Genomic DNA, 222,312 nt, shown 5'->3' with positions numbered 1-222,312 from the left:
CACGAGGCCCTCGGCGCGCGCGCGGGCCGCCAGCGCGGCGGCGTCGGGCGACGGCGCGACGGGTACAGGACGTGGTAACGGCAACGGCGCTGGCACGGGCGCCGGAACGGCAGGCCGAACTGGCGCACTGACGGGGGCGGCAGCGGGCGGCGCCGGCGTCAGCCACAAGGTCCCAAGGCGCACGACGGCGCCGCTGCCATTGCCCAGCAATAAATACAGATGCACGTGGCCCGCCTGGATCGCTTGCCGGGTGCTCACGCGCACATAGTGGCGTCCACCGCGTTCCAGCGGGCTGATCGTCAATGTCTGCAGGGCCGGATCCATGCCGATGCCGCCACCGCGATACACATCGGGCGAGGCCAGGCGCACGGCCACGCCGCTGGCTTCCTCGGGCGCCAGGGCCGTCAGTTCGATCTCGGCCAGCAGGGGCTGGCCCACGTGCGACAGCACCGCCATCTCGCCCAGTTCGGCCGCGCCCGCCACAGACGGCAAGGCCAGGCTGGCGGCGGCGCACGCGATCAGGGACCAACGGGGAAAGATGCTGCTCTGCATGGACTGATCGCTTTGATAACAAGATAGATAATGGGGACTCGCCTGTCTTTAACGGCAGGAAATCGCAAAAATATAGATGGACTATGGCAAAAATGATGCAATACAGCATCATCCTGTGCAGTTTTGACGCCTGGAGTACACTCGATCCACCTCTATCGATGAAAGGGATGTCATGAGTAGCAGAATCGAACGCGACAGTTTCGGCCCGATCGACGTACGCGCCGACCGGCTGTGGGGAGCGCAAACGCAGCGCTCGCTCGAGCACTTCCATATCTCCACGGAAAAGATGCCGCCTGAACTGATCGCCGCCCTGGCCACCGTCAAGCGCGCGGCCGCCCACGTCAACCTGGACCTGGGCTTATTGGATGGCAAGAAAGCCGTGGCCATCACGCAGGCGGCCGACGAAGTACTGGCCGGCAAGCACGACGCGGAATTCCCGCTGGCTGTCTGGCAGACGGGCTCTGGCACGCAAAGCAATATGAACATGAACGAAGTGCTGGCCAACCGCGGTTCCGAGCTGATCGGCGGCTTGCGCGGCGCCGAGCGCCTGCTGCATCCGAACGACGACGTCAACCTGGGCCAGTCCTCGAACGACATCTTTCCGACCGCCATCCACGTGGCGGCCGCCCTGGCCGTCGCCAACACGGTCTTGCCACCGCTGCGCCAGTTGCGCGCCACCCTGGATGCGAAAGCGACGGAATTTGCCGACATCGTCAAGATCGGCCGCACCCATTTGCAGGATGCGACGCCACTGACCCTGGGCCAGGAATTTTCCGGCTACGTGGCGCAGCTGGACTTCGCCGAACACATCATCACGGCATCGTTGCCGCCGCTACTGCAGCTGGCCGCCGGCGGCACGGCCGTCGGCACGGGCTTGAATGCCCATGTGGAATTTGCCGACCGCATCGCGCAAGAACTGGCGCGCCTGACGGGCCAGCCGTTCGAAACGGCCAACAACAAGTTTGCCGCGCTGGCCGCCCACGACGCCCTCGTTGCCGCCCATGGCGCGCTGAAAACCCTGGCCACGGCCCTGATGAAAATCGCCAACGACGTGCGCTGGATGGCGTCAGGTCCCCGCTCCGGCCTCGGCGAAATCACGATCCCCGAAAACGAGCCGGGCAGCTCCATCATGCCGGGCAAGGTCAATCCTACCCAGTGCGAAGCGCTGACCATGCTGTGCTGCCAGGTGTTCGGCAATGACGTGGCCATCACGGTAGGCGGTGCCTCGGGCAATTTCGAGCTGAACGTCTTCAAGCCCTTGATTGCACACAACTTCCTGCAAAGCGCGCGCCTGCTGGGCGACGGCATGCGCAGCTTCGACGAGCATTGCGCGCACGGCATCGCGCCGAACCGCGAGCGCGTCGCCGAACTGATGGAGCGTTCCCTGATGCTGGTCACGGCGCTGGCGCCGCACATCGGCTACGACAAGGCGGCGCAGATCGCCAAGCAGGCCCAGCACGAAGGCACGACCCTGAAGGAAGCGGCGCTGGCCCTGGGCTTTGTAACGGAAGAGCAATTCGGCGCGTGGATCGTGCCCCTGGAGATGACGCGCCCCAACAAAAGCTGACTTCCACCCTGCATTGCTGGCGGCTTCAGGTAAACTACGAGTTAGTTGAGGTCGTCATCAAGTGTTGAAAACACATCATTGCAATAAGGGATACAATGCAAAAAGTAAGCTTTGATTTAACATCCGAGTTCGTCGAGCTGAACCAGCTATTGAAGCTGGTCGGCTTGTGCGACAGTGGTGGCGCAGGCAAGGTCATGGTCGATAGCGGCGTGGTAAAGGTCGATGGCAAGAAGGAATTGCGCAAGACCGCCAAGATCCGCGCCGGCCAGGTCGTCAGCGTGGGCGATATCCGTATCACGGTCGTCGCTCCAGTCTGACCCCGGCATGGGGCGCGAAAGCGGCCCCATGCGTCCAGCCAGCACCCCGCCAGCCGGCTGCCTGCATCAAGCTGCAAACACGTCGTTATTGCCAGATAAAATATCGATTGCAGAAGGGGAGCGCCATGGACCATCCTGAACAAGGTACGCGCAGCCAGGAACGCCTGATCGGCGACTTGCGCCAGGTCATAGAAAACGCGGAAGAATTGCTGCGTAACACAGACAAATATACCAGCAGCCTGTACCAGAGCGCGCGCGCCAGGCTGGAACTGGCCCTCGTCGCGGCCACGGCCGAGCTGGCCCGCTTTGAAGAAGAGCAAGTGACGCGCATGATGGATGCCACCCTGGCGGCGAATGCCCTGTACCGCGATCAGACGGGCGAAGCGCGCCTGCTGCGGGCTTTCGAATAAACCGTTACGCCGTCAACACCGCATGCGCCAGCCACTGGCGCAAGTGTGCGGCCAGGTCGAATGCCGGGTCCAGCGCGAACGCCGCATCGAGCGCGGCGCCAAACGTCTGCCCCTGCCGCAAGGCCAGCAAGGCCGCATGCGCGGCCGCATCGAGTATCAGCACCTGCGCCTTCCATCGTGTCCGACAAACCAACGCGTAGCTGGCCACCTGCATCTCTTGCGGAAACATCCCCTGCCCGTCTCCCTCCTGATGCGCCCGCCACAGGGCCGCCACTTGCCAGTTCGATGCCAGCAAGGCGCAAGCGGGATGCAAGGTAAAACGCCGCGCTTCCAGTTGATCGGGATGCAGGGCGGCCAGCGACTCGGACGCCAGGCCCTGCGCATCGGCCGCGTAATGGGCCAGGTGCACGGCCCATTCCAGGCGCGCCATGTCCGGCAGGTAGGGCAAGTCGGCCACAGGTGGAAAACTGCTCAGAAAATCGGCGAAACGCTCGCCAAACTGATTCAAATCAGCGCTATCGGATGGCATCTTCCGGCCATACGCGCGCGCCAGGCCGCCAAAGAATGCCTCGCCCACCAGCGCCAGCACGACGGGATAGATGTGGCCCAGGGTGCGGCGCCAGGTGGCGCTCAAGTTGCCGCGGTACAGTGAAAAACGCTCCAATACCGCCTCTCCCGCAAACGATGGCAGGGCTGCCGCAATATCGAGCAAGGCCGTGGCAAACGCTTGCTGGCTAACCGCCAGCGCGTCAGGCGACACGGGCGGCGGGGACGGCAGCGCCGCTCCCTGCCATGGTGGCTGCGGCGCATGGCGCGCCAGCATGGACTGCGCCTTGTCCGCTTCTCCCAGCAGGATATCAAGCGGTGGCAAATCCGTATCCCATTCGACGAGGGTGGGAATGGCGCCAAAGCGCAGCAAGGCGGCCGCATACAAATCCCAGACGGAATCGGCGATGGCGGCGCCGTGGTGGTCGATCACGGCATGCGGCGTCAGCAAGTGGCCGCCCAGGTGCAGCTCGCCCACGCTGCCCGGCGCGATGGATTGCATGGCTGCCAAGGCGTCTTCGCCGTGGTTGCACTGGTTCACATACAGATTATTGATATCGAGCAGCAGCCCGCAGCCGCTGCGGCGCGCCAGTTCCGCCAGGAATTGCGCCTCGCTCATGGCATCGTCGGCAAAACGCAGATAAGTGGAGACATTCTCCAGCAAGATCGGCCTTTTCAGCACATCCTGCACCCGCCCCACTCTGGCGCACAGCAAATCGAGGGCGGCGCCATTCAAGGCCAGCGGCAACAGATCGTTGAGTTGCTGCTGCGCCACAGCGCCCCAGCACAGGTGTTCCGACACGATAGCCGGCTCGATGCGCTCGACCACGGCGCGCACGCGCTGCAGGTGCGGCTCGGAAAAGCCGTGCGCGGAGCCCAGGCCCAGGCCCACGCCATGCAAGCTGATCGGGTAATCCTCGCGCAGGGTCTGCAGCACGTGCCAGTCCCAGCCGGACGGCTGCAGATAGTTTTCAGTGTGCACTTCCAGCCAGCCCACCCTGGGCCGGCGCGCCAGAAAGTCGCGGTAATGCGCGGCGCGCAGGCCGACACCGGCAAGCGCCTGGATGGGCGGCGGCATGGGCAGGCGACGGACGCTTAGGGCTGCGTGGCCGGTTTGGCAGCCTTGCCAGCCTTGATGGGCTTGACGGAGCCGCCCGCCTGTTCGCACGTACCCTTGGCAACATAGGTCCATTCCGTGGGCAGATTGTCCGCCTCGGCCTGGCCTGCGCAGGAATGCGCGCCATCGGACGAGGCGCAATCGTTCTGCCCCGCCTTGGCCACGCCATAGCATTTTTCCTTGTCGCCGGAAGCGGGACCATCATGCGCGGCCGCGTTGATGGTGGCGCCGGCACAGATGCCCGCGAGGGCGGCGGCGATGAGAGCTTGACGTTTATTCATGGGAATCCTCTTGCTGGGTCAAAGTAATCGATAAGTAATCATTCAGTCACGGCACGCCCCTGGCTGCACGATGGGCAACGCGAGGTGATGGACGTCATTCTACTGAATCGGCCGTGCCATGGCGAACCATGTTCAATCAGTCAAGCTAGCAGTGGTGGGAAGGAAGGCGAAGGAAGACAGACAAAAACGCCCACGCGCCACCGTCGATGACGGTGGTGTGGGCGTATCGATGGCGAGCGCCAGACGGGCGCCGCGCGACTACGCTCAGGCTGTCGTGTTGATGCGGTTACCGAGGTGAGCCGGCAGGCTAGGCGCCGCCTGTATCGGTGGCAACGCTGCCAGCAAGGCAGTGGCAGTCGAGCTTTGGATATCCTGGGCTTTTTTCAGGACAGTCAAGCCAACGGCTTGCCGTGTGCCTGTCTCCGCCATCGTGGTTGACAGTTGAGCAATGCTTCCGACGTCCATACGTTTCTCCAATGAGGTTCTACCCTTGTTAACGGATGCCGCCGGCAAACCTTTAGCCTATTTTTCCAGCTTATTTTCCAACTGCAGCAGCAACCAGGCCAGCACGTGCTCGCGCGCATTCAAGTCCAGCCATTGCACGCCCTCGCGCAAGTTGGCCGGCGCCGCGCTGTCGGAGGCGACGGCGATCACATGCGGGTCGTGCGGATACAGGGGCGCCTGCCCCACTTCCGGGCGGAACACTTCCAGCTTGGGGATGGGATCCGTCTTGAAACCCTCGACCAAGGTCAAGTCTGCCGGCCCCATGCGGGCCAATTGCTGCGCCAGGCTCGGCTCGGGCGCGCCGCGCAGCTCATGCACGATGGCAAAACGGTACGGCGACGCCACCAGCACTTCCGCCGCCCCCGCCATGCGCAGGCGGGCACTGTCCTTTTGCGGCGGTTCCAGCGCCAGGTCATGGTGGCTGTGCTTGACCAGGTTGACGCGCAAGCCGCGCGCCGCCAGTTCCTTCACCACGAATTCCAGCAGGGTCGTCTTGCCGCTACCGGAACGGCCGATCACACCGAGTACCGGGTGGGCGGGCATCGCATCGTGCATGGTCACTCCTTGTTTGAGAAGGAGTGATTATACGCAGCCCCACGGGCGCGACCGCCGGCGCAGGCACCGCGCATTGCCCAAGTCACCACCCAAGTCAAGCGGCTCCGGGTTTTCCGCCATTCCCGGCACTGGCGGGCGCCGGTGTGCCGCCCTGCCGCCGGCGCCTGCCCGCCGGCTTCGGCACTGTCGCGCCCGCCGTTTTACTCGCCGTTTTACTATTTCCCGCCTGCGCATTCCTGGCCGTGCGCGCCAATTGCCGGTGGGCGGCGATCGCGCCCGCCTCGGCATCGGACAGGAACGGTACGGCGGCAGCGGCCGCCACTTCGCCGTCAGGCTGGCAAGCGGGCGCCAGCGGCGTAAAATCTTGCGCCCGCACATCCGCCTCCCATGCGGCGCGCTGCGCCAGCACAGCAGCGGGCACGGCAGGCGCCGCGCGCGCTTGTGCCAGGGTCAGCACGGCGCCCAGGCCGCTGGCGGCCGCCACGCGCGCGCCCATCTGGGGCAAGGCGCCATCGGCGGCGCGGCAAAAGCGCTGCAGGATGGTTTTGATGATCGACGTGTGGTCGACCACCTCGTGGCTGACGCTGCCCGGCGCGATCAGCGGCGACACCAGCAGCATGGGCACGCGCACGCCGTACTGGCGAAACGCGGGATCGTCATCGATGGCGGGACCAGGCGGCACATGATCGAAAAAGCCGCCGTGCTCGTCATAGCTGAGGATCAGCAAGGTGCGCGCCCAAGCCGGCCCGCGCGACAGGGCCTGGTAGACCTGCGCCACCAGCGCCTGGCCGGCGCGGATATCGGCCGGCGGGTGGTCGTCATTCTCAAAAAAATGCGGATCGATCCAGCTGACCGAGGGCAAGGCGCCCGCCAGCGCATCGCCGATGAAACCATAGCGGCGCGCGCTGGAACCAAACGGCTCGTACAGCTCGGACGAACGGTAATGGTCGTCCGTCAGCGCCAGGCTCCAGGGTTTCCAGGCGGAATAAAATTTCCAGCTGACCTGGGCGCGGTCCAGGTGGCGCACGAAGGATTTGTTCGTGTACAGGGGCACGCGCTTGCTGTCGCGGCTGCCGGCCGCCTTGCCGCTGATCGCATACAGGCGGTTGGGCCAGGTGGCGCCCGGAACGGAGCTGTAGCAGCGGTCGCAGACGCAGAACTGCTGCGCCAGGAAATCGTACATGGGCAAGTCGGATGCATTGTAATAGCCCATCACCAGATCGATGTCGGGATCGCCCGGATGCGTTTGCGCATAGTCGTCGACAAAGCCGCCATTATTGTTCTGCAATTGCTGCGCCACCGACATGCCCGTATGCGACGGGTCTTGCTGCGGGCCAAACGCCGTGCGCCGCAAATGGTGCACGGGGTAGCGCACGCCCGCATGCACGTTGGCATGGCCGGCCTGCAAGCCGTCGATGTCGGCACGCCCGCCTTCCAGGCTCAGGTAGCCGAGCATGTGATCGAACGATCGGTTCTCCATCATCAGCACGACGATATGGTCGATGCGCGCCAGGTTTCCCAAGCCATGCGCATCAAAAGCACCCTCACCCGCTGCGGCAGCAATCATCGGAACTCCCCGGCCACGCACACGGTCGCAGCGACCCTGGTTCGACCAGGCCAGGCCAGTATGGTTCAGCTACTGCTACCCGGCCTTGATGCACAACAATTCAATACGGCACACGGTAGCGGTAGCCCTTGAAACTGAAGATGGCCGCCTTCGGCTGCAATTTTTCCAGCACCAGGCCCGGCGCCAGTTCCTCGCCTTCGTGGCGCAGGACCTTGTCGATCAGCAGCAGGCGGTCGGCCGGATTCTTCGAATAGATATAGCCGCCGATGGCGACCGGGGGGATTTGCCGCTGTATCGGCTCGGGCAAGTCGCGCATGCCGGGCACGGTCTCTTCGGCCGATGGCGCCGCCGCAGGGACGGGCACGGCCGGCGCCGGAGCGGGGACTGGCGGCTCTTGCTTCGGTTCCGCCACGGGCCTGGCATGCTGCACTGGCGCGGCGGTGGGTGCCGGCGGCACGGGCACGGGCACAGCCACAGGCACAGGGACTGCGGGCGGGACTGCTGCCGGCACCGGCGCTGGCACGGCCTGGGCCAGCACGGCAGGCGCGGCCGCAGGCGCCGTGGCCGCTGCCTGCCAAGGCTGCCACAGCAGCAGTGCGGCGGCCACGGCCACCGCCACGCCGCCCAGCGCCAGCCAGACGGGCACGCGGCTCGCCGCGCCCGATGCTGCGCCATCGTGCAACTGCACTTGCGGTGCGTGGATCGACGGCAACTCGCCCAGCTGGCGCTCGGCTTGCGATTTTTTCAGTGCTTCAAGTATGTAGGACATCTTATTTCCCCGCCACCATCGCCGTCGCAGCGGGCGCTGCCACGGCAGGAGCTGCGCTGCTCAGGCGCGGCTCCGCGTTGTCACCGAGCTGCATCAGGCGTATATACGTTTTCGGGCCCGCCAGGCCATCGGCCCGCAGGTTCTGGCTTAGCTGGAATGCGCGCAACTGGCCTTGCATCTCGGCATCGAGCGGCAGATTCGCGGCCGGCGTTGGCAAACCCCGCTGTTGCGCCAGGCGCTGCGCCAGCCAGTCCACGTCGGCGCCGCGCGCGCCCAGCGGCACTTCATCGCGCCAGCTGCGCGGGGCGCGCCAGAAGGTCGTGAAACTGCCATCGCTGCGCTGCGCCAGCTGGGCCAGCGGCAGGCTTTGCTGTTTGCCATCGAGCATCAAGGTAGCGCTGTCGTCCTGTACGCGCGTGAGCAGCGCCAGCTGTTCCGCACCATCCGCATCGCGCAAGGCCAGCATGGCGGGACGGTCCAGCACGCGCAGCTCGGCGATACCGCCCCGGCTGTGCAGGCAGCGCAGGCCGGCGCGGGCGCCCGCCTGGCAAGCGTCGCCGGCCGGCAACTGCTCGCCCCACAGGTTGGCCAGCTGGCGCAGCACGGCGTTGCGGTCCGACACCTTGGCGGGTACGGGCGTGGATGCGGATGCAGCGGCAGCCGCCACGGCGGAGGCTGCCGGTACGGAGGCGGCCACGGCAGGTACAGCGGGTACAGCGGACGGGCGCGGCATGAAATGCCAGGCCAGCGCGGCCGTGACGACGGCGCCGGCCAGCACGCCGCCGGCAACGTGCGGCCAGCGCAAGCCGGACACAGCCGCCCTGCCGCCCTCTTCCGCAAACACTTCTTCGGCGGCGCGGCGCAGTATCTGGCGCGTCACTTGCGGCTGGTTTTCCACGTACGCGCCCAGCAGCGCGCGGTCGCACAGCAGGTTGATGCGGCGCGGCACTCCCTTGCTCAAGGCATGGATGTGCGCCATCAGCCGCGGCGCGAACGGTGTCTGCGCCGTGCTGCCGGCCACGGCCAGCCGATGGCGGATGTAGCTGGCCGTCTCGTCCGCCGTCAGCGAACCGAGGTGGTAGCGGGCGATCACGCGCTGCGCCAGCTGTTCGAGTTCCGGCCGGGCCAGCATGGCGCGCAATTCCGGCTGGCCGATGAGGATGATCTGCAGCAACTTGCGCTCGCTCGTCTCCAGGTTCGTCAGCAAACGCAACTGTTCCAGCACGGCGGCGGACAGGTTTTGCGCTTCGTCGATGATCAGCACATTGTTCTTGCCCTGCGCATGGCTGGCCAGCAAGTGCGCATTGATGGCGTCGACATAGCCTTTCACGCTGGCCACGCCGGGCGCCAGGGCGATGCGGAATTCCTCGCAGATCGACAGCAGCAATTCCTCGACGGACAGTTTCGGATTGAAGATATACGCGAGCTGGCAGTTTTCCGGAATCTGCTCCATGAAGCAGCGGCACACGGTGGTCTTGCCGGCGCCAATTTCTCCCGTCAGCAGCACGAAGCCGCCGCCGCTGCCCACGCCATACAGCAGGTGCGCCAGCGCTTCGCGGTGGCGTTCGCTCATGAACAGGTAGCGCGGATCGGGGGCGATCGAAAACGGCGATTGCTTGAGCTGGAAATAATGCGTGTACATGGAGACCCTGCGGATGAAACGATCAAAATGCGCAGCGGCAAGCCGATACCCTCATCGGGTGCGGGCGGGCGGCAACGGCTTGTATTTGGCGCAATAGACTTTCGCCTTGCTGCGGAAGTAGACGATTTTACTGCCAGGCACGGAACCACGGACAGGAAAGGCGGAATTATCGAGTTTATTGAAGCGCAGGCCCGAGACGCCGCGGATGGCCGGCTCCAGCTTTTCCGGTGTCGAGTCCGCCACCACGCCCATGAAGACGAGGGGACTGGTGTCGTCGCTGACGATCACGTCGGTAATCGGCGCGCCCCACAAGGTGGCGTCCGTGCGGAACCAGTAGGCGCCCCCTTCATGCTTGTAGGCGGGGCCGAAGGCCGTCAGCAGATACGCATAGAAGGCCTTGTTGTCGATCTGGTCGATGCACAGCACGGCATTGCCCACCACTTGCCCGAACGTGGACGGCGGCGGCTTTTGCTGCGCCAGCACGCCGGACACGGGCACGCCGCAGGCCAGCAGGGCGAGCGCCGCCAGCAGGGCCGGCGCACGCCACGGGCACATCGATGAACGGCGCACGCGCATGATCAGCGCTTGCGCTCTTCTTTCTTGACCTTCTTGGCTTCCTTCTTTTCCTTCATGGTCTTGGCCGGTTCCTTCTTGGCTTCTTTCTTGCTGTCCTGTGCCTTGCTCATCATCTACTCCATGCCTGGGCGGAAATGCCTGGGCCATTATGACACTCCCCCATGAAAATGCCACGTCATTTCCCCCATGCAATAGATCCCGCCCGGCAAGCACGGGCAGCGCATGCGCTTATTTGCAAAAAGACGTTTGCATTTTTATTTTATTATGTTTTAATACACGAACTTTATAAATAGATATCATTTCGGTGCGGCGTGACCAGCACGGAAACAAGCATACAAACTGGGGACAGGACATGGCCGGCATACGGCACGACCATGTGTAATCGATTTACAGCCCTCGGCGGAAATAGACAATATGATGAGAACAATGATCTTGCTGGGCGCGGCCTTGACGCTCTGGGCCGCTGGCAACACGCAGGCGGCAGAGACGCCGCCGGTTCAGATGGCCGCCTACCAGGCGACACCCCCCACCCTGGCCACGCGCCTGGCCAGTTTCCATTCGCCGGACGCCAGCCTGCGCGTCCCCGCTTCGCATGAACCGGGAACGCATTCGCTGCTGCTGGTCACCATCGTGCTGCTGAGCCTGCGCATGCGCGCCAGCAGCACCACCAGCAGCGAAAAATTCAGCACCTGACGTGAAAACGGCCGCGCAAGGCGGCCGTTCCAGTCACGCGTCAGCGCACGATCAGTGCAGGCACAGACGGCGGCGCGTCTTTTCGATCAGCGCCGCATCGTAGGGATACAGGTTCTCGATAAAGAACAATTCCGTTTCCGCTTCATCTTCCAGGCACATTTCGATCATGACCGGGCCATCGCTTTCGCGGCCCAGGAAATCCTTCGGCCAGCGGTTCTTGCGGTGCGTGCGCATCATTTCCATGCCCAGCGCAGCCAGCGGCGCCGACACGCCAGCGGCCAGCGCCTCTTGCTGCCAGTCGTCCCAGTACTCGCTCTTTGCTGCCTTGTCATTCATCATGCTCTTCCAACTCAGGTGTAAAAGGCGGACTTTACTCTTCATGGCGTCCCTTGCCAAGCATGCATACAAGCAATATCACACGCCCAACAACAGACCAGTTGCAAAAAATTGGCATTAAACAAGGCCAATTTCAATACCATTAGGCATCCACAAAAAATCCTTTATTAACAAATACTTGCAATCAATCCCTCGGGCATGGCGCGACGCCGCGCAACGCAATTATTAATACCACTTAAATACCTGTTGACAAGCCCTCGGGGCGACAATATAGTGCCTTCAGCTTTTTCGCCGCCCGACAAATAAAAGAACCGAGACAGGCGCACTCAACCAAACGCGGGACTGCACAACATGATCGAATACATAATCGGCGTCGACGGCGGGGGAAGCGGTACCCGCGTACGCCTGGCGCGCCTCGACGGCCACGAGCTGGCACAGGGACAAAGCGGCCCCTCCGGCCTGGGACTGGGCATCGAACGGGCCTGGACCTCCGTGGCGCATGCCGTCACCGTGGCTTTCCGCGCGGCCGGCCTGGAACAGCCGTCATTGCAGCGCATGGCCATCGGCCTGGGCCTGGCCGGCGTGCACAACAAGCAGTGGGCCGCCAGCTTCGTCGAACACAATCCCGGCTACGCCTTGGTGGCGCTGGAATCGGATGCCCTGACCACCCTGCTGGGCGCGCATGCGGGCCAGCCGGGCGCCATCGTTGCCATCGGCACCGGCAGCGTGGGCGAAGTGCTGCACGCGGACGGCAGCCGCCACGAAGTGGGCGGCTGGGGCTTCCCCTCCGGCGACGAGGCGGGCGGCGCCTGGATCGGCATGCGCGCCATCAACCACGCGCAGCAAGTGGTCGACGGCCGCGTGCCCGGCAGCGCCTTCGCCACGGCCGTCATCGACGCCTGCGGCGGCCAGCGCGACGCCATGCAAGTGTGGCTGGCCGCCGCCAGCCAGACCAATTTCGCGCAACTGGCGCGGCTGGTGCTCGAACACGCGGCCAGCAATGCCGTGGCGCGCACCATCCTGGTCGACGCGGGCCGACAGATCGCACTGATCGCCAGGGCGCTCGACCCGGCCGGCGCCTTGCCCGTGGCCCTGTGCGGCGGCCTGGCGGCGCCCTTGTCCGACTACCTGCCGGCGGAACTGTTGAAACTGGTCGTGCCGGCACAGGGCGACTCGGCCGCAGGCGGTCTGCGCCTGATACGCAAGCACTTGCAGGAGCAATGACCATGCTGGCCAAACTGTCCACCTTCAAACCCAATCCGGCCAGCGACACGCCGCTCTACATGCAGCTGGCGAACATGCTGTCGGACGGCATCGCCAGCGGAGACTGGCGCGCCAACCAGGCCTTGCCTTCCGAGCGCGTGCTGTCGGATATCCTGGAAATCTCGCGCGTCACGGCGCGCAAGGCCATCGACATGCTGTGCGACCGGGGCATGCTGACGCGCAAGCGCGGCTCGGGCACCTACATCACGCCCAAGCTGGAACAGCCGCTGTCGCGCCTGACGAGCTTTTCGGAAGAATTGCGCCAGCGGGGCTTTACGGCCGGCTCGCGCTGGCTGCAGCGCGACATCGGCTCGGCCGCGCCGCTGGAACTGCTGTCGCTGGGACTGTCGCCGCACATGCCGGTGGCGCGCTTGCGCCGCCTGCGCACGGCTGACGAAGTGGTGATGGCGATCGAAACGACCACCATCCCAGCCCTGTACATGCCGGACCCGCAGCAGGTGACCGATTCGCTGTACGGCTACCTGGAGTCGCGCGGCACCATCCCGATGCGCGCGCTGCAGCATATCCGCGCCGTCAACGCCACGGCGGAACAGGCCAAGCTGGCCAATATCAAGACGGGTGAAGCCATGCTGCACATCACCCGTGTCAGTTATCTCGACAACGGCGCAGCGGTGGAACTGACCCACTCGTATTGCCGCAGTGATTATTATGAATTCGTAGCGGAGTCGCGCAGATGAGCAGCACTATCAAAGGCAATATCCTTACCCCAGGCGGCTGGATCCACGGCGCCATCGCCTTCGGCGAGCGCGTCGACAGCATCACCGGTGATTCCCGCCACCCGTCGAACAACAGCGACGACTATATTCTGCCCGGCTTTATCGACCTGCACGTGCATGGCGGCGCCGGCAAGGACATAATGGAAGGCGGCGAAGCCGTCTACACCATCGCGGCCATCCACGCGCGCCACGGCACCACCAGCCTGCTGGCCACCACCATGACGGCGCCGCCGGAAGATATCGACATGGCCCTGACGGCCATCGGCATCGCCGCCAACCACCGCCGCCCGAACACGGCGCGCGTGCTGGGCGCCCACCTGGAAGGCCCGTACATCAATTCCGGCAAGCTCGGCGCGCAGCCCAACTTCGCGCGCGCCGCCACGCTGGCTGAAATCGAACGCCTGCAAACCTTGGCCAAGCTGCGCGTCATCACCGTGGCGCCGGAAATCGCCGGCCACCTGGACCTGGTGCGCGCCCTGGCCGACGCCGGCGTGCGCGTGCAGATCGGCCACACGCTCGGTTCGTACGAAGACGGCGTGGCCGCGCTGGAACACGGCGCCATGGGCTTCACGCATCTGTTCAACGCCATGAGCGGCCTGCACCACCGCGAGCCGGGCATGGTCGGCGCCGCCCTTGCGCACGCCGAATACGCGGAACTGATTCCCGACCTGCTGCACGTGCATCCAGGCGCCATCAAGGTAGCCCTGCGCGCCATCCCGCGCCTGTACTGCGTCACCGATTCGACCGCCGCCACCGGCATGCCGGACGGCGAATACATGCTGGGCCGCCACGCCGTGCAGAAATGCATGGGCGGCGTGCGCCTGCCCGACGGCACCCTGGCGGGCAGCACCCTGACCCTGGACCAGGCGCTGCGCAACCTGGTGGGACTGGGACTGGACCTGGCCGACGCGTCCAAGCGCGTGTCGACCAACGCCGCCGATTACCTGGGCCTGGAAGAACGCGGCCGGCTGGCCCCCGGTACTTACGCCGATCTGGTGGTACTCGATCGCGATCTCAAACTCAAAGCTGTGTATATAGAAGGAGAAATCTGTGACCTCAATGATGCTTAAAGAAGCCATTTCCGCCGCCGAATGCGTCGCCCTGCAACTGGCCAGCGACACGGAACGCTACGCGGAACTGGGCCGCAAATTGAGGAGCACCTCGTTCTCGACCGCGCTGACCATCGCGCGCGGCAGCTCGGACCACGCCTGCAACTACGTCGCCTACCTGATCATGGCGCGCCTGGGCCGTGTCGTGGCCTCGCTGCCGATGTCGCTGGTCACCCTGAACAAATCGCCGCTGGTGACACGCGACACCTTGGCCATCTCGATCTCGCAATCGGGCCAGAGCCCGGACGTGGTCGAACCGATCCGCTACTTCCGCGACGGCGGCGCCACCACTGTGGCCCTCGTCAACGACATCGATTCGCCGCTGGCGCACGCTGCAGAATGGGCCATGCCCCTGCGCGCCGGCAAGGAACAAAGCGTCGCCGCCACCAAGAGCTTTATTACCAGCCTGGTCGCAGGTGCCCGCATGGTGGCGCAGTGGCAGAACGATCCCGAGCTGCTGGGCGGCCTGGAAGCGCTGCCCGAGGCGCTGCTCGAAGCGACCCGCGTCGACTGGTCGCCGGCGATCGACGTGCTGGCCCCGGCCCGCAACATCATGGTTGTCGGACGCGGCATCAGCTTCCCCGTGGCGCTGGAGTCGGCCCTGAAATTCAAGGAAACGTCGGCCCTGCAGGCGGAAGCGTTCAGCGGCGCCGAAATCAAGCACGGCCCGATGGCCCTGATCGAAGACGGCTACCCGCTGCTGATTTTCGCCACGCGCGGCCCGACCCAGGCCGGTCTGCTGCAGCTGGCAACAGAGATGCGCGGCCGCGGCGCCAAGGTCTTGCTGGCGGCGCCCGCCGACGTCGCCGAGCGCGACCTGACCCTGCCCGTGGCGGCCACGCCGGATCTCGATCCGATCGTCGCCATCCAGTCCTTCTACGTGATGGCGGCAAAACTGTCGGCCGCGCGCGGCATGGATCCGGATGCGCCGCGTCACTTGAGCAAGGTCACCAAGACCAACTAGGCACTACCCGGCAGCTACGCCCCCGGCACGGGGCGCGGCTGCCGTCAGAAGCACCCGAATATAAGCGACGGCAAGGGCATGTACCCGCGCCGCGGACTCATGGACATTGGAGCGCCACGCTCCAGGATAAAAATGACGATCAAGAGACTGTTGGCGGTTGTTGCCTGCGCGGGCCTGCTCGCGCCGCAGGCATGGGCTGCCGAGAAAATCGAATTCTGGACCTTCAGCATGAAGCCCAAGTTCACGCCGTATTTCAATGCGGTGGTGGCGCGCTATGAGGCGCAGAATCCCGGCGTCAAGATCGAATGGATCGACTTCCCGTGGGACATCATCCAGACCAAGCTGGTCACGCGCATCGTGGCCGGCACGCCGCCCGCGCTGGTCAGCCTGAACGTGCCCTGGGCCGACGAATTTGCGCGCGACGGCTTGCTCACCCCCGTCGATGGCCTGATCGGGAAAGCGCGCGCCAGCTACATTCCCAGCGCCCTGGACGACTTGCGCTTCAAGGGCCGCACCTATGGTTTTCCCATGTACAGCAATGTCGCGGTGATCGCCTTCAATACCGCCATCTTCAAGCAGGCGGGCCTCACGCGCGGCCCCGCCAGCCTCGATGAACAGCTGGCGTACGCGCGCCAGATCGCGCAACGCACGGGCAAGGCCGGCATCGCGCCCGCCTTGTCCAAGATCGACGGCCTGTTCATGCAGCAGGGCCTGGCCGTCATCACCGACAACCGCGCCGTCTTCAATTCGCCGCAGCACGTGGCGCTGGTGCAGAAACTGGCCGACACCTACAAGGTCGGCGGCCTGCTGAAGGAAGGCTTGTTCGCCGAAGACAATTTCCCGGCCGTGATCGACGCCTACAAGGGCGGCCGCCTGGGCATGCTGCTGGCGCCGCCGACGGCCATGCAGCGCATCCGCGGCGATGCGAAAGACATCTACGCCATCACCGACGTGGCGCCCGCGCCGCTGGGCCCGACCGGCATCGCCGATGGCGGCTGGCTCGTGCACTTCGCCATTCCGAAAGGCGTGCCGGCGCGCCAGCTGCCGTCGGTCGGCAAGTTCGCGCGCTTCCTGACGAACGACGAGAACCAGCTGGCTTTCGCACGCCAGGCCAGCGTCTTTCCCACCACCGTGAAAGCGGCGGCCGATCCGTTCTTCCTCGCCACGCCAGCAAACGCGGGCGCGGCTGAAAAAGCGGTGGCCGCCGGCGCCCTGTCGATGGGCCACTCGCGCACCCTGTACGTGGCCGGCATCGACGACTACGACGAGTTGCGCCGCTCGCTCGTGAAAGCCGTCGAAGCCGGGGTCACGGGCAAGCAGGATGTGAAGCAGGCATTGGACCAGGCCGTCGCCATCTGGAACCGCAAGCTGGCCACCCTGCCGCGCCACTAAGGACACCATGAAACTCGCCCACCGCCACACCGTGCAAGCCTGGCTGTTCCTGACTCCCGCCCTGCTGCTGCTGGCCGCCTTTTCCTTCTGGCCCGTCGGCTACGGCTCCGTGCTGGCGTTTACCGACTACAGCCTGATACGCGAGACGCGCTTCGTCGGCCTGGATAATTTCCGCTACATCTTCAACAACGAGATGTTCGTCTCGGGCCTGAAAAATTCGCTGATGTTCTTGCTGATGGTGCCCTTCGTGCAGGTGGGCGCCATCACCCTGGCCGTGCTGGTCAACAACCGCCTGCCCGGCATCCGCCTGTTCCGCGCCGCCTTCTACGTGCCCGTGGTGACGACTGTTTCCGTGGTTGGCATCATGTGGGGCTTCATGTTTCACGAACAGGGCGCGCTGAACTACGTGATGATGACCTTGAAGCTCGTGAACGCTCCCGTGGGCTGGCTGTCGAACGACAGCCTGGCCCTGTTTGCCGTCATGTTCGTCACCCTGTGGCGCGGCCTGGGCTGGTACATGGTGATGTATCTGGCGGCCCTGCAGTCGATACCGTCGGACATGCAGGAAGCGGCCATGCTCGATGGTGCTAACCGCTGGCAGCGCTTCTGGAAGATCACCGTGCCCATGCTGCGCCCCACCATCATGCTGTGCTCCATCCTGTCCGTGCTGGCGGCCCTGAAGGCGTACCAGGAAGTCGACGTGCTGACCCAGGGCGGCCCGATGAATTCCACCTTCACGGCGCTGTACTACGCGTATGACCAGGGCCTCAAACACTTGAAACTGCCGCGCGCGCTGGCGGCCAGCTTCGTCGTCTCGCTGTTCTGCATAGCCATCGCCCTGCTGTGCCTGCGCTATCTGAAACCGAAGCACCGCTAACCGGGAATGACCATGACAAACCGTTCCCGTCCCCTGAAAACGCGCCTGCACATCCTGGGCCACTACGCCGTGCTGTGCGCGATCGCCGTCGTCTGCGTCTTCCCGTTCTGGTGGACCCTGGTGACGGCCATTTCCACGGAAGGCAATATCTTCGCCTTCCCGCCCACCTTCTGGCCGAAGGCGCCGTCATTCGACAACTTCATCGAGGTGTTCAAGGCGATCCCGATCTGGTCGTTCTTCAAGAACTCCGTGCTGATCGCCGTATTCACCGTGTTCTGGAAACTGCTGCTGTGTTCATTGGCCGCGTATCCGCTGGCGCGCCTGAAATTCCGCGGCCGCAAACTCGTGTTCGGCCTGATCCTGGCCACCCTGGTGCTGCCGTCCGAGGTCAACTTCCTCGTCAACTTCATCACCATCACGCAAATGAGCCTGGTCGATACCTACACGGGCGTGATCCTGCCCAACGTGGTGACGGCCGTGGCCATCTTGCTGCTCAAGCAGGCGTTCGAGGAAGTGCCGCAAGACCTGATCGACGCGGCGCGTGTCGACGGCGCGTCCGAGTGGGTCATCTTCAGCCGCATCATGCTGCCTTTGATCACGCCATGGCTGGCCACCGTCGGCATCCTGACGGCCGTCGAATCGTGGAATGAATACATCTGGCCCTCCATCGTCATGAGCAAGCCCGATGAATTTCCCCTGTCGGTGGGCGTGCTGTACTTGCGCGGCACCTTCGGCAGCAGCACGCGCGTGATCGCGGCCGGCACCCTGATCACCATCGTGCCGACCCTGCTCGCCTTCCTGTTTACCCAACGCTTCTTCATGCGCGGCATGGACGGCGCAGTCAAATGAAAACGTCTCTCGATAAGGAAGCCTCCATGCACGACAAGCGCACCAGCATCAGCAAAAAAGCTCGCAGCCCGATCACCTGGGTGCCCACCTTGTACTTCGCCCAGGGCTTGCCGTTCTACGCCGTGGCCCTGGTGGCAGGCCTGATGTTCAAGAGCATGGGCGTGCCGAACGACCAGATCGCCCGCTGGACGGGCCTGATCGGCTTTGCCTGGGTCTTCAAGTCGCTGTGGAGCCCCTTCATGGAGCTGGCCTCGAGCAAGAAGACCATGGTGGTGCTGTTCCAGTTCCTTGGCGGCCTGAGCCTGGGCCTGATCGCGCTGGCCCTGCAAACGCCGCTGTGGTTCGCCGCCTGCATCGCCGTGCTGTTCGTTGCCGCGCTGGCCTCGTCCACGCACGACATCGTCTGCGATGGCCTGTATATCGCCAGCCTGTCGGACAAGCAGCAGGCGGCCTACGCGGGCTGGCAAGGCGCCTTTTTCAATGCGGGCAAATTCATCTCGCTGGGCGGCCTGGTGATCCTGGCCGGTTACCTCGAGAAGAAAATCGGCGTCAAGCCCGCCTGGTCGGTGATCTTCCTGATCATCGGCGCGATGATGCTGTCGCTGGCCGCCTACCACCTGTGGGCGCTGCCGCAGGTGCGCAACGCGGCCGTGGCCGACAAGAGCGTGGCGGGCATCAGCCGCACCTTGTGGGACGTGCTGGTGGACTTCCTGAAAAAGCCCGGCATCTGGGGCATGATCGCCTTCATCATCCTGTTCCGCGCGGGCGAGGCGCAAGTGCAGACCATCGGCCCGCTGTTCCTGCGCGAAGCGCGCGAGCTTGGGGGGCTGGGCCTGTCGACGACGGAAGTGGGCGCCGTGTACGGCACGGCCGGCACCGTGGCATTCCTGCTGGGCAGCATCGGCGGCGGCTACTTCACGTCGTGGCTGGGCCTCAAACGCGCCATGTTCTTCCTGATCCTCGCCATGAACTTGCCGAACCTGGTGTTCTATTACCTGAGCCACAGCATGCCGACCGACCTGACCCTGATCACGGCCGCGCTCAGCGTGGAGATGTTCGGCTATGGCTTCGGCTTCGTCGGCCTGATCCTGTTCATGATGCAGGTCGTCTCGGTCGGCAAGTACCAGACGGCCCACTATGCGTTCGCCACCGGCGTGATGCAGCTGGGTTCCGTGCTGTTCAAGATGATCAGTGGCGACATCCAGACGGCGCTCGGCTACAAGACCTTTTTCCTGTGGGTGCTGGTGTCGGCCGTGCCCGTATTGATCCTGTCGCGCTTCATGCGCATCGGCCCGAAGGATACCTCCGACCCATCTGACGCCGGCGCCACGTCCGCGCCGGCCAGCGCAAGCTAGGATAGAAGCACTTCATGGCACATATCGCATTGAAAAATATCGTCAAGCTGTACGACGACAAACACCCCGTCATCCACGGCATCGACCTCGATATCCGCGACGGCGAATTCATCGTCTTCGTGGGACCGTCCGGCTGCGGCAAATCGACGCTGCTGCGCATGATCGCGGGGCTGGAAGACATCACGGATGGCGAACTGCATATCGGCGGCCGGCTGGCCAACGACATCGCCCCGGCCGAGCGTGGCCTGGCCATGGTCTTCCAGAGCTACGCCCTGTACCCGCACATGACGGTGTACGAGAACATGGCTTTCGCCCTCTCCCTGGGCGGGCATAAAAAGGCCGAGGTGCGCGCCGCCGTCGAGCGCGCGGCCGAGATCCTGCAGATCACGCCGCTGTTGAAACGCAAGCCGAAAGACCTGTCGGGCGGCCAGCGCCAGCGCGTGGCCATCGGCCGCGCCATCGTGCGCAAACCCAAGGTCTTCCTGTTCGACGAACCGCTGTCGAACCTCGATGCATCGTTGCGCGTGCAGATGCGCGTGGAAATCTCGCGCCTGCACCAGGAACTGAAGACGACCATGATCTACGTCACGCACGACCAGGTCGAGGCCATGACCCTGGGCGAGCGCATCGTCGTCTTCAACGGCGGGCGCATCGAGCAGGTGGGCAGTCCGCACGAGCTGTATAACAATCCCGGCAACCTGTTCGTGGCCGGCTTCCTCGGCGCGCCGAAGATGAACTTCATCGCTTGCGAGGCTGTCGCCTGCGGCCCCGGTTCCGTGGCCGTGCGCCTGCCCGGCGGCGCCGTCATCGACGTCGAAGCACAGGGCGATGGCGTGGCGCCGGGCGACCAGCTGACCCTGGGCGTGCGCGCCGAGCACGTCAGCCTGCAGCACGGGAACACTCCGGGTAGCAACGTCGTCGACGCGGCCGTCAGCCACGTCGAATACCTGGGCGACGTGGCCATCGTGTACGCCAGCATGCCGGGCGCAGCCGAGATGCTGGCCGTCAAGCTGCCGGCCGAGGATGGCTTGCGCCACGCGGGCGACGCCATGCGTCTGCATCTGCCGCCGCAGCGCTGCCTGCTGTTCGATGCCAAAGGGCAAGCCCTGGCGCGCACGTTTGCCGCACCCGCTCAGCCGTTTATGTGACAATAGCCGCTTTGTATCATGCCGCTTCTGTTTGACTTATGCAGGCAGACTGGCAGAATGTGTTTTTTTCGAGCTTCCTTGCCCCTCTGGCACTGCCCTGCACGATGTTGCGGCTGCCAATGCAGGTGCGTATTTTTGTTATTGATTGAAGGATAACCCATGTCCCAATTCCGTCTTGCACGCCTTAGCCTGCTCCTGGCCGCCATCGGCCTCAATGTCCTGCCATCCCTGTCGCACGCGCAGGATGCCAAGCCAGCCGCCGCCGCTGCCGCTCCGGCCGATTCGGTACGTCCTGAAGTGTTCAAGCTGCTCGATCCGGTTGCCGTGAAGGCATCGATGGATGCGAAAAACTACGCCGACGTGCAAAGCCGCATCGACCAGGCTGCCGCCATTCCCGCCCTGACGCCGTATGAAACGTTCGTGCTGAACCGCCTGCGCGTGGCGCTGGCCTCGACCACCAACAATGCGCCGATGGCCATGACGGCACTGGAAGCAGTCATCGAATCGGGCAAGCTGGACAAGAAAGCCCAGGGCGACTTCATCCAGGCACTGGCCAACTACCACTACAATGCCAAGGATTATCCGAACGCCATCAAGTGGTTCACCCGTTACCAAACGGAAACAGGCGACGCGACCACCATGCGTCCCTACATCATCCGCGCCTACTACTTCAGCAATGATTTCGCGCGCGCGAAACAGGAATTGATGGCCGACCTGACGGCCAAGCAGCAAGCGGGCAAGACGCCGACCATCGAAGAACTGCAATTGCTGGCCAACACGGGTTCGAAAAGCAAGGATCCAGCCACCTACCTGGTCGCCATGGAAAACCTGGTGCGCTACTACCCGTCCGATGACTACTGGAGCGATCTGCTGAGCCGCACGCAAGGCAAGGCCGGCTATTCCGACCGCTTCGCGCTCGACGTGCTGCGCCTGCAATTCAAGGCCGTGGGCACCATGCCGCCGCAAGATTACAGCGACATGGCTGAAATCGCCTTGCAGAACGCCTTCCCGACGGAAGCGAAAAAAGTCCTCGACGCGGGCTTTGCCAAAGGCGTGCTGGGCACGGGCGCGAATGCCGCCAAACACAAGAAACTGCGCGACCAGGCCAACAAGGCTGCCGCCGATGATGCGAAAAGCATCGCCAGCGGCGAAGCGTCGGCCATGAAGAGCAAGGATGGCACGGGCTTGATCAACCTCGGTTACGCCTTCGTCACGATGGACCAGTTCGACAAAGGTATCGACCTGATCGAGAAAGGCATCGCCAAGGGCGGCCTGAAGCGTCCAGAAGACGCCAAGCTGCGCCTCGGTTATTCCTACGCCATGGCTGGCAAGAAAGATGACGCCATCAAGGTCCTGGAAACGGTCAAGGGCGGTGACGGCGTGGGCGATCTGGCCCGCTACTGGATCCTGTGGCTGAACCGTCCTGCCACGGCAGCGGCGGCACCGGCAGCAGCGGCACAGTAATTCCCGCTCCCGCCAGCATGCGCAAGGCAGTTCCCGGCTCACGCCGGGGCTGCTTTTTTTTCGACCTTTGCCCTCCTTCCATGCCGCCAGCCACTGTCGCCACTGCCACCGCCGCCGAACGATTGACCAGCCTGGACGCCTTCCGCGGCTGCGTGATCGTCATCATGATCTGGGTCAACTACCTGGCCGGCATGCCCCGCATCGCCTGGTGGCTCGAGCATGCAGGCCCCCGCGCCGACGGCATCACACTACCCGACCTGGTCTTTCCCGGTTTTCTGTTCATGGTCGGCATGGCCATACCGCTGGCCTTGCAGCGCCATTGCGGCCACGTCACGCCAGCCTTGCTGGGACGCCTGCTGTGGCGTTCCGCCAGCCTGATGCTGGCCGGCGTCGTGCTGGCGAACGCCTACCGCTATGATGCGCAGGCGGCGCCGCTGCCGCACGCCATGTACTTCCTGCTGTTTTATGTGGCGATGATACTGCTGTGGCGCCAGGGCGCGGGCAAGCTGGAGCTGGCCGCCGGCGGCGTGCTGATGCTGGTCCTGCTGGCGACGTTTCGCGGCGAACTGAACGCGGAATTTTCCAGCACCTGGCTGCAACCGTCGTGGTGGGGCATCCTCGGCATGATAGGCTGGTCCTATTTGCTGTGCAGCCTGCTGTACCTGGCGTGCCGGGGTAGCGGCACGGCACTGATGGGCGTATTTTCCCTGCTGCTCGTGCTGTACATGGGCGGCACGGCGGGCAGCCTCGATTTCCTGCCGGCAGGCATCAACTCCTTCGTCAACGTGCCGCAAGTGCTCGGTTCGACGGCGGCCAACGTACTGGCCGGCACCCTGGTGGGCCAGCTGTTCCTGCGCGGCGCCGCCTTGAGCCATGGGCAGCGCATCCGTTTCATGGCGTGGTTCGCGCTGGGCCTCTTCGCGGCCGGCATGCTGCTGCGGCCGTATCACCACATCAACAAGATCGCGGCGACGGAATCCTACACGCTCGTGTGCAGCGCCCTCATCCTGGCCCTGTTCCTCGTGTTTTATGTCGTCATCGACGTGTGGCGCTGGCGCGCCTGGGCCGTGGTGCTCTTGCCCGCCGGCACCAATGCCCTGTTCGCCTACATCGTGCCCGACCTGTGGCAGCAACTGGCGGCCGTGCTGCACTTGCCGCCCGTCTGGTGGCCGTATCTGGCAACGGGCGGCGCGGCCGGCCTGTGGAATGCGGCCGCCGTCACCGCCCTGATGCTGCTGTTGACGGCCATGGCCACGCGCTACGGCCTGAAATTGAAATTCTAGACCTTGATGTAGATCTTGCGCTTGTCCATGAAATAGGCGATCAGCCAGCACAGCAGCATGAAGCTGACGGCAAACAGCAAGGACCCCACGCGCGCCGGCGCCCAGCCCGTAAACCAGTGCTGATACAGCCACTGGTACAGGTTGCCGCCACCGGTGCGCACGGTAAACGCGATGATCACCAGCACTTCCGACACGAGGTAGATGAACAGCGTGTTCTTGCCGAAGACTTCAAAAAAGTAGGTCCAGCCCGTGATCTTGCGCACGTCGATGACGAACATCAGCAGCGCCAGCAGCAGCAAGTCCAGGCCGATACCGAGCATCACGTAAGAGCTGGTCCACAGCTTCTTGTTGATCGGGAACACCTCATTCCAGCACAGGGCCACGGCCACGCAGATGACGCCGGCCACCACCAGCCGATACAGCGCGGCGCGCAGCTGCGCCGGCGCCGTCCGGCGCACAAAGCTGCCCGCCAGGTAGCCGGCAATCACATTGACAATCGATGGCAAGGTGCCGAGGATGCCTTCCGGATCGAAGGCGATGCCTTCGCCATGGTACAGATGGCTGCCGCCCAGCAAGATCAGATCGAGCTTGGCCGGCGCGTTGCCGTGCAAGCTGTAGTCGCCCCACGTCGCGAGGATGGCCCAGTAGCCGAGCAAGGCGCAGGCGCTGAAGACAAGCGCGCCCCGCGTCTTCCAGTAATGGAGGACCAGGGCAGCGGCCAGGTAGCACACGGCGATGCGCTGCAGCACCCCGGGAATGCGCGTGTGCGACAGCGGCGACCAGGCGAACTGGCCCGCATCGTCGATCTTGAAGAAGGGAAACCAGTACAACAAAAAGCCCAGCAAAAAGATCAGCGCACTGCGCTTGCACAGCTTGGCCAGCACGGCGCCATGCCCGAGGTGTTCATATTTCCCCAGCGCAAAGGCCAGCGCATTGCCGACGACAAACAGAAAACTGGGAAAGACGAGGTCCGTGAGCGTAAAGCCATGCCATTCGGCATGCAAAAACGGCGCATACACGCTGCCCCAGTCGCCCGGGGTATTGACGACGATCATCAGGGCGACGGTCAGGCCACGCAGGACGTCGAGGGCGAGGTAGCGTTGGTTCATGGCTGCGCCCCTTTCAGGATGGGCGCCAGGGCCGTACCCAGCACGTGCTGCGCATCGCCGCTCAATTCCCAGAACATGCCACCACGCAAACCCTTGTCGCGGATGTAGCGCACTTTATGGCCTATCGATTGCGCATCTTCATAGCTGATGAAGACGCCGCTGTCGCGGTTATACAGGTACGGTACTTGCGACGCGGCATTCCAATGGCGCTGGAAGCCGCGCGCGCCCTTGTCATCGGCCAGGTAGCCGTGTTCGATCAGGTGCCGGTAAGTAAATGTCGGCGTACCGTCATTACCGCTGGCCGCGCCCTGGCAAGGCTGGTACAGGCCGTCGCCGCGGGGACCGGCGACGCACTGTTTCCAGCCATAGCCATAGAAGGGCACGCCCAGCACCAGCTTATCAGCAGGCACGCCGGCGCGCAGGAAGCGCGTCACGGTGGCGTCCGCATGCAAAGCCTTGTCGCGCCGCGGATCGGCCGGGTCGGCATACAGGGGCGCCAGCTGGCCATTTTCGGCATCCCACACGCCGCGGTAGTCATACGTCATCAGATTGATCCAGTCCAGCTGCGCCGCCAGGCGGGCCATCCAGCCGGGTGCGGCGTCACTGTCATCGCTCAGGCTGGCATGCGCGCCGGCGGCGATGGTGATCAGGTAATGGCGGCCGGCGGCTTGCTTGCCGGCATGGTCGAATGCGCTGCGCAGTTCGCTAGCCAGGCGCACATAGTTTTCCTTGTCGCCGCTACGGTGGCAGACCCTGCCTTCGATACAGGGGATTCCCCCTGTGGCAGGATGCTCCCAGTCGATATCGATGCCATCGAGACCGTGCCGGCGCACCAGCTCCATTGCGGAAGCGATGAACGCCTGGCGCGCGGCAGGCGTGGCGGCCACGTCCGAGAAGCGGTTCGACCAGATCCAGCCGCCCACCGACAGCAGGACGCGCAGCCGTGGATGACCTTGCTTGAGTGCGTTGAGCTTGCGCAAGTTGTCGGCATCGGCTTGCGGCGCCGGCAGCACGATGCTTCCATTGGCCGGCCGGGACGGCTGGCCCTGTGCATCCAGACAGGCGCTCACGCCGCCGCCATCGGGTGCCGGGTTGCCATGTTCGCCATCCCAGCAGATGTCGGCGAACGCATACTGGATCAGGCTGACATTGCCGATGCGAATATTGTGCTCATTAACGGGAAAATCGGCCGATTTCCAGCCGGGATAATAGGCGACCACTTCCGGCGCGAAGACCGGTGCGGCGGGAGCGGCGGAGGCGGCCAGTGGCAGCGCGCAGGCGAAGCAAGCCAGCATTGCGTGTAATGTCATCGGAGGTATCCCACCATGTAAAGAAAAGCATCTTGCAATAAAAAAATGGCGGAGCCAGCTGCGCTCCGCCATTGTCATGCCATCCCGGGTGTCCGCCGGGAGGCATCAACTACATAAAACGTCTTACATCTTGCCTTGCAGTGCCAGGTAGATCTGACGGCCGTTCTTGTAGAACGCGCCTGGCATGTCATCCGAACCAGGGGTCTTGATGGTCGAACGCGACAGTGGATTGTTCAGGTCCTTGCCGTCCAGGGTGATGGCCAGGTTCTCCGTCAACTGGTAGGCGATCGATGCGGACAGGCCGCCGATGCCAGCCTGGTAGGCGGCGCTGCGGCGCGAGGTGCCGTTCAGGAATTCCGAACGGTAGCTGTACGTCAGGCGTGCGCTGAACTTGTCGTTCTCGAAGAACGCGCCAATGTTATACGCGTTTTTCGAGGTGCCGATCATCGTGCATTCGCCGAAATCACCGCATGGCGAACCCTTGACGTTGCCCGTTTCCTTGCCATCGGTATAGGTGTAGTTGGCGTTCACGCCGAAGCCTGCTGGCAACGCTTGTACATACGACAGTTCCAGGCCCTTGACTTCCGCCGTGGTATTGGTTGGCGTGCCAACTTCATACTGGGTGAACTTGTTCTGCAACTGGTTGTAGAACGTCGTCACACCCTTGCCGTAGGTCACATAACCATCGAGCGACGAGTAGAAGATGCCAGCCGAAACCATCGATTTCGGCGCGAAGTACCATTCCACGCCGATGTCGGCGTTGTTCGAGCGGATAGGACGCAGGTTAGGATTGCCGGCGTTGCCGTCGAGCTGGTTGTCGCGCAGATCCAGGCCTGCCATCATGCCCAGTTCAGGACGGGCCATGGTGCGGCTGATGCCGAAACGGCCGATGATATCCTTCGTCACGTCCAGACGGAAGTTGGCGCTAGGCAAGAAATCATTGTACGTGTTGGTGTAGTTCTTGATTTCGTACTGAGCAGCCGGGTTCAGCTCATAGCGATTGACGTCTTCCTTGGTGTGTACATAGCGCACGCCAAAGTTACCCGACAAGCCTTCCGTGCCGAAGTTCGCCATCGCGTACACCGACTGGGTCGGCTCCTTGATGTTGAACTCGGACTGGCGCAGGTTGCCCTGGTACGTGGCGTTATCCTTGAGCCACTTGTTGACGCTCGCTTGCGAGAACGTCCAGTAGCCGGCGCCGTTCACGCCTAGGTCCTTGAAGTTGCTTGGGAACGAGGTCAAGCCATCCATCGGCAGGTTGGCGGTGACGCCCAGCGATGGCTTGGCGACGATGCCGATGGCGGTCAGGTCACGCTTGTGTTCCGCGACGCGGGCACCGAATTCCACCGACGAGATCGCTGGCAAGTCGAGTTTCAGGATACCGTCGATCTGGCCATAGGTTTCCTTGTCGTTCGCGGTGACGTGCGAACCGTAGGTGTAAGGCGTTGCCTGACGGCCGCCGATCGAGAACTTGTTCGCGCCCGGGGTATCGTAGATCACGCCATGGCTGGCGCCGTTCTGGGTGTAGCCGCCGCCCGTCCAAGGCATCCAAACGCCCAGCGCGCCGCTTTCCGTGTTGCCGACGCCCTTGGTCGTGCCGACTTTACCCGAGAAGGTGAGGCGGTCGTTGACGCGGTATTTGGCATCGATATTGAAGAAGTCGGACTTGCTTTCCGCCACAGGACGGCTGAACTCTTCCTGCACGGCACTGGAATAGCCGGCGCAGACGGCGCCGCAATTGGCTGGCACGGTGGTGTGCAGGCCGGTAACAATACCGCCCTTGTAGGTGCCGCTGACGTTGCCGACAGGGTAACCACCCTTGCTGCCCGTTTCCAGGCCTACGGTCTGGATGAAGTTATGGTTGATGTTCGGCGCGTCGAGTTCGGAATGGAACAGGGTGAAGTCCAGGGTCAGCGCACTGGTCGGCTTGATTTGCACGTCGATCAGGCCGCCCTTGCGGGTGCGTTCCTGTTCGAACCAGGCGGTGCCGCCCATGTAGTTGACGCGGCCGCCGGCCGAACCTGGCAAGGCGCCAGCGACTGCCGAATCCGGCTTGACTTCGTCATACCAGACGCCATTTTCCTGGCCGACACGGCTCAGTTTGCGCTTCTGATAGAAGCCCTGCACCATCACACCCATGGTATTGGCATCGTTCTTCCAGTTCAGCATGCCGCTCACTTGCGGATCTTTCTTGCCCGAGTTGGACGAGTACACGGCGCCCAGGCTGACCTGGCCCGTAATTTGTTTCTTGAAGTCCAGCGGTTTGCGCGATTCGATATCGATCACGCCTTGCGCGCCGCCTTCCAGCAGGTTCGCTTGCGAACCTTTGTGCACGGTGACGCGGCCGATCAGTTCGGATGGGAACAGCGAGAAGCTGACGCTGCGGCCGCCGCCAATGATGTTGTCGGCAAACCAGTCGCCGCTGCTGACCGAGTGGCCATTGAAGGTGGTCAGGGTCAGGCCGAACGGTGTGCCGCGCAGTGCCACGCGGTCATTCTCGCCAAAGCTGCCCTCGTTACCGCCCGCAGCGGCGACGCTAACGCCTGGCACGCGTTGCAGCGAGTCGGCGATGTTTTTGTCTGGCATCTTGCCCACGTCTTCAGCCGTGATCACTTCGACCAGACTGTCGGAATTGCGTTTTTGGTTCAAGGATTGTTGCAGCGATGCGCGGATACCCGTCACGACGACGGTCTGGCCTTCATCAACTTCAGCCGTTGCTGCCGGCTTGGCTGTCACCGCTTCCTGCGCATGCGCCGAGAAACTCGCACCTGCCATCAACATAGCCACAGCAGCGGCGATAGGCGTCAAATTGCGTGCTGCAGAGCTAGCTGTCAAATTGCGTTTCATGTACTCCCCCTTGATTTAGGCCCCAGGATTGGAACCTTTTCATTTTTAACGTAGGTCTTCTTTCCAGCCCGCCTACTCTCGCGGCATGCTGCAGACCCTTCGGCACAACCACTTACAAAACCAATTCAACGCCAATATACTACTATCCAATACCAGAACACTACCAGTTGCAACTTTTTTTTTATAACGTTGTTTGAATCACACAGACCACTTCACCGAAATCAATTTGTAGCCCGTATGGGTGGGTTAAATACCAGCGGAGCCACGCATAAATTGCCGGCCTGATAATTGAAATTGGTTTTACAACGGTCTTTTTTGGTATTATCCAGCGACACAAAACAGATACAGAGCGCGTCTGCAACGCGCCGTAACGGAGACCCTCAGCGTATGACAACCCTGGCTCACATCATGCAAGGCCTGGGGCAGACGAGTAGCCTGCCCCTGTATCAGCAACTGCAGCGCGCGCTGCGCGAAGCGATCGACAAGCGCATCCTCGGCCCCGACGAAGCCCTGCCGGCCGAGCGCCAGCTGGCCAGCGACCTGGCCGTTTCGCGCATCACCGTGCGCAAGGCCATCGATGGCCTCGTCAACGAGGGCTTGCTGGTGCGCCGTCCCGGCTCGGGCAATTTCATCAATACGCGCATCGAGAAGAACTTCGCCAAGCTGACCTCGTTTTCCGAAGACATGCGCGCGCGCGGACGCACGCCGCGCAGCGTGTGGCTCAAGCGCGCAGAGGGCACCGTGACGCCGGAAGAGGCCTTGCGCCTGCGGCTGTCGCCGGGCGCGCCCGTATACCGCTTCCACCGCATCCGCTATGCGGACGAGGTGCCGATGTGCCTCGAATACGCGACCATCGTCGCCAGTTGCCTGCCGGCGCTCGACGCCGTCGACGTATCGATGTACGACGCGCTGGAACAGGCGGGCAACCGGCCCGTGCGCGCCTTGCAGCGGCTGAGCGCGCTTTTATTGACGGGGGAGCAGGCCAGCCTGCTGCAGGCGGAGGAAGGCGACGCGGGCTTGTCGGTGGAAAGGCTGGGCTTTTTGCGCGATGGCCGCGCCGTGGAATTTTGCCGCTCCTACTTCCGCGGCGATATGTATGACTTCGTGGCTGAATTAAGTACCAATTAATACCAACCTCGCCATTTCACCAATACCAGATAACACCACTTATTGCGGTGCAATATATATGCCGGCATCGCATTTCAATATGCACGGCAATGGTGCAATCATCGGCGGCGATTATGTAGCAGCCTGCGCGGAATATAAAAGAAGGCCGCGCAATGCGGTTTTGCGCATTGCAACAAAACGTGGCGTTAACCGTCAGACGGCGGACTCGGCGCGGCGGCCCTCGCACAGCAACATCGCACCCAGAGCCACGCACAGCCAGCCGAACAGCGGCCCCAGCCATCGAGCCCAGGTGGCAATGGGCGGGTGCGCCGGCAGCGGCGCCAGCAAGGTACTGCCCGGCATGGCGCTGCTGGCGCGCTCCGCCAGCACGCGGCCATACGCATCGCTGACCGTCAGCACACCCTCGCGTGCCGCGCGCAGCACCGCATAACCGTTTTCCACGCCGCGCACGACCGTCATGCGCGCCCCCATCCAGGCGTCGAGCTGGAAATCCCAGGCCGGCACCAGCATCGTTTGCGCCCCGGCCGCGCCATACGCGTGCCCCAGGGGCGCGAAATGCATGTCCTTGCAGATGGCCAAGCCCATGGCCTGGCCCGCCACCGGCTGCACGGCAAACGCGCTGCCGACAAGAAACTCGCGCTCGGGCGGCGCCAGATGATGTTTTTGATAGCTGACGGGCGCGGCGCCATCGGGCGCGAACAACCAGGCCAGGTTGCGCCGGCCGGCAGCGTCCTGCACGCCGACACCCACGGTAATCCACGCGCCCGTGCTGCGCGCCAGCGCCTGGAAACGCTGCCGCACGGCATCCGCCTGCTCAGGCGCCAGCACCGCTATCTTTTCCGGCAACAGCACCAGTCTGGCGCCCTGCCCGGCCAATTGTTCGACGTGGCGCGCGTACTGGTCCCAAATGGCTTGCGCGCGCGTCGGCGGCGTGGCCGGGCCGATAAAGTCATCGATGGCCACCAGCCCCGCCAGCGGCCCGCCTGGTGCAGGGGCGCTCTGCACGCGCCAGGCGCCAGCGGCGAATGCGGCCGCCAGCAGCAACACGGTCACGCCCGCCGCTGGCGCATACGCACGGCCACCGGCCAGCAACAAGGCCAGCACGGAGGGCACCAGGCACAGCAAAAACAGCAGGCCAGGCACGCCCGCCAGGGCCGCCACCTGCAGCACGGCAAGGTTATCCGCTTGCGAATACGCGAGGCTACCCCAGTTACCGTCCGGCAGCAAGGCCGCCATCAGCGTATCGATGGCCACCCACAGCACGGGATACGCCAGCACCGTCCAGCTTGCCCGATAGCGCAGCACGAGGCGCCGCGTGGCCAGCACCACCAGCAGCCACAGCAGCGCCTTGACGGCGATCGCGGCCAGCACGGCCGGCAAGGGCATGAGCAGGCGGAAATAAGTAAAGTTCGATGACAAGCCCAGCATGGCGGCCAGGAAGGTCATCCAGGCCGCATCGCGGCGCGACGAGCGCAGAGCCAGCCACAGCAGGGGCAGCGGCGCGCACCAGGCCAGCGGGCCCAGCGGCTGCGGCCCCAGCACCCAGTACAAAGGCAGGCCGGCCGCCAGCGCGGCGGCAATTTGCAACAGGCGCTGGCGCAGCGCGGTACTGCCAGCAAACAAGGCTGGCGCAGACAAGGTATTGAGCATGCTCATGCTTTCAAGGGGAGCCAGATTTCCACGCCACCAACACCGCTGGCGGGATCGAATTGCCGGTCGTAGCGTTCGAAGTCGGGCGCGTCGGCCACTTCCAGGCCCGACTGGGGCAGCCACTCGTTCCACACCGTGCGCCAGGTGGCGCGGATGGTGGAAATATGCCCGCGGTGATGAAACACGGCATAGCGCTGCGGGGCGATGCGCAACCGCATCCAGTCGTCAGGCGCCTGGGAAAAGTCACTGACCGGCATGGCGCACAGGTAATCGAAATTGCCCGCATCGTCATTGTTGCAGCACACGCCATACACCAGCTGGCCGGGCGCCACATGGGGCAGGAAGCGCTGCCACAGGGCGGGGATGCCGGCAGCCGTCTCTGCGCGATAGCGTTCGACCAGGCCCGCCGCCAGCAAGGCGGGGCCCTGCTCGAAACGGGGCGCTTCCAGGGGAACGCCTGGCGCCACATCCATTTTGATGGCGCCCACCAGCGCGAGGTTGGCGACGTGGCGCTGGGCCCGCACCTTTTCCGGCGTGACATTGAACTGGTCGCGAAAGGCCCGCGTAAATGCTTCATGGGAACTATAGCCTGCTTCCAGGGCGACGGCGAGGATGTCTTGCGCGCCCTGGGCCAGCGTGTGCGCCGCCTCGCTGAGCCGGCGCGCCCGCACATAGCGCATCACGGAGTGGCCCGTGGCCAGGCCAAACGCACGCGTCAGGTGGTACGGCGAGGCGCCGCCCACGCGGGCGATGTCACCGAGCGAGAGATTCTGCGCATAATGCGATTCGATATACCAGAGTGCCTTGGCAAGATAGTGCATGGACGCTTCCCGTTGAACGAGCAGCGACTGTAGCATTTTCAAGTAACGAGGATTTGATTGGAATTGCGCAATGCGGACTTATTTGCGCGTGCGCTTTTCATGTACGAGCTGGCCGCTGCTGATGCGCGCCAGCTCGGCCATCTCTTCGGCCAGGAAGGCCAGCAGGTCGTCGATGCTGACGACACCCGAGAGCGCGCCCAGGCTGTTGACCACAGGCAGGCGGCGGATACCGTTGATGCGCATGCGTTCGATGATGTCGTAGACGTCTTCGTCTTCGCTGGCCGTGAGCAGCTGCGCGCTCATGATGTCGCCCACCAGCAGGCTGGCGGGGTCGAGGCCCAGGGCGATGACGGAAATGACGATGTCGCGGTCGGTGAGGATGCCGATGGGCACGCGTTCGCCGTTTGGCTGTTCGGCCACGATCAGGTCGCCCACATGGTGCTGGCGCATCAGCAGCGCCGCGTCCTGCACGCTGGTGTCACGCTGGCAATGAATGGTGTGCAGGGTACAGATGTCGCCGATACGCATGTCGCCACTCCGTTTGAGGCAGAGTGTCCACGCTACGCCAGCCCGCCGTGGCGGGTTTGAGGCACATCAATGAAAACGGTCTTACTTTTCTTCGGGGGGCGGCAGGAAGCAGGCTTCGACGATTTGCAGGTCGTTATCCTTGGCAAATTCGCGCACGAAGTGAAACGCCATCGGCTCGATCTCGCGCAGCTTGGTGTTGACCACCACCGACTTGACGCCATTGACGACGGTCGGGCGCACGTAGGGCGAATACTGGAGGTGCGCATTGCGCCCGCCGCCTTCGGGATTGAAACAGGACATCACTCCACAAAGGCGCTCGGCCCAATCGCTGGGTCGGAATTGCTTGCCATTGCTGGTGAGACCAAGGATGAAGAACTCGTCTGAGAGTTCCCCTGTTTTTTGAGATAACTCGGCCATGTGGCTTGTCGGGACTGGATTGCGTGAATGGCCCCGGCGGGTAGGCCGGGCTGGTAATTCAACTACGTTTGCTGCGGTAAGCCAGTATTATATCTTATAGAAGACTTGGGTTCTACCTCGATCTGCCCTGACGATGCAAACAGGGGCCGGCACGCATCGCACGCCAGCCCCTATTTTAACCTTGTTCCACGCGCCAGGCGCATGGATGGCGCGTGTGCGCCCGCGTCAGCCGAGGAAAACGGCGCCCGACATCAGCAACAGCAGCAGCATCCACAGCAGCAAGGCGCGCCAGACGAGGCCCACCGTGCTCTGCAAGGCACGCGCGCCCGGCTCTTCGCCTGGCAGGATATCGCTTTCGCTGTCGCTGTCATCGACGGCCATGTCCGGCGTGACGAGCACGCGGGCCGCCGTTTCCGCTGGCGTGCCCAGGCGTACGCCCATGGCGCCGCCGCCGGCCGTCAGGATGATGCCGATGGCCTCGTCCTGCCAGCGCTGGGCGAAATTGCGCCAAGCGTAGATGGCGTCCTCGAAATTGCCGACCACGGCAAACGCCACGGCCGTCAGGCGTACGGGGATCCAGTCGATCCAATAAAAGGCGCGCGCGGCGAACTGGCCGAATGCTTCATTGCGCATATGCTCGGGTTCGTTCCAGGCGCGCGCCAGGTATTCGGCCACGCGGTACATCACGGCGCAGGCAGGGCCCAGCGGCATGAGGAACCAGAAGAACACGCCAAACACGTTGCGGTGCGTGGTGACCAGGGCTTTTTCCACGGCGATGCGGGCGATTTCACTCGCTTCCATGCCCACCGTGTCGAGCTTGGTCCACTCGGCCAGCAAGGTGCGGGCGGTCGCTTCGTCGCCGGCGCTCAGGGCCAGCTGGATGGACGTAAAGTAATGGCTGTAGTGACGGAAGCCCAGGGTCAGGTAGACGATGAGGACGTTCCAGGCAAAGGCCAGCAGGGTCAGCTGATAATGCTGCAACAGCCAGTAAATGCCTGCCGTCGGCACCATCAGCACGCCGATCATGAGGAACCAGCCCATGCGGCCGTGGTTGGCATGGCCGGCATTGAACCAGGTCTCCATGCGCATTGCCAGGCTCTTGATTTCGGCGTAGATCGGATTGTCCGCGCGCAAAGGTTTGAGCTGCTCGATCAGCAATGCGCAAAGTATGGAGAGAAATGTCATCAAACGTCCTTTTTGTCTTTTTCAGCAATACCGCAATGCCCGCTACGATAGCGCAGTGCAGTGCTGGAATCAAACTTATTACGTGCGGGACGCCATTTTACGCGCGCAAGAGGTGAAACAGATTGCGCAGCATGCCGGCGGTGGCGCCCCAGATGTAGAAGCGCTCGTACGGCATGGCGTAGAACGAGCGCCGTCCGCCCGGCAACTCCACCGACAGGCGCTGATGGTTGAGGCCATCCATGAGGAAAGCCAGCGGCACTTCGAAGATTTCCGCCACTTCCGACGGGTCGGCGCGCAGCTCGAACGGCGGCGTCACCAGGCCCACCACGGGCGTGACCTGGTAGCCGGTGCCCGTCAGGTAATCTGGCAAACAGCCCAGCACTTCGATGTGCTCGCGCGCCAGGCCCACTTCTTCTTCCGTTTCGCGCAGGGCCGTGGCGATGGGCGACGCATCGAACGCTTCGCTGCGCCCGCCGGGAAAGCTGACCTGCCCTGCATGGCTGCTCAGGTGGTCCGTGCGCATGGTCAGCAAGATGGTCAAGCCTTGCGGGCGTTGCACGAGGGGAATGAGAACGGCGGCGCGCACGGGCACGGCGCGGGCGGAAAGGAAATCCTGGGTAATCTCGGGCTGCCAGTCGGGCTGTTCGGCCAGGCGCTGGCGCAGCCAGTCCGGCGTCAGGCGCACGGCGTCCAGCGCCGCCTCGCCGGCGATCGAATCGATGGCAAGTTGTTTGGGATCAAATGCGATGGTGGCCATTGCCCCTCCCTCATGATTAAAAGCACTTGGCAAAACCGTCGCGAGCGGAAGGAAGAGGTAGCCGAGACGCGCAACCGTGCTCTAGCACGGTGAGCATCGCAGGCTGCCTATACCGACGCGCAGCAGGTTTGGCCAGGTGTCACCATAAAAAAAAGGGCACCCTGAGGCACCCTTTTCCCAACGCAGACGCTGATATTACGCGCTTGCTTTCGCCACAACGCGGCGATTTGGCAATTTTTCTTTGATACGCGCCGATTTACCCGAACGCTCACGCAGATAGTACAGCTTGGCGCGGCGAACATCACCACGGCGTTTCACTTCGATCGAAGCGATCAGCGGCGAGTACAGTTGGAACGTACGCTCAACGCCTTCGCCGGACGAGATCTTGCGAACGATGAAGTTCGAGTTCAGGCCACGGTTACGACGGGAGATAACGACGCCTTCGTAAGCCTGGGCGCGCTTGCGCGTACCTTCGACTACGTTGACGCTGACGATAACGGTATCGCCTGGTGCGAATTCAGGAATGGTTTTACCCAGACGAGCAATTTCTTCCTGCTCTAATTGTTGAATCAAGTCCATTTTTAACACTCCGAAAACCATCATGCCGGCGCACTGTGGATAGCAAGTATCCGCCCGGTAGAGGATGGGTAACACAATATGGGCAACATGCCCGGCACTACTGGCCACCCTGCCGGCCGTCCGGAGACGGCTTACAGGCTGGCCAAGAATTTTTCGTCGGTCTTGCTGAGCAAGCCGGCGGCGCGTGCACTGACCAAGAGGTCAGGCCGCTTTGTCGCGGTCGCTTCCAGCATGCGCTGGCGGCGCCACTTGACGATCTCGGCATGATTGCCACCCATCAAGACGGGCGGCACGGCCATGCCTTCATATGTTTCCGGCCGCGTGTAGTGCGGCGAATCAAGCAAGCCATTGACGAAGCTGTCCTCGATGGCCGATGCCTCGGTGTTCAAGACACCCGGCAACAAACGGATCACCGCATCCATCAGCGCCATGGCAGGCAATTCACCGCCCGACAGGACGAAGTCGCCGACGCTGATTTCCTCGTCGACGCAACGGTCCAGCAAACGCTGGTCCACGGCTTCATAGCGGCCACACAGGATCACCAAACCAGGTTCGGCTTTCAGCTGCGTGACGCGCTCGTGCGTCAACGGACGACCTTGCGGCGACATGAACACCACGCGGGGCGCCGCCAGTCCCAATGCGGTCTGGCGCTGCTTCGCGGCATTGATTGTCGCTTCAAGGGGACGGGCCATCATCACCATGCCGGGGCCGCCGCCATACGGGCGGTCATCCACGGTACGGTGATTGTCGGTCGTGAAATCACGGGGATTCCACAGCGACAAGCCACATTTCCCCTGCTCGAAGGCGCGCCGGGTCACACCCGACTGCGTCAGCGCGGCAAACATTTCCGGGAACAGGGTCACGACATCAAATTGCATCGTTCACCATCCTGCAAAGTTTGCCCGGCGCAAAGTTAAGCGCAGGCGGTTTAATAATCGAGGCCCCAGTCGACCGTGATCTTGCTGGCGGCCTTGTCAACGTTAATGACAAACTGGCCAACAAACGGGATCAGGCGCTCAGGCGCCTTTTCAACGGTCTCATCAGCAGTAGCGACGGGCGTAACGCGCAAGATCGACTGCGGACCATTGCTCATCATGTCGTGCACTGTGCCGAGGCACTCGCCTTGCAAATTCTCGACTGTCAGTCCGATCAGATCGGACCAATAAAATTCATCGGCCGTCAGCGTCGGGAAATGGCTACGCGGAATTTGCACAGAGACGCCTTTCAGCGCTTCTGCGGCATCCCGCCCGACCACACCCACCAGCTGGGCCACGACGTCGCCGCCGTGTAACTTCGCTTGCCTGACTTGAACATCATGCAAGGTCGGTTTATCAAACCACCAGGTTTTGACGCTTAATAATGCATCCGCGTCGTCGGAGAAAGGAGTGATCCTGACTCCGCCAGCAATGCCATAGGCACCGGAGACATAGCCTACCTGTACCAGGTCATCGGGGACTTTCACCCCGGATGCAGTCTTGACCGTCAAACCAGTGATCTAATTAAGCTGCTGCTTTGTTGTTGCTAGCTACCAAGCGAGCAACGGTTGGCGACAATTGTGCGCCAACGCCTTGCCAGTAGGCCAGACGGTCTGCGGTGATACGCAGTGGAACTTCGCCACCTTGCGCCATCGGGTTGTAAAAACCGATACGCTCAATGAAGCGACCATCGCGGCGATTGCGCGAATCAGTAGCGACGATGTTGAAGAACGGGCGCTTCTTGGCGCCTCCACGAGCTAAACGAATAACGACCATAATATTTCCAAAAAGTGTGCTGAGGCGGAAAAAGCCGCAAATTATAGCGCGCTTTACCGCCAGGCAGCAAGCGTTATGATGACGGGCGTGTAATTTGGGCTAATCAAACATTATGACCAGTCATGGCCGAAGACGCAATAGGCGCGTGCGTCTATCGTGCCGCCGATGCCACGTCCAGGCGGTGACAGCATCGCCTGAACACGGCACGAAAGTGCTATCGTTGCGGCAGGGAATGACCGATACTGACAATCTTTACCGATGAGCAACTCTGGAGTCCCATGACCACCGCTACCATTTTGCAACAGCCGCACAAGAACAAGGCATTCACCAGCCTGCTGGCTTTTTTGCTGGGATGCCTGGGCGCCCACCGCTTCTACCTGCACGGCGCCAAGGACCGCTGGGGCTGGCTACACCTGGCCGCCCTGCCCGCCTCCCTGCTGCTGCGCCAGCTGTTTCCCGACGCGGACTGGTTTTACCAGATATTGCCGCTGACCCTGTCCGCCTTGGGCGGCTTCCTGGAAGCGCTGGTGCTGGGCCTGATGCCGGACGACAAATGGGATGCGCGCTACAACGCCACCTCCGGCCGCGCGTCGGACACGGGCTGGCCCCTGGCCGTGGTGCTGGTCGCTACCTTGATGCTAGGCGCGGGCATGCTGATTGCCACCATGGCGCGCCTGTTCGACTTGCTGTACACAGGCGGCGCCTATGGTTAATTTCCATGCAGCAACCACCGCCATCAAGGCGCAGCGCCCGCACATGTAAGTGTTGGTAAGCAATCATGATTTTCCTCTATACTGCATTCACAATGCCGACATTACTGGTTCATTTAACACCCCCTAGGAGAAGATCATGATTCGTCGCCCACTCATCCTCGCAGTCGCCGTCACGGCCCTGTTCAGCACCTCCGCCTTCGCGCAAAACCTGTCGCCGAAGGCGCAATACGCGTACGACACGAAGCAAGCCAGCACCCGCTATGCGGATGACAAGAAACTGTGCGCAGAAGAAACCAGCTCGAAAGCCCGCATGCAATGCCTGCGCGACGCCAAGGGCGAATACGACCAGGCCATCATCAACGCCAAGGCCGCACAAAAGGCCGGCAACTCGTATGCTGGCCAGAACAGCAAGCCTGCCCAGCAGATCTGCGCCGAGTGCGGCAAGGTGCTGGCAGTCAACGTCACTGAAAAAGCCGGTGAAGGCGGCGCCCTGGGCATGATCGGCGGCGGCGTGGCCGGCGCCCTGCTGGGCCGCCAGGTCGGCGGCGGACGCGGCAAGGACCTGGCCACCCTGGCCGGCGCCGCTGGCGGCGCGTATGCCGGCAAGCAAGTCGAAGGCCACATGAAGAACGCCAAAACGTGGACCGTCACCGTGCAATACGAGACGGGCGCCAAGGCTGACTTCGCGTTTGACCAGGATCCCGGGCTGGCTGCTGGCGACCTGGTGCGCAATTCGGGTAATGGCATTGCCAGAAGGTAAGCTGAACCCAAGAGCAAGGACTGGGGTCGGACCCTCAGGGTCCGACCCCGGCACTTACGTTTGGGGTTAAAAAAAGCGCTGGAGAGTGATCTCCAGCGCTTTTTTGCATTCAGCCGGCGGTCACCGGCAAGGATGCAGCTTAAAACTGCTCTTCCGACAGCGCCATCACGCCGGCGCTGCCGTCGATGATGGTGGCGCGCAGTCCTGGCGCTTGCGACAGGATGTGGTCGGCAAAGAAGCGGGCCGTGGCGATTTTCGCCTTGTAGAACGCGGCGTCGCCGCTGCCCTCGCCCAGCTTTTGCTGCGCCACCACGGCCGCGCGCGCCATCTGCCAGCCGCCCAGCACGATCCCGGCCAGTTTCAGGTACGGCACGCTGCCCGCAAACACGGCTTTGATGTCCGTCTTCATGTTCGCCACCACATACTCGACCACGGCTTCCAGCGCGGCACTGCCTTCGGCCAGGTGACGCTGCATGGCCTGGAAGTCGGCGCCCGTCAGCTCGCCCAACTGGGCTTCCGTGGCACGCACCTGGGCGATGATGGCTTTCGCCACGGCGCCGCCGTCGCGCACGGTCTTGCGGCCCACGAGGTCGTTCGCCTGGATGGCCGTCGTACCTTCGTAGATGGTGAGAATCTTGGCGTCGCGGTAATGCTGGGCGGCACCCGTTTCTTCGATGAAACCCATGCCGCCATGCACTTGCACGCCGTCGCGCGTGACGTCCTGCGACATTTCCGTGGCCCAGCCCTTGATGACAGGCACCAGGTATTCATACGTCGCCAGGCTTTCCGCGCGCACGTCCGCGTCCGGATGGTGGTGCGCCACGTCGCTGATGGCCGCGCCCACGTAGGCCAGCGCGCGCGCCGCCTCCGTTTGCGAACGCATGGACATCAGCATGCGGCGCACGTCCGGGTGGTGGATGATGGACACTGGACCGGGCGAACCGGCCAGATCGCGCGACTGCACGCGGTCCTTGGCGAACGCCACGGCCTGCTGGTAGGCGCGCTCGGCCAGGCCAATGCCTTGCAGGCCCACGCCGAAGCGGGCCGCGTTCATCATGATGAACATGTATTCGAGGCCGCGGTTTTCCTCGCCCACGAGGGTGCCGATGGCGCCACCGTGGTCGCCGAACTGCAGCACGGCCGTCGGGCTGGCCTTGATGCCCAGCTTGTGCTCGATCGAGACGCAGTGCGCGTCGTTGCGTGCGCCCAGGCTGCCGTCCGCGTTGACGAGGAATTTCGGCACGATGAACAGCGAGATGCCTTTCACGCCGGCGGGCGCGTCCGGCGTGCGGGCCAGCACCAGGTGGACGATGTTTTCCGCCATGTCGTGTTCGCCGTACGTGATGAAAATCTTCGTGCCGAACACTTTATAGGTGCCGTCTTCCTGCGGCACGGCGCGCGTGCGCACGGCGGCCAGGTCGGAGCCGGCTTGCGGCTCCGTCAGATTCATGGTGCCCGTCCACTTGCCGGACACCAGGTTTTCCAGGTAGACAGCTTTCTGTTCGTCACTGCCGGCCGTCAGCAGCGCTTCGATGGCGCCGTCCGACAGCAGGGCAACGAGGGCAAACGAGATGCTGGCCGAGTTGAGCATTTCGATGCACGGCGTGGCCAGGAGCTTGGGCAAGCCCTGGCCGCCGAACTCGGTCGGATGCTGCACGCCCTGCCAGCCCGCTTCGCCATAGGCCTTGAACGCTTCCTTGAAGCCTTTCGAGGTGGTCACTTGCCCGTCGTGCCAGAAGCTCGGCTCCTTGTCGCTGGGGCCGTTCAAGGGGGCCACCACGCCGCCGCAGAACTTGGCGTTCTCTTCCAGCACGGCTTCGGCCGTGTCGGGCGTCGCGTCTTCGCAGCCCGGCAAGGTGTGGATTTCGGCCAGGCCGGCCAGTTCGTTCATCACGAACAACATGTCTTTCAGCGGGGCTTGATAGCTCATCTTCTTTTCTCCAAGAAAAAAGCCACGCGCGGCTCGCCGTGTGGGGCGGGCCGGCGTGGCTTTGTCAGTAACAAAACCGGAAGGGGGGTGACTTAACCCAGTTCTTTGACCAGTTGCGGCACGATCTCGAACAGATCGCCCACGATGCCGTAGTCGGCCACGGCAAAGATCGGCGCTTCCGGATCCTTGTTGATGGCGACGATGGTTTTCGAGTCTTTCATGCCGGCCAGATGCTGGATCGCGCCCGAGATACCGACGGCAATGTACAGCGATGGCGCGACGATCTTGCCCGTCTGGCCCACTTGCCAGTCGTTCGGCACGAAGCCGGCATCGACGGCGGCGCGCGAAGCACCCATGGCGGCGCCCAGCTTGTCGGCCAGCGGCTCCAGGATATGGAAGTTCTCGGCCGAACCCATGCCACGGCCGCCCGACACGATGATTTTCGCGGCGGTCAGTTCAGGACGGTCGGACTTGGCCAGTTCGCGGCCCACGAAAGCCGATTTGCCGGCATCGGCAACGGCGGCGACGGTTTCCGTGGCAGCCGAACCGCCGGTGGCGGCAGCGGCGTCGAAACCGGTCGTGCGCACGGTGATGACCTTGACCTTGTCGCCAGATTGCACGGTAGCAATCGCGTTACCGGCGTAGATCGGGCGCTCGAAGGTGTCAGGGGAATCGACCTTGGTGATTTCCGAGATTTGCGCCACGTCCAGCTTGGCGGCCACGCGCGGCAGGATGTTCTTGCCGTAGGCGGTGGCTGGCGCCAGGATGTGGCTGTAGTTGCCGGCGATGGCCAGCACTTGCTCGGCCACGTTTTCGGCCAGGCCGTCGGCAAAGTACGGCGCGTCGGCCACGATGACTTTCGTCACGCCGGCGATTTGCGCGGCGGCAGCGGCAGCGGCCGATGCGTTCGAACCTGCGACCAGTACGTGCACGTCGCCGCCGCACTGGGCAGCCGCGGTCACGGTGTGGTGGGTGCTGCCCTTTAAGGTAGCGTTGTCGTGTTCAGCAATAACTAATGCGACCATGATTATTCCTAATAGTTAGCAAGTGCCGGGGTCAGACCCGGCGGGTCTGACCCCAGATTTTATGTTTTGGCGGCAAACCGCTCAGATAACCTTGGCTTCGGTACGCAGCTTGGCGACCAGGGTAGCGACGTCCGGGACCTTGATGCCGGCCGAGCGCTTGGCTGGCTCGACAACTTTCAGGGTCTTCAGGCGTGGCGCAACGTCGACGCCCAGGTCTTCCGGCTTGACGGTCTCGAGCGGCTTTTTCTTTGCCTTCATGATGTTCGGCAAGGTCACATAGCGTGGCTCGTTCAAACGCAGGTCGGTGGTGATGATCGCTGGCAAGGTCAATGCCAGGGTTTCCAGGCCGCCGTCGACTTCGCGGGTGACGGTGACTTTGCCGTCTTCCAGCACGACTTTCGAGGCGAACGTGGCTTGCGGCCAACCCAGCAGGGCTGCCAGCATCTGGCCGGTCTGGTTGCTGTCGTCATCGATCGCTTGCTTGCCCAGGATGATCAGTTGCGGCTGTTCTTTCTCGGCCAGGGACTTCACCAGCTTGGCCACGGCCAGCGGTTCCAGTTCGGTCGTCGTTTCCACCAGGATGCCGCGGTCGGCGCCGATGGCCATGGCCGTGCGCAGGGTTTCCTGGCACTGCGTCACGCCGCAGGAGATGGCGACCACTTCAGTGACCTTGCCAGCTTCTTTCAGGCGCATCGCTTCTTCCAGCGCGATCTCATCGAAAGGGTTCATCGACATTTTGACGTTGGCGGTATCGACGCCAGTGCCGTCACTCTTGACGCGGACTTTGACGTTATAGTCGACCACGCGTTTGACGGGTACCAAGACTTTCATAGCTATGCCTTTGGGAAATTATAAAAATGACGGATCAAGTGCTGATTGTGCGTTCGATTATAAGAGAAATTTGAATCTTGAACCGAATTTAAGCACGATCGTGCGATTTTTTGTTAGAGCAATCCATCTAAACTGTCCAGCTTCGGGGATTTCAAGGGTGTCCGCCGCTACGCTGCAGGGCAGCAAAAGGGCTGGCTCGGGAAGGAAAACCAGGCCGCGCCACGGCGGCCCCGGCGGGCAGAATTATTTGCGTTGCATCAGGAAGACGAATTCGGTACCCGTCTGCACATGCGACAGCAGGGCATTGCCCGTTTGCTTGGCGAAAGCCTGGAAGTCGCGCACGGAACCGGGATCGGTTGCCATGATGCGCAGCACTTCCCCGCTCTGCAGCTCTGACAAAGCCTTTTTCGCCTTCAGAATCGGCAACGGGCAATTCAAGCCCCGCGCGTCGAGTTCTTTGTGAAATTCCATAATCTCGGTATCAAGTAGTGTGTCGCTCATCATCAATATCCCACCATTGTTTTGTTGTACTGATTTTCGACATACTACTCTAAATCAGGGGCATTGACGCGCTGCACCAAAATAGTTCATCGGCTGTTGTGGTGTCACAACGAGATTCCACACGGCAAAACGGCCCGCAAACACCGTCTGCGGGCCGTTTTCAAGGGGCTGTGGGGCGAAAACCCCGCATGCCTGCTAGCTTACGCTTTATTTCACGCGCTCGCCGACCCAGGCCGGCACGCCAGCCAGGGCGTTCGCCAGACCGCTCGGATCGGTACCGCCAGCCTGCGCCATATCGGGGCGTCCGCCGCCTTTTCCGCCCACTTGCTGTGCAACGAAGTTCACCAGCTCGCCCGCTTTGACCTTGGAAGTCGCGTCCGCCGTCACGCCGGCGATCAGGCTGACCTTGCCGTCCGCCACGCTGGCCAGCACGATGGCGGCCGTTTTCAGCTTGTCCTTCAGCTTGTCCATGGTTTCGCGCAAGCGGGCCACGTCGGCGCCGTCCAGCACGGCCGCCAGCACCTTGATGCCGTTGACGTCGACGGCTTGCGTGACCAGTTCATCGCCCTGGCCCGAGGCCAGTTTCGATTTCAGCGCGGCCAGTTCCTTCTCCAGCGCCTTCACGTGGTCCTGCACCTGGCCGATGCGGGCAGTCAGTTCTTCCGGCTGCGCCTTCAGGGCGTTGGCCGCTTCGACCAGGCGGCGGTTGATGGTTTGCACCAGCGCCAGCGCGCCCTCGCCCGTCACGGCTTCCACGCGGCGGATACCGGCGGCAACGCCGCTTTCGCCGATGATCTTGAACAGGCCGATGTCGCCCGTGCGCTGCACGTGGACGCCGCCGCACAGCTCTTTCGAGCTGCCGATGTCGAGCACGCGCACTTCATCGCCGTATTTCTCGCCGAACAGGGCCATCGCGCCATGCTTGACGGCATCGTCAAATGACATCAAGTGGGCTTGCGTGGCGCGGTTTTCCAGGATCTCTTTATTGACGATGGTTTCCACGGCGGCGATCTGCTCGGCCGTCATCGGCGCATTGTGGCTGAAGTCGAAACGGGTCTTGTCCGGGTCGACCAGCGAACCCTTTTGCGCCACGTGGCCGCCCAGCACTTCGCGCAAGGCCTTGTGCATCAAGTGCGTGGCCGAGTGGTTGCGGATCGTGCGTGCGCGCTTGGCCGTATCGACTTGCGCCGAGACGGCGTCGCCCACTTTCAGCACGCCCGATTCGAGCACGCCGTGGTGGCCGAACACGTCCGCCTGGATTTTCAGGGTATCGCTGACGGCAAAGCTGCCGGCGCCCGAGGCGATCACGCCCTGGTCGCCCACCTGGCCGCCCGATTCCGCGTAGAACGGCGTCGTGTCGAGCACGACGATGCCTTCCTGGCCCGCTGTCAGTTCAGCTACCTGCGTGCCGGCCGCGTACAGCGCGACCACCTTGCCGCTGAACGTCAATTGATCGTAGCCGACGAAGGTGTTTTTCTCGCCCGTGTACTCGACCTTGCTGTCCTTGTGCGTCTTGCCGCCCTTGCGCGACAGTTCCTGGCTTTCTTTCAGGGCCGCGTCGTAGCCGGCCTGGTCGAAAATGATATTGCGTTCGCGGCAGATGTCGGCCGTCAGGTCCGGCGGGAAGCCGTAGGTTTCGTACAGGGTAAAAGCGGTGGCGCCGTCGATGCCCGTGGCATCCTTGGCCAGCTGCGCTTCCAGCACTTTCATGCCCGTTTCCAGGGTTTCGCCGAAACGCTCTTCTTCGGCTTTGAGCATATTGGCGACGTTGTCTTTCGCTTCTTCCAGCTCGGGATAGGCGCCGCCCATCTCGATGGCCAGATCGGCCACCAGCTTGTAGAAGAACGGTTTCGTCTGGCCCAGCTTGTGGCCATGGCGCAAGGCGCGGCGGATGATGCGGCGCAGTACATACGCGCGGCCTTCGCTGCCCGGGATGATGCCGTCGACGATCATGAAGGCGGCGGCGCGGATGTGGTCGGCGATCACGCGCAGCGACTTGTTTTCCAGGTCCGTGGCGCCCGTTTCGCGCGCGGCGGCGCGGATCAGGTGCTGGAACAGGTCGATTTCATAGTTCGAATGCACGTGCTGCAGCACGGCTGCCAGGCGCTCCATGCCCATGCCCGTGTCGACGCATGGCTTCGGCAGCTTGTGCATGACGCCCGCTTCGTCGCGGTTGAACTGCATGAACACCAGGTTCCAGATTTCAATGAAGCGGTCGCCGTCTTCATCAGGCGAGCCCGGCGGGCCGCCAGGAATGTCGGCGCCGTGGTCGTAGAAGATTTCCGTGCACGGACCGCATGGGCCCGTGTCCGCCATCTGCCAGAAATTGTCCGATGCGTAACGCGCACCCTTGTTGTCGCCGATGCGGATGATGCGCTCGACAGGCACGCCGATTTCTTTCGCCCAGATATCGTAGGCTTCGTCATCTTCGATGTACACGGTGACGGTCAGCTTGTCAGCCGGCAAGCCATAGACTTTGGTCAGCAGTTCCCACGCGTACTGGATTGCATCGCGCTTGAAATAGTCGCCGAAGCTGAAGTTGCCCAGCATTTCAAAGAAAGTATGGTGGCGCGCCGTGTAGCCGACGTTTTCCAGATCGTTGTGCTTGCCGCCGGCGCGCACGCAGCGCTGCACCGAGGTGGCGCGCGTGTAGGGACGGCTGTCCGTGCCTGTAAACACATCCTTGAATTGCACCATGCCGCTGTTCGTCAACAGCAATGTCGGATCGTTGCCTGGCACCAGGGAGCTGGAACGGACGATGGAATGGCCCTTGGACTCGAAAAATTTGAGGAACTTGTCGCGGATTTCAGTTGATTTCATGTTTTTTTGGCAAAGAGTGGCGGCAGCTTTAAAGGGAAGATTATACGTGATCTAGGTACGGGAATTGGCGCCGGGCAGCCAGCATTGTTGCAAGCCTGCCCACGCATGCCGCCCCGCCCGCTCAGGCCGGGTCGTGGTGGCTGGCGCAGGCGTGTGGCGCGGGCTTGGCCTTGGCGGCCGCGGCCCCCGTGACGCCCGCGGCGGTGTTGCAGTCGGCGCAGCGGCCGTACAGGGTCAGTTCATGGCGCTCGACGACAAAGCCTTGCGGCGCCATGCGCTTCAAGTCGCCCGGGCAATCATGCACGTCGAACACGCGCTGGCACGTGGTGCACTGGAAATGGTGGTGATGGTGATTGGCCGCCGTGTTCGACTCGTAGCGCGGGTTTTCACCGGGCAAGGTCACCACATGCACCTTTTCTTCCAGCACCAGGGACTTCAAGTTGCGGTAAACGGTGGCGATGCCCAGCTGCGTCACTTGCAAGCTGGCCTGTTCGAGGATTTCCTGCGCCGACAAGGGGCGCTGGGCCGACTCGATGGCGGCTTGAATTGCGGTTTTTTGACGTGTTGTGCGTTCCATAGCCGACAGAATACACCATCCGCCTGTATCTACCGCCCGGAAAAACTGTCACACAGTAATGATAATGGGTTATCATTATCAACTTAGGGCAGGCATTTACCTGTCACGCGCTGCCCCAACCCTGCCAATACCGATAGCGAATAAGGAACTTTTGCCCATGTCCGTCCGTCCTCACCAACCCACTCCCCTCGCGCTGGCCATCATGCTGGCCTTTGCCGCTCCCGCCAGCGCACTGGCGCAGCAGGCGACAACCTTGCCCGCTGTGACCGTCTCGGCCAGCGCGCTGGCCCTGGGCAGCGACGACATGAGCACGCCCGTCACCGTACTCGAAGGCGACGCACTGGTGCTGGCAAGGGCGGCGACCCTCGGCGAAACCCTGGCCGGCCAGCCCGGCATCACGTCCAGCCATTTCGGCGCCGGCGCCAGCCGTCCCATCATCCGCGGCATGGATGGCCCGCGCGTCAAGGTGCTGTCCGATGGCGCCGAAGTGCAGGATGCGTCGACCATCAGCCCCGACCATGCTGTCGCGGCCGAACCGATGCTGTCGGAACAGATTGAAGTCTTGCGCGGCCCATCCGCGCTGGCCTACGGCGGCGGTGCCGTCGGCGGTGTCGTCAATGTGATCGACAAGAAAATCCCCACGCGCGTGCCCGCAAAAGGTTTTGAAGGCAGCGCGGAAGTGCGCGCCAACTCGGCCGCGCGCGAAAAGGCGGGCGCCTTTGAAGTGACTGGCGGCTCCGGCAACATCGCCTTCCACGCGGAAGGCGTCAAGCGCGACGCAAAAGAATACAAGGTCGGCAGCGGCTGGGAAGGCGGTTCGAAAGTGGCCGGCAGCTACAACAAGACGGACACGGGCAGCGTGGGCGTGTCGTGGGTGGGCGAGCGCGGCTTCCTGGGCCTGGCCTTCACCAGCCAGCATGCGGAATACGGCTTGCCCGGCCACAACCACGAATTCGAAAGCTGCCACCCGCACGGCACGCACCTGCATTGCGGCGGCCACGAAGGCCACGATCACGGTGATGAAGAGGAACATGACCACGACCACGAAGATGGTGCCGTTCCCTACGTGAAACTGAAGAGCGAACGCTGGGACGTGCGCGGCGAATTGCGCGACCCCGTACCGGGCTTCGCCAAGCTGCGCCTGCGCGCTTCGTTTACCGATTACAAGCACGATGAAATCGAAGGCACGGAAATCGCCACCACCTTCAAGAACAAGGGCCACGACGCGCGCCTGGAAATGGAACACCATCCCGTCTTCGGCTGGCGCGGCGTGGTCGGCCTGCAAACGTCGAAGCGCGATTTCTCCGCCCTGGGCGAAGAAGCGTACGTGGCGCCGACAGTCACGAAGAAACACGCGGCTTTCCTGGTCGAGGAATACAAGCTCGACCAATGGCGCTTCGAAGCGGGCTTGCGCCACGAATGGCAAGACATCACGGTCGACAGCGCCACCCTGCAAGACCGCAGCGCCAAGGGCACCTCGGTCTCCTTGGGCGCCGTGTGGAAATTCGCACCCCAGTACTCGCTCGGCTCGACCATTTCCCGCACGCACCGTTTGCCCAGCGCCGAGGAGCTGTATGCGCACGGCGTGCACATGGCCACGGCCACGTATGAGCTGGGCAATGAAAACCTGGGCAAGGAAACGTCGAACAATATCGACTTGACCTTGCGCAAATATGCGGGCGCCACGACGTTCTCGGCCAGCGCCTACCGCAACAAGGTCGATAACTACATCTTCGGCTCCACCCTGGACAGCCACGAAGGCTTCCAGCTGATCCAGTACGCCCAGCGCGATGCCACGTTTACGGGCGTGGAAGGCCAGATCCGCCAGCAACTGAACCCCATGTTCGGCGCCAGCGTGTTCGGCGACTACGTGCGGGCCAAGCTGGCCGACGGTGGTGGCAACTTGCCGCGCATCCCGGCCCAGCGTTTCGGCGTGAAGTTCGACGCCAACTGGCAAGCGTGGAGCGGCGTGGCCGAGTTCTACCGCGTGGGCAAGCAGGATAAAGTGGCCGCGTTCGAAACGGCAACACCGGGCTACAACATGCTCAACCTCTCCGCCAACTACGACACGCGCATCGGCACGACGCCGGCCCAGTTCTACATCAAGGCGAACAACCTGACGAATGAACTGGCGTACAGCCACACTTCGTTCATCAAGAATGCGGCGCCGTTGACGGGGCGTAACTTGACGGTAGGCATGCGTGTAACGTTATAAGCTGTTTGAAACGTAGGTCGGCTTAGCGCCCAAGCGCGTAAGCCGACAACACCAGCGGCGCCAACAATGTTGTCGGATTACGGCGCTGCGCGCCTAATCCGACCTACGCCATGAATGGAATAATATCTATCCTGTCCGTGCAAAACCCATCCACGCCCCAGGCCAGCAATTCGCTGGCCCGCTCGGGTGTGTTGACGGTGTAGCAGAACAGCCAGTACCCCGCCTCCTTGACCTCTCGCGCCAGTTCGCGCGTCAGTTGCTGGTGGTCGCAATGGATCGCCACCACGCCCAGTTCCTTTGCCTTTTTCGCCCAATCAGAAGGTATCTGTTCGACCAGCCAGCCGCGCGCCAGTTGCGGGGCCGCCTGGTGCGCCGCTTCCAGCGCGTCGATGCTGAACGACGACAGCAGCGGCAGCAATTCGCCAGCGGCGATTTCCTCTGCAAAATAGCCACGCGTGGCGCGCGCCACCACCATCCCTGTCTGGACGTCGAAACCGGGCGCCGGCTTGATTTCGATATTCATCCAGATGTGCTGGGCCTTGCAATACGCCACCACGGCCTCGAACGTGGGCACGCCTTCGCCCGCGAATTCGGCGCCAAACCAGGCGCCCGCCTCCATCGTCCCCAGCTGCGCGGCCGTGTAGTCATTGATATGGCCGCTGCCGGCCACGGTACGGCCCAGCTCGGGGTCGTGCACGACGACAGGCACGCCGTCGGACGCCAGCATGACGTCGAATTCCACGGCACGGTAGCCGTAGGCCAGGCCGCAGCGCAGGGCGGCCACGGTGTTTTCAGGCGCCAGGATGCCGCCGCCGCGGTGCGCGAGGGTGCGTGGATAGGGCCACATGGGATTCCTTTAAGCAATTCTATGGAGGCAAGACAGTCTTGCCATACTATCGCGTGCCAATGCTGAAAAGTAAAGCGGCCGCCGTTTGACGGCCCGCCGCAGCGATTGGCGCCCCGCCAGCCCCGTTTCGTCGCAGCCCGGTTGCGCGCTGGCCTGCGCTGGCACACAATGCCCCATCGCTACCAGCAGACACTTCCATGAAATCCGACGTCCCTTTCGCCGAAGCCCCCGCCAGGCGCCGCTTCCCCTACTACCGCATGCTGCTCGACGCGCGCTACGCGGTGGTGCTGAACGTGATCTGCGCGCTGGTCATTACGTTCATGCTCAATCCAGGCAGCCATTTTGGACAAAACCTGGTCGCCTCGATGTGCATCGGCACGATCGCCTTCCTGCTGATCGACGGCATGCGCCTGACGTTATGGGGTGCAGGCCAGCGGCCCAGATTCCTGCCCTTCATGCTCATCATCCTGCTGTCCGTGCCCGTGGCACAAATGCTGGGTTTGCTTCTGTTCGGCTGGCTGACGGGCGTGGACGTGGGCGGCTTCGAAAACCTGCTGCCCACGCAAATGATGGGCACACTCGTATTCACCCTGCTGGCCACGGGCGGCGCCGTGCTGTTTTTCTCCAGCCGAGAAAAGATTGCCCGCCTGCGAATGGCGGCTGCCGAGGAAAAAGCCCGCGCCGAATCCGTGGCGCGCCAGGCCATGCAGGCGCAACTGCAATTGCTGCAGGCGCAGATCGAACCGCACATGCTGTTCAACACCTTGGCCAACCTGCAGGGCCTGATCAGCTTTGACCCCGACCGCGCCCAGTTGCTGCTCGACCAGCTGATCCAGTACTTGCGCGCCACCCTCTCTTCCTCGCGCGCCGAGTCCACCACCCTGGAGCAGGAGTTTTCCCTGATGCAAGCCTACCTGGGCCTGATGTCGATACGCATGGGCGCGCGCCTGCGCTTTACGCTGGACTTGCCCGACGCCTTGCGCCAAATCAAGGTGCCGCCCATGCTGTTGCAGCCGCTGGTGGAAAACGCCATCCAGCATGGCCTGGAACCAAAGATCGAAGGCGGCCACATTCACGTGCAGGCGTCCACGGATGGCGGCGTGCTGCTGCTCACCGTCAGCGACGATGGCCTGGGCCTCGACCATCCGGGCCAGACCAAAGGCACGCAGCTGGGCGTGGCGAATATCCGCGAACGCCTGCGCGGCATGCATGGCGATACCGCCAGCCTGTCACTGGACGCCGACACGCCGGCAGGCGTCATCGCCCGCCTTCAATTACCGATTCACTCCACCACCGCGAGCCCCACGCCATGACCAGCCCCACCCCGCGCGCCCTGATCGCCGAAGACGAACCCATACTCGCCGCCGCCCTCACGCACGCCTTGCAGCGGCTGTGGCCGGAACTCGACATCGTTGCCACCTGCCCCAACGGCGTGGAAGCCTTGCGGCAAGGCCTGGCGCTGCAGCCCGACATTCTGTTTCTCGACATCAAAATGCCAGGCAAGACGGGCCTGGAAGCGGCCGAGGAGCTGGCGGAACAGTGGCCGGACGGCGTCCCGTTTCCCCACATCGTGTTTGTGACAGCCTACGACGAATACGCGCTGGCCGCCTTCGAGCATGCGGCCGCCGACTACGTCTTGAAACCCGTCAACGATGCGCGCCTGGGCAAGACGGTGGAACGTTTGCAGCAGCGCTTGCGCGACAGCGGCGTTGGCAAAGGTGTTGGCAACGGCAGCGGCAACGCTGCAGTAACAGCAACAGCAACAGCAGCAGCCTCAGCGCCAGCGACGACCGCCACGGCAGCGCTGGCAGCCGGAACCGCCAGCGACGACAACATGGCCCGCCTGCTAAACCAGCTGCAAGCCATGCTGCCACCCGCGCCGCGCCTGCAGATGATACGGGCGGCCGTGGGCAACAGCGTGCGCATGATCGCCTTGGCCGACATCGTCTATTTTGAAGCGCTGGACAAATACATCAATGTCGTGTGCCAGGACAGCGAAGCGCTGATACGCACGAGCCTGAAGGAGCTGCTGCCCCAGCTGGACCCGCAACAATTCTGGCAAATCCACCGGGGCACCATCGTCAACGCCAGCGCCATCGCCACGGCCGTGCGTGACGAAGCCGGCAAGCTGTCGCTGACCCTGCGCCAGCACCCCGCGCAACTGCGCGTCAGCCCTTTATATGCGCATCTGTTCCGCCAGATGTAAGACAAGACAAGACAAGACAAGACGCGCAAGAGCCAATGCCTAGTGCATCTGGTGCTTCAAGTCAGACAACTCATCGTGCACCTTGAGCACGGCGCTCTTCATTTCCGGCGTCACGCTGGTCGCCGTGCCGCACGCCCGCTTGGCGCGGTCGCCCAGCGATTCCATCTGGTCGACGGCTTGCCGGATGCGCGCATCGTCTTGCGTGTCGATGGCTTGCCGCACGGCGCTCTTTTGCTGGTCCAGCTGGTTGATACAATCCTTCAAGTCCATCGGCATGCCCTGCTGCTGGCCGCACAGCTGGGCCGCCTGGCCGATCGCGTGTTCGATGGCGCCAAAGCGCCGTGCCACTTCCTTTACCTGCATCATGATGTGTCCTCCCACAGTGTAGGGAGTTGGATCGTCAAGCCGGCACAGGGTTCCCCGCTGGCCGCGACAAGGTCGAAATTTCCATGCGGCACTTTTTTGTAAGCGCTTGTGACATTTTAGATAATTATCAAATCCTTCAGATACATTGGCGTACCTGAACCATCACGCCACCCATGACCTCGTTGCCGTCCCTTCCCCGCCGCGCTCCAGGCCTGCTGCTGATCGTCCTGCTGCACCTGGGCTTCGTGTATATCGTCTTGCAGTCGCGGCCCCGCGCCGTCACGGACGATAAGCTGCCGCAGGGCCCGGCCATCACCTGGCTGCGCTACAGTGCGCCTGCGCCGTCCAAGCCCGTACCCCTAGCGTTACCCAGCACCAAACCAGCCACCGCAAGAGTGCCGCGCCTGCCGGCACCCATCAGCCGTCCCCTGCCGCCAGCAGCCGCCGAGCCGGCGCCAGCGCCAGCAACGCTGGAAGCGATCATGCTCGTCCCGCCACCGAGCGCGGCCGATATCCTGGCGCAAGCCAAGCGCGACGTGGGCAAGATCGACAAGGATTTACGCAAAGAATTCCCGCAACGGGGTGGGGAGAAATTCGACGACACGGGCTACAAGCGCATGCAGCAGGGCTTTGCCGAAGCCTACGCGGCCGTGCCGCCGAAATGGTACGAGGCGTCAAAGATCGAGGAAATCGGTGCCAATGAGGCCAGGGGCAGCCGCACGTATAAAATCACCAGCGCGCTGGGCAGCTTGTGCGTGACCACGCGCGCGGGCAAGCAGGGGGAAACGATGATCGGCATGTGCCCCAAATAGCCGGACTCAGCCCACCGCTTCGCGCGCGCCCAGCGGCTGCAGATGGCGCAGACGCAAGGCGATCAGCACGCCGCCACCGAGGCACAGGCCCAGCATGATGACCACGCCCGTCCAGCCGTCGAAGCCCCACATCATGCCCGAGGCGGAACCGATCAGGCTCGATCCCAGGTAATAGAACAGCAGGTAGAAGGCCGAGGCCAGCGCCTGTGGCGCGCGGGCGCGGCGGCTGACCCAGCTGCTGGCGATCGAGTGCGAGGCAAAGAAGCCGAAGGTGGCCAGCGCCATGCCGATGACGATCAGCGGCAGCGAATCGAACAGGGTCAATAAAATGCCGGACAACATCACCGACAGCATGATCCACAGCACGCCACGGCGCCCCAGGCGGTCCACCAGGCGCCCCGCCCAGACGGAGCTGAAGATGCCGATCAGGTACAAAAAGGCCAGCAAGCCGACCGTGCTCTGGCGCAAGCCGAATGGCGCGGCCAGCAGGCGGTAGCCGATGTAGTTATACAGGCTGACGAAACAGCCCATCAGCACGAAGGCGAGGCAAAACAGCCACGGCAAGCCCCGGTCGGAAAAATGCTGGCGGATGGCGTGCGGCAAGGCGTTCCAGCCGCGGGTCGTGGGCACGAAATTCTTCGACGCGGGCAGGCTGCGCCAGAATTCCGCCGCCGCCAGCACACCGGCCACGCCCAGCACGCCCAAGGCCCAGCGCCACGACAGGAAATCGCTGAGCATGGATGCGACCAGCCGTCCCGACATGCCGCCAAACGCGCTGCCGGCAATATACAGCCCCATCGACAGGCCCAGGGACGGGCCCTCGATTTCCTCGCCCAGGTAAGCCATGGCCACGGCCGGCATGCCGCCCAGGGCAATGCCGAGCGCCGCGCGAATCGCCAGCAACTGCGCATAATCTTGGGCGAACGCGGACAATATGGTCAGTATCGCGGCGGAAAACATCGACGCCACCATCAAGGGCTTGCGGCCGACACGGTCCGAGACGGCGCTCAGCAGCACCAGCGAGATGGCCAGCAAGCCGCTAGACACGGAGAGCGACCAGCTGCTTTGCGCGGGCGTCAGATGGAACTGGTGCGACAGCAGCGGAAACAGTGGCTGGATACAGTACAGCAAGCTGAAGGTGGAAAAGCCGCCAAAGAACAGGGCGCGGTTGCTGCGCTTGAATTCCGCCGTACCTTTGGCGATGGCCGTGCGGGGCGCGGGAGCGGCGGGGGCAACAGGAGACAGGGCCGGGGTGGCGGCAGAGGCGTAAGCAAGCGATGAATCAGACATGGCCATGTTTCAAAGAGGAGCGAGTCTTCATCTTAGGATTGCCAACTCATATCGTCCAATATATATTCAAGGCCCAACTCATACTTTAAAACGATTACTGGACAAATATGGAACTGCGCCACCTCCGTTACTTTGTCGCCGTCGCCGAGGAGCTGCACTTTACGCGCGCGGCCGAGCGCCTGCACATCGGCCAGCCGCCGCTGAGCCAACAAATCCAGGCGCTGGAAGCGGAATTGGGCGCGCAGTTGTTCGAGCGCAACAAGCGCTCCGTGCGGCTGACGGAAGCAGGCCGCCTCTTTCTCGACGATGCGCGGCGCATCCTGGCCCTGTCGGAACAAGCGGCTGTCACGGCGCGCCGGGCCCAGCGGGGCGAAGCGGGCGAATTGCGCATCGGCTTTACCTTTTCCACGCCGTTTACGCCCTACTTCGCCACCGTCATCAACCGCTACCGCCAGCAATTCCCGCACGTCACCTTGACCCTGCACGAAATGGCGACCTTGCATCAACTGGAAGCGATCTCGGGCAGGACGATGGATCTGGGCTTCGTGCGTCCGCCGGAAACGACGTACCCATCCGATATCAAGCTGACGCAACTGCGCCAGGATCCGCTGTTCCTCGTCTTGCCCGTCGACCACGCGCTGGCAGCCAAGGACGCGATCGCCATTGCCGATATGGCGGGCGAAGGCTTTGTCATGTACCCGAAAGATGCGGGCACGGGGATTTATCCGCAGATCTTCCGCCTGTGCAAGGCGGCCGGCTTCGTGCCCCAGGTGGCGCAGGAAGCGGGCGAAGCGTCGACCATCATCGGCCTGGTGGCCGCCGGCTGCGGCATTTCCGTGCTGCCCGCCTCATTCGACCGCATCCGCATGGATGGCGTGTGCTACCGCCCGATCGCCGACCCGCAGGCGACGACCAGTTTATTGCTTGCACAACGGGAAGAAGAGACGTCGCCGCTGGTCGCGGCGTTTGTGAAACTGGCCGAGGAAGCGGCCATGGAAGAGAAAGAATAGGCCGATGAGGCCGGCGTAGGCCAGCGTAGGTCGGCGTAGGTCGGATTAGGCCGCAGGCCGTAATCCGACAATCGCATGCGTCAAGTCGCAGGTCGGATTAGCCCGTAGGGCGTAATCCGACACCAGCGGTCACGAATAATCCGCGTCCAGCTCCGAACCCGCATAATTTTCCAGGTCCTCGAACAGGCTCTTCATGCTGGCCCGCGTGAGGATTTTATGCACGACGGTGCAGCTGCGGCGGTACGACTCTATACGGTCGAGCAGCACGGGGTGGTGCTGGACGGGAACCTTGGCCACCAGGGCGGCCCAGCCCTCCTCGAAATCGGGCTTGTTCTTGCGCACGGAACGCACGAAGCGCTCGAATTCCTTCTGCCCCGTGCGCGCGATGATGCGCCCGCCGCCTTCGATGGCGAAGATAATGGCCAGGGCGATGACGCCCTCGGCATTCAAGTCGCTGTCGCTGACGGGACCGTTGTCATGGTGGCGGCGCAGCCAGCTTGCCAGGCGCACGACGGCTTGCACTTCCTTGCGCTGTTGCAATTGAACCGCATACTTTTCATAGCCGGCCCAGTTCTGGTTCGGGTCGGCCTGGCAAATATCGATAAACAGTTCGCGCAGGCGCCGCTGCAGATAGACGGGGTCCTGGTCGTATTCGCCGACGAGGGCGTCTTCGGGCAGTTGCGACAATTCCTTGATCAGGCGAAAGCCCACCTGGAACGCGTGCTCGGCGCCGTGCTCGACGAGGAAGTCGAGCGCGGCCTGGTCGCCTTCATGCGTGACGGCCTGCTCCAGGCCCAGGGACACGCCGCCCACCGTCAGATACAGCGCTTTCTGGATGCCGTCGGCCGTGCGTTCATTCGTGAACTTCTCGGCCACCATGGCCGTGATGCCCGTCAATTCGTCGGCCAGGTTCAGGGCCGCGTCCTCGCGCGGGTCGCCCGGCAACAGTTTGATGGCGCGCACGAGGCGCGGAAGATTCTCTACAACAATTGCTGGCAGCATTAGACGTTCCCTGCTTTCATTACGAGAAAATGCCCGTGCCCAGGCTGCGGCGCGTGCTGGAGCGCGGCGCGCTGCGCGTGCTCGGCACTTGCTTGCGCAAGCGGTACAGCAATTCCTTGGTGCTCCGCTGCAACATGGTCGGTTCTTCGTCCGGGTCGTCCGAGTATTCCGCGTCGGCCAGGTCGGCGCTGTGGCGGAAGTCGGGGAACAGTTCGAACAGCGAGCGGTCCCAGCCGTCTTCATTCGCTTGCGCCAGTTCGATGGCCAGCGGCACGACGTCGTTGTCGGACGAGGTCACGCCCGTCACGTACGGTCCCTTGATGACGATCTCGCCCGCCACTTCGAGGATTTCCTTCGGTGCCATCGAGAACAGAATGGCGAACGCCGTGGCGCCCCAGTCGGTGGCGGACGCTTCGAGCAGCAGCTCGCGGCGGCGCTCGGCGTCGTCGGTGGAAAACACCACGCCGTGGATGTGCGCGAACAGGGCTTCGGCGATGCGTTCCGGATCGTCCTCGATCTGGTCGTCGCTCCAGGTGGCGGCGATGAAGGCCAGGCTGTCGGCCCACGCCTTCGGCGGCACCAGCAAGGTTGCCAGCGACATCTTGCCGCCGTCAAAGCCGGCCAGGTGCAGGGCCGTTACCTGCGGCGGGATCGCGCTCAGCACTTCCACCACGGCCAGGTCGCCATACTGGTCGGCCGCGTCGGCAAACGCCTGCTCGGCGTGGCCCAGCGAACCGGACAGCACCAATTCCGTGACCTGTTTCGTCAGCGCGGGAAGATTGCTCTTTTGTTCCGTGTTATCGGCCATGGTCATCTCCATCCTGGTCAAACATCTGGGCGAAATCGTCGGTGGCTTCGTCTTCGTCGTGATCGTCGTCGCCGTCGTCATTGGCAGCCAGTTGGTCGAGCGACTGGTCGTCGTCGTCCCACAGGCGCGGATTCTTGTGCAGGAAAGCCGTGATGATGGCCTGGCGCGCCAGGTCGGGGAAGCTCTCTTCGATGGCGGCGTACATCTTCGCCGCTTCCGGCGCGGCGCAGGCGGCCATGGAAAACACGCGGGCCGGGTCGCCGAACTCGTAGTCTTCGCTTTCGGCCAGCAAGCCTTTCGGGTCGCTGAAGGTGATGTGGTCGACCAGCGCGAAGGCCAGCATGTTCACGTCTTCGATGCCGCCGCCGCTCGCGTATTCGCCGACCAATGCATCGACCATGCTCTTGTAGTTCTTGCGGTTCGGCGGGTCGCCGAGGATGCCTTCGATCTGGCCTTCCAGCTCGCGCGACTGGTACGCGAATTCAGGGTGTACTCTTCTCATGCTGTGCTTTCCAATGTAATGCGCGGCGCTGATAAAAGCGCCGTTGTTGTAGTTTTCAAGTAATTCGGGCCGGCTGAAGCGGGCCGCAGCGGCTTAGTCGGCAGGTAATACTGTGCCATGTAAACGAAACACGCCGCACCACAGGGCATACGCTTCCGCTTCCGGGTCGATGATGATACGGTGGTTCACGCTCTGGTCGTATTCGGCACGCTTGGCCGGGTCGGCCAGGATTTCATAGGCCTTGGTGACGCTCTTGAAGCGCGCCTCGGCGCCGGGGGCCTGGTTGCGGTCGGGGTGGAAGCGCATGGCCAGCGAACGGTAAACCTTCTTGATTTCATCGTCGCTGGCATTGGGCGCGACACCGAGGACGTTATATAAATTTTCCATAAAAGGCTCCGGGGTCACGTTTTTCTACTAATTAAAGGCGAATTATCCTATAGAACGGCGTCGGCGTCGCTTGCATGCTCGGATATGGGGCCAAATACGTGCTTATAAAGCGCTTGCGGTACGGTAAAATGCTCTTTACTGTCACTCTTCCGCATTGATCAATGAGCAACGATAAACCGAATACCGCCGCGCCAGCGCTGGCGCCCAATTTCTTGCGTAACATCATCGAAGCCGACCTGGCTGCCGGCGCCCACGTGCGTCCCGGCCTGCCCCAGGTGATCACGCGTTTCCCGCCGGAGCCGAACGGCTACCTGCACGTGGGCCACGCCAAGTCGATCTGCGTCAATTTCGGCCTGGCGCGCGATTACGCCGGCCAGTGCAACCTGCGCTTCGACGACACCAATCCGGCCAAGGAAGAGCAGGAATACGTCGACACCATCATGGACAGCGTGAAATGGCTGGGCTTTGACTGGGAGCCGAAGCAGGCCGATGGCCAGAGCCACCTGCACTACGCGAGCGACTATTTCGACCAGCTGTACGCGATGGCCGAGTACCTGATCACGGCCGGCTTTGCCTACGTCGACAGCCAGAGCGCCGAAGACATGGCCGCCAACCGCGGCAATTTCGGCCAGGCCGGCAAGAATTCGCCGTTCCGCGACCGTCCGCGCGACGAATCGCTGGCCCTGTTCCGCGCCATGAAGGCGGGCGAATTCAAGGATGGCGAGCACATCCTGCGCGCGAAGATGAGCGAAGATGCCATGAGTTCGCCGAACATGAACTTGCGCGACCCGGCCATCTACCGCATCCGCCATGCGCACCACCACCGCACGGGCGACGCCTGGTGCATCTATCCGATGTACGACTACACGCACCCGATCTCGGACGCGCTGGAAAACATCACGCATTCGATCTGCACCCTGGAATTCCAGGATCACCGCCCGTTCTACGACTGGCTGCTGGAAACCCTGTCGGCCGGCGGCTTCTTCGCCAAGCCCGTGCCGCACCAGTACGAATTCTCGCGCCTGAACCTGACGTACATCGTCACCAGCAAGCGCAAGCTGCGCCAGCTGGTGGAAGAAAACATCGTCGACGGCTGGGACGACCCGCGCATGCCGACCCTGGTGGGCATGCGCCGCCGCGGCTACACGCCGGAAGCGATCCAGCTGATGTGCGAACGCACGGGCGTGACGAAATCGGACGGCTGGATCGACTACAGCGTGCTCGAAGGCTGTTTGCGCGAAGACCTGGACCCGAAAGCGCCGCGCTCGGTAGCCGTGCTGCGTCCTTTGAAACTGATCATCGACAATTTCCCCGAAGGCGAAAGCGTGGAATGCACGGCGCCCGTGCACCCGCACTTCCCCGAGCGCGGCTTGCGCACCTTCCCCATCTCGCGCGAGCTGTGGATCGAGGAAGACGACTTCATGGAAGTGCCGAACAAGGGCTATTTCCGTCTGTATCCGCCGATCGACGACAAGCCGGGCAGCCGCGTGCGCCTGCGCTACGGCTACGTGATCGAGTGCACGGGCTACGACAAGGATGACAACGGCAAAGTCATCGCCGTGCATTGCACCTACTTCCCGGACAGCAAGTCGGGCACGGAAGGCAGCTCCAACTACAAGGTCAAGGGCAATATGCACTGGGTCAGTGCGCCGACGGCCATTGCCGCCGAAGTACGCCTGTACGACCGCCTGTTTACGGACCCGCAGCCCGATGCGGGCGGCAAGGACTTCAAGCTGGCCCTGAATCCGCTGGCCAAGGAAGTGGTGCAAGCGTGGCTGGAACCGGGCGCTGAACTGGCCCAGCCGGAAGAGCGCTTCCAGTTCGAGCGCCACGGTTATTTTGCGGCCGACCGCGTCGACAGCCAGCCTGGCAAGCCCGTCTTCAATCGCATCGTCACCCTGAAAGACAGCTGGCAACCCGCCAAATAAAGGCTGATGGCACACGAAAAAAACCGCTGCGGCGGTTTTTTTCGTTTCAGCGAGAAATATTGCCTGTTGACTATAATAACGATAATTTTGTATATTAGGCAGCTATTGAGCAATTTGCAATTTTAATAGCGCTTACACAACGCAGCCTAGCCTCCGCCGCCCAGGCGGCACCCGATTCCTCTTCCTGATGCGGATGGCGATGTCTTCTACTGCCGGCGAACACCCCTTATCTGCTGAAAAAAGACCACTGTGGCTGCTCGGCTTCGTGATGTCGACGATGGTGGGCCTGCTGTTCTATATGGCCGCCTCGCTGTCGATCGAAAACGATGCCAGCGAGCTATTCAACAATCTGGCCCGCAATACCCAGAAAAACATCGAATCGCGCGTCAAGTCGTATGCCAACCTGCTGCGCGGCACGGCCAGCCTGTTCCACGCCAACGAACACGTGAGCCGTGAGCAATTTCATCGCTACGTGGCGAACATCGCCCTGCAACAGAACTACCCGGGGGTGATGAACCTCAATTACAGCCAGGAACTGGACGAGACGCAGCGCGCCGCCGTCGAAGCGGCCATGCAGCGCGACTATCCGCCCGGGCGCGACGGCTATCCGGCATTTGCCATCCATCCGCCCGCCCCGCGCGCGCACTATTCCGTGCTGGTGTATATCGAACCGATTGCCAGCGCCCCTGAAAAATATGGCTATGACATCGCCTCGCGCCCCCTGATCGCCGAAATGCTGGCGCAGTCGCGCGATTCTGGCAACATCAGCAATTCCGGCGTGCCCGTGCCGATGCAAGGCCGTCCCCAATTGACGGGCATGGCCATGCGCCTGCCCGTGTACCGTTTTGGCATGCCGGTCGATACGGTGGAGCAGCGGCGCGCGGCGTACCAGGGTTCCGTCGGCATCGGCTACGACCTGGTGACGATGATGCGCAGCGCGCTGGCGGACATGCCGGTACGCAACGTCCGCCTGACCCTGTTCGATATCGGCCCGCAGGCGCGCGCACCGCTAGACTTACCGCACGACATGCGCCCCATCTTCGACAGCACGACGGCGGGCATGCATGCGCCATGGTGGCTGCCCGGCAATTCCGGCCGCTACCTGAGCAGCACGATGCTGATCGAGCACAATAGCCGCGTGTGGCAAGCACTGTTCAGCGTGCGCAAGAGCGACCTGTATACGCGCTTCGACGTCTTTTTGCCCTGGCTGGCCCTGCTGATCGGTTTTGCCAGCACCATGCTGCTGTACATGCTGTTCCACACTCTGGCATCGTCGCGCCGGCGCGCCATCCAGATGGCGAACGGCATGACGGAGGAATTGCGCGCCAGCCAGATCCGTCTGCAGCTGTCGCACCAGAAACTGCGCCGCTTGGCGGCCCATGCCGACCAGATCAAGGAAGAAGAGCGCAAGCGCATCGCGCGCGAAATCCATGACGACCTGGGACAGAACCTGCTGGTGCTGCGCATCGACGCCGACATGCTGGCCTCGCGCACGCATCGCCGCCACCCGCGCCTGAATGCCCGCGCCCGCTCGACCCTGGAACAGATCGACGCCACCATCAAGAGCGTGCGGCAGATCATCAACGACTTGCGCCCTACCGTACTGGACCTGGGCGTGAATGCGGCCGTCGAATGGCAGGTGGCGCAATTTCGCCAGCGCACGGGCATCGCCTGCGAAGTGAGCGAAAGCCATGACGACATTTGCCTCAGCGACCAGTGCGCGACGGCCCTGTTCCGCATCCTGCAAGAGTCGCTCAGCAACATTTCCCAGCATGCCCATGCCAGCCGCGTGCAAGTCAAGCTGGAAAAGTGCCGCGATACGGTATCGATGAGCATCAGCGACAACGGCGTGGGCGCGGCCATCGACGGGCGCAACAAGCTGGGCTCGTTTGGCCTGGTGGGCATCGAGGAGCGCATTAAGTTGCTAGGCGGCACTTTTTACATCGAAAGCAGTCCCGGCGCCGGCATGAGCGTGCACGTCAGCGTACCACTGGGCGCGGACGCCACCGCATTTCCCTACCAGGAAGAAAGCCGGGTCAGCAACTGACCGGCGTGCGCCCGCATGGAGCAAGCTCAGCTTGCATATTTTGTAATTAGATGCAATATTGATGTGGAACAACTCAGCGCCCGCCCGCCATGGGCCAGGCATTCCTCGACTATTTGCCAGGAGTACGCACCCGCCGCTTTCCCTTGTTTCACCGTATTTCCCACAACGCTCTTTACAAAAGGACATTCATGGATACGAACGACAGTTTCAAGGCAATTGCCGATTTGAATTTGGACGCGATCAAGGTCAAGCTGATGCACCGCGAGTCAGGCGAAGGATGGAGCCTGGAAAAAGCGAATGCGGTGGAATTCGAATACCGCCGCTTCCTGATCCTGATGAAACAGTTTCCGGAAGAAGAAACGGCGCCACTGATGGACGTCGATACCTTCTGGCACTACCACATTCTCGACACCCTGAAATATGCGGCCGACTGCGAACAGGTATTCGGTTACTTCCTCCACCACTTCCCCTACATCGGCTTGCGCGGCGAAGACGACGAAGCGGCGCACCATCGCGTGGGCGAGCGCATGAAGCAGCTATATGAGCAAACGTTCGGGGAAGACTATATCCGCGCGGAGACGGCGTATTCGGGGCGCGCCGTACAGGCGGCATATTCGGGACGGGCGGTGCAGGCTGCGTATTCGGGACGGGCTGTCCAAACAGCATTTTCCAGTGCGGCGGTACAGGCAACGGCCTACTCGGGCCGGGCTGTGCAAACGGCGTTTTCCAGTGCGGCGGTGCAGGCGACGGCGTATTCGGGCCGCGCGACCGGGGCTGCCAGCACCGCATTTTCCAGCGCGCCTGCCTCACTTACCGCAGCGGTGGTCAAATCGTCTTCGACTGGCCTGGAAATGGGGCGCTTCTATGTCGATCGTCCGGTATTGAACCGCGATCCGCAATAGAAAAGCGGAAAACAGATGTGGCTGCCGCACGCGGCAAGCCTGACTTACCCAGACGGCACCTCTCAGTTTGCCGTCTGTCAGGCGCTCTTAGGCAGCCATCAACTCGCGCAGTTCACGAATGCTGAAATCGCTGATTTCATGCATGCGGATGAGGATCGTGGCGCCGATCGGCAAGGTGTTGTGACGAATCTTGCTGATAACAGGTGGCGCCACTTCCAGAGCTCGCGACAAGGCGGCATCGTTTTTCAGTTGCAGCTTGTCGATGATCGCATCGAGGACGCGATTCGGGTTGTAGGTAGGCAAAGAGGTAATTTGTTTGAGAGACATGATCAAAAATCCGTACTTGTTGTATTAGGGCAATAAAAGACAGAATGTCCCTTCTGCACTAATTCAGGGTAAACACACTAAAAAGCGCCATCACTTATGCGGCTTTTACGCCACAAACAATATAATACACGCTATTGTTGATTTTTGCGTAACTTAGAGCAAAATTGTGATAATTGAAGAGAATTGACGCACTTGGAATGTGCTAGAGGATAACTCAAATCGGAAAAATTTGCTGCACGTCATCAATTTTTACGATGAGCAACACCGCTATGCATGAGCCAGGCTATGGCCATGAGGGTGCCCAGGCGGGCCATTTCCGTAGATAAATGCCAGCCTTGCGCGGCCACGCCGGCCGGGGTGGCAAGTGGGCAAATGCATGGGGAATCGTCCGCGCGGCACCAGGCCAGTTGCCGGCGAATTTCATCGGGCGGTGGTGGTGGCTGCAGCGCATGTTCGCGCCGCCGCATATAGGCGCGCACTTGCTCCTTGCTGGGGTGACTCGTTGCTCGCATGACTCGCTCCTGCTGACGGAAAACAACGTCACGCTGGTTGTAGATGCAGAGCCCGTCACAAGAGCCCAGACGCGTGACGACATTGCTCACCATATCGCCAGCGCGCCATGACGCGTTTGCGGTGCATCAAATGGCACGGCCCCGGTGTTGCGCCGGAACCCGTACTGCCCCACGGCCTGCTTCCGTCTTATTTCTTTTGCTGGCGCACGCGCTGTTGCTGTTTTTCCTGCGTTTGCTGGCGGTTCTGCTTGCGCTCGAACAGGGTGACCGCATCTTTCTTGGCTTGCTCGACGGTACGCATTTCTTCATGCGCATCGTGCGGGACGAAAAATTCGGCGTCCTGCGCCGCCACGACCAGCTTGATGGCGGCTTCGTCGTCGAGGTCGTACAGTTCCGTCAGGACGGTTGTGACCTCGTCCAGGTATTCTTCGTAAGTGAGGGTGCTCATGCTGTATTCCTTAAGTGAGTGGCGCAGCGCGGGAACGGCGCGCTGCGCGCCGGCCCAGCAAAGTGCGCAGATAACCGGCCATTTTACCCGATGCCGGCGCCATCGGCGGACAGCGCCCGCAAGGCATCGGCCACGCGCGCGTAGCGCAGGCGCACGCCCAGCTCGCGCTTGATGCGCGTATTGTGCAGGCGGCGCGACTCGGACATGAACGACAACAGCATCGGCGTGACCACTTGCCGCAGCTCGGCACGGGGCAGGCGCGGCGGGCGCGGCAGGCCGAACGTGTCGGCCACGGCATCGAAATACTCGGCCATTTTGAGTTCGCTGTCATCGCTGGCGTGATACACGCGTCCCGGCTTGCCGCGCCACAAGGCCCGTTCGATGATGCGCGCCAGGTCGTCGGCATGGATATGGTTGGTGTACACATCGTCATCCGCGGCCAGCGCTGGCGTGCCTTCGCGCAAGCGCTTCAAGGGCAAGCGGTCGTCCGCATAGATGCCGGGCACGCGCAGGATGGCCACCTTGGCGCCGCGTCGCGCGCCCCAGCCGCGCAAGACCTGTTCGGCGTCCACGCGCCGCTTCGCGCGCGCATTCGCCGGCGCCGTCGGCCGCGTTTCATCGACCCAGGCGCCAGCGCAATCGCCATACACGCCGCTGGTGCTCACATACACCATGCGTGCATGCTCGGGTAAAATGGCGGCCAGATTGCGCGTGCGCCGGTCCAGCAAGCCCGACGATAGGGGCGGCGCCAGGTGCACGATCATCGTCGCCAGTCCCGCCAGCCGTTTCAGGCTGGCGCGGTCGTCGAGGTTGGCCACGATGGGCACGGCGCCGGCTTCCCGCAACTGCGCGCAGCGCGCCGGCTGGCTGGTGACGGCAAAGACGCGAAAGCGCGCGCGCAGCAGGGGCAGCAAGCGCATGCCGACGTCGCCGCAGCCCAGGATCAGCAGGCGCGGCAAGCCTGACGGCTTGCGCAAAGAGTGCATTAACATATTTTTCATCTCAAGGATTGTATGACTTTTCAAATTACTGTTCAGCCCAGCGGCCACCAATTCAGCTGTGAAGCGGACGAAACCGTCCTGTCGGCGGCGATACGCGCCGGCGTCGGCCTGCCATACAGCTGCAAGAGTGGCGCCTGCAGCTCCTGCAAGGGCAAGATCGTGTCCGGCAATGTACAGCATAAGCCATATCAGCCCCGCTCCCTGACGGAAGATGAAGCGGCAGCCGGCTACTCGCTGCTGTGCTGCGCCGTGCCCCAGGGCGACCTCGTGGTGCAGGCGCGCGAAGTGGCGGGCAGCAGCGATTACCCGATCAAGAAAATGCCGTCGCGCGTGACCACCATCGAAAAAGTCGCGCCCGACGTCGTCGTGCTGACCCTGCAGTTGCCAGCCAGCGAGCGCCTCAACTACCGCGCCGGACAGTATATCGAAATCATGTTGCGCGACAACAAGCGCCGCAGCTACAGCATGGCCAGCGCGCCCGTCGAAGGCGGTCCCGTGAGCCTGCACATCCGCCACATGCCGGGCGGCCTGTTCACGGACCAGGTATTTGGCACCATGAAGGAGCGCGATATCCTGCGCTTCGAAGGCCCGATGGGCACCTTCTTCCTGCGCGAAGATTCCGACAAGCCCGTCGTGCTGCTGGCCTCGGGCACGGGCTTTGCCCCGCTGAAAGCCATCGTCGAGCACATGATCAACGAGCAATCCCCGCGTCCGATCACCCTGTACTGGGGCGGGCGCCGTCCGCACGACCTGTACATGGACGCGCTGTGCCGCCAGTGGGCCGCCGACTTGCCGCAGTTCACCTATGTGCCCGTCGTGTCGGACGCCCTGCCGGAAGACGCGTGGAGCGGCCGCACGGGCTTCGTGCACCAGGCCGTTATCGCCGATTTGCCCGACATGTCCGCGTATCAAGTGTATGCCTGCGGCGCGCCGATCGTCGTCGATTCGGCCAACCGCGACTTCGTGCAGCTGTGCCAGTTGCCAGAAGACGAGTTCTACGCCGACGCTTTCACCACGGAAGCCGACCTGGCCAAGTAAGCGTCACCGTCCAGACAGCGGGGCGCGGCTGGTGCGGCGCCCGCTGCCACCACCGCTCTACCCCGCTGCTCCCTGGAAATCTCATGTCTTTCGCCATCCTGCGTCACCGCAACTTCGCCTTTTATCTTTCCGCCCGCGTGCTGGGCACGGTGGCCGTGCAGATGCAAAGCGTGGCCATCGGCTGGCAGGTGTACCAGATCACGGGCAGCCTGTTCGACCTGGGCTTGATCGGCCTGGCGCAATTCGCCCCCTTCCTCGTATTGATTTTGCCGGCAGGCCATGTGGCCGACCGCTATAACCGCCGCAACATCATCGCCTGGTGCCTGGCGGCGCAGCTCGCTTGCGCGCTGGCCCTGCTGGCGTTCACCCTGAGCGGACTTTCCATCGTGTGGCCCGTGTTTGCCGTGCTGGTGCTGTTCGGCAGCGCGCGCGCCTTCATGATGCCGGCCACGCAAGCCGTGCTGGTGAACATGGTGCCCACGCAACACTTCAGCCGCGCCGTCGCGCTCAGCTCGTCGAGCTCGCACGTGGCCATCATCCTTGGGCCTACCCTGGGCGGCTTGCTGTATTACTTCGGCCCCAAGGTCGTGTATTTGATCTCGTCCGCGCTGCTGGTCGTGTCCGTCCTGCTGATGCGCGCCACCACGCCGGCGCCGCAGGTGGTCAAGCGCGAACCCGTCAGCTGGCATACCCTGCTCGAAGGCTTGCGCTTCGTCTGGTCGAAACCCATCGTGCTAGGCGCCATTTCACTCGACCTGTTCGCCGTGCTGTTCGGCGGTGCCACGGCCCTGCTGCCGGCGCTCGCGCACGACGTGCTGCATATCGGCCCCAGCGGACTGGGCCTGCTGCGCACGGCGCCCGGCGCCGGCGCGGCCCTGTGCTCGATCGCGCTGGCCATCTTCCCCATCACGCGCAGGGTGGGCCCATGGATGTTCGGCGGCGTGGCCGTCTTCGGCCTGGGCACGCTGGTGCTGGGCAGCACCAGCTATTTCCCGCTGGCGCTGGCGGCGCTGTTCCTGATGGGCGCCGGCGACATGGTCAGCGTCTACATCCGGCATCTGCTGGTGCAATTCGAGACGCCCGACGAAATCCGCGGCCGGGTCAGCGCCGTGAACGCCGTCTTCATCGGCGCCTCGAACGAGCTGGGCGAATTCGAGTCGGGCCTCACGGCCGGCTGGTTCGGCCTCGTGCGCGCCGTGCTCTTCGGCGGTGCCGCCACCCTGGCCGTGACGGGCATCTGGGCCGTGCTGTTCCCCGTGCTGTCGCGCATGGACCGCTTCCCCCACCACGAGAAGGAAGCGGCCGCCAGGACGGCCACCACGGCGGCAACTTAAGCGCTAAGATGCGCTATCCCAACAGATGCATCCTGGCACCATGAAAATCACGCTTCCGTTCCGCAGCTTCATCCGCAGCCGCCCCCACCTGAGCCTGGCCACGGCCATCGGCGTGGCGGCCGGCCTGCTGCTGCCCGCATCGTGGCAACAGATGACGCGGTTGCTGACGGCGTGGAACGTGGCCGTCTGGTTCTACCTGGCGACGATGGCCTGGATGATGATGCGCGCCAACCACCACCGTGTGAAAATGATGGCGGCGCGCCAGGACGAGCGGGCGGCAACAGTCTTGTCGGCCCTGTCCGTCGCATCCGTGATGAGCCTGGTGGCCATCGTCTCGCAGCTGTCTTCGATGAAAGACCTGGCACCGGACGAGCGCGCGCTGCACTACGGCTTGACGATCCTCACCCTGGTCGGCTCCTGGTTCCTCGTCGGCACCCTGTTCTGCTTCCACTACGCCCACCTGTATTACCAGGCTGATCCCGCACTGCGCCCCCTGAAGTTTCCCGACGGCGAGCAAAACCCCGATTACTGGGATTTTCTGTATTTCGCCTTCACCATCGCCGTGGCCGTGCAGACGTCGGACGTTTCCGTGCAGACGCGCATGATGCGGCAAATCGTGCTGGGGCAGTCCGTGCTGAGCTTTTTCTTTAACCTGGTCGTGCTGGGACTGTCGATCAATATCGCCGCCGGTCTGATCAATGGTTGAAATAATTTCGTGGTGGAAACTTGACCTGGCTGAAGGGTTAAGCTCATCTTAATCGTGCGCACCCTCTTGAAATACTGGAAAGAGGAGTAAGATAAGTTCCATGCACAGAGGTCATGTGCATGGGGCAGCAACCAGGCCGCAGCACGCCTGAGATGGGTTTTTTTTGAATTGACAGGAGTAAGCATATGCAAATCAATATTCATACCGACAGCACCATCGCCAACACCGCTGGACTGAACGAACATGTGCAATCCGTACTTGAAAGCGCACTGAGCCGCTTCCGCGACAACCTGACCCGCATCGAAGTCCACATCAGCGATACGAATGGCCCGAAAGGCGGCGCCGACGATATTCGCTGCGTCATGGAAGCACGCGTTGCTGGCTACCAACCGATCGCCGTGACCGAACAGAACGCAACCGTGCATCAATCCGTTGCCGGCGCCACCGACAAACTGAAACGCGCCATCGATAGCGCCCTGGGCCGCTTGCAAGACAGCAAGCGCCACGCCACCGGCAAGAATGCCGTGATCGATACGGCCGAAGCGGAAGAAACCGCCGAGTAATTCCCCACCTGCAGGATTTCCAGAGACTGAGGCAGCCGTTCAAGGCTGCCTTTGCACATCTGGACCCGCCTTCCTGCGCGACTATATCCATAGCAGAACAGCAAGCATTCCGGCGTATTAACACCGCAATGAAATAATTGTCGTATTTCTCACAGTAAGTGACATCAAGCAAGCCTTTGTCGTTACAGCCAAGGCCGCTTTACGCTATCATGAAGCTACCGGCCCTCTGCTCGCGCGCGCCGGCTTTTTGAAAGTGTGATTGTGGAACAGATCGGCAACTTCGGCGCTTCAGGCTGCAACATCGGCGATTTACAGCTATTTCGCGATGGGGCGGATAGCCAGACGGCCGCCATGCTGGCGCCCTGCCCCGTCATGCGCCTCGAAGCGGGCGAAGCCATTGCCGACACACAGGGTACTTGCCTATACATCGTCCTGCGCGGTTCGCTGGCCGTGGCCGCCGACATCCATACGGGCATGGATGACGGCACCGTCAGCAAGGTCTTGCCCGGCGAAAGCGTGGGCGAACAATCGGTGCTCGATGAAGCGAGCAACCTGGCCGCCATTTCCGCCCTGGAAGAAACCGACTTGCTGGTGATCGACGCGGCCGTCGTCTGGGAATTGATCGAGCAATCGAACGGCCTGGCGCGCAACCTGCTGCGCCTGCTGTCCTTCCGCATCCGCGCCGCCAACGCCTTGCTGCGCCGCCGACAGAAACTGGGCGAGTTTTACCGCCAGCTGTCGATGGTCGACAGCCTGACGGGCCTGTACAACCGCGCCTGGCTGACAGATTTACTGCCGAACATGATCGTCACGGCCCACGCCAGCGGCTCGCCGCTGTCGCTGGTGATGATAGACCTCGACCATTTCAAGCGCTTCAACGACACGCACGGCCACCAGGCGGGCGACCAGGCGCTGCGCATCGCCGCGCAAGTGCTGGGCGCGGCCCTGCGGCCCACGGATTTTGCCGTGCGCTACGGTGGCGAGGAGATGATGGTGATTTTGCCCGATACCAATGAACACGTGGCCCTGCGGGTCGCCGAACGCTTGTGCGAACGCATGCAGCAAGCCGTCATCTTCGCCGACATGCGCAGCGCGCTGCCGCACATCACGGGCTCGTTCGGCGTGTCCAGCCTGGCGGCCGAACAGGATGACCATGCGCTGATCGCGACGGCCGACGCGGCGCTCTACCGCGCGAAGGCAGGCGGACGCAACCGGGTCATGCTATAGATCAGGCGGCCTTGCTGTCGGCCGGCTTGGTCGCATCCGGCTTGGCAGCGTCATCCTTCTTGCTGCTGTGCGCGGCGATGAAATCCGCATAGCCCTTCTGCACCAATTCATACGTCTTGTCGATATTGCCGGCGATATCACCACCCAGCACTTTCAAGCCTTCCAGGATATCGCGCGCTTCCTTGAAGCCTTTTTCCATGCCGCCGCTGATGGTATCCATGAACTTGGTCAAGGCCGCATCGTCATCCAGGTCGGGATTCTGTTTCTTGAAGGCGTCAAAAAACCCGGTCGACAGCGATACAATGCGGCTCGCCGTCGCTTCGGCGCTATTATCCTGCGACGCCGCGTTCTGGATCGCATCGTCGCCGTACTGGCCCTTCAGCGCTTCATTGATGTTGGTGATGGCCGTCTTGTACAGCAGCGCCAGCGGCTCGTTCTCGGAACCGATCGACACGTTCAGCGACGCCTGCATGATGGAGGCGTTCAATTGCAGCTTCGTGCGGTCGTTGACGCTCATTTCAGCGTTGATGCCGTCCTTTTGCTGGACTTTATCGTCCTTGCCGGCAACACCCGTACTGACGGATGTCACGGAAGGGTTGGAATTGCCGCCTGCGGCGATGGGAATTGACACGATAGACCTCCTTGAACGGGCAATGTATGCCACCATGCGGGAAACGCGATGATGACCATCCTCTCGTGTAGTATCGGCAGGTTTTCAGAAAACTGTAGCAACGGCGCGTTTACGGCCCGGATAACCAATCAAGTAACCAAGTAATGACCATCAATGACTAACCAGACCTTTCTTTGGCACGACTACGAAACCTTTGGCGCCCAGCCGCGCCGCGACCGCCCGGCCCAGTTCGCCGCCATCCGCACGGATGCCGAACTCAACGAGATCGGCGAGCCGATCATGCTGTATTGTCAGCCTGCCAATGATTTCCTGCCCGATCCGCAATCGTGCCTGATCACGGGCATCACGCCGCAGCAGTGTCTGCAGCTGGGCGTGCCCGAACACCAGTTCGCCGCCACCATCGAAGCGGCCTTTTCGGAGCCGGGCACCATCGGCGTGGGCTACAACACCATCCGTTTCGACGATGAAGTCACGCGTTTCCTGTTCTGGCGCAACCTGATCGACCCGTACGCGCGCGAATGGAAGAACCATTGCGGCCGCTGGGATATCCTCGACGTGGTGCGCATGACGCACGCGCTGCGCCCGGAAGGCATTCAATGGCCAAAGCGCGACGATGGCCAGACCAGTTTTAAATTGGAACACTTGAGCAAGGCCAACGGCCTGGCCCACGAAGCGGCGCACGATGCGTTGTCGGACGTGCGCGCCACCATTGCCCTGGCGCGCCTGATCAAGCAGAAACAGCCGAAACTGTTCGAATTCTGCCTCGCCCTGCACAAGAAGGACCGGGTCGCCAGCGAAATGGGCATGCACCTGGCCGCCGGCGAGCGCCAGCCTTTCCTGCACGTGTCGGGCATGTTCCCCGCCGAACGGGGCTGCGTGGGCGTCGTCTGGCCGCTGGCCACGCACCCGAGCAACAAGAACGAGATCCTCGTCTGGGATTGCGCCTACGACCCGCGTGAACTGTTCGAACTGGACGCCGACACCATCCGCACGCGGCTGTTCACGCGCAAGGAAGCCATGCCCGAAGGCATGACGCGCCTGCCAGTGAAAAGCGTGCATCTGAACAAGTCGCCCATGCTGGTCGGCAACCTGAAAACCTTGTCGCCGGCCATGGCCGCGCAATGGGGCATCGACGTGGACGCGGCGAAGGTCAACGCGCAATTCGCCGCCACGGCGCCGAACATGGATGCCATCTGGGCCGAAGTGTTCCAGCGCCCTGGCGCGAATGTGGCGCTGGACGTGGATGAGGATCTGTATAACGGTTTCGTCAGCAACGACGACCGCCGCCTGCTCGAATCCTTGCGCCGCGAAACGCCGGCCAAGCTGGCCACGGCCCGCCCCTCGTTTGCCGACGAACGCCTGCAGGAATTGCTGTTCCGCTACCGCGCCCGCAATTTCCCGCAAACGCTGAGCGAAGCGGAAAGCCTGCGCTGGGAACAGCACCGCGCCGCCCGCCTGTTCGACGGCGACGGCGGCGCCCGCACCATCGAAATGCTGTTTACGGAAATCGACGTGCTGTCGGAATCGGTGGATGAGCGGGGCGAGGAAATTCTGGGAGAACTCTACGATTACGCGGAGATGGTGGCGCCCATGCGCGATTAGTCGCACCTAACTAAACCTACTGCGCATCGGTATAGGTGGCCTGCGATGCTCACCGTACTAGAGTACGGTTGCGCTTCTCGACCACCTCTCCCTTCCGCTCGCTACGGTTTTGTTAGGCGCTGTGAGACCTGCTGAATGTAATTTTTCAGCCCGCGCGGCGCTTTGATCGCATCTCGCGCTCAATTTTCAGCCGTAGGTCGGATTAGCGGGCCGAAGGCCCGCGTAATCCGACAACATTGTTGACGTTACCGGTGTTGTCGGGTTACGGCCGCTGGCCTAACCCGACCTACATTTTTGATGGATGGTGCTTAAACCGAACGATGTTGATTGATCGCATCGCGCGTTTCAATGGCCACGCGACGCGCCGCGTCGGCAAAATCTTCGCCAGCCTGCGGCGTGGCGTAGATGATGGCGCGCGACGAGCTGATCATCATGCCCATGCCGTTCGCCGTCTGGCCTGCGCCGACGGTAGCGGCGATGTCGCCGCCCTGGGCGCCGATGCCGGGCACCAGCAGCGGCATGTCGCCGACGATGGCGCGCACCTGCGCCAGTTCTTCAGGGAAGGTGGCGCCGACGACGAGCGCGCACTGGCCGTTCTTGTTCCATTTGTCGGCCACCAGGCGCGCCACGCGCTGGTACAGCGGTTCGCCGTCCGTATTCAGAAATTGCAGGTCCGAGCCGCCCGGGTTCGAAGTGCGGCACAGGATGATCACGCCGCGGTCTTTCCACGCCAGGTAGGGGTCTAGCGAATCTTCGCCCATGTAGGGATTCACGGTGACGGCGTCGGCGCCGTAGCGCTCGAACGCTTCGCGCGCGTATTGCGTGGCCGTCGCGCCGATGTCGCCCCGTTTCGCGTCGAGGATCAGCGGGATGTGCGGGTAGTTCTCGCGCACGTAGCGGCAGATGTCTTCCAGCTGCTTTTCCGCGCCCAGCGCGGCAAAATACGCGATCTGCGGCTTGAAGGCGCAGGCCAGGTCGGCCGTGGCGTCGATGATGCGCGTGCAAAAGGTGGTGATTCCATCAGGCAAGTCGCGCAGTTCGGCCGGCAGTTTCGCCAGGTCCGGGTCCAGGCCTACGCACAGCAGGGAATTATTGGCCGTCCACGCGGCGGATAATTTATTGATGAAATTCACGGCACACCTTCTCTATATTCAGTTGCAAACCCCGTATTGTAACGCGGCATGGACGTGGGAAGGCAGCCAGGGGCCGCAGCCGGCGCTTATTAAACCGACATTGCGGGCCGTTTCAGGTATATTTGCCTCACCTCCTTTACTCTGCACGGAACCCATCATGCAAATCACCAATCAATTCACCAAATGGCTGCGCCTGGCCCTGAGCGTCACCGTCCTGGCCGGCATCCTGACGGGCTGCGGCTACAACGAATTCCAGAGCAAGGACGAAGCCACCAAGGCCGCCTGGGGCGAAGTGGTCAACCAGTACCAGCGGCGCGCCGACCTGATTCCCAACTTGGTCAACACCGTCAAGGGCTATGCCACGCACGAACGCGAAACCCTGGAAGCGGTGACCAAGGCGCGCGCCGCCGCCACCAGTTTCCAGATCACGCCCGAAGTGCTGAACGATCCGGCCGCGTTCGAGAAATTCCAGCAAGTACAAGGCCAGCTGTCGTCGGCCCTGTCGCGCCTGATGGTGGTGTCCGAGAAATACCCTGACCTGAAGGCCGACACCAGCTTCCGCGACTTGCAGTCGCAGCTCGAAGGCACGGAAAACCGCATCACCGTGGCGCGCCAGCGTTACATCACCGCCGTGCAGGATTACAACGTGCATGCGCGCAGCTTCCCGAACAACCTGACGGCCATGGTCTTCGGCTACAAGGTCAAGCCATCGTTCACGGTGGAAAACGAAAAAGCCATCTCGACCGCGCCGACCGTCAACTTTGGCAAATAAGATGAAAGCCTGGTCTTATCTGGCGGCGCTGGCGACGGCGCTGCTGCTGTGGACGATGCCGCCAGCCGGCGCGCAGGGCTTGCAGCCCGTGCCGCCGCTGGCGGCGCGCGTGACGGACAACGCCGGCATGCTCGACGCCAAGCAAAAGGCGGCGCTGGAAGGCGTGCTGGCCGATTACGAAGCCAAGACGGGCAGCCAGATCGCCGTGCTGCTGGTCAAGAGCACGGAACCGGAAGCCATCGAGCAATACAGCATCCGCGTGACGGATGCCTGGAAGCTGGGCCGCAAGGGCGTCGATGACGGCGTGCTGCTGATGGTGGCGAAGGACAATCCCTCGTCGCTGCGCCGCCTGCGCATCGAAGCGGGCCGCGGCGTGCAGGGCGTGCTGACGGATGCGCAATCGAAACGCATCCTGCAGGACGTGATCGCCCCCCATTTCAAGCAAAACGACTATTACGGCGGCCTGGTGGCCGGCGTGGGATCGATTGCCACCCTGCTGAACCAGGAGCAATTCCCCGCCCCGGCCCAGCAGAAGGCGCCGGCCACGGTGGACGCGGGCGGCATGACCTTCTGGCTGCCGCTGCTGTTCTTCGGCTTTCTCGTCGTGCTGACCCTGTTCCGTTCGCGCGGCGGGCCTAACCGCCTGCAGCGCGGCAGCAACTGGTCCAGCGGCGCCACCGGCGTCGTGCTGGGCAGCATTCTCAGCCAGGCCCTGAACAACCGGGGCGGCGGTGGCGGCTTCGGCGGCGGCGGTGGTTTTGGCGGTGGCGGTGGCGGCGGTGGTTTCGGTGGCGGCGGCGGCGGATTTGACGGCGGCGGCGCCTCGGGAGATTGGTAATGACGAAACAACTGACATTCGGCCAACGCTGCGGACGCGCCTTGAAACATTTGCGGGGCACGCCGGCGACGGCGCGCCAAGCGTTTCCGGAACGCACCCTGAAAGCCATCGAGACGGCCATCGCCGACGGTGAAACGATGCACCGGGCGGAAGTGCGCCTGATCGTCGAAGCGGCCCTGACGCCAGGCATGGCCTACCAGGGCGTAAGCAACCGCGAACGGGCGCGCGAACTGTTCGCCCAGTATGGTGTGTGGGATACGGAAGACAACGTTGGCGTGCTCATCTACATCAACCTGGCCGAGCACCAGGTCGATATCGTTGCCGACCGCAACGTGGGCCGCCTCGTCACGCCGGAACAGTGGCAAGCCGTATGCCGCACGATGACCAAGGGTTTCAAGGATGGCAATTACCACGACAGCACGCTCGATGCCTTGCAGCAGTTGAATACTTTGCTGCAAAGCCACTTCCCCGCTGACGGTACGCGCGGCAACCAGTTGCCGAACGAACCCATTCTCCTCTGATTCCTGCCCAGGGATTAAAATCTGCCCATTGCCGCGCAAGCCCGTGGCCTGGGCAGCGCCCCTATTATTCGCCGAGGAGCACACATGAAACTGATCAATAAAACCGCCATCGTCACGGGCGCCACGCAAGGCATCGGCCTGGCTTGCGCCACCCGCCTGATCGCCGAAGGGGCGCAAGTGATGCTGGTCGACATCAAGGAAGAAGGCGCGCAGGCGGCCACCGCCCTCGGACAGCAGGCGCGCTTCTTTTGCGCCGACGTCAGCCAGAAGGCGGACGTCGATGCCATGCTGAAGGAAACCTTGGCCCAGTTCGGCCACATCGATATCCTCGTCAACAATGCGGGCGTCACGCACGCGGCCGATTTCCTCGACGTGTGCGAAGACGATTTCGACCGGGTCATGCGCATCAACCTGAAATCGATGTTCCTGTGCGGCCAGGCCGTGGCGCGCGAGATGGTCAAGCGCAACAGCGGCTGCATCATCAATATGTCCAGCGTGAATGCGGAACTGGCGATCCCGAACCAGGTGCCATACGTGGTGTCGAAAGGCGCCATCAACCAGCTGACCAAGGTCATGGCCTTGAACCTGGCACCGCACGGCGTGCGCGTGAACGGCATCGGCCCGGGCACCATCCTGACGGAACTGGCCAAGCAGGCGGTGCTGTCGAGCCCGCAGGCGCGCCACACGATATTGTCGCGCACGCCGCTGGGCCGCTGCGGCGAGCCGGAGGAAGTGGCCGGCATCGCAGCCTTCCTGGCCAGCGACGACGCCACCTACATGACGGGCCAGACCATCTATGTCGATGGCGGGCGCATGGCGCTCAACTACACGGTGGCCGTGAAGGAATGAGGGCAAGACGAGGAAGTTATATCAAAAAACGATAATGGTTATCTGAAAAGACCATTAGACACATATCGTGCGACGCAGCATAATGCACCTGTCTCCACTATTCTCCTCCAAGAAAATAGTTTTAAGCCCGCTTTCACCAGCGGGCTTTTTTTTTGCTATCAGTCCTGAAACATGGCCATTCTTGCCATGGCGAACAATCTTCCCGGTCATTTGCCTTCCGCAAAAAAAATGTTGCGGCGTGTCATCAGGCCGTCATTTTCGCCCCCTATACTTGCTTCATCTGCTGTACAGGCAACCGATATGCCTGACTACAGACAGGTGTGCCGCGATGGCACACCACTCCCTTTTCATGACCATGGCGAGCGCCGGCAAGGCGCGCGACATGGTGAGCAACTCTCAACTCTTGACCCATTTCATTTGGGTTTTAGGCCCGCGCCCCCGCGGGCCTTTTTTTTGCCCGCACGGCAAGCTCTTGCGCAAAAACACGGTGGCCCGCCATGCACATGATATTGTGACTGCCTTTCCAACCGTCCTCACGCATCATGCCCGCACCCTTGCCCGAACTCTGTTTTTCCGACCGCTATGAACGCTTGCGCTACCGCACCGCGCTGCTGCTGTATGCCCTGGTGATCCTGATCGGCGACATCCCCGGCGTGCGCGCGGACGTGGGCCAATATGCGTCGGGCGGCGTGCTGCATTCCGTCGGCTATGGCGTGCTGGCACTGATCCTGTTCAGCGGCACGGCAGGCGGCATGGCGCGCCGGGCGCTGCTGTCGGTGCTGATGGTGGCGGCCATGGGCGCGCTGGACGAATTCATCCAGAGTTTCCTGCCTTACCGCCGTGGCGCCGTCAGCGACTGGGTGGTCGATATCACGGCCGCCGTGGCCGTGGTGCTGCCGCTCTACTTTTGCTGGCCCGGCATGGCCGCCGCCGCGCTGAAGAAACAGCAGGGCTGATCACGGCGCGGTGTCATCGCCGGCACCGAGCGCCAGCGGCAACTGGCCCTGGCCCGCTGCCGCCCTGCCGGCGATGCGGCGCAGCACCGTGCGCATCTCGCGCCGGCTGGCTGCTCCCGCCGCACGCGCCGCATCGCGCTGCATCTCCATCAACTGTTCCGACCGTGACAGCCTCGTCAAGGCATGCAGGGCCTGGGTCAGCGCATAGCGGGCGCGCGCACCGTTCGCTGCGCCCGGGGCGCCGTACACGGCAATCACCAACTCATTGATCAGCTTGACGCTATGGAAATCGGCAGACATTTATTCTCCTGAAATAAGCAACGGGGAACAAGGGAATGCACGAACGCCGTGCCCGCCCTGCGCAAGAATGTCTTTTATACCAAGCTCGACAATTGAAGCACTTGATGTACCTCAATGTGAAATAACAAGTACCGAACATCTCAGTCCTCCTGCGCTCTTACTAGCAGCAGTTGCGGCCATGCCTGGCATGCGCCATTGACGCTGACCTCCGCCACACCCTGGAAACAGGGTTAACACTTTGTCAGACCAAGAGGAGAACAAGATGAGAGTAAAAAAAACCATGGCGCTGGCTGGCCTGCTGTGTACGCTGGCCGCCTGCAGTTCGGATCCGAATCGCACCAGCATGAGCAGCACGAACGGCCGCAGCGGTGAAAGCTACAGCAATACGGCCGGGACGGGCAGTGCTGGCAGCACGTCGGCCGGCACCGGCACCAGCAGCACCATGAGCGACACCGGCACGGGCAGCAGCGGCACCGCAGGCACCGGCAGCGCCGACGCGCGCACCTCCACGGCCAACAACGCCATGAACATGGACGGCAGCCAATCGGGTGTGAGCATCGCCTCCGCCACGGTGCAATCGATCGAGCCGGTGCCGCGCGGCATGGATCAGGGCAGCAGCGACATGCAATCGGGCAGTTCCGGCACGGCGGGCACCACCTCGGGCAACATGCAATACCGGGTCACCCTGCGCCTGGACGACGGCAGCACGCGGGCCATCATGCAAAACTCCCAGCCCGGCTACCAGATCGGCGATAGGGTCAAGGTGGTCAACGGCTTGCTGCAGCGCTATTGACGTTATGGGGGATCAGCACAGGGATCAGCGCGGCATGCACTGATTACACCTGGCCACTGGCGTTCGGGGTACTGAACGCCAGTGGCCTGCCGCGCCGCCAATGCCCGGGCAACAAACAAGAGGCAAGGCAGGATTCCATCTGCCTTGCCTCTTGCCTCTTGCCTCTTGCCTCTTGCCTCTTGCCTCTTGTCGGTTGCCCCTGGTGACTGTTGTGCCTATTGCTAGTCCCTCCTCCTCATCGTCTCCTTCATCTCCGTCGTGCTCATCGTGTCTACCTCGCGCCGGGAGCGCCATTCCCGTGCTCCCGGCGCAAACGCCTACTCCACCATGCCTATCTTGCGCTGGCTTGCCGCCAGCCCGGCGATCAGTTCCGCCGCTTTTTTCCCGGCCAGGAAGGCGTGGTCGGAATTGTAGTATTCCCACTCGCTGTAGCGCCCCGCCAGCACGATGTCCTGCGTGGACAGCCATGCCTTTACCAGCGCCACGTTGGCGGCCCGCGCGTGGTCGTACACCACATAGGCGTACGGCATGTCCACCTGGTTGGCGGCCAGCAGCCGGTCATCGTCGCGCAACAAGCCCACCGCGATGCAATCGGCCACGCAGCGGTCGATCAGGGCCTGTCCATCGAGCGGCAACGGTTTCCAGGGCGAATAACTGATCTCGCACGTGAGGCCGAAACCGCCCGGCGCATTGCAGTGGGGGCTGGCATTCCCTTGCAGGAAGATACGGTGGAATATCGTCTCTTCCGGATAGTAAATCCAGTGTTTCTCGCTGATGTTTTCGCGCGCCACGCCCAGGTTGACGCAGCGTACGGAAATATGCCGCAAGGCGCGCGCCGCCGCCTGTACCTGCGGCGGCGCCTGCTCGCCAATCAGGCGCACCAGTTGCGGCAAGGGCATGGTGCTGAGCAAATGCTGGTAGCGGAAGCGGCGGCCGTCGCCCAGCACGACCACATGCTGGCGTGGCAAGACCTGCACCACATCGGCATTGAGTTCCAGCTTGCCTTGCAGGTGCGGCAGGAAGCCCGACATCAAGGCCTGGAAACCGCCGCGCAAGGGATAGCCGAAGCGCGCATTCGGGCCCATCGGCCTGGCCACCGGTTCCAGCGCACCCTCGATGATTTCTTCCAGGTTCGGCAAGGGCACCCGCCCGCCCAGCCACGACGTTTCCATCTCGGCCAGGGGCACGGTCCACAATTTCTTGTTGTAGGGAATGGCGAAATGGCGGGCGATGCCACTGCCCCACACCTGATGGATGAATTGTTCGAAATTGGGCGCGCTCTGGGCTTGGGCTGGTGCCGCCACGGCATCGTGCACCTGCTCCAGCCCCGTGCCGCCGTCGGCGCAGCAGTCTTCCACGGCGCAGGCCGCTGCCGGTGCCTGGCCCGAGGCGACCGGCGCCTTGCCGTAGCGCGCCTCGATGGCGCCGACGATGCATTCCTTGATGACGGCCGGCGGCAAGCCGTACAACGCTCCCTGGAATGGGTAGCGCGTGTAGACCTGCTTGCTGTAGACCCAGGCTTCGCGGTTTTGCCAGTGCAGGTTGGCGCCCAGCAAGGTGCGGTACATGTCGAGCACATAGTCGTCGTTGGAAAACATGATATGACCCGCGTGATCGAAGGTAAAACCCCGGTCCTGGATGGAGCGGCACCAGCCGCCCACGGCGGCATTTTTATCCAGCAGCAAGGTATCGGCGCCCAGGTGATAGGCGGCGCTCAAGCCCGTCGGGCCGGCGCCGATGATGGCGCAGGCCACGGCTTGCGGCGCACCGGGGGGATGCAGCAGGTTGACATCGGCGCCGGCGCCCGGTGTGGCGGCCTGCGCCGTGCTGGAGGCGGGCACCTGCTGGCGTGCGCCCTGCCCCGGCGGCGTCGTGTCGAGCAAGTTGCGCATCTGCTCCACCGTGGCATCCCAGGAGGTAGCCTCGGCGATGGCGCGCATGCTGGCGGCCATCGCCGCGCGCTGTTCCGGCGTCGCGGCCAGCGCCGCCTCGCAGGCGGCAACAAAGGCTTCCGGCGTATCGGCAATGGCCACGATGTCGCCATACGGCACGGCCACATCGGTGATCGACGTGCTGACGATGGGCAGCTGTGCCGCCATGTATTCGAGCACCTTGGTCGGACTGATGAAGCGGGTCGCTTCATTTCTGGCGAAGGGCAGCAGACACACGTCCCAGCCGGCCAGGAAGTGCGGCAGCGCCTGGTAAGGCTGCTGGCCCAGGTAATGGATATTCTGCCGCTGCGGCAAGCTGGCCGGGTCGATCTTGAGGATGGGACCGACCAGCACGATTTGCCAGTCGGGATGGGCGTCGGCCAGCGCCGCTACCAGGGCCGGCTCGAAACGCTCGTCGATCACGCCATAATAGCCGAGCCTGGGCCGGCCGATCTCCGCTTGCGCGGGATGGCCATTGTGGCGGTCCAGCGCCTGTTCGAAGTGCACGGTATCAACGCTGCTGGCGAAGCAATGGACGTTCGCGTGGCGCGTGCGCTTCGCCTCGAACAGGCTGGGGCCGCCCGCGAACACGAGGTCGGCGCGCGCCAGCAAGGCCGTTTCGCGCTGCAGCAGTTGCCGAGGCGCATTCTTGAATGCAGCCAGTTCATCCATGCAGTCATACACGACCAGATCCGCGTGCAGGGCCGGCAGCAGCGGCAGCGCCATCGGCGTATAGAACCACACGATGGGATCGTCGGCAGGCGTGATCTGGCTCAGCAGGGGCTGCAGCACGGCCAGCTGGTCGTCGTGAAAGCCGGGCGCCTGCACGGCCGTACGGGGCTGGCACACGGTCACGTTCGGTGCCGGCGTGGACAGTTCCAAGGTGCCGGGCCCATCGTGCCAGACGGGTTCCTCGACGAAGACCACGCGGTAGAACTGCGCCAGCCGTGACAGCAGCTGCTGCGGACGCTGATACACGAAATTCCAGCGCAAATGGGAAAAAACGATGATGGTTCGCATGCCAGTTCCTTTCTGCCCCGCCAGGGCAAACGTTGAACAAAGTTGTCCGGTCAGGCGCTGTGCCTGCCGTAGTGCCGCCGCGTAAGGGGGCACGAGGATGCGCCGCAGCCGCTCTCCCCCCTCGCCTTCCAGGCCGACATCCCACAGGCCGCTGTGGTGCCAGTGGCTGGCATCATCCCAGTCGGGCCGGTCGATAATGGGATAGATGCAGATGCCGCGCAGTGCGGCGCCATGCTGGACGGCCAGCGCCGCCTCGGCGGCCACCTCGCGTATCCACGCACCGCGCCCGCTGCCCACGTGGCTCGTTTCCGCCAGCAGCAGCGGCCGCTGATAGCGCGCCTGCACTTCCAGCAGCAGCTGGTGCAAGGGCATGCGGCGCGGTTCGCCCAGATGCCACCACAGGCGCAAATTGCTGCCGCTTTCCCACTGGTTGCTGTGGTAATAGTTCAGGCCGATCAAGTCCAGATAGCGCGGCGCGCCGCCCAGTTCCGGCGCTTGCCAGCCGCACAGCATGTCCCACGCCTCGAACTGCGAGGCACGCCAGGCGGCCGCCTGCGCAACCCAGTCCGTGCGTCCGGGCGGCGCGGTCACGTGGATCAGGGGATCGCATTGCAGGAAGCGCGCCTGCGGGCTGACGGCGCGGATGGCGTCGCAGCCGGCCACGGTGGCGCGCACCAGCTGCCGCTTGCCTTCGTGGCCCGCATCGGGCCGGTACATATTCAGGCATTGGAACATGTGCACCGACAAGCCCCAACTGGTAAACGAGATTTCATTGATGGGCGAATACACGGGCGCGCGCCCCGCATATGGCGCGAGGAACTGCGCCGCCGCCCGGCAATAGCGGGCAAAGCGCGGCACGAAGTCGGGTGAAAACAGGTCGAGCTCGGGCGGCCAGCCGTAGTGGCAGAAAGTCCAGTTGATTTGCAGTCCCAGCTCCTGCGCCACGGCGGCGCGCTCCTCGATGCCGGAAAAATCGAACTGGCCATCGCGCTCGGCCAGGCGCCAGCCTATGCTTTCGCGCACGCTGCGGATGCCGAACTGGCGCAGCAGCAAATAGTCTTCGCGCACCCGGTCCAGGTGGCCCGTGGCACGGTTCATGTCCAGCGCCTGGCCGCCATGGGTAACGTGGTCGGCGCCCTCGTAGCCCGCCTGCCAGTAAGTCGGGAACGGCGCTGCCGCGCCATCGGTATCGGCCATGCCTGCTCCTCTTGATGTGATGAACCAGATGAAACGTGCCGGGCCCGGCTCGCGGTCAATTGAGCCGGATATTGCGGGTGGCCGCGCTGAGCAGCTCCAGCGCGGCCTTCGGCGTTCGGTCCGCCGTCAGCAAGCCATTGGTTTCCTGGAAGGTGTCGGCGAACTGCGTGTAGCAAAAACCGCTGAACATCTGCGCCGTATTGACGACGTTCATCAGGCGCCGGTAAATATCGAGAAAAGCCGCCTCGTTGCCCACGCGCGCATAGCCCCAGGTTTCCGCCGATTCGCTCTGTTCCCTGTCAAAGGCAATGCCGCCAAATTCCGTGAGGACGATGGGCTGGCCCCGGTGCGGGAAGCCGTCGAGCGTGAGGATGCGTCCGCCCGGGCGGCGCTGGTCGAACAAGGTGGTGCGGGCCGAATCGCTGATCGCATAGCGCGCCTGCAGCCGTTCCGGATCGCAGTCGTAATCGTGGATGCCGAGGATGTCCGTGGCCGACGCCTCCCAGCCATCGTTGCCAATCACGGGCCGCGTGGGGTCGAGCGTGCGCGTCAGGTGATACAGCGCCTCGACGGCGTTGCGGTGGGCCTGGATGGCCGTCAGGTTGGGCACGCCCCACGATTCGTTGAACGGCACCCAGACGAGGATGCACGGATGGCTGTAGTCGCGCTCGATGACGTCCGTCCATTCGCGCACCATGCGCGTGATGGCCTTGCTGGAAAAGCGGTACGTCGATGGCATTTCTTCCCACACCAGCAAGCCCAGGCGGTCGGCCCAGTACAGGTAGCGCGGGTCCTCGATCTTCTGGTGCTTGCGCACGCCGTTGAAACCCAGGGCCTTGGCCAGCTCCACGTCGCGCCGCAGGGCGTCGTCGGATGGCGCCGCCAGCAGGGTGTCGGGCCAGTAGCCCTGGTCGAGCACGAGGCGCAGCGGATACGGCCGGCCATTGAGCATGAAGCGGTCGCGGTTGATCGCCACCGAGCGCAGCGCCGTGTACGATTTGACCGTATCGAGCAGCTCGTCGCCATGCCACAAGGTCACTTCGGCATCGAGCAGGATGGGCCGTTCCGGACTCCACAGCAGTTCGTTGCGCGAATCGTCGATGCCGGGATCGGACAGGGCGATCTTGCGGCTCGCTTCGTTCTCGATCAGCTTGTACTGGTCGTCGGCCAGCAGGTTGTCGCCATGCCAGATGCGCACGGCCACCGTGAGGTCGTCCTGCAAGTCGCCCGTAGCGAAGACGTCGCAGCCGATTTCGTAACCTTCGAACACGGGCGTCCAGCGCAGCTTGCCGATATAGGTGGCCGCCACGCGTTCGATCCACACGCTTTGCCAGATGCCCGTGGTGCGCGGATACCAGATGGAATGGGGCAGCAGCTGCCAGTCCTGCTTGCCGCGCGGCTTGGCCAGGTCGTGCGGATCGTCCTCGACGCGCACCGTCAGCACTTGCGGCCCGTCGGACAGCAGCGCATGGCTGATGTTGGCGACAAACGGCGTATGGCCACCCTCGTGGTCGGCCACCACGTGCCCGTTCAGCCATACCTTGGCATGGTAGTCGACGGCGCCGAAATGCAGCAGCACGCACGGGCCGCCCGGCTGCAGCAAAAATTCGCGCTGGTACCAGCAGACGCGGTGAAAACCACGGTCGCCCACGCCGCTAGCCTGCGATTCCGGCGGAAACGGCACGATGATGTCGTGCGTCCAGTCGATACCGCCATCGGGCAGCCGGTAGCGCCGCTCATTGTCAAAGGTAAAACGCCAGGCGCCGTTCAACGATTGCCAGTTTTCGCGCACCATCTGCGGGCGGGGATACGCGAAGCCGCCCTCGCCAGGCAGGGCTGTCCCGGCCTGGGCATCATTCGTATCGGATGGGGAGAGATGGTCATTGAGCATGCCTGTTGGAGGCATGCGGCACTGAGCAAGTTCCAAAGAAAGAGGCTTGCTTTGTCACGCATGAGCAAGATCAAACCAAGCTCAATTCAGGGGGAACCACCATGCGTGCGCTGTGTCCTTCGGCGTTAAAGCGCTGCACCACCGTGCGCCCCGTGCTGGCCGCGCACTGCTTGCGGCACAGGGCCACGCAGGCGCCGCCAAAACCGGCCCCCGTCAGGCGCGCGCCGTACACGGCGGACTGCGCCGACAGCAGCGCCACCAAGGTATCGAGCACCGGCAGCGACACCTCGTAGTCATCGCGCAGGCTGGCGTGCGACAGCGTCATCAACTGGCCGAAAAGCACGGGACCATGCTGGCCGCACGCTTGCAGCACGCGCAGGTTTTCGCTGACCACGTGGCGCGCGCGGCGGCGGTACGGCTCGGGCAAGCCTTCCACCACGGACGGCTCGCGCACGTCGCGCAACGCCGCCACGCCCAGCAGGCGCGCCGCCTGTTCGCACTCGGCGCGCCGCACGTTGTACGCGCTGCCTGCCAAGGTGCGCGGCACGCCGCTGTCGATGACCAGCACCTCGCTGTCATGGGGCAGCGCCAGCAGTTCATGGCGCAGGGTGCGCGCATCGAGCAGCAGCATGTGGCGCTCGTCGGCCAGGCTGGACGCCATCTGGTCCATCACGCCGCAATTGACTTGCGCGTAGCGGATTTCCGCCTGCTGCCCCATCAGCGCCAGCGACACGTCGTCAATCTGCAGTCCCAGCAGCTGGCGCAGCGCGCGCAGCATGGCGATTTCCAGCGCCGCGCTGCTCGACAGGCCGGCGCCCGGCGGCACGTCCGAATCGATATGGCCACGCACGGCCGGCACCGCGACGCCGCGCTCCTCAAGCAGGCGGATGCAGCCTTCCAGGTAGCGGCCGAAACCGGGCGGCGCGGCGCACTGGCGCTCGAAACGCACGAGTTCGTCAAGGGTCGCCGAATAGAACTGATGGTGGCCGTCGGCGGCCAGCGCCAGCATCACGCGCGTGCGCTGCGGCGTGGCGCACGGCAGCATGTAGCCATCGTTGTAGTCCGTATGCTCGCCCAGCAGGTTGACCCTCCCGGGCGCCGAGGCCGCCACCACGGGGACGGCGCCGAAATACGCGTCGGGGGTGATCATGGCAACTCCAGGGTTAGCGGACGCAGCCGTCCCTCCACCGAGGTGACCGGCCAGTCCGGGTCGCAAGTCAGGTTGTGCAGGCGCCCGCCGCTGAGCAGGAAAGTGTCTTCCACCATGCTGCCGGGCAAACTGGGATGGAAAGCCAGGGCCATGCCGTCCTTCAGGGCAATTTCCGTGTGCGCGCCGGCGGCCACCTCGGGCGCGCGGTAGCCGGCGATGCCGCCCTGCCGGAATTCCTGCACCGTATCGGGCTGGCCCGCATACGCATAGGCGCTGTCGAGGGCGTGATACACCATGCTCAGCGCATGCCCCGCCACGCAGGCGTCGAGCGCCACCGCTTCCAGCGCGAGGATGGCCGCATCCGCTTCGCCGATGCCGTCGCGCGCGGGGCGGAAGCGGCGCTGGCGGCTCAGGCTGGCGCACAGGCCGTAAGCTTGCGCGCACAGCGCCAGCACGGCCCGCTCCCCCAGCGGCGACGCGGCCGGTGGCGCGCGCCGGTATCGCTCGAAGCGCTCGGCGCCCGCCGCCAGCACGTACACGGCGTGCAGGCCGCGCGACCACAGGGCACGGGCGCAGGCGCCGGCCAGGTCCTGCTCGCTCCAGTCGGGACGCGCGGCGCGCAGCGCTTCGCTGGCGGCCGCGGCGGCCAGGCGCCCCACTTCGCGGTAGCGCGCCTGTTCCGGCGCCAGCAGGGGCAGGCGCTCCTCGCGCAGGGCAACGGGCAGACAGCGTTCTTGCAGGCCGGGCCGGTCGCACAGCACGGGCCGCCCTCCCGCCGCATGCTGCACGAAATGCTCGCGCAATTCGGCCAGCCGCGGCTGCATCCACGGCGTCACTTGCCACGTCCAGCTGCCGCGCACTTCTTCCTGACGCAGCCGCTGCGCCTCGGCCGCATCCGTCAGGATGTAGGCCGCATCGCGCGTGACGAGCACCTCGGCACAGCCGCACTCGGCTGAGTGGCCGGCGCTGCCCGACGCCCCCGCCGTGGCCCAGGCGAACCAGTCCACGCCGCGCAGGCGCACCGCGCCAGCCCTTTCCTGTTCCAGCCAGCCGCGCATCTGCGCCAGTTTATGGGCAATTTCCAATTCCACATTCCAGTTCATGCGATTTCCTCTGACATTTCCCATGTCACGCGCACTTGCTGCAACTGCCGCGCCGACTCCTCGGGCAAAGCATCCATGGCGTACATGCCGGCGGCCAGCTCCGTGCCGGCCAGGTATTTGAGCCGTTCGCGCGTGCGGTACGGCGGATAAAACTGTGCGTGCAACTGCGTTTCCGGATGCGCGCGGCCGTCTGTCGGCGCCTGGTACCAGGCCATCAGATAAGGCATCTCGCGCTGCCACAGGCCGTCGTATTTCAGCAAGACGGTTTTCAGGGCGCGCGCCAGATCCTCGCGCTGCGCCGCCGACAGGGCCGCAAAGCTGTCCGTCTGCCGCCGCGGCATCAGCCACGCTTCATACGGGTAGCGGGCACAGGCGGGAACAAAAGCGACGGCCTCCGGCCCCAGGTACAGCAATCGCGTGCCGCCATCGGCTTCGCGCCGCGCCATATCCACCAGCAAGGCCTGGCCATGCTCGGCGAAATACGCGTGCTCCTGCTCCAGCATGCGCGCCGGCACCGGAGGAACAAAGGGATAGGCGTAGATCTGGCCATGCGGATGGTGCAGCGTCACGCCCACTTCCGCGCCACGGTTTTCGAACGGCAGCACATAAGCGATGCCGGGCCGCTTGGCGAGTTCTTGCGTGCGCCCGGCCCACGCTTGCAGCAGCAAGACGATGTGACTGACGGGCAAGGTGCCCAGCGAGGCGCCGGCATCCTGGGCGAACACCACCACTTCGCACTGGCCGGCGGCCGGCGCCGTGGCCACCGTCAGGTCGGGCGGGTCATGGGCGTCCAGCGCCAGGGTGGGAAAGCGGTTGTCGAAGACGGCGATATCGTAGTCGCCGGCCGGCAATTCCGTCGGATGGGCGGGATCGCGCGTGGGCGCCAGCGGGTTGTACTCTGGCGGAGGGAGGAAGGTGCGGCCCTGGCGATAGGCCGCGTACGCGACCCACTCGCCGCGCAAAGGATGCCAGCGCAAGTGCGGATTGGCTTCCTGCGGCAAGGGGAAAGGGCTCGGTGCAACGCCAGCGACGACGATGGGACGCCTACTGTAAAGGGTCAGCTGGCGCCCGTCGGGTTTGACGAGTTGCTCGCAATACATGATGTTTCACAATCTTAAGGCACGAATTCTTAAGACTGGGGCTGGCAAGGAAAGTTCCAGAGTTTGCGGCAACTCCGCCAGTTCAAGCAGCACCGATCCCGACCGGCACGAGTTTTTTACCGATCAGTACGCAAATTCCCGATTCGCATTATCATGTGCACAGCCTGTCATCCCTGCCGCTTTCAAGGCCGACCCTATTGTCGTCAGGGGATAGACAAATCGTCCATTGTGATTTTCCACCACGTCCCGATATCGCTACCATGATTCCATTTTCCATACTCGACCTGGCCCCCATCGCCGAAGGCAGCGACGCCAGCCAGTCGTTCAAGAACACGCTCGACCTGGCGCAGCACGGCGAACGCTGGGGCTACAACCGCTACTGGCTGGCCGAACACCACGGCATGCCCGGCATCGCCAGCGCCGCCACGGCCGTCGTCATCGCCCATGTGGCGGCCGGCACGACAACCATCCGTGTGGGTGCAGGCGGCGTGATGCTGCCGAACCACTCGCCGCTCGTCATCGCGGAACAGTTCGGCACCCTGGAAGCGCTGCATCCGGGCCGCATCGACCTGGGCCTGGGCCGCGCGCCCGGCTCCGACCAGACGACGGCGCGCGCCCTGCGCCGCGACCTGCAGTCCGACGCGGAACAATTTCCGCAGGACGTGCTGGAATTGATCGACTATATGTCCGACGAGCCGCGCCAGCGCGTGCTGGCCGTACCCGGCAAGGGCGCGAAAGTGCCCGTGTGGATACTGGGCTCGAGCCTGTTCGGCGCCCAGCTGGCCGCCCACCTGGGCTTGCCGTATGCATTCGCCTCGCACTTCGCGCCGCAGATGATGATGCAAGCCGTGGCCTATTACCGCGAACATTTCAAGCCGTCAAAACAATTGGCGAAACCGTACGTGATGCTGGGTTTTAATGTATTTGCCGCCGATACGGATGCCGAGGCGCACTTGCGCGCCACGTCGATGCAGCAGGCCTTCGTCAACCTGCGCACGGGCCGCCCGTCGCGTCTGCAGCCACCCGTGCCCGGCTACCTCGAACAATTGGGCCCGCAGGAACGCGCCATGCTCGACTCCGTCCTGTCCTGCACGGCCATCGGCGCGCCGGACACCGTGAAGGCGAAAATGGCCACCTTCATCGCCGAAACGGGCGCCGACGAGCTGATGATCACTTCGCAGATCTTCGAGCACCAGCACCGGCTGCGCTCGTATGAAATCACGGCGCAGGTGCATGCAGAGCTGGCAAGCGCGCAGTAAGTTTTAACTCTCCCTCGGTATATATCCCCATATACCCTTTCCCCGGCCGTCGGCAACGATCGCCGGGATTTTTTTGCCTGCCCGGCAAGAAATGCGCAGCCCCGCTATCATGCTTATCCAAAAGCATCACTCGAAGAAAGTTGTAACCGCATGAAATCCGCACCCTCTACCGTCGATGCCAGCGCCCTGCTGACGTCGACCCGCATCCTGCTGTTCGCCCTGTCCGCCGGCGTGCTCGTCGCCAGCCTCTACTACGTGCAGCCGCTCACCTCCATGCTGGCCGCCTCGTTTGGCGTCAGCGTGCCGCAAGCCGGTTATCTGGTCACGGCCACGCAGATCGGCTATGTGCTGGGCATCGTCTTCCTGGTCCCCCTCAGTGACGTGCTGAACCGCCGCCAGTTGCTGACGTGGATGCTGATCGCCAAGATAGCCGCCCTGCTGCTGGCCGCCACCAGCCAGAACATCATCGTCTTTGCCATCGCCAGCGTCTTGATGGGGATCACGTCCAGCGCCTTGATGGTAGTGACGGCCATGGTGGCCTCGTACGCGCCCGATCACAGCCGGGGACGCATGGTGGGCACCGTCATGACGGGATTGTTGCTGGGCATCTTGCTGGCGCGTACCGTCTCCGGCACGGTGTCGCAGATCAGCGGCGGCTGGCGCACCGTCTACGTACTGGCGGCCATCGTCGTCGCGGCCCTGCTCGTCATGTTGCGCCGCATCCTGCCGAACGAGGCGCCGCGTGGCAAGCTGCAATACGGAAAATTGCTGGCCTCCCTGGCCGACATCATCCGCCAGGAACCGTTGCTGCGCCAGCGCGCCCTATTCTCGGGCCTGGGCCTGGGCACCTTCAGCGTGTTCTGGACGGGCCTGACCTTTTTGCTCAGCGGCGAACCCTATCACTATTCGGAAATGCAGATCGGCCTGTTCGGCCTGGCCGGCGCCACGGGCGCCTTTGCCGCCAACACGGCGGGCCGCATGGCCGACCGCGGCTACGCGCGCCAGGCCACGTGGCTGCTGGCCGTCGCCTCGATCGCAGGCTGGGCTCTGATCGGCTTTGGCGCCCATTCGCTCGTACTATTGCTGATCGGTATCGTCCTGCTGGACATGGGCGTGATGGGCCTGCAAGTCACGCACCAGTCCATCATCTATAAACTGGCGCCGCATGCGCGCGCAAGGGTGACCACCGTGTTCATCGCGGGCGGCTTCATCGGCGCATCGGCAGGCTCGGCCCTGGCCAGCGCCAGCTATGCGGCCGGCGGCTGGCCCGCCCTGTGCATGGTGGGCGGCGCCATGCCGCTGCTGATGCTGATCGTGTGGAGCAAGTACCGGCATACGCAGCGGCGGCTGGAGCGGGCAGCCTGATCCGACGCTGCGGCGCCAGCCATGTTGTCGGATTACGCTCTACGAGCTAATCCGACCTACGCCTGATGCTGGTGAAACAAGCCACGTAGGTCGGGTTAGCGCGCCAGCGCGTAAGCCGACAACATTGTTGGCACGAACCACCTCTTACTTGGCAGCCTGTTCGCGCGCCTTGCCAAACGCATCGCCCGGCTTCCACGCCGGCATCTTCACCGCGTTGGCCACGGCTAGGCCCAGGTTCAAGGTAAATTGCGCCTGCTGCGTCATGCCCGACAGATCCCAGCTGGCGTCGTACTCATCGGTGACTTGATGGTAGCGGGGGCCATAGGCGGCCGCCTTGGCTTTCGACTTTTCCACGTCCTTGATGTACTCGCGTCCGCCATTGATGGAAAACGCGGGCACACCCGCCTTGGCAAAGCTGAAATGGTCGCTGCGGAAGTAGCCACCGGCCAGGTCGGGACGCGCTTGCGCGATGTGCATGCCCATGGATTTCGCCACCGTGGCGGCCATGGCCCCCAGCTCCGTGCGCTCGCTGCCCTGCGCGCCGATGTCGTGCGTAGCGCCAACAAAGTTCAGGCTGTCCAGATTCAGCGCGGCCGCCGTCTTGTTCAAGGGCCACAGCGGATCGGCCGCATACGCTGCGCTGCCCAGCAAGCCTTGTTCCTCGGCCGCCACCCACAGGAAAATCTGCGTGCGCTTCGCAGGCTTTTTCACGGCTTCCTGCGCCATGGCCAGCAGGCCTGCCGTGCCCGAGGCATTGTCGACGGCGCCGTTGTAGATGGTATCGCCAGTATCTCCCTGCTTGCCCAGGTGATCCCAGTGGCCACTGTAAATGACGGCTTCCTCTTTCAGTGCCGGATCCGTGCCCGGCACCATGCCGGCGATATTGAATTGCTCCACCTTGCGCACGATGGACTTCATTTCGCCCGACAACTTGGCATTCAAGGCGACGGCCTTGAAGTCCTTGCTTTCCGCCTGCGCGCGCAAGGCGTCCAGGTCCTGCCCACCGGCCGCAAACAGGCGGCGCGCCGCGTCTTCCGCGATCCAGCCCTGCAACGGCGTACCGGCAGTACGGTCAGCCAGTTGAAAACGTTCGCTGCCGCTCCAGCTGTTCTGCACCACGCTCCAGTCGTACGAGGCCGACGGTTTCGTGTGGATCAGCAAGACGCCAGCGGCGCCCTGGCGCCTGGCTTCCTCGAACTTGTAGGTCCAGCGGCCGTAATACGTGAGCGCCTTGCCGGCAAAGCGGTTTGGTTCGGCAGTGGTCGGCTGCGGGTCGTTGACCATCATGACGACGATCTTGTTTTTGACATCGGCACCCTTGAAATCGTTCCAGCCTTCTTCCGGCGCCGTGATGCCGTAGCCGACAAATACCAGTGGCGCGTCGAACGTATGCGCGGCAACGGAGTCGCCCGTGGCCCAGACCCAGTCCGGACCGAAGGCCAGCGGCACGGCCTTGCCGTCCGCCATCGCCTGCAGGCTGCTATCTTGTGGCAAGGATTTCACGCCGGCAATTTGCACGCTCTGGCGGTAGCTGTTGCCGCGCACGGGTTTCAAGCCGGCCATCTGCGCCTGGGTTTCCAGGTATGCCACCGTCAGGTCGGCGCCGCGCTGGCCCGTGCCGCGGCCTTCCAGTAAATCGTTGGACAGGAAGGCCAGGTGGGCGCGCAAGGGCGCTTCCTGCACCACGGGCAAACCGGTCGCGGCGTGGGCGGAAAACGCCAGCGCGGTCAAGGTCAGGGAAGAAAACAGCTTCTGCATAAGATCCTTTGGGTAAGAGGAGGAAAGCGGTACGGCGGATAGCCGGGCCGGCGATTGTATGCCATGGGGAAAGGCGCATCAAAATGCGGACGAAAAAAATCCCCGCGGCAAGGGCGGGGATGTTTCAGGAAGAACGCTCAGACCAGCAGGGCCGCCGCCAGGGATTCGATTTCTTCCGCCGATTCCTCGAGGATGGTGTGCAAGGTGCTGCCGCCGATGCCAAAGTCGATCTTCGCCGCCGCCTGGCGCCGCGCGGCGCTTTCCGGCGGGTGCAAAGGCGAGCCGACGGGCGACAGATCGTTGGCCAACACCAGGGTCGCGCCCAAGGTGCGGGGCGGGAACGTGCTGCCGCCGTGCCACATGCCTTCCACGGCTTGCAAGACCAGGTCCGGCACTTGCAGCTGGCGCAGCACGCCGCGGCCGATCAGCTTTTCGCCGTATTCGATCCAGTCTTCGGTATTGTCGTCCAGCAGACCCGGATATTCCTCGGCGCGCGACAGCAGATAAAAGCCGCCCACTTCGTGCACGATGGCGGCGAACATGGCCGTTTCCACGTCCACGTGCGTGACTTTACGGGCGATCACCTGGCTCAGCGCGGCCACGTGAGCCGTGTGTTCCCACAGCCGGGCCGCCTTGGCGCGCAATTGCGGGTCTGTGATCTGGCTGCCCAGCTGGCGCACGATGACGGACGCCACCATCGATTTCAGGGTGGCAAAGCCCAGGCGCGAGACGGCCGCGCGCACATTGGCGATTTCATTGCCGGAACGGTTGTAGGCGGCCGAATTGGCCAATGCCACGACCCGGGCCGACAGCAGCGGCTCGGCCATGACCATGCGGGCGGCCGCTTCGATATGGCAATCGGGGTCGTCCAGCGCTTCCTGCAGCTTCAAGGTGGCCTTGACGTTGGCGGGGAACGTCAGCTCACCCTTGCTCGCTTGCAACGCGATAATCTTGAATACTTCCAGTCTGTCCATGGGTCAATCTCCGGTACGGGCCTGTTCAGGCGCTGCTGTGTTGGACGGGCCGGGAATGCGCTCCCCGGCCCGGCTCCCGTTTCCGGCAATATTACAGCAAGTTTATACTCAAACCTATTACTTTCCGGAAACTTTCCCGGCCACGCCTTCGACAAAATAATCCATCTTCGTCAGCGCCGCATCGTCCAGCACGCCTTTGTCCAGGCGCACCTTGCCATCGTTATCCTTGATCGGCGCGCTGAACGGATTGAGCTTGCCAGCTACCAACTCTTTCTCACGCGCCAATACAAACTGTTTCACGTCGGTCGGCACGGCGGCGTTAATGCCTTCCAGCTTGACCATGCCATCCTTGATGCCGCCCCAGGTGCTGCTGGACTTCCACGTACCGTCGAGTACGGCTTGCGCCTGCTTCGTATAGTAATCGCCCCAATGGTGGGTGACGGCGGCCAGTTGCGCTTTCGGTCCGTATTTTTTCATGTCCGAGTGGTAGGCGATCGCATACTTGCCTTTCTCTTCGGCCGCCTGTACCACGGCGGTCGAGTCCGTGTGATGGGTGACCACGTCGGCGCCCTGGCCGATCAGGGTGATGGCCGCGTCGCGCTCCTTGCCCGGGTCGAACCAGCTATTGACCCACACCACTTTCACTTCCGCCTTCGGGTCGACACTGCGCATGCCGCGCGTAAAAGCGTTAACTCCCTGCAACACTTCCGGGATGGGGAATGCCGCCACATAACCGGCGACGTGGGTCTTGCTCATCTTTCCCGCCAACACGCCGGCCAGGTAGCGGCCCTCGTAGAAACGGGCATTCGTGTTGGCCACATTGACGGCCGTCTTGTAGCCCGTCAAATGAATGAACTTCACATTAGGAAATTGTTTCGCCACTTTCAAGGTGGGATTCATGTAGCCGAACGAGGTCGTAATGACCAGCTTGCTGCCCGTCTGCGCCAGGTCGCGGATCACCCGTTCCGCATCGGCGCTCTCCGGCACGTTTTCCACGTACTTGGTGGTGATCTTGCCGCCCAGCGCCTTTTCCATTTCCTTGCGGGCCTGATCGTGCTGGGTGGTCCAGCCCGCGTCGCCAATGGGGCTGATATACACGAAGCCGACATTCAGCGGAGCGGCAGCGGGCGCGGCGGCCATGGCGGGCATGGAGGACATCAGCGCAGCACCGCAAACGGCGGCGCACAACAGTTTCTTGGACATGGTTTTCCTTGTGGTCAGTGATTAATTTCCGGGATTGAAATTTTTCCCCAGCGAAGCGGGCATGTTGAGCTTGATGTAATTGGCGTTGCTGGAAATGAGCACGAGCACGACGATGGCCGCCACGTAGGGCAGCATCGACAGCAGTTGCGACGCAATCGGTACGCCCAGCGCCTGCGCGTGGAACGTCAATATCGTGATGCCGCCGAACAAATAGGCACCGCCCACCACGCGCGCCGGGCGCCAGGTGGCAAACGTGGTCAGCGCCAGCGCGATCCAGCCCCGCCCCGCCACCATGCCTTCGACCCACAGCGGCGTGTAGACGAGCGACAAGAAGGCGCCGGCCAAGCCGCAGCAGGCGCCGCCGAACAGCACGGCCGCCAGGCGGATGCGGCGCACGGGATAGCCGAGCGCATGCGCCGAGGCGGGCGACTCGCCCACGGCGCGCAGCACCAATCCTGCCCGCGTGCGGTACAAAAACCAGGCGATGGCCAGGCACAGCAGCAAGGACAGATACACCATCGGATGCTGGCGGAACAGGGCCGGCCCCAGCACGGGAATATCTTCCAGGAAGGGGATGCCGAAGCGGCCGTTCTGCAAGCTGTTGCCCACGTACTTCAAGCCGATATACGTGGACGCGCCCGCGCCAAACAGCGACAAAGCCAGACCCGTCGCATACTGGTTCGTGCCCAGCCACACGGTCAGCCAGGCAAAGAAGCCGGACAGCACCATGCTGGCGCCCGCCCCTGCCAGGAAGCCCAGGGTGGGACTGCCCGTGTTGACGGCCACGGCAAAGCCCGTGATGGCCGAGACCAGCATCATGCCTTCCGCGCCCAGGTTGACCACGCCCGCTTTTTCATTCACCAATAAACCGAGCGCGGCCAGCATCAGCGGCGTGCCCGCATTGATGCTGGCCGCAATCAATGGCGCGATGGTCAGGGCCAGGTTATCCATGTTTTCTCCAGCGCAATTTGTATTGGATCAGCACGTCGCAGGCGAGCAAGGCAAACAGCAAGATGCCCTGGAACACGCCGGTAATCGCACTGGGCAATCCGAGGCGCGACTGCGCCAGTTCGCCGCCGATATAAAACAGGGCCATGACGAAGCTTGAAAAAATCACGCCCACGGGATGCAAGCGTCCCACGAAGGCGACGATGATGGCGGCAAAGCCGTAGCCGGGCGAGACCGTGGGCGTCAACTGCCCCATCGGCCCCAGCACTTCGCAGGCGCCCGCCAGGCCGGACAGGGCGCCGCAGATCAGCAAGGACGACCACAAGGTCTTGCGCGAAGAAAATCCCGCATAGCGCGCGGCGGCCGGCGCCATGCCGCCCACGCGCAGGCGGAAGCCGGCAATGCTGCGGGATAAATACAGCCAGCCGCCCAGCGAGGCCAGCAAGGCGAAGACGATACCTACGTGCAAGCGTGTGTCGCTGATCACCATCGGCAGCAGCAAGCCGTCCGACAGCAGTTTCGACTGGGGAAAATTGAAACCTTCCGGGTCGCGCAGCACGCCATACACAAGATAGCTGAGCAGCAATTGCGCGATGTAGACCAGCATCAGCGAGACGAGGATTTCGCTGGCGTTGTAGCGGTCGCGCAGCCACGCCACCAATCCCGCCCACGCCATGCCGCCCGCCATGCCGGCCACCAGGGACACGCCGATGATGGCCGCGCCGCCGACGCCATCGTCGAGGTACAGCGCTGCCGCGCCGCCGCAGATGGCGCCCAGGGTCAACTGCCCTTCGGCGCCGATGTTGTAGATGTTGGCGCGAAAGCAGATGGCCAGGCCGACGGCGATCAAGAGCAAAGGCGCCACCTTGAGACCCAGCTCGGACCAGCCGTGCGCGTCGCGCAAGGGTTCGACAAAGAAGACGGCCAGTCCCGCCAGCGGATCGTGTCCCAGCGCAATAAACAGCAACGCGCCGCACAGCACGGTGAGCAAGACGGCCAGCACCGGCGACAGCCACGACATCAGCCGCGATGGCGCGGGCCGAGCTTCCAGGCGCAAGGCAAACTTAGCCATGGGCTGCCTCCTGCGGCCACAACCCGCTCATCCATTGCCCCACCTGGGCCACGCTCGCGTCACCCACGTCGAGCGACGGCGAGATTTTTCCCTTCGCCATCACCAGCAAGCGGTCGCTGATGTCGAACAATTCATCGAGCTCCTCCGATACGACCAGCAGCGCGCAACCGGCGTCGCGCAGCGCCAGCAATTCGGCGCGGATTTGCGCGGCCGCGCCCACGTCCACGCCCCAGGTCGGCTGCGCCACGACCAGCACCGTGGGTTCGCGCATGACTTCGCGTCCGACTATATATTTCTGCAAGTTGCCGCCCGACAGGCTGCGCGCCAGCGCCTGCGGCCCGCCCGCTTTCACCTGGAAACGGGCGATGATGGCGGCCGCCCGCTGCGCGATGACGGTATGACGCACGAAGCCGTGGCGGATGGTGGCCGGTGTCTGCAGGCTCAACAAAACGTTGTCGGCCAGCGCCATGTCGGGCACGGCGCCGCGTCCCAGCCTTTCCTCGGGCACGAAGCCGAAGCCGAGGGCGCGCCGGCGCCCCGGCGGCAAGCGTCCTGCCGGCGTGCCGTTCAGGACGATGCTGGCGGCGGGGGCGCGCATGTCCTCGCCCGACAGGGCCGCCAGCAATTCCTGCTGGCCATTGCCGGACACGCCCGCGATGCCGACGATCTCGCCCGCACGCACGTCGAAATGGATATCGATCAATTGCGTGGCAAACGGGTGGCTCTTCGGCAAGTTCAGGCCCCTGACACTCAGCATGGCCGCACCGGGCGTGCGCGTCACGCGCGTGACGGCCGGCGGTTCGGCGCCGATCATCATGCGCGACAGGCTGGCCGCCGACTCCTGCGACGGATCGCATACGCCCGCGTTCTTGCCGGCGCGCACCACCGTGCATGTATGGCACAGGGCGCGGATCTCGTCGAGCTTGTGGCTGATGTAGAGGATGCTGCAGCCTTCGGCCGCCAACTGGCGCAAGGTGGTAAACAGTTTTTCCACGGCGCCCGGCGTCAGCACGGACGTCGGCTCGTCGAGGATCAGCAGTTGCGGCTTGGCCAGCAAGGCGCGCACGATTTCCACGCGCTGGCATTCGCCGACGGACAGGGTGTGGACATGGCGCTGCGGCTCCAGGTCCAGGCCGTACTGGCGCGCCGTGTCTTCGATGCGCTGCGCCAGCTCCGCCATATTGGTGCCGGCCGGCAAACCGAGGGCGATGTTTTCCGTCACGGTCAATGTGTCGAACAGGGAAAAGTGCTGGAACACCATGGCGATGCCGAGCGCCCGCGCGGCCGACGGGTTGGCGATCTCCACTTCGCGGCCATTCCACAGGATGCGGCCGCCATCGGGCTGCACGGCGCCGTAAATGATTTTCATCAGGGTCGATTTGCCGGCACCGTTTTCACCGAGCACGGCATGGATCTGTCCGGGCGCGACGTTGAGACAGATGCCGTCGTTGGCCACCACGGCCGGATAGCGCTTGCTGATATCGAGGAGTTCCAGGCGTGCCGTCATTGTTTTTTTCGTGCCTCGCTGCGTGGTATGCGGGATGTCAATCGGTGGAAAAAATCAACACTCTGTCTCTATCGTATCGGCATCCGTGGCGCTTGGGGGGCGAGCGCGGCGGCGCGCATTTCTATTTCCGCAAAAAAACAACACCTGTATACAATTTTGAAAAAAATTATCAGCTTTGCAGCGGCTGCCTTGCCCCGCAAGGGCGGGAAGGTGCGATGATTATATGCAGGAACTGATAGTAAGTATGCAGATAAGACATATCGCCCAGCGCGGCGCTTCTCGCATCATGGATTGAACGGTGCGCAATTTTCCTCATCGCAGCGCTTCGTGCGCACTACGCACCCTGCTATCCCCCCGTTCCCGTTTTCTCACATCATCAGGAGCCGAAAGTGCCAAAAACCATACCGTGTCTGTTGCTCTGCCTCACTACCACTCTCGGCGTGGGCGCGACCGCCCAGGCTGCCGAATGGAGCGATACCGCGCTGAGCTGGCGCGCCGGCAACGACTACCGCGAGCCGTTCAATCCGGACGACATCAAGAAAAACATCTTCGCCATCACGCACGCCAGCGGCTACAAATACGGCAGCAATTTCGTCAACCTCGATTTCCTCATGTCCGACAGCAAGGACCCTGGCGCGCTCGGTAAAACGTCCGGCGCGCAGGAAGCGTACCTCGTGTACCGCAACACCATCGACATCGGCAAGGTGCGCGGCAGCGACATCAAGTTCGGCCCCGTGCGCGGCGTCGGCGTCACCCTCGGTTTCGACGTCAACACCAAGAACGACGTCGGCTACAACTCGCGCAAGCGCATGCTGGTAGCCGGCCCTACCCTGATGTGGGACGTGCCCGGCTTCTTCAACACCAGCCTGCTGTTGCTGCGCGAAAGCAACGCCCCCAGCGGCGCCTTCCCGCCCATCTCGCAAGTAACAGGCCGCTACACGTATAAAACGCACGCCATGCTGACGGGCGCCTGGGGCATCCCCCTGTCGCCGCTGTTCTCGTTCGAAGGCTTCTTTAACCTCATCGATTCGAAAGGCAAGGATGAAGTGGGCCGTGACACGGCGGTGGAAACGAACATCGACATGCAGGTGATGTTCGACGTGGGCGCGGCCCTGGGCAGCGCCAAGAACACCTTCCGCGTGGGCCTGGAATACCAGTACTGGAAGAACAAGTTCGGCAACTCGCCCGCCACCACGGGCAACGTGGGCCAGACGGCGAAGACGCCGATGATACGTGCGGAGTATCATTTCTAATTGCAGCAATCAATACCCACGAACGTAGCGAATGCCGGCATGGAAACTTTGTGCTGGAGAGACTACGTTCGTGGACAGCCACTACAGTATGACAAAGGCAAACGGAGCTGATTGCACACGCCCGTGTGCTTTCCGCATTTGACACGTCTGATTCCCTCCACGATACTTGACGCTTGCTCCACTCCGGTTAACAAGCGCCGTCGCCGCTTTGCCAGCACGCATGAACAGTCTTCTCTCCTCCTCCCCCTACATCGGCCGCTTCGCCCCCTCCCCCTCCGGTCCCTTGCACATGGGCTCGCTCGTCGCCGCCATGGCCAGTTATCTTGATGCGAAGGCGCATCGGGGTACATGGCTGTTGCGTATCGAGGACCTGGACTATGACCGCAATGTCGAGGGCGCCGACGCCGGCATTCTGGCCAGCCTGCAGCGCTGCGGCATGCATTGGGACGGCGAGGCGACGTGGCAGAGCCGGCGGTTGCCGCTGTACCAGGCGGCGCTCAAGCAGTTGCAGGACGATGGGCTCGTGTATGCGTGCGGCTGTTCGCGCAAGGAGATCCAGGATTCGAACTTGCAGGCGGGAACGCCGAAGAATGGGGCCGCCGTGTATCCGGGCACTTGCCGTCACGGTTTGGCGCCGGGCAAGGCAGCGCGGGCCTTGCGGCTGCGGGTGCCGCAGGGGGCGGATGCGATGTACGCTTTTGCCGACCGCTGGGCGGGTCCGCAGCGGCAGGACCTGGCCAGCGAGGTGGGCGACTTCATCGTGCTGCGCGGCGATGGCTACTGGGCGTATCAGCTGGCCGTCGTGGTCGACGATGGCGCACAGGGCATCACGCAGGTGGTGCGCGGCGCGGACTTGCTCGATTCCACACCGCGCCAGCTGTATCTGCAGGACGTGCTGGGCTTGCCCCATCCCGGCTTCCTGCACGTGCCTGTCGTCACGAACGACAGCGGTGAAAAGCTGTCCAAGCAGACGGGCGCCCTCGCCTTCGATACAGGCACACAAGCCGAACTGCTGACGTCGGCGCTGCTGCCGGCCGCCCACTTCCTCGGTCTCGACGTGCGTGCCGACAAGGTGGAAGATTTCTGGCGGCAAGCCATTCCCACCTGGGCGCAACGGCTGGCACGCCTTCCCGAGCGCACATAAAAAAACCCGCCACGGCGCGAACCGGGCGGGTAGCAATGCAGGCGCCAGCCGCTAGGGCCGGCGCCTGGTATCAGGCAATTAGAAGTTGCCTTTGAACTGCACACCAAACTGACGTGGCTCATTGATGAAGCCCGTACGGTTGTTGAAGTCGATGGCGCCCGTGATGCGCTGGGTGTCGGTGATGTTGCGGCCAAAAACGGCCATTTCATACTTGCCAGCATCCCAGGTGTAGCCCACGCGCAAGCCGCCTTCGACCATTGCCTTGCCGGTGAACTCGGTCGCTTCATACAGGAAGAAGTTGATCTTGCTGCGGTAAGCCCAGTCCGTGAAGACGAAGAATTCGCCGTTTTCCATCGGGATCGAATAACGGCCCGTGGCAGTGATCGTCCACTTCGGCGCTTGCGGCAATGGATTGCCGTCGATGATGGCACGGTTGCCGGTGGTCAGCGAATCGGTCACGGTACAACGCGTTTGGGCGCAGGTAGCGATCGACAGGCTCGGGTCCTTGATTTCCGTGAAGTTGTAGCTGCCGCCCAGGGACATCTTCAGGCTCGGCGTGACAAAACCTTCCAGTTCCAATTCCGCGCCACGGCCGTTCGTCTTAGCTGCATTGATCAAACGCGTCACGTTCGAGGTGCCGCCCACGACCGTCAATTGCTGGTTCTTCACCTGATAGTTGTACAGGCTGAAGGCCACGCGGGCGCGGCGCTCGAACAGGTCGGCCTTGATACCGGCTTCGAACGAGGTGATCGTTTCCGCATCGGCCACGGTGACAGGCACGCTGGTGCTGGCCGGGGCGATACTTGGCGCGCGGAAACCGGTGGCGACACGGCCGTAGAAGTTCACGTCCTTGTTGTATTTATAGGTACCGCTCAAGTCCCAGTTGACCTTGGCTTTGCTGACATCGGCGCTGGTCGGGCTGACCTGCACGATGTTGGTCGCTTCCACCGTGTTGAAATCCTTCTTGTCCTTGGTGTAGCGCAAACCGGCACGCAGCATGAAGTCATCGTTGACGGCGTAGTTGACGGAGCCAAACGTTGCCCAGGCCGAGTTCTTCTGGCGGCTGGCCAGATGCGTGGTCAGCACATGCGTGTTGGTATCGAAGTTGTCGGTGAAACCATTGGCATCTTCGTTGAAGTAGTACACGCCAGCCTGCCAGTTGAGCGGACCGGCATTTTTCGATTCGGCGCGGAATTCTTGCGAGTACTGCTTCACGCTGGTGATGCCGCCGGCCGTTTCAACCTGGAAAGGAATGACGCCAGGACCCGTTGGCGTGCCGCCATCGATGTCGCCATGCGACACGTAATTGCCGACCTGTTCAAAGCCGGTGATCGAGTACAGTTTAATACCGTCCAGGTCCCAGCTCAGGCGGGCGCTGGCGCCGTTGGTGCGCAAGCGCTGGAAGTTCGGTGCATTCGTAAACGACTTGTTCGGGTCGAAGCCGTCGACGATATCGTTCGTGCCCTGCTTGATCATGTTGGCGTAGAAGATGCGCGCGCTGCCCGTGGTGCTGCGCTGGTGCACATTGAACAGGGCGTTGAACATGGTGTTCGGTGCGTACAGCAGTTGCACGCGTTCGGCGTGTTCATCGTAGCCGTCCAGCGCGTTTTTCTGGCCCGTAAACGTGTTGTCGACGTAATCGTCGCGGTGCTGGCGCAGGGTCGAGAAGCGCAGCGCCCATTCTTTGCTCAGCGGCACGTTGACGGCGCCGTCGAAGTTGGTCGTGTTGTGCGTGGCGGCGGAAACGTTGTAATAGCCTTCAACCTTGTCCAGGTTCGGCTTGACGGATTCGAACTTGACCACGCCGGCAGGCGTATTGCGGCCGAACAATGTACCTTGCGGGCCGCGCAATACTTCCACGCCAGCCACGTCGAAAATCGGATAGCCCTTGAGGATAGGATTTTCTTGCACGACATCGTCGTAAATCAGGGAAACAGGTTGCGATGCAAAGATGTTGAAGTCGGTGTTGCCGTAGCCGCGGATGTAGAAGCGGGGGAAGGTGCGGCCGTTCGACGATTCCACGTTCAGGCTCGGCACTTTGCCAGCCAGCACGCGAATATCCTGACCGCTGGAGACCAGCACGTCGAGCTTCTCGTCGCGCAGTAGCGAAACAGAGACGGGCACGTCGCGGATATTTTCTTTGCGGCGCTGCGCCGTCACGGTCACGGTTTCCAGCTGGCTGGCGGCAGGCGCCGTATCAGCAGCGACTTCATCTGCATAAGCCGAACCGATAGGCAGGGCTGCGGACAGTGCCAGCATGGCGGCGCTTTTGGCGCACAACCGCTTGTGCATCTTGGACATCTTGATCATGTTGTTTCCCAGAAGTTTAAAAAAAGAATTGCGAAACCTGTCTCCGGCTTATGTACGGCGCTGGATGATCGTGTGCACCATCACGGTGCAGCAGCGCGAGCGGATGTCTCTCCGCTCCTGGCGTCACTGGCTCTGCCCTGGCTGTCGTGCTGGCTGACAGCGGTAGCGGCCGCATCTCCGGGATGTCTGATGAACACCAACTTTTGAGTAAGGCGCCAATTTAATTCAAGCGCCTTATGCGCTGCAAGAATATTGTTATGTAAAATATTCATTCATCAACATAAAGGGCCCACTAGTGGTTATTCAGCCACAATAACGCCCTTGCCTTGCAATTTGCCCTGATGACTTGCCGTATGGCATGCCTTTTTCGCCAGGCCAGACGAAAGCGGAATTGGCATCCTGCAAGACAGCCCCGACGGTAAAAATAGTTGTAATATCGCCAGACTTGCGCTGCCATGCCGCCCCATTCCAGTGCGGCGGCGGCCCCCTGCACCATCGTTGATCGCCGCCATGCCAGAACCCAGCCTGCCCAGCAATGCCGTCCCGTCCTCCACCGTCGCCGCCCAGGCGGCGCATTTACTGCTAAGCGCCCATTGCGACATCGTCTGGAGCACAAAAACCTTCGGCCAGTTCGATGCCGACCAGCCCACCTGGCGCGCCTTCACGGGCCAGACCGAAGCCGAACTGCTGGGCCGCGGCTGGGTCAATGCCCTGCATCCGGACGACCGCAACTTGCCTTACGTCGTGCCCTCGCACCTGACCAGCGTGTTCGAAGCGGAATACCGGTTGCGCCACGTCAGCGGCGCCTACCGCAATATGCTCGTGCGCATGCTGCCGGTGCTGGCGCCCGATGGCAGCATCGTTGAATGGCTGGGCTCGCATTGCGACGTGACGCAGCAACGACAGACGGAACAGCGGCTGCGCCTGGCCATGCAAGGTGGCCGCATGGGTGCGTGGGAGATCGACCTGGGCAGCGGCAGCATGGCCGGCTCCGATGCGTTCAAGGCCAATCTGGGCCTGCCGCCTGACAGCCACATCGATTACGCGCAGCTGACGGGCGCCATGCTCGACGGCGACCTGCAGCACTGGCAAGCCGTAGTGCACGCGGCCATCGCCAGCGCTGGCGATTTCGAAATCGACCTGCGCGTGCGCTGGCCCGATGGTTCGCTGCACTGGGCGCACATGCGCGGCACCTGCGCCAGCGACGGCGCCGGCAACGTGATCGCCCTGTCCGGCATCTCGCTCGACCTGACGGCCAGCAAGCAGAACGAGGAAACCCTGCGCCTGACCCTGGCGGCCGGCGAAGTGGCCACCTGGAACTGGGACATCGTTGCCGACCGGGTCACAGCCGACAGCAATATGGCGCGTTTGTTCCCCGTCAATGCCGATGCGGCCACGGCGGCGCCGTTGGCGCGCTACCTGGACATCATCCATCCCGATGACCGCGAGCAAGTCAGCGCGCAGATTACCGAGGCGCTGCAGGCGCACACGCCGTTCGAGGCCAGTTATCGCGTCGGCGCCGGCGATGGCCAGTACCGCTCGGTCATCGCGCGGGGCCGCGCGGAATACGCGCCCGATGGCACGCCCCTGCAATTGCCCGGCGTCCTGCTCGACATCACGCGCCAGAAGCAGGTGGAAGATGCGCTGCGCCGCAGCGAGGAACGCTACCGCACCCTGATCGAGCTGATGGACCAGGCCTTTTGCGTGATCGAAATGCTGTACGACGAGCAGGGCCGCCCCGTCGATTTCCGCTACCTCGAAGGCAATCCCTCCTTCGTCAAGCAGTCGGGACTGGAAAACGCCATCGGCAAGACCATCCGCAGCTTCGTGCCCGACCACGACCAGCACTGGTTCGACCTGTACGACCAGGTCGTCAAGACGGGCGAGCCCGTGCGCTATGAAAACGAAGCCGTGGCCATGGAGCGCTGGTTCGAAGTCTTCGCCGCGCGCCTGGGCGGCCCCGGCAGCCGCCTGCTGACGGTGCTGTTCAGCGACATCAGCGAGCGCAAGCGCTCGGAGCAGCAATTGCGCCAGCTGGCCGACAACCTGTCCGAAATGGACCGGCGCAAGACGGAATTCCTGGCCACCCTGGCGCACGAACTGCGCAACCCGCTCGCGCCCATCCGCAATGGCTTGCAGATCATGCGCCTGGCCGCCGACAAGCCCGCCACCGTGGCGCGCGTGCGCGACGTGATGGAGCGGCAAGTCAATCAGATGGTGCATCTGGTCAATGATTTACTGGACGTGGCCCGCATCACGCGGGGCCAGATCGAACTCAAGCTCGAACGCACGGACTTGAAAGCTATCATCGCTTGCGCAGTGGAGACGAGCATGCCGCTGATCGAAGCGGGCCGCCACCAGTTGCGTGTAGAACTCGACGAGCAGGCGCTGCCGCTCGAGGCCGACCCCACGCGCCTGGCGCAAGTGCTGGGCAATTTGCTCAACAACGCCGCCAAGTACACGCCGGCCGGCGGCCACATCAGCTTGCGCGCATTACGCGATGGCCACGAGGCATTGATCGAAGTCCAGGACAGCGGCGTGGGCATACCCGCTGAATCGATCACGACCGTGTTTGACATGTTCACGCAGGTGGGACAGAACATGGGGCGCGCGCAAGGCGGCCTGGGCATCGGCCTGTCGCTCGTGCGTCGCCTGGCCGAGCTGCATGGCGGCAGTGCCGCGGTGGCCAGTCCCGGCGCCGGCCTGGGCAGTACTTTCAGCGTACGCCTGCCCCTGCTGGCGGCGCAGCCAGCCACCTCCGTCGCGCCTGCCGTGCCCACCGTCACCGCCGTCACCGCCGTCACCGCCGTCACCGCCAGCGGACCGCAGTTCCGCGTGCTGGTGGTCGACGACAATGTCGACGCGGCCGTTACCCTCGCCGCCGTGCTCGACATGATGGGCCATGCCACGCAAGTGGCCCATGATGGCGCACAAGCCCTGGCTGTGGCGCCGCAATTCTTACCCGACGTCATCTTCCTCGACATCGGCTTGCCCGGCATGAACGGCTACGAAGTGGCGCGCGCGCTGCGCCGGATACCGGCCGGCACCAACGTCGTGCTCGTTGCATTGACGGGCTGGGGCGCAGAAAACGACCGTAGCCAATCGAGCGCGGCCGGCTTCGACCACCATCTGACCAAACCGGCCAACCTGCTCGCCATCGGCGAACTGCTGGCCACCCTTTCCACTCCAAAAACACTGACAGACCATGACTGAATCCCTGAACCACGCCCGCCGTAACCTCCTGCTGGCCGGCGGCGCTACCCTGCTGTGCCCGGCACCGCTGCTGTTTGCAGCGCCCGCCACCAGCATCGCCACCGTCCAGACGCAGCTGGCCGCGCTGGAACAAGCCGCAGGCGGACGCCTTGGCGTTGCCGCCTGGCGCCAGGGCAGCGAGCTGCGCATTGCTTATCGCGCCGACGAACGCTTTCCCCTGGCCAGCACTTTCAAGGCCATGCTGGCGGGTGCCGTGCTGGCCCGCAGCGTCAGCCAGCCGGGCTTGCTGGATCAGCACGTGCGTTACGAGAAAAAAGAACTGGTCACCTACTCGCCCATCACGGAAAAGCATCTGGCCGACGGCATGAACGTGGCCGACCTGTGCGCCGCCACCTTGCAGTACAGCGACAATAGCGCGGCCAATTTCCTGATGACACTGTTGGGCGGGCCGCAAGCCGTGACGGCGTTTGCGCGCAGCATCGGCAATACGGTGTTCCAGCTGGAACGCTGGGAAACGGAATTGAATAGCGCCATCCCTGGCGAAGTGCGCGACACGGCCAGCCCCGCGTCGATGGCGCACAGCTTGCAGCAATTGTTGTTGGGAAATAGCTTGCCGGCACCGCAGCGCCAGCAACTCGATACCTGGATGCGCGGCAACACGACGGGAGACAAACGCATCCGCGCCGGCGTGCCTGCCGGCTGGCAAGTGGCCGATAAAACGGGCTCGGGCGCCTATGGCAGCGTCAACGACATCGGCGTCGCCTACCCGGCCAGCGGCGCACCGCTGGTGATCGCCGTGTACTACACGCGCGAACAGAAAAAAGCGGACACGAATCAGGACATCATCACGGCCGCCACGCGCATCGTGACGGCCGCGCTGGTGTAATTACTTCGGCAGTGCTGCCATGAAACCCGCATACGTGGACCAGGCGGGGTCGGCCGCGCTGCGGATTTCGATCGGGAACTTTGGACGCGGCGCCAGCGCCGTGTTCAGACGATTGAAAAACTCTTCGCCCGACTGCGTGTAATAAATCCATTCACGCAAGTTTTCGCCCGTGGACACCAGCGCCAAGGTGGCGAAGCCGTCTTCTTCCACCACGGGCGCCAGCGCCGCTTCCAGTTCCTCCATGTGCTCGCGCTCGTTCGGCGCGGGCATGCCCGTTTCGTCCTCGTAACGCCAGGCAATGATGATGCGGTCCGGCTGCGACGACAGGTCCCAGTCATCATGGAAAGTATCAACATAGCGATAGATGATGGCCATTTCGTCGCTATGCGTGACGATGGTGCCCCAGCTGCGGGCGGAAGTGGAATTTTCGTTCATGATTGCAACAGTCAAAAAAATAAATCGAGGGTGCGCAGCTTACAGCACTGGCGGGCAAGTCACATTCCATGCGTCATACTGGGCACCGCTCTTGCGCAGCCAGACACGGGCGTAGCTGTCGCGGTCGCTCTTGAACACGAGCGCATAACGCTCTTCCGCACGCGGTGCGGCGGCGCCCACGTCGACGGCCGCCAGCGAAAACTTCAGCGCCCGCAACGGGGCGCAGGCCGTATTGCCAGCCATCAGCAAGCGCGCCCGTTCCAGCAGCGACTTTTGATAAAGCAACACGCCTTCCAGTTCCCCATCGGGGACACGCTGCAGCATGCGCACGGGTTCAGCCACAGGCCGGCAGGTGCCACGGTCGAGCCAGGCGTAATACTCCATCCCCGCCTCCTGCCAGCGCGCCTGCTTGCCCTCGCCGTGCAGCACGAACTTGGTGCGCTGCGTCCGGCACAGTGCGCCATGGCCGCGATACGGCGACGTTTCCACGCTGCCCACCACTTCGCTGCCGCGTCCGCCCACTACGGGCACGCTCTCGAACACGGTGCGCGCAGCCGGCTCGCCCGGATATTGCTGCGCATAAAACTCCAGCAAGGACGCGCGCTGCTGCGCATCGACCGCCACCGCCTCGGCGGCATTGGCAGGGAGGCACAGAGCCGACACGACACACAGCGCCAAGGGGCGCACGAAATAAGCTGGCATGTATCCTGGCATGGCATTCCTTCAATCGACGTTCAGGGGCGGGTATCGCCCAAGCGCAGATTATATAGTTAGCAGGAAATACCGGGAGAAGCGCGCGTCAGGACGTGTGCAAGCTGACGTCCTCGGGCGCGACGGGGCACAGCGCACGTTCCAGTATAAAAATGGGGCGCAATCGCTGCGCCCCACTATCCAAGCTGCAACTTCCTCACGCCATCAGCGCTGGTAATTCTTGAAGAAATTCCAGCTGATCACGGTGGCGTCCGGGCCCAGTTCATCGCTGAAGGGCCATCCGGGAGGGCCGCCGCTCCATGCGTGGTTCATGCCCTCGACCGTGTATTTTTGCGCGATGACGGCGCCGTTGCGCAAGTATGTGTCGACGGAGTAGCTGCGGCCGTACGGCACCGTCTGGCGCACGATGCTGTCGGCACGGTAGCGCACGCTATCATTGTCGAGACCATCGTCGCCATAATCGCTGGTCTGCAGGAATTGCTCGATGGTTTGCTCGCCGTTGACGGGATTGACGACGATGTCGGACGTGCCGTGGAACACCATCGTCGGCATCAACCGGCGCGGCGAGCCGGAGCAGCGCCACGCATCCTTGCCCCGCACTTTCGGGTCGAACGAGCTGCCGTTGAACAGCGAGTCGGCAGCCGTGACCAGGCCGATGGCGCCCTTGTACATACCGCCCGAATGCACCATCACGGCGGCGAACACGTCCGAGTAACAGGCGGCCATGATGGACGCCATGGCGCCGCCCGCCGAGATGCCCGTCACATACACGCGGCTATCCTGCACCGCATATTGGTTCTTGACCTTGTTCAAGATGCCCATCAGCACGGCCGGCTCGCCCGTGCCCCGCTCCTGGTTCAGCGGCAACATGAAATTCCAGCAGCGCATGGGATTGGCCGTGACGTTCTGGCGCGGATAGACGACGATGAAGTTTTCGCTGTCGGCCAGCTGGTTATAGCGGCTGACGGCGGCCATGCTGTTGGGCTCGGAACCGCAGCCGTGCAGCATCAGCACCACGGGCAGCGGCGTGTTCGGATTGTAATTGCTCGGTAGCCAAACCTGGTATTCGCGCGATCCCCACAGGCTTGCGTACAGGCCGAAGTCCCACTGTCCAGCAAAGGCCGGCAGCGCGGCCAGCAAGCCGCAGGCGGCGATGAGTGCGGATACGAAGTGACGCAGTTGGTGATGCAGATGTGCCATGCCAGTCTCCTGATTGTTATTAAGGACGAAAACAGCGACAACAAACCAGCCTGGCGCTAACCAGGCTGGCACTTCAACAACCTTTTAGAACTTGTAGCCGGCCTTGGCGATGATCTGGCGCGGCGGACCGTAGAAACCGTCGAGGATGAACACGGCCGGAATGTTGTAGCCATCCGTGCGGTAGCGTTTGTTGCCCAGGTTGCTGCCGTGCAGGCTGAAGGTCCAGTTCTTCGGCGCTTCCCACACGACGCCAGCCGTCCAGATGCTGTAGCCGCCCTGCGCCAGCGTTTCGCTCAAGTCCGTGGTCGGGTAGACCTTGCTGCGGTAGCCATAGCCGACCATGCTGCGCAAGGTGCCGCCGACGATGCCGCGGTCCGTGCGCGTCAGGTTCAGACCCACTTGCCGGGCTGGCGTATTGCTGAACTTTTGCGTATCCGCGATATTCCTGCCACCGCTCATGAACTCGTCGTAGCTGGCGTTCAGCAATGCAAGGAAACCGTTGACTTCCCACTGGCGGTTCGGCCGCCACGAAAATTCAAACTCGGCGCCTTTCACGGTCGCCTTGCCCGCATTCGTGAAGTCGCCATAGAAGCCCGGCACGCCGCCCGGCTGCACATAGCTGGTAAACACGGACAACTGGATATCCTTGTAGCGGTTGTAGAACAGGGCCACGTTTGCGTCGAACGTATCGTCCGGCGCCGCGTATTTCATGCCCACTTCCAGCGCGTCGAGTTTTTCATCCTTGTACGGCCGCGCGGAATCGGGCACCACCAGGTTGTTGGCGCGCACGTTGTAGCCGCCCGACTTGAAACCGCGCGACAGGTTGCTGTAGAAATTCGTCGTCTTCGACGCTTCGTAGCGCACGGACAATTTCGGCGAGGTATTGCTGACTGACAAAGATTTGTCGAAATCGGCCGCCGTCTGGATGGGCCGCGTAAAGCCCACGTCCGCAAAAGCGCGGTTGAGCACGATGGCGCGCTTTTCCTCGCGCGTGTGGCGCAAGCCCGCATTGATGCTCCACACCTTGCCCAGCGGCCAGGTCCAGTCCGTGTACAGCGCCGTGCTGTCCGTCTCCACCGTGCTGACGGCGGCCGTGAACTGGCGCCCCAGGAAATTGTTGTAGATGCCGCCGCCGGCCGTGCCTTCGAAGCGGTACAGGCCGATCACGCCGGCGCCGTAATCCCCGCTGTACGAGGCCTGCAATTCCAGGCTCTTCTGCTCGTCGCGCGAGTCGCCAAACACGTCGGCAATCGGCTGCGGCAAGCCGTCGAAGTCGATGGTTTGCTCGGACGTGCTGCGCCGCTTGGCGCCGATCACTTTGACGGACCAGTCGTTCGACAAGGTGTAGTTGGCCACCAGCGAGCCGCCCCGGTTGTGCGTGAAGTTATGGCCCGGCATGCCGCTCTGGATATCGTACGCATCCGTGCTGGCCGGCCGCTTGAGCGGGTCGAACGCGCTCACGCCCATGCGCTGGAAGCCGCGCACGCCGGACTTGTCATCTGTGGCGTCCAGGCTCAGCACGACGGTCAAAGGGATGTCTTGCGGAAAATAGCCGACGGACAGGCGCGCGGCCGTGCTGTCCTGGTCGCTGACCTGTTCGCCATTGAAAGTGTTGCGGCCGAAACCATCGCGGTCCAGCTTGGCGGCGGCCAGGCGCGCGCGCCAGGTGCCGCTCTCGTTGGCCAGATTGAAGGCGGCCTTGAAATTGCGCTGGTTGTAGTTGCCGATACCCACTTCCGCCGACGCGCCGTTTTCCTTCGCCAAGGGGCGCGAGATGTACTTGATGGCGCCGCCGATGGTGTTCTTGCCGTACAGGGTGCCTTGCGGACCGCGCAGCACTTCGATGCGCTGCACGTCGAACACGTCGAGCAAGGCGCCTTGCGGCCGGGCCATGTAGACGTCGTCGAAATAAATGCCCACGCCCGGGTCAACGCCCCAGACGGGATCGGCCTGGCCCACACCGCGAATGAAGGCCGTCAAGGTGGTGTTCGTGCCGCGCGACGCGTACACGGTCAGGTTCGGCACGCGCTCCTGCAAGTCGGCCAGGTTCTGGATATTCGCCCGTTCCAGGGCCTTGGCGGAAAACGCCGTGACGGCCAGCGGCACGTCCTGCAGGCGCTCTTCGCGGCGGCGGGCAGAGACCGTCACGGTTTCCATGCGTTCTTTCGCCTCGCTGGCTTCCTGGGCGCTGGCGGCGGTGGCCGGGATGGTTTCCTGCGCCTGGGCCTGGGTGGCAAAAGCGCCGGCAACGGCGAGGGCGGCGGGCATCAATTTCAAAGCAAGTTTCATAGCGTCTCCAATGTCAGGCTTGCCTGCCACCAGGGAAGACGACCGGATGCCAGGATCGCAAGACGTAGCGGTACCCGCGCGCGCAATGCGAGCACCTGCCCTGCGATGACTGTTTCCCGGCCCTCGGCCCGTGCGGCGAGTGGCCTGTTTATTTTGAATTTATAGTAAGGAAGGACTGCAACAAGGTATTCACACGCTGCGCCTGGTCCAGGGGCGTGGCGTGGCGCGAGTTCGCGATGATCTCGATCTCGCACTGCTGAAACTGTGCGGCAAAGGCCCGCTTGCTGGCGACGGGCGTGTAATCCTGGTCGGCCGCCATGATGAAAACGGGCATGGCCAGGGCCTGGAAGTGAGGATCGATATCCCAGTGAAAAATGGCGTCCAGCGCGGCCAGGTAGGCGCGCTTGTCCATGCCCGCCATCTGCGTGGCGAAGCGCTCGACGAGGGCCTTCTGGGCAGGATCGGGAAACAGCTTCTTGCCGATGATCTTGCCCATGGTTTTCAGGCCAAACGTGGCGATCACCGTGCGGCGCAGCCAGTAGGCAAACAGCAGCGCGGCAGGTTTTCTGCCTTGGAACGGTTGAGAATTGATCAGGCACAAACTGGCCACCCTGCCCGGCGCACGGTTGGCCATTTCCAGGCCCACCATGCCACCCAGGGAAAAGCCGACGATGTGCGCGCGCGGCACGTCGAGCTGGTCCATCAGATTGAAAAGGTCGTTGGCAAAGTCGCCGATCTGCCAGTCGCCATTCGGCGCGGGACTGGCGCCATGGCCGCGCAGGTCGGGCACGATCAGACGAAAGGTACCGCCAAGGGCGTCGATTTGCGGGCGCCAGTCTTCGGCGCAGGAACCGAGGCCGTGCAGCAAGAAAACGGGCTCTGACTGCGCGGCTTCGCCCTGCCCCGTCTCAGTTCCGAGACCCAGGTCGAGGTAATGCAATGGAACATCGGATGTCGTGTGACGCCGCATTCTGTCTCCTTGCTGTTGAACATGCTTTGTGTTCAGGTGCAGGAATATGTTTTCCCGCTGTTGGAAAACATAATACGGAATCCGAATTCCGATTTCAAGTTAAATCGCTAAATAGTTCAAGTCAGGTAATTTAAAGCAACACGCACCAGTTCATCCTCGAGCGCCGCACCCGACAAAAAGGACAGCGAGCCCGTCAGGGTGTGCTGGTTCAGGATGCCCAGCAGCACGGGCGGCACCACCATCATCGCCTGTGTCGGGTTCGGGTGGCGGATGCTCGATGACTTGCTGGCCAGCACGGCTACAGTGCGTTGCGAGATCAGATGATTGATCTGATGCACCCTGTCGCGAAATTGCGCATCCTGCGACGCGCGCGTGATCAGGGCCCGCAAGACGCCGCTGCGCCCGCCATTCACGGCCACGAACATGGCCACCATGGCGCGGATAAACTCTTCCAGGCTGCGCCCTTCCCACTGGCGCAGCTCCGTCAGGGTCTCGACCTTTTCCACCATGTCGGAAAAAAAGCGCTGTAGCAGCAAACGGCTCAGGGTGTCCTTGTCGCCCAATAAACGGTAAAACGTGCCCACCGAGGTTTCCGCCAGTTTCGCCAGGTCGGCCACGCCGATTTCATCGAAACGGTTTTCCGCCAGCAACTGTTCACCGACCTGCAGCAGGCGCTCGAACGCCTGCTTGCTGCGCGCCTGGGTGGGCTCGGGGGGAACGATCATCTGCGGGAAGGGCATCGGAAAGGAAGGCATGCGGCGTCGGCGTCTCTCGATAGTGGAACCGTGGTTCCGTTATGGGTGCGCGTATTGTAACGCGGGAGACGGCCAATGGGTGCGTTCAAATGTGCTACCTGCCCTGCCACTCCATGTAGACGTCGGCGCGCTGGTAATGGGCGTCGCCGGCCGGCCGCGCCACGTGGACAAAACCGCTGCTTTCATACAGGCGGATGGCGGGCGCCAGCTTGCTGTTCGACTCCAGGAACAGCAGTTGCGCACCGCTGGCCTCGAAGGCGTCGAAAGCCCGTTCGATCAGCCGGCGCGCGATGCCCAGGCCTTGGCACTCTGGCGTGACGGCCATCTTCGACAGCTCGATGCTGGCGTCATCGGCGCGGATCAGCGCGCAAGTGCCGACGATCCTGCCATCGAGGCGCGCGAGGAAAATCTGCCCGCCAGCGTCAAGGATGGAACTTTGCGGATCGGACAGTACCTTGTCGTCGAGCGCCTCGACATAGAAATACCGTTCCAGCCAGGCGATATTCAGGCGCTTGAAGTCGGCCGCATAGGGCGCCGCGTAATCGATGATCTCCACGGCGGCCCGCTCGCGCTGGCGCCGGCAGGCGGCGATCGTCTCGCCGAAACCTTGCGCATGCAGGCGCGCTTCCGCCCGGTCCAGGCTGGCCATCAGTTGCGGCGTGCACTGCTCGAACACGCTATCGACGGCCGCGCGCACGTCGTCCCACAGGGGCGCCATATCGCGCAGCAAGGCTTTCCCGGCGTCGGACAGCGCCAGCAGGCGCCGCCGCTCATCCTTGGCGTCCGGCATTTCCACCACCACGCCGGCATCGAGCAGCTTGCGCCCCAGCTGCACCACCACCGGATGCGTCTGCCCGATCTGCGCGGCCAGGGCCGTGATCGATGTGGGGCCGTTGTCGCGCAGCAGCAATAACAAAGGGAAACAGCGCGACGTCAGCTCGACGCCAGCCGCCACATAACTGGTATCGACACCGGCATACAGTTGATCGGAAAGACGGCGCAGGCGGCTGGCCAGCATCAGGGAGCCGTAGGTTTGCAGGGTGGAGGTCATGATTAGCAAGATATATGTAAGCAGTTACGTATACCGTAACGTAAACCAGCTTTACCGGTCAAGCGCAGACTTACTCCTCTTCCATTGCCTCTTGCAGCCTGGTCTGGAATACCGCCTCGGCCAGTTCGCCCAGTCCCGGCCACACTTGCGTCAGCCAGCGCCTGCCCTCCTCGCTCGGCTCCACATACGGCGCGTCGCGCGTGGCGCAGGCCAGGCCGATCGCGATGACCTGCCCCGCATTGTCCAGGCCGCCGGCGATCATGGCGTCGATGGGCAAGGCGATCAGCTCGGCAGTCAAATGCGGACGCAGCAGGCAGGCGGGCGCGATGATGGCGAACGATGCTTCCACATAGCTCCAGCAGTTGGTGGGCCAGTGGGCGGCTTTCACAGTGTCCAGGAAGACAGCATCACTGAGCGTTTCAGGATGGGCTTGCGCCTGCGCATAAAAGGCGGCAAGGGCGACGAGTTGGGGTGGGGAAGTCCAAGTGGGCATAGCGCATGATCCAGAGGGCGCCGCTCCTGCTTGGCGGCAATGGCGGACTGTAGCATGTTCAACCGGCACGCTGAAACACGGCTGGCCCGGGCATCCTGCCGGCATCGCTCTCGCCCTTTTAATGAGGAAATCCATGTCGGTCTACGGCATCACCATCCCCGGCTTTGCACAGATGCCGCGCTCCCTGACGACGCTGTTAGCCAAAGGCGAAGAACGCGCCCAGGCGCTGGGTTTCGATGCGAAAAACCTGCTCGACGCGCGGCTGGCGCCCGACATGCACACACTGGCGCGGCAGGTGGAATCACGTGCACCCAGGCGCAGGAAGCCGTGTGCCGGCTGACGCGGCAAGCGCGGCCCCAGCTCGTCACGCCCGCCAACATGCGGCAAACCAGGGCGCTGTTTCAGGCGAAAAACCTAAAAGCGCTCGTCACGCAGCGCCGGCATCACCAGTTCGCGCACGAACGAGGCATTCGACAGGCTCAGCAGCATGCGCACGACGGCGACGACGTCATGCACGGGGATCAGTTCGCCCTCGCCCCGCGCGGCAGCGTCCGCCAGCGGCACGGCCAAGCCGTCATAGGTATTCAGGTAGCCCAGCTGCAATGCCGTCACAGCCAGCCCCTGCTCGCGGAAACCTTCGCGCAAGGCGTCGGCGATGCCGTTCAGGGCGAATTTCGACGCGCTGAACGTCACTTCCGGGCGACCGCTCTGGCGCAAGCCGGACGTCGACCCCGTGAGTATCAGCTGCGGCTTGCTGCTGGCCAGCAAGCGGGGCACGAGGCGCTTGAGCAGCAATATCGTCGCCGTGATGTTGGTATTGACCATGTCGACGATGGCGTCGTCCGCATCGCCGAGAAAAGCGTAGTCATCGCTGAACGCCTTTTCTTCCCACACGCCGAGGTTGTAGATCACGGCGTCCAGTGCGGCGGGCGCTTCGCGCGCGATGCATTCGACGGCCTCGGCGGGTGCCGCCAGGTCCGCTGCGATCCATTGCAGCTGCGTGCCCTGGCCGGCGGGCAAGTCGGAGGGTTGCTGGCGCGATACGCCGATGACGGCATGTCCGTCAGCGAGCAGACCATCCACCAGCGCGCGTCCCAGGCCCCGGCTGGCGCCCACGATCATGATGTTCATGCAGTATCCTTTCCAATGAAGTCAACGCTGATGATAGCGGCGTTGTATTAAGCACAGCTGAGGCTGCTCCCCCTACCCGCGCGCCTGTCACAGCATTTACTCACGCGGCGGAAATGCGTATGCTAGATCTGGCAATCTCCGATAACACACAAGAACGAGACACATGCCTACTTCCAACACCGCCGCAATCAACGCCGCAAGCCGTCCCCTCACCCAGCAAGACTACAAAACCCTGTCGCTGGCCGCCCTCGGCGGCGCGCTGGAATTCTACGATTTCATCATCTTCGTCTTCTTTGCCAACGCCATCGGCCAGTTGTTCTTCCCACCGGAAATGCCGGAATGGCTGCGCTTGCTGCAAACCTTCGGCATCTTCGCCGCCGGCTACGTCGTGCGTCCGCTGGGCGGCATCGTCATGGCCCACTTCGGCGACTTGCTCGGCCGCAAGCGCATGTTCACCCTGTCCATCCTGATGATGGCCGTGCCGACATTGCTGATCGGCCTGCTGCCAACGTATGCCACCATCGGCCTGGCCGCCCCGCTGCTGCTGCTCTTGATGCGCATCTTCCAGGGCGCGGCCGTGGGCGGCGAAGTGCCGGGCGCGTGGGTGTTTGTGTCCGAACACGTGCCGAGCCGTTTCACGGGCTTTGCCTGCGGTGTGCTGACGGCGGGCCTGACGGTCGGCATCCTGCTCGGTTCGCTGGTGGCGACGGGCTTGAACACCGTCTACACGCCGGCAGAAATCACCGATGGCGCCTGGCGCTATCCATTCCTGCTGGGCGGCATCTTCGGCTTTGGCGCCATGTATCTGCGCCGCTGGCTGCATGAAACGCCCGTCTTTGCGGAAATGCAGCAACGCAAGGCGCTGGCCACGGAAATGCCCTTGAAATCCGTGCTGCGCAGCCACCGCGGCGCCGTCGTCGTGTCCATGCTACTGACGTGGATGCTGTCGGCCGGCATCGTCGTTGTCATCCTGATGACGCCTGCCCTGCTGCAAAAAATCCACCACATCGCGCCGCGCACCACCCTGGTCGCCAATACCGTGGCGACACTGTGCCTGGCCTTTGGCTGCATCATTGCCGGCATGCTGGCCGACCGCCTGGGCGGCAAGCGCGTGATCTTCGTCGGCTCCGTGCTGCTGGCCATCAGTACGTATATCTTCTACACCACCGTCGGCAGCCGCCCCGACCTGCTGCTGCCCTTGTACGCAATGACGGGCCTGTTCGTCGGCGTCGTCGGCGCCGTGCCCTACGTGCTCGTGCAAGCGTTCCCGGCCCAGGTGCGCTTCTCCGGGCTGTCGTTCTCTTACAATTTGTCGTACGCGATTTTCGGCGGCCTGACGCCCGTGGTCGTGACCCTGATGCTGAAGAACAACGTGCTGGGCCCCGCCTATTATGTGATCGGCGTGTGCGTGGTGGGCATGCTGACGGCGCTGTTCATCAAGGATCAGCGGCAGACCGTGGGACGCTAGACCCGCTACCCTCCGCCAATCACTCCGGCACTATTCCCCAGGCAGGCGCCAAGTGCGCCTGCCATCCATTCCAGCCTACCGACATGCATGCCCACCATCCCGCACTGATCATCATCGACATGCAACAAGGCATGGCCAGCCCTGCTGCCGGAAGCCGCAACAATCCCGCTGCGGAACACCAGATTGCCGCCCTGCTGCAAGCCTGGCGCGCGGCAGACGCCACCGTCGTGCATGTGCGCCACATTTCCAGAACGCCAGGCTCGCCCTTCTGGCCCGGCCAACCCGGCGTGGAATTTCAGGCAGCGCTGGCGCCTTTGCCGGAGGAGCATGTCGTGGAGAAAAATGTGCCCGATGCCTTCATCCACTCGGGACTGGAACGCTGGCTGCGCGTACGCAGCATCAGCAAGCTCGTCATCGTGGGCGTCAGCACCAACAATTCCGTGGAGTCGAGCGCGCGCACGGCGGGCAATCTGGGCTTAGCCACGCAAGTTGTCGCCGATGCGTGTTTTGCATTTGCGCAAGTCGATTATGCGGGCACGCCGAGAACGGCGGACGAGGTGCATGCGATGGCGCTGGCCAATTTGCACGGCGAGTATGCGCAAGTGGTGACAGCCGCGGACGCGATCGATGCGCTGTCCCGCCCCTGAGCTGCGCCGGCGCACCATCTTGCCCGCCAGGCTGTTGCCGGCACACGACAGTCACGCTGGAATAGCGCCCCCGCAAGGCCTCCCGCCCACTCCCTGCAGACATGCACAAGCTTGCGCCACCTTCGGGTGGCTTTTTTTCGTCCCGATTTGTCGCGCTGCACCAAAATCTGAAAAGACGTTTCACATCGCGGAATTTCCGACAGCAGACTCAGCCAGCAATGCTCTCACTTTTTGAAAATTCATTTCATATCATGAAAAATATTAATTAATACCATTAAAAACAAAGACTTAATTTAAGTTATATGTCTTATATAAGACTTGAACATCGACACGGATAAGCCTACTATTTAGTCATGCAGTTCGCATCGACACAGCGGCGCACTCGACGATTTTCTCAAACTTAGTTTTTCTTTAGGAGATACACATGTCCCAATATCAAGACGACATCAAGGCTGTTGCCGGTTTGAAAGACCAACAAGGTAGCGCCTGGAACGCCATCAATCCCGAGTCCGCCGCCCGCATGCGCGCCCAGAACAAGTTCAAGACGGGCCTGGACATCGCCAAGTACACGGCGAAGATCATGCGCAACGACATGGCCGCCTACGATGCGGACCCATCCAAGTACACCCAGTCGCTCGGTTGCTGGCACGGTTTCATCGGTCAACAGAAGATGATCTCGATCAAGAAGCACTTCAACAGCACCGACCGCCGCTACCTCTACCTGTCCGGCTGGATGGTTGCCGCCCTGCGCTCCGAGTTCGGCCCGCTGCCAGACCAGTCGATGCATGAAAAAACCGCCGTCTCGGCCTTGATCAAGGAGTTGTACACTTTCCTGCGCCAGGCCGATGCGCGCGAACTGGGTGGCCTGTTCCGCCAGCTGGACGCGGCTCAAGGTGCTGAGAAGCAAGCGATCCAGGCCAAGATCGACGGCCACGTCACCCACGTCGTGCCCATCATCGCCGACATCGATGCCGGTTTCGGCAATGCCGAAGCGACCTATCTGCTGGCGAAACAATTCATCGAGGCGGGCGCCTGCTGCATCCAGATCGAAAACCAGGTGTCCGACGAGAAACAATGCGGCCACCAGGACGGTAAGGTCACGGTGCCGCACGAAGACTTCCTGGCCAAGATCCGCGCCATCCGCTACGCCTTCCTGGAACTGGGCGTCGACGACGGCATCATCGTCGCCCGCACCGATTCGCTGGGCGCCGGCCTGACCAAGCAGATCGCCGTCACCAATGAACCAGGCGACCTGGGCGACCAATACAACGCCTTCCTCGACTGCGAAGAAGTGTCGGCCGACGCGCTGGGCAATGGCGACGTCATCATCAAGCGCGAAGGCAAGCTGCTGCGTCCTAAGCGCCTGCCAAGCAACCTGTTCCAGTTCCGCGCCGGTTCCGGCGAAGAGCGTTGCGTGCTCGACTGCATCACCTCCTTGCAAAACGGCGCCGACCTGCTGTGGATCGAAACGGAAAAACCGCATATCGCGCAGATCGGCGGCATGGTCAGCGAAATCCGCAAGGTCATCCCGAACGCCAAGCTGGTGTACAACAACAGCCCGTCGTTCAACTGGACCCTGAACTTCCGCCAGCAAATCTTTGACGGCATGAAAGCGGCAGGCAAGGACGTGTCCGCCTACGACCGCGCCCAGCTGATGAGCGTGGAATACGACCAGACGGAACTGGCGATCGCCGCCGACGAGAAAATCCGCACCTTCCAGGCCGACTCGGCCCGCGAAGCCGGTATCTTCCACCACCTGATCACCCTGCCGACCTACCACACGGCAGCCTTGTCGACGGACAACCTGGCCAAGGAATACTTCGGCGACCAAGGCATGCTGGGCTACGTGGCCGGCGTGCAGCGCAAGGAAATCCGCCAGGGCATCGCCTGCGTGAAACATCAAAACATGTCCGGCTCGGACATCGGCGACGATCACAAGGATTACTTCAGCGGCGAAGCGGCGCTGAAGGCGGCTGGCAAAGACAACACTATGAACCAGTTCTGAGCTTTTGGATTGGCTGTAAAGTGAAAAACCCGCTTCGGCGGGTTTTTTTTCGTTATCCGAACGGCAATCCCGCTTGCTGATGGATGTTAATGCTTGATAGGCATACCGCGAATCGATAGCGCCGATGCTAACGGCAATCGATATCGTTCTACCCGGCCGTGCTGCCATTCCTCTCATTAAATTCGTAAAAATTAATTAATACTGTCGTTCATCCAGCTCGACAGTATTACTTCACGGCTGCATTGCAGACCCTTCCTGCATTTCCTCTATTTGCCGATGGCAAAGCCTTAAAAAATTCTCGATCATTTATTTCTCCGCAAGGTCCAGCCTGGCGCAGCCGAAGATACGGTGGAGCGCGTGATTGCCTACCGGCCCAGAAGGAATTGATTGGGACGCTATGGCCGGCTGGAAGCGGGTGTCCCTTATCCAGTGCCCGCCTCCCTGCTGCCGGGTTTATGCAAGCGGCTGGCTGAAAATTGGCCGCACCGGAAAGTATCGAGGATTTCCCCCGAAACTTTATGTGAAATATCGGCTTGACCGCCCTTGATAGGGTCTCATCCTTCAAGATATGATGACAAAAAATTGATTTTGGGAAATATACACAATACACCGACATTTCGCTCCCGCACTTAAAAAGCTAAAGCGAAATATTTTGCAACCAAGCGAGAGTAGCTCAATAAGAAACACTCAATACAAAGGATTTTCAAGCATGGCAAATGATTTGGACGAAGTAACTGGCCCGATAAATGAGCAGGGGCGCGACATCAACGTCATCAGCAAGCAGATTTCCGTCCAAGTCGGCACCGGGTCGCTAATATTTGAAATCGCCCTGTGGACCGTCCTTCCGCTGATCGGAGGCTTGGCGCTGCTGACCGGTGCGTTGCCGCAAACGTACAGCTTGGCACTCCTGGTGCTGGGGGCACTGCCAGGCCTGGTCTTCCTGTTCATGAAGATCTCCGCCCTGGCGTATCTGCGCAAACTGCAGCAGAAAATCCAGGCCGATGCTTCACAGATCGACAATTACCTGGAACAGCGCGTCGTCGTCCTGAACAACGTGGTTGGCCTGGTCGCAAAAGCGATCGACCTCGACAAGGACGTGATGAAGTCGGTAGCGGCTTACCGGAGTGGACAAAACCCCGATGCCGAACGCAATCAGGCATCCCAGAAAATCGACGGGATTTTTTCCCGCATCAGCCTGGCGTGCGAAGCCTATCCCGATCTGAAGGCACAAGCCGTCATCGCCGATGCCATGCGCCAAAACAGTTATCTGCAAAAGGAAGTGACCGCCGCGCGCACGCTGTATAACGATACCGTTGGCATGTGGAACCAGGACGTCTTTGCCTGGCCGACCAAGCAGATCGTTGCGGCGCGACAAGGTTATACCACGCGCATTCCTTTCACTGCCTCCGCCGAAACCAAGGCTGCCGCCCGGAGCGTCTTCTTTTGATCAACGACGTCCATGAACCATTGGAGCAGTATTCCTTCCATTTCAAAAATGCTCACGCCAGCAATACGTCGGACTTTTTCGAAGACCTCGTGCGCCAGTCCGGCGTGGACGAGAACACCAACATCACGACGGTGCAAGAACTACGCGTGCTCGAAAAGCAGGCCGCGGGCGCCGGTTCCAGCAACAAATGGTGGCGTATTCTGCGCGGCGCCAGCATCGTGGCCGCGTTACTGGCGGCGCTCTATATCTACGCCTATCACGCATGGCCATGGCTCATGGTCCCGGCGATTGCGCTTGCCGCTGCGATTCATACGCTCAACCGCATCATCAACGATTCCGACGCGCAGTTAAAGCGGCTGCAGGATGCCTGCGACGAAAAGCGTGCCGTGGCCTGGGGCCAGATGGTGCCGCTGAACCGCCTGTACGACTGGGATATCGTGGCGAAGCTGATGCAACAAACAGTGCCTCGCATCGCATTCGACCCGTATTTCAGCAACGGCCGCATGGAAGAGCTGCGCAACAGTTTTGGCTGGTATGGCAATCTTGGTGAGAACCACTCGATCGAGTTCTCGCACAGCGGCGTACTGAACGGCAACCCGTTCATTCTTGCACGCACCTTGTCACACTCGATGGGCAGCAAGACATACCATGGCTCGCTGGCTATCAGCTGGACGGAACAGTACCGCAATTCGCAAGGCAAATCGGAAACCAGAACCCGTCACGAAACTCTGCGGGCATCGATCGAGCGTCCGATGCCCGAGTACGAAAACCAGACATTTATCGTCTACGGCAACGAAGCGGCGCCGGATCTCGTGTTCAGCCGCCACCCTTCAAAACTCTCCCGCCTGGAGGACGGCTTCCTCGACAAATGGAGGAAGAATCGCGCCATCAAGAAGCTGGAAGAAAAGTCCCGCGATGTCGACGAGGGGCATACTTTTACGGTGATGGCCAACCGCGAATTCGACGCCTTGTTCGATGCCACGGACCGCAACCATGAAGTCCAGTTCCGGCTGTTGTTCACGCCATTGGCGCAACAGGAAATGCTCAAGCTGCTCAAGGATAGTCAAACAGGTTTTGGCGACACCTTCGTATTCGAAAAAACCCGCATGATCAACGTCCTGGAATCGGGACACATGCGCGCTACCGATATCAGTGGCGCACCGGAGAAATTTCTTGCCTACGAACTCGCCCAGGCGCGCATGTTTTTCAACGCCTATCACAACGATTTCTTCAAGTCGTTCTACTTCGGGATCGCCCCGCTGCTTGCCATCCCCTTGTACCAACAGCATCGACCGCACTCGGACATCTATAAAGACACGTATTCGCACAAACCCTGTTTCTGGGAGCATGAAGCGATTGCCAATTACCACGGCGAGGCGATGTTCAAGCATCCCGAGTGCGTCACGCGAAGTATCCTGAAGACATCCATGCAACAGGAGGCCGACGGATCGCAGAAAGTGCAGGTAACGGCCAGCGGCTTCCGCAGCATCGCGCGAACCCACTACGTCTCGGTGAGAGGCGGAGATGGCCGCTCCCATCAAGTTCCAGTGCATTGGGACGAGTACTTCGAGGTCGAGAATAGCGCCAACATGCTGGTAAAGGAAACGGCTTCGCCAGGCAACACTGCTGCGGATGATGTCGCGTTGCCGCCGGCGTTTTCACAGCGTGGCATCGATGCCGGGAAGACCGTGCTTCGCCGCTCGATTGTTTCGGCGGTTTTGGCTGGTTAGGGCAGCTTCGCGGATTGCGTGCAGATCATCGTCAGCATCGCGGTAAATTCGGTGATTACGGTGATGGCGGGGTCGATTGCGGGGTTTCTGGCCCAGCGGCCGGGCTGGGTGGCGGTGCAAAGTGGATGATGGGGAGTGTTGACGGGGTTGGCGATGAAGATGGCGAATGAGTGCAGGAAATAGAGAGCCGATGATGAGCTTTTGCTCACGCCACATACCGCGGCCAAACCAGAATGCCGTTCAGTCCAAGCTGAACGGCATTTTTATATTGAACACCCGCAGGCCTTCCAAGCGATACCGTCGAGATCAAAATGACTTAACGGCAATCGATATCGATCTCGTTCTGCCCCGCCTTGCTGCCCTTCCTGTAGGTCAATTCGCAAACGCTGACACTGTCATCCATGCGCCTCGACAGCGTTACTTCACCATGCACGCCATAGCTGCATTGCAGCCACTTGCCGTCCGGATAGCGGCCTTCCAGACGGTAGCTGAGCGTCGTTTGCCCTTTCTTCTTGCGCTCCGCGCTGGGCACAAGCTGCCCCCTGCGCTCCGGTGCACCATCGATAGGCGCTGCGGCGCTCAGGTAGAGCGGGCCATAGATATACGGCGTCCAGCCGGACGGTATGGCAGTCAGGCTGATCGATGTTGCAGGCACGCTCGCCGGGCAAGCGAGCGAGGCGGCCATCGCACTCTGCGTGAACACAGAGAAAATGCAGCAGGCGGCGCTGATCAACAAATGTTTATGTTGCATGGACACCCCTATTCAATGACGAAAAAAGCGTCGGCATTGTTGCTGGGATCGATATGCAAGCCATTCTTGTACTGCCCTTTGGAGCGCAAGGTTCGAGAAGTCACGATGCCCAGGCGCTTGCCTGTCCACTGATCCATGACGAGGATACCGTCCAGGGTCTGCCCCATATACAGGGCCGCGTGATTGCCTTGCGGATGATTCGCATACTTGCCGTTGATGAACGTGGCAATGGCCGTGCCCTTGCGTAGTAGCCGATTTCCCAGCACGGCCTCCCCTTGCTTCCAGGCCAGTGTGGCAGGCGCGCCCGCGTAGTGGCGGACCAGCGCGACGCATTGATGATTGCCCACCATGGTGGTTTTTTCCAGGTCGTCGACTTTGGTGTAGGTGTAAGACATGTGGCTCTCCGGGGTTGGTGGGAGAGGCTTACGATACATGGAGGAAACTATAGGGGGATTGAGGAAGGGCAAGGTTTGCGGGTGGAATAATGGTTGCGCAAATTTGATTGCGCTTCTGTATTCGAATGAATACAATGATTTTATGAAGACGGTTAAAAAAACCAGAAACTTCAGCAACTGGCTGTCCGAGATCAAGGACGACAGGACAAGGGCAATCATTGCCCAGCACATCGTCCGACTGGAAAGCGGGCTAGGTGACGTGAAGCCGGTGGGTGGCGGCGTCCGTGAACTACGCATTAATGTAGGGCCAGGCTGGCGCGTCTACTTCATTGAAGTTGAAGGGTATGTGATCGTGTTGCTCGTTGGAGGCAACAAGAGTACTCAGACCGCCGACATCAAGAAGGCCAGGCAGATGATCAAGGAATTGAAGACGTCTGCCACAAACCCGAAAAAATAATGGCGACCCGAAGCAATACAGGAGGTGCATCATGACTGAACACAACATCAAATTGTCCGACCTTGAAGGGCTGGATCTGGAAGACTTCGATCCTGCGGAATATATCACCAACGATGAAGCGGCCGCTGCCTACATCACGCAAGCACTGGCAACCAACGACTCCGCCATATTTGCCGCCGCCATTGGCGATATCGCCCGTGCGCGCGGCATGAGCGATATCGCCAAGGCGGCGGGATTGGGACGAGAGAGTTTGTACAAGGCACTGCGCCCGAATAGCCAGCCGCGCATGGAGACCATGACCCGTGTTCTGGGGGCTCTTGGGGTGCGGCTGGTGGCGGAGGTTGTTGGGCCTGGGAAGGGGGATAAGGTGGATGGGGCTTCCAAAAAAGCGGGGGCTGCGAAACTGCGCTCGCGGGGCAAGCCGGCGGCGGGGAAGCCAGCAGCGGCCTAGAGCTAGGGCGGCCGTTTGGGCACGGATTGATGCTTTCGGCGCCTAGAAGTTTCTTAGGCCCTTGTCGGCATAATTGCATAGTTTAGCGGGGAAATCGAAGGGGCGGACCTACCGGCCCTCTTCGAATCAAGCAACTGCTACCCCTGCACGGGCAGCTTCACACGCCAAGGGCGTGCGTTCTCGGTTTTAATCAGGTTCTCGACTGAGGTGGCCTATATCGTGCCCAATGCCTCAGCCCGTGTACGAATGGACAACTTGACCCTAGCGTCCGTTTTAAAATATACCGCTGCGCAACTGAGTAGCGGCAAGAAAAATCCTTGTGATTTTAGAATGGAATTTCTGTGTCTTGCTGCTTTGCCAGATCGAACAAGAAGATTATTTGAGAGGCACAGACTGCTAATACATATTCGGTTACCTCCAAAGTCGCGGCCCCACCATTTGCTCCGCCATGACCGATTCCGTTGCCCCCACTGCGGTAGCCGTATACGCCTGTTATGGTTTGTATTAGGGTTTTAGGTACATCTATTTCAGCCGATGCCCCCAACCACTTTGCCAGGTCACCCAACGTACTCGCTTTCGCGGCCGGGAATAATGCCTTTCCGGCGGCTTCTACCGCGCACACAGCCTCTTTCACGCAATTTTCCAAGTCAGGATTTTCAGGCTTGCGGAAAAATTGTAACGCTTTTTCGTAATGTCTTCTTGCGTTCGCAAGGCGGGCGTCACCCAGTACTACTTGGGCTTTAGTAGTTGTACCCACCGTATGTTTTCGCCCTCGCCTCCTGACTGCTCCTTCGCTGAACTCGAACGCTAGTTCCTCCTCAAGAAAAATACGTTGAAGCTCGTCCGATATGTAACTCTGCACAGCTGACCTTGTTTTCGTAACTGTATAACTGTATTGCTCTTCGCATCCGACTTCAATTGCAAGGTGCGAATGAAGTCGCTCACAAAAATCATATACTCGATCCCAAGGCAATTTTTCTAAGGCTGTTAAAGCATCACCTTTTGCTTGTTCATTGCTGGCAACTTTCCCAACTTCATAGATGACGGGTGGAATTCTGCCAATGCGTTGCAGTTCACGTGCTAGGGTATGCCAACCTGCAACGCACTCATTTTCCACCAAGTCGAGCAGTAAATGGAAAATCCCAATGCGCGCAGTTTTAGGAAATTCCCTGTCGATTTGATGGGAAACGCTGTTGTTACGTGAAGAAAAAGGAAGCTCTTGTATAGTCGCCATTCTGATAACTTTAGTACCCTTTTCCGTTGCAAATATCGACTTATAAAATCACAAGATGGCCATAAAAATATTATAAAAATTTATTTCTTTGAAATTAGCTTGGTATCCCGACCCGCGGACTCAATTACCTTAGTATTTTGCATAGAAATTTTCAGCATGCTACATAAACGATTTTTCTCAGAAACATCGGTATGGAAAAGATAAAGATGGTTTACACCAAGGGCCTGTAAAATTTGGAAAGCAAAATGATTATCCTTAAGTTCTTTAGCCAGTTTTTCAATTTCCACGAGAGGGATTGCCCCCGGGCGCACCAGGCGTGTCCCGATATCTATTAACCGATAAGCAATTGTAGGATTAGAGGCGACTAATGTAGATACATCGTCGCGCAACTTGTCCGTCGCGACATAGTAAGCGGCGGCGCTTACAACGGCCGTTCCCAGCCAGCCCAAAAAATTAACGGCCACTTTTCTAGCCAGTTTCTTTCGTTCATCTAAAGTTATCTTTTTCTCGTCCTTAAAAGCCACAGACTCGATATAGCTTACAAAACCATCCATATCGCTGGTGATTTCCTGAATTTGAAGATTCAGTGCGCGTAGAGGGCCATCAAAAACCTCTTTCAGTAAAGTTGCCTTAAATGGCTTTTCCAAAGAACCGTAATAATTCTTGAGAATCTGGCCAAGTATTTCAGCAGTTTTAAATAATAAGATAAACTTTGCGACAAAATTCAATTCGCCATTTTCATCTGGAGTTGCATCAGGAATTTGGTCAGCAACCACGTCCAACTCATCTGCGCGCGCACGTGATTTTTCTTGGTTTCGGTCGATATCCGGGGCGGCCAGCACCAGATCAGAGGCGTTGGAAACTAATTGATTTATCGTTTCCGCATCACCGTTAAAGTGCATCGGTTCGCTATCTGAAAAACAGCCTTTCACCACCCCTATTATTTTCTCAATTATCCATGAGTCGCTATCGTGATGCGTCAGGAACAAGATAGCACTCGCATTCTCCCGTAAGTAAAGCTTACTACAGGCTTCTTCTACCCACTGCCGAATTTCTGGTTCTTTGTTGATTTTTATCGACAAGTATTTTCCGAGAAAGAAATAGAATACATATGGATAAGCAAAACTATAACAGTCACCGCGTTGGCTTAATAAGCGTGCGCGGACCAAAATCAATAACCTTTCAGCACAGTCTACGGAAGAAAACTTATTGGAAAATCCGTCATTAAAAAATTTAAATTCCGCCTTGCTTATCTCCCGAACCTTCTTTTCCTGCATAAACCAAGTGAGATGCGCAAGGTAATTATAGTGTTCATTTAATTCTTCAGCCGTCACTCCCGCCTGCCCCAAGCTCTTAGTGATAAGAAATTGGTAATAATGACTAAAACCACTATTTTGTATTTCTCCATGTTGATGTTGATCGCAGCTCTGCAAAAGTATGAGCAGATAAATTGGCAATTGCGGTACCAGATTCCGTCCGATCACCGTATTTATAATACTTTCAACTTGATGTACACGCTTGTCTAGTTCGGCTAACGAAGTTAACTGCCCTAGGCCACACCACTTTTTAACCATCCTAAGTCTTAATTTTTGCCCAAAGCGAAGCATTTCGTATTTCGGAAACTTCTGCAACAATTCGCTTGCCGAGGATGAGGCCAACGATGATATTTCGAAAGACTGTGCTGCGGTAAGCACTACACTACCAAAATGATTTTCCGCATAAACCAATAGGTGAGGAATAGCCGAAACTCCAGATTTAAAACGGTCAATATCGTCAATCAAAAGAATGCGTTTTTCTTTTGGGACAGAAGATAATAGTTTATGGTTTACATATTGGGCTTCAATAAACCGATTTATTCTAACCTCAAGGTCGCCCGGAGACTTCACATTGTTTATTTCTGCTGCCTTCACGTATACCGGGAAGTAGCCCAGTGAAAACAACCGCTTTGTATAAACGTGAAGTAATGTGGTTTTCCCGCCTTTTTCTTCACCAATTATCAATGCAGAGGCCATAGCCTTTATTCTATCCAGAACTCGTTCTGAAGATATTGAGACCACGCGCCCAGGCTCATCATGCTCCCAGTCTTTCAAGTCAGGGAACACATATATATCATCGATTAATATTTCACTTTTATCTGGATGGATAAAATTTGCACCGGGATTGTTTAGGTCCGACACCCAACTTGAGCGAAGTTCGATAGAGCTCCTACTTTTTTCTGCGGCCGTCGGGAAATCAAGAATTACCCCGTCATCCATTTCCGAAATATCAGTAATACCGATTAAATAACGCTGAATAAAGACTTGACGGGCTTCCAAATCGAATAAATAACTCGCGTATCCAGCCTCTGCATTTTTTTCGTGTGGCTGCAAAGCCATCGACTCAAAGTAAAGCGAGGAACCCGTTAAATCATCTTCTATCTTACCGGCATTGCCAATGTGCTCGTGTCCATTCAGGACAGCTGTTGCGTGGCGACGGATGTCCGTACGCATCTGATGGTAGGACTGTTGTTGATGCCAATTATAGGGCTGATGAAGAAGCGCAATACGAAAATCTGATGGGGCCGTTAATTGGGAATTGAATTCTCCAATTGGATAAACTAGTGTACCTGCGTTTTCAGGCAGTCTGGACATCCACGCCGCGTTAATCGCTGAAATTCTAATCTTTTTCTCGTTCAGGATAACTTCGTATTCTGTCCAGAGTGGAGAATCAAAGATAGGTTCAGGCCCATTCATTTTTTCTCGAAAGGCAAAATAATTTTCTTGAACCTTCACGCATTGTTTTACGAAATCTGAATTCTTGGATGACTCTTGGTCTTTGATAATACTATCAATGATTAATTCTCTGACGGCGTCCTTCGGTTTAAGAACACAATCGTGGTTTCCAGGCACCATTAATAGATGCACCGGCTTGCCGGTTTCTACTATTAGAGCTTCTCGAATTGTCGTTAGAAAAGTTTCGGCAACCTTGTACTCTTCTTGACTACCCGAATAAGCTATATCGCCCGTTACGGTTATAAGAGTTAATTCTGCTTCTCGTGCACGAAAATAGTTCGATGCAGCAATTTCTGTGGCTCGCAGCAAGATGGAATCGGTATTTTTTTCAAAATGGATGTCGCTCAAATGCAATACATTTATTTTCATTATTTAACTTTTATTTGATTAAAAATTTACTTGACTGTATAGCGACAACATTTACTTTTACACATTTTAACCTACCGCTAGGGGCAGGTACTTACAAATTACTCAATCTACACTAAATTTAATTTTTGGCAAAATTTTTGGTTTCTGACGCAAAAAATTTTCTATGGAAAACCTGTATGCTCTTTCAATGCCATAGGGACGAGAGCTAAGGAGCAAGGTTCAGGTCTGCCATTCGGTCACGGACTCACGCAAATGTGCAGAGCCGCCAGGGTCAGGTCCGCCATTCGGACACAGACTGATGCGCTGGGCGCTGTGGAAGCTTGCTAAGTCGAAACCCAATTAGAACCACGAACGCGCGCCTGCGGCGCGCGGGGCTGCCGCGCAGCGGCAGCAGCCAGTAGATTCGGAGAGGGCCGGGCCGGTAGGCCCGACCCTTCGAATCCCCCGCGAACGCCCCGCAGGGGGCGTGCTTCTCTCCGCGTACAGACGAAAAAAAAGCTACCCGAGGGTAGCTTTTTCTTTTTTCGTCTGTGGCGGAGAGGGGGATTCCTATCATTGGCAGAAACCTGCGCCCAGTATTGAGATTGTGCGAACTCGAAGTGCAACATCCCCCAAAACATGCCTCTTGATCAGCTGCATCAGAATTCCCAGGCGGACTTGCAACTTCACGTTGCGGCCTGCGGTGTCCGTTTAGCATTTGGATGGCGGTACGCCGCAGCCAGGGGCGGTAACAGCCGCCTCCGGACAACTCCGCTTCGAACGGTCGTTGTGCTGGCGTCACGTGCCTCAGCGTTACCTTCTTCCGCAGCGCCCCAAACGCACTCGTCCATACACCGCCATGCTGACAGTCGTACTGCGAAGGCTGTCGAATCGCGTCGGGGGCGGCGGCTTGCAAATCGGGCGCAAGTTGTACGTGAAGCATCGGCGCACATGGACGGTATTGGGGTTGGGTTGTCACGAGCTGAGCGAGACGTCCCCGTAGAACAAGCAGATTTTCGCGAAGCGAGAAAATGACTTGCTCCCAGCCGACCACTCATCGCATGTCGCCGAGGCTGGCTTGCCTCAGATGCCCATAGGCAACGCCAAGCAGCGTTAGCAATTTCCAAAGGACAAAAATCGTGGGAAGCTACAGGTCTCGTCGATGTCTGGAACCTGAAAACCTTCCCCTCGAATACGAAGCCACTTTTTGCAACCCAAGCAACAGGCAGATTGGGTGCTCGCCAAGCATCCCTTTCCAACGTACAGCGAATTGGGAAGTTAAGCATGAAACCCGGCACTCTATCCATCGGCCGCGCGGAACAAACGGCGATTATACTGTATCGTGGCATAGCGACGATGCGTCGACTAGCGCTATAGGTACTTGCACCACTCTACAACGACATGGTGCACATACAACCTCACGATGCAGCCAGGGCTAACCGACAAAGAAACATCTCGGAAATAGCGGCGTCCGCAGCGTCGATCAAGAGGCTGCGCGACAGCCCGTGTTTCCGAGTTGTGCTACCAACATCGCCCCAGCCTATAGCTCCTAAGCATACAGAAGCAGCTCCCTTCCTTGGTACCAAGTTTGATTATTTGGCGAACCGATGAGGCCAAAACAGATCTCTTCCATGGTTGGGATCAAAAAATCAGAGATAAGAGTTTTAAGCGGACCGTTTAGGGTGATGGTTGTGAGATGAAATTCAGTTTCTTTATTATGAACAATCGCGCATCTAACACCATAAACCATGTCGCAAAGGTAGCCAGAGAGTTCCGCCCCGGCTTTAATGTCCATATGCCGCAACGATTGCCTATTTTTCTTAAGACCTAATGATTCCAATGCGTCATCCAATTCCGCACTTAAACCTGCCGCAACCAAATTCTGCCAGCGAACGATCAAGACTTGTTCGAAGGTTTGCCCCGGCATAGCAGGCATAGCCAGAGTGGCGGTGAATAGTCGTTTTAAAGCTTTGGTTTCAGCTCCTTCCACTTGCGAATATAAGCGGCTGAAATCTCGTATCGAAAACATACGTCCTGACTGCCGACGTTCAAGTTCAACGATAGGCAGCTTGATCATCAAATTTTCGAACACATGATATAAAGTAAGGTACTTTAGCAAAATATCCTTCCTACTATTGTATTCACTCAATACCGAGATTATGTCGTTCCACTGCTGATAACTATTATCTGCCTTGAAAACTGTTGGATCTAATATTGCTAACGCATTCGTATATTCAATAGGAGCAGCAACCATTCCCCCTCTAGCAACTACGCAGAGTTTCACAAAAGCCAATACAGCTTCAATGCTTATTTGTGGAATCATACGTTTCAAACAAGCAGTCGCTGATGCCGAAATTTCCTCGACATTATATAGTGCACTCAAAACATCATATAAGAAGTTCGGGGCAACGGTGGCATTGGAAATTTCGGCATCAAAATTGACCGCATTGTGATAAGAAAATACAACAAGGGAATCCGTATTCGAACTGGAATTCTCATGGAAAAATGATCCATAACCAACCGGTCCTGGAAGATCACGCATTTCGTAGGTTAAAGGATTCAGAACAGTCGCACTGTTGATCGGAAATCCTGTTTGAACAATCTTTTCGCATAATAATATGTGAAGATTAAATTTCCTCGGCCGAAGCGAAGGAAAATCTGCAAATTGATTAGAAAACTGATTAATCTTTACTCGTAGTTCCGCCCATTTTGCAAAATGGTCGCGTGCAGCTTTTGCCATCGCCAACTCAGCGCCGAGGCCTCTGATTTGTTCAGCCATTGCGATAAACTCCAGCTCACTGCCGTCTTGTAGATTTTCTACGTAACTCTCGGCAATCGGCGAATCAGACAGACGAATTATTTCAGAGATCGGCCAATCATAAAGCACCTCGTACTGTCTCATAAGAAATTCTCCAACCAATTGATCGTAGTCGGAAAAGGTTCTTCTAGTATTCGCTTGATAGCACTGTAAACCGCACTACGATTCGCGTTACCAATGTTAATTTTACTTAAATCCAAGCTATTTCGAACACGCTCAAATTCCGCCAGGTTCAAAATTTTTGGATTATCATTAATAATTTCCAAGAATTTTTTCATTACTACCCGAATATTGCTGCTATCTGTCGCGATTGCGCCAATAGCGCCGAAAAGTCCGGAAAGCGATACTTCACGGCCCATCCAAATGGTGCCAATTTCACCATATTGAAAGGTTATCATTTTATCGATTTTTACCAAGAAAATAACTAGATCCTTAAGAAATTCCGGCTCCATTAATGGCCCATATTGTTCTATATCCGGATCATTTTCTTGAATTCCTTGTATCAATCCCGTTGTGGGTGCAACAGGGCGCCCCGCTGAAAGTGAAAGGACTGCTGTTATGAGGTGTGCAAAATGGAAGCTCCCGCACTGCCGATTTTTGCTAAATTGCGTTGAGCTAACTTCTTTCTCGCGTACCAGATGAAATTGATTTTCTGATCCATCTCGCAAAAATGGCAATAGGTTCAAGAAGAGAATTTCGAGTTGATGACGTGTTTTTACCGGTTTATGGCCTGCATTTAGGGTAAGCATTTTCTGGACCTCTTCACTAGGCGACAGTCCAACCCATACTTCAAACCATTGACCACTTGAAATGTATATATCACGAATTGCCTCGGCGCCGAGCTCAAGTCGTTTTTGTAAAACGGCACGCAATACGTTAGTATCTGAATCAAGTTCGCGTAATGCGGTCGAAAACTCACGGGAGAATTTAAATTTTGTGTGATTTAGTACGCCTTCAACATCATTGTCACTAATAGAATCAAGGCAAAAGTCAATAGTTTTTTTTATCGCCTGCAAACGAAAAGTTCGTTGTAGACCATCCAATATTTTAAAAGATTCTATGTACAAACAGCTATTCTTAATTTCATATTGATCGGCAGCCACAACTAGGACGATAGGTGGAATATGTCCTCTATTCAATACTGTATCGACCAATCGATCCAAGTACACATTCGAGACAACTTCCCGCTGGACATCATAATCCTGATAAGTTTCCGGAAGTCCTTTCACATACTCACTGAGTGTGATTCGACAGAGATAACATGTGCTTCTTCCGTCTACTCTGCTGTCCAAGATAATCGCTTCAGTTTTCATGTCACTCCGCTTCACATAGTTTATGATTTGGCAAAATTTACCACATTTTTCTTAGTAAAACGGCTTAGTCCAAAAATTTACTCGTGCTCTTGGGTATTCTGAGGATATCGTGCACACAGTACTACCAGCACGCGAGTGATATGCAAAGCAAAAATGTACGCCGCCTCCGGCATTGCCTTGGGGCTTGGCAAGCAAAAGCTACCGGGGTCAGGTCCACTATTTGGACACGGACTGATGCATTAGGCGCCGTAGACGCCGGCTCAGTCGAAACCCAATTAAAGAACGCGCGGCGGAGGCGCGCGGGGCTACCGCGCAGCGGCAGCAGCCAGTAGATTCGGAGAGGGCCGGGCGAGTAGGCCCAACCATTCGAATCCCCCGCGCACGCCCCACAGGGACGTGCTTCTCTCCACCGCACACAAAAACAAAAAGGCCACCCGAATGAAGGCCGCCGGGGTCAGGTCTGCCATTTGGACACGGACTGATGCTCGGCACAGTAGATACCTTTAGATCCTTGTCGGCATGAATTCATAGCCAATCGAGAAATTCGAAGGTCGAACCTAACGGCCCAGCCCTTTTCGAATATACCAACTGCTTCCCGGTGCGCGGGCAAATTCGCACGCCGAGAGCACGCGTTCGTGGTTCTAATCATGCTCTTAACTGAGCTGGCTTCTATCGTCCACGAATAGCGGACCTGATCCTGGCTCCCCAGATGATTTCCGTTAAGTATCAAGGTCTAATGTGAAGGTTACTTCATCATGGCATTATAATGTTCAGAGAACCCACTTGTTTCGAAAAGCAATTTCAATGCCTCCTGAAATAGAGTGTAATCAAATTCCTTGTAATCAAAAATATTTTGCCCGACGGAATGAGACTCACGGTTCATAAATCGATAGAATGCTTGATATTTTTGATCCTGCATCGAATCTGCTAGGAATACGTTGTTCAAATCGCGCTTTTGTACAAAGTTAAAGAAATACTCCACAATGTTTCGCATGCAATTCGCTATTAAAGCCGATGGCTGCGATTCATCTTTTATAATGGCCCAGTATGACTGATAATCACTTTGAATTTCTTCATAGCTCATCTCAACAATTTTACTTCCTTGCAAATTCTTTACTAACCTGAAAAGCTTTTGTGTTTCTTTTCGACGCTTATGAACGGTGTCCGTCATTTCATAGAAGAAATAGAGGCTATGTGTGAATATGAATACCTGATCAAATACAGCCGATTCGCATAAATCTTTTTTTATCATCCTACCAATATTGAAGACATAGATATGAGAAAGGCTTGAAATCGGGTCATCGATAACAACAATTTTTTTTGTTGCAGTATCGGTGGCGCTTCTTTTTCCTTTACAAAGCTCTACGAAATAGACGAAACTGATAACCGTTTTCTCACCTTCGCTTAATGAATGAAAGTCTCCTACATCATCACCATTGCGTGAAATTCGATATAGCGTACCGGTATGCTTCACGATTTTAAAAGAATCAATACCTAAGTCACTTAGGCGTTTATTTATTGTATCAATTGCGGCGCTGACATTTACTGTGTCTTTTTGCAATTCTTCTGTATCAGTAATTAATTTTGAGATCTTGGAAATTTCATCTTTCAAAGCATCATTATTTTTCTGTAGTGCTTCATTGATTTCTTTTACCTGACTTAAGTAAGGAGTGATCGTCTGATCGTATTCTTTTCTGGCAATTTTCCAAAACTCCAATTTTATCCTATTTAATTCAGTCTGCTTATTTATAATCTTATCATTGTGAATTTCAATTTCGTTGTTCGCTGCATTTATGATATTATTTATACTTACTATTAAGTCATTTGTTTTTACTAGCGAAACCTCTTGAGATGGCGATTTTATTTTTTTATCAATAACTAAGATATTGGCATTCAGCACCGTTTGAAGTTGACCGTATTTGGCTTCGAATTCTTGCCGCTTTGTCTGCAAAAACGATGATTCGATATACACAAGCGTGGTAGGCAGTAATTCTATAGCTCTCGCGTAATTTGATCGAAGCGTCTTCAGCGTTGAAATAGAATGAGAAAAACTTTCGTCAAAGTATTCTTTAATTGAATCTGCTAGTGAGGTGGTGACGGTACTTGACTGACAGAAAGGACAAGAATTATCGGACGACGTTTGCAACGTATTCATGTAAGGAATGCCGGAATTAACCCAGTCCGCGTTATCCAATTTTTGAATCAATTTTGCAATGGAGCTATTTTTATTGCCAACTATTTCCAACTTTAGTATTTCATCGCTCTCCATCGGAAAAAATGTATCTAAGAAAATTGGAAGTGCAGTATAGCTCTGCGCTTTTTCACCTTGAATAGATTCGGCCTCTTTTTTTAGGTCATCAATATTTTTTGTTATTTCCGTTAAGGTAATAGCCGCAAGGAAATCAAATAGTTTACTCTTTGTTCCTTTGAGATTATCCAAGCAATATTCAAGAATCCGGTCACCTCCAGAATACTTAGTTTTCAATTCCCAGGTTACATCCTCCGCCGTTTTTTTTGACACTGCTAGAGAGTTGTTTGCTTGCTCGATTTCCTTTTCGATTGCTACTTTATTTTTCTTTCTATCTTTAAGATCGTTAGCGCATGACTCAATTTTCAACTCTACATCTTTGTTAACTTTCGAGAGGGTAAAAATTCCTTTTAAAGAATCGACTTCATGAAAATTATCTTTAACGAATCTCGTGTTATATACAAGTATGTTAGCGTCATCCAGACCGTCATTTGAACATTTTTTATAAGTAGGATGTTCTATATCGTAAAGATAATTCGAAAGGGTGCTTTTCCCAGTTCCGTTTAGCCCGTATAGTAAAGTGGTCTTTTTATCCGAATCTAGGGTCGTCGGAAACTTATACGTTGCAACGCCATCCATCGTGATTCTGGTCATTTTTTTACACCTTCATATTGGTCATATCAGCTAAACTATTTATGTAAGATTAGTCCTACATTAATCTTACGTCATTAAAAATAGTCAATTCTATCGAAATGTAACATTTGAATGAATTTTAGTGAAATGGAGACTAGGTTACATTGCATTGAGAAATATTTTTTACTGATATACAAGCAAGTTGCGAGGTTATTTCTGCTATTTCTTCTGTTCGTAGCAGAGATAGCTGGTGGGATCAGGGAACAATGATACGGTGGAGGCTATCGAGCCGGGGGCAAGGGCCGCCAGGGTCAGGTCCGCCATTCGTGCACAGACTGATGCATTGGATGCCCTAAAAGCATGCTCAGTCGATACCTAATTAGAGCTGCGAACACGAGCCGCAGGCGTGCGGTGCTACCATGCAGCGACAGCAGTTGGACGATTCGGAGAGGGCCGATAGGCCCGCCCCGTGACGTCTTACGAGGTGGGGCGCTTCTAATCCAGCCACTATTAACTCCCACTCAAGCAACTCCCCGCCTAGCGTCAATACAGCGCTGCTGCCATTGAGCGATTTCCTCTGCGTCCCAAGCGATGGACTTGGGACCAATGGGAATCGGCGCTGGCAACACGCCCGCCTTCACCTTGCGCCAGATTGTGGCGCGGGACCAGCCGGTGGCCTCGATGACCGCAGGCAAGCGGAGGAATTTTTTAGTCGTGGTCATAAGATTCTCCTTCGATTGATGAACAGCAAACAATGGAGAGTCATGCCGACTCTCCGCGATCATTTCGGCAGCGCCAGGGCTGCCCCTTCTGCATCTCTTCCATTCCATCCGCTGCGGCCCTGACACAAGTGGGCGGTCATCTCCCCAGGTAGATAGACGTGACCTGTTCACGGCCATGCCCCATCTCCATCGAAATCTTTAACCTTGCAGCGTTATCCGTCAATTTTTGTGAAGCATCCAGCTGTCTGGACGTCGGGCCGCCACAGGCTGGACTAGGTCGGCCAGTCAACTCGGTGTAGCGCCGCTGCGCGTACTCATGGCGCAGCCCGTGCACACCATGGATGCCAGCCTTGTCGCACTGCGCACGAAAGCGGTTCAACTGGTCCCGATACCGCAACTGCGCCGGAATCAGGCTGCCTTTTCCGGCCAGTGCCTTGGCCGCGTCCAGCACGGCGCGCTGCTGCATGGTGGCAATCGGCACCTCCCGGTATTTGCCACCCTTGGTCCAGCTATCCTGCAGCCGCAGGATGTTCCCGCCATCGGCCCATCCCGGCTTGATCTTGATGCTTTCCTCGCGCCGCAAACCAAACGCCGCCTGCAGCTGCAGCGACATGCGCGTATACGGATCGTTCACGCGGGCCAGCGTGTCGGCGTCGAGCACCTTCGCCTTCGAAACATTGGTGACAAACACCCGCTCCGCGATGCCATATTCGCCGTTGGTGCGCGCAATGATGTTTTCCTTGCCGATCTTCTCGGCCCACCAGCGCAGGGCGCTCATGCGATTTTTGATCGTTCCGGTACTCACGCCATCCTGTTTCCACTTGTCGAGCAGCGCCGCCACATGCTTCGGTTTCAGGCTGTCCACGCTCATATGCTGAAAGCCCCGTTCCGCCAGGTCGTTGGCGCACAGGTTCAATAAGCGCTCGCGGTCGGCCTGCGTCGCAAAGCTGCCATCCCGGTTGCGATGACACAGTTGCTTGAGCTGGTAGTTCAAGTCGCGCATGGCAAAGTTATCCCTTCGATCTTGGGTTTCTACATCGATGTTGCGTGGTGTAATCCTGTCTGGTAAGTGTTTCTGGCCACCCTCACTGCCTCAGCAGAAAAGGTTGAACAAGGGCCTCGGGACACCACTCCCGTGTATGCGGTTGCTGTTACTGCCTGCCCGCGCCGCATGCGCGTGTGGCACCGCTGCGCGCTCCCGGAGGAAGCCGCCGCAGCGGGGACCAATCACCCAGGGTCCATGGAGTGCACATCGTGCACGGATCAACTTCTACTAATCAGCCCGTAACGGGCAAAGGACATCGCAGGGCTTGCCTGCGATGCGGGGCGCCTGGCCCCGTCACTGAACGACATCACGCGGTGGAATTCCGCTTGCCGCCTGGGCCTATGCCGTCGGCGGCACGTCGTCACTGGCAGCACGCCGCCAGTAACGACGCGCGCACGCAGCCATGGCATGCGACGGCATACAAGCCAGCATCGCACTCTCGGTGACGATACTGGCGACTCTGAAGCACATGCGCTGGCGGCAGCCGCGATGGCATCGCATCGCTGGCATTTCTGCAGACGGTGCGGCTTGCGGTAAAGCCATGCTGTGCTTCATACGGTGCGCTACCTCGCGGGTATGCGAACCAATCGGGGCAGGAGCCTTGCTCCTGTTTGAGGAAGCGCCCGTCGGGCGCAATCGTCCAGGCAATCCGTCTTGCGGATTGTGGGATATGAAAACGCTGAAGGCAGCGCTTTATCGTGCCGAGATGTGCATGCTTCTGCATGGCCCGGCGATATATCTAGCAGAAACTGCTATGTATCATGGTGGCGGGTGACGACCGCAACGCCTATGCCGCTAAGCATAGGGACATGCTCGATGCATGCCCTCGTGGGAGCGATTCCCACATAAGAGAACTTCATTCTATGCCTGATATCGACGTTTGCAAGTGGTTCGTTTCGTTAAGTGCGCTTTTGGTAGTACACAGAATTGCGACCGGACAAAGGCTCCGATAGCTACTGCATGTTGTCGCCCTGGCGCCGTACCCGCCTCCTTGACTCTTTCATCGCACTAACCAATTGGTCCATGCTCACGCCGTTACGTAAATAGCTGGCAGCGAGCGCCGTCGCGACACCCTCCAGCGGACGGGAGACCACCTGCAAACCGGCCTGTTCAATTTGCCGAATGGCTGCTTGCTGAATACTGTGCTGTGCTTCACTGATGGAAATGCGCTTCAATGCCGGAAATAAGGCAGTTTCGAGGTGACGGATAGCGAGCAGGGTCGCCCGCCGAATACTAGTCTGCACATGGCCCCACTCCGGCTCATCGAATATTTCGTCGATTGCAATAGGCTTTGGCAGTGGATGCAATTTTTCTCGATTGAATTCTGTGCCCGGGTCCTGCTTCCGTTCCAGCATCTGATGCGCTGCAAGCCTGTGTTCGCGGGCTTTGGCGATGGAGACTTCGGGATACCGGCCAAAAGTCAGAACGCTTTCCCCACCGCCTTGCTGGCGATACTTCATGCGCCAGACCTTGCTGCCGCTGGGCTGCACTTCAATGTACAGACCAGCCCCATCGGATAGTTTATATAATTTTTCCTTCGGAGCGGCTTGCTTGATAAGCGCATCCGTGAGGCGCAATACATACTCAGACATGGTGCCCTCCTGTTCCGCCATCCCGGCTGAATTCGCCGCTGACCAGCGTTAATCTTGGCGTCTGCGGCGGCGCGCCCTTGCCGCTGACGGCATCGATGTAGTCGGCCCAATCCTGCATCATCCGGCGCCGTTCCGCCAGGAACTGGGCGCGGTCATAGGCGCTGGCCACCTTATCCTTCGGTGCATGTGCGAGTTGCCGGTCCACGACTTCATGCCGGTAGCCCAGGCGCTCCTTGATGGTGCTCATGGCCAGCGCCCGGAAGCCATGGCCGGTCATCTTACCCTTGTATCCCATGCGTCCAAGCGCCACCAGTATCGTGTTATTGCTGATCGGCTTTTCGTGGTCGCGCTGATTCGGGAACAGATACTTGCTGCGGCCCGTGATCGCATGCAGTTCACGCAACAGCTCCAGCGCCTGGCGCGACAGGCAGACGTGATGGTTGGTCATATCCGGATTGACGGTCAGCTTGCCTCGCTTCATGCGTTGCCATGGAATGATCCATTCGCCGCGTTCCAGGTCAATTTCACTCCAGGGCGTCTCGATCAATTCGCTGGTGCGTACAAAGCACAGCAGCATCAGACGCAGCGCAATGCGGGTCGGCGCGAACATGCGTGCTTCGTTGCGGTCCAGAATGGCCAGAAACTTCGGCAGTTCATCGGTTTCAATGGCGGCGAAGTGTCCGGCGCGCACGGTCTTCAACACATCCTTCATATCGGTGACCAGATTGCGCTCTGTGAATCCGCATTGAATCGCGTAGCTGAAAATTGACGCACATACCGCCTTCTGCCGATGGGCGATTTCGCTTGCGCCGCGCTCCTCGATTTTGCGCAGTGCAGCGATTAAATCGAGGTGCTTGAGTTCATCGATGGGCCTGCGGCCAATGGCCGGGAAGATATCTGCTTCCAGCCGTTGCAGGACGTTCTTGGCGGTGCGCTCGCTCCAGGTCGGCACCCTGTTGGCGTGCCACTCGCGGGCGATCTTTTCAAATGTGTTGGCGGCACGCTCTTTCAACAGCCGCTTGGCGTCGTCGCGATGCTTGGCCGGGTCGATCCCTTGCAGCATCAATCGCCGCGCAGCCAAGCGCTTCTCACGCGCATCCTGCAACGTAATTTCCGGATAAGGACCAAACGTCAGCGCGTTCTCCTTGCCGTTGGCCTGGCGAAACTTCCAGCGCCAGATGCAAGACCCGCTCGGCATGACTTCCACGAACAGGCCGCCGCCGTCGGATAGCTTGTATGGTTTATCCTTTGGTTTGGCGTTTTTGACCTGAAGTTCGGACAGCGGTACGATGAGCTTTGCCATGGTGGCCTCCTTCGCAAATGCGTCTGAAACCACTATAGGACAGTTATGCGGGAATGGTAGTCAAGGATGGGGGAATGCGGCCCGGCGCCTTCCCTCAAAAAAGTTAGACGTACCGAAACGTCTTGGCACATTTCGAGACGCTGAAAAACGAAAAAACCGCTTAGAATCAAGGCTCTAAGCGGTTTTTGAGGGACTTCCTGAGACGTCCTGATCTTACTTAATTACTATCCGTGGCGGAGAGAGGGGGATTCGAACCCCCGATAGGCTATGAACCTATACACGCTTTCCAGGCGTGCGACTTCAACCACTCATCCACCTCTCCTGCAGGCAATGTGTCTTACTTACATTGCGTACTATTTCTCGCTTGTCGCGAAGCCGCAGATTATAGCAAAGAATCTACGGACTGCCAAAGTTATTTACCGTGGGGTAAAAGTTGCGCTTCTTTACAGTAACCCGGCAATGGCTGGGGTCAGACCCTCAGGGTCCGACCCCGGATATTGGTTTGGATTTTGGCTACCCAGGCAACATCAGGACGCTTCCTTCAACTGATCCAGAATCGCCGGATTCTCCAGGGTCGACACATCCTGCGTAATCGTCTCGCCCTTGGCCAGCACGCGCAGCAGGCGGCGCATGATTTTGCCGGAGCGGGTTTTGGGCAGGTTGTCGCCGAAACGGATTTCCTTCGGTTTGGCGATCGGGCCGATTTCCTTGCCGACCCAATTGCGCAGCTCCAGGGCCAGTTTCTTCGCTTCCTCGCCTGTCGGACGCGCTTGCTTGAGCACCACGAAGGCGCAGATCGATTCGCCTGTCGTGTCGTCCGGACGGCCCACCACGGCGGCCTCGGCCACCAGCGGGTTGGCGACCAGGGCCGATTCGATTTCCATCGTGCCCATGCGGTGGCCCGACACGTTCAGGACGTCATCGATGCGGCCCGTGATCGTGAAGTAGCCGGTGTCCTTGTTGCGGATGGCGCCGTCGCCTGCCAGGTACATCTTGCCGCCCAGTTCTTCCGGGAAATAGCTGGACTTGAAACGCTCGGGGTTGTTCCAGATCGTGCGGATCATTGATGGCCATGGGCGCTTCACCACCAGGATACCGCCCTGGCCGTTCGGCACGTCCTGGCCCGCTTCGTCGACGATGGCGGCCATGATGCCTGGCAATGGCAGGGTGCAGGAACCGGGCACCATTGGCGTGGCGCCCGGCAGCGGGGTGATCATGTGGCCGCCCGTTTCCGTTTGCCAGAAAGTATCGACGATCGGGCATTTCTCGCCGCCAATGTTTTTGTAGTACCACATCCACGCTTCCGGATTGATCGGCTCGCCGACCGTGCCCAGCAGGCGCAAGCTCGTCAGGTCGTAGTTGCTTGGGTGGACTTTCGGGTCCACGTCAGCCGCCTTGATCAGCGAACGGATAGCCGTGGGGGCTGTGTAGAAAATGCTGACGTTGTGCTTCTTGATGGTTTCCCAGAAACGGCCCGCGTTCGGGTAGGTCGGGATGCCTTCGAACACCACTTGCGTGGCGCCCACGGCCATCGGGCCATACGCGATGTAGCTGTGGCCCGTCACCCAGCCGATGTCAGCCGTGCACCAGAACACGTCGTCCGGCTTGATGTCGAAGCTCCACTTCATCGTCAGCGCGGCCCACAGCAGGTAGCCGCCGCTCGAGTGCTGCACGCCCTTCGGCGTGCCCGTCGAACCGGAGGTGTAGAGAATAAACAGTGGATGCTCGGCATCGACCCATTCCGGTTCGCATTGCGCGCTCTGGCCTTCGACCAGCTCGTGCAGCCACGTGTCGCGGCCGGCTACCATCGGCAGGTCGCTGCCGGTGCGCTTATACACAATGACGTTTTTGACGCAGTCGCAGCCGCCCAGCGCCAGTGCTTCATCGACGATGGATTTCAATGGCAGCTTTTTGCCGCCGCGCAATTGCTCGTCGCCTGTGATGACGGCCACGGCACCCGCGTCGATGATGCGTTCCTGCAAGGACTTGGCCGAGAAGCCGCCGAAGACGACGGAGTGGGTGGCGCCGATGCGCGCGCACGCTTGCATGGCGGCCACGCCTTCGACGGACATCGACATATAGATGATGACGCGGTCGCCCTTGGCGATACCCTTGGATTTCAGGCCGTTGGCGAACTTGCAGACTTTTTCGTGCAGTTCTTTATAGCTTGCTTTGGTGACGGTGCCGTCGTCCGCTTCGAAGATGATGGCCGTCTTGTCGCCCAGGCCATTTTCGATGTTGCGGTCCAGGCAGTTGTACGACACGTTCAACTGGCCGTCTTCGAACCATTTGTAGAATGGGGCGTTGTCTTCGTTCAGGGTGCGGGTGAACGGCTTTTTCCAGCTCAAGTTCTCGCGCGCCAGTTTGGCCCAGAAGCCTTCGTAGTCGCGTTCGGCCTCGGCCACCATGGCGCGGTAAGCGTCCATGCCGGAAATCGTTGCCTGTGCGGCAAATGCTGCCGACGGGTCAAATACGCGTGACTCTTCTGGTCCCTGCTGCTGTGTGCCCTGCCCTTGGTTCTCTGTAGCGCTCATGCTTGTCTCCAGTGTAGTAATTGTTTGCTAACACGATAGGCCCCATGTCTTACGGACGCCTTACATGTCGCGTTTATGCAGCGTTTACCCCTATCAAGGCTAACCATAAGCGCCTTCAGCAATAGGAGTCAAGGGGACGCCGTACAGTATTTTCGCTGGGAAAATGCGCGGTGAACCGAAGGTTCAATACCACTTTGTGTTTCATCAAACCTAATAATCAGAAGCAAGGCCATGCGCAGTAATCAACAGCAAGTGTAAAATGTCGGGCATGCCAAAAATTGGTATTTACTCCCCCAGGAAACCCCACATGATCGACCACCTACCACCGACTACCAAGCATACCAAGCTGCATCCGCTGTCCGCCTTCATCTTCATGTCGCGCTGGCTGCAGTTGCCACTGTACCTGGGCCTGATCCTCGCACAATGCGTGTATGTATTTCATTTCTGGGTGGAATTGTCCGACCTGATCGGCGCCGTGTTCGGCAATGATGCGGCCCTGCAGCACGTCATCAGCGCCGTGACCGTGCCTGGCGTGCCGCCTCCCGTGAAGCTGAACGAAGCGACCATCATGCTGGTGGTATTAGGCCTGATCGACGTGGTGATGATTTCGAACCTGCTGATCATGGTCATTATCGGCGGCTACGAAACCTTCGTTTCGCGCATGCACCTCGATGACCACCCAGACCAGCCGGAATGGTTGTCACACGTAAATGCTTCCGTGCTAAAGACGAAATTGGCGATGGCCATCATCGGCATCTCGTCCATCCACCTGCTGAAGACCTTCATCAACGCCACCGCGTACGCCAAGGAACCGAATGTGGTCATCGCGCAAACGGTGATCCACATGGTCTTCATCCTGTCCGCCATGGCGATCGCGTACACCGACCGCATCATGACGGTGACGCAGAACCAGGCACGACCGCACTAAACCCGAAGCCCATGGCTGCCAGCGGCGGCCATGGGCTTTCAGCAAAGAGTCCTACCCTTCTTATCCACCGCGAGAACACCATGACTGTCATAAAGCAAGAAGACCTGATCGAATCCGTCGCCGCAGCGTTGCAGTACATTAGCTACTACCACCCTGCTGATTACATCGAGCACTTGGCGCGCGCCTATGCGGCCGAGCAAAGCCCGGCGGCAAAAGATGCGATCGCGCAAATCCTGACCAACTCGCGCATGTGCGCGGAAGGCAAGCGTCCTATTTGCCAGGACACGGGTATCGTCAACGTCTTCCTGAAAATCGGCATGGGCGTGCGCTTCGAAGGCTTCTCCGGCACCGTCACCGACGCCGTCAACGAAGGCGTGCGCCGCGCGTACAACTTCGACGACAACAAGCTGCGCGCTTCCATCGTGGCCGACCCGCATTTCGACCGCAAGAACACCAAGGACAACACGCCAGCCGTCGTGCACATGGAACTGGTCGAAGGCAATACCGTCGACGTGAAAGTGGCTGCCAAGGGCGGCGGCTCGGAAAATAAGTCGAAGATGATCATGATGAACCCGTCCGACTCGCTGGTCGACTGGGTCATGAAGACCGTGCCCACCATGGGCGCCGGCTGGTGTCCGCCAGGCATGCTGGGCATCGGCATCGGCGGCACGGCCGAAAAAGCCATGCTGATGGCAAAAGAAGTGTTGATGGAAGACATCGACATGTTTGAGCTGAAACAACGCGGCCCGCAAAACAAGCTGGAAGAACTGCGTATCGAGCTGTGCGACAAGATCAACTCGCTGGGCATCGGCGCGCAAGGCCTGGGCGGCCTGACGACCGTGCTTGACGTGAAAATCATGATGCACCCGACGCACGCCGCGTCGAAGCCCGTCGCCATGATCCCGAACTGCGCCGCCACGCGCCACGGCCACTTCGTGCTGGACGGCTCGGGCCCTGCCTACATGGAACCGCCATCGCTGTCGTCGTGGCCGGAAGTGCACTGGACGCCGGACACGGAAAAGTCCAAGCGCGTCGACCTCAACACGCTGACGAAAGAAGAAGTCGCTTCGTGGACGCCGGGCCAGACCTTGCTGTTGAACGGCAAGATGCTGACGGGCCGCGACGCCGCTCATAAACGCATCCAGGACATGCTGGCCAAGGGCGAGGAATTGCCGGTCGACTTCAAGAACCGCGTGATCTACTACGTCGGCCCGGTCGACCCGGTACGCGACGAAGCCGTCGGCCCGGCCGGTCCGACGACCGCCACCCGCATGGACAAGTTCACCGACATGATGCTGGAAAAAACCGGCTTGATCGCCATGATCGGCAAGGCCGAACGGGGCCCTGTCGCCATCGAATCGATCCAGAAGCACCAGTCGGCCTATCTGATGGCCGTGGGTGGCGCCGCCTACCTGGTGTCGAAAGCCATCAAGCACGCCAAGGTGCTGGGCTTTGCCGACATGGGCATGGAAGCGATCTACGAATTCGACGTCGTCGACATGCCGGTCACGGTGGCCGTGGATGCGAAAGGCACCTCGGTACACAACACGGGGCCGAAGGAATGGCAGGCGAAGATCGAGCAACTCAATAGCGTGAGCAAGATTCCCGTGACGGTTGCTTAAACAAGCTCTACCATTAACGCCGCGCAGCAATCCAGCGCGGCGTTTTTTTATCTACTCCGGTTTCCCATGACTTCTATTGCAAGCAATGCCCACCCTGACGCGCCCATCGGCATTTTTGACTCTGGCGTGGGCGGCCTGTCGGTGCTGCGCCATATCCGCGCGCAGCTGCCGCAGGAAGACCTGATTTACTTTGCCGATTCCGGCCATGCGCCGTATGGCGACAAGACGGAGCAGCAAGTGATCGACCGTTCACTGGCAGTGGCCGGCTATCTGCTGCAGCAAGGCGCGAAAGCACTGGTCGTCGCCTGCAACACGGCCACGATCGCCGCCATCAAGGCGCTGCGCGCGCGCTACCCGGACCTGCCCATCGTCGGCGTCGAGCCGGGCCTGAAACCGGCGGCCGCCATCAGCCGCAACGGCAAGATCGGTGTGCTGGCCACCGAGCGCACCTTGCGCGGCGACAAACTGCTGGCCTTGCGCGAACAGGTGAGCAGCGCGACCGGCGCCACGTTCATCTTGCAGCCCTGCGTCGGCCTGGTCGAACGCATCGAACAGTCCGCGATGGGCAGCGACCCGCTCGACGCCACCAGCGCCATGCTCGACCGCTATATCGCGCCCCTGTTGGCGCAAGGCGTCGATACCCTCGTGCTCGGCTGCACTCACTACCCATTCGTGCAGGACGCAATCGAACGCACGGTACGCGCGCATACGTCGGAACCCGTCACCCTGGTCGACACGGGCGACGCCGTGGCGCGCCAGCTGACCCGCCTGCTCGACGCTGCCAGCCTGCGCCGCACCAGCAACGACGCGCCACAGCTGCAGGGCTACACGACGGCCAAGGTCGAAGCCCTGGCGCAAGCCTTCGCCGGTTTGCTGGACTTGCACCCGCCTGTCGAACACCTGTCCGTATGAGGGAAAACAGGCGTTTTCATGCAATCTTTCGATTCTTTAAAAAAGACTGCATTTAGATTTGCCACTTTGCCGAGTTCTTTGTATAATTCGGCACCTGTTCAGCAAAACAGCTAAACAGGTAAGTAAGACAGTGGTGGCTGTAGCTCAGTTGGTAGAGTCCAGGATTGTGATTCCTGTTGTCGTGGGTTCGAGCCCCATCAGCCACCCCACAGAATAAAGAAGAGCCCGGTTTTCGAACCGGGCTTTTTCTATTTCAGCGTCGTTTTATTTCTTCAGCGATACCCGCCCCGGTATCGCTTCCTGCAAAAAATTCATTAGTGCAAATTTGACCATCGCCCTACTCTGGGGTGCGGCCTGGACCGCCCCATAAAAACAGTACGGAGACAACGATGAAGCAAATCCTGGCAGCACTGTGCCTGATGTTCTGCGCCCATGCGCAAGCGATCAACCTGGCGGGCGTGCCCAACGCGCACGACCCCGGCACCCTCACGCGCGACGGCGACACGTATTTCAATTTCACGACGGGCGACGGCATCTGGTATTCCACCTCGACGGACCTGCTGAAATGGTCGGCCAGCCCCGCGCCCGTGTTCAGCACGCCGCCGGCCTGGATCGCCAATAAAATCCCCAATTTCAGCGGCTCGTACTGGGCGCCCGACGTGATCCACATGAACGGCTACTATTATCTGTATTACTCGGTCTCCACCTTCGGCACGTCCGTGTCGGCCATCGGCGTGGCCCGTTCCGTCTCGCTGAAAAATCCGAGCTGGACGGACTTGGGCATCGTCGTGCAATCGTATGGGGGCGGCGCGGAAATCAATGCCATCGACCCGGCCCTGTTCCGCGATTATGACGGCAAGGTCTACATGTCGTATGGCTCGTTTTTCGGCGGCATCGGCGTGACGGAAATAAACCAGGCCACGGGCAAAACCACGGGCAACGTCACCACCATCCTCGGTGGCGGCGGCAAGGATATCGAAGCGCCCTACATCACGCGTGATGGCGAGTATTACTATCTGTTCGCCAACCGCGGCAAATGCTGCCAGGGCGCCGCCAGCACGTATTACGTGGAAGTACAGCGCGCCAGCAGCGTGACGGGGCCGTACAGCGGCACGCGCACGGTGCTGCCCAACCTCGACGGCAAGTACAAGGGCCCGGGCCATATCGGCGTGCTCAAGCAGGATGGCTGCAATTACACGTCGATCCACTACTACGACGTCAACGACAATGGCGCGGCCAAGCTCGATATTTTAAAGATGACGTATGACAGCGGCTGGCCCAGCCTGACGCGCAATTTCACGGTCGCCAGCTGCGGCGGCATCTCGGATGGCCCCACGGTGCTGCGCTCGCGCCTGAGCGGCAAAGCGCTGGCCGTGGCGGGCGCCGGCACGGCGAATGGCGCACTGGTGCAGCAGCAAACGTATACGGGAGCAAAACACCAGCAATGGTATGTGGTGGGACACGGCGATGGCTACTACAGCCTGATCAATGCGAACAGCTTGCTGGGTCTGGACGACTACAACAACTCGACCACGGCCGGCACGAATATCGCGCAATGGAGCTACTGGGGCGGACTGGGCCAGCAATGGCGCTTCGCCAGCCCTGCTGCCGGCTACCAGACGATCAGCAACCGCTACAGCAACCTGACCCTGGATGTACTCAACTTGAGCACGGCGGAAAATGCGCAGATCATCCAGTGGAATCTGACCAATGCGAACAATCAGCAGTGGTCGTTGAGCCGGCCGTAGGTCAGCGAACTACCCCGCCAGCACCGACTGCACCGTCGTCGCCAGGTCTTCCAGGCGCACGGGTTTGACGAGGAAGTGGCGGAAGCCGACGGCCAGCGCGTCGTCCATGTACATGGGCAGGCTGTGGCCGGTGACGGCGATCAGCACGGCGTTGGCCGTCTCGGGATTGTGGTGCAGGCGGCGGCCGATTTCGATGCCGCTGATGCCAGGCATTTCGATGTCGAGGTAGACGGCATCGGGCACGCACAACTTGACTTGCTCGACGGCCATCTGCCAGTTGCGCACCACCACGGCGTGGTGGCCCAGCGCTTCGAGCAGCATGGCCAGCGATTCGCCCACTTCCTGGTTGTCGTCGACCACCAGCAGATTCAATTTGCGCGCAGCACTTGCCGGCTGGTCGCCCTGGCGGCGTTCCACGGAGGAAATGCCTGGTGTCGTTTCAGTTGTCTGGCTCATTGTACGTTCACGTCTGACGGCTGCAAAAGCGGGAGTATACAAGAAGCGCCCACAATGCCGCCGCACCCGAGCAATGGTGCCAAGCGGCAATCCAAACCGCCCACCGTACCGCGCCAGCAACACTTCCCCATCACACAGGCAGGCATATAGCCACTACGCAACATTCGCAATTGACGGATAAAATGAGAATCATTATCATTCTTATCCCCTTGCGCCGGATGTCCACGCCACGATGTTGTCGCGCCGCCCGATTGCCCGCGCAAACATTGTCACTACGGAGATCCATGCATGGCCGCCACATTTTCCACACTGCCCTTTTCGCTGCGCCCGTGCGCGCTGGCCATCGCCCTCGCTTGCCTGAACGCGCCCATCGCCGCGCAGGCACAGCAAGCCAATACGGCCGATAACGCCGGCCCCATCCTGGAATCGATCCAGGTCAGCAGCAACCTGCTGGGCACCAGCATGGCCGCCAGCACGAAGAATTTCGCGGGCGCCCGCACCGTGGTGCAAAAGGACGACATCGAGAACTCGGGCGCAACCAGCCTCAGCGACGTAATGCGCCGCATTCCCGGTGTGCAGATCAGCGACAACTCGGGCAGCGCCGGCAGCGCCATCTCCCTGAACATCGGCGTACGCGGCCTGGCCGGGCGCTATTCGCCGCGCAGCACGGTCTTGCTGGACGGCATCCCGATGTCGGTGGCGCCGTATGGCCAGCCGCAACTGTCGTTCGCGCCCGTCAGCCTGGCCAATGTCGAGACGGTCGACGTGGTGCGCGGCGGCGGCGCCGTGCGCTTCGGCCCGCAAAACGTGGGCGGCATCATCAACTTCAAGACGCGCCGTGTGCCCACCACGCCAGGCATCACGGGCGACGCCACCGTGCGCTACAACTCGTACAGCGAAGTGGGCCACAACACGCAAGCGAGCGTCTTTGCCGGCACCCAGCTCGACAGCGGCCTGGGCCTGGCGGTGCTGTATTCGGGCATCCGCGGCAGCGACTGGCGCGTGGGCAGCGATGAAAAGGTCAACGACTTCGCCCTGAAATTCCGCTACGACCTGAGCCCCACGGCCGAGGTGTACGCCAAGCTGTCCTACTACGACGTGACGTCGCGCACGCCGGGCGGCCTGACCGCCGCGCAATACAAGGCCGACCCATTCCAGAACACGCGCCCGACCGACTTCTGGAGCGGCGAGCGCAAGGCCTTCGACATCGGCTACCTGAACGCGCTGTCCGGCACGCAGGAATTCGAGGTACGCGCCTATTACAACAAGAGTTCGCGTGAAAGCACCCTGATCAATGCGAACCGCACCGGCCTGGGCCGCCAGCCGCGCAATTATGAGACGACGGCCATCGAGCCGCGCTACACGCAGCGCTTCACGACCGGCAAGGTGTCGCAGGACGTCACCGTCGGCTACCGCTACCTGGCCGAGCGGGCTGACGAAAGCATCTACAACGTCGTCATCGCCACCGGCGTGCAACAAAAGCCGACGCGCTTCGCCGACAACTCGACCGATGCGCAAGCCGTGTATATCGATGACAAGATCGCCATCGACGCGTGGCGCATCACGCCGGGCGTGCGCTACGAACATATCAAGACGGAACGCTTCAACCACTTGCCCACCGACCAGAAGATCGATCTGCTCAACAACAAGGCCCTGCCCTCGCTGAACGTGGCCTACTTGCTCAACAACAACGTGACCCTGTTCGGCAACTACAACAGCTCGTTTGGCGCCGTGCAAAATACGCAGCTCAATGCGCAGTCAAGCAAGAACCCGCTGCAGCCGGAACTGGCGAAAACGGCCGAGCTGGGCGCGCGCTGGAAGAGCGGCCAGCTGTCGGCCGAAGCGACCTTGTTCAACATCAAGTTCGACAACCAGATCCAGTCCATCGGCAGCGGCGAGAACGTCGTCTTCTACAACGTGGGCGCCACGCACCACCGGGGCCTGGAATCGGCCGTCGACTACCACTTCGACAAGTCCGGCCCGCTGGCCGGCTTGAACGCCTACGCCACCTACACCTACACCAAGGCGACCTTGCAGGATGGCGTGAACGCGGGCAACGACGTGCCCTTCTATTCGCGCACCACGGATACCGTCGGCGCCCACTACCAGCTGGGCGCCTGGGGCTTCGACCTGTCGAGCAGCCACCAGAGCCGCCAGTTCGCCGACGAAGCCAACACCGTGGCGGAAAATGCGGCAGGCAGCCTGGGCGTGATTCCCGGCTTCCGTACCTGGAACACGCAAGTGAAATGGAAAGTACCGGGCCAGAGTGGCCTGGAACTGGTTGCCGGTGTCAACAACCTCGCCGACAAGCGCTACTTCACGCGCACGTCGGACGGCAACCTGGGCAAGCTGGTGGGCGCGCCGCGCATGGTTTACCTGCAGGGCCGCCTGGCGTTCTGATGCCCGTGCGCAGCTGAGCCCGTCGCAGCGTAGCGGACGTACAACTGCCGCCCGGCCACATGGCTCGGCGGCATTTTTCATAAAAAAACAGGTGCATTACATCAATTAATGTTGCCAAAAAGAATTAAACTAGCGCTACAATAGCGGGGTATCAAGCAATGCCAAGCATCGCTCCGCCAGGGCCCCTACCCCGCCCTGATCATCAGCACGCATTTATTGAACAGGAAGGCTGGCACCGCCGGGCCCGATCGAGCTCCCGGCACGGCCACCACACACGCACCATGTCTGCAGAAAAAACCATTACCGAAACGAGTTCCTACGGCAAGGAAACGCCCGTGGGACGTCCCGACATCGATGGCCGCGCCGGCATTTTCGTGCCCACGGCGGAATTCGACATCAGCAACAACACCACCATCCGCAAGGGCGCGGGCATTGTCGGCTTCGGCAACCTCGATGGCACCCTGACCGTGTATTTCGAAGCGAACCGCTTCGACGAAAGCAATCTGCACAAGTGGGAACACAAGGCGCGCAAGGCATATGACCGCATGGTCATGGGCGCGCCCACGGTGTCGAAGGCGAAAATCGATGCGCGCATGCTGGAACAGGTGGGCATCATCGATGGCATGGGCATCAATCTCAAGCACCCGGAACGCCTGACGCACTGGCTGACGATTTCGAACGTGCCGGACACGGCGCCGGAAGAGCCGGTCCTGCGCTGGAAAAACCGCTAGACGCCCGGAAAGCGAGGCGGGGCGCCAGGCGCGAGGTGTTGTCCTACATCGTGGCGGACATTCATCCGATGCCCAAAGGCATCAACTCATCCTATGATGAAAGCCTGACAACACACCTCATTCCACTCAGGAGTACGACATGTCCCGCCTCATCCCGATCAGCTTTGGCGCCTTGCAAATAGGTCTGGCAGCGGCGGCGATGTACATCCTGTGCTCGGCGGACGTGCTGCACCAGACGGCCGTGTATTTCCACTAATAAAATGAAAAAGCCGGGCAAGCAATGCTTGTCCGGCTTTGTCCTGCCTACGACCGCAATAGACTAGCGGCGGCCGTGGTAGCGGCCATGCCCGCCCCAGCCGCCGCGGTGTCCACCGTAGCGCCCAAAGCCAAACATGAAGTCCAGCCCAATTGTCACGGGCGGATTGTAATAATACGGTTGCGGTGCGTACACGGGCGCCGGCACATACACGGGCTGCTGAACGTAGACAGGCTGTTGCTGCACATACACGGGCTCATTCGTATATTCCACGCGCGGTGCGCTCATCACGCGGCCCGACTGCACCGGCTCGGACGAGACCGTATGCCATTCATAGGGATTGTAAGCCCCCTGCGGCGCGCGCGAACCGTAATACGCGGGACCGGGGGGCGCCACGGCACAGCCACCCAGGGCGGCCAGCGAAATTACTGCCAACAGGGTTTTCATCGCAATTCTCCTAATGTGTACTACTTAATTAAGTACTATAAGAAATTACGTGGTGCTTTGCTGCGCTTTTACCGATTGTTACACCCCGACGCACGCCGCAACATGAAATGTGGCAATCGCGCCACAAGCGGCCTACACCGCATGTTTCCTCAAATAAACGGAATCGCGCACGTATCGATGGCCTTGCCGGCAGCATCGTAGCGCTGCACGCACACCTGGTAGCGCACGCCGTAATCGAGCTCGACCTGCTCGATCTTGCCATACTTCAATTTCCAGCTGGGTTGCACCTGTTGCCGGCCTTCCAGCGCGGCCACATCCTGGGGAATCGCCATCGCCGTTTGCGTCTCGCCCTGGCGCGCATCCTGGCGTCGCGCCACGTCGATCAATACGCTTACGGCCAGGTCCACGCCGCCATCCGCATAGCTGAGCGTGGGCGCGCCGCGCTGCGCCCGCATCACGCCCCAGGCGCAAGGCTTGCCGCCGGCCTCGCATTGCTTCAGCTGCGCCAGCGGGAAATACTCAGGGGCAATCTTTCCATTCTTGATGGGCCAGCTTGTGCGCACGCCGTCGCGCTTGCCCGTCAGGGGATTGTCCCAGCTCAGGCTATTGACGACGGCCACGGTCTGCCCCGCCTGCAAGCCCACGGGCGTGCCCAGCGATGCGCAGGCGGAAAGCAGCAAACCGGCGGCGGCCAGGGAGGAAAGTGTCAGGATGCGCTGCATGATAGGCCTCTTGTGGTGGGAGATCCCGAAGATATGTTTCGAGGGTAACAGAATCGGCGGCAACAGTGCCGTTGGCTGACGCACATAACAGTACGGGCGGCACCCTTGCAGGCGCCGCCCGTAGCGGATACGGCCATGCCGGGAGCCTGGCTCCCGGCGATACGCGGATCAGTCCAGCTTCCAGGCGTAATCGACCTTGGTCCAGGTTTGCGCTGCGGCGCCATCCTTGGTGCCCGGCTTGAACTTGCATGCGGACAGGGCCTTGATGGCGGCCTTGTCCAGGTTCTTGAAGCCGCTGCTCTTCTCGACTTTCGAATCGGCAACGCTACCATCGGCATTGACCAGGAAGGACATCGACACGGTGCCCTGCTCTTCGTTCATCAGCGAGGCTTTCGGATAGTCGGCCTTGCAGTTCTTGGCATCGAACGACGCCGGCACCTCGGCCGCGAAGGCGGCGGAAGAAACGGACACCAGCAAGGCTGCTGCAACACTCATCAAACGCTTATTCTCAAACATGTGCTTCCCCATGATTATTATCAAATACGGTAGTTACCATTTCCTGTGCGCTGTTGGCCGCGCTTAAAACTCTTCCCACTCGTCATTGCTGCCCGCGCCTGCCGCCTTGCGTGGCGCTGGAGCCACGGGAGCGGCCGCTTCCGTCTTGCGCGTCAGCGACTTCACCGGGCGCAATGCCGGTGCCGGCTTGCGCACGGCCACCGGTGCCGCAGCGACCGCTACCGGTGCCGGCACATACGCCGCCGGTTTCTCTTCGCCTTCGACCAGTTTGAAGATGCTGACCACGTGGGCCAGTTCGGCCGCCTGGTCCTGCAAGCTTTGCGCCGCGGCGGCGGCCTGCTCCACCAGGGCCGCATTTTGCTGCGTCATGCCATCCATCTCGATGATCGACAGATTGACCTGTTCGATGCCAGCGCTTTGTTCCTGGCTGGCACTGGCGATCTCGCTCATGATGTCGGTCACGCGACGTACGCTGTCGACCACTTCACCCATCGTCACGCCGGCCTGGCCGACCAGACGCGTACCGCGTTCCGTCTTCTCGGCCGAATCGTCGATGAGGATCTTGATTTCTTTCGCGGCGCCAGCGGAACGCTGGGCCAGGTTGCGCACTTCCGACGCCACCACGGCAAAACCGCGGCCTTGCTCGCCGGCACGTGCCGCTTCCACGGCAGCATTCAGCGCCAGGATATTGGTCTGGAAGGCGATGCCATCGATCACGCCGATGATGTCGACAATCTTCTTCGCCGACTCGTTGATCGAGCTCATGGTGTCAACCACTTGCGACACCACGGAACCGCCCTTGATGGCGACATCCGAAGCGGTGGCGGCCAGCTTGTTGGCTTCGCGCGCATTGTCCGCATTCTGTTTCACGGTCGAGGTCAACTCTTCCATGGCCGACGCCGTTTTTTCCAGCGCGCTGGCTTGCATTTCCGTGCGCGACGACAGATCGATATTGCCATCGGCAATTTCACGCGAGGCCGTGCCGATGGTTTCCGTACCAACGCGCACCTGGCCGACGATGCCCACCAGGCTGTTGCGCATCTCCTTCATTTCCGCCAGCAGGCTGGACGTATCGGAAGGCTGCGTGTGGATGCCGATCGACAAGTCGCCATTGGCGATGCTGCCGGCAATCGATGCCGTGTAGTCAGGTTCACCGCCCAGCTGTTTCAGCAGGCCGCGGGTAATCACCAGTGCCGCCGCCACGCCCATCGCCACGGCCAGTACGCCGAGAATGATCATGAACAGGCGCGCGCTGTCGAAGGCCTTGCGGGCATCCGATTGCATCTGCTCGTTGAGCTTGTCTTCCAGCACGGCCAGCTGTTCCAGCGCTTCCATCCATTTTTTCTGTACCGGGCGGATTTCCTTGATCATCACGCGCGTGGCGCCTTCCGCATCGTTGGCCATCCACAATGCGGATGCCTTGGCGATGGCCGGCATGGCGGCCGCTTCGTATTCCTTGATCGAGGTCAGCAGCGCTTTTTCTTCAGGAGTGGACTCGACGGCGAATTTCTCTTCGAGCTTCTTCTGCGTTTCCTGATAGGTGCTCGTCTGCGTCTTGATACGCGCCATCTCCGGCTCCATATCGCCCGCGTCGGTCATCAGGGTCAGGATGCGCAGCGAGGTGATGCGGTCGCTGACGTTGCCACGCATGTCGATCACGAGGCGGGTGACGACGTTGTTGACATTGATCACGTGATCGAGACGCTCCTGGATTTGCGCCATGCGCGCGATGCCGAGGACGGTCACGGCCACCAGCAGAACCAGTACCAGGGCGAAACCCAGGCCCAGGCGGGTACCAACCTTCATTTTTGCTAAATTCATTTCGGCTCTTCGTAAATGAAACTATTGATAAGGATTTTTGCCCGGCACGACAAGACGAAGGCTGCGCAACACCGGTGTCCACCCTTACCCATTGGTATGCTGGCGGTATCCGGCCGCACGCAGCCCGGGGTACTTCCTGGTCTTTCAGCAGCCCTGGAAACGCCAGTGACTGCGAATGCAAACTTGCTCCGCACGCTGAATTTTTGACACCGTTGATGTGAGATCAACATCAAACATTCATATGAGAAATATTTGTCTATAATCAATTATAGGTGTAAATTTTGCCTCAAAGCAAGCAATATGTACCCGAATAAATGGCTGATTAACTTTCTTCGGGGAAATGGCAACAACGCCGTTTCTTGCCTCTTAGAAATGCCCCACGACAGTGCGGGCATGCGCCGAAACAGCGCATTTACAACACATGGCGTAGCCATATTGCATCGTTTTGGAAGAGGTACTCAGAGGAAGGGGAAGTACGGACAATACCAGTGCGCAGTGGCACCGGTATAGACAAGTTGACTCAGCTGTCCCAGCTGCAATGCATCACATAGGCGTGGCACTCTGTGCCGAAGACAAAGACGCTCCAGATGGCGCCCAATTGACCGGCCAGGCTGCGCTGGCCAGACGATACCAGTTGATACCAGCGGGGCTCGGCGTCCAGCAGTTCGGCCAGTTCGCGCTCGAAACCGTCATATAAACGGGCGTCGAGCGGCTGGCGGTCCGCCTCGCTCGCCGGATGCAAGCGCTCGAGCAGCCACTGGCGCGGCGTGCACAAGGCGCCGCTGCACACGACCGTTTCGAGCGGCTGCAGGCGCAAGCCGTCGGGCGTCACATCCAGCGCGCGGCACAAGGCATCGAACGATGCCTGCGGCGCGGCGGGCCCCAGATACGTGCAGAGCAAGTCGCTGCCGTCATCCTTGAGCGCGCTGACGGCTTGCAGGTAGCCGTCGATCTGGCGCGCATGGCCGTGGAAATCGCCCATTACGCAGGCAAGGACAAGCGCGCCGCCGCTTCCAGCAGCAACTGCGGGTCGCCCGAGGCCAGCTTCTTGGAATCGGACAGGGTCTGACGGAAGCCGCGCGCGCCGGGCAGGTTTTGCATCAGGCCCAGCATGTGGCGCGTGACGCTGTTCAGTTTTAATCTCCCCGCTTCTTTTTCCAGCTGTGCGCTGATGTACGGGATCATCGCTTCGAGCACTTGCTCGCGCGTTTTGACAGGCGCATCATCGCCGTAGTAGCGCTGGTCGAACTGCGCCATCACGTACGGGTTGTGATACGCCTCACGGCCCAGCATCACGCCGTCCAGGTGCTGCAAGTGCAGGTCGATTTCATCGAGCGTCTTGATGCCGCCATTGATGATGAATTCGAACTGGGGAAAGTCGCGCTTCAGGCGGTAGGCATAATCGTATTTCAGGGGCGGCACTTCGCGGTTTTCCTTCGGGCTCAGGCCTTTCAGGATGGCATTGCGCGCATGCACGATAAACGTCTTGCAGCCGGCGTCGGCCACGGTGCCGACGAAGTCGCGCACGAAGTCGTACGACTCGCTGTCATCGATGCCGATGCGGTGCTTCACCGTGACGTCGATATCGACCACGTCGCGCATGGCTTTCACGCAGTCGGCCACCAGTTGCGGTTCGGCCATCAGGCAGGCGCCGAATGCGCCCTTTTGCACGCGCTCGGACGGGCAGCCGCAGTTCAGGTTGACCTCGTCGTAACCCCACTGCTGGCCCAGCTTGGCACTGGTGGCCAGGTCCTTCGGATCGCTGCCGCCCAGCTGCAGTGCCACCGGATGTTCTTCCTCATTGAAGCGCAAATGGCGCTCCACGTCGCCGTACACGAGCGCGCCCGTCGTCACCATCTCGGTGTAGAGCCAGGTATGGCGCGTGATTTCGCGGTGGAACTTGCGGCAATGGCGGTCGGTCCAGTCCATCATCGGGGCGACGGACAGGCGGCGGGAAGGCAAAGAAGTGGAAGTCATGGTGTCTACAAAAAACAGGAGCTGCAAATGACAAACCCGCTGCGCGCCTCACCGGTGAAGGAAAGGCGGAGCAACGGGCTTGAGCGCGGCATGGCCCGCAGGCCATGCTCTACAACAGATTACGAATCACGCGACGCTTTTTTACGCTCGTGCTCTTTCAGGAAGCGCTTGCGCAGACGGATCGATTTAGGCGTGATTTCCACCAGTTCGTCGTCCTCGATGAATTCGACTGCGTATTCCAGCGACATCTGGATTGGCGGTACCAGGCGCACCGCTTCGTCGGTACCCGACGAACGCACGTTGGTCAGCTGCTTGCCCTTGATCGGGTTGACGACCAGGTCGTTGTCGCGCGAGTGGATACCGATGACCATGCCTTCGTAGACTGGGTCATTGTGCGACACGAACATGCGGCCGCGGTCTTGCAGTTTCCAGATAGCGTAGGCAACAGCAGCGCCGTCATCTTGCGAGATCAGCACGCCGTTACGACGGCCGGCCATTTCGCCACGGGTGTTGTCGACTGGCGCGTATTCATGGAATACGTGGCTCATCAAACCGGTGCCGCGGGTCAGGGTCATGAATTCGCCCTGGAAGCCGATCAGGCCACGCGCCGGGATCAGGTACTCGAGGCGCACGCGGCCCTTGCCATCCGATTCCATGTTTTGCAGGTCGCCACGACGACGGCCCAGTTCTTCCATGACGCCGCCCTGGTTGACTTCTTCAACGTCAACGGACAGGTTTTCAAACGGCTCGTGGCGCACGCCATCGACCATTTTGAAGACCACGCGTGGACGCGATACGGCCAGCTCGAAGCCTTCGCGACGCATGTTTTCGATCAGAATCGTCAGGTGCAGCTCGCCGCGGCCCGATACTTCAAAGATCGTGTCGTCGTCGGTTGGTGCCACGCGCAGAGCAACGTTGGCTTTCAATTCTTTTTCCAGACGGTCACGCAGTTGACGCGAGGTAACGAACTTGCCTTCGCGGCCAGCCAGTGGCGAGTTGTTGACCATGAAGTTCATGGTCAGGGTCGGCTCGTCGACGGTCAGCATCGGCAGCGCTTCAGGCGTGTCCAGTGCGCACAGGGTCGAACCGATGCCGATTTCGTCGATACCGTTGATCAGGCAGATGTCGCCGGCGACGGCTTCGTCAACCAGCACGCGCTCCAGGCCCTTGAAGTTCAGCACCTGGTTGATGCGGCCTTTGATCGGGGTCGCGCCTGGGCCATTGATGACCAGCACGTCCTGGCCGACTTTGACGGTACCGCGGTTGACGCGGCCAATGCCGATCTTGCCGACGTACGACGAGTAGTCCAGCGAGGTGATCTGCATTTGCAGCGGGCCTTCAGGATTGTCGTCGCGTACTGGAACGTGTTCCAGGATGGCGTCGAACATCGGCTTCATGTCGCCGCCGCGCACGTCTTCGGTCAGGCCGGCATAGCCGTTCAGGCCCGAAGCGTAAATGATAGGGAAATCCAGTTGTTCGTCGGTAGCGCCCAGCTTGTCGAACAGTTCGAACGTCTGGTTGATCGCCCAGTCCGGACGTGCGCCTGGACGGTCGATCTTGTTGACGATAACGATAGGCTTCAGACCCAGTGCCAGCGCTTTACGCGTGACGAAACGGGTTTGCGGCATCGGGCCTTCCTGTGCATCGATCAGCAGCAGAACCGAGTCCACCATCGACAGAACACGTTCCACTTCGCCGCCGAAGTCGGCGTGGCCTGGGGTGTCGACGATGTTGATGTGGGTGCCTTCGTACTCAACGGCGCAGTTCTTCGACAGAATCGTAATGCCGCGCTCCTTTTCCAGGTCGTTCGAGTCCATGACTCGGGTGTCGACCGCTTGGTTTTCACGGAAGGTGCCGGACTGGCGCAGCAGCTGATCCACCAGCGTGGTTTTGCCGTGGTCAACGTGGGCGATAATGGCGATATTACGAATTGCGCGTTTTGTATTTGACATGGTCGTAGTAGTTACTGAAAAACTGCGGAGTGCGTACAAGGTGTACGAGATACCCGAATGCTAATCTATTTCCGGAACCGCGTAGTATAGCATGTTGCGTTGCAACGCTATCTAAAAATGCTGGCGGCTCTTGCAGTCGGGGACGATTTGTTTAAAAAAGCGACACTGGTTCAAGAGTGTCGCTGGGTAATGTGACGTTGCCGTGACTTATTGGTGCGCCGTGGCAATGAGACGCTCTGGCGCCAGGATGCTGTATTCCTGCAACTGGCCCGTGCCCAGCAGCTTGCTGTCGTGATACACGCGCACCCTGCCCGGCTCGGCTGGCACGGCGACGTCTTCCTTGCCCAGCGCGATGCGCTGGCCATGCAGGAAACGCTTGGCCAATTCTTCCGTCAGCTGGACGGCAGGGAAACTCGACAGCAAGGCATCGACGGGAGCCAGCAAGCTCAGCGGCGCGGCATGCGCCGTCAGTTCATCCAGGGTAACGACGCCGTCAAGCGTCAGGTTGCCCACCTGCGTGCGGCGCAAGGCGTTCAGATGGCCGCCGCAACCGAGGGCATGGCCGATGTCTTCGCCCAGCACGCGGATATACGTGCCCTTGCTGCACATCACGGACAATTTCAGGAACGGGGCTTCATAGCCGAGGAACTCGAGCTTGTGGATGGTCACCGGGCGCGCTTCGCGCTCCAGGGTGATGCCTGCCCTTGCATACTCATATAAGGGCTTGCCGTCCCTTTTCAAGGCCGAGTACATGGGCGGCGTCTGCAGGATGGGTCCGCGGAACTGCGCCAGCACGGCTTCGATCTGCTCTTCGGTGACGTTGACGTCGCGCGTTTCCAGCACGTCGCCTTCCGTGTCGCCCGTATCCGTCGTCTGCCCCAGGTGCACCAGGGTTTCGTAGGTTTTATCGGCTTCCAGCAAGTCCTGCGAGAACTTGGTCGCCTCGCCAAAGCACAGCGGCAGCAAGCCCGTGGCGAACGGATCCAGGGTGCCCGTATGGCCCGCCTTCTTTGCGTTCAAGACGCGCTTGGCCTTGATCAGGGCGTCGTTGCTGGACCAGCCCACAGGCTTATCCAGCAGCAAGACGCCATCGACCAGGTCGCGCACCCGCTTGATGCCGGGCGGTTTCTTCGGACCCGCCACTGTTATTGCTCGTCCGCTTCTGGTTTGGCATCCGGCTCGGCGTCAGCCGCGCGCGTGGCGTTGGCCTTGTCGATCAGCAGCGACATTTCCATGCCGCGCGAGGTCGAGCTGTCGTGCACGAAATGCAGCATCGGCAGGGTGTGGATGTGCAGGCGCTTGCCCAGCAGGCCGCGGATGAAGCCAGACGCGGCCATCAAGCCTTCGGTGGTGTTCTTGATGGCTTCCTTGCTGTCTTTCAACATCGTGAAAAACACCTTGGCGTGCGCGTAATCGGGCGTGATCTGCACTTCGGTGATGGTGATCATCGTGCCGACGCGCGGATCCTTCAATTCGTAGGCGACGATTTCAGCCAGATCGCGCTGGATCTGGTCGGCCACGCGCAAGCCGCGCGCTGGCATGGTTTTGCTATGTTTAGCCATGATTTTATGCTGTCCTAAGTGCCGCAGGGCGCATGGGTCAAACGGTTGCCCGTTGACCAATGCGCCCCACGTGTTTGCGCGGACATCACTATGTCCGCGCCATTGCTTCTGTGATTACAGGGTACGAGCGATTTCCTGGACTTCGAACACTTCCAGCGTGTCGCCAACCTGAATGTCGTTGTAGTTCTTCAGCGACAGGCCGCACTCCAGACCGGCGCGAACTTCTTTCGCATCGTCCTTGAAGCGTTTCAGGGAGTCGATCTCGCCGCTCCACACCACGATGTTGTTGCGCAACAGGCGGACGGAAGAAGCACGCTTGACCACGCCATCGGTGACCAGGCAACCGGCAATCGCGCCCACTTTCGAGACCAGGATAACCTGGCGGATCTCGACCTGGCCGATAACGGTTTCGCGTTTCTCTGGTGCCAACATGCCCGACAACGCCGATTTGATCTCGTCGATCGCATCGTAAATGATGTTGTAGTAGCGAATGTCCACGCCATTCGACTCGGCCAGCTTGCGTGCCTGGGCATCAGCACGGGCGTTAAAGCCGATGATGACCGCTTTCGAGGCGACTGCCAGGTTGACGTCCGATTCCGTGATGCCGCCGACGGCCGCGTGCACAACTTGTACGCGCACTTCGGAGGTCGACAGTTTCTGCAACGAGCCAACCAGCGCTTCTTGCGAACCTTGCACGTCGGTTTTGATGATCAATGGCAAGTTTTTCACTTCGCCTTCGGCCATCTGGTCGAACATGTTTTCCAGTTTCGCAGCTTGCTGTTTCGCCAGTTTCACGTCGCGGAACTTGCCTTGACGGAACAGACCGATTTCACGCGCTTTGCGCTCGTCAGCCATGACGACGACTTCTTCACCGGCAACCGGCACTTCCGTCAGACCCTGGATTTCGACCGGAATCGAAGGACCCGCTTCAGCGATCGACTTGCCGTTCTCGTCCAGCATGGCGCGAACACGGCCATACGAAGAGCCAGCCAGAATCACGTCGCCGCGCTTCAGGGTACCGGACTGCACCAGGATCGTCGCGACAGGACCACGGCCCTTGTCCAGACGTGCCTCGACGACCAGGCCGCGCGCAGGCGCATCGACCGGTGCCGTCAGTTCCAGCACTTCGGCTTGCAACAGTACTTGTTCCAGCAGGTCGTCGATACCTTGACCCGTTTTCGCCGACACCGGCACGAATGGCGATTCGCCACCGTATTCTTCCGGCACGACTTGTTCTGCGACCAGTTCCTGCGTCACGCGGTCAACGTTGCCGCCTGGTTTGTCGACCTTGTTGATCGCCACCACCAGCGGTACGCCGGCTGCTTTCGCATGGGCAATCGCTTCTTTCGTTTGCGGCATCACGCCATCGTCGGCGGCAACCACCAGAATGACGATGTCGGTTGCCTTGGCGCCACGGGCACGCATCGCGGTAAACGCTTCGTGGCCCGGGGTGTCGAGGAAGGTGATCATGCCGCGTGGCGTATCGACGTGGTAAGCGCCGATATGCTGCGTAATGCCGCCCGCTTCGCCGGAAGCAACCTTGGCGCGACGGATGTAATCGAGCAGCGAGGTCTTGCCATGGTCGACGTGACCCATGACGGTGACCACCGGTGCGCGTGGCTTGGTTTCGAAGTGCGCGTGTTCGCCCACATCGGCCAGCAGCGCTTCCGGATCGTCCAGTTCGGCGGCGAACGCCTTGTGGCCCATTTCTTCCACCAGAATCATGGCGGTTTCCTGGTCCAGCACCTGGTTGATCGTGCACATCTGGCCCAATTTCATCAAATGCTTGATGACTTCGGATGCCTTGACGGACATTTTGTGCGCCAGTTCGGCCACGGTGATCGTTTCCGGTACGTGCACGTCCTTGACGACAGCTTCCGTAGGAGCCTGGAAGTTCGATTCACGGTCGTCATGGTGCGTCGGGCGACGGCCCTTCGCGCCACCGCGCCAGCTGTCACGGCCGCCTGGGCCGCTATTGCCGCGTGGTTTCGGACCACCGGTGGTGCCGCGTTTTTTCGCGTCATCGGACCAGGTGGACGACACATTGGCCGACTTGATCGATTTCTTGTCTGCAACAGCAGGCTTCTTGTCGCCCGGCTTGTCGCCAGGTTTCTTGTCAGCAGGCTTGTGCAGGGTGCCTTCCGGCGCCTTCGGCTTGACGGGAACCGGTACGGGTTCCGGTGCCTTGATGGCGCGGCGTGGCGCGTTCATCATGGCCTTGATCTGGGCAACTTCGTCGGCAACGGCCTTGCGTGCACGCTCGGTGGCTTCCGCTTTGTCAGCGGCTTCCTTGGCGGCAACAGCAGCGGCAGCCGCTTTCTTCTTCGCTTCTTCAGCGGCAGCAGCTTTTTTCGCTTCGGCGGCGGCGTCGTCAACGACAGGCGCAGCGGCGCTGGCGGCAGGCGCGGCGGCAGCCTTGGCGGCCGCTTTCTTCGCTTCTGCTTCAGCTTCTTTCTTCGCAGCCAATTCAGCCTGTTGCGTGGCTTTCGCCTGGGCTTCTTTTTCCGCGTCGAGCTTGGCCAGACGTTCTTGCTTTTCGCGCAGATCGGCTTCCTGGCGGGCGATCAGTTCAGCCTGTTTACGGGCTTCTTCTTCACGGCGCGCCACGTCGGCGGGATCGATCACCGGTGCGGCAGGCGCGACCGGTTCTGCCGCGACCGGCGCAGCTTCGTCACGCTGGACGAAAGTGCGTTTCTTGCGCACTTCCACCTGGATGGTGCGCGACTTGCCGGTGGCGTCAGCTTGCTTGATTTCAGTCGTTTCCTTGCGGGTCACGGTGATTTTTTTCTTTTCTGTGTCAGCCGCTGCGCCGTGTGTGCGGCGCAGATGATCCAAAAGCTTGTCCTTATCATCTTTCGACAATGGATCTGACGTCGAACTTTTCTCGACGCCGGCAGAACGCAGCTGCGTCAGCAGCAAATCTGCAGGCATCTTCAGTTCGGTGGCAAATTGGGCTACGTTGTTACTCGCCATTCAGTCCTCTTTTCTATGTGTCGCGGAGATGATAAAGATACTCAAATTAAGCCTTTGCGGATTCGGCCAGACTCCATGCCTTGGCTTGCAACGCCTTGGCACGATCGTCGTATTTCGAGTCAACCAACTTCATCTCATCGTCGGTCACATCTTTAAATTCACTTGTAATCAGTTCACGCGCACGGTCCGCAGACAAGGCCAGGATTGCGCCAAATTCGTCGTATGCCAGTGCTGCAAATGCTTCAACGGTCTTGATACCAGCCAGACCCAGCTTGCCGGCGGTAATGCGGTCCATGCCTTCCAGACCCACCAACGCCTCGTCCATGCCTTCCAGACCCTCTTCCGAAGCAATCGCTTCGGTAACCAGCGCATCACGCGCACGGGTACGGAGTTCATTGACGGTATCTTCGTCAAACGATTCGATTTCCAGCATTTCGGAAATTGGCACGTAAGCGATTTCTTCCAGACTGGCGAAACCTTCTTCCACCAGAATATCGGCCACTTCCTGGTCGACATCGAGCTTTTCCATGAACAGGATGCGCACGGCAGCCGTTTCCTGGGCAGCTTTGTCAGCCGATTCTTCGGCCGTCATGATGTTGATCTTCCAGCCGGTCAGGTCCGAGGCCAGGCGCACGTTCTGGCCGGAACGGCCGATCGCGATTGCCAGGTTTTCTTCGTCCACGACGACATCCATCGCGTGTTTTTCTTCATCGACCATGATCGACGACACGTTCGCCGGCGCCAGGGCGCCGATGACAAACTGCGCCGGATCTTCCGACCACAGCACGATGTCGACACGTTCGCCACCGAGTTCGCCGGTCACGGCCTGCACGCGCGAACCGCGCATGCCGACGCAAGTACCGATCGGATCGATGCGCTTGTCGGCCGTGTAGACGGCGATCTTGGCGCGGACGCCGGCATCGCGGGCTGCGGATTTGATCTCCAGCATGCCTTGCTCGATTTCCGGCACTTCCAGTTCGAACAGCTTCATGATGAATTCCGGCGCGGTGCGCGACAGAATCACTTGCGGGCCGCGCATGTTGCGGTCGATACGCAAGATGAAGGCACGCACACGGTCGCCGATACGCAGATTCTCTTTCGGGATCATCTGGTCGCGTGGCAGACGCGCTTCGATCTTGCCCGATTCGACGATGGCGTCGCCGCGTTCCATGCGCTTGATGGTGCCGGTGACGAGCGAATCGCCGCGTTCCAGGAAGTCGACCAGGATCTGTTCGCGTTCGGCGTCACGTACGCGCTGCAGGACAACCTGTTTGGTATCCTGGGCGAAACGGCGGCCGAATTCGACGGATTCGATCGGTTCTTCGATATGGTCATCGACTTCGATATCGGCGATCTGTTCTTTTGCCTCGAAATGCAGGATCTCCTGATCCGGCAATTGCAGGCCCGCTTCATCGGGCACGACGTGCCAGCGGCGGAACGATTCGAATTCGCCCGTTTCGCGGTCGATCGAAACGCGGATGTCTACCTCACCCTCATACCGTTTCTTCGTGGCTTGCGCCAACGCGAATTCGAGGGCGCCGAAGACGACATCTTTATCGACGTTTTTTTCGCGCGCCAGCGCGTCAACCAATAATAAAACTTCGCGGCTCATGCTTTGCGTCCCTTAAAAACCACCTGCGGCACCAAGCGTGCCTTATCCACATCGGCGAGCGTAAACTCCAACATCGCCGGACCATCCTTACCTTCAAATTCCAACGACAATTTATCGCCCACGGGTTCTTGCAGAATCCCCTGGAACGATTTCCGGTTGTTCGTACCCGGCATCGCCACAGTCAGCTTGACGATGATTTCCTGGCCTGCGAAACGGACGAAGTCTTCCAGCTTGCGCACCGGACGATCGAGACCCGGGGAAGAAATCTCGAGACGCTCGTAAGGAACGTTCTCTACCGTCAACACATGCGATAACTGGTGACTCACCGTGGCACAGTCTTCGACCGTGATCGGACCTTTTTCAGCGGCATCGGCGGCGCTGAAATCAATAAAGACGCGCAGCAGCCCGCGCTCGGCACGTTCGACATCAACGAGCTCATAGCCCAGACCTGTAACTGTCTTTTCAATTAATCCCAACTGCTGCAAAAAATTCTCCAGAAATAAGGCCCGTTTTCGGCATGACGGCGCCGCAATGAGCGCCGACACCATGCAAAAACACGCATTCAAGTCATATATGGCCCCTTGCGGAGCCATTACAAACGGTTCAACAAAAAAAAAATGGGCATCTGCCCATCTTCTTGTATTTCCCCAACCAGATGAAAGCACTCCCCACCAAACAACCCTGCGGAGAACTTTTATTAGGCTGCAGATTATAACCTCTTATTAACTTCGCCGCAATGCCGCACACGAGGAGCGGCCCGGCTTACAACAGTTACAAGAGCGCGCACCCGCGGCAGATCGGCGGGCGCGCAAGAAGAAACTCTTCCCGATTAACCTTTGCTGCGGCGGCGCGGCATGCCATCCATGCCGCCACGATCCATGCCGCCACGCGGCTGGCCACCGGAACGCGCTTGCCCACCGGCGCCACCACCCGTATTGCGGCGCGGACCCGTGTTGGCGAAGCCGAATGCCGTTTGCAGCGGATCGGGCTGACGCGGACCGCGCTGCGGCGCGCGGCCTTCGCCGCCACCGGCCGGACGACCTTGACCCTGGCCTGCCGCACGCGGCGGACGGCCCTGGCCTTGCGGCGCGCCTTCGAACGAGGCCGACGAACGCGGCTGGCCGCCCTGGAACGGGCCTTGCGGCTGGCCACGGCCAGGACCACGGGCTTCGCCTGGACGACCGGCGCCGCCTGGACGACCCTGGCCTTGCGGACGGGCAAACTGGCCTTGCGGCTGGCCACGGCGCGGCGCGACCGGGAAAGGATCGGCGTTGCGGTTGCTCACATCGATACGGTTGCCATTCGGTTCATCATCGCGGCTCGCCTTGCGCGCTTCGCGGCCCTTGGCGGCGCCAGCGGCACGGGGGTCGCCCGATGCCGGCATTTTCTTTTCGATGCCGTAGGCGGTCAACAGATCGCGCACGGTGTTTTCATCCATCTCTTCCCAGCGGCCGCGTTTCAGGCCGCTCGGCAGGGTCATGGCACCGTAGCGGGTACGGATCAGGCGCGACACGGTCAGGCCGATCGCTTCGAACATGCGGCGCACTTCGCGGTTACGGCCTTCGCCGATCACCACGCGGTACCACTTGTTGATGCCTTCGCCGCCGCCATCGGCGATCTTCGAGAACTGCGCCAGGCCGTCTTCCAGCTCGACGCCGGCCAGCAGCTTCTGGCGCATGCCCTCTTCCAGCTCGCCCAGAGTACGTACGGCGTACTCGCGGTCAATGCCGTAGCGCGGGTGCATCAAACGGTTGGCCAAGTCACCGGAGGTAGTAAACAGCAGCAAGCCTTCCGTGTTGAAGTCGAGGCGGCCAACGGCCAGCCACTTGCCCGCTTTCATGGTCGGCAGGCGGTCGAACACGGATGGACGGCCGTCCGGGTCGTTGTGGCTGACGATTTCGCCGGCCGGCTTGTGGTAGACCAAGACGCGCGGCGGCTTCTTGCTGACGCGGCGCTGGATCAACTTGCCGTTGATACGCACGTGGTCGCTCGGCAGGATGCGCTGGCCGATGTGGGCCGGCTCGCCATTGACGGACACGCGGCCCGAAATGATCAAGTCCTCCATGTCGCGGCGCGAACCGAGACCGGCTTCGGCCAGCACCTTGTGCAGCTTCGGCGCGTCGTCGTCGGACGTCAGGTCGCGGCGCACGGCCACTTTCTGTACGCGGCCCGTGCCGCCTTCTTCGCTGTCGAACGCGTCGGAGGTGACGAACGAGAAGACAGCGTCAGCGTCGCTGAGCTTGCCTGGCGCAGCCTGGCGGCCCTTGCCCTTTTTACGGCTCTTGCCGGCATTCTTGCCGGCACCCGGCACGTCGTTGCGCGGACCGCGCGGCAGGCGAGGACCGGACACGAGGTTGCCTTCGGCATCGAACACATCGGCGACAGGCGCGGCGGCTTGCTCGGCGACAGGTGCTGCTGCAACGGCGTCGGCTGCCTGCGGCGCTTCGGCGCGCGGCGGCTGGCGCAGTGCGCGTTCCGCCTGCACGCCACGCATCTGGCGCGGACCACGGGTCGGGCGTGCTTCGGCCGGCTTGTCAGCGACGGCTTCGGGCGCCGTTTCAGCGACGGCGGCAGCGGCCTTGGCGGCGGCGCGAGCGCGCGGCGGACGCGGCGCAGGGGCGGCAACCGCCTCGGCAGCCGCTTCGGCGGCGTCGGCCACGGCCTTCAGGGCTGGCTTGGCACGGGTTTTCTTGGCGGCTGGCGCAGCTTCTGCTTCAGCAGCGACGGCGGCAACGGGCGCATCGGCGGCCACGTCGGCTTTCGTGCGGCGCTTCGGCTTGGCAGCGGCGGTGTCGCCTGCAGCAACGGCAGCGGCCGTATCAGCTTCGATCTGGGCCTTGGTGCGGCGCTTGGGCTTGGCAACGATGGCTTCGTCGCTGGCGGTAACTGTCTCGGGTGTGTTCGGATTATTCATTCTTCGTTTCTTGGCTGTGCTGACCTGGCGCAGCGTCAACCGTTAGTTCTGGCGCAGGGTCGTGAGTGTAGGCTTCGTCCGTGGGCGAAGCATCGGGGCCGGCATCAAGGCTTGCTGTCACATCTACATCTGTCACAGCCGTATTGCTACCTGCACCAAGCTGGGGGACAAGCTCATTGCTTGCCTTGTCAAAATTTTCCTGCAGAGCCGCTTCCAGGGCTTCGAGCCCATTGCCCTGCATCTCGCTGATTTGCTGCAAAGGCGGCAGCTGGGACAGCGATTGCAAACCCAGGTCATCCAAAAACTGCTTGGTGGTGGCCAGCAAGGCCGGCCGGCCCACCACGTCGCGGTAGCCGATGGCATCGACCCAGCCACGGTCTTCCAGCATCTTGATCGTCTGCGAATTGACGGCAACGCCGCGAATTTCCTCGATATCGCCGCGCGTCACCGGCTGGCGGTAGGCGATGATGGCCAGGGTTTCCAAGGTCGCCCGCGAATACTTGGGCGGCCGCTCGGGCGTCAAACGGTCGAGATACATCTTCATTTCCGGACGGCTTTGAAAGCGCCAGCCCGAGGCCAGACTGACGATCTCGATGCCGCGCCCTTCCCATTCATCGCGCAACTCTTCCAGCAACTGCTTGATCGTGTCGGCACCAACGCCGACGCCGCGCACGCGGCCATTCTCGTCCGCATCGACGAACAGCTTTTTCAAGCTGTGGATCGTCAGCGATTCACGAGCGCACAGCAACGCGGTTTCGAGGACTTTTTTAGCCTCAATTGTATTCATAGCAATTCTGTGCGGATGTGTGTTGCAATTCGTATGCAGAGAAAGAAATCAAAAACGTTCATTTCAACGTAACAGATGGCAGACATCGATGATGACGCCGTGCTGGGTTACTAGTTGAGGCTGTTTTTCCGACGCCTTGGCCGATGCGCGCAAAGCGGGACTAAAGCGGATGCAGTGAAAGTCCTGCCATCCATGGTGCTGGCCTTAAATAACCAGCAATGAAACGAACTCCGGAGCAGCTGCTTTTCCCGTGGCGGCGAACCAGCCAGACAGGAGAGCGACAGTCGTCGTTTCATCCAACGATGCCAATTGTACCTGATAAAAAGCGGAAAAGCGCAAAACCGGGCAAAACACGCGTTTTACCCGGCCCTGGCGCGACACATCGCCCGCTTGCCCGCGTCACAGGGAGGCGAGTTTCTCCGAGAGAATGGCCGATGCGCCCAGGAAAGCTGGGTACTGCGCCGTGATGACGAAGGTCGGCACTTGCGAGACGTAATTGGCGAAGCGGCCCTTGCGCTCGAAGCGGGCGCGGAAACCGGAGCGGTCGAAACGCGCGCCCAGGCGTGGCACGATGCCGCCGCCGATATAGATACCGCCCAGCGCGCCCAGGGTGACGGCGACGTTGCCCGCCACGGTACCGAGCATGCAGCAGAACGCTTCGATGACGTCGTCGCACAGCTGCGATTCGCCAGCCAGCGCGCGGCGCGTGATTTCCGCCGCCGTCAAGTCTTCGGCCGGCACGCCCGCGCGGTCGGCCAGGGCGCGGTAGATCAGTTCCAGGCCATCGCCGGAAATCAGGCGTTCGGCCGAGACGTGCTCGTATTCGCGCCAGGCGAATTGCAGGATGCTCACTTCCACTTCATTGAACGGCGCAAAGCTGACGTGGCCGCCTTCGCTTTGCAGGGCGATCCAGCCGCCGTGCGATGGAATCAGACCCGACACGCCCAGGCCCGTGCCGGCGCCGATCAGGCCGATGGCCGTGTTCGGACGGGCCGTGCCCGCGCCCACCTGGTGCTTTTGCTCGCTCGACAGTTGCGGCAAGGAGCGCGCCAGCGCCGTGAAATCGTTGACCACGTCCAAAGTCGTGAAACCGCACTCTTCGCGCATGGCGCGGATCGAGAACGACCAGTGGTGGTTCGTCATGCTGAGGAAATCGCCGTCGACCGGGTTGGCGATGGCGATCACGGCATGGCGCACGGCTTGCCCGCCGGCGGCAGCGATGTGCGGCAAGGCCAGATAGGCTTGCAGGGCGGCGGACAGGCTAGGGTAATCGGCACAGGGCAATACTTCCACCAGGGTGATGTGGCCAGCGGCCACTTCCAGGGCGAAACGGGCATTGGTGCCGCCCACGTCGGCCAGCAGGCGCGGTCCATCGGCGAAGGCGGAAGTCGGCAGTACGGGAGAAGACGAAGCGCTCATGATTTTAAATGATGAAGTGGGACGCATGGGACGCCAAGCTTAAAGGATGAATGCGCCCGGAGGCAAGCAAAGTTTGTAGTTTAAGTACATCAAAACAAGCCTTTATTGGTAGTTCCACTCCAAATGCAACAGGCAACGCCAAAATTGCTTAGAAACAATGATTTATAGTAAGTGCTTGCACTCATCAGGCGCGCGAAAAGCATGCTGCACAGCAGCAGGAGCCGCCTTGAAAACACAGTATGCCGGAGTTTGCGCAAAGCCGCTTTGTACGCGGCGGCGCGGGTGCGGCGCTGCCGGGCTGACGGTCCCGCAAAGGTCTTTTCGTATTATTACTACCGGTTTTTTTACTGCCCGCCTGGCATGCCGGAGGCAGCGCGGGTCAGGAGGGCAAGCCTTCGCCCAGCAGGCTGGCGGGCGCCGGCTGGTCCGAGCGGTAGGCGGCATTCCAGGCATCGAGGCCGCCATGCAGGGGCTTGGCGCGGTGAAAGCCGTGCTGGTGCAGCAGCTTGGCCACTTGCGCGGCCGTCACGTCGTTGGGACAGCTGCAATACACGATGATGTGGCGGTCCTTGTCCATGGCGATCATGGCGGGCACCGGCTCCTTGCCATTGAAGAACAAGGCGCCCGGCACGGCGGGTTCCAGCGCCTGCGCCGTGGCACTGCGCGCGTCGACCATCAGCGGCTCCTCGCCCTGCTCTATGAGTTCGAGCAATTCATCGATGCCGATGCGCTCGATCTGCAAGGCCTGGCGGAAACGCCGGCGTTCAAGGAATTTGTACAGCAGGAACAAGCCCAGCAAGGTGGCCAGCATCAGCAAGGCCGTGCTGCCCATGGTGCTGAGCAAGTCGAGCACCTGCTGCACGCTGGCATGGAAAATCACGCCGACGACGATGCCCGTACCGCTCCACAGCAAGGCGCCCAGGCCCGCGTACAGGAAGAACAGGCCCGGCGGCGTACCCAGCGCGCCCGACATCGGTGCGGCGACGGTATTGAAGCCCGGCACGAACTTAGAGACGATCAGGGCTTTCGGGCCCCAGCGCTTGAATTTGTCTTCCGTCTGGCTGACGCAGTAATCGGGCGAGAGGGAGATGCGGCACAGCAGCCGCAGGATGCGCTTGCCGAAATGGCGGCCCGCGCGGAACCACGTGAAGTCACTGATCAGACAGGCACTCAACGCGGCGGCCAGCACCAGCGCCCCATTCATGTCGCCATCGACAGCCAGCGCCCCCGCCACCACGAGGATGGGAAAAGCGGGAATCGGCAGGCCGAGCTGCTCCACCAGCACGATGCCAAAGACGATCAGGACACCGTAATGTTCGAGCAGGTAAATGAGGTTGGGCATGGTCGCTATCTTACCGTAAAAGCGTGTTTAGATTTGCACGCCCTTCGGTATGGCGCTCAATAAGGTACGCGTGTACGGATGCACGGGATTGCGGTACAGTTCATCCGAATCGGCCAGTTCCACCACTTGCCCCTTGTGCATCACCATCACCTGGTCGGCGATGTATTTCACCACCGATAAGTCGTGCGAAATGAAGATGTAGGACAGGCCGAATTCATCCTGCAAGTCCTGCAACAGATTGAGCACCTGCGCCTGCACCGACACGTCCAGCGCCGACACGGATTCGTCGCAGACGAGGATTTCCGGCTGCATGGTCAGGCAGCGGGCAATGGCGATGCGCTGGCGTTGGCCACCCGAGAACTCGTGTGGATAGCGGTGGAAGGCCTGTTCCGGCAAGCCGACCTTATCGAGCAGCCAGTAGGCCTTGGCGATGCGTTCCTTGTCATCGGCGCCGATGCTGTGGATGCGCATCGGTTCGAGCAATATCTGTCCGACGGTAAACCTGGGATTCAAGGACGCATACGGATTCTGGAAGATGATCTGGATGCGGCGTTTATACGGCAAATACTCCTTGTTCGGCATGGCAATCAGGTCCTTGCCGTGGAACATGGCCGTGCCGCCCGTCGCCTGGTGCAGGCGCAGCAAGGTCAGGCCCACCGTCGTCTTGCCGGAGCCGGATTCGCCCACCACGCCCAGGGTCTTGCCGCGCGGCAAAGTGAACGACACATCCTTGACGGCCTGGAACTCGCGTTTGCCGAACAGGCCTTCGCGCGTATAAAAACTTTTGCTCAGGTTATTTACCACCAGCACCGGTTCGTCACCGGGCGTGTAGCCGCGCGTGCGCTGCTTCACCTCGACACCGGGACCGGCCTTGCCTTCCATGTAATCGGCAATCACGGGCAGGCGCCACGGGCGCTCATCGAGCGAGGGGCGGCAATGCAGCAGGGCCTTGGTATAACTGTCTTGCGGCGCTTCGAATACCTGGCGCACCTCGCCCGTTTCGCGCACTTCGCCATGGCGCATGACGATCACCTGGTCGGCGATCTCTCCCACCAGGCCCAGGTCGTGGGTAATGAACAGCACGGACATCTGATGCTTCTTTTGCAGCGCCGCGATCAAGTCCATGATCTGCTTCTGGATCGTCACGTCCAGCGCCGTCGTCGGTTCGTCGGCGATCAAGAGTTTCGGTTCGCAGGCGATCGCCATGGCGATCATCACGCGCTGCTGCTGGCCGCCCGACATCTGGCTCGGGTAGGCGTCGATCTTGGTGGCCGGATCGGGAATGCCCACTTCCTCGAGCAGCGCCAGCGTACGCGCCCGCGCCCGCTTGCGGTTCATGCCCATATGCTGGCGCAGCACTTCGGCGATCTGGAAACCGACGGTGAACACGGGGTTCAGCGACGACATCGGCTCCTGGAAGATCATCGAAATATCCTTGCCGCACATGGTGCGCCGCTCGGCGATCGACAGTTGCAGCAAATCGCGCCCGCCAAAATGGATGCTCGAGGCGGGGTCGATAATGGTGTTATCCGGTGGCAGCAAGCCCATCACGGCCAGCGAGCTGACGGACTTGCCGCTGCCCGATTCGCCCACCAGCGCGACCGTGCTGTTGCGCGGCACGTTGAACGAGATGCCCTTGACGGCTTCGAACGTGGTCTTCTTGTCCAGGCGGAAGGTGACGCGCAGGTCGCGCACTTCCAACAGGTTATTCTGGTCCATGAGCAACTCCTATTTCACTTTGGGGTCGAGCGCATCGCGCAAGGCATCGGTAAACAGAGAGAACGCCGTCACCAGCACGGCCATCGCCGTGGCGGCGGCTGTCAGCTGCCACCATTTGCCCAGGATCAGTTCATTTTGTGCCTCGTTGAGCATGCTGCCCCACGAGACGGTACCCACCGGCACGCCAAAGCCGAGGAAGCTCAGAATCACTTCCGCCTTGATGAAGCCCACCACGAGAATCGACATTTGTACCAGCGCCACGTGGCTCACGTTCGGGAAGATGTGGGAAAACATCTTGCGCCAGTGCGAGGCGCCGATGGCGTCGGCCGCCATCACGTATTCGCGCGCCTTGTGCTTGATGTATTCGGCGCGGATCAAGCGGTACGGCCCCGTCCAGCCCGTCAAGCCGAGGATCAGCACGATGGTCAGCACGCCCTTCTGTTGCAGCACGGCCGCCACCGTCAAGATCATCAGGATGGACGGAATCGACGTAAAGATGCTGTAGAACCAGTTGAAGAAATCATCGACGACGCCGCCGAAGTAGCCGGACACGGCGCCAAACAAGGTGCCCAGCACCACGGCCAGCAAGGCTGCCACCAGGCCCACGACGATCGACGTTTCACCGCCCTTGATGGTTTTCTGGATGATGTCATGACCCCACTTGTCGGCGCCGAACGGCAATGTCGCCGCCTTGTGCGTGACAAGTTTCTTGGCCTTGCCCATGCCGGCGCGCAAGGCCGTCAAGTCGTCGGCCAGCGGGTCGGTGACGCCGTACATCTCGACGCCAGCCGATGGGTTACTGCCCATCTGGGCGCGCAGTTCGGCAATGTCGTCGGCCAGCGGATCGAGCACGTTGACGGGGGTGGGCGCGCTGCGCTCATCGGCCAGGGGAATGGCGCCATCGGCGGCCACGTCCTTGTCGGCGCCGACAAACGTGGGCGGCGCATAGCTGACGGCCACTTCGTCTTCCCAGTTCGAGGCGACCAGGCCGCTGGCGGAGGCCAGTACCAGCAGGAAAAAGGCGCCGACCACGGCCAGCGATACCATTGCAATCTTGTCGCCGCGCAAACGGCGCCACGCCAGGGCCCACAGGCCGGGCGATGTATGAGGTTTCGACATCGTCTCTTTCTACTTCAGTTGTACGCGAGGATCGACCGCCTGGTACAGCAGGTCGGTGAGCAGGTTGAAGAGCATGGTGGCGGCGGCAACATACACGGTGATCGCCTTGATCACCGGAAAGTCGCTGCGCTCGACGGCCAGGATCACTTCACGCCCGATACCGGGTATGCCGAAGAAGCGCTCGAGCAGGAAAGCGCCGATCAGCAGGGCCGGCAAGTTCGACATCACATAGGTAATGATGGGAATGGCGGCGTTGCGCAGCACGTGGACCCACATGATGCGGCCTTCCTTGAGGCCCTTGGCGCGCGCCGTGCGCACGTAATCCTGGTTCGCCTCGTCCAGCACGAAGGTGCGGAACAGGCGCAGGGTCGGCGCGATCGAGACGGCCAGGCCGATCAAGATCGGCAAGGTCGAATAGCGCAGCAGGTTTTCCCAGAAGCTGTCGCCCCAGCCCTGCACGGGGAACAGGCCCAGTTTATAAGCAAAGCCGTACTGGAAGACGATGATGTAGACGAGAATGGAAATCGACATGCCCACCGTGCAGGCGATCATGACGGCGCGGTCCGTCAGCGAGCCGCGCACGAAAGCGATGGCCAGCGCCAGCGCCACGCCAAAAAACGTTTCCAGCACGGTCAGCGGGATCAGGACCATCATCGACGGGCCCAGGCGCGAGGTGATGATGTGCGACACGGATTCGCCCGTGGCCCAGCTCTGGCCGAAGTCGAACGTGACGATCTGCTTGATGAATATCCACAGTTGCACGTAATACGGCTGGTCGACGCCGAGCTGGCGACGGATGTTGGCGATGCTCTCGGCACTAGACATCTTGCCGGCCAGGATATAGGCGGGGTCGCCGCCCACCCAGTTAAACAGGATAAACACCAACAGGACGACGCCCAGCATGGTGGGCAGCATCTGCCACAGGCGGCGCAGGATATAAGCAAACATAATGATTCCCTAGCGTTATAAGCTGCGTTTATTTGGCGGCTGGCGCCGGAACCGGTGCACCGTTGCTGTCGATATCCATGTACGCCCACTCCTGGAACAGGATCGGGTGCTTCTTGTAGCCGAGCACCGACTTTTGCGCCAGCATGTTGCGGTAGCGCGCATAGCCGATCAGGGCGCCAGCATTCACTTCCAGGCGGCGCGCCATCTTGTGGAACAGCTCGTCGCGCTCGGGGCTGGCCGGCATGGCCTGGCTGGCCGCGTACCACTTGTCGTATTCGGGATCTTGGTAGCAGCCATTGTTGTTCTGGTGCGTGTTCGGGCCGTAGAACAGCTGCATGAAGTTGTCGCCGTCCGGATAGTCGGCCAGCCACGGCGCCGTGCGCGTCTGCATCTTGCACTGCTTTTCCGTCTTTAAAATGTCGGAAAAGATCATGCGGTCGTTTTCCATGCGGATGCCCAGCGAGTTGTAGGTCTTGCGCCACATTTCCGCCTGCAGCACGCCATTGGCTTCATTGCGCGAAGCGTAGCGGATCAGCAGCGGCTTACCGTCCGGCAAAGTACGCCAGCCATCGGCGCCCTTCTTGTAGCCGAATTTGTCGAGCAACTTGTTCGCCAGCACGGGATCGTATTGCAGCAGGGATTTGTAGTGCGGGTCGTAGCCGACGACGCCGGGCGGGATCGGATAGTCGAGGCGCTTGGCCTGGCCATTCCAGATGATGCGGATTTCTTCGTCGATGTTGTGCGCCATGGCAATGGCACGGCGCAGGGCGATCTTTTCCTTGCTGAAACCGCCCAAGGTCGGATCTTCCATATTCCAGTAGTAATAGCTGATCTCGGGATCCAGCAGGCGCGACAGTTGCACGCCCTTCTCCGCCAGCTCGGGACGCAGCTTGCCGTTGAGCAGCGCTTTCGGCGCCAGCGGGCCATCGAGCCAGAACACGTCCGTGCCGCCGCTCTGGAACGACAGCCAGCGCGACTGGTCCTCGATCATGACGGAAATTTCAATGCGGTCGATGGCGGGAATGCGCTTGCCCTGCATCTGGCGCACGATGCGCTGGTCGTCCGGGTCGTCGCCAGCCAGGAAATTCCACGTTTCCGGCAAGTGCTGCGGGTTGCGATTCAACACGATGCGGTTGCCGCGCGTCCATTCGCCCAAGGTGTAGTAGCCGGTACCGACGGGATTCGAACCCACTTCGCCCTTCACGTCGCCGTATTTCTCCACCACTTCGCGCGCCACGGCGGACGTCGGCACGTAGGCGAGGATCATGGGGAAATTGAAATCGGTCTTGGTGAGGGTCACGCGCAGGGTGTACGGGTCGAGGATTTCCAGGCCGGCCACCTTCTTGCTGTAGTCGAGCTTGTTCGACTTGGCCGCGTCCTTGGCCAGGTCGTCGAGTCCCACTACCTTGCCTTCGAACAGCCAGCTGTGCGGCGAGGCCAGGCGCGGGTCGAACAAACGCTTCCACGAATACACGTAGTCGGCCATCGTCAGTTCGCGGCGCTTGCCGCCGAACGCGGGGTCGGGCGTGTAATACATGCCTTTTTTCAGGCGGATGGTGTAGGTCTTGCCGTCGGCGGACACTTCCGGCATGGCGGCCGCCGCACCGGGCACCACCTTGACGGGGCGCGCCAGGTAGTCATAGGTGTACAGGGTGTCGAAGACGGCCTGCGTGATGTGGTTCGAATACAGGTCGCGCGCGGTAGCGGGATCGAAGCCCGTCTCGGCGGCCGGCAGGATATAGCGCAAGGTTTTCACCGGCGCGCCTGCGGCGGCAGGGGCAGCATCGGCGGCGGCAATGGCCGCCAGCGGCAGGGTGGCCAGGCAGGCGAGCAGCGCCATGCGCCGCATCCATGGTGACTTCATGTAATACCCTTCATCTCGATTATCTGTCGCACCGTATTGGTGCGCTTGTACTGGCTTCCCCCTGGGATACAGGATTCCACCGCCAAAACCAGTCCATCCTCGCAAGATCTATGCCTTGCTCATCGCCAGCCCCGACCACATGCAGGCAAGCCGGAAAAAGGCGTAACGATAACGCATATTCTGTTCGCCGGGCGAAAAGCCGCAGCACTGGCGTGACGCGCAGCCACGGCCGCCAGCCTCGCGGGGAGAATCTTCCGCAGCGCAGCATAGACAAGCGGCGTCCATGAAAAATCGGCCTGCCAGTACCCCTTATGGTTGCCAATGACAGCTGTTTTTATGGCAGTACGGAAAATACGCATCGCACTGCAACATTAAAATAATTGCAATTATTGAAACGTATCAACATGATAAAAAACACTGTTGTTTCCATGCTGAAAGCAGATGTGTGCGCGTTGACAAGGTTTCTCGGCAAGTGGTCTTATCAATCACGACGGCTCACACGATATGCCGTTTGATCCATGGCGATTGCCGACGCAGCAATCTTTATCACCTTGGCAAAGCTGTGCCGTACAAGGGCCGGCCGAGCACACTTTCGGAGTTCTGAGAATGATGATGGAAACAGTGATGTCCCGCTCCGTACGCCTGATTTTTTCGGGTAGCGTAGCAGCGCTCAGCCTGGGCATGATGGCGGCGCCGGCAATGGCGCAAGACGCCAATGTACAACGTGTGGAAATTACAGGCTCGAGCATCAAACGAGCCACGGCCGAGACCGCATCGCCGGTCCAGGTCATCAGCCGCGACGACTTGATGAAATCGGGCAAGGCCACCGTCGCCGAATACCTGCAAACCCTGACCGCCGATGGCGCCGGCTCCCTGCCGACGGGCTTCGGCAACGGCTTTGCCGCCGGTTCCACGGCCATCTCGCTGCGCGGCCTGGGCGCCACCTCGACCCTGGTCTTGCTCAACGGCCGCCGCATGGCGCCGTTCGCGCGCGCCGATGACGGCCAGAAGAGCTTTACCGACCTGTCCACCGTGCCGATGCAGATCGTCGAACGCATTGAAATCCTCAAGGACGGCGCCTCGTCGACCTACGGCGCAGACGCCATCGCCGGCGTCGTCAACATCATCCTGCGCAAGGACTTCGAAGGGCTGACCCTGAAAGGCGACACGGGCATCTCTGGCGACAGCGACGCCAAGCAGCACCGCGCCTCGCTGACTTTCGGCAAGGGCAACCTCGATACGGATAAATTCAACTTCGTCGTCAATGCCGAATACAGCAAATCGGACATGCTGATGAACAGCGACCGCGCCGGCCGCAAATGGATAGGCAAGGCCGACCTGCGCCCGTATGGCTATGCGATCAACACCCAGTTCGCCGGCGGCTACATCAATGGCAACAACGATGCAAATGCGGCACCGACAGGCCTGATCCGCGACCCCGTCACCAACAACTATGTGTCCCTGCCCGGCTGCTCGAGCTTGTCCGTGTCTTCACCGCAAGATCCGAAGGGCGGCTGTTTGTGGCACCACGACCAGTTCCGCGCGATGCAGCCGAAGATCGAATCGATCAACCTGTACACGCGCGGCACCTGGCAAGTCAATGCCGACACCCAGGTGTATGCGGAAGCGGGCTACTCGAAGCGCGATACGGCGTTCGCCATGATACCGCCGTCGGTCACGCCCACCGTCGCCTTCCCGCCGAACGCCGGCAACAAGGCGGGCGTCATCAACTATGCCACCGGCACCGGCACCAGCATCGTGCTGGCCGCCAACCACCCGCAAAATCCGTATGGCGTGCCGGTGCGCGTGCGCTACCAGGCGTTCGACGTGGGCGCCAGCACGCGCACCGCCAACAACGAGTTCAACCGCATCGTGCTCGGCGTCAAGGGCAATGCCATGGGCTGGGACTACGATGCCGGCTACACGCATTCGGAATCGAAACTGCACCTCGATTACAGCAACATGCTGAACATGGCCGTCGTCAGGGATGCGCTAGGCAATCCGAACAGCCAATATTTCCCGTACTACATCGGCGCGCAGGCGGGCAAGAATCCCGCATCGCTGTACGCGGCCATGGTGACGAACGCCACCTCCGATTCCACGACCAAGCTCGACATCATCGACTTCAAGGCCACGCGCGAACTGATGCAGTTGCCCGGTGGCGCCATGGGCCTGGCGATCGGCGCGGAACACCGCCGCGACAAGCTCGACAATCCATCGCTGACGGGCACGGAAGACGGTTCCATCAACGCCAGCTACGTGGCCGCCAAGGGCGACAGCAAGGTCTCGGCCGTGTTCCTCGAAGTGCTGGCGCCCGTCATCAAGACGGTGGAACTGTCGGGCGCCTTGCGTTACGACAAATACGACCGTTTCTCGTCGACCACGCCGAAACTGGGCGCCAAGTGGACGCCGCTGAAAACCTTCGCCGTGCGCGGCACGTATTCGGAAGGCTTCCGCGCACCGGGCCCGGCCGAAAGCAACGCCGATTCGCAATCGACGGGCACCTCGACCGTGAGCGATCCCGTGCGCTGCCCGGGCGGCACCCGCCTGCCGGGCGCCAATGCCAGCGACTGCGAACTGCAAGTGGCGGCCGTCAAGGTCGGCGACCCCAGCCTCAAGCCGGAAAAATCCAAGGGCTACACCCTGGGCCTGGTGTGGGATCCGTTCAACGATACCAGCCTGTCGCTCGATGCCTGGAAGATCAAGCGTGAAAACGAGATCAATCCGCTGCCGTACAACGAAGCAGCCGCCCTGCCGACAGCCATCCGCGCCGACAACAACCTGACCATCAACGGCGTCGTCACGCCGAACACAGGCACCTTGCTGATCACCAAGGCGCCGTACCGCAACTCCAGCTTCACGGAGATCAAGGGTATCGACCTGGATGTCAAGCAGCGCGTGCGCCTGGGCGACTACGGCCGCGCCACGTTCGGCCTGACCTGGACCCATATCGCTTCGTGGGTGCGGGCCGAGTCGTCCACCGTGCGCTACCAGTTCGCCGGCACGCATGGCAATTGCGACACGTCCAACTGCGCCGGCACGCCGAAGGACAAGATCAATCTGACCGGCTCGTGGGACCTGGGCAACTGGAACGTCAGCGGCGTGCTGAACTACCGTTCGGACATGAAGAACATCCTGTTTGAAGGCAAGCCGTGCGCTTCCAAGCTGGCCGACGGCACCGCGGCGCCGAACGGTTGCAAGCTCGCCTCGTTCACCACGCTCGACCTGTCGAGCCGCTGGAACGTCAACAAACAGTTGCAATTGTTTGCCTCGATCAACAACGTGACCGACAAGATCGCGCCGCTCGACCCGCTGACCTACGGCGGCATGAGCTACAACCCGATGGATGCCAGCGGCGCCATCGGCCGCTACTTCAAACTGGGCGCCAGCTACAAGTTCTTCTAAGCCGACATCCGTATCCTGACGCAAGGCGGTGAGCAATCACCGCCTTTTTTTTCGCCCGGACTGTGGCGCCAGGTCGCTCATCCGCACAGCTCTTGTGCCAGCACAAACCTTAGCTGCTGCGCGCCTGTAAAACTCCCTTGCAGGCCACTTGGCCAAACCCACGCCACAGGAGTGTCAGATGACGCAAACCCGCAGCCCCTCCCCCACCTTGCGCCTGTTGTGCGCAGCCTTGCTCGGCGCGTATGGCCATGCGGCCATGGCGCAGGACACCGGCACCGCCGGCGAGCCCCCTGCCATGCAGCGTGTCGAAGTCACCGGTTCCTCCATCAAGCGACTCGTCTCGGAAACGGCGACGCCCTTGTCCATCTTCAAGGCCGAGGATTTCGCCAAGCAGGGCTTGACGACGGCCCAGGAAGTGCTGAGCAAGATCCCCTCGAACGCGTCGAGCATGGGCAGCGGCAATGCCGTCGGCGGCAATACCAGCGGCTTGCCCACGGGCGGTCAGGCCAGCGCCGACTTGCGCGGCCTGGGCGGCGACAAGACCCTGGTCCTGCTCAACGGCCGGCGCATCGCCAACCATCCGTATGACGGCGCCAGCGTCGACCTGAACATCATCCCGATTGCCGCCCTGGAACGTGTCGAAGTGCTGCGCGACGGCGCCTCGGCCATCTACGGCACGGATGCCATCGGCGGCGTCATCAACTTCATCACGAAGCGCTCCGTCAACGTCACGAATATCACCGCCGAGGTCGTCTCGCCCGAACACAAGGGTGGCGGCGAGCACCGCGTCAACCTGTCGACGGGTTTCGGCAAGCTCGACACGGACGGCTACAATATTTTCGGCGTGCTCGACTACCACAAGCAAAAAGTGCTGACGTCGCAGGACCGTGACTTTTCCAAGACCGGCATCATCCCCTCGCGCGGGCTGTCCATTACCAGCGGCACGACTTTCCCCGGCAACTACTTCGATGCGGCGGCCAATGGCGGCGACGGCTTGGCCGGCAATCCCTACGCGGCCAGCGGTTGCCTGCCGCCCTTGTCGGTGGCCGCCGCCAACGGCACCTGCCGCCAGGATTACACGCGCCAGATCGACAACCTGCCCGCACAGGAACAGCTGGCATTCTTCGGCAAGGGCGCCTTCAAGCTCGGTGGCGGCCATTTGGCCACGGTGGAATACCTGCATTCGGAAAACAAGGTGAAGGCACGCACGGCGCCGCCGCCGCAAACGGGCTTGATCCTGCCCAGCACCAGTCCATACTATCCGGGCAATGCGGGCGGCGTGCCGGCCCAGCCGGGCCTGTCGGGCCAGCCGCTGAGCGTCAACTGGCGCCCCGTGGAAGCAGGCCAGCGGCAGATCGATTCGGATGGCAAGGCAGACCGCCTGGTGCTGGCCCTCGAAGGCGAGCTGTCCGGCTGGGACTACAAGACGGGCTTGAGCCACGCGATCAGCAAGTCGTCGGAAAAGTTCACGGGTGGCTATGTGCAGGATGCGGGCTTTGCCGCTGGCGTGTTGAACGGCATCCTGAACCCGTTCGGCGTGCAGGACGCGGCCGGCAAGGCTTACCTGGACAGCACCGCCCTGCGCGGCGAGGTGCAGAACGCCAAGGTCACCACGACGGGCTTCGACATCAAGGGCAGCCGCGAACTGACGCAGCTGGCCGGCGGCCCGCTGGCCATCGCTTTGGGTGGCGAAGTACGGCACGAAAAGGCCGACTTCAATGTCAACCGCGATATCGCCGGCCAGGCCGCCAGTTCCGGCTTGTCCGGCTCACTGTCGAAGAGCGGCTCGCGCACGATCCAGGCCGTCTTCGGCGAAGTCAACCTGCCCTTGATCAAGGATCTGGAAGTGCAGCTGGCCGCCCGCTTCGACCACTACAGCGACGTGGGCAGCACCACCAATCCGAAGCTGGCCCTGCGCTACCAGGCCAGCAGCGCGCTGGTGCTGCGCGGCTCGGCCAGCACGGGTTTCCGCGCGCCCACCTTGTTTGAAAAGAATGCGCCGCCATCGAAGAACGACACCAACGATACCTACGACGACCCCATCCTGTGCCCGGGCGGCGTGCCGCAGCCCGGTGCCAATCCCCTGCGCGATTGCGACTTGCAGCAATTCAAGCTGCAAGGCGGTAATGAAAACCTGAAACCGGAAAAATCCACCACCTTCGCCGTCGGCCTCGTGCTCGAACCGATCAAGGAAGTCACGCTTGCCGTCGATTACTGGAACATCCACCTGAAGGACAAGATTTCCTCCCTGCCCGAGCAATCGATCTTCGGCAACTACGAAAAGTACAAGGCCTTGTTCCTGCGCAATCCCGATGGTTCGCCCTACGCCATCCTGGACTTGAACGACAACCTCGGCGAAGTGAAAACCGACGGCATCGACGTCAGCCTGAATGCCCGCCTGGGACGTGGCGCGTATGGCGATTTCAGCGTCACGGTCGATGGCACGTGGACCCACAAGTATGACTACCAGAACGAGCGCGGCGGCGAATTCATTGCCAACGTGGGCCGCTACGCGGACAACAATCCCGTGTTCCGCTGGAAACATACGGCGGCGCTGAACTGGCGCCTGGGCAACTGGGGCGCCACCGTGTCGCAATCGTTCAAGTCCGGCTACACGGACCAGAATCTGGTCGAGCCGCCATACCGCCACGATGTGCCGTCATACAGCCTGCTCAACGTGTCGGGCAGTTACGTGTGGAAAGGCTTGTTGCTGACGGCCGGCGTGAAAAACCTGATGGACAGGGAACCACCGTTCTCGAACCAGGGCACTTTGTTCCAGAAAGGCTATGACCCGCGCTACACGGACCCGATCGGGCGCGCCTACTACTTGCGCGGCAGCTATACGTTTTGAGGGAGTGACGGAAGAAAGACAGACCAGACAGCGCTGGCCAGCGTGTGCCAGCCATGCCAAAGACGGCGCCATCAGCGATGATGTGCGCCGTTTTATTTTACGCATCTGAGCAGGGCTGACAAGGGTCCGCGATACTTTATTGCTGAAGGATTACAAAAAAAACAGGGAAATGTTGCATTTCGTCCAAAAAGTCCGCACGAAATTGACAATCTGAATCGTGAATGTTTTGATGAGGGCCCTGAAAATTTACAGAATTTTCATTGGTGGATTTGTAAAAAGGCAAATAAATTGTTAGTAAGCAACAAGTTATTTCAAAATAATTGCCGCCTTTATCACAATAACAAGGAATTTCAGATGATGATAGAAAATGTAATATCGCGGTCGCTGCGCCTGATGTTTGCAGGCGGCATGGCCCTGAGCATGCACGCCGCGTATGCACAAGAAACAACAGATGGCACCATGCAACGCGTGGAAGTCACCGGTTCGAGCATCAAGCGCATCGCTTCCGAAGCGTCGCTGCCGGTGCAGTCGTTCAACCAGAAAGACATCAAGAAAACCGGCGTCACCACGGTGACCGATTTCATCCAGCAAATTCCTGCGATGCAGGGCTTCTCCGTGGCCGCCGATTCGGTTGGCGGCGGCGGCGGCGGCGTCACCACGGCTTCGATCCACGATATCGGCGCAGCCTACACGCTGGTGCTGCTGAACGGCCGCCGTATTGCGCCATCCAATTCCGGCACCACCATCGACCTGAACTCGATCCCCCTGTCGGCCATCGAGCGCGTGGAAGTGCTGACGGACGGCGCCTCGGCACTGTATGGCGCAGACGCCATCGCCGGCGTGGTCAACTTCATCCTGAAAAAAGGCGCATCGCCGCTGGAAATCAATGCCAAGTACTCGCGTCCTGAAGAAAAAGGCGGCGCCAGCAACTCGATTTCCATCAGCAAGGGCTTCGGCGACATCGACGAAGACGGCTACAGCATCTTCGTGTCGGCCAGCCATGACGAACAAAAATCGCTGAAAGCATCGCAGCGCAGCTTCGCGAAAAGCGGCATCATCAATTTCAACGATCCGAAGAACGGCAAGGCACTGCAATTCATCAACGGTTCCTCGCGCTCCGCGCCAGGCAACGCAACTGTCGATTACGATGCCATCGATCCTGCCACCGGCAAGACAGTCAGCAAGTCCGTCAACCTGAACCCGTACGCACTGGCCCATGGCGGCAAATGCGCCGCCAGCAACATGGATTTCTATGGCGACGGCAACTGCTATTTCGATTCGCCATCGACCATCGAAATCAATCCCGAATCGAAGCGCGACGCCATCTTCAGCTCGGGTACCGTCAAACTGGGCAAAACCGGCTTCCAGGGTTTCTATGACCTCGCCTACACGGAAGCGCGCGTCGTCGCCAGCATTGCGCCGTACCCGGCCGATTTCTCCGTCGATGTCGGCTCGCCGCTGTTCAACAAATATCTGGCGCCGAACCTGACGCCAGCGCAACTGGCCAACGCCACGGGCGCCGTCGCCAAATACCGCCTGTCGGAAATGGGCAACCGCGTCTACGATTACGGCACCAAGGCCACCCACATCGTCGCCGGCATCGATGGCAATGCATTCGGCTGGGACATCAACTCCGCCGTAACGTACTCGAAAAACAAGCAGACGCAAGAATACGTCAGCGGTTTCCCGCTGGCGGACAAATTCGACGCGCAAGTAGCCGCCGGCAATATCGACCCGTTCGCCTACCCGGTCGGTTCCATGCCGGATGCCATGCGCCAGGCACTGCTGGGCACGGGCTTCAGCGGCACCTACAACACGCAAACCGTGGAAATGAAGGGCATCGACGGCCGCGCTTCGCGTCCTGTGTTCTCGCTGCCAGGCGGCACGGCCATGCTGGGCGTGGGCGCCGACTACCGCAACACCTCGTACAAGGTGCAGCAGGCGAATGTTGCCAAACAGGCGCAGATCCTGTTTGACAATGCACAAGTCGACAGCGAATACGCACGCGACAATGCCGGCGCCTACGCCGAGCTGATGATGCCAATCTCGAAAAAACTGGAAATGACCGGCTCGCTGCGTTACGACCAGATCGGATCCATCGACGACAAGCTGACGGGCAAGACGGTAGGCAAGAAAGAAAACGCCACCACCTGGAAAGTCAGCGGCAAGTATTCCGCCACCAAGAGCCTGATGTTCCGCGCCGCTGCCGGCACCGGCTTCCGCGCCGCCAGCATGCAGGAAATCGCCGGTCCACTGGAAGACTGGGGCGTCACGGGCGGTAACTATCAATGCCCATTGACGGCAGCGAACGGCATGGGCGGCCATCCGCTGGCCAGCTACTGCAGCGGCGTGGGACGCCAGCAATTCGAAGCCTTCCAGGGCGGCAACCCGGACCTGAAGCCGGAAACGTCGAAGCAATGGAGCATCGGTACCGTGTTCGAACCAATCGACAGCCTGTCGATGTCGTTCGACCTGTGGAACGTGGAAATCCGCGACCAGGTGACCGCCGTGTCCGAAGGCCTGATCTTCAACGATCCTGCCAAGTACGCCAATCTGTTCACCACCAAGCACATCAGCTCGACGGGCAAGGACGTGCTGGCCATCAAGCTGCTGCCGATTAACATCGGCAAGGTGGAAAACCGCGGTATCGACTACGACTTCACCCACAAGATGAAGCTGCTGGACGGCCGCCTGACGAGCCGCCTGATGGGTACCTACCTGCTGCGTTCGCGCTACACGACGCCGGGCACCGATGATCAATGGGAAACCAGCCTGAATCGCTACGGTTCGAACGACAAGGTCAGCTTCCGCAACATCATCCGTGCCACCACCACGTATGAGACAGCCAAGTTCACGCATACGCTGAGCGCCAGCTACCGCAACGGCTATACGGACAAGGAACAGACGGCTGACGATTGCGCCGTGATCGTGGCTGGCAGCCCTGGCGAATGCTATGGCATCCAACTGGAAGTGCCGAGCTATACCACCTTCGACTTCCAGACGGCCTACCGTCCGATGAAGAACGTGGAAATCACGGGCGGCATCCTGAACCTGTTCGACCGCAATCCGCCGTTCACCCTGCGTAACACGGGTTCGCATCAAGTGGGCTACAACCCATCGTACTCGAGCGCTCTGGGCCGCCAGTTCTACCTGAGCGGTTCCTACAAGTTCTAAGCTGACGGCATCTGCTCTCGGCTGAAAACTGAAAAGCCCGGAAAGCTTAGCTTTCCGGGCTTTTTTTCATGCTGCGCGCCACGTCACTTATTCCGCGTCGCCCTTCAAGCGGCGCTGCTTGACGGCTGCCGCCAGGTTTTCCAGCACGGCCACGCTGGCGCTCCAGTCGATGCAACCGTCCGTGACGGACTGGCCGTAGATCAATTCCTTGCCCGGGATCAAATCCTGGCGCCCCGCCACCAGGTGCGATTCCACCATCACGCCGACGATGCGGTCGTCGCCGCCCGCCACCTGGCTGGCGATGTCGGCGCACACGGGAATCTGGTTTTCCGGTTTTTTCGAGCTGTTCGCATGCGAGGCGTCGATCATCAGGCGCGCCGCCAGGCCTTGCGCCGCGATCGCCTTGCAAGCGTCGTCCACGCTGGCCGCGTCATAGTTCGGCGTTTTGCCGCCGCGCAAGATGATGTGGCAATCCTCATTGCCGTTGGTCGAGACGATGGCCGAGTGGCCGCCCTTCGTGACGGAAAGGAAATGGTGCGGCTGCGAGGCGGCCTTGATGGCTTCCACGGCGATTTTGACATTGCCGTCCGTGCCATTCTTGAAGCCGACGGGACAGGACAATCCCGACGCCAGCTCGCGGTGCACCTGCGATTCCGTCGTGCGCGCGCCGATGGCGCCCCAGCTGATCAGGTCGGCGATATATTGCGGACTGATCACGTCGAGGAACTCGGTACCGGCCGGCAAGCCCAGCTCATTGATATCGCGCAACAGTTCGCGCGCCATGCGCAAGCCGTCGTTGATGCGGAAGCTGTTGTCCATGTACGGATCGTTGATCAGGCCCTTCCAGCCCACCGTGGTGCGCGGCTTCTCGAAGTAGACGCGCATGACGATTTCCAGTTCGCCCGCGAAACGCGCACGCTCCTTCACCAGCAGGCGCGCATATTCCATCGCCGCCTTGGTGTCGTGGATGGAGCAAGGCCCGATCACCACCATCAGGCGGTCGTCCTGGCCGTGCAGGATACGGTGCAGGGCAATGCGGGCGCTGGCGGCGGTCTGTTCGGCTTGCTCCGAGCAGGCGAATTCGCGGATCAGGTGGGACGGCGGGGTCAATTCCTTCATTTCGCGAATTCGCAAATCATCGGTGCGGGGCATCATTTTCTCCAAAATTTAAGGATGGGTAAAACATCTGGGTAAAAAAAAACCGCCATCAGTGGCGGTTTTTTAGAATTTGCTGGGATCTCGTTTTGCTGCTACGTGAACCGACCGCTACTCCACCGCCTTTGGGTTGGAATTGCTAAAGTAAAAATAAGCGGTAAAAAAGTGGCGAGCGAACATGCGAGTCATCCGTAAGTGATGAACGACTATAAACCTAAATTGCAAGGGTTGGCAAGCATATTTGTCGGCAAAGCCGCATGCCGCTGCCGTTTTACACTGCAAAGTACGTTAAAAAGCATAAAAAGTTGCGCGCTGCCCCTACCCGTTCGCAGGCCACTACCGCTGTGTCCGTCGTGGCAACCACGCCACGCCAGCCATTCTATCGACGACAAGCGGGGCACTCCTTGATCCAGATCTACTCCCGGCATCGCCGCACGGGCAAAACTCAAGGACGCATCGACGATTCCTGACTGCCTGACCTTTCCGGAGAACCGCATGAGCCCTACACCATCCTTACCATCCGCTGCTTTTTCACCACCCAGACTGGGCCTGGCGCTGGCCAGTGCGCTGCTGAGTCTACCCGTCCTGGCGCAGGATGCTGCCCCCGTTGCCCGCGTGGAAATCACCGGCTCGAACATCCGCCGCGCGCAGGCGGAAACGGCGTCGGCCGTGCAAACGCTGAACGCGGCCGACATTGAAAAATCGGGCAAGTCCAGCGTGGCCGAACTGCTGCAGACCCTGGCCGTCGACAACCAGGGCTCGGTGCCCACCACCTTCGGCAACGGCTTTGCCGCCGGCGCTTCCGGCGTATCGCTGCGAGGCCTGGGTACGGCCTCGACCCTGGTGCTGCTGAACGGGCGCCGCGTCGCGCCGTATGGCCTGGCCGACGATGGCCAGAAGGTATTCGCCGACCTGAACATCATTCCCCTGGAAGCGGTGGAACGGGTGGAAATCCTCAAGGATGGCGCCTCGGCCATCTACGGTTCGGACGCGATTGCCGGCGTTGTCAACGTGATCCTGCGGCGCGACTACCAGGGCACGGCCATCAAGGGCAATTACGGCAAGACGAAGGAGTGGGACGGGCGCGATGCGCGCGCCGCCATCACGCACGGCTTCGGCGACATCGACAGCGACCGCTACAACGTGCTGCTGAACCTCGAGTACAGCGAAAAGGCCGCCATCTGGAACCGCGACCGGGCCGGACGGGGCGCCGTGGGCCGCAGCGACTTGCGCGACCTGGGTTTCAGCGCGCAGGAGTCGCTCAGCGGTGCGGGCGCCATCACCACCAACAACGCGGCCGGCAGTGCCGTCAACGGCAATGTGCGCAATCCCGACACGCTCGACTACTACAACCGCGGCAACCTGTCCGGCGCGGATTTTACGCGCACCTTCCCCGGCGCCGCCTGCGGCAACTTCACCACGCATCCGCAAGGCGACCCGGGCGGCGGCTGCCTGACCGATGCCGCGCAGCAGTACGGGCAGATCCAGCCCAAGCAAAAGAACATCAATTTCTTCGGCCGCGCCGCCTGGCAACTGACGCCAGCACTGCAGACGTATGCGGAACTGAACGTGTATCACAGCGAATCAAACTCGGCCACCACGCCATCGACGGTCAGCGGCTCGGTCGGCTACCCGGGCGGGCCCGTCAGCAATGCGGGCGTGTCGCTCGGCGCAGCCCACCCGGACAATCCATATTTCGGCACGGCGGCGCGGCTGCGCTACCTGGCGGCCGACGTGGGACCGCGCCTGTCGGAAGTCAATTCGACCTTCACGCGCTTTGTGGCCGGCATCAAGGGCACGGTGGCGGGCTGGGATATCGACAGCGCCTTGCTGTACTCGCAGAACAAGGTGTCGAACGACTTGAACGGCTACCTACAGCGCGACGTCGCCTTCGCCCTGCTCAACCCGACCGCCGCGAACGTGGCGGCGGCCAGCCTGAACCCCGCCTATGCGGCCCTGCCGGCCGGCAGCCTGTGGCGCATCGCGGAAAACGCGGGCCTCAATTCGCCCGAGCTGTACGCGGCCCTGTCGCCGCGCATCTCGAACGATGCCAAGACGCATATCGCGCAGATCGACTTCAAGGCCAGCCGCGAGGTGGCAAAGCTGGACGGCGGCGGCCTGGGCGTGGCCGTGGGTGCGGAATTCCGCCATGAATCGACGGAACTCAAGCCCACCACGGGCACGGAGCGGGGCAATATCATCGGCCTCGGCTATTCCGCCTACAAGGGCAGCCGCAACGCCTCGGCCATCTACGCCGAAGTGCTGGCGCCCGTGCTGAAAACCGTCGAGCTGTCAGGCGCCCTGCGCGCCGACCATTTCACCGACGTGGGCAATTCCTACACGCCGAAAGTGGGCGTGAAATGGACGCCCATGCGCGAACTGGCCCTGCGCGGCACCTTCGCCAAGGGCTTCCGCGCCCCCAGCGCGGCGGAAAACGGCGTCGGCGGCCTGGCCGCGTTTTCCACCGCCAGCGATCCGCTGCGCTGCGCGCTGGGCGTGGAAGTGGCGTGCGATCCCGCGCCGATCGCCGTCATCACCTCGCCCAATCCGAACCTGTCGCCGGAGCGTTCGCGCAGCTTTTCCGTCGGCGCCGTGTGGGACCCGCTGCCGCGCAGCAGCATTTCCGTGGACCTGTGGCAAATCCGCCGCAAGAATGAAATCAACCAGGAGCAAACGGATGCGGCCATTGCCGCCGGCAACGTAGCGCGCGACCCATCGACGGCCACCGGCATTGCCGGCGATCCGGGCGCCATCACGGCCGTGCTGGCCAACTATGTGAATTCGGCGCAAACGACGGTGCGCGGCATCGATATCGACGCCCGCCAGCGCTTCAACCTGGGCGGCGACTATGGCAACCTGACCTTCGACCTGAAGTGGACGCATCTGTACAAATGGCTGCGCACGGAACGCGATGGCACGCAGCGCGATTTTGCCGGCACGCATGGCAATTGCGACGTGTCCAACTGCATGGGTACGCCGGACGACCGCATCAACCTGGGCGCCACCTGGGAACGCCAGAACTGGCGGGTCACGGCCAACGTCAACTACCGTGCGCCGCTCGACAACATACTGTTCAAGAATGACCCGGACGGCTGCGCCACGCATTTCGCCGACGGCACCGACGCGCCGCGCGGCTGCCGCATCGCCTCGTTCACCACGGTGGACCTGACGGCCCGCTGGCTGGCCACGCCCAAGCTGGAAGTGTTTGCGACGATACAAAACCTGTTCGACAAGATCGCCCCGCTCGACCCGCTGACGTATGGCGCCACGGGCTACAACCCGCTCGACTACGCGGGCGCGGCAGGACGCTTTGTCAGTGCGGGGGTGAAGTATAAATTCTGAGAAATAGCGGTGGTGTCGGGTTGCGCCCTTCGGGCTAACCCGACCTACACGATCAGCTTGCCAGAAATGTAGGTCGGATTGCGCGGCGCAGCCGCGCGTAATCCGACACCGTTGTTGGCCGCGCAGTGCCCGAAAAGATCAGGCAGTCCCGCCAACCGTGATGCCATCGAGGCGCAAGGTCGGCTGCCCCACGCCCACGGGCACGCTCTGCCCTTCCTTGCCGCACACGCCCACGCCCGAATCGAGGCGCATGTCGTTGCCGATCATGGAGACACGGTTGAGCACGTCCGGGCCATTGCCGATCAGGGTCGCACCCTTCACCGGGTAGCTGAGCTTGCCGTTTTCGATCATGTACGCTTCGCTGGCCGAGAAGACGAACTTGCCGTTCGTGATGTCGACCTGGCCGCCGCCGAAGTTGACGGCATACAAGCCGTTTTTCACGGATGCGAGGATCTCGCCCGGGTCCTTGTCGCCGCCCAGCATGTACGTATTTGTCATGCGCGGCATGGGCAGGTGGGCGAACGATTCGCGGCGCGCATTGCCCGTCACGGGCATCTTCATCAGGCGCGCGTTCATCGTGTCCTGGATGTAACCCTTGAGGATGCCGTCCTCGATCAGGGTCGTGCACTGCGTCGGGTTGCCCTCGTCGTCGATGTTCAGGGAACCGCGCCGGCCAGCCAGGGTGCCGTCATCGACCACGGTGACGCCCTTGGCGGCCACGCGCTCGCCGATGCGGTCCGAAAACGCGGACGAGCCCTTGCGGTTGAAATCGCCTTCCAGTCCATGGCCGATCGCTTCGTGCAGCAGGATGCCGGGCCAGCCCGGCCCCAGCACGATGGTCATGGGACCGGCTGGCGCGGGGCGCGCTTCCAGGTTCACCAGCGCCGAATTGACGGCGTCCGTCGCGTATTGTTCCAGCACGGCATCGCTGAAATAGTCATAGCTGAAGCGCCCGCCGCCGCCGGCCGAGCCCGTTTCGCGGCGGCCATTCTGTTCCGCGATCACGGTCAGCGACACGCGCACCAGCGGGCGGATGTCGGCCGCCAGCACACCGTCGCTGCGCAGCACCAGCACCACGTCGTATTCGCCAGCCAGGCCCGCCATCACTTGCACCACGCGGGGATCTTTCGCGCGCGCCATCTTTTCCACGCGCTCGAGCAGTTGCACCTTGGCCGTGGCATCGAGCGAGGCCAGTGGATCGTTGGGCAGGTACAAGGAACGCCCGCCTTGCGGCTGCATCTGGCCCGCGATCTTGATTTTGCCGGCGCCCGCGCGCGCAATCGTGCGCGTGGCCGCCGCCGCTTCCAGCAGGGCCCGCTCGGAAATGTCGTCGGAATACGCAAACGCCGTCTTGTCGCCGGACACGGCGCGCACGCCCACGCCCTGGTCGATGGAAAAGCTGCCCGTCTTGACGATGCCCTCTTCCAGGCTCCAGCCTTCGCTCTTGGTCGACTGGAAATACAGGTCGGCATAGTCGACCTTGTGCGTAAACATCGTGCCCAGGGCCTTGAGCAGCTTGTCTTCGTCCAGGCCAAACGGCGTGAGCAGGATATCGCGTGCCACGGCCAGGCTGGACAGATTGGGTTCAAATGGGATCATGGCTTTTTCTCACAATTCAATTTACATGGTGCGGTGCGTGAGGGCCGGCAGCGACTCGCGCACGCCGGCCAAAAACACCAGGTCGATCTCGCCGCTGACCACGCCCTCGCCCTCAGGCAGCACGGCGATCACTTCGCCCCACGGGTCGATCAGCATGCTGTGGCCCCAGGTGCGCCGGCCGTTCGGATGCAGGCCGCCCTGCGCCGAGGCCAGCACATAGCACTGGTTTTCGATGGCGCGCGCGCGCAGCAGCACTTCCCAATGGGCGCTGCCCGTCGTATGGGTAAACGCGGCCGGCACGACGATCAGCGCGCAATCGCCCATGGCGCGGTACAGTTCGGGGAAGCGCAGGTCGTAGCAGATTGACAGGCCGACGCGGCCGAACGGCGTCTCGATAGCGCGCACCTGCGCACCGGGCACGATGGTGCGCGATTCATTGTACGACTCGATGCCGCGCGTAAAACCGAACAGGTGGATCTTGTCATAGCGGCCGGCCGGTTCGCCTTGCGGATCGTACACGAGCGTCGTATTCAAGACCTTGCCCTCCTGGCCCGAGATCAGGGGCAAGGTGCCGCCGATCAGCCAGATGCCGTGCTGGCGCGCCATCTGCGCCATGCCATCCTGGATGGGGCCACTGCCGGGCTGTTCCGCATGGGCCAGCTTGTCCGTTTCCTGCTTGCCCATGATGGCCCAGTATTCAGGCAGCACCACCAGTTGCGCGCCACCGGCGGCGGCCTGCGCCACCAGGCGCCGCGCCGTGGCCAGGTTGTCTTCCACGGAAGGCGAGGAAATCATTTGTACTGCTGCGACTGTATGCATCATTGCCACCTCTTATCCATTCGAACGCCTCGCCTATTTCGCCACGGCCTCCACCGCCGCAGCGGCAGGCACGGCGACAGGTTCCAATTTACCACCATCGAGTTTGGTCACGACGGGCGATTTCCACGGACCGGCGATCTGCATATGGTAAGTGAGCGCCTTCATCACGGGCGCACGCAGGAACAGCTGCGCCAGGAAACTGCCCAGGCCGATGACGGGATTGACGGCCAGCGCATACACGAGCGGCCCCGTTCCCAGGTTAAATTCAGGGATCACCACCACGTGCAGATTCGTCGTTTCATTGGCGATATCGGCCGTGCCATCCATCAGCACGGTGGCCGCCACGCCATGCATCTTGAGGTTGTTCGTCGTCACGACGCCGCGCTTGATGCTGGCGTTGGCCGTGATGCCGTCGAAGGCCAAGCCTTCGGAAAACACGTCGTGGAAATCGAGTTTCAGCAAGCGGGGCAAGGCTTGCAAGCTGAGCACGCCCAACAGCTTGGCCGCGCCCGGGTCCTGCTTGAGGAACTGGCCCGACTCCACGTTCATCTCGATCTGCCCCGACAAGGTGGGAATGTCGAACGAATACGGCAAGCCGTTCCAGGCGATGTCGCCGCTCAGACGGCCTTTGCCGCGGCGCACCGTGTCGGCAAAGCCGAAGCGGTCGAGCAGCTTGCCCGCATCGACGATATCGAGGCCGAAACGCAGGCTGGTCGTGCTCTGCCCATCCTTGATGACCCATTTGCCACTGCCGCTCAGGGCGCCATCGGGGTTTGACAGTTGCAGCTTGCCCACGCGCCACTCGCGTCCGCCCGCCGCCATGGTGTTATAGGCCTGCAACTCCAGCCGGCCGATCTTCTTGTTGAACAGCTCGAATTGCTCGGCGACGATATCGAGCGAAGGAATCGATTGGGCGCCACTTTTTCCTTCCAGTAAATTTTTCACATCGTTGGCGGCCGACTCCGGAATGATCAGCGACGACAGGCGCGCCGTCATCTTGCCCAGGCCGGATGGCGTTTCCAGCCACGTCACATAGCCCGACACCTGTTTCGCATCGATATTGGCTTGCCACACATCCTTTTGATGCGTGGCGCCCACCACCACGTTTTCCAGCTTGCGCTCGCCCAGCATCAGTTCACTGGCGCGGGCCGCCATCATGTCCGGCACGACGTATTGCGCGATATCGGGCGCATCGTCGGCGCCGCCGCTGTCGGCGGACGCCGTCGCGCTGCCGGCGATCTCGCTGCCGGCGGCGATCCAGCTGTCCACGTCCAGGGTTTTCATATTCACGTTGAGCATCATGCCGCTCTCCGGTTCCGGCGCCGGCACGTTCACGCCGATGCCGCCGCGCACCAGGCGCCAGGCATCCTTGCCCTGCTTCTGGCGCTGGTAGCGCGCAGCGATGCCGGAGCCCAGCGCGATGCGGATATCGTCCGTGCGCAAGCCGGCGCCATTGGCCGCATTGCCCGTCAGGGTGAATTTCACGGGCAGACTGTCGCCGGCCGGCTTTTTCAGGGGAGCGGGAAAATCCAGGCCCAGGCCCGTCAGCGGCGACTCGACATTGACCACCACCTGGTGGTCGCGCGCCGTGATCAAGCCGCTGTAACGGGCGCCGCCATTCAAATGTTTCGCCAGGCGCTGCAGCACGGGCGCCGGATAGGTCTTGCGCAAGCCGTCGATGGTCATGTTGCCGGCAATTTTCACCTGGATGGAGCTGTCCGGCTGCGTGCCGCCCGAGATGGCCAGCGGCCCGCCCAGCAGGCTGCCATTCAAACCATTCAGGTTGACGCCTTTTTCGTTGAATTCGATCTTGCCCTGCGTGCCCAGCACGGGCGGCATGTCGTGGAACAGCACCACGTCGTTGCCCGCCAGCTGCAAGCTGCCTTGCACGGTCGACTCGAGCATGCGCTCGATCGGCAAGTGCAATTTGAGGGCCAGCTTGGCGTTGCCCGTGGCCGTCGTTTCATCCGTGAAATGCTCGATCCAGCCCAGCACGGGGCTGGCCGTCACGTACTTGAGAAATTCCTGCATCGGGCCGGCCGCATTGCCGTCGATATCGAGCAATGTGTCGAACACGGTCAGGTCGGGGATCACGGCTTTGACGTTCGTCAATGCCACGCCGCCTGTAGTGGCCGTGTCGCCGCGAATTTCCATGCGCGCGCGCTCGAACACAAAACTGCCCTTGATCTTTTCCGCCTGCGGCCACAGGGGCGCCTTGCCCGCCAGCGGACCGCTTTCCGCAAATTCGCCGGGAGCATAATTCAAGGTGCCGTTCTCGATCTTGCCGGCGATACGGAAATCGCCGCGGTTGCGCTGGGCAGGCGTGTCGGCCTTGAACGGGAAATGTTCGAGTTCGCCGCGCAGGCGCAGGCTGACATCGCGTGCCACGCCGCCTTCCAGCGCGCCCGTCAGCCAGTGGCGCAGGTGCTCGGGCGTTTGCAGCGGCAGATAGCGGCCGATGGTGTTGATCTGGAAATTATCGATCGTGCCCGTCAAGTCGACCTGGCCCAGGTTCTTGCCGTCGAGAGGCAAACGCTGCGAACCATGCAGGGCGACTCGCATGCCTTCTTGATTAAGATCAAGCCTGTCCAGGTCGACTTGTAGCATATTGTCTGCTTGGAAAGCCCAGCGCGCCTCCATTTCGAACTGTTCGAATGGCAAGGCCGGCTCACTCAAATAGGAGGCCAGTTGCAATACCAATCCCCGTGCATCGATATCGACCTTGCCGCCCTTGTCGCTGGCGTCGATACTGCCAGTCAAATGTTCGAAACCGGGGATAGCCGGTGCGGCTGCCTGCGCGGGGCCGGTCGCCGTCTTCGCCACGGCCAGGCGCACCGGCTGCGCGTTCAGGCCCAGATCGATGAACTTGCCGCGCAAACGGTAGCTGGCCGGTGTCGCCATTTCGCCTTCCCATTGCGCGGCAAAATCCTGCAAACGCCCGCGCGGCGCCATGGCGTCGAGACGCTGGCGCTGCTGTTCGCCCAGTGGCAGCTTGTCGGCCAATGCGGCCAGGGTTTGCAAATCGAGCGATTTGGCCGTGATTTCCGTGCGCGCCAGCTTGCGCTTGGTGGCAGCAATGAAACGCTCGGACAAAGTCGTGGGCGGCAGGCTGAGGCCGTCTCGGGTTTCCACCGCGAAATTCGTCAACTCCACCTGGTGCCCATTCGCGCCAAACGTCGGTTTGCCGTCGGGTGTCTGCGAGAGCTCTTCTTTTGCCGAAATGCGTCCGCTGACCGACAGCAGGTCGAGCGGCGCGATATGCTCGCCCAACTGCGCCGTCACATCCGTCAACCCCACGTCCGCCGTGAAACCGGCCAGGCGCGCGTGATCCAGGCTCAGCCAGGCGCGCAAGGCGCCCTTGCCCTGGCTCAGTTCGAACGGGTAATCGAAGTAGCGGCGCCAGGCGGCCAGGTCGGCGTTTTTCAGGTCGGCGTACAGCTCGCCTTTCCACATCGACACATCGGAGATGCGCGTGCTGAAAGGCGGATGCGTGAAGTGAGCGCGCACATCGATGGGCGCGGCCAGACTGGCGGGTGGCGTGGCCTGCAAGCCCAGCCGGTGGCTGCGCCAGCGGTTGCGCAGCAGCAGATTGACCTGGGATAAGGCCAGCTCGGGTGTCCCACGCGCCTCGTCCGTCCAGCGCACCTTGCCATCGCGAATGATGATGTCATGTTGCGACAGCAGCCAGTCGGCGCCCTTGCCATCGCTGCCTTGCGTACTGTCGATCAACACCCCGGCCACGTACAGCTTGCCATCCTTGCTGCGCCGCACGTCCAGGTCCGGCCGCGTGATTTCCAGGGTAGTAAAGCGCACTGAACCCAGCACGCTCCACCACGACACGGTGGCCGATATGCTCGGCAAGCTCAGCGCCTGGCGGCCCGCCTGGTCACGCAGGGTCACGTCGCCGAGGAAGAGATTGGGGCGAACGCCATGCCAGGAGGCATAAATACGCGCAATGCTGACGGGGTTGCCCAGCGCACGGCTGGCCGCCCGCTCGATATCGCCTTTGTAATAATCGATATTCGGCAGAACCGCGTAGCGCAGGAATAAAAACAGCACGGCGAAGGCGAAATACGCGAGCAGCACCAATTTGATGGTAAAACCCAACACATGGTGGGTGGCCAGGTTGGCCATGCGATAGGCGGCACGCAGCCGCTGCCAGCGCAGAGCCAATGGCACATGTTCTGTCACGCTTGCTTCTGGCGGTTTTTGCATCAATAAGCTAATAAACTGGCCCGGCGTCAAATAATGGCAAAAATCGTCTGCATTCGTGGTGCGCGCCTGCATCCTTGCGCTTGCTTCTGAGCAAAGCCTCCCTTACCATCGTCCGGAAGAGCACGCAATGCCGGCCGTGAGGCCAGCGGCATAATTTTACCGCATCCCCCGCCGTTCGCAGCCAAGTTAAACAAGAACATGCACGCCGCATCCACGAGACACTTACCGATACCATGAGCACACAGCCTTTGATTTCCGCCTCCCGTTTCTACCAGCGCTGGCTGGACGCCGCCCCCGAGCGCGCCGCGCAGGTAGCCCAACTGGTGCGCGCGCCGCTGGACGGGCTCGATTTTGCCGCCGAGCTGGCCGCCCAGGCGAACACCGCCACCCCGCCGCTGCCGCCCGAGCGGGCCATGCGCCGCCTGCGCAACCTGCTCGTCTGCGGCCTGATCGCGCGCGATCTGGAAGGCCAGGCCGACTTGAACGAAGTCGTCACGGCCATGACAGGCTTTGCCGATTTCGCCATCCGCACGCATGTGGACGCCATCATGGCCGAGATGGTGGCCCTGCACGGCATGCCTGTCGGCGAGGAATCGGGCGAGGAACAGGCCTTGATGGTGCTGGCGATGGGCAAGCAGGGCGGCGGCGAGCTCAATGTCTCGTCCGATATCGACCTGATCTTTGTGTATCCGGAAGATGGCGACACGCAAGTCACCGTACCGGGCCAGCGCAGCCTGTCCAACCACGAGTTTTTCATTCGCATGGGCAAGAAACTGATCGCCGCCCTGGCTGAAATTACGCAAGACGGTTTTACTTTCCGCGTAGATATGGCACTGCGTCCGAACGGGAACTCGGGCCCGCTGGCCGCCAGCCTGGGCATGGTGGAGCAATACCTGATCGTGCAGGGCCGCGAATGGGAGCGCTATGCCTGGGTCAAGGCGCGCGCCGTGACGGGCAAGCCGGAAGATATCGCGTCACTTGACGCCATCGTGCGCCCGTTCGTCTTCCGCCGCTACCTCGATTTCGGCGTCATTGATGCCATCCGCACCATGCACGGCCAGATCCGCGCCGAGGTCAACCGCCAAGAGCGGCTGCATCCGGACCGCAGCAACAACGTCAAGCTGGGCCGTGGCGGCATCCGCGAAATCGAATTCCTGGCCCAGGTATTCCAATTGATACGGGGCGGGCGCGACGCCGAGCTGCGCGAACGCTCCACGCGCGCCACCCTGCGCACGGTCGCGGACAAGGGGCTATTGGAACCGGCCATCGTGGAACAGCTGCTCGGCTCCTACACCTTCCTGCGCAACCTCGAACACCGGCTGCAGTATCTTGACGATGCGCAAACCCACACCCTGCCCGCCAACGAGGCCGACCGCCTGACCGTGGCGCAGATGATGGGCTTGCCCGACACTGCCACCCTGCTGGCCCAGCTGGAAGCGCACCGCGTGTTTGTTGCCGGCCAGTTCGACGAGATGTTCAGCGACAAGAGCAGCGGCACGCCGCCTGCCGACACGGGCATCGACCCGCAGACGTCGAACGATTGCGCCGCCTCGGACCAGCAGGAAGCCATCGAAGCGAGATTCGCCGCCCTCGGTTTCCATGAGCCGGCCGCCTGCGCGCGCCGCCTGCTGGCCACGTGGCAGGCGCCCCGTTTGCAATCGTTGCCCGAGGCAAGCCGCACGCGCCTCGTCGCCCTCGTCAATTCCGCCCTGCCCCTGATCACCGATTGCTCCGTTTCCAACGGCAACGCCAGCCAGCTGGCCACCCTGGGCCGCCTGCTCGATTTCCTGGAAGCCATTGCGCGCCGCTCGGCCTACCTGTCGCTGCTGACGGAATATCCGCATACGCTCGAGCGCGTCGTACGCATGGTGTGCGCCAGCGGCTGGGCCGCCACCTTCCTCACGCAGCACCCGATCCTGCTCGACGAACTGCTGGACGAGCGCATCCGCAATACGGTGCCGGACCCGGCCGCCCTGGCGCTCGACCTGCAGCGCCAGCTCGACGATGCGCCCGGCGACACGGAGCGGCAGATGGATATCCTGCGCGAAATGCACCACGCGCAGCTGTTCCAGTGCCTGGCGCAAGACCTGGCGGGCGACCTCAGCGTGGAAAAGCTGGCCGACTACCTGTCGCAACTGGCCGACATCATCGTCGCCGCCACCGTGCAAGCCGTCTGGCAAACGTTACCGACGCGCCACCGCGAGGTGCCGAAATTCGCCGTCATCGCGTATGGCAAGCTGGGCGGCAAGGAACTCGGTTATGTCTCGGACCTCGACGTCATTTTCCTCTTCGACGACGACGACCAGGAAGCGCCGGGCCTGTACGCCAAGCTGGCGCAGCGCTTCATCACGTGGATGACTTCGCACACCTCGGCCGGCATTTTGTTCGACATCGACATCGCCCTGCGCCCCGACGGCGCCTCGGGCATGCTGGTCTCCAGCGTGCAGGCCTTCGAGCGCTACCAGGGCAGCGCGGCCTGGGTGTGGGAGCACCAGGCGCTCACGCGCGCGCGCTTCTGCGCGGGCGACGCCACCATCGGCAAGCATTTCGAACGCATCCGCGACACGATTTTGCGCAAGGAACGCCCGGAAAACGGCCCGCTCAAGGGCGAAGTGGTAGCCATGCGCAAGAAGATGCTCGACGCGCATCCGCCCCGCCCCGGCAGCTTCGATTTGAAACAGGATCCGGGCGGCATGATCGACATTGAATTCATGGTGCAATACCTGGTGCTCCAGCATGCGGCGCAGTATCCGCAACTGACGGCCAACTCGGGCAATATCGCGCTGCTGCGCCTGTGCGGCGAACTGGGCCTGATCGAGGCCCAGCTGGCCACCCAGGTCGCCGACGCCTACCGCGCGCTGCGCAAGCTCCAGCACCAGTTGCGCCTGCAGGGGCAAGATCTGGCCCGCGTGGAACCAGAACGGGTGCGTGTGCATGCGGACAACGTGATGCGCCTGTGGCAAGCCATCTTCGGCGCCACCGCCTGAGGCTGGCCCGGGCATGCCGCTCCATTACCTGTCGCGCCTGAGCGGATCGGCGCGCGATACGCAAGCCAATCTGCAGCTGGGCTGCGTGCTGGCGCTGGTGGCCGGCGCCGTGAACGCGGGCGGCTTTCTTGCCATCGGCGGCTATACCTCGCACATGACGGGCATCGTCTCCGGCATGGCGGACGACCTGGCGCTGGGCAATATCACGGTGGCCCTGGCCGCGCTGGGCGCGTGGCTGGCCTTTGTCAGCGGCGCGGCCGTCACGGCCATCATGGTGAACTGGGGCAAGCGGCGGCGCCTGCACAGCCAGTTTGCCGCCAGCCTGCTGCTGGAAGCGGCGTTACTGCTGCTGTTCGGCTTGACGGGCAATTACCTGGCAACCATGCCCGACGTGCTGGGCCCCGTCACCATCTTGCTGCTGTGCTTTGTCATGGGTTTGCAGAACGCCATCATCACCAAGATTTCGGGCGCCGTCATCCGCACCACGCACGTGACGGGCCTGTCCACCGACATCGGCATCGAACTGGGCAAGATGGCGTATTACAACCGGCGCCACCTGCCGGACCGGATGGTCAAGGTCAACCGCGGCAAGCTCAGAACGCACAGCTTGCTGATCGCCTGCTTCTTCATCGGCGGCGTCAGCGGCGCCCTGGCCTTCAAGCACATCGGCTTTCCCGCCGCCACCATCCTGCTCGCCGGCGTGCTGACCCTGCTGTCGGGCGTACCCGTGCTGCGCGACTTGCGCCTTCTATGGCGCTTCTACCGCCGTCGCCTGCACACCCAACGTTGATAAAAATATTTTTCTTTAAAGCAATAATATTCTGATTTTAATGCTAATATTTTTCTGCGCTTGGCGAGCCCATCATGCCTGCCCTGGCGGCCTTTTGAGTTGACACCCTACCGTTGTCCAATTGTGAAAGCGAGAAAATGATTTCCATTAAAAAAGCCCTGTTTGTCTTTGCCGCTGCTGTCGGCATCGCCGCCTCGTTCTCCAGCGCGGCCGCCGTGCGCGCATGGATTCCATCGGAAAACTGCGATTACATCCTCAACATGTGCTATCAGGGTGTCGAGGTAGCGTGCGAACAGTGGCGCAGCCAGTGCGAACCCAAAGAATAAGCGGAGCAAGCGCAGGCGACAGACGAAAAAAAACGCCCAGTTCAAACTGGGCGTTTTTTCTTATGCGGTCAAAAAATTACTTCGCCGACATCAGTGCAACGGTGGTGTCGAGCATGCGGTTCGAGAAACCCCACTCGTTGTCGTACCACGACGATACTTTCACCAAACGGCCCGACACTTTGGTCAGGGTCGAATCGAAGTTCGACGAAGCCGGGTTGTGGTTGAAGTCGATCGAGACCAGCGGTTCGGTCTGGTACGTCAGGATGCCTTCCAGGGCGCCTTCCGAAGCGGACTTCATCAGTGCGTTGACTTCTTCCACGGTGGTGTCGCGCTTGGCGATGAACGACAGGTCGACCAGCGAGACGTTGATGGTCGGCACGCGGATGGCGAAGCCGTCCAGCTTGCCATTCAGCTCAGGCAGCACCAGGCCCACGGCGGCAGCGGCGCCCGTCTTGGTCGGGATCATGCTCATGGTGGCCGAACGGGCGCGGCGCAGGTCTTCATGCATCACGTCGGACAGCACCTGGTCGTTGGTGTAGGCGTGCACGGTGGTCATCAGGCCCGTTTCGATGCCGATGGCGTCGTTCAGCGGCTTGACCAGCGGTGCCAGGCAGTTGGTGGTGCACGAAGCGTTCGAGATGACGGTGTCGGTCGATTTCAGTACCGAGTGGTTCACGCCGAACACGACGGTCGCATCGACGTCCTTGCCGCCTGGTGCCGAAATGATGACTTTTTTCGCGCCGCCCTTCAAGTGAGCCGAAGCTTTCTCTTTGGTGGTGAAGAAGCCCGTGCACTCCAGCACGACGTCCACGCCCAGCTCGCCCCATGGAATTTCAGCAGGATTGCGCTGTGCGAATACGCGGATCGGATCGCCATTGACGATCATGTTGTCGCCTTCGACGGTGACCGTGCCCGGGAACTTGCCGTGCGCGGTGTCGTAGCGGGTCAGGTGGGCGTTCGATTTGGCATCGCCCAGGTCGTTGATGGCAACGATCTGGATATCCTGTTTCTTGCCGCCTTCGTAGAAAGCGCGCAACACATTACGGCCGATGCGGCCGTAGCCATTGATTGCAACTTTGATCGTCATACTCTGCTCCTGATTAAAAAAGAAGGTACATGCACGGCCCCGACGAGCACATCGCCAGGACCGTTAAAAATCAATATTAGCCAGCGATAACGGCTTTCACCTTGGCGACGACGTTCTCGACCGTGAAGCCGAAGTGCTTGAACAGCACGCCGGCCGGAGCCGATTCGCCAAACGTGTCGATACCGACCACGGCGCCTTCCAGGCCCACGTATTTGTACCAGAAGCTGGTCACGCCCGCTTCGATGGCCACGCGCGGCACGCCTTTCGTCAGCACGCTGGCCTTGTAGGCAGCGTCCTGGCGATCATATACATCGGTCGACGGCATCGACACCACGCGCACGGCGATGCCTTCGGCGGCCAGCGCGCTGGCGGCGGCGACGGCCAGTTCCACTTCGGAACCGGTGGCGATCAGGATCGCCTTGGCGTCGGCCACGTCGTTCAGCACATAGCCACCGCGGTAGATGTTCTCGATCTGTTCGGCGCTACGTTCTTGATATGGCAGGTTCTGGCGCGAGAAGATCAGGGTCGACGGGCCATCCTTGCGGCGCACGGCGGCGCCCCAGGCAGCAGCCGACTCGACGGTGTCGCATGGACGCCAGTTGTCCAGGTTCGGGATCAAGCGCATCGACGAGACGTGCTCGACCGATTGGTGCGTCGGGCCGTCTTCGCCCAGGCCGATCGAATCGTGGGTGAACACGAAGATCGAACGCAGTTTCATCAGGGCGGCCATGCGCAGGGCATTGCGGCTGTAGTCGGAGAACGTCAGGAACGTGGCGCCGAACGGGATGTAGCCGCCGTGCAAGGTGATGCCGTTCATGATGGCGCTCATGCCGAATTCGCGCACGCCGTAGTTGATGTGGTTGCCAGGCTGGCCCGAACGCACGGCCACGCACTCTTTCCAGTTGGTCAGGTTCGAACCGGTCAGGTCGGCCGAGCCGCCGAGGAATTCCGGCAGGGACGAAGCCAGCGCCTGGATGGCGTTCTGGCTGGCCTTGCGGGTGGCGATGTTTTCTTTCTTTTCCACGCAGGAAGCGATGGCAGCCGACAGGGCCGTTTCAAATGCCTGTGGCAACTCGCCTTGCATGCGGCGGGTCAGTTCAGCGGCTTGCTGCGGGAATTCGCGGCTGTAGGCGGCAAAGCGCTCGTTCCAGTCCGCTTCCAGCAGGGCGCCCTGTTCCTTGGCATCCCAGGCCGCGTACACGTCGGCCGGCATCTCGAACGGAGCGGCATCCCAGCCGATGTATTCGCGCACGGCGGCGATTTCCTTGTCGCCCAGCGCGGCGCCGTGGACCTTGTCGCCGCCTTGCAGGTTCGGCGAACCCTTGCCGATGATGGTCTTGCAGCAAATCAGGGTTGGCTTCGATGCGGTCTTGGCGGCGGCGATGGCGGCAGCCACGGCGGCAACATCGTGGCCGTCGACGGCGCGGATGACGTTCCAGCCATACGCTTCGAAGCGCGCCGGGGTGTCGTCCGTGAACCAGCCTTCGACCTTGCCGTCGATGGAAATGCCGTTGTCGTCGTACAGGGCGATCAGCTTGTTCAGGCCCAGGGTGCCGGCCAGCGCGCACACTTCGTGCGAAATGCCTTCCATCAGGCAACCATCACCGACGAAGGCGTAGGTGTAGTGGTTGACGATGTCGTGGCCGGGCTTGTTGAATTCAGCGGCCAGCAATTGCTCCGACAGGGCCATGCCGACGGCATTGGCGATGCCCTGGCCCAGCGGGCCGGTGGTCGTTTCCACGCCTGGCGTGATGTCGACTTCCGGGTGGCCCGGGGTTTTCGAATGCATCTGGCGGAAGGCCTTGATGTCATCCATCGACAGCTCGTAGCCCGTCAGGTGCAGCAGCGCGTAGTGCAGCATGGAGCCGTGACCGTTCGACAGCAGGAAGCGGTCGCGGTTCTGCCATTTCGGGTTCGCGGGATTGTGGCGATAGTGACCACTCCACAGGGCAACTGCGATCTCGGCCATGCCCATCGGCATGCCTGGATGGCCGGAGTTGGCCTTTTGTACAGCGTCCATTGCCAGTGCGCGGATCGCATTGGCCATTTTGGTAGTCGGGAGCGTAGTTGTCATGATGGTGTGGGTCAGTCGCGAGTTTGGGATTCGTTTGCAACAGCACGGACAAGAAAGAACCCAGGCCGGCTGCTTTATGTAGTCAACTATTTTACCAGACTAGGGGGCTGCAAATTAGAATTGCGGCGTACTGGCCAGCCAAATGGCTATACTTTGACGTCTTTCCACCCCACTTACCCCCCGTTGAGGATTGCATGCCGCGTTTTTTCTGCCCCCAGCCGCTCGTCGCCGGCACCACCGTTTCCCTGCCGGAGGCTGTCGCCCACCATATCCAGGTCGTGCGCCTGGCGCCGGGCGACGTCATCACCCTGTTCAATGGCGAAGGCGGCGAAGTGCAGGCGAGCCTGGTGGCGGTCGCCAAGCGCAGCGTAACGGCGCAAATCCAGGCGCACGTGGCGCGTGAAGCGGAACTGCCGTACGCAGTGACCCTGGCGCAGGCGCTGCCGGAAGCGTCGAAAATGGACTGGATCATCGAAAAAGCCATCGAACTGGGCGCGGCCGGCATCGTGCCGCTGTCGGCGCAGCGCTGCGTGGTGCGCCTGTCCGCCGAGCGGGCCGAGAAGAAACTCGCGCATTGGCAAGCGATCGTCGTATCCGCATCGGAACAATGCGGACGCAACCGCCTGGCGCAGCTGGCGCCATTGCAAGACTTCAATAGCTGGAGCAGCCAGCAAGATTTACATAAACGCATCATCCTGACGCCGCGCGCGCAGCAATCGCTGGCCGACTGGGCGCGTCACCAGCCGCCGCAGGCGATCACCGTGATGGTGGGGCCGGAAGGGGGATTTTCGGAAGCGGAAGAAAAGGCGGCCCTGGCCGCCGGCGCCATCGGCTTGACTATGGGGCCGCGCATCCTGCGCACGGAAACGGCGGGACTAACGGCGCTGGCGATGCTGAGTGCCTTGTGGGGCGGCATGTAAAACTGTGCCACCCAAGAAAACGCCCCGCAAGCTTTGCAGCTTGCGGGGCGCCAGAAACTTCCAGACTTGCCTGTACATCCCAGCCTACGCCAGCTGACCAAGGTCAGCCGGCGAGGTGGGAGTCACATCAGAACTTGTGGCTGTACTGTGCCGACAAGCGCACGGTGCGCGGGCTCGAATACGCATTGACCATGCCGGCGGTTGGGCTGACTGCAGTACCGGCGGCGCTGGTGTTGTACGCCTCGTCGATCGATTGCGCCACTTGACGGTTGGTTGCGTTCAGCACGTCGACTTTCAGCACGATGCCCTTGATTTGCTCTGGCTTGTAGATGAAGTTCAAGTCCAGGCGCATTTCCGTTGGCAGCGTACCGTAAGCGCCGCGGCCGTTCGGGCCGGTTGGGCACAGGAAGAAGATCGAGCCGTATTGCGACAAGCCCAAGCCCTGTTGATCCATGGACGCTGGGATATTGCAAGTACGCGACATTGGACGGCCCGTTGCCACCAGCAAGTTGCCACCGACGCCGAACTGGCTCGTGAACTCATAGTAGCCGTAGGTTTTCAACTGATGCGCACGGTTGTTCGGCAACAAGCCGCTGCCGTTGACCATCGTTTCAGGGAAGTCCCAGCCCGAGCTGAAGCCCACGTCGGCCTGGCCGTTATCCGACTTGGTCTGGCCTTCCTGATTGCCTTCGCTGCGCGACCACGTGTAGTTCATCTTGCCATACCAGCCATTGCGCATCGGATGTTCGAGCATGAATTCCAGCGCCGTGTAGGTACGCTTGGCTTTTTCCGGGAAGCCTGCATCGGCAGCCGAAATCGTCACCGCGCGCTGTGCACCGTTTGGTCCCACTGGGATCATGAAGGTGTTGTCCTTGCCTGGATTGAACAGGGCGCCGTTCCAGCCATGATCGTCGAAGTACTCTTTTTCAGCGCCCGTCAGCTTGGCCGAGATGGCACGTGGATCCGAGTAGTCATCGATCGTGTTTTTCAGCTTACGGTAGGTAAACTTGATACCGCCGTTGAAATCAGGCGTCAGGGCCTTCTCGAAGCCCAGGTTGATCTCGTCTTGGAAGTGAGCCTTCAAGTTGGTCGCAGCCAATTCATTGGCGCGTTTTTCCTGGCCAAATTCATTGTTAGCCGACACGACATTGCTGATCGGGTTCAAGCCCAGCGGTGCGCCGGTGGTTGGGTTGACGCCGGTGTAGGTGTAGAAGCGGTCGGTGTTCAGCGAAGCGCCGGCAAAACGTACGGCCATGTTGGCAGGCAATTGCATGAAGTAGCGGCCAGCCGTACCGAAGACTTTCAGGGAACCGTCGCCGTACACATTCCAGGCCGCATTCAAGCGCGGTGCCAGCATGTTTTTCTGTTCCACGAAGGTTTCGCCGATACCGTTCATGTTCTTGAACGACTCATTGCGCAAGCCCAGTGTCACGACCAGGTTTTCAGTGGCTTGATAACGGTCCTCGATGTACTGCGCCGATTGCTCGACGGTCGGGGTGGAGCCGCCGCGCTGCAGATTTTCACGCACGTAGTAACCTTGGGTACCATAACCGCCGCCAGCTGCCGGCGACATATTGTGGCCAGACAATACCGTGTTCGGGTTGGTCTTCAGGTACGTCCAGGTACCGCCGCCAGCCGCTTCCGTGCCGTTCAGGGCATTGATCTTGTTGTGATCCAGACCGCCGCGTATCGTATGCTGCTTGGCCAGTTTGTATTCCAGATCCAGGCGATAGCCGCGGTTGGTATCTTGCGCACCATCACGCAACAGGGCCGAGCTGAAACCTTGCACCTGGCTAGGCTGGTAATTCACGCCTGGCACCTGGTTGTCCGGGGAGGCAACGACAGGACGCAAGCCTGGAATGTAGCCAAACGGATTTTGCTCGCGTTGCGTCTTGGCCTGGCCGATCAGGGCTTGCACGGTCAGATCATCGGTCACATAGCTGGTCAGCTTGAGGATGTCGATGTTGGAGCCCTGGGCTGCCGCCAGCGCAGCGCCGGTGGCGTTCAGGAACAGCACACCTGCCGAATAGTTCTTGAATTTGGCACCGCCGTTCTGCACATAGCCGCGCTTCTTGGTGTCATAGTTGAAGCCGTAGTATTGATCGTTAACATTCGACTCGTCCGAAATATGCGTGTATTCGAGGCGGTTGTTGTCCGTGATATTCCAGTCGATCTTGGCGATATAGCGCGGCACCTCGGATTTTTGCACCAGCCAGCCGGTCTGGTTGTTCACGGTGCTGGTCGAGGCCAGGCGTGCCGTTTCGCGGTCCATCTTGGTAAATTCGCCACCCAGATAGATGAACAGCTTGTCCTTGATCAGCGGGCCGCTGACGTAGGCGTTGTAGACCTTCTCGGTCAGCTTGTCGCCTTCGCGGTAGTTGTAGATCTTGCCATCCGTCTTGGGATTGGCGCCCGTGTTCGGGAACATGATGTTCTTGGCTTTGCCGCGCAGCGAATCAGGCGCGTAGGTAAAGCCGGCACCGAATTCCCAGTTATTGGTACCGCTCTTGGTGGTGATATTGACCACGCCACCCGTCGAACGTCCAAACTCGGCGCCGTAGCCGCCGGTGATGATTTGCGCTTCAGCAATCGAGCCGAAAGGCAGGGAAGAGTAGCCAACCTGGTACAGGCTGTTGGTGACGGGGAAACCGTTGATATACGCCGCATTTTCCGACGCGCTGGAGCCGCCGAAGCTGGCGGCGTTGTTGCCGTAGCGCGAGTCGGCGCGCGTGGTGCCGCCTGCCAATTGCACAATGTTGGCAACCGTAGGCGCCAGTGGCAGGGTAGCCAGCTCGCGCGAATTGAAGGAGGAACCGGAGTTGGAGCTGGTGACATCGATCGCGCGGCGGCGGCTCGTCACGTTCACGGTTTGCACTTGCTGCAGCGCTACTTCGCTTTCCTGGCCGATGCGTACTTCCACGTCCTGCGTGCTGACGACGGAAGAACCTTTCAGCAGCGTTACCTTGTAGTTACCGACTGGCAGGGAGGTGATGCGGAAAGTACCGCTTGCATCGGGCGAAATGGTCCGCTTGAAACCATTGTCGGAACCGACGATCTGCACCGACGCGCTGGCATCCGGCGCAATCTTGCCGATGATGTTGCCCGTGGCATTCGACTGTGCCATTACCGCTGGAACAATCGCAACGCTCAATACCGATGCGCTGAAAGCGATCGTTAATGCACGTGCTATTACAGTTTTTCTCAACATGTCATTCCCTATTTATTTATGAGCGCAGTATTACTGCTTTGGTAAAGGAGTTTATCACTCACACTTATGCGTTTTTGAACGCTTTTTACTCTCATCACCTTGCAATCCCGTCACACAAGGCATCCTCTCGGTCCACTTTGCATATGCAAAGAAAACAGAATGACACATCGGAACATATTGAAACGGACTGGTCAATAAAATTAGGAAAACTGTTCTGTTGGCGCAACACTTCAATTTATCCAGGAAACAGGCACGCGGAAACGCATCCAGGCTGAATGAAAACATTCGCGGACGATAATCAAACTTGCTTGGAATGCCTGCAAACAGTGGCTTTGCACCAATGGAATCAGAATACTGCAGGAAGAGTTGTTTCTAAAAAGATGGATATAAAGAGCCCGCAAAATAAATGACGCACAAGACGAAATTATTTTACGGAACGAGGCCGAATATATTGCAGATCCATCCCGCAATAAATCAATCAGATTCTTTCATAATAGTTCTATATAAAAAGAAATTCCTCGTCATCATCTTAAAATAAAAATCCCGCACTCCATTGAGGAAGTGGCAGCGGCAAGAGACAACGCTGCTCATTTCCTTAAATGCGTGCGAAACAAAGATACGGAATTGCACCTGCGAGTAACAAAACACTATCAAATCACACGCAATGGCAAGGCGTCAACAAAATCAAGCGGCCACAACAAAAAAGCAACACAAATTTACGCGAAAAATTAGGTCCGGATTTGCGCGCCCCAACAAGGGGCGGCGGATGCACCAGCAGCGCACTGGTTTGCACCAGTTTGTGGCAGCCAGGAAACACCTCCAGATTCCCTCACGGCACGGTGGCGAGCATGGGCACAGACGGCATGCCTGTCTTTTTCGCCCCCAAAAAAGTCCGGGTAAACGAGGCAGTGAGCATTGTGGAGGTAAAATAGCGGCCGGATGGCCTCACGCGTCACCACATACTCTCCGCTAGATACGGAGCCCGGCAATTTTTAAAAATACACACCATGTTGCGACTCAACGAAGTAAAACTCCCCCTCGAACACGACGAAGCGGCCCTGCCCGCCGCCATCCTGGCGCGCCTCGGCATCGCCGCCGATGAGCTGCTTGGCTTTACCGTCTTCAAGCGCAGCTATGACGCGCGCAAGCGCAGTGCCGTGGTGTTGATTTACTCGCTGCACGTGGACGTCAAGAATGAAGCGGCCGTGCTGGCGCGCCTGGGCCACGATATCCACCTGATGCCCGCGCCCGACACCGACTATAAATTCGTCGCCGGCGGCGAACAGCTGGCCGGCCATACCAATGAACCGCGCCCCATCGTCATCGGCACGGGTCCGTGCGGCCTGTTCGTGGCGCTGATCCTGGCACAAATGGGCTTGCGCCCGCTCATCCTGGAACGGGGCAAACAGGTGCGCGAGCGCACGGTCGACACCTTCGGCTTCTGGCGCAAGCGCGAGCTGAACCCGGAATCGAACGTACAGTTTGGCGAAGGCGGCGCCGGCACCTTCTCGGACGGCAAGCTGTACAGCCAGATCAAGGATCCCAAGCACTATGGCCGCAAGGTACTGACGGAATTCGTCAAGGCCGGCGCGCCTGAAGAAATCATGTATGTGAGCAAGCCGCACATCGGCACCTTCCGCCTGGTCAAGATGGTGGAAGAAATGCGCGCCAATATCGAACAGCTGGGCGGCGAATACCGCTTCAGCAGCAAAGTGGTCGATCTCGACATCGAGCCAGGCAGCGATGGCGGCCAGGTGCGCGGCGTGGTGCTGGACAATGGCGAAACCATCGCCAGCAACCACGTCGTGCTGGCCATCGGCCACAGCGCGCGCGACACCTTCGAGATGCTGCACCGCCGCGGCGTGTACATCGAAGCGAAACCGTTCTCGATCGGCTTCCGCGTGGAACACCCGCAATCCTTGATCGACAGCTGCCGCTTCGGCCCCAGCGCCGGCCACCCGATCCTGGGCGCCGCCGACTACAAGCTCGTGCACCACGCCAGCAATGGCCGCTCCGTGTACAGCTTCTGCATGTGCCCGGGCGGCACGGTGGTGGCAGCAGCATCCGAACCAGGCCGCCTGGTGACGAACGGCATGAGCCAGTACTCGCGCAACGAGCGCAACGCCAACAGCGCCATCGTCGTCGGCATCACGCCGGCCGACTACCCGGGCGACCCGCTGGCTGGCATCGCCCTGCAGCGCGAACTGGAAGAGCGCGCGTTTGCCTTGGGCGGCGGCAACTACGATGCCCCAGGACAATTGGTCGGCGACTTCGTGGCCGGCCGCGCCTCGACGGAATTTGGCAGCGTGGTGCCGTCGTACAAACCGGCCGTGCACCTGACGGACCTGGCGCCATCCTTGCCCGAATACGCGATCACGGCCCTGCGCGAAGCGTTTCCGGCGTTCAACAAGCAAATCAAGGGCTACTACAAGGCCGATGCCGTGCTGACGGGCGTGGAAACGCGTACCTCGTCGCCGATCCGCATCAAGCGCCGCGACGATGACCTGCAAAGCCTGAACACGCGGGGACTGTTCCCCGCCGGCGAAGGCGCCGGCTATGCGGGCGGCATCCTGTCGGCGGCCGTCGACGGCATCAAGGTGGCCGAGGCGGTGGCCCTGTCGATGGCGGCGCGCCGCTAGGCCCTGCCCTCCCCGCGCTGCGGCGGGACGAAAAAAAACCGGCACTCAGTGCCGGTTTTTTGTTGCCTGCGTACCTTGCTTAAAACTTGTACGAAGCATTCAGGTAGCCTGTACGGCCGCGCGGATCGTAGTAGCGGTCGTCATAGCCGAATTGCTGGCCGCGGTTCGCGCCGGCCGTCGATGGCACGAATGGCGGGCTCTTGTCGGTCAGGTTCAGCAGGCCGGCGGTCAGGACCCAGCTCTTGCTTGGGGTCCATACCGTTTGCCAGTCGAGGGTCGAATAGAAACCTACCTGCATGCGGATCTTTTCCTGGCCCGTCACGGCGCCCGACGCGTCGAGCACGTCGACCGACGTTTCCTGGTCCTTGTAGCCGGACAGGAAATTGACGGTCAGCGAGTTGGACCAATTGCCCGTTTTCAGGGTGTTCGTCCACTGGCCGCGCGTGCGGAACGTCACCGAGCCCAGATCGGCGAAGTTGCCCAGCGCCGAATAATACCTGCCATTGCGTTCCAGCTGCACGTCCTCGCGCAGCATCTGCGTCGCGTTCAGCTGCGACGTGAACAGGCCGATGCCGGAGCGGTAACGGGCGCTGACATCGATATCGACACCGGTGGCAAACGACTTGCCCAAGTTCTGGTTGTCAGCCAGGAAGGCCAAGTAGGTAGTCCCCGTGCCCACGTCCTTGTTGACGCCCCACGATTTCGGGAAGTTGGCCGGATTGGCAAATACCAGCTGTTCGGTCAGTTGGCCGAAGGAATCGCGGATCTGCACATGCCACAGGTCGGCGCCCAGGGTGATGGCGCTGATCGGCTCGTAACGGAAGCCGATGGTTGCCTGTTTCGATTTCTCAGGCTGCAATTCGCGGTTGCCGCCGGCCAGCTGGTCGTACTGGCGGTTGCCTGGCTGGCATTGCGCATTGAGACGCGTGGCGATCGCCTGCAAGGCTGGCGAGCACGTGTACTTGTCGCTGGTGACGCCGTAGCCGCGCTGCAAGGCGTTGACTTGTGGCACTGTCGGCGCATGGAAACCATTGCCGACCGAACCGCGAATCAGCAAGGTGGGTGCCGGCGTCCACTTGAAGCTGGCCTTGGCCGTGGTTGCACCACCAAAGTCCGAGAATTCATCGAAACGCAAGGCGGCGCCCAATTCCAGCTCTTTCAGCACAGGCGCGATGACTTCGCCAAAAATGCCCTTCGACGTACGGCTGGCGCTGTACGGCTGGCTGCTGGCCGCGTCGCCGAAACGCTGGTCGCATTCCAGCCCCGTCGTGCCGCCGCACAAGGTGCCCTTCACGGGATCGGCCAGGATGCCTTGCGCAAACGGACTTGGCTTGGCGGAGAATTCCTCGCGGTTGATGTTCACGCCCATGCCCAGCATCATTGCGCCGCCAGGCAGTCGGCGCAGTTCCGTCGAGCCATTCAGGTTAATCGTCTGCAGGCGCGAAGTGCCGCCATCCCAGTAACCGGAGTACGCGGCCGACTTGATCGCTTCCTGTGCCGCAGGGGACTGCTTGCCCGGGCCGACGAATGGATCGAGCAAGCCGCTCGACGTGAGGTTATTGACGGCAATGGCGCCAGGATAGCCGGAAATACTGCCTTTTACGCGGCTTTCGGAGAAGTTATAGGCTGCGTTATAGTCCCAGCCGGCCAGAATGCCGCGCGTGCCGACCACCACACTGGCAAAATCTGCCGTATCTTTCGAGGTACGCTGGCCCATGTCGAACAAGCGGTAGAACGCCGTGCTATCGCCGGTGATACCCGCTGGCACCAAGTACTTGTCATGCAGCGGCGTGCCCGCATCGACGGCGATCGCGCCAGGTACGGGAGCGATGCGCGAAGTCTGCTTGGTGCGTGACAGCAATACGTCCGCATACACTTCCTGGCCGGCGAGCTTGAAGGTGCCCGACGCCATGAAGTTGTCGCGTTTGCGTTCCGGATAGATTTCCAGGTCCTTGGTAAAGTCATAGCCGCAATAGTCATCGACCAGGCCGCTGCCATCGTTATACGGTTCGATCACGCGGAACGTCTTTTCCGGGCAGGAACCGTTGGCCTTCTGGTAAGGGCTGATCAGCTGGCCATTGTCATCGGTGGCATTGGCAGGAATCGGGCTGGCCGAAAACTGCTGCTTCTGATAGCGCTTGCCATTGGCCGAGAATTGCACCTTGCCCGTGTTGGCGAACTTGCGGTCGACGGAAGCGAGCTTGTCGCGCTCATCGTGGCCAAAGGTCAGCACCACGTTGTAGCCATCTTCGTCCAGATTGCCAAAGCCCTTGGTGGCGCTGAGGCGTTTTTCACGCGCACCGTTTTTGGGTGCGGAATAGCCGATGGTCACATCACCGATCGTCGTATCGTGCTTGGTAATGAAGTTGACCACGCCGGCGATCGCATCGGCACCGTACAGGGCGGAGGCACCATCGGTCAGCAGTTCCACGCGTTCAATTGCCGAGATAGGGATCGAGTTCAAGTCGAAGCCAGCGGCGAAACCCGTCAGCGTCTGGCCGCCGAACTGGGCCAGGCGTTTGCCGTTCAGCAAGACGAGCGTACGCGTCTCACCCACGTTATGCACGGAAATGCCGGAAAAACCGAAGGTGCTGCCGCCAACCGAGGAGCTTTCACTGGTGGCGCCCTGGGCGGAAGAGAGTTTCTTGACCAGATCGGTGACCGAGGTGGCGCCCGATGTGCGGATGGCTTCAGCGGTCAGGACGGTGACCGGCAAAGCGCCTTCGGCGGCGATCCGTTTGATCGACGAGCCGGTGACTTCAACGCGCTGGATTTGCGCATCGGCGCCCTGCGCATCTTGTGCAATCGCGGACTGCGAAACAACTGACATGGCGGCAACTACACCACCGGCGCAGACGATGCGAACTGCACGAGAGATGACGGTTTCTTTAAGCATGGTGAACCCTTTTTTCATTTGTACGGTTATATATGACTCCGGATTTGCTACCCGGATTGCACTCGTTCATCTAAAGGAAACGTCTCGCACGGCACCTGATCAGGCACCGTGAAGTTCGCTGGCACACTTGTACAGAAATGGCACTAGGAGACTAAAAGTCAACTAGACAACTACATAGAATCACGGCAAGAATATGAGTGTCAACAGAACTCAGCATGCGTATGGCGTACATACAACATGTGAAAAACGGAGGCGGCTTGGGATAGGACGGCCCCTCCCCGCTAGACGGGAGGCCGCGCGGTGTCAGTTGGCCAGCGGCAGCCTGATTTGTATATGACAGCCGGGAGTGCAGTCGATGGCGCACACCTGGCCGCCCAGTTGCTGCACGATGGTGTAGACGATGTGCATGCCCAGGCCGGAGCCGCCCTGGCCACGCTTGGTGGTGAAAAACGGTTCAAACATGTGTTCGCGCACGGCCGGCGCCAGGCCGATGCCGTCGTCGGAAAAGTCCAGCAGCAGCCAGCGCGCATCGGCGCCATCGCCGTCCGCCTCGATGCGCGCGCGTATCGTGATGCGGCCCGGGCCGCCCTGCGGATAGCCGTGGCGCGCGCTGTTCATTAAGAGGTTCGAAAGGATTTGCGACAGCTTGCCGGCCGCCAGGCGCACCTGGCAATCGGGGGCGATATCGAGTTCCACGCCCAGCGCCGCCTTGCGCAGTTCCGGGCTGTGCGCCGACACCAGGCCGTGCACATAATCGTGCAGCGCCAGGTCGGCCACGTATTCGCTGACCTGGTCCACGGCCAGCTGCTTGAAATTGCCGATCAGGTCGGCGGCGCGCGCCAGGTTGCGCTCGATCAGGGCGGCCGCGCCTTTCAGGGATTCGGCAATGTCGATCAGTTCGGCGCGGCTGACCTTGGCGCCGCCCAGCAGTTGCACCAGCTGGTCGGCATAGCTGCCCATGCTCGACGCCGCCGTCAGCGCCACGCCGATCGGCGTGTTGACTTCATGTGAGACACCGGCCACGAGCGAACCGAGGGCCGCCATCTGTTCCTGCTCGATCAGGTTCGCCTGCGCCGCCACCAGCGACTCGGTGCGCACGCGCACGATTTCTTCCAGCTGCTGGGTGCGCTCCTGGTGCTGCAGCTCGGCCGCGCCGCGCGCCGAGAAGATCGACAGCAGCAGCAAGGCCAGCAAGCGCTTGTTTTCATCGATGGGACGCGTGTCGATGGCCGACAGGATGCCCAGGGTCTTGCCATCGGTATCGATCAGCGGCATGCCGACATAGCTTTCCGCATGCATGTCGACCAGGAGGGTATCAAGTGGAAAGCGACGCTGGATATCGCTGCCGTGAAAACACATGCTCTGGCAGGTCACGTCCTGGCAAGGCGTGTGCTGCAGGCTGTATTCGATATTCGGCTGATAGTCGCCGCCGCCCCACAGGGCCAGGGTGCGGATGCCTTCGCTGCCATCGTCCATGCGCACCAGCCGACCGGCGATCACATAGTGCACGTCGAGCGCTTCGGCCAGATCCTTGACGAGGATACGCAGGAAATCGTCGCCACGGGCATGCGCCGTCGACGCGGTGATCGAGCGCAGGGCCGCCTCCGCCAGGGTGCGCCGCTGCTCGGGATCGAACAGGGGTTCTTGCGAATTCACATCAAACAACGGAATACTCATGAATGCTCCTGCGCAGCACGGAAAGCGCAGGCAAAGCTGCCGGCGCGGCGATCCTCAGCAAAGGCCCGGGTCAACGGACTTGCCGCGATTGTACCCCTGGCTATTGTTTAATAATACAGATACACAGGAATTTTTTATAACCAGCCGGAACGCTTGAACAAGTAATACATATAACCGCAGACACAGCTCATCACTGCCACCGCGGCCGGATAACCATAATGCCAGTCCAGTTCCGGCATGAACTTGAAATTCATGCCCCAGATGCCGGCAAACGCGGTAAAGACGGCGAAAATAGCGGCCCAGGCCGCCAATTGCTTGTTCACTTCGCTCTCATCGATGGCAACCATCGACAGATTCACCTGGATCGCCGTGCTGATCGTGTCGCGGATGGTGTCGAGCGTGCCGTTGATGCGCGCCAGATGGTCGTGCACGTCGCGGAAATACTCCTGGGTATCGTGGCACAGCGGCGGCACCCTTCCGCCGTGCAGCTTGCCCACCGCTTCCATCAGGGGCGCGACCACGTGGCGCAAGACCATGACCTTGCGTTTCAATTGATACAGCCGTTCGATATTGTCGCGCTCGGTGCCACGGTCGAAGATGCGGTCCTCGATCAGTTCCAGTTCCGATTCGAGCGCGTCGAGCACGGGAAAGTAACGGTCGACGACGGCGTCCATCAGCGCGTACAGCACGAAGGCCGAGCCTTGGCGCAGCAAGTGCGGTTCGCGCTCGGCGCGCGCGCGCACGCCAAGAAAACCTTGCGAGCTGTTGCTGCGCGACGAGAGCACGTAATTGGCGCCGACAAAAATGTCGACTTCGCCCAGCACCAGTTCGTTCTCGACCATTTCCACGGTTTTCACGACGGCGAACAGGGAATCGCCATATTCCTCGATCTTCGGCCGCTGGTGGCCCCGCTGCGCGTCTTCCACCGCCAGTTCGTGCAGGCAAAACTCGTGCTGCATCTGTTTCAGCTCGTCCGGCGTGGCGTCGAGCAGCGCGACCCAGACGAAACAATCGGGGCGCTCGACGTAATCGCTGATATCGTCGATCGGCAAGTCGGCCAGTTTTTTGCCATCCTGGTAGGCCACGCAGTTAATCAGCATACAGTTTCCACAATAAAGTTAAAACCGGACGAAACAGTCCGGCAGGCGCTAGCTTACCTTATCGCCTGCTGTGGGTGTTGTGGCGTGCGAGGAACGTCAGGAGGGGAAGCGGACGGGGCGGAGCCCCGTCCAGACGGCAATCAGTCGTCCTTGGCGCCGTCGATGCCCAGTTCGGAGATCTTGCGGGTGATGGTGTTGCGGCCGATGCCCAGGCGCACGGCAGCGTCGTTCTTACGCCCGTGCGTATGCTTGAGCGCCGTCTTGATCAGGGCCGATTCGAACTGGCGTCCCAGCACGGCCATGACTTCCTGCTGCCCCGCGCCCAGCATGCCGGCCGCCTGCAATTCCAGCAAGCCGATCCAGCCCGGCGGCGCGCCGTTGGCGGGCGCGGCAGCTTCAAAGACCTGGCCGCCGTGCGGGTGGGCAACGGCTGCTGGCGCAGCTTCGCCCGCCGCCGCCGTGGCCGCGCCATCGCCCTGCCCCTGCGTCAATTCCAGCGGCAAATCCTTGATTTCCACCGTCTGGCCCGGCGCCATCACGGTGATCCAGTTACACAGGTTTTCCAGCTGGCGCACATTGCCGGGCAAATCGAGGCCGCTCAAGAACTGCATCGTCGGTTCGCTCATGCGTTTGGCTTCGACGCCCAGCTGGCGTGCGCTTTGCACCAGGAAGTGGCGCACCAGGATGGGGATATCCTCGCGCCGCTCCCTCAAACTGGGCAGGCGCAAACGGATCACGTTCAGGCGGTGATACAAGTCTTCGCGGAACAGGCCGTCGCGCACGCGCTGCTCGAGGTTCTGGTGCGTGGCCGTAATGACGCGCACGTTCGCCTTCATAGGCTGATGGCCGCCGACGCGATAGAAATGGCCGTCGGACAGCACGCGCAGCAAACGCGTCTGCAGGTCGAACGGCATGTCGCCGATTTCATCGAGGAACAAGGTGCCGTTCTCGGCCTGCTCGAAGCGGCCCCGGCGCGTCGTCTGTGCGCCCGTAAAGGCACCGCGTTCGTGGCCGAACAGTTCGGATTCGAGCAAATCCTTCGGTATCGCCGCCGTGTTGAGGGCAATGAAAGGCTGCGCCGCGCGCGGGCTGTGCTTGTGCAGCGCGCGCGCCACAAGCTCCTTGCCGGAACCGGATTCGCCCGTGATCAGCACCGTCACGTTCGATTGCGACAACCGGCCGATGGCGCGGAAGACTTCCTGCATGGCCGGCGCCTGGCCGAGGATTTCCGGGGTTTCGGACGGGCCCGATTCAACGCTCGTCTCGCGCAGGCTTTCTTCCAGCGCGCGGCGGATCAGCTCGACAGCCTTGTCGATATCGAAGGGCTTGGCCAGGTATTCGAAGGCGCCGCCCTGGAAGGCTGCGACGGCCGAGTCAAGGTCGGAAAAGGCCGTGATGATGATGACAGGCAAGCCGGGAAAGCGCGACTTGACCGTCTGCAGCAATTCCAGGCCGGATGCGCCCGGCATGCGGATATCGGACACGAGCACTTGCGGCGTGTCAAATTCCAGCGCGGCGATGGCGTCGCGCGCATTGGCAAAACTCTTGGTGGCGAGATTTTCCCGCGCCAGGGCTTTTTCCAGCACCCAGCGGATTGATTCGTCGTCGTCAACTATCCAGATTGGCTTCATTAGTGTGTGCGTCCCGCAATGGATTTCATGGGTGGGATACCTCCTCGCTTATGGCAAGGGTAGAACGATCCTGAAATCGGTGTATCCAGGCCGGCTTTCGCACTCGATCACGCCCAGGTGCTGTTGCACGAAGGTTTGCGCCAAGGTCAGCCCCAGCCCGCTGCCGCCTTCCCTGCCCGACACCAGCGGGTAGAAAATCCGGTCGCGGATCTGGGGTGCGATGCCCGGTCCATTGTCAATGATATGCAAGTCTAATGCCAGGTTGTAGCGGACCTTGGCCAGGGTCACCTGGCGCGCCACGCGCGTCTTGAAAATGAGCTCCGCATCGCCCGCCTCGATGCGCTCTGCCAGCGCTTGCGCCGCGTTGTGCGCGATGTTGAGCACGGTCTGTATCAGTTGCTCCTTGTCGCCGCGAAACTCGGGAATCGAAGCATCGTAATCGCGCGAAATGGTCAGGCCGCTGGGGAACTCGGCCAGGATCAGGCTGCGTACCCTTTCGCACACTTCGTGGATATTCACGTCGCCGACGATATGCGGGCGGCGGTGCGGCGCCAGCAGACGGTCGACCAGGGTTTGCAGGCGGTCCGCTTCCTTGATGATGACTTGCGTGTACTCGCGCAGCTCGCTCAGGTGCAGGGCCGGCAATTCCAGCTCCAGCAGCTGGGCCGCGCCGCGGATGCCGCCCAGCGGGTTCTTGATTTCATGCGCCAGGTTGCGGATCAGCTCCTTGTTGACCTGGCTCTGGTCGAGGATGCGCTCCTCGCGGTCAAGTTTGAGCTGCTGCACGTTTTCGCGCAGCTCGATCAGCACGCCGTCGCGCGGCGCGTCGAGCGCACTGATGATGCTGTGCACGCGCAGCGGCTCGCGCCCCAGGCGCTCCAGAGTCAGGTCCTGGCGCAAGTCGGAAAATTTATGCTCGAGCGCCTGCGCGCAAATGCCGGCCAGCTCGTCGGGATTCAAGAACAGCGCCGTCAGCTTTTGCCGCGACAGGGCCTTCAACGAGCTTTCCAGCAAGTTTTCCGCCGCCGCGTTGGCATAGCTGATGCGGCCGTCGCCGTCGAGCAGGATCACGGCTGAAGCGAGCAAATCAAGGCCCGCCAGATGGGCCGGGCGGCTGGAATGGTTGTCTAGTGTCATGTGCTTTACCGAATATTCGCGATCTCGCGTTTCAGGGCCTCGACGTTCTGCTGTGTCCGGCTAATGTTGTCCTTCAACTGCGCCACTCTTTCCTGGTATTTCGCGTAATTGCGCTCATTGCCCTGGCGCTCAGGCTGGCCGCCATTGAACTCCAGGCGCTGCGCCGCCAGCTTCTGCTCTTCGCTGCGCAATTCGTCCTGCAGGATCTGGCGCCGGTCCAGGTCGCGCGCGCGCTGCTCGGCGCCATCGACCTTGGGAAACGCTCCGGCGGCAGGCGCCGCCGTGGCCGCCGCCTGCGTGGCGGGCCGGGCCGGCGC

General features: G+C 61.1%; 178 protein-coding genes, 2 tRNA genes and 1 pseudogene. 68 read left to right on the top strand and 113 right to left on the bottom strand.

What is annotated here, in order from left to right:
- A partial coding sequence (locus KO538_RS21365) for a FimV family protein (protein ID WP_374106871.1) occupies window positions 1–552 on the bottom strand: 552 nt, incomplete at its 3' end.
- Window positions 553–724: 172 nt separating this feature from the next.
- Here KO538_RS21365 and fumC point away from each other — a divergent pair.
- The 3 genes from fumC (at window position 725) to KO538_RS21350 (ending at window position 2,846) form a co-directional block, all read left to right on the top strand.
- Window positions 725–2,119, top strand: a complete 1,395-nt coding sequence (fumC, locus tag KO538_RS21360) for a class II fumarate hydratase (protein ID WP_219329572.1) — start codon at window positions 725–727, stop codon at window positions 2,117–2,119.
- A 95-nt stretch (window positions 2,120–2,214) separates the two neighbouring features.
- The gene (locus KO538_RS21355; protein ID WP_035825476.1) at window positions 2,215–2,436 is read left to right on the top strand and encodes an RNA-binding S4 domain-containing protein; all 222 of its coding nucleotides are present in this window, start codon (window positions 2,215–2,217) and stop codon (window positions 2,434–2,436) included.
- A gap of 125 nt (window positions 2,437–2,561) precedes the next feature.
- Window positions 2,562–2,846: a hypothetical protein gene (locus KO538_RS21350; RefSeq protein ID WP_034759786.1), complete on the top strand. Its 285-nt coding sequence runs from the start codon at window positions 2,562–2,564 to the stop codon at window positions 2,844–2,846.
- A gap of 4 nt (window positions 2,847–2,850) precedes the next feature.
- Here the strand turns inward: KO538_RS21350 and KO538_RS21345 are convergent, their stop codons facing one another.
- From KO538_RS21345 to KO538_RS21310, 8 genes are all read right to left on the bottom strand, one after another.
- The gene (locus tag KO538_RS21345; protein ID WP_219329571.1) at window positions 2,851–4,470 is read right to left on the bottom strand and encodes a DUF692 family multinuclear iron-containing protein; all 1,620 of its coding nucleotides are present in this window, start codon (window positions 4,468–4,470) and stop codon (window positions 2,851–2,853) included.
- A gap of 17 nt (window positions 4,471–4,487) precedes the next feature.
- Window positions 4,488–4,790: a DUF2282 domain-containing protein gene (locus KO538_RS21340; RefSeq protein ID WP_034759794.1), complete on the bottom strand. Its 303-nt coding sequence runs from the start codon at window positions 4,788–4,790 to the stop codon at window positions 4,488–4,490.
- Window positions 4,791–5,054: 264 nt separating this feature from the next.
- Window positions 5,055–5,255: a YjfB family protein gene (locus KO538_RS21335; protein WP_034759798.1), complete on the bottom strand. Its 201-nt coding sequence runs from the start codon at window positions 5,253–5,255 to the stop codon at window positions 5,055–5,057.
- Between the two features lie 57 nt (window positions 5,256–5,312).
- On the bottom strand, window positions 5,313–5,849 hold the full coding sequence (gene mobB, locus KO538_RS21330) for a molybdopterin-guanine dinucleotide biosynthesis protein B (protein ID WP_034759803.1): 537 nt from the start codon (window positions 5,847–5,849) through the stop codon (window positions 5,313–5,315).
- Between the two features lie 94 nt (window positions 5,850–5,943).
- Window positions 5,944–7,416: an alkaline phosphatase family protein gene (locus tag KO538_RS21325; RefSeq protein WP_219329570.1), complete on the bottom strand. Its 1,473-nt coding sequence runs from the start codon at window positions 7,414–7,416 to the stop codon at window positions 5,944–5,946.
- 100 nt (window positions 7,417–7,516) lie between these two features.
- A complete protein-coding gene (locus KO538_RS21320; protein ID WP_219329569.1) occupies window positions 7,517–8,185 on the bottom strand; it encodes a general secretion pathway protein GspB in 669 nt (222 codons plus the stop codon).
- Window position 8,186: 1 nt separating this feature from the next.
- The gene (locus tag KO538_RS21315) at window positions 8,187–9,827 is read right to left on the bottom strand and encodes an ExeA family protein (protein WP_034759814.1); all 1,641 of its coding nucleotides are present in this window, start codon (window positions 9,825–9,827) and stop codon (window positions 8,187–8,189) included.
- Between the two features lie 51 nt (window positions 9,828–9,878).
- Entirely contained in the window at window positions 9,879–10,403 is a 525-nt protein-coding gene (locus tag KO538_RS21310; RefSeq protein WP_034759817.1) for a hypothetical protein, read from the bottom strand.
- A 414-nt stretch (window positions 10,404–10,817) separates the two neighbouring features.
- Between KO538_RS21310 and KO538_RS21305 the strand changes: the two genes are divergently transcribed.
- Entirely contained in the window at window positions 10,818–11,096 is a 279-nt protein-coding gene (locus tag KO538_RS21305) for a hypothetical protein (protein WP_139143410.1), read from the top strand.
- Between the two features lie 51 nt (window positions 11,097–11,147).
- Here the strand turns inward: KO538_RS21305 and KO538_RS21300 are convergent, their stop codons facing one another.
- Window positions 11,148–11,435: a hypothetical protein gene (locus KO538_RS21300; RefSeq protein WP_034759823.1), complete on the bottom strand. Its 288-nt coding sequence runs from the start codon at window positions 11,433–11,435 to the stop codon at window positions 11,148–11,150.
- Window positions 11,436–11,783: 348 nt separating this feature from the next.
- Here KO538_RS21300 and KO538_RS21295 point away from each other — a divergent pair, with 348 nt between their 5' ends.
- The 11 genes from KO538_RS21295 (at window position 11,784) to KO538_RS21245 (ending at window position 23,873) form a co-directional block, all read left to right on the top strand.
- Window positions 11,784–12,656: a BadF/BadG/BcrA/BcrD ATPase family protein gene (locus KO538_RS21295; protein WP_219329568.1), complete on the top strand. Its 873-nt coding sequence runs from the start codon at window positions 11,784–11,786 to the stop codon at window positions 12,654–12,656.
- A 2-nt stretch (window positions 12,657–12,658) separates the two neighbouring features.
- A complete protein-coding gene (locus KO538_RS21290; RefSeq protein ID WP_046685618.1) occupies window positions 12,659–13,393 on the top strand; it encodes a GntR family transcriptional regulator in 735 nt (244 codons plus the stop codon).
- The gene (gene nagA / locus KO538_RS21285) at window positions 13,390–14,502 is read left to right on the top strand and encodes an N-acetylglucosamine-6-phosphate deacetylase (RefSeq protein WP_219329567.1); all 1,113 of its coding nucleotides are present in this window, start codon (window positions 13,390–13,392) and stop codon (window positions 14,500–14,502) included. The genes KO538_RS21290 and nagA overlap by 4 nt, the downstream gene beginning before the upstream one ends.
- Complete coding sequence (locus KO538_RS21280; RefSeq protein WP_034759831.1) at window positions 14,492–15,505, top strand: SIS domain-containing protein; 1,014 nt, start codon at window positions 14,492–14,494, stop codon at window positions 15,503–15,505. Before nagA ends, KO538_RS21280 begins: the two co-directional genes overlap by 11 nt.
- Before the next feature lie 132 nt (window positions 15,506–15,637).
- Window positions 15,638–16,897 (top strand): ABC transporter substrate-binding protein, encoded by a 1,260-nt coding sequence (locus KO538_RS21275; protein WP_219329566.1) that lies wholly within the window; start codon window positions 15,638–15,640, stop codon window positions 16,895–16,897.
- A 7-nt stretch (window positions 16,898–16,904) separates the two neighbouring features.
- Entirely contained in the window at window positions 16,905–17,774 is an 870-nt protein-coding gene (locus tag KO538_RS21270) for a carbohydrate ABC transporter permease (RefSeq protein ID WP_219329565.1), read from the top strand.
- Between the two features lie 12 nt (window positions 17,775–17,786).
- Window positions 17,787–18,623, top strand: a complete 837-nt coding sequence (locus KO538_RS21265; RefSeq protein ID WP_219329564.1) for a carbohydrate ABC transporter permease — start codon at window positions 17,787–17,789, stop codon at window positions 18,621–18,623.
- A gap of 26 nt (window positions 18,624–18,649) precedes the next feature.
- A complete protein-coding gene (locus KO538_RS21260) occupies window positions 18,650–19,978 on the top strand; it encodes an MFS transporter (RefSeq protein WP_219329563.1) in 1,329 nt (442 codons plus the stop codon).
- 14 nt (window positions 19,979–19,992) lie between these two features.
- On the top strand, window positions 19,993–21,126 hold the full coding sequence (locus KO538_RS21255; protein WP_219329562.1) for an ABC transporter ATP-binding protein: 1,134 nt from the start codon (window positions 19,993–19,995) through the stop codon (window positions 21,124–21,126).
- Between the two features lie 159 nt (window positions 21,127–21,285).
- Window positions 21,286–22,590, top strand: coding sequence for a hypothetical protein (locus KO538_RS21250; protein ID WP_072454374.1), 1,305 nt, complete (start codon window positions 21,286–21,288; stop codon window positions 22,588–22,590).
- A gap of 80 nt (window positions 22,591–22,670) precedes the next feature.
- Window positions 22,671–23,873: a DUF5009 domain-containing protein gene (locus KO538_RS21245; RefSeq protein ID WP_219329561.1), complete on the top strand. Its 1,203-nt coding sequence runs from the start codon at window positions 22,671–22,673 to the stop codon at window positions 23,871–23,873.
- Here KO538_RS21245 and KO538_RS21240 read toward each other — a convergent pair.
- From KO538_RS21240 to KO538_RS21230, 3 genes are all read right to left on the bottom strand, one after another.
- A complete protein-coding gene (locus KO538_RS21240) occupies window positions 23,870–24,982 on the bottom strand; it encodes an acyltransferase family protein (protein ID WP_219329560.1) in 1,113 nt (370 codons plus the stop codon). The genes KO538_RS21245 and KO538_RS21240 overlap by 4 nt on opposite strands.
- The gene (locus KO538_RS21235; protein WP_219329559.1) at window positions 24,979–26,292 is read right to left on the bottom strand and encodes a glycoside hydrolase family 18 protein; all 1,314 of its coding nucleotides are present in this window, start codon (window positions 26,290–26,292) and stop codon (window positions 24,979–24,981) included. The genes KO538_RS21240 and KO538_RS21235 overlap by 4 nt, the downstream gene beginning before the upstream one ends.
- Window positions 26,293–26,415: 123 nt before the next feature.
- On the bottom strand, window positions 26,416–29,067 hold the full coding sequence (locus KO538_RS21230; RefSeq protein WP_219329558.1) for a TonB-dependent receptor: 2,652 nt from the start codon (window positions 29,065–29,067) through the stop codon (window positions 26,416–26,418).
- A 459-nt stretch (window positions 29,068–29,526) separates the two neighbouring features.
- Between KO538_RS21230 and KO538_RS21225 the strand changes: the two genes are divergently transcribed.
- On the top strand, window positions 29,527–30,267 hold the full coding sequence (locus KO538_RS21225; protein WP_034759852.1) for a GntR family transcriptional regulator: 741 nt from the start codon (window positions 29,527–29,529) through the stop codon (window positions 30,265–30,267).
- Window positions 30,268–30,459: 192 nt separating this feature from the next.
- Here the strand turns inward: KO538_RS21225 and KO538_RS21220 are convergent, their stop codons facing one another.
- The 10 genes from KO538_RS21220 to rpsP all read right to left on the bottom strand — a co-directional run bounded on the left by KO538_RS21220 (window position 30,460) and on the right by rpsP (window position 37,955).
- Complete coding sequence (locus KO538_RS21220) at window positions 30,460–31,923, bottom strand: nitrilase-related carbon-nitrogen hydrolase (protein WP_219329557.1); 1,464 nt, start codon at window positions 31,921–31,923, stop codon at window positions 30,460–30,462.
- On the bottom strand, window positions 31,920–32,738 hold the full coding sequence (locus KO538_RS21215) for an AraC family transcriptional regulator (RefSeq protein WP_219329556.1): 819 nt from the start codon (window positions 32,736–32,738) through the stop codon (window positions 31,920–31,922). Before KO538_RS21215 ends, KO538_RS21220 begins: the two co-directional genes overlap by 4 nt.
- A gap of 78 nt (window positions 32,739–32,816) precedes the next feature.
- Window positions 32,817–33,266, bottom strand: a complete 450-nt coding sequence (locus KO538_RS21210) for a CBS domain-containing protein (protein ID WP_070303693.1) — start codon at window positions 33,264–33,266, stop codon at window positions 32,817–32,819.
- A gap of 81 nt (window positions 33,267–33,347) precedes the next feature.
- On the bottom strand, window positions 33,348–33,683 hold the full coding sequence (locus tag KO538_RS21205; protein ID WP_029496213.1) for a DUF3579 domain-containing protein: 336 nt from the start codon (window positions 33,681–33,683) through the stop codon (window positions 33,348–33,350).
- 225 nt (window positions 33,684–33,908) lie between these two features.
- Window positions 33,909–34,868, bottom strand: a complete 960-nt coding sequence (locus KO538_RS21200) for a CobD/CbiB family protein (RefSeq protein WP_034759859.1) — start codon at window positions 34,866–34,868, stop codon at window positions 33,909–33,911.
- 97 nt (window positions 34,869–34,965) lie between these two features.
- On the bottom strand, window positions 34,966–35,625 hold the full coding sequence (locus KO538_RS21195; protein ID WP_034759862.1) for a CoA pyrophosphatase: 660 nt from the start codon (window positions 35,623–35,625) through the stop codon (window positions 34,966–34,968).
- Window positions 35,626–35,820: 195 nt separating this feature from the next.
- Window positions 35,821–36,204: a 50S ribosomal protein L19 gene (gene rplS / locus KO538_RS21190; RefSeq protein ID WP_010395528.1), complete on the bottom strand. Its 384-nt coding sequence runs from the start codon at window positions 36,202–36,204 to the stop codon at window positions 35,821–35,823.
- Between the two features lie 131 nt (window positions 36,205–36,335).
- Window positions 36,336–37,082 (bottom strand): tRNA (guanosine(37)-N1)-methyltransferase TrmD, encoded by a 747-nt coding sequence (gene trmD, locus KO538_RS21185; RefSeq protein WP_034759865.1) that lies wholly within the window; start codon window positions 37,080–37,082, stop codon window positions 36,336–36,338.
- A 50-nt stretch (window positions 37,083–37,132) separates the two neighbouring features.
- Entirely contained in the window at window positions 37,133–37,690 is a 558-nt protein-coding gene (rimM, locus tag KO538_RS21180) for a ribosome maturation factor RimM (RefSeq protein ID WP_034759867.1), read from the bottom strand.
- A 13-nt stretch (window positions 37,691–37,703) separates the two neighbouring features.
- Window positions 37,704–37,955, bottom strand: a complete 252-nt coding sequence (gene rpsP, locus KO538_RS21175) for a 30S ribosomal protein S16 (protein ID WP_010395524.1) — start codon at window positions 37,953–37,955, stop codon at window positions 37,704–37,706.
- A 278-nt stretch (window positions 37,956–38,233) separates the two neighbouring features.
- On the opposite strand from rpsP, the gene KO538_RS21170 reads away from it, so the two are divergent.
- Complete coding sequence (locus tag KO538_RS21170) at window positions 38,234–38,668, top strand: NINE protein (protein WP_219329555.1); 435 nt, start codon at window positions 38,234–38,236, stop codon at window positions 38,666–38,668.
- Window positions 38,669–38,804: 136 nt separating this feature from the next.
- Window positions 38,805–39,428: a glycine zipper 2TM domain-containing protein gene (locus KO538_RS21165; RefSeq protein ID WP_070303695.1), complete on the top strand. Its 624-nt coding sequence runs from the start codon at window positions 38,805–38,807 to the stop codon at window positions 39,426–39,428.
- Between the two features lie 139 nt (window positions 39,429–39,567).
- Here KO538_RS21165 and KO538_RS21160 read toward each other — a convergent pair whose 3' ends face one another.
- The 6 genes from KO538_RS21160 to KO538_RS21135 all read right to left on the bottom strand — a co-directional run bounded on the left by KO538_RS21160 (window position 39,568) and on the right by KO538_RS21135 (window position 47,112).
- Window positions 39,568–41,358: an acyl-CoA dehydrogenase gene (locus tag KO538_RS21160; protein WP_072454366.1), complete on the bottom strand. Its 1,791-nt coding sequence runs from the start codon at window positions 41,356–41,358 to the stop codon at window positions 39,568–39,570.
- A gap of 92 nt (window positions 41,359–41,450) precedes the next feature.
- Window positions 41,451–42,383 carry an electron transfer flavoprotein subunit alpha/FixB family protein gene (locus KO538_RS21155; RefSeq protein ID WP_077400542.1) on the bottom strand — a complete coding sequence of 311 codons (933 nt, stop codon included), beginning with the start codon at window positions 42,381–42,383 and terminating at the stop codon, window positions 41,451–41,453.
- 81 nt (window positions 42,384–42,464) lie between these two features.
- Entirely contained in the window at window positions 42,465–43,214 is a 750-nt protein-coding gene (locus KO538_RS21150; protein WP_034759884.1) for an electron transfer flavoprotein subunit beta/FixA family protein, read from the bottom strand.
- 243 nt (window positions 43,215–43,457) lie between these two features.
- Window positions 43,458–43,685: a sulfurtransferase TusA family protein gene (locus KO538_RS21145; protein ID WP_010395510.1), complete on the bottom strand. Its 228-nt coding sequence runs from the start codon at window positions 43,683–43,685 to the stop codon at window positions 43,458–43,460.
- A gap of 237 nt (window positions 43,686–43,922) precedes the next feature.
- Window positions 43,923–46,535 (bottom strand): alanine--tRNA ligase, encoded by a 2,613-nt coding sequence (gene alaS / locus KO538_RS21140; RefSeq protein WP_219329554.1) that lies wholly within the window; start codon window positions 46,533–46,535, stop codon window positions 43,923–43,925.
- Between the two features lie 121 nt (window positions 46,536–46,656).
- Window positions 46,657–47,112: a Fur family transcriptional regulator gene (locus tag KO538_RS21135; protein WP_257620483.1), complete on the bottom strand. Its 456-nt coding sequence runs from the start codon at window positions 47,110–47,112 to the stop codon at window positions 46,657–46,659.
- Between the two features lie 157 nt (window positions 47,113–47,269).
- Between KO538_RS21135 and KO538_RS21130 the strand changes: the two genes are divergently transcribed.
- Window positions 47,270–49,327 (top strand): TonB-dependent receptor, encoded by a 2,058-nt coding sequence (locus KO538_RS21130; protein WP_257620482.1) that lies wholly within the window; start codon window positions 47,270–47,272, stop codon window positions 49,325–49,327.
- A 103-nt stretch (window positions 49,328–49,430) separates the two neighbouring features.
- Here KO538_RS21130 and ugpQ read toward each other — a convergent pair whose 3' ends face one another.
- On the bottom strand, window positions 49,431–50,174 hold the full coding sequence (ugpQ, locus tag KO538_RS21125) for a glycerophosphodiester phosphodiesterase (RefSeq protein WP_219329553.1): 744 nt from the start codon (window positions 50,172–50,174) through the stop codon (window positions 49,431–49,433).
- Window positions 50,175–50,371: 197 nt separating this feature from the next.
- Here ugpQ and KO538_RS21120 point away from each other — a divergent pair, with 197 nt between their 5' ends.
- Both KO538_RS21120 and KO538_RS21115 read left to right on the top strand, forming a co-directional pair.
- Entirely contained in the window at window positions 50,372–51,487 is a 1,116-nt protein-coding gene (locus KO538_RS21120) for a sensor histidine kinase (protein WP_219329552.1), read from the top strand.
- Complete coding sequence (locus KO538_RS21115) at window positions 51,484–52,380, top strand: LytTR family DNA-binding domain-containing protein (RefSeq protein WP_219329551.1); 897 nt, start codon at window positions 51,484–51,486, stop codon at window positions 52,378–52,380. The genes KO538_RS21120 and KO538_RS21115 overlap by 4 nt, the downstream gene beginning before the upstream one ends.
- A 39-nt stretch (window positions 52,381–52,419) precedes the next feature.
- Here KO538_RS21115 and KO538_RS21110 read toward each other — a convergent pair whose 3' ends face one another.
- Window positions 52,420–52,746: a hypothetical protein gene (locus KO538_RS21110; protein WP_034759909.1), complete on the bottom strand. Its 327-nt coding sequence runs from the start codon at window positions 52,744–52,746 to the stop codon at window positions 52,420–52,422.
- Between the two features lie 173 nt (window positions 52,747–52,919).
- Here KO538_RS21110 and KO538_RS21105 point away from each other — a divergent pair, with 173 nt between their 5' ends.
- A complete protein-coding gene (locus KO538_RS21105) occupies window positions 52,920–53,558 on the top strand; it encodes a hypothetical protein (protein ID WP_219329550.1) in 639 nt (212 codons plus the stop codon).
- Window positions 53,559–53,564: 6 nt separating this feature from the next.
- Here the strand turns inward: KO538_RS21105 and KO538_RS21100 are convergent, their stop codons facing one another.
- The gene (locus tag KO538_RS21100; RefSeq protein WP_257620481.1) at window positions 53,565–54,848 is read right to left on the bottom strand and encodes an MFS transporter; all 1,284 of its coding nucleotides are present in this window, start codon (window positions 54,846–54,848) and stop codon (window positions 53,565–53,567) included.
- Window positions 54,849–54,955: 107 nt separating this feature from the next.
- Between KO538_RS21100 and KO538_RS21095 the strand changes: the two genes are divergently transcribed.
- Window positions 54,956–55,858, top strand: a complete 903-nt coding sequence (locus KO538_RS21095) for a LysR substrate-binding domain-containing protein (RefSeq protein ID WP_072454357.1) — start codon at window positions 54,956–54,958, stop codon at window positions 55,856–55,858.
- Window positions 55,859–55,987: 129 nt separating this feature from the next.
- On the opposite strand, the gene KO538_RS21090 is transcribed toward KO538_RS21095, so the two are convergent.
- The 4 genes from KO538_RS21090 to KO538_RS21075 form a co-directional block, all read right to left on the bottom strand.
- Window positions 55,988–56,860, bottom strand: a complete 873-nt coding sequence (locus KO538_RS21090; protein WP_034759925.1) for a hypothetical protein — start codon at window positions 56,858–56,860, stop codon at window positions 55,988–55,990.
- Window positions 56,861–56,879: 19 nt separating this feature from the next.
- On the bottom strand, window positions 56,880–57,668 hold the full coding sequence (locus tag KO538_RS21085; RefSeq protein WP_046685338.1) for a hypothetical protein: 789 nt from the start codon (window positions 57,666–57,668) through the stop codon (window positions 56,880–56,882).
- Window positions 57,658–58,170: a hypothetical protein gene (locus KO538_RS21080; protein ID WP_034759931.1), complete on the bottom strand. Its 513-nt coding sequence runs from the start codon at window positions 58,168–58,170 to the stop codon at window positions 57,658–57,660. Before KO538_RS21080 ends, KO538_RS21085 begins: the two co-directional genes overlap by 11 nt.
- A 93-nt stretch (window positions 58,171–58,263) precedes the next feature.
- The gene (locus KO538_RS21075; protein WP_010395442.1) at window positions 58,264–58,557 is read right to left on the bottom strand and encodes a DnaJ domain-containing protein; all 294 of its coding nucleotides are present in this window, start codon (window positions 58,555–58,557) and stop codon (window positions 58,264–58,266) included.
- Window positions 58,558–58,718: 161 nt separating this feature from the next.
- Here KO538_RS21075 and KO538_RS21070 point away from each other — a divergent pair, with 161 nt between their 5' ends.
- From KO538_RS21070 to KO538_RS21060, 3 genes are all read left to right on the top strand, one after another.
- Window positions 58,719–60,485, top strand: a complete 1,767-nt coding sequence (locus KO538_RS21070) for a glutamine--tRNA ligase/YqeY domain fusion protein (protein WP_219329549.1) — start codon at window positions 58,719–58,721, stop codon at window positions 60,483–60,485.
- Between the two features lie 199 nt (window positions 60,486–60,684).
- Window positions 60,685–62,532 (top strand): CHASE domain-containing protein, encoded by a 1,848-nt coding sequence (locus tag KO538_RS21065; protein ID WP_257620480.1) that lies wholly within the window; start codon window positions 60,685–60,687, stop codon window positions 62,530–62,532.
- An 89-nt stretch (window positions 62,533–62,621) separates the two neighbouring features.
- Window positions 62,622–63,434 carry a hypothetical protein gene (locus KO538_RS21060; RefSeq protein ID WP_307788916.1) on the top strand — a complete coding sequence of 271 codons (813 nt, stop codon included), beginning with the start codon at window positions 62,622–62,624 and terminating at the stop codon, window positions 63,432–63,434.
- An 87-nt stretch (window positions 63,435–63,521) separates the two neighbouring features.
- On the opposite strand, the gene KO538_RS21055 is transcribed toward KO538_RS21060, so the two are convergent.
- The 4 genes from KO538_RS21055 to KO538_RS21040 form a co-directional block, all read right to left on the bottom strand.
- Complete coding sequence (locus KO538_RS21055) at window positions 63,522–63,761, bottom strand: hypothetical protein (protein WP_029496207.1); 240 nt, start codon at window positions 63,759–63,761, stop codon at window positions 63,522–63,524.
- Window positions 63,762–64,003: 242 nt separating this feature from the next.
- Entirely contained in the window at window positions 64,004–64,273 is a 270-nt protein-coding gene (locus KO538_RS21050) for a hypothetical protein (RefSeq protein WP_219329581.1), read from the bottom strand.
- 187 nt (window positions 64,274–64,460) lie between these two features.
- Window positions 64,461–64,721, bottom strand: coding sequence for a hypothetical protein (locus KO538_RS21045; RefSeq protein ID WP_034759943.1), 261 nt, complete (start codon window positions 64,719–64,721; stop codon window positions 64,461–64,463).
- Window positions 64,722–64,804: 83 nt separating this feature from the next.
- Window positions 64,805–65,722 carry an SDR family oxidoreductase gene (locus KO538_RS21040; protein ID WP_219329548.1) on the bottom strand — a complete coding sequence of 306 codons (918 nt, stop codon included), beginning with the start codon at window positions 65,720–65,722 and terminating at the stop codon, window positions 64,805–64,807.
- Window positions 65,723–65,734: 12 nt separating this feature from the next.
- Between KO538_RS21040 and KO538_RS21035 the strand changes: the two genes are divergently transcribed.
- From KO538_RS21035 to KO538_RS21015, 5 genes are all read left to right on the top strand, one after another.
- On the top strand, window positions 65,735–66,760 hold the full coding sequence (locus tag KO538_RS21035; protein ID WP_219329547.1) for a CDP-6-deoxy-delta-3,4-glucoseen reductase: 1,026 nt from the start codon (window positions 65,735–65,737) through the stop codon (window positions 66,758–66,760).
- A gap of 83 nt (window positions 66,761–66,843) precedes the next feature.
- A complete protein-coding gene (locus KO538_RS21030) occupies window positions 66,844–68,094 on the top strand; it encodes an MFS transporter (RefSeq protein ID WP_219329546.1) in 1,251 nt (416 codons plus the stop codon).
- Window positions 68,095–68,134: 40 nt separating this feature from the next.
- On the top strand, window positions 68,135–68,800 hold the full coding sequence (locus tag KO538_RS21025) for a DUF1345 domain-containing protein (RefSeq protein ID WP_219329545.1): 666 nt from the start codon (window positions 68,135–68,137) through the stop codon (window positions 68,798–68,800).
- A 185-nt stretch (window positions 68,801–68,985) separates the two neighbouring features.
- Window positions 68,986–69,363 (top strand): HPF/RaiA family ribosome-associated protein, encoded by a 378-nt coding sequence (locus KO538_RS21020; RefSeq protein ID WP_070221366.1) that lies wholly within the window; start codon window positions 68,986–68,988, stop codon window positions 69,361–69,363.
- Between the two features lie 261 nt (window positions 69,364–69,624).
- The gene (locus tag KO538_RS21015) at window positions 69,625–70,590 is read left to right on the top strand and encodes a GGDEF domain-containing protein (RefSeq protein ID WP_034760367.1); all 966 of its coding nucleotides are present in this window, start codon (window positions 69,625–69,627) and stop codon (window positions 70,588–70,590) included.
- Window position 70,591: 1 nt separating this feature from the next.
- Here KO538_RS21015 and KO538_RS21010 read toward each other — a convergent pair whose 3' ends face one another.
- Window positions 70,592–71,221 carry a DUF5610 domain-containing protein gene (locus KO538_RS21010; RefSeq protein ID WP_254798468.1) on the bottom strand — a complete coding sequence of 210 codons (630 nt, stop codon included), beginning with the start codon at window positions 71,219–71,221 and terminating at the stop codon, window positions 70,592–70,594.
- A gap of 153 nt (window positions 71,222–71,374) precedes the next feature.
- Here KO538_RS21010 and sbcB point away from each other — a divergent pair, with 153 nt between their 5' ends.
- Window positions 71,375–72,823, top strand: coding sequence for an exodeoxyribonuclease I (gene sbcB / locus KO538_RS21005; protein ID WP_219329544.1), 1,449 nt, complete (start codon window positions 71,375–71,377; stop codon window positions 72,821–72,823).
- Window positions 72,824–73,131: 308 nt separating this feature from the next.
- Here the strand turns inward: sbcB and pyrF are convergent, their stop codons facing one another.
- Window positions 73,132–73,956 carry an orotidine-5'-phosphate decarboxylase gene (gene pyrF / locus KO538_RS21000; RefSeq protein WP_034759961.1) on the bottom strand — a complete coding sequence of 275 codons (825 nt, stop codon included), beginning with the start codon at window positions 73,954–73,956 and terminating at the stop codon, window positions 73,132–73,134.
- Between the two features lie 157 nt (window positions 73,957–74,113).
- On the opposite strand from pyrF, the gene KO538_RS20995 reads away from it, so the two are divergent.
- The 5 genes from KO538_RS20995 to KO538_RS20975 all read left to right on the top strand — a co-directional run bounded on the left by KO538_RS20995 (window position 74,114) and on the right by KO538_RS20975 (window position 77,892).
- Window positions 74,114–74,728, top strand: coding sequence for a LemA family protein (locus tag KO538_RS20995; protein ID WP_219329543.1), 615 nt, complete (start codon window positions 74,114–74,116; stop codon window positions 74,726–74,728).
- Window position 74,729: 1 nt separating this feature from the next.
- A complete protein-coding gene (locus KO538_RS20990) occupies window positions 74,730–75,566 on the top strand; it encodes a YgcG family protein (protein ID WP_034759967.1) in 837 nt (278 codons plus the stop codon).
- Window positions 75,566–76,087, top strand: coding sequence for a TPM domain-containing protein (locus tag KO538_RS20985; protein ID WP_219329542.1), 522 nt, complete (start codon window positions 75,566–75,568; stop codon window positions 76,085–76,087). The genes KO538_RS20990 and KO538_RS20985 overlap by 1 nt, the downstream gene beginning before the upstream one ends.
- An 84-nt stretch (window positions 76,088–76,171) precedes the next feature.
- On the top strand, window positions 76,172–76,936 hold the full coding sequence (locus KO538_RS20980) for an SDR family NAD(P)-dependent oxidoreductase (protein ID WP_219329541.1): 765 nt from the start codon (window positions 76,172–76,174) through the stop codon (window positions 76,934–76,936).
- A gap of 542 nt (window positions 76,937–77,478) precedes the next feature.
- Window positions 77,479–77,892, top strand: coding sequence for a VanZ family protein (locus KO538_RS20975; protein WP_072454347.1), 414 nt, complete (start codon window positions 77,479–77,481; stop codon window positions 77,890–77,892).
- Here the strand turns inward: KO538_RS20975 and KO538_RS20970 are convergent, their stop codons facing one another.
- Window positions 77,893–78,192: a hypothetical protein gene (locus tag KO538_RS20970; RefSeq protein ID WP_219329540.1), complete on the bottom strand. Its 300-nt coding sequence runs from the start codon at window positions 78,190–78,192 to the stop codon at window positions 77,893–77,895.
- 262 nt (window positions 78,193–78,454) lie between these two features.
- Here KO538_RS20970 and KO538_RS20965 point away from each other — a divergent pair, with 262 nt between their 5' ends.
- On the top strand, window positions 78,455–78,985 hold the full coding sequence (locus KO538_RS20965; RefSeq protein ID WP_161781531.1) for a hypothetical protein: 531 nt from the start codon (window positions 78,455–78,457) through the stop codon (window positions 78,983–78,985).
- 317 nt (window positions 78,986–79,302) lie between these two features.
- Here KO538_RS20965 and KO538_RS20960 read toward each other — a convergent pair whose 3' ends face one another.
- The 5 genes from KO538_RS20960 to galT form a co-directional block, all read right to left on the bottom strand.
- The gene (locus tag KO538_RS20960) at window positions 79,303–83,133 is read right to left on the bottom strand and encodes an NAD(P)-binding protein (protein ID WP_257620479.1); all 3,831 of its coding nucleotides are present in this window, start codon (window positions 83,131–83,133) and stop codon (window positions 79,303–79,305) included.
- A 55-nt stretch (window positions 83,134–83,188) separates the two neighbouring features.
- Complete coding sequence (locus KO538_RS20955; protein ID WP_070303442.1) at window positions 83,189–84,928, bottom strand: glycoside hydrolase family 2 protein; 1,740 nt, start codon at window positions 84,926–84,928, stop codon at window positions 83,189–83,191.
- 166 nt (window positions 84,929–85,094) lie between these two features.
- Entirely contained in the window at window positions 85,095–86,174 is a 1,080-nt protein-coding gene (gene galK, locus KO538_RS20950) for a galactokinase (protein WP_219329539.1), read from the bottom strand.
- A complete protein-coding gene (locus tag KO538_RS20945) occupies window positions 86,171–87,277 on the bottom strand; it encodes a peptidase M24 (protein ID WP_219329538.1) in 1,107 nt (368 codons plus the stop codon). The genes galK and KO538_RS20945 overlap by 4 nt, the downstream gene beginning before the upstream one ends.
- Window positions 87,274–88,377, bottom strand: a complete 1,104-nt coding sequence (galT, locus tag KO538_RS20940; RefSeq protein WP_219329537.1) for a galactose-1-phosphate uridylyltransferase — start codon at window positions 88,375–88,377, stop codon at window positions 87,274–87,276. The genes KO538_RS20945 and galT overlap by 4 nt, the downstream gene beginning before the upstream one ends.
- Window positions 88,378–88,637: 260 nt before the next feature.
- Between galT and KO538_RS20935 the strand changes: the two genes are divergently transcribed.
- Together KO538_RS20935 and KO538_RS20930 are read left to right on the top strand one after the other, a co-directional pair.
- Entirely contained in the window at window positions 88,638–89,636 is a 999-nt protein-coding gene (locus tag KO538_RS20935; RefSeq protein WP_058050642.1) for an LLM class flavin-dependent oxidoreductase, read from the top strand.
- Window positions 89,637–89,786: 150 nt separating this feature from the next.
- On the top strand, window positions 89,787–91,001 hold the full coding sequence (locus KO538_RS20930; protein ID WP_070303292.1) for an MFS transporter: 1,215 nt from the start codon (window positions 89,787–89,789) through the stop codon (window positions 90,999–91,001).
- 144 nt (window positions 91,002–91,145) lie between these two features.
- Here the strand turns inward: KO538_RS20930 and KO538_RS20925 are convergent, their stop codons facing one another.
- The 6 genes from KO538_RS20925 to KO538_RS20900 all read right to left on the bottom strand — a co-directional run bounded on the left by KO538_RS20925 (window position 91,146) and on the right by KO538_RS20900 (window position 98,463).
- The gene (locus KO538_RS20925; RefSeq protein WP_219329536.1) at window positions 91,146–92,759 is read right to left on the bottom strand and encodes a M28 family peptidase; all 1,614 of its coding nucleotides are present in this window, start codon (window positions 92,757–92,759) and stop codon (window positions 91,146–91,148) included.
- A 137-nt stretch (window positions 92,760–92,896) separates the two neighbouring features.
- Window positions 92,897–93,733 (bottom strand): HDOD domain-containing protein, encoded by an 837-nt coding sequence (locus KO538_RS20920; protein ID WP_034760008.1) that lies wholly within the window; start codon window positions 93,731–93,733, stop codon window positions 92,897–92,899.
- Between the two features lie 117 nt (window positions 93,734–93,850).
- The gene (locus tag KO538_RS20915) at window positions 93,851–94,936 is read right to left on the bottom strand and encodes a BMP family ABC transporter substrate-binding protein (protein WP_070303294.1); all 1,086 of its coding nucleotides are present in this window, start codon (window positions 94,934–94,936) and stop codon (window positions 93,851–93,853) included.
- A 21-nt stretch (window positions 94,937–94,957) separates the two neighbouring features.
- The gene (locus tag KO538_RS20910) at window positions 94,958–95,887 is read right to left on the bottom strand and encodes an ABC transporter permease (RefSeq protein ID WP_070303295.1); all 930 of its coding nucleotides are present in this window, start codon (window positions 95,885–95,887) and stop codon (window positions 94,958–94,960) included.
- Window positions 95,880–96,956, bottom strand: a complete 1,077-nt coding sequence (locus KO538_RS20905; protein ID WP_070303296.1) for an ABC transporter permease — start codon at window positions 96,954–96,956, stop codon at window positions 95,880–95,882. The genes KO538_RS20910 and KO538_RS20905 overlap by 8 nt, the downstream gene beginning before the upstream one ends.
- Window positions 96,949–98,463, bottom strand: a complete 1,515-nt coding sequence (locus KO538_RS20900; protein WP_219329535.1) for an ABC transporter ATP-binding protein — start codon at window positions 98,461–98,463, stop codon at window positions 96,949–96,951. The genes KO538_RS20905 and KO538_RS20900 overlap by 8 nt, the downstream gene beginning before the upstream one ends.
- Window positions 98,464–98,903: 440 nt before the next feature.
- On the opposite strand from KO538_RS20900, the gene KO538_RS20895 reads away from it, so the two are divergent.
- The gene (locus KO538_RS20895) at window positions 98,904–99,716 is read left to right on the top strand and encodes an outer envelope protein (RefSeq protein WP_092716215.1); all 813 of its coding nucleotides are present in this window, start codon (window positions 98,904–98,906) and stop codon (window positions 99,714–99,716) included.
- Between the two features lie 166 nt (window positions 99,717–99,882).
- The gene (gluQRS, locus tag KO538_RS20890; RefSeq protein WP_374106870.1) at window positions 99,883–100,860 is read left to right on the top strand and encodes a tRNA glutamyl-Q(34) synthetase GluQRS; all 978 of its coding nucleotides are present in this window, start codon (window positions 99,883–99,885) and stop codon (window positions 100,858–100,860) included.
- Between the two features lie 78 nt (window positions 100,861–100,938).
- Here gluQRS and KO538_RS20885 read toward each other — a convergent pair whose 3' ends face one another.
- Together KO538_RS20885 and KO538_RS20880 are read right to left on the bottom strand one after the other, a co-directional pair.
- The gene (locus tag KO538_RS20885) at window positions 100,939–103,170 is read right to left on the bottom strand and encodes a TonB-dependent receptor (protein ID WP_219329533.1); all 2,232 of its coding nucleotides are present in this window, start codon (window positions 103,168–103,170) and stop codon (window positions 100,939–100,941) included.
- A 299-nt stretch (window positions 103,171–103,469) separates the two neighbouring features.
- Complete coding sequence (locus KO538_RS20880; protein WP_219329532.1) at window positions 103,470–103,682, bottom strand: hypothetical protein; 213 nt, start codon at window positions 103,680–103,682, stop codon at window positions 103,470–103,472.
- Here KO538_RS20880 and KO538_RS20875 point away from each other — a divergent pair.
- Both KO538_RS20875 and bla read left to right on the top strand, forming a co-directional pair.
- Complete coding sequence (locus KO538_RS20875) at window positions 103,681–106,383, top strand: PAS domain-containing protein (protein ID WP_219329531.1); 2,703 nt, start codon at window positions 103,681–103,683, stop codon at window positions 106,381–106,383. The two genes, KO538_RS20880 and KO538_RS20875, sit on opposite strands and share 2 nt — an antisense overlap.
- Window positions 106,376–107,269 carry a class A beta-lactamase gene (gene bla / locus KO538_RS20870; RefSeq protein ID WP_219329530.1) on the top strand — a complete coding sequence of 298 codons (894 nt, stop codon included), beginning with the start codon at window positions 106,376–106,378 and terminating at the stop codon, window positions 107,267–107,269. The genes KO538_RS20875 and bla overlap by 8 nt, the downstream gene beginning before the upstream one ends.
- On the opposite strand, the gene KO538_RS20865 is transcribed toward bla, so the two are convergent.
- From KO538_RS20865 to KO538_RS20830, 8 genes are all read right to left on the bottom strand, one after another.
- Window positions 107,270–107,704, bottom strand: a complete 435-nt coding sequence (locus tag KO538_RS20865; protein WP_052755885.1) for a DUF695 domain-containing protein — start codon at window positions 107,702–107,704, stop codon at window positions 107,270–107,272.
- A gap of 39 nt (window positions 107,705–107,743) precedes the next feature.
- Entirely contained in the window at window positions 107,744–108,406 is a 663-nt protein-coding gene (locus KO538_RS20860) for a hypothetical protein (RefSeq protein ID WP_072454331.1), read from the bottom strand.
- Window positions 108,407–108,619: 213 nt separating this feature from the next.
- Window positions 108,620–109,615, bottom strand: a complete 996-nt coding sequence (locus KO538_RS20855; protein WP_219329529.1) for a PHB depolymerase family esterase — start codon at window positions 109,613–109,615, stop codon at window positions 108,620–108,622.
- An 84-nt stretch (window positions 109,616–109,699) separates the two neighbouring features.
- Window positions 109,700–111,904: a TonB-dependent receptor gene (locus KO538_RS20850; RefSeq protein ID WP_219329528.1), complete on the bottom strand. Its 2,205-nt coding sequence runs from the start codon at window positions 111,902–111,904 to the stop codon at window positions 109,700–109,702.
- A gap of 148 nt (window positions 111,905–112,052) precedes the next feature.
- Window positions 112,053–112,874, bottom strand: a complete 822-nt coding sequence (locus KO538_RS20845; RefSeq protein ID WP_219329527.1) for an alpha/beta fold hydrolase — start codon at window positions 112,872–112,874, stop codon at window positions 112,053–112,055.
- 116 nt (window positions 112,875–112,990) lie between these two features.
- A complete protein-coding gene (locus KO538_RS20840; RefSeq protein ID WP_035825265.1) occupies window positions 112,991–113,629 on the bottom strand; it encodes a TetR/AcrR family transcriptional regulator in 639 nt (212 codons plus the stop codon).
- A 94-nt stretch (window positions 113,630–113,723) separates the two neighbouring features.
- Window positions 113,724–114,680, bottom strand: coding sequence for a bifunctional helix-turn-helix transcriptional regulator/GNAT family N-acetyltransferase (locus KO538_RS20835; RefSeq protein ID WP_219329526.1), 957 nt, complete (start codon window positions 114,678–114,680; stop codon window positions 113,724–113,726).
- Window positions 114,681–114,750: 70 nt separating this feature from the next.
- A complete protein-coding gene (locus tag KO538_RS20830; protein WP_219329525.1) occupies window positions 114,751–115,173 on the bottom strand; it encodes a hypothetical protein in 423 nt (140 codons plus the stop codon).
- 133 nt (window positions 115,174–115,306) lie between these two features.
- On the opposite strand from KO538_RS20830, the gene KO538_RS20825 reads away from it, so the two are divergent.
- Entirely contained in the window at window positions 115,307–115,513 is a 207-nt protein-coding gene (locus tag KO538_RS20825) for a DUF1993 family protein (RefSeq protein ID WP_219329524.1), read from the top strand.
- A gap of 74 nt (window positions 115,514–115,587) precedes the next feature.
- On the opposite strand, the gene KO538_RS20820 is transcribed toward KO538_RS20825, so the two are convergent.
- The gene (locus KO538_RS20820; protein WP_219329523.1) at window positions 115,588–116,304 is read right to left on the bottom strand and encodes an SDR family oxidoreductase; all 717 of its coding nucleotides are present in this window, start codon (window positions 116,302–116,304) and stop codon (window positions 115,588–115,590) included.
- 163 nt (window positions 116,305–116,467) lie between these two features.
- Between KO538_RS20820 and KO538_RS20815 the strand changes: the two genes are divergently transcribed.
- The 5 genes from KO538_RS20815 to KO538_RS20795 all read left to right on the top strand — a co-directional run bounded on the left by KO538_RS20815 (window position 116,468) and on the right by KO538_RS20795 (window position 123,601).
- Entirely contained in the window at window positions 116,468–117,772 is a 1,305-nt protein-coding gene (locus tag KO538_RS20815; protein ID WP_034760055.1) for an MFS transporter, read from the top strand.
- An 83-nt stretch (window positions 117,773–117,855) separates the two neighbouring features.
- The gene (locus KO538_RS20810; protein ID WP_219329522.1) at window positions 117,856–118,419 is read left to right on the top strand and encodes a cysteine hydrolase family protein; all 564 of its coding nucleotides are present in this window, start codon (window positions 117,856–117,858) and stop codon (window positions 118,417–118,419) included.
- A 424-nt stretch (window positions 118,420–118,843) separates the two neighbouring features.
- Complete coding sequence (locus KO538_RS20805; RefSeq protein ID WP_219329521.1) at window positions 118,844–120,424, top strand: isocitrate lyase; 1,581 nt, start codon at window positions 118,844–118,846, stop codon at window positions 120,422–120,424.
- A 709-nt stretch (window positions 120,425–121,133) separates the two neighbouring features.
- The gene (locus tag KO538_RS20800; RefSeq protein ID WP_046685382.1) at window positions 121,134–121,871 is read left to right on the top strand and encodes a LemA family protein; all 738 of its coding nucleotides are present in this window, start codon (window positions 121,134–121,136) and stop codon (window positions 121,869–121,871) included.
- Window positions 121,868–123,601 carry an MAG1210 family protein gene (locus KO538_RS20795; RefSeq protein ID WP_219329520.1) on the top strand — a complete coding sequence of 578 codons (1,734 nt, stop codon included), beginning with the start codon at window positions 121,868–121,870 and terminating at the stop codon, window positions 123,599–123,601. The genes KO538_RS20800 and KO538_RS20795 overlap by 4 nt, the downstream gene beginning before the upstream one ends.
- On the opposite strand, the gene KO538_RS20790 is transcribed toward KO538_RS20795, so the two are convergent.
- The 3 genes from KO538_RS20790 to KO538_RS20780 form a co-directional block, all read right to left on the bottom strand.
- A complete protein-coding gene (locus KO538_RS20790; RefSeq protein ID WP_219329519.1) occupies window positions 123,598–123,810 on the bottom strand; it encodes a hypothetical protein in 213 nt (70 codons plus the stop codon). The two genes, KO538_RS20795 and KO538_RS20790, sit on opposite strands and share 4 nt — an antisense overlap.
- Window positions 123,811–123,917: 107 nt before the next feature.
- Complete coding sequence (locus KO538_RS20785) at window positions 123,918–124,352, bottom strand: STY0301 family protein (protein WP_219329518.1); 435 nt, start codon at window positions 124,350–124,352, stop codon at window positions 123,918–123,920.
- Between the two features lie 8 nt (window positions 124,353–124,360).
- The gene (locus tag KO538_RS20780; RefSeq protein ID WP_219329517.1) at window positions 124,361–124,747 is read right to left on the bottom strand and encodes a BPSL0067 family protein; all 387 of its coding nucleotides are present in this window, start codon (window positions 124,745–124,747) and stop codon (window positions 124,361–124,363) included.
- Window positions 124,748–124,784: 37 nt separating this feature from the next.
- On the opposite strand from KO538_RS20780, the gene KO538_RS20775 reads away from it, so the two are divergent.
- Entirely contained in the window at window positions 124,785–125,204 is a 420-nt protein-coding gene (locus KO538_RS20775) for a type II toxin-antitoxin system RelE/ParE family toxin (RefSeq protein WP_257620478.1), read from the top strand.
- 31 nt (window positions 125,205–125,235) lie between these two features.
- The gene (locus KO538_RS20770; RefSeq protein ID WP_219329516.1) at window positions 125,236–125,655 is read left to right on the top strand and encodes an addiction module antidote protein; all 420 of its coding nucleotides are present in this window, start codon (window positions 125,236–125,238) and stop codon (window positions 125,653–125,655) included.
- A 325-nt stretch (window positions 125,656–125,980) separates the two neighbouring features.
- Here the strand turns inward: KO538_RS20770 and KO538_RS20765 are convergent, their stop codons facing one another.
- The 11 genes from KO538_RS20765 to acs form a co-directional block, all read right to left on the bottom strand.
- Window positions 125,981–126,889, bottom strand: coding sequence for an AbiJ-NTD4 domain-containing protein (locus tag KO538_RS20765; protein WP_219329515.1), 909 nt, complete (start codon window positions 126,887–126,889; stop codon window positions 125,981–125,983).
- 80 nt (window positions 126,890–126,969) lie between these two features.
- Window positions 126,970–130,029: a metallophosphoesterase gene (locus KO538_RS20760; RefSeq protein WP_219329514.1), complete on the bottom strand. Its 3,060-nt coding sequence runs from the start codon at window positions 130,027–130,029 to the stop codon at window positions 126,970–126,972.
- A gap of 1,528 nt (window positions 130,030–131,557) precedes the next feature.
- Complete coding sequence (locus KO538_RS20755; RefSeq protein WP_219329513.1) at window positions 131,558–132,910, bottom strand: hypothetical protein; 1,353 nt, start codon at window positions 132,908–132,910, stop codon at window positions 131,558–131,560.
- Window positions 132,907–134,139 (bottom strand): hypothetical protein, encoded by a 1,233-nt coding sequence (locus KO538_RS20750; RefSeq protein ID WP_219329512.1) that lies wholly within the window; start codon window positions 134,137–134,139, stop codon window positions 132,907–132,909. The genes KO538_RS20755 and KO538_RS20750 overlap by 4 nt, the downstream gene beginning before the upstream one ends.
- A gap of 745 nt (window positions 134,140–134,884) precedes the next feature.
- Window positions 134,885–137,041, bottom strand: a complete 2,157-nt coding sequence (locus KO538_RS20745; RefSeq protein ID WP_219329511.1) for an AAA family ATPase — start codon at window positions 137,039–137,041, stop codon at window positions 134,885–134,887.
- 500 nt (window positions 137,042–137,541) lie between these two features.
- Window positions 137,542–137,742 carry an AlpA family transcriptional regulator gene (locus KO538_RS20740; RefSeq protein WP_034760447.1) on the bottom strand — a complete coding sequence of 67 codons (201 nt, stop codon included), beginning with the start codon at window positions 137,740–137,742 and terminating at the stop codon, window positions 137,542–137,544.
- A 136-nt stretch (window positions 137,743–137,878) separates the two neighbouring features.
- Window positions 137,879–138,745, bottom strand: coding sequence for a phage integrase N-terminal domain-containing protein (locus tag KO538_RS20735; protein WP_219329510.1), 867 nt, complete (start codon window positions 138,743–138,745; stop codon window positions 137,879–137,881).
- 995 nt (window positions 138,746–139,740) lie between these two features.
- Window positions 139,741–140,379, bottom strand: a complete 639-nt coding sequence (locus KO538_RS20730; RefSeq protein WP_219329509.1) for a DUF4102 domain-containing protein — start codon at window positions 140,377–140,379, stop codon at window positions 139,741–139,743.
- Complete coding sequence (locus tag KO538_RS20725) at window positions 140,372–141,682, bottom strand: integrase arm-type DNA-binding domain-containing protein (protein WP_219329508.1); 1,311 nt, start codon at window positions 141,680–141,682, stop codon at window positions 140,372–140,374. Before KO538_RS20725 ends, KO538_RS20730 begins: the two co-directional genes overlap by 8 nt.
- Before the next feature lie 231 nt (window positions 141,683–141,913).
- A tRNA-Ser gene (locus KO538_RS20720) sits at window positions 141,914–142,004 on the bottom strand.
- Window positions 142,005–142,209: 205 nt separating this feature from the next.
- Window positions 142,210–144,216 (bottom strand): acetate--CoA ligase, encoded by a 2,007-nt coding sequence (gene acs, locus KO538_RS20715; protein ID WP_219329507.1) that lies wholly within the window; start codon window positions 144,214–144,216, stop codon window positions 142,210–142,212.
- Window positions 144,217–144,523: 307 nt separating this feature from the next.
- On the opposite strand from acs, the gene KO538_RS20710 reads away from it, so the two are divergent.
- From KO538_RS20710 to KO538_RS20690, 5 genes are all read left to right on the top strand, one after another.
- On the top strand, window positions 144,524–145,144 hold the full coding sequence (locus tag KO538_RS20710; protein WP_034760097.1) for a YqhA family protein: 621 nt from the start codon (window positions 144,524–144,526) through the stop codon (window positions 145,142–145,144).
- Between the two features lie 80 nt (window positions 145,145–145,224).
- A complete protein-coding gene (locus KO538_RS20705) occupies window positions 145,225–146,766 on the top strand; it encodes a fumarate hydratase (protein ID WP_034784516.1) in 1,542 nt (513 codons plus the stop codon).
- A gap of 66 nt (window positions 146,767–146,832) precedes the next feature.
- The gene (gene murI, locus KO538_RS20700; RefSeq protein ID WP_219329506.1) at window positions 146,833–147,678 is read left to right on the top strand and encodes a glutamate racemase; all 846 of its coding nucleotides are present in this window, start codon (window positions 146,833–146,835) and stop codon (window positions 147,676–147,678) included.
- A 133-nt stretch (window positions 147,679–147,811) separates the two neighbouring features.
- Window positions 147,812–147,887 (top strand) — tRNA-His (locus KO538_RS20695).
- Window positions 147,888–148,067: 180 nt separating this feature from the next.
- Window positions 148,068–149,426 (top strand): family 43 glycosylhydrolase, encoded by a 1,359-nt coding sequence (locus KO538_RS20690; RefSeq protein WP_219329505.1) that lies wholly within the window; start codon window positions 148,068–148,070, stop codon window positions 149,424–149,426.
- Between the two features lie 9 nt (window positions 149,427–149,435).
- Here the strand turns inward: KO538_RS20690 and KO538_RS20685 are convergent, their stop codons facing one another.
- On the bottom strand, window positions 149,436–149,882 hold the full coding sequence (locus tag KO538_RS20685; protein ID WP_081368151.1) for a response regulator: 447 nt from the start codon (window positions 149,880–149,882) through the stop codon (window positions 149,436–149,438).
- Window positions 149,883–150,170: 288 nt separating this feature from the next.
- Here KO538_RS20685 and KO538_RS20680 point away from each other — a divergent pair, with 288 nt between their 5' ends.
- Together KO538_RS20680 and KO538_RS20675 are read left to right on the top strand one after the other, a co-directional pair.
- Window positions 150,171–152,282, top strand: coding sequence for a TonB-dependent siderophore receptor (locus tag KO538_RS20680; protein ID WP_219329504.1), 2,112 nt, complete (start codon window positions 150,171–150,173; stop codon window positions 152,280–152,282).
- A gap of 281 nt (window positions 152,283–152,563) precedes the next feature.
- Window positions 152,564–153,013 carry a hypothetical protein gene (locus KO538_RS20675; protein WP_128140430.1) on the top strand — a complete coding sequence of 150 codons (450 nt, stop codon included), beginning with the start codon at window positions 152,564–152,566 and terminating at the stop codon, window positions 153,011–153,013.
- A 319-nt stretch (window positions 153,014–153,332) separates the two neighbouring features.
- On the opposite strand, the gene KO538_RS20670 is transcribed toward KO538_RS20675, so the two are convergent.
- The 20 genes from KO538_RS20670 to KO538_RS20575 form a co-directional block, all read right to left on the bottom strand.
- Entirely contained in the window at window positions 153,333–153,716 is a 384-nt protein-coding gene (locus tag KO538_RS20670; protein WP_034782540.1) for a hypothetical protein, read from the bottom strand.
- Window positions 153,717–153,865: 149 nt separating this feature from the next.
- On the bottom strand, window positions 153,866–154,438 hold the full coding sequence (locus KO538_RS20665) for a hypothetical protein (RefSeq protein ID WP_219329503.1): 573 nt from the start codon (window positions 154,436–154,438) through the stop codon (window positions 153,866–153,868).
- Between the two features lie 168 nt (window positions 154,439–154,606).
- Window positions 154,607–154,954 carry an energy transducer TonB gene (locus tag KO538_RS20660; protein ID WP_034760455.1) on the bottom strand — a complete coding sequence of 116 codons (348 nt, stop codon included), beginning with the start codon at window positions 154,952–154,954 and terminating at the stop codon, window positions 154,607–154,609.
- 63 nt (window positions 154,955–155,017) lie between these two features.
- Complete coding sequence (locus tag KO538_RS20655) at window positions 155,018–156,760, bottom strand: methyl-accepting chemotaxis protein (RefSeq protein ID WP_219329575.1); 1,743 nt, start codon at window positions 156,758–156,760, stop codon at window positions 155,018–155,020.
- Window positions 156,761–157,295: 535 nt separating this feature from the next.
- Window positions 157,296–157,757, bottom strand: coding sequence for a hypothetical protein (locus KO538_RS20650; RefSeq protein ID WP_219329502.1), 462 nt, complete (start codon window positions 157,755–157,757; stop codon window positions 157,296–157,298).
- Window positions 157,757–158,752, bottom strand: coding sequence for a tRNA dihydrouridine(20/20a) synthase DusA (gene dusA / locus KO538_RS20645; protein ID WP_219329501.1), 996 nt, complete (start codon window positions 158,750–158,752; stop codon window positions 157,757–157,759). Before dusA ends, KO538_RS20650 begins: the two co-directional genes overlap by 1 nt.
- 119 nt (window positions 158,753–158,871) lie before the next feature.
- Entirely contained in the window at window positions 158,872–160,704 is a 1,833-nt protein-coding gene (gene typA / locus KO538_RS20640; protein ID WP_034760139.1) for a translational GTPase TypA, read from the bottom strand.
- A 207-nt stretch (window positions 160,705–160,911) separates the two neighbouring features.
- Window positions 160,912–161,847: a tRNA pseudouridine(55) synthase TruB gene (gene truB / locus KO538_RS20635; protein ID WP_051992106.1), complete on the bottom strand. Its 936-nt coding sequence runs from the start codon at window positions 161,845–161,847 to the stop codon at window positions 160,912–160,914.
- 2 nt (window positions 161,848–161,849) lie between these two features.
- Window positions 161,850–162,266, bottom strand: a complete 417-nt coding sequence (gene rbfA / locus KO538_RS20630; RefSeq protein WP_034760142.1) for a 30S ribosome-binding factor RbfA — start codon at window positions 162,264–162,266, stop codon at window positions 161,850–161,852.
- Window positions 162,267–162,380: 114 nt separating this feature from the next.
- Window positions 162,381–165,239 carry a translation initiation factor IF-2 gene (gene infB / locus KO538_RS20625; RefSeq protein WP_034760145.1) on the bottom strand — a complete coding sequence of 953 codons (2,859 nt, stop codon included), beginning with the start codon at window positions 165,237–165,239 and terminating at the stop codon, window positions 162,381–162,383.
- 46 nt (window positions 165,240–165,285) lie between these two features.
- Complete coding sequence (gene nusA, locus KO538_RS20620; RefSeq protein ID WP_034760148.1) at window positions 165,286–166,851, bottom strand: transcription termination factor NusA; 1,566 nt, start codon at window positions 166,849–166,851, stop codon at window positions 165,286–165,288.
- The gene (rimP, locus tag KO538_RS20615; protein ID WP_034760462.1) at window positions 166,848–167,336 is read right to left on the bottom strand and encodes a ribosome maturation factor RimP; all 489 of its coding nucleotides are present in this window, start codon (window positions 167,334–167,336) and stop codon (window positions 166,848–166,850) included. The genes nusA and rimP overlap by 4 nt, the downstream gene beginning before the upstream one ends.
- Window positions 167,337–167,680: 344 nt before the next feature.
- Window positions 167,681–169,765: a 23S rRNA pseudouridine(2605) synthase RluB gene (rluB, locus tag KO538_RS20610; RefSeq protein WP_219329500.1), complete on the bottom strand. Its 2,085-nt coding sequence runs from the start codon at window positions 169,763–169,765 to the stop codon at window positions 167,681–167,683.
- Window positions 169,758–170,552, bottom strand: a complete 795-nt coding sequence (gene scpB / locus KO538_RS20605) for an SMC-Scp complex subunit ScpB (protein ID WP_034760153.1) — start codon at window positions 170,550–170,552, stop codon at window positions 169,758–169,760. The genes rluB and scpB overlap by 8 nt, the downstream gene beginning before the upstream one ends.
- 399 nt (window positions 170,553–170,951) lie before the next feature.
- Entirely contained in the window at window positions 170,952–171,971 is a 1,020-nt protein-coding gene (locus tag KO538_RS20600; protein WP_219329499.1) for a glucokinase, read from the bottom strand.
- A gap of 379 nt (window positions 171,972–172,350) precedes the next feature.
- Window positions 172,351–173,313 (bottom strand): VTT domain-containing protein, encoded by a 963-nt coding sequence (locus KO538_RS20595; RefSeq protein WP_034760160.1) that lies wholly within the window; start codon window positions 173,311–173,313, stop codon window positions 172,351–172,353.
- A 27-nt stretch (window positions 173,314–173,340) separates the two neighbouring features.
- Entirely contained in the window at window positions 173,341–175,032 is a 1,692-nt protein-coding gene (locus tag KO538_RS20590) for an ABC transporter ATP-binding protein (protein WP_219329498.1), read from the bottom strand.
- Between the two features lie 9 nt (window positions 175,033–175,041).
- Window positions 175,042–176,151 carry an ABC transporter permease gene (locus KO538_RS20585; protein ID WP_128140440.1) on the bottom strand — a complete coding sequence of 370 codons (1,110 nt, stop codon included), beginning with the start codon at window positions 176,149–176,151 and terminating at the stop codon, window positions 175,042–175,044.
- 9 nt (window positions 176,152–176,160) lie between these two features.
- Window positions 176,161–177,099 carry an ABC transporter permease gene (locus KO538_RS20580; RefSeq protein WP_034760169.1) on the bottom strand — a complete coding sequence of 313 codons (939 nt, stop codon included), beginning with the start codon at window positions 177,097–177,099 and terminating at the stop codon, window positions 176,161–176,163.
- A 28-nt stretch (window positions 177,100–177,127) separates the two neighbouring features.
- Window positions 177,128–178,963 carry an ABC transporter substrate-binding protein gene (locus KO538_RS20575; protein ID WP_257620477.1) on the bottom strand — a complete coding sequence of 612 codons (1,836 nt, stop codon included), beginning with the start codon at window positions 178,961–178,963 and terminating at the stop codon, window positions 177,128–177,130.
- Between the two features lie 624 nt (window positions 178,964–179,587).
- Between KO538_RS20575 and KO538_RS20570 the strand changes: the two genes are divergently transcribed.
- The 3 genes from KO538_RS20570 (at window position 179,588) to KO538_RS20560 (ending at window position 188,393) form a co-directional block, all read left to right on the top strand.
- A complete protein-coding gene (locus tag KO538_RS20570; protein WP_219329497.1) occupies window positions 179,588–182,368 on the top strand; it encodes a TonB-dependent receptor in 2,781 nt (926 codons plus the stop codon).
- Window positions 182,369–182,546: 178 nt separating this feature from the next.
- Window positions 182,547–185,219: a TonB-dependent receptor gene (locus KO538_RS20565; RefSeq protein WP_219329496.1), complete on the top strand. Its 2,673-nt coding sequence runs from the start codon at window positions 182,547–182,549 to the stop codon at window positions 185,217–185,219.
- A 354-nt stretch (window positions 185,220–185,573) separates the two neighbouring features.
- Window positions 185,574–188,393: a TonB-dependent receptor gene (locus tag KO538_RS20560; RefSeq protein ID WP_070303337.1), complete on the top strand. Its 2,820-nt coding sequence runs from the start codon at window positions 185,574–185,576 to the stop codon at window positions 188,391–188,393.
- 87 nt (window positions 188,394–188,480) lie between these two features.
- On the opposite strand, the gene aroG is transcribed toward KO538_RS20560, so the two are convergent.
- Window positions 188,481–189,545: a 3-deoxy-7-phosphoheptulonate synthase AroG gene (aroG, locus tag KO538_RS20555; RefSeq protein ID WP_034760477.1), complete on the bottom strand. Its 1,065-nt coding sequence runs from the start codon at window positions 189,543–189,545 to the stop codon at window positions 188,481–188,483.
- Between the two features lie 498 nt (window positions 189,546–190,043).
- Between aroG and KO538_RS20550 the strand changes: the two genes are divergently transcribed.
- Complete coding sequence (locus KO538_RS20550; RefSeq protein WP_219329495.1) at window positions 190,044–192,890, top strand: TonB-dependent receptor; 2,847 nt, start codon at window positions 190,044–190,046, stop codon at window positions 192,888–192,890.
- Between the two features lie 138 nt (window positions 192,891–193,028).
- On the opposite strand, the gene tldD is transcribed toward KO538_RS20550, so the two are convergent.
- The 3 genes from tldD to KO538_RS20535 are packed head-to-tail and all read right to left on the bottom strand — an operon-like array spanning window position 193,029 to window position 199,499.
- On the bottom strand, window positions 193,029–194,489 hold the full coding sequence (gene tldD / locus KO538_RS20545) for a metalloprotease TldD (RefSeq protein WP_219329494.1): 1,461 nt from the start codon (window positions 194,487–194,489) through the stop codon (window positions 193,029–193,031).
- 21 nt (window positions 194,490–194,510) lie between these two features.
- The gene (locus tag KO538_RS20540; RefSeq protein ID WP_034760185.1) at window positions 194,511–195,311 is read right to left on the bottom strand and encodes a carbon-nitrogen hydrolase family protein; all 801 of its coding nucleotides are present in this window, start codon (window positions 195,309–195,311) and stop codon (window positions 194,511–194,513) included.
- A gap of 30 nt (window positions 195,312–195,341) precedes the next feature.
- On the bottom strand, window positions 195,342–199,499 hold the full coding sequence (locus KO538_RS20535; protein ID WP_374106869.1) for a YhdP family protein: 4,158 nt from the start codon (window positions 199,497–199,499) through the stop codon (window positions 195,342–195,344).
- Window positions 199,500–199,756: 257 nt separating this feature from the next.
- On the opposite strand from KO538_RS20535, the gene glnE reads away from it, so the two are divergent.
- The 3 genes from glnE (at window position 199,757) to KO538_RS20520 (ending at window position 203,626) form a co-directional block, all read left to right on the top strand.
- Window positions 199,757–202,510 carry a bifunctional [glutamate--ammonia ligase]-adenylyl-L-tyrosine phosphorylase/[glutamate--ammonia-ligase] adenylyltransferase gene (glnE, locus tag KO538_RS20530; protein WP_374106868.1) on the top strand — a complete coding sequence of 918 codons (2,754 nt, stop codon included), beginning with the start codon at window positions 199,757–199,759 and terminating at the stop codon, window positions 202,508–202,510.
- Window positions 202,511–202,523: 13 nt separating this feature from the next.
- Complete coding sequence (locus KO538_RS20525) at window positions 202,524–203,300, top strand: YoaK family protein (RefSeq protein WP_034760193.1); 777 nt, start codon at window positions 202,524–202,526, stop codon at window positions 203,298–203,300.
- A 137-nt stretch (window positions 203,301–203,437) separates the two neighbouring features.
- Window positions 203,438–203,626 carry a hypothetical protein gene (locus tag KO538_RS20520; protein ID WP_034760197.1) on the top strand — a complete coding sequence of 63 codons (189 nt, stop codon included), beginning with the start codon at window positions 203,438–203,440 and terminating at the stop codon, window positions 203,624–203,626.
- 76 nt (window positions 203,627–203,702) lie between these two features.
- Here KO538_RS20520 and gap read toward each other — a convergent pair whose 3' ends face one another.
- Window positions 203,703–204,713 (bottom strand): type I glyceraldehyde-3-phosphate dehydrogenase, encoded by a 1,011-nt coding sequence (gene gap / locus KO538_RS20515; protein WP_046685413.1) that lies wholly within the window; start codon window positions 204,711–204,713, stop codon window positions 203,703–203,705.
- Between the two features lie 76 nt (window positions 204,714–204,789).
- Window positions 204,790–206,787, bottom strand: coding sequence for a transketolase (gene tkt, locus KO538_RS20510; protein ID WP_070303341.1), 1,998 nt, complete (start codon window positions 206,785–206,787; stop codon window positions 204,790–204,792).
- Between the two features lie 194 nt (window positions 206,788–206,981).
- On the opposite strand from tkt, the gene KO538_RS20505 reads away from it, so the two are divergent.
- The gene (locus tag KO538_RS20505; protein WP_219329492.1) at window positions 206,982–207,707 is read left to right on the top strand and encodes a 16S rRNA (uracil(1498)-N(3))-methyltransferase; all 726 of its coding nucleotides are present in this window, start codon (window positions 206,982–206,984) and stop codon (window positions 207,705–207,707) included.
- Between the two features lie 127 nt (window positions 207,708–207,834).
- Here KO538_RS20505 and KO538_RS20500 read toward each other — a convergent pair whose 3' ends face one another.
- Window positions 207,835–210,831 carry a carboxypeptidase regulatory-like domain-containing protein gene (locus KO538_RS20500; RefSeq protein ID WP_051992113.1) on the bottom strand — a complete coding sequence of 999 codons (2,997 nt, stop codon included), beginning with the start codon at window positions 210,829–210,831 and terminating at the stop codon, window positions 207,835–207,837.
- A gap of 1,091 nt (window positions 210,832–211,922) precedes the next feature.
- Here KO538_RS20500 and KO538_RS20495 point away from each other — a divergent pair.
- Entirely contained in the window at window positions 211,923–213,554 is a 1,632-nt protein-coding gene (locus tag KO538_RS20495; RefSeq protein ID WP_070303344.1) for an NAD(P)/FAD-dependent oxidoreductase, read from the top strand.
- A gap of 79 nt (window positions 213,555–213,633) precedes the next feature.
- On the opposite strand, the gene KO538_RS20490 is transcribed toward KO538_RS20495, so the two are convergent.
- From KO538_RS20490 to KO538_RS20465, 6 genes and pseudogenes are all read right to left on the bottom strand, one after another.
- A complete protein-coding gene (locus KO538_RS20490) occupies window positions 213,634–216,450 on the bottom strand; it encodes a TonB-dependent siderophore receptor (protein WP_254671621.1) in 2,817 nt (938 codons plus the stop codon).
- A gap of 303 nt (window positions 216,451–216,753) precedes the next feature.
- Window positions 216,754–218,127: a GAF domain-containing sensor histidine kinase gene (locus KO538_RS20485; RefSeq protein ID WP_034760214.1), complete on the bottom strand. Its 1,374-nt coding sequence runs from the start codon at window positions 218,125–218,127 to the stop codon at window positions 216,754–216,756.
- Window positions 218,128–218,261: 134 nt separating this feature from the next.
- Window positions 218,262–219,227, bottom strand: a complete 966-nt coding sequence (corA, locus tag KO538_RS20480; protein WP_034760218.1) for a magnesium/cobalt transporter CorA — start codon at window positions 219,225–219,227, stop codon at window positions 218,262–218,264.
- Window positions 219,228–219,367: 140 nt separating this feature from the next.
- Window positions 219,368–220,858 (bottom strand): nitrogen regulation protein NR(I), encoded by a 1,491-nt coding sequence (gene ntrC / locus KO538_RS20475; protein ID WP_072454285.1) that lies wholly within the window; start codon window positions 220,856–220,858, stop codon window positions 219,368–219,370.
- Between the two features lie 48 nt (window positions 220,859–220,906).
- Window positions 220,907–221,995 carry a nitrogen regulation protein NR(II) gene (glnL, locus tag KO538_RS20470; protein WP_034760227.1) on the bottom strand — a complete coding sequence of 363 codons (1,089 nt, stop codon included), beginning with the start codon at window positions 221,993–221,995 and terminating at the stop codon, window positions 220,907–220,909.
- 5 nt (window positions 221,996–222,000) lie between these two features.
- Window positions 222,001–222,312, bottom strand: a pseudogene (locus KO538_RS20465) (DUF4124 domain-containing protein); the annotation flags it as partial.

The organism is Janthinobacterium sp. NKUCC08_JDC (genome assembly GCF_019345575.1).
Lineage (GTDB): Bacteria > Pseudomonadota > Gammaproteobacteria > Burkholderiales > Burkholderiaceae_D > Janthinobacterium > Janthinobacterium aestuarii.
Note: the sequence above shows the minus strand (reverse complement) of the source record. Positions and strands in the feature narration are given on the sequence as shown.

Coding starts and splice junctions, on each gene's coding strand:
- fumC (WP_219329572.1), top strand. CDS start 725: ATGAGTAGCAGAATCGAACGCGACAGTTTCGGCCCGATCGACGTACGC.
- KO538_RS21355 (WP_035825476.1), top strand. CDS start 2,215: ATGCAAAAAGTAAGCTTTGATTTAACATCCGAGTTCGTCGAGCTGAAC.
- KO538_RS21350 (WP_034759786.1), top strand. CDS start 2,562: ATGGACCATCCTGAACAAGGTACGCGCAGCCAGGAACGCCTGATCGGC.
- KO538_RS21345 (WP_219329571.1), bottom strand. CDS start 4,470: ATGCCGCCGCCCATCCAGGCGCTTGCCGGTGTCGGCCTGCGCGCCGCG.
- KO538_RS21340 (WP_034759794.1), bottom strand. CDS start 4,790: ATGAATAAACGTCAAGCTCTCATCGCCGCCGCCCTCGCGGGCATCTGT.
- KO538_RS21335 (WP_034759798.1), bottom strand. CDS start 5,255: ATGGACGTCGGAAGCATTGCTCAACTGTCAACCACGATGGCGGAGACA.
- mobB (WP_034759803.1), bottom strand. CDS start 5,849: ATGCACGATGCGATGCCCGCCCACCCGGTACTCGGTGTGATCGGCCGT.
- KO538_RS21325 (WP_219329570.1), bottom strand. CDS start 7,416: ATGATTGCTGCCGCAGCGGGTGAGGGTGCTTTTGATGCGCATGGCTTG.
- KO538_RS21320 (WP_219329569.1), bottom strand. CDS start 8,185: ATGTCCTACATACTTGAAGCACTGAAAAAATCGCAAGCCGAGCGCCAG.
- KO538_RS21315 (WP_034759814.1), bottom strand. CDS start 9,827: ATGTACACGCATTATTTCCAGCTCAAGCAATCGCCGTTTTCGATCGCC.
- KO538_RS21310 (WP_034759817.1), bottom strand. CDS start 10,403: ATGCGCGTGCGCCGTTCATCGATGTGCCCGTGGCGTGCGCCGGCCCTG.
- KO538_RS21305 (WP_139143410.1), top strand. CDS start 10,818: ATGATGAGAACAATGATCTTGCTGGGCGCGGCCTTGACGCTCTGGGCC.
- KO538_RS21300 (WP_034759823.1), bottom strand. CDS start 11,435: ATGATGAATGACAAGGCAGCAAAGAGCGAGTACTGGGACGACTGGCAG.
- KO538_RS21295 (WP_219329568.1), top strand. CDS start 11,784: ATGATCGAATACATAATCGGCGTCGACGGCGGGGGAAGCGGTACCCGC.
- KO538_RS21290 (WP_046685618.1), top strand. CDS start 12,659: ATGCTGGCCAAACTGTCCACCTTCAAACCCAATCCGGCCAGCGACACG.
- nagA (WP_219329567.1), top strand. CDS start 13,390: ATGAGCAGCACTATCAAAGGCAATATCCTTACCCCAGGCGGCTGGATC.
- KO538_RS21280 (WP_034759831.1), top strand. CDS start 14,492: ATGATGCTTAAAGAAGCCATTTCCGCCGCCGAATGCGTCGCCCTGCAA.
- KO538_RS21275 (WP_219329566.1), top strand. CDS start 15,638: ATGACGATCAAGAGACTGTTGGCGGTTGTTGCCTGCGCGGGCCTGCTC.
- KO538_RS21270 (WP_219329565.1), top strand. CDS start 16,905: ATGAAACTCGCCCACCGCCACACCGTGCAAGCCTGGCTGTTCCTGACT.
- KO538_RS21265 (WP_219329564.1), top strand. CDS start 17,787: ATGACAAACCGTTCCCGTCCCCTGAAAACGCGCCTGCACATCCTGGGC.
- KO538_RS21260 (WP_219329563.1), top strand. CDS start 18,650: ATGCACGACAAGCGCACCAGCATCAGCAAAAAAGCTCGCAGCCCGATC.
- KO538_RS21255 (WP_219329562.1), top strand. CDS start 19,993: ATGGCACATATCGCATTGAAAAATATCGTCAAGCTGTACGACGACAAA.
- KO538_RS21250 (WP_072454374.1), top strand. CDS start 21,286: ATGTCCCAATTCCGTCTTGCACGCCTTAGCCTGCTCCTGGCCGCCATC.
- KO538_RS21245 (WP_219329561.1), top strand. CDS start 22,671: ATGCCGCCAGCCACTGTCGCCACTGCCACCGCCGCCGAACGATTGACC.
- KO538_RS21240 (WP_219329560.1), bottom strand. CDS start 24,982: ATGAACCAACGCTACCTCGCCCTCGACGTCCTGCGTGGCCTGACCGTC.
- KO538_RS21235 (WP_219329559.1), bottom strand. CDS start 26,292: ATGACATTACACGCAATGCTGGCTTGCTTCGCCTGCGCGCTGCCACTG.
- KO538_RS21230 (WP_219329558.1), bottom strand. CDS start 29,067: ATGGCAGGTGCGAGTTTCTCGGCGCATGCGCAGGAAGCGGTGACAGCC.
- KO538_RS21225 (WP_034759852.1), top strand. CDS start 29,527: ATGACAACCCTGGCTCACATCATGCAAGGCCTGGGGCAGACGAGTAGC.
- KO538_RS21220 (WP_219329557.1), bottom strand. CDS start 31,923: ATGAGCATGCTCAATACCTTGTCTGCGCCAGCCTTGTTTGCTGGCAGT.
- KO538_RS21215 (WP_219329556.1), bottom strand. CDS start 32,738: ATGCACTATCTTGCCAAGGCACTCTGGTATATCGAATCGCATTATGCG.
- KO538_RS21210 (WP_070303693.1), bottom strand. CDS start 33,266: ATGCGTATCGGCGACATCTGTACCCTGCACACCATTCATTGCCAGCGT.
- KO538_RS21205 (WP_029496213.1), bottom strand. CDS start 33,683: ATGGCCGAGTTATCTCAAAAAACAGGGGAACTCTCAGACGAGTTCTTC.
- KO538_RS21200 (WP_034759859.1), bottom strand. CDS start 34,868: ATGACATTTCTCTCCATACTTTGCGCATTGCTGATCGAGCAGCTCAAA.
- KO538_RS21195 (WP_034759862.1), bottom strand. CDS start 35,625: ATGGCCACCATCGCATTTGATCCCAAACAACTTGCCATCGATTCGATC.
- rplS (WP_010395528.1), bottom strand. CDS start 36,204: ATGGACTTGATTCAACAATTAGAGCAGGAAGAAATTGCTCGTCTGGGT.
- trmD (WP_034759865.1), bottom strand. CDS start 37,082: ATGCAATTTGATGTCGTGACCCTGTTCCCGGAAATGTTTGCCGCGCTG.
- rpsP (WP_010395524.1), bottom strand. CDS start 37,955: ATGGTCGTTATTCGTTTAGCTCGTGGAGGCGCCAAGAAGCGCCCGTTC.
- KO538_RS21170 (WP_219329555.1), top strand. CDS start 38,234: ATGACCACCGCTACCATTTTGCAACAGCCGCACAAGAACAAGGCATTC.
- KO538_RS21165 (WP_070303695.1), top strand. CDS start 38,805: ATGATTCGTCGCCCACTCATCCTCGCAGTCGCCGTCACGGCCCTGTTC.
- KO538_RS21160 (WP_072454366.1), bottom strand. CDS start 41,358: ATGAGCTATCAAGCCCCGCTGAAAGACATGTTGTTCGTGATGAACGAA.
- KO538_RS21155 (WP_077400542.1), bottom strand. CDS start 42,383: ATGGTCGCATTAGTTATTGCTGAACACGACAACGCTACCTTAAAGGGC.
- KO538_RS21150 (WP_034759884.1), bottom strand. CDS start 43,214: ATGAAAGTCTTGGTACCCGTCAAACGCGTGGTCGACTATAACGTCAAA.
- KO538_RS21145 (WP_010395510.1), bottom strand. CDS start 43,685: ATGGAATTTCACAAAGAACTCGACGCGCGGGGCTTGAATTGCCCGTTG.
- alaS (WP_219329554.1), bottom strand. CDS start 46,535: ATGAAATCAACTGAAATCCGCGACAAGTTCCTCAAATTTTTCGAGTCC.
- KO538_RS21135 (WP_257620483.1), bottom strand. CDS start 47,112: ATGGAACGCACAACACGTCAAAAAACCGCAATTCAAGCCGCCATCGAG.
- KO538_RS21130 (WP_257620482.1), top strand. CDS start 47,270: ATGTCCGTCCGTCCTCACCAACCCACTCCCCTCGCGCTGGCCATCATG.
- ugpQ (WP_219329553.1), bottom strand. CDS start 50,174: ATGTGGCCCTATCCACGCACCCTCGCGCACCGCGGCGGCGGCATCCTG.
- KO538_RS21120 (WP_219329552.1), top strand. CDS start 50,372: ATGAAATCCGACGTCCCTTTCGCCGAAGCCCCCGCCAGGCGCCGCTTC.
- KO538_RS21115 (WP_219329551.1), top strand. CDS start 51,484: ATGACCAGCCCCACCCCGCGCGCCCTGATCGCCGAAGACGAACCCATA.
- KO538_RS21110 (WP_034759909.1), bottom strand. CDS start 52,746: ATGATGCAGGTAAAGGAAGTGGCACGGCGCTTTGGCGCCATCGAACAC.
- KO538_RS21105 (WP_219329550.1), top strand. CDS start 52,920: ATGACCTCGTTGCCGTCCCTTCCCCGCCGCGCTCCAGGCCTGCTGCTG.
- KO538_RS21100 (WP_257620481.1), bottom strand. CDS start 54,848: ATGTCTGATTCATCGCTTGCTTACGCCTCTGCCGCCACCCCGGCCCTG.
- KO538_RS21095 (WP_072454357.1), top strand. CDS start 54,956: ATGGAACTGCGCCACCTCCGTTACTTTGTCGCCGTCGCCGAGGAGCTG.
- KO538_RS21090 (WP_034759925.1), bottom strand. CDS start 56,860: ATGCTGCCAGCAATTGTTGTAGAGAATCTTCCGCGCCTCGTGCGCGCC.
- KO538_RS21085 (WP_046685338.1), bottom strand. CDS start 57,668: ATGGCCGATAACACGGAACAAAAGAGCAATCTTCCCGCGCTGACGAAA.
- KO538_RS21080 (WP_034759931.1), bottom strand. CDS start 58,170: ATGAGAAGAGTACACCCTGAATTCGCGTACCAGTCGCGCGAGCTGGAA.
- KO538_RS21075 (WP_010395442.1), bottom strand. CDS start 58,557: ATGGAAAATTTATATAACGTCCTCGGTGTCGCGCCCAATGCCAGCGAC.
- KO538_RS21070 (WP_219329549.1), top strand. CDS start 58,719: ATGAGCAACGATAAACCGAATACCGCCGCGCCAGCGCTGGCGCCCAAT.
- KO538_RS21065 (WP_257620480.1), top strand. CDS start 60,685: ATGTCTTCTACTGCCGGCGAACACCCCTTATCTGCTGAAAAAAGACCA.
- KO538_RS21060 (WP_307788916.1), top strand. CDS start 62,622: ATGGGCCAGGCATTCCTCGACTATTTGCCAGGAGTACGCACCCGCCGC.
- KO538_RS21055 (WP_029496207.1), bottom strand. CDS start 63,761: ATGTCTCTCAAACAAATTACCTCTTTGCCTACCTACAACCCGAATCGC.
- KO538_RS21050 (WP_219329581.1), bottom strand. CDS start 64,273: ATGCGAGCAACGAGTCACCCCAGCAAGGAGCAAGTGCGCGCCTATATG.
- KO538_RS21045 (WP_034759943.1), bottom strand. CDS start 64,721: ATGAGCACCCTCACTTACGAAGAATACCTGGACGAGGTCACAACCGTC.
- KO538_RS21040 (WP_219329548.1), bottom strand. CDS start 65,722: ATGAAAAATATGTTAATGCACTCTTTGCGCAAGCCGTCAGGCTTGCCG.
- KO538_RS21035 (WP_219329547.1), top strand. CDS start 65,735: ATGACTTTTCAAATTACTGTTCAGCCCAGCGGCCACCAATTCAGCTGT.
- KO538_RS21030 (WP_219329546.1), top strand. CDS start 66,844: ATGTCTTTCGCCATCCTGCGTCACCGCAACTTCGCCTTTTATCTTTCC.
- KO538_RS21025 (WP_219329545.1), top strand. CDS start 68,135: ATGAAAATCACGCTTCCGTTCCGCAGCTTCATCCGCAGCCGCCCCCAC.
- KO538_RS21020 (WP_070221366.1), top strand. CDS start 68,986: ATGCAAATCAATATTCATACCGACAGCACCATCGCCAACACCGCTGGA.
- sbcB (WP_219329544.1), top strand. CDS start 71,375: ATGACTAACCAGACCTTTCTTTGGCACGACTACGAAACCTTTGGCGCC.
- KO538_RS20995 (WP_219329543.1), top strand. CDS start 74,114: ATGCAAATCACCAATCAATTCACCAAATGGCTGCGCCTGGCCCTGAGC.
- KO538_RS20990 (WP_034759967.1), top strand. CDS start 74,730: ATGAAAGCCTGGTCTTATCTGGCGGCGCTGGCGACGGCGCTGCTGCTG.
- KO538_RS20985 (WP_219329542.1), top strand. CDS start 75,566: ATGACGAAACAACTGACATTCGGCCAACGCTGCGGACGCGCCTTGAAA.
- KO538_RS20980 (WP_219329541.1), top strand. CDS start 76,172: ATGAAACTGATCAATAAAACCGCCATCGTCACGGGCGCCACGCAAGGC.
- KO538_RS20975 (WP_072454347.1), top strand. CDS start 77,479: ATGCCCGCACCCTTGCCCGAACTCTGTTTTTCCGACCGCTATGAACGC.
- KO538_RS20970 (WP_219329540.1), bottom strand. CDS start 78,192: ATGTCTGCCGATTTCCATAGCGTCAAGCTGATCAATGAGTTGGTGATT.
- KO538_RS20965 (WP_161781531.1), top strand. CDS start 78,455: ATGAGAGTAAAAAAAACCATGGCGCTGGCTGGCCTGCTGTGTACGCTG.
- KO538_RS20960 (WP_257620479.1), bottom strand. CDS start 83,133: ATGGCCGATACCGATGGCGCGGCAGCGCCGTTCCCGACTTACTGGCAG.
- KO538_RS20955 (WP_070303442.1), bottom strand. CDS start 84,928: ATGGTGCGCGAAAACTGGCAATCGTTGAACGGCGCCTGGCGTTTTACC.
- galK (WP_219329539.1), bottom strand. CDS start 86,174: ATGATCACCCCCGACGCGTATTTCGGCGCCGTCCCCGTGGTGGCGGCC.
- KO538_RS20945 (WP_219329538.1), bottom strand. CDS start 87,277: ATGAACTGGAATGTGGAATTGGAAATTGCCCATAAACTGGCGCAGATG.
- galT (WP_219329537.1), bottom strand. CDS start 88,377: ATGTATTGCGAGCAACTCGTCAAACCCGACGGGCGCCAGCTGACCCTT.
- KO538_RS20935 (WP_058050642.1), top strand. CDS start 88,638: ATGATTCCATTTTCCATACTCGACCTGGCCCCCATCGCCGAAGGCAGC.
- KO538_RS20930 (WP_070303292.1), top strand. CDS start 89,787: ATGAAATCCGCACCCTCTACCGTCGATGCCAGCGCCCTGCTGACGTCG.
- KO538_RS20925 (WP_219329536.1), bottom strand. CDS start 92,759: ATGCAGAAGCTGTTTTCTTCCCTGACCTTGACCGCGCTGGCGTTTTCC.
- KO538_RS20920 (WP_034760008.1), bottom strand. CDS start 93,733: ATGGACAGACTGGAAGTATTCAAGATTATCGCGTTGCAAGCGAGCAAG.
- KO538_RS20915 (WP_070303294.1), bottom strand. CDS start 94,936: ATGTCCAAGAAACTGTTGTGCGCCGCCGTTTGCGGTGCTGCGCTGATG.
- KO538_RS20910 (WP_070303295.1), bottom strand. CDS start 95,887: ATGGATAACCTGGCCCTGACCATCGCGCCATTGATTGCGGCCAGCATC.
- KO538_RS20905 (WP_070303296.1), bottom strand. CDS start 96,956: ATGGCTAAGTTTGCCTTGCGCCTGGAAGCTCGGCCCGCGCCATCGCGG.
- KO538_RS20900 (WP_219329535.1), bottom strand. CDS start 98,463: ATGACGGCACGCCTGGAACTCCTCGATATCAGCAAGCGCTATCCGGCC.
- KO538_RS20885 (WP_219329533.1), bottom strand. CDS start 103,170: ATGATCAAGATGTCCAAGATGCACAAGCGGTTGTGCGCCAAAAGCGCC.
- KO538_RS20875 (WP_219329531.1), top strand. CDS start 103,681: ATGCCAGAACCCAGCCTGCCCAGCAATGCCGTCCCGTCCTCCACCGTC.
- KO538_RS20880 (WP_219329532.1), bottom strand. CDS start 103,682: ATGGCGGCGATCAACGATGGTGCAGGGGGCCGCCGCCGCACTGGAATG.
- bla (WP_219329530.1), top strand. CDS start 106,376: ATGACTGAATCCCTGAACCACGCCCGCCGTAACCTCCTGCTGGCCGGC.
- KO538_RS20865 (WP_052755885.1), bottom strand. CDS start 107,704: ATGAACGAAAATTCCACTTCCGCCCGCAGCTGGGGCACCATCGTCACG.
- KO538_RS20860 (WP_072454331.1), bottom strand. CDS start 108,406: ATGCCAGCTTATTTCGTGCGCCCCTTGGCGCTGTGTGTCGTGTCGGCT.
- KO538_RS20855 (WP_219329529.1), bottom strand. CDS start 109,615: ATGGCACATCTGCATCACCAACTGCGTCACTTCGTATCCGCACTCATC.
- KO538_RS20850 (WP_219329528.1), bottom strand. CDS start 111,904: ATGAAACTTGCTTTGAAATTGATGCCCGCCGCCCTCGCCGTTGCCGGC.
- KO538_RS20845 (WP_219329527.1), bottom strand. CDS start 112,874: ATGCGGCGTCACACGACATCCGATGTTCCATTGCATTACCTCGACCTG.
- KO538_RS20840 (WP_035825265.1), bottom strand. CDS start 113,629: ATGCCTTCCTTTCCGATGCCCTTCCCGCAGATGATCGTTCCCCCCGAG.
- KO538_RS20835 (WP_219329526.1), bottom strand. CDS start 114,680: ATGACCTCCACCCTGCAAACCTACGGCTCCCTGATGCTGGCCAGCCGC.
- KO538_RS20830 (WP_219329525.1), bottom strand. CDS start 115,173: ATGCCCACTTGGACTTCCCCACCCCAACTCGTCGCCCTTGCCGCCTTT.
- KO538_RS20825 (WP_219329524.1), top strand. CDS start 115,307: ATGTCGGTCTACGGCATCACCATCCCCGGCTTTGCACAGATGCCGCGC.
- KO538_RS20820 (WP_219329523.1), bottom strand. CDS start 116,304: ATGAACATCATGATCGTGGGCGCCAGCCGGGGCCTGGGACGCGCGCTG.
- KO538_RS20815 (WP_034760055.1), top strand. CDS start 116,468: ATGCCTACTTCCAACACCGCCGCAATCAACGCCGCAAGCCGTCCCCTC.
- KO538_RS20810 (WP_219329522.1), top strand. CDS start 117,856: ATGCATGCCCACCATCCCGCACTGATCATCATCGACATGCAACAAGGC.
- KO538_RS20805 (WP_219329521.1), top strand. CDS start 118,844: ATGTCCCAATATCAAGACGACATCAAGGCTGTTGCCGGTTTGAAAGAC.
- KO538_RS20800 (WP_046685382.1), top strand. CDS start 121,134: ATGGCAAATGATTTGGACGAAGTAACTGGCCCGATAAATGAGCAGGGG.
- KO538_RS20785 (WP_219329518.1), bottom strand. CDS start 124,352: ATGCAACATAAACATTTGTTGATCAGCGCCGCCTGCTGCATTTTCTCT.
- KO538_RS20780 (WP_219329517.1), bottom strand. CDS start 124,747: ATGTCTTACACCTACACCAAAGTCGACGACCTGGAAAAAACCACCATG.
- KO538_RS20775 (WP_257620478.1), top strand. CDS start 124,785: ATGGAGGAAACTATAGGGGGATTGAGGAAGGGCAAGGTTTGCGGGTGG.
- KO538_RS20770 (WP_219329516.1), top strand. CDS start 125,236: ATGACTGAACACAACATCAAATTGTCCGACCTTGAAGGGCTGGATCTG.
- KO538_RS20765 (WP_219329515.1), bottom strand. CDS start 126,889: ATGGCGACTATACAAGAGCTTCCTTTTTCTTCACGTAACAACAGCGTT.
- KO538_RS20760 (WP_219329514.1), bottom strand. CDS start 130,029: ATGAAAATAAATGTATTGCATTTGAGCGACATCCATTTTGAAAAAAAT.
- KO538_RS20755 (WP_219329513.1), bottom strand. CDS start 132,910: ATGAGACAGTACGAGGTGCTTTATGATTGGCCGATCTCTGAAATAATT.
- KO538_RS20750 (WP_219329512.1), bottom strand. CDS start 134,139: ATGAAAACTGAAGCGATTATCTTGGACAGCAGAGTAGACGGAAGAAGC.
- KO538_RS20745 (WP_219329511.1), bottom strand. CDS start 137,041: ATGACCAGAATCACGATGGATGGCGTTGCAACGTATAAGTTTCCGACG.
- KO538_RS20740 (WP_034760447.1), bottom strand. CDS start 137,742: ATGACCACGACTAAAAAATTCCTCCGCTTGCCTGCGGTCATCGAGGCC.
- KO538_RS20735 (WP_219329510.1), bottom strand. CDS start 138,745: ATGCGCGACTTGAACTACCAGCTCAAGCAACTGTGTCATCGCAACCGG.
- KO538_RS20730 (WP_219329509.1), bottom strand. CDS start 140,379: ATGTCTGAGTATGTATTGCGCCTCACGGATGCGCTTATCAAGCAAGCC.
- KO538_RS20725 (WP_219329508.1), bottom strand. CDS start 141,682: ATGGCAAAGCTCATCGTACCGCTGTCCGAACTTCAGGTCAAAAACGCC.
- acs (WP_219329507.1), bottom strand. CDS start 144,216: ATGAGCGCTACAGAGAACCAAGGGCAGGGCACACAGCAGCAGGGACCA.
- KO538_RS20710 (WP_034760097.1), top strand. CDS start 144,524: ATGATCGACCACCTACCACCGACTACCAAGCATACCAAGCTGCATCCG.
- KO538_RS20705 (WP_034784516.1), top strand. CDS start 145,225: ATGACTGTCATAAAGCAAGAAGACCTGATCGAATCCGTCGCCGCAGCG.
- murI (WP_219329506.1), top strand. CDS start 146,833: ATGACTTCTATTGCAAGCAATGCCCACCCTGACGCGCCCATCGGCATT.
- KO538_RS20690 (WP_219329505.1), top strand. CDS start 148,068: ATGAAGCAAATCCTGGCAGCACTGTGCCTGATGTTCTGCGCCCATGCG.
- KO538_RS20685 (WP_081368151.1), bottom strand. CDS start 149,882: ATGAGCCAGACAACTGAAACGACACCAGGCATTTCCTCCGTGGAACGC.
- KO538_RS20680 (WP_219329504.1), top strand. CDS start 150,171: ATGGCCGCCACATTTTCCACACTGCCCTTTTCGCTGCGCCCGTGCGCG.
- KO538_RS20675 (WP_128140430.1), top strand. CDS start 152,564: ATGTCTGCAGAAAAAACCATTACCGAAACGAGTTCCTACGGCAAGGAA.
- KO538_RS20670 (WP_034782540.1), bottom strand. CDS start 153,716: ATGAAAACCCTGTTGGCAGTAATTTCGCTGGCCGCCCTGGGTGGCTGT.
- KO538_RS20665 (WP_219329503.1), bottom strand. CDS start 154,438: ATGCAGCGCATCCTGACACTTTCCTCCCTGGCCGCCGCCGGTTTGCTG.
- KO538_RS20660 (WP_034760455.1), bottom strand. CDS start 154,954: ATGTTTGAGAATAAGCGTTTGATGAGTGTTGCAGCAGCCTTGCTGGTG.
- KO538_RS20655 (WP_219329575.1), bottom strand. CDS start 156,760: ATGAAGGTTGGTACCCGCCTGGGCCTGGGTTTCGCCCTGGTACTGGTT.
- KO538_RS20650 (WP_219329502.1), bottom strand. CDS start 157,757: ATGGGCGATTTCCACGGCCATGCGCGCCAGATCGACGGCTACCTGCAA.
- dusA (WP_219329501.1), bottom strand. CDS start 158,752: ATGACTTCCACTTCTTTGCCTTCCCGCCGCCTGTCCGTCGCCCCGATG.
- typA (WP_034760139.1), bottom strand. CDS start 160,704: ATGTCAAATACAAAACGCGCAATTCGTAATATCGCCATTATCGCCCAC.
- rbfA (WP_034760142.1), bottom strand. CDS start 162,266: ATGGCTAAACATAGCAAAACCATGCCAGCGCGCGGCTTGCGCGTGGCC.
- infB (WP_034760145.1), bottom strand. CDS start 165,239: ATGGCGAGTAACAACGTAGCCCAATTTGCCACCGAACTGAAGATGCCT.
- nusA (WP_034760148.1), bottom strand. CDS start 166,851: ATGAGCCGCGAAGTTTTATTATTGGTTGACGCGCTGGCGCGCGAAAAA.
- rluB (WP_219329500.1), bottom strand. CDS start 169,765: ATGAATAATCCGAACACACCCGAGACAGTTACCGCCAGCGACGAAGCC.
- scpB (WP_034760153.1), bottom strand. CDS start 170,552: ATGAATACAATTGAGGCTAAAAAAGTCCTCGAAACCGCGTTGCTGTGC.
- KO538_RS20600 (WP_219329499.1), bottom strand. CDS start 171,971: ATGAGCGCTTCGTCTTCTCCCGTACTGCCGACTTCCGCCTTCGCCGAT.
- KO538_RS20595 (WP_034760160.1), bottom strand. CDS start 173,313: ATGCCCAACCTCATTTACCTGCTCGAACATTACGGTGTCCTGATCGTC.
- KO538_RS20590 (WP_219329498.1), bottom strand. CDS start 175,032: ATGGACCAGAATAACCTGTTGGAAGTGCGCGACCTGCGCGTCACCTTC.
- KO538_RS20585 (WP_128140440.1), bottom strand. CDS start 176,151: ATGTCGAAACCTCATACATCGCCCGGCCTGTGGGCCCTGGCGTGGCGC.
- KO538_RS20580 (WP_034760169.1), bottom strand. CDS start 177,099: ATGTTTGCTTATATCCTGCGCCGCCTGTGGCAGATGCTGCCCACCATG.
- KO538_RS20575 (WP_257620477.1), bottom strand. CDS start 178,963: ATGAAGTCACCATGGATGCGGCGCATGGCGCTGCTCGCCTGCCTGGCC.
- KO538_RS20570 (WP_219329497.1), top strand. CDS start 179,588: ATGTCCCGCTCCGTACGCCTGATTTTTTCGGGTAGCGTAGCAGCGCTC.
- KO538_RS20565 (WP_219329496.1), top strand. CDS start 182,547: ATGACGCAAACCCGCAGCCCCTCCCCCACCTTGCGCCTGTTGTGCGCA.
- KO538_RS20560 (WP_070303337.1), top strand. CDS start 185,574: ATGATGATAGAAAATGTAATATCGCGGTCGCTGCGCCTGATGTTTGCA.
- aroG (WP_034760477.1), bottom strand. CDS start 189,545: ATGCCCCGCACCGATGATTTGCGAATTCGCGAAATGAAGGAATTGACC.
- KO538_RS20550 (WP_219329495.1), top strand. CDS start 190,044: ATGAGCCCTACACCATCCTTACCATCCGCTGCTTTTTCACCACCCAGA.
- tldD (WP_219329494.1), bottom strand. CDS start 194,489: ATGATCCCATTTGAACCCAATCTGTCCAGCCTGGCCGTGGCACGCGAT.
- KO538_RS20540 (WP_034760185.1), bottom strand. CDS start 195,311: ATGATGCATACAGTCGCAGCAGTACAAATGATTTCCTCGCCTTCCGTG.
- glnE (WP_374106868.1), top strand. CDS start 199,757: ATGAGCACACAGCCTTTGATTTCCGCCTCCCGTTTCTACCAGCGCTGG.
- KO538_RS20525 (WP_034760193.1), top strand. CDS start 202,524: ATGCCGCTCCATTACCTGTCGCGCCTGAGCGGATCGGCGCGCGATACG.
- KO538_RS20520 (WP_034760197.1), top strand. CDS start 203,438: ATGATTTCCATTAAAAAAGCCCTGTTTGTCTTTGCCGCTGCTGTCGGC.
- gap (WP_046685413.1), bottom strand. CDS start 204,713: ATGACGATCAAAGTTGCAATCAATGGCTACGGCCGCATCGGCCGTAAT.
- tkt (WP_070303341.1), bottom strand. CDS start 206,787: ATGACAACTACGCTCCCGACTACCAAAATGGCCAATGCGATCCGCGCA.
- KO538_RS20505 (WP_219329492.1), top strand. CDS start 206,982: ATGCCGCGTTTTTTCTGCCCCCAGCCGCTCGTCGCCGGCACCACCGTT.
- KO538_RS20500 (WP_051992113.1), bottom strand. CDS start 210,831: ATGGCACAGTCGAATGCCACGGGCAACATCATCGGCAAGATTGCGCCG.
- KO538_RS20495 (WP_070303344.1), top strand. CDS start 211,923: ATGTTGCGACTCAACGAAGTAAAACTCCCCCTCGAACACGACGAAGCG.
- KO538_RS20490 (WP_254671621.1), bottom strand. CDS start 216,450: ATGCTTAAAGAAACCGTCATCTCTCGTGCAGTTCGCATCGTCTGCGCC.
- KO538_RS20485 (WP_034760214.1), bottom strand. CDS start 218,127: ATGAGTATTCCGTTGTTTGATGTGAATTCGCAAGAACCCCTGTTCGAT.
- corA (WP_034760218.1), bottom strand. CDS start 219,227: ATGCTGATTAACTGCGTGGCCTACCAGGATGGCAAAAAACTGGCCGAC.
- ntrC (WP_072454285.1), bottom strand. CDS start 220,858: ATGAAGCCAATCTGGATAGTTGACGACGACGAATCAATCCGCTGGGTG.
- glnL (WP_034760227.1), bottom strand. CDS start 221,995: ATGACACTAGACAACCATTCCAGCCGCCCGGCCCATCTGGCGGGCCTT.